The organism is Vibrio sp. 10N.261.54.E10 (assembly GCF_002877735.2).
GTDB lineage: Bacteria > Pseudomonadota > Gammaproteobacteria > Enterobacterales > Vibrionaceae > Vibrio > Vibrio crassostreae_C.
In genome coordinates, this window is record NZ_MCXE02000001.1 from 633,819 (window position 1) to 864,504 (window position 230,686).

Consider the following 230,686-nt stretch of genomic DNA (forward strand, 5'->3'; position numbering starts at 1 on the left):
ATCACCGTGTTTTTGTTGAGATCGAGAATATCGGCAATCTCATCACCACTAAAACCACCAATCACTTGCAAGAAGAGAGGTTCACGGTAATCAATTTCAAGTTTCATGATCTGGGCTTGCAACCACTGGTGCTGATGGTGCGGGTCATCGCTGACACTAGCATCGTTACCGTGATCGTCGATATCAACCAGATCAAACTGTTTGCGTTCAAAACGTCGAGCGTTCTCGCGTCTCAAGATGGTAATCAGCCAAGATTTAGCGGCTTTTTCATCTTGAAGGCTATCGAGTGACTTCCATGCACGAAGGCAAGTTTCTTGAACTAAGTCTTCGGCAATGCTTTTGTCTTTGCATAACCAATAGGCGTAGCGAAAGAGGTCACGATGATAGGCGCGCACAAGTGCTTCGTATTTTCTTTGTTTGTCCATATCAGAGTTGACCGGACGCTTGGCTGTTTTCTTTCCAAACATTTTTATTATTGACACACGAGCCTCCATAATTGCTCTGCGTATAGCTGTCCTCTATACGTTGTGCTTCGTTTTTATATTTTTAGAGCTAACGATCGGCAGGAAATCGTAAAATCACATTAAAATTGATCTACTTCAAAATCTAAGGCCTCGAACCCGTTATAGTACACCTTGTCGTCTAGTTAGTCATTCGTGGCTAGCATGTTGAGCAAGACGACACTTCCTTTTGAAGGCTGACTTTACTTTCTCCTAATCAGGAAACTGATTATTTCAATTGGCGCTAAGTTAATTGCTTTATATACATTCCAACCACACAGCTTTGTGTGGTTTTTTTTTGCCTTCAGAAAATACTCTGATACAAAACCATCGACTCTTTACCCACACATAACAGTCTCAACTAGCAATAGTTTAGTCTCTTAGGACAACCTTTCCCCCAAAAAGGTTCGCCTGAATGTGCAGTTATATTTTCAAACAGTGAGATACTCGTATCACGTTTATTTAAACGCTCGTTTGATTTAATTAACAACTTCTTTACAATGCTTCAGGTCAGACCTCTTAACTTTAAGGAGAAACCATGGGCAAACAGGAAGTCAAAACGCGTTCTGGAGAACGTGTTGCCGTTGTCGCTGGATTACGAACCCCATTTGCTCGTCAGAGCACAGAATTTAGCCAAGTGCCTGCGGTTGACCTAGGCAAAATGGTTGTGAGCGAAATGCTTGCAAGAACGGATGTCGATCCTGCGCTTATCGAACAAGTTGTGTTCGGCCAAGTAGTGCAAATGCCAGAAGCGCCGAACATTGCGCGTGAAATCGTGTTGGGCACAGGCATGAACATCAATACCGATGCCTACAGTGTCACACGAGCATGTGCGACCAGCTTCCAAGCGGCAGTTAACGTGACCGAAAGCATTATGGCTGGCACGATTGATATCGGTATTGCGGGCGGTGCGGACTCTTCTTCTGTATTGCCTATCGGTGTTTCGAAAAAGTTAGCGGCAAATCTATTAGCGCTGAGTAAAACGAAAACTATGGGTCAAAAGCTGAAAATTCTTAAAACACTTTCCGTAAAAGATTTGATGCCAGTACCACCTGCAGTTGCTGAATACTCGACCGGTTTATCCATGGGACAAACGGCTGAGCAAATGGCTAAGACGCATGGTATTACTCGCGAAGCTCAAGATGCACTTGCTCACCGTTCTCACTCTTTGGCTTCTCAGGCATGGAAAGAAGGCAAGATTAAAGACGAAGTGATGACGGCATTCCCGGCACCTTACAAAAAGTATCTAGCGGAAGACAACAACATTCGCCACGACTCAACGGTTGAAGGATACGCCAAGCTACGTCCTGCTTTTGATAGAAAGTACGGCAGTGTAACGGCAGCCAATGCTACGCCTCTTACCGATGGCGGTGCAGCAGTGATGTTGATGCGCGAAGGTAAAGCGAAAGAACTAGGCTTAGAAGTGCTTGGTTATATTCGTGGTTATGCGTTCTCAGCGATTGGTGTTGAAACAGATATGCTGATGGGCCCGACTTACGCGACCTCACAAGTATTAAAGAACACCGGTTTAGAGTTGTCAGACCTAACACTGATCGAAATGCACGAAGCATTCGCTGCCCAAGTTTTGGCTAACGTGAAAATGTTCGCAAGCGATGAGTTTGCACAGAAGAATCTTGGCCGCGATAAAGCGATCGGTGAGATTGATATGGAGAAGTTCAACGTGCTGGGTAGCTCGATTGCTTACGGACATCCGTTTGCAGCGACTGGCGCACGCATGATGACTCAAACATTACGTGAACTGAAACGTCGCGGTGGCGGCTTGGCACTGAACACAGCGTGTGCGGCTGGTGGTTTAGGTGCAGCAATGATCTTGGAGGTAGAATAATGTCTACGACTCTTGATGCAACAACAGAAAAAGAAACAGTCGCTCAACCAGATTCAACCTCTGCGACTGAATCAACCAAAAAGAAAGCGACAGCATTTACTCTCAATATCGATGAGCAAGATATTGCTTGGTTAGCGATTGATGTACCAAACGAGAAAATGAACACGCTGCAAGCGGCTTTTGCTGAAGAAATGAAAGCCATCTTCGAGCAACTCAAAGAAAAGCAAAGCCGAGTTAAGGGCCTAATCGTTCATTCTCTTAAGCCAGATAACTTTATCGCTGGTGCTGATGTAAGAATGCTTGATGCGTGTAAAACGGCTGACGAAGCACAGTCTCTGGCTCGCCAAGGGCAGGAGATGTTCCAAACGCTTTCTGAACTACCGTACCCAGTAGTCGCAGCGATTCACGGCCCATGTTTAGGTGGTGGTTTAGAGCTTGCACTGGCGTGTGATTACCGTGTATCTACCGATTCAGATAAGACTCGCGTTGGTCTGCCAGAAGTACAGTTAGGTCTGTTACCAGGCTCTGGCGGTACACAGCGTCTACCTCGCCTTATTGGTTTGCTGCCATCTCTTGACCTAATCCTTACGGGTAAGCAACTGCGCGCTAAGAAAGCGAAATCGCTCGGTGTTGTCGATGCTTGTGTGCCTGAAACTATCCTGCTTGAAGTCGCTAAAAGCTTTGTTGAAAAGAATACGGGCAGTAAAAAAGGTAAGCGCCTTGCGTCGAAAAGCCAAGCGTCGACCAAAGAAAAGCTGATTTCACGTAACGGCCTTGGTCGTAAAGTGATTTTTGAACAAGCTTCTAAGAAGACCAATCAGAAAACACGCGGCAATTACCCAGCAGCGGATGCGATTTTAGACGTGATTCGTTATGGCCTTGAGAACGGCTTTGATAAAGGTCTTCAGTATGAAGCGAAGCGTTTCTCAGAACTGGTTATGACTTCAGAGTCTAAAGCCCTTCGTTCGATTTTCTTTGCAACCACGGAAATGAAAAAAGAACACGGCGCAGACGCAGAACCCAAAGCGGTTAAGCGTGTTGGTGTGCTAGGCGGTGGTCTTATGGGCGCAGGCATCAGCCATGTCAGTGTTGCTAAGGCGAAAGTGCCTGTACGCATTAAAGACGTATCAAATGAAGGTGTACTGAACGCGCTTAACTACAACTTCAAGTTGTTCGATAAGCAGCGTAAGCGTCGCATTCTGAGCCGAGCGGGCCTTGAAAGTAAGATGCTTCAACTGTCTGGTGGTATCGACTTTACGAGCTTTAATCACACCGATGTGGTGATTGAAGCGGTATTTGAAGACCTCGACCTTAAGCAGTCAATGGTTGCGGACATCGAAGCCAATGCCAAGCCAGAGACTATTTTCGCGACGAATACGTCTTCATTGCCGATCCATAAGATTGCGGAGAAGGCGCAGCGACCAGAAAACGTGGTCGGTCTTCACTACTTCAGCCCAGCCGAAAAAATGCCGCTAGTAGAAGTTATCCCTCATGAAACTACGTCAGAAGAGACGATTTCTACGGTTGTTGCATTAGCGAAGAAGCAAGGTAAAACGCCGATTGTTGTGAAAGACACGGCTGGTTTTTATGTGAACCGTATTCTTGCTCCGTACATGAACGAAGCAGCGCATTTACTGCTAGCGAACGAGCCGATTGAAAAGCTCGACAGCACGTTATTGGACTTCGGTTTCCCGGTTGGTCCTATCACTTTATTAGATGAGGTGGGTGTTGATATCGGTGCGAAGATCATTCCGATTTTAGTGAATGAGCTTGGCGATCGTTTCCAAGGTCCTGATGTGTTCGATATTCTTTTGAATGACAATCGTAAAGGCCGTAAGAGTGGTAAAGGTTTCTACACTTACAAAGGCAAGAAGAAGGAAGTGGATAAGTCAGTTTACAAGCTGCTTAAGCTGCAACCAGATCCTAAGTTGAGCGATAACGATATCGCGATGCGCTGTGTGTTACCTATGCTAAACGAAGCGGTTCGTTGTCTAGACGACGGCATTATCCGCAGCCCTCGTGATGGTGACATCGGTGCGATTTTCGGTATCGGTTTCCCGCCATTCCTAGGTGGTCCGTTCCGTTATATGGATCAAATCGGCATTAAGTCACTGGTTGAGATGATGAACGATTTCGCTAAGAAGTACGGTGATCGTTTCGCGCCATGTGATGGCCTACTGACACGTGCTGGATTGGGTGAGTCTTTCTACAAGTAACTCTCTAACTCATTGATTAAGAAGCCCGTATCAAGCAATTGATGCGGGCTTTTCTGTTTTATGAACGAGTGTGAAAGGAATGAGATTCCCGACTCAGTCGTTCCTCCTTCTCGGGAATGACGAGGCAGTGATACGTTCGATTGGGAAATCTTGTGTGGCGCGAAAGATTCGTGACTCAGTCATTCTTCCTTCTCGGGAATGACGGGGCAGTGATATGTTCGACTGGGTAATATCGAGTTGTGTGTTTTGGCGGACATGATCGGTGTGTAGGGAGATTCCCAACTCGTCGTTCCTCCCTCTTAGGAATGACGAAAGAGAGGCTGAAAGTAAGCTATTCGTGCTAATAGGGGGATTGTGGCTAATGCATTGCCATCGAAACTACCGTCATCTCCTAAAGCGACGAAGGAGCGTAATAGGAGATCTGATTTTGTGCTTCATCCAAGAAAAAAGGTTGATGCTTTCACATCAACCTTATGATTTTCATCTCAGCTTTATCACCCAAGTTCGCAGTCTTTAGGGCGTAACTGAAACTCATCAATTGATCCAATCTCCACACCTGCTGACAGCTTCTCTTCCTCATTATGAGCATTACCGTGAGCATGCATAATCAGGCGATTTGCCGTGCGTGGTTTTAGCTGGCTAACCACAAAACGCATCATGTCAGAGCGAGTTAACCCTTTAAGGTCTTCTAATACGCGCTCTCTTTGGTTGAACTCAACATCCTTATTGCCTATCGCAACCCATAAGCGCTGAGCACGCCCTCGCAAAGTCGTATCTGGTGTCGAAATCTGATTCCATAGGCCGCGCTTACTGCTGTGCCATTGATAGTCGTTAAGCTCTAACAGCACCATGTAAAAGGCATTGAGGAACTCATCTATCGAGCCTAACAAGTCAGCAGGGGCTGCATTCGGTGATTGCACATACAACACAATTCCAGGGTGTCGGTTGAGCGGCATATTGCCAGTACCGACCATGTAACCTAGCTGCTGCTTGGTTCGTATCTCATGGAAGAAAGTGGCCGACATCAAATGGTTTGCCAATGAATACAGCGCGATATTTTTAGGTGAAATATCAGGGCATTGGTAATAAACCACAATTGCTGAATCATCTTGGTTACACACCACTTCACGTTGGAAGCTGCCGTTTTCACCGAGCATGATGAGCGGACGCAGTGATTCTTCGTAAGCCTGATCTTGAACACGCAGTGCATCTTTTAGCGTTTCAGCCATCTTGTGTGCATCGGCTTTTTTCCAGTCGCCATACACAAACATCTCAACATGAAGTTCCGCCAAGATTGCTTGAACAAAAGAGGAGAGCTCATCGACCTCTATCGTTTCTAGGGCTTCAATTAACACGGAATAGGGCGGGTTATTTGGTTGAAGTATCCCAGTCATTGCATTAAACAACTGCGAAATAGGGCGATCTTGCGACGCGTTGTTCCAGTTTCTGAGTAATTGATGCTTGATGGTTTCGAAGCGTGTTGGACTAAAGTCGCGTGCTTGGAAACGTTCAAGAATCATATTGAGCAGTTGTGGCTGTTTCTCGCTAAACCCGGACAGAGTGAGCGTTACACCGCCCTGATGGGTGTACATGTTGTAGCCCATTCCGGCGATTTCAGCCTGATACGTATCTTTTTCGAGTGAGTCTAAGAACATTTCTACACACAAGCGTGTTTTAACGATATTTCTTGGGCTAGCGACTGAGTGCGGGCTATCGATAGCAACATACACCACACCTTTTGGCACCCGGAATTGATGGTCTTGCAGATGCCATAGCTTAAAGCCATCGAGCTCTTCTAACAGTTGTGGGAACTTAGCGTCACCTTCGAGTTCAGTCGGGTCTAGATCGTAGCAAATAAACGGGTTTTTGCTTGGGAGTTCAAACTGCCAACCGGGGTTAATGCACGTAAAGCATTGAACTTGTTCAGCGCTAAAAGGTGTGACCGAGTAGGGCGTAAAGTACCACTTCGCTTCCCTGTCATACTCGAATCCCTGAGCAACAATGGTTGCCCGCATGTTGTCGACGGTTAAGTAAGGCAGCAAAGCACGCTGTAATTCGTCATCGAAATGCGACATTTTGTAATCGCCATACACCACATCTTGCTCTTGGTAGTGCTGCATGTTGATAACAAGGTGGCTGACCACATCAAGCGGTCTTGCTGGCTCTTGAAAGCGGAAAGCAGACTCTAAAACGGCGCGTTTTTCTAGGTAGCGCCACTCTTCTATGCCTTGTTGTTCGACTAACTTGATGTACTGAAATATCGCTTGGATGATGTTATCGGTTTTGGTTAAACCTTCTATGGTCAATGAGCAACTGACTGTGAAATCACGGTAGTTACTGCCACTCGCGCCACCACCTGCAGAGAGAGATGTTATCCAGCCTTTCTCTTTGAGTTGCATCATCAAACTGCCTTCACCTTCGTAACCTAAAAGGTGGGCAAAGAACGACAAAGGCTTAACGCCGTAGTGTTCGTCCATGCTTGGCATCGGGAAGGTTAAGATCAGTTTGCGCACTTCTTTAATCGGCTCAACGCGGACTTGTACACCCGTACTTAACTCGCCGACAATCGGAACTTCAACCTTTTTGCCTTGTAGGTTGTGATTGGTGATTGAGCTAAAGCGATCCTCAACCCAGCTTTGCATCTCATCTAACGACTGATTGCCAGACAGTGTCAGTGTCATCAAGTCAGCAGAGTATTGTTGCTGGTGGAAAGCCAAGATCTCTTGTCGAATCGTCTCGCCGTTTCTGTCGCCCAACGTATCGATATTACCGACAGAAAACTTCGAGAATGGGTGATTGTGATTCACCAGTTCTTTGGTAACTTGGTACAAGCGTCGTGAGTCGTCGTTGAGTTTCATCTTGTATTCGGAGTCAACGGCTTGGCGTTCTTTGTCTAACGCTTCTTCGTTGAAAAGGGGAGCGGTAAAAAATTGGCTGAAGCGATCGAGTGCGGTTTCAAAGGCATTCAATTCAACATCAAAAAAGAAGCAGGTGTGCTCTGTTCCTGTCCAAGCGTTGTTGCTACCGCCATGCTGGCTGATAAAACTTTGGAACTCTCCGACCTTTGGATACTTTTCAGTTCCCAAAAATAGCATATGCTCTAAGTAGTGAGCTAAACCCTCTCGGTCTGTAGGGTCATCAAAATGCCCCACATTGACGGCTAATGCGGCTGCTGCTTTTTGAGCATTTTGATCCTGAACTAACAGTACACGTAACCCGTTATTTAAGGTTATGTAGCGGTATTGATGTTCATCATTTGGGCTTAAGTGCACAGGAGCATCTCCAGAGAAGGTGGTTTTTAAATTATGTACCCGATGATTCGGCGTGCAAACCTTGTGATCATATTTTGGGATATGAAGTGCTTTTTGGCGATTTCTAAATCACTTTTATCGATTTTTATCAGTAATTTATTTTCTTTTAACAAGATTGTTAAGAAAGTCGAACTCTTTGGCAAGTGACTTGATATAATTATTTATATTGACTGCGGTTTCTCTGGATTGAGAGCCAAACCTAAGTAGCGTTTCGCTGATATATGGGATATATCGACTTTCGACATGTTACGAAGACAGGATTGAACATGAAAATATTCATTATGCGCCACGGTGAAGCAGAGCATTTTGCGGATTCGGATGCAGAACGAGCGTTGACCAAGCGCGGGAAAATGGCTTCTCTTGCAGTGGCACAAGCTGCAAATGAGCAGGGGATTAGTCAATTCGATAAAGTGCTGGTGAGCCCATATTTAAGGGCACAAGAAACGTGGTTAGAGATCTCTCAGGCGTTTTCTGGAAAGAAAGTAGAAACCTGTGATGATATTACGCCTTATGGAATGTCCGACGATGTGTTTGATTTGACCTTAGCAATGGCTGAAGTAGAAAAACTAGAGACCATTTTATTTGTTTCTCATTTACCTCTAGTTGGCTACCTAACTGCAGAGTTTGCAACAGGCATGGCGCCGCCTATGTTTCCCACTTCGGGCCTAGCGTGTATCGACTTCAACCTTGAGACACAAAAAGGTGAGTTGCTTTGGAACATCAATCCATAAGCTCGTTGAGCTCTGTTTGATGACAAAGTTGCAGACAATTAGAAAGGGCATCTCAATATGATTGGGATGCCCTTTGTTGTTTTTTGGTGAGAGAGAGTTTGTTAACCAGAATTACTTCTCAGGAACCGAAAGCAAGACTAACAGCGCGCCATTGCCGCCAAACTCTAACGGCGCTTGGTGGAAAGCCATCACGTCTGGGTGCTGTGCTAACCACAAAGGCACCTTCTGTTTAAGGATGTGTTTACCGATACCGTGTTGAACACAGGCACACGCCACGCTCTCTTTCACGCAGTGCGCAATCATCGCGCCAAGCTCACGTTTGGCTTCTTGTTGAGTCATACCATGCATATCGAGATACACGTCAGGCACGTAGACACCACGACGGAGGCGCTTGACCTCATATTTAGAGACATCATCACGCGCATAACGCGTCGGACCGTCTTCGCTAAGATGCGGAATGAACTCATCCGAGAAATAAAACTCGCTATCACTGGCTTGTCTTGCCGTTCGAGTAATTTCTTTTTGCTTGGCATTTCTTTTTGGCTGCTGGACTATGGTATCCTGTTGCAACTTTTTAACGCCCTTTACTGCATCGTTGAACAGGGCGAAATCGTCATCGAAGTCGGTGTCTTTTTTGCTCATCAGGTTATGAATTCTAATTAGAAACGTAATTAGCAGTATTGTAGCGCTTTTCGGAGACAATTTTGGATAAGATTTTTGTAGAAGAAGCGGTATCAGAACTACACACGCTTCAAGATGTGATTCGTTGGACTGTTAGCCGCTTTAACGCAGCGGGCCTATTTTATGGTCACGGCACTGATAACGCGTGGGATGAGGCAGTACAACTTATCTTACCTACTCTTTATCTGCCGATTGATGTTCCTTCGCATGTGATGAACTCTCGTCTAACGAGCAGCGAACGTCTACGTATTGTTGAGCGCGTAATCAAGCGTATTAATGATCGTACACCAACGGCTTACCTAACCAACAAAGCTTGGTTCTGTGGTCTTGAGTTCTTCGTTGATGAGCGCGTTCTTGTGCCTCGTTCTCCAATTGGTGAGCTGATCGAAGCTCAATTCCAACCTTGGTTAACTGAAGAGCCAACTCGCATCATGGATATGTGTACGGGTAGTGGTTGTATCGCTATTGCTTGTGCTCACGCATTCCCAGACGCTGAAGTAGATGCGATTGATATCTCTACTGACGCATTGCAAGTTGCAGAGCAGAACGTTCAAGATCACGGCATGGAGCAGCAAGTGTTCCCAATCCGTTCAGATCTTTTCCGTGATTTGCCAAAAGAGAAATACAACCTGATCGTATCTAACCCACCTTACGTGGACGAAGAAGATATGAACAGCCTGCCAGATGAGTTTACTCACGAGCCAGAACTTGGCCTAGCAGCGGGTACAGACGGTCTGAAATTGGTTCGTCGCATCTTAGCTAATGCACCAGACTACCTAACTGACGACGGTATTCTTATCTGTGAAGTTGGTAACTCAATGGTTCATATGATGGATCAGTACCCAGAGATTCCATTCACTTGGATTGAATTCTCTAACGGTGGTCATGGCGTATTCATGATCACTCGTGAGCAGCTTGTTGCTTGCGCTGATGAGTTCTCTATCTACAAAGACTAGGTTTCAATTATTAGGTTAGTGCCCCTATCTTAGGGCTGTAAGCTTAGAACCTGACATCTAGTAAGACGTTCGATTTGAAACGTTTTTATTTAAACGCCATGCAGCAATGCATGGCGTTTTTTATTGCCTAGATTAAAGATGTTTGCATTTTTATCGAAGACGTTAAGCGCAATATTTAGTTGATTAATATGAGGGCTTATTACATATTGGTGTTTAATATTTAGTCGTTTTAGTGAGTTAAGGAGGATTCACGATGAGCTTTGATACATGGATTTATTATTTATTAGCGGTGCTAATTTTAACGGCATCACCAGGCCCAAGTTCTTTATTGTGCATGACCAAAGGTGTGCAATCTGGCTTTAAATTATCGATATTTACTGCCTTGGGGAGCTTAACTGCGATTACTGGTATTTTAACTTTATCGTTTACCGGGCTAGGGGTAATTATTGCTTCGTCTGAAGTGGTATTTAATGTCATAAAATGGACTGGTGCAGCTTATCTGATCTTCCTCGGTTGGAAGTCTCTGCGCTCTAGCCAACAAGATTATGACAAGTTATCGGATCAACAAGGCGGTGCTCAATCTGTCAAAGAAAGCGCTGCGCAGCATTACTTAAGTGGCTTTATTGTTGGCGCGAGTAACCCCAAAGCTATCTTGTTTTTTACTGCACTTTTCCCACAGTTTATTGATCCCTCAATTGCGCTATTACCACAGTTTACCGTGTTTGCTTTTACCTTCGCAGTGATGGAATTGTCTTGGTTATTGGTGTATGCCTACTTGGGGGCGAAGTCGTCAAATTGGTTGTTTGCGAAAGGTCGAGCCAAGGTCTTTAATCGTGTCACTGGAGGTGTCTTTATTGGGGCTGGCGCACTGCTTTCGACGACCAGTCGAGCATAACTTTCTGTTTTATCAGAGAGGTGAATGGTTACAGAATATTCTTGATGCTGTCATAAAAGGTTAATATTAATGTGCTTGCTGCTTTTGGCGAAAAGCCGATATATTGTAGTTACACCATCACGTTCTCAAGGAGAGACATATGCAGCATCAAGAAATGATTCAACACAGTAACTTTGGCGTAATCAGTCGTACTTGGATTTTCTCTACCCTTTCTCTAGTGGGTATTCTTGCTCTAATGTAGTCAGCTTCATGGCTCTATAGTTTTAGTTTTTATTATGAAATCACTTGTTAAAAAGTCTTCAAAGTCAGAACTCTTTCTCTTATAAATGTGGCTTTTCTCATCAGGCTAGCCACTTAACTTTTTCTTAGTCATCTTCTTCTAGCAAGCATCCCCCAGTAATTTACTCCTAGTCACCACTTTCTTCCTGTGGAATGGTTTATCACCTTACCTCTATAAACAAGCGCCATCGCACTTCTGAAGTTGTTACGAAACTGTGATAATCTTAAGTTATCTTTTATCTACAGTGTATCTCTCATGTCTGTCTGGGATTCTATTTCATTTAACAATCGATTTACTGCATTACCTCGACTGTTCTATACCCCAATCCAACCAACTCCGTTAAGCAATGTCCAATGGCTCGCCTGGAATCAAACCCTTGCAACTGACCTTGGCTTTCCGTCATTTGAGAGCGCTTCAGAAGAATTGCTAGATACCTTGTCTGGCAATGTGGAACCAGAGCAATTTTCTCCGTTATCGATGAAATACGCAGGCCATCAGTTTGGTGCTTATAACCCTGATTTAGGTGATGGAAGAGGGCTGTTATTAGCTCAAATTGTCGCGAAAAGTGGCGAAACGTTCGATTTACACCTTAAAGGTGCCGGTAAAACTCCCTATTCACGTATGGGCGATGGACGCGCTGTTATTCGATCAACCGTTCGTGAGTACTTATGTAGCGAAGCGATGGCAGGGCTCAATATCCCAACCACTCGCGCGTTGGCTATGATGACCAGCGACACACCGGTATATCGAGAGAAGCAAGAGTGGGGCGCATTGTTGGTGCGTGCTGCCGAATCACACATCCGTTTCGGTCACTTTGAACATCTGTTTTATACCAATCAGTTGGCTGAGCATAAGTTGCTGGCCGATAAAGTCATTGAATGGCACTTCCCTGAGTGTCTCGATGAAGAGAAACCCTACGCTGCTATGTTTAATCAGATTGTTGACCGTACCGCGGAGATGATTGCGTTGTGGCAAGCGAATGGTTTTGCTCATGGCGTGATGAACACCGATAACATGTCGATCATCGGGCAAACTTTCGATTATGGTCCGTTCGCGTTTCTTGATGAATATGACCCAAGATTGATCTGTAATCACTCGGATTACCAAGGTCGTTATGCGTTCAATCAGCAACCAAGAATCGGTATGTGGAATTTATCGGCATTGGCACACTCGTTGTCACCGCTGGTGGAGAGAGCTGATTTAGAGGCGGCATTGGAACAATACGAGCCACAAATGAACGGTTATTTCAGCCAACTGATGCGCCGAAAGCTTGGTCTGCTTTCCAAGCAAGAAGGCGACAGCCGCTTGTTTGAGTCTATGTTCGAGCTGATGTCGCAAAACAAAGTCGACTACCCAAGGTTCTTTAGAACGCTATCGAACCTAGACACCTTGTCGCCACAAGAAGTGATTGATCTGATAATTGATCGAGAGGCAGCAAAACTGTGGGTAGATAACTACTTACAACGCTGCGAATTGGAAGATAGCTCAGTGGTCGAGCGCTGCGAAAATATGAGACAGGTAAACCCGAAATACATCCTCAGAAACTACCTAGCTCAGCTAGCGATAGACAAAGCAGAGCGCGGTGATAGCAGCGATATTGACGCTTTGATGGTGGTACTGGCAGACCCTTATGCGGAACACCCGGATTATGAATACCTTGCGGCTCTACCTCCTGAGTGGGGCAAAGGTATGGAGATTAGCTGCTCGTCTTAAATCGGCTTATCAGTATAAAACCAACAGATAGCGGTCGCTTAGTTGTGATCTCTATCTGTTTGTTCTTCTAATTTTACAAACATATCAATAATCAAATACTCGACCTGCCTATACACTATGTGAATAAGTTGTAAATTTTATAGGTTTGGGCGATGCCAACAAATACTCGAATTCTCGTGGTGGATGATGATCAAGAAATCCGCGAGTTGCTGGAAGAGTACCTTACAAAATCGGGTTTCGATGTCTCTTCGGTTGGAGATGGTGTTGAACTAGAAACTCATCTCCAAAGCCAAGGTTATCCTGACCTGATACTTCTAGACGTGATGCTTCCTGGTGACGATGGTTTTACCTTGTGTCAACGCGTCCGTAAGCAATCGAATGTGCCTATCATCATGCTGACTGCCGTATCGGATGAAACCGACCAAATTATCGGCTTAGAAATTGGTGCTGATGATTACATTGCCAAGCCGTTTAGCCCTCGTCAGTTAATGGCGCGTATCAAAGCGTTGTTGCGCCGCGTTCAAGTGGTGGATGACAAGACAAGTGATGCATTGCCAAAACAGATTGTTTTTGGTGATTGGACGCTTGATACGTTAGCGCATCGAATTTCCCACAATGAAAACTCGGAAGAGATGGATTTGTCGGGCAGTGATTTTTCTCTGTTGATGTTGTTCTTAACTCGCCCTAACGAAGTTCTCGACCGTGACACTATCTCATTCGCGACCAGAGGCCGTGAAGCGTTGCCTTTTGAGCGAGGCATTGATGTGCAGCTTAGTCGTCTGAGAAGCCGATTGGGCGACAGTGGCAAGTATCCTCACTACATCAAAACCATGCGCGGTAATGGCTATATCCTCGCTGTGCCTGTTCAGTATGAACACTGATAATCAAGTGATGTTAATGAGCACCTCGGCAATGAAGTATTTCCTATGAACGGGTTGAGTCGGTTAAAGCCAAACTCTTTGGTTGCCAGAACATTGTTACTGACCTTGTTAGCTGTGGTGATAGCTCAAGGTATCGCAACGTCTATTTGGTATAGCGAATCCAAACACAAAGAACTGGAGGGGATTCGTTCTGCCTCTTCAAGCATGGCCAATATGTTTGCCTCGACGGTGACTTTCTTCCAGTCTCTGCCCGTTAAATATCGCCATATCGTGTTGGATCAAATCCGCAATATGGGCGGTACGCGCTTCTTCGTTTCTTTCAATAAAGAGGCGTTGATTGTCGAACCGATCCCTGATACCCGTTTAAAAACCGCCTCGATTGAAGCGATAGAAAGTGTTTTGAGTAGCAAGCTCAATAAAGTCGAATCAGTGCGGGTTGATTTCTCTCGCCCTGAACATCTTCGTTTGCTTAAAAATGACATCTACTTGAGCGATCTCCCACGATCGTGGGCACATCATACTTTAACCTTAGAACCTCTTAACCCTCCTATTCTGGTTGTTCAGATAGAATTAGCCAGTCATGAATGGGTGTATATCGCCGCGTTGTTGCCTGCGCCTTACGTCAAACTCGACGATACGATTCTTGGCAGAGAGCAGGTGATCTTCTTAGTTTCCTCAACACTTATTCTTTTGGTTTTGACTTACTTGATGATTCGTCGCCAAGTACGCCCTCTTAAAAAGTTAGCAAGAGCCGCTAATGAGATGAGCATGGACATTCAGCAACCCCAACTGAAAGAAGAAGGGGCGACTGAACTGGTCACCGCAACCCGAGCCTTTAATCGCATGCAGCAACGGATTCGTCGCTATGTTGCCGACCGAGAGCACCTTTTTTCTGCGATCTCCCATGACTTAAAGACACCAATAACACGTCTAAGATTGCGTGCAGAGTTGTTGGAGAGTGAAGTAAAGAAAGACAAATTCAATAAAGATCTCGATGAGCTCGAGATGATGGTCAAAGGTGCTTTGCAAGCGGTAAGAGACACCGATCTACACGAGAATAATGCCATTATTGACCTCAATGAAATGGTGCTCTCTGTGATTGAATCTCATAACCAGTATCAGACAAAAGTTGAGTTCGAACCGGTTGTCATTGAGCCATTGGTCGCGAAACCACTGGCGATTAAGCGTGTACTGACCAACTTAATCGACAACGCAGTTAAGTATGGTTCATCTGCCGTAGTGGAAGTTAGTGGTGATGAGCTTTGGGTGGTCGTGACTATTCAAGACCGTGGCAATGGTATCCCAGAAGACAAGCTAGAGATGGTCTTTGAACCCTACTTTAGGCTTGCAACCGACGACCAAGGACACGGACTTGGCCTCGGGATCTGCCGAAATATCCTGCACGGACACGGCGGAGATCTCATTATTCGCAACTCCTCTCAAGGCGGCTTAGAAGCCAAAGTCTATATCCCCACAGGCCTAGAAGTGTAATGTAACAATTGTGTTACATGGGGCTTACCTTTTGTTTCAATCTTATCAATCAGAATAAGTAGACTCTTTATTGAACCGGACGTCGAGTCCGCTAAAACATGGAAGATAATAATGAAAATCAATAAAACCCTACTTACTCTATCTCTTCTTGCTGCCTCAACATTTTCTCAAGCTGGTGAAGTGGAAGTGCTTCACTGGTGGACTGCCGGTGGCGAAGCGAAATCCGCAGCGGTACTGAAAGAGATGATTGAAGAACAAGGCCATACTTGGAAAGATTTTGCTGTTGCGGGTGGTGGCGGTGAAAGTGCGATGACTGTTTTGAAAACTCGAGCAGTATCGGGCAATCCTCCATCTGCCGCGCAGATCAAAGGTCATGATATTCAAGAGTGGGGTGGTTTAGGTTTTCTGACGTCTCTCGATGCGACTGCTAAACAAGAACAATGGGATGAGTTACTGCCAGAGGTGGTGACTAAAGTGATGAAGTGGGACGGCGAATATGTGGCGGTTCCTGTCAACGTTCACCGTGTTAACTGGCTTTGGGCGAACCCTGTTGTTTTAGAAAAATCAGGCGTTACGGTTCCAACTACGTTAGATGAGTTCTTTGTTGCTGCAGACAAGATTAAAGCAGCTGGCTTCATTCCATTGGCTCACGGTGGTCAACCTTGGCAAGACGCAACCGTATTCGAAGCGGTGGCTCTTGATGTTCTAGGCAGTGAAGATTACAACAAAGCGTTCGTTGATCTTGATATGGACGTATTATCTGGCGACAAGATGGTGGAAGTGTTCACCAAGTTCAAAAAGATGCGTGACTACATCGACAGCAACTCTCCAGGTCGTGATTGGAACGTCGCAACTTCAATGGTTATCAATGGCGAAGCCGCGATGCAAATCATGGGCGATTGGGCGAAAGGTGAGTTTACTGCGGCAGGCAAAGTGCCGGGTAAAGATTACATCTGTGCACCAGCTCCAGGTACTGACGGCCAATTTACCTTCAACATCGATAGCTTTGCGTTCTTTGAGTTAAGTGACAAAGAGAACCAAAAAGCGCAGCAAGACCTAGCGAAAACCATTCTTACTAAAGACTTCCAAGAAGTCTTCAACCTTAACAAAGGTTCTATCCCTGTACGTCTAGATATGGACATGTCTAAGTTTGATCAATGTGCGTTGGACTCAATGGCAACCTTCAAAGCGAGTGCTGAATCTGGCGATCTTGTTCCGAGTATGGCTCACGGCCTAGCGACAACAAGCTACGCTCAAGGCGCTATCTATGACGTAGTGACCAACTTCTTCAATGAGAAAGATGCCGATCCGAAACAAGCGGCAGCTAAGTTAGCAAAAGCAGTGAAAGCGGCTATCTAATCTAACTTGATAAGTGACACACAACGCACGTGAGTGACGGGTTGTGTTGCTTTATCGAACCCCCAGGGTGGGTAGGCTCGTAGGGAGCCTATCTGCTCTTCACTCCCAATTCTAATATGCGTGATGCTGATGTGGTGCCGAAAGGTAAGCCATTGGCTCGATTGTGCAACAAGGATAAGTTATGGAGCATGTTTTGACTGAGTCGACTCCAAAACCCACAAGGAGCCAGCCTGCACCGAAACCGAGTTTTGCTGACAGGTTGCAACATTGGTTACCTAAAATTGTGCTGGCGCCAACTGCGTTAGTGACCGTGGTGTGTATCTACGGTTATATATTTTGGACGGCCGCATTGTCGTTCACCAACTCTCGATTTCTTCCGAGCTTCAACTTCGTTGGTTTAACCCAATATGAAAAGCTGATGGATAACGATCGTTGGATCACCTCTATCACCAACCTCGGTGTGTTTGGTTTTCTATTCATGGCGATTGCTATCTTGCTAGGTGTTGGTTTAGCGGTATTGCTTGACCAGAACATCCGTCAAGAAGGCGCGATTCGCACTATCTATCTCTACCCAATGGCGTTGTCATTCATCGTGACGGGTACGGCGTGGAAATGGATTCTTAACCCGGGTCTTGGCATTGAAAAGTTGATGCAAGACTGGGGATTTACTGACTTCAAATTTGACTGGCTCGTCAATTCTGAAATGTCGGTTTACACCTTAGTGATTGCAGCACTTTGGCAGTCTTCTGGATTCGTGATGGCGATGTTCTTAGCCGGTCTGCGTGGCATCGATTCTTCAATCATCAAAGCGGCTCAAATCGATGGGGCAAGCTTACCCACTATCTATCTCAAAATCATTCTACCTTGCTTGCGCCCTGTGGTTTTCAGTGCGGTGATCATTACTTCTCATATTGCAATTAAGAGCTTTGACCTTGTGACGGCAATGACGGCAGGTGGCCCCGGTTATTCATCGGATCTTCCTGCGCTATTTATGTACGCACACTCCTTTACTCGCGGACAAATTGGCCTTGGTGCTGCCAGTGCCATGATGATGCTTGCTGGTATCTTAGCGATTCTCGTGCCTTATCTTTACTCTGAACTTAGGGAGAAAAAGTCATGATGAATAACATCAATTTTGCTCGAATCTTTATTTATTCAGCACTGCTTTTCTTCTGTTTAGTGTACCTAATGCCATTGTTCGTAATGGCGCTGACGTCATTCAAAACTCTGCCTGATATCAAGGCGGGCAACCTGATGAGCTTGCCAAAAGAGTGGGTGTTCGACGCTTGGTATAAAGCGTGGGACACCGCTTGTACAGGCGTGAAATGTGAAGGCATCAAAGGCTACTTCTGGAACTCGTTCCAAATGGTGATTCCTGCGGTTGCGATTTCAACATTGCTCGGTGCATTCAATGGCTATGTCGTGACGAAATGGCAATTCAGAGGTTCAAACCTGTTCTTTAGTTTGTTGTTATTTGGCTGCTTCATTCCATTCCAAGTGGTGCTACTACCAATGGCAACCATGCTCGGCAAGATGGGGCTAGCGAACACAACCATCGGCTTGGTGATTGTGCACGTTATCTACGGTATGGCATTTACCACACTGTTTTTCCGTAACTTCTATATCTCTATTCCTGATGAATTGATCAAGGCGGCAAAGCTCGATGGTGCTGGCTTCTTTACGATTTTCTTCAAGATCTTATTACCGATCTCGACACCAATCATCATGGTGACGGTGATCTGGCAGTTCACCGCGATTTGGAATGACTTCTTGTTCGGAGTGGTCTATTCCGGCTCAGATACTCAGCCGATCACTGTGGCATTAAACAACCTAGTCAACACCAGCACTGGCGTTAAAGAATATAACGTCGACATGGCTGCCGCGATCATCGCCGCACTGCCAACGCTGTTGGTGTATGTCTTCGCAGGAAAATATTTTGTTCGTGGCCTAACGGCAGGATCAGTAAAAGGATAATTACCCATGGCAACATTAGATTTAAAACAGATCCGTAAAACCTATCGCAACGCGGACAACGAAACGTTAAAGGGCATCGACATCAGTATCGATTCGGGGGAATTTTTGATACTTGTCGGCCCTTCGGGGTGTGGGAAATCCACCTTGATGAACACCATAGCTGGGCTAGAGAATATTAGCTCGGGTGAGATTGTAATTGATGGCATAGACGTGGCGCAGGTTGAACCTAAAGATCGCGATATCGCGATGGTATTCCAGTCGTACGCGCTTTATCCAAACATGACGGTACGCGGCAATATCGCTTTCGGTTTGAAGATCCGCAAGATGCCGCAGCAAGATATTGATGCAGAGGTAAATCGAGTGGCTGAAATGCTGCAAATCGAACAGTTGCTTGATCGTAAACCATCGCAACTTTCTGGTGGTCAGCGTCAACGTGTCGCGATGGGACGCGCTCTAGCTCGTCGTCCTAAGCTGTATCTATTTGATGAGCCGCTTTCAAACTTGGATGCCAAGTTGCGTGTTGAGATGCGTCATCAGATAAAGCGTCTGCACCAGAAGCTGAATACCACGATTGTTTATGTAACCCATGATCAGATTGAAGCTATGACACTCGCTGATCGCATCGCAGTAATGAAAGATGGTGAACTGCAGCAGTTAGGCACACCACAAGAGATCTACACCAAGCCAAATAACATGTTCGTGGCGGGCTTTATGGGCTCACCATCCATGAACTTCATTAAGACCATGGTGGATTTGGATGAGGAACAGAATCCGATCATCAAAGTAACTGGCACGGCGGAGCAAGAACACCACATTCGTTTGCCAAAGAGTATGCGCGACCAAGATGGCAAAGAGTTGGTGATAGGGCTACGTCCTGAGCACATTACTGAGCAGCAGGGTGATGATGTTTCTGCCTCTACAAAGCTAGACTTACAACTAGAGGTATTGGAACCGACAGGGCCAGATACTATTGCGATGGTTAAAGTGAACGACCAAGAAGTCGCGTGTCGTTTATCGCCAGAATTTGAAGTGTCCGTTGGGCAAATGGCACCGCTGCATTTTGACCTATCCAAAGCGGTATTCTTCGATGCTCAAACCGAAGCGAGAATCGATTTCTAACTTCTAACTTCTAGTTGCTGAGTTAGTTTAACAATCAAAGTTCATGTCTAAATCAAAGGCAGTATCACCAACTAGTAATAAGTAATGTGATGCTGTCTTTTTCGTTGTCTATACTTGCTTTTTATCCCTTATAAAAACAGAGGGATAAACGATATATATGCTTCTACTGCAATAATATCTTGATTTAGTATCCCTTAGCTCTATAAAGCTGACGTAGAAACGCGTAGGATCACACTACTTTAGACCAAAAACTAGGTTGCACCTTGGTGCATAAACAGAAGAATACATGAAACTAACAGCAAAACCAGCGGCGAATAACGCTTTACTTATTTCTATTACGACACCGGATTTTAAAGGTGACGAAGCAAAAGAGTCTCTTGCCGAACTTGCTCGCTTAGTGACAACCCTAGGGTTTAAAGTCGTAGGTACGCAATCGCAACATCACAGCTCATCACAACGACAAAACGTGTTGGGTGCCGGTAAGCTTGCTGAAATTGCACATCTAACTGGTTATCAAGGCTCTATTGAAGAAGCAGAAGATGAAGACTTTATTGATGAGTCGTTTGATTTTAATACTGAAATCGATGAGCTAGATTTTGATGATCTTCCAACGGGCAACTTCCAATACGGTGCCGCTGATGTTGTGGTATTTGACTGTGATTTAAGCCCATCTCAAATGCGTACTGTTGAGGCGAGTTTGGGTGTGGAAGTATTTGACCGTACTGGCATCATCATCGAAATCTTCAGCCGTCACGCTCGTACTCGTACCGCTCGTTTGCAAGTTGATATCGCTCGTCTAAACTACTTAGTGCCACGACTTCGTGAAACGGCTGAGGGTGATAAAGAGCGTCAAATGGGTCAGGGCGCAGGTGAAACATCACTAGAGCTAGACCGTCGTAACGTACGTGACCAAATTGCTGCGCTTAAGCGTGAGCTAGTAAGCGTACAAGATGAAATGAAGACCCGACGCACAAGGCGCGCGGAGCTTTTCACTGTTGCTTTAGTTGGCTACACCAATGCCGGTAAGTCTTCGATGATGCGTGCAATGACCGCAACCGAAGTGGTGGGTGAAGATAAACTGTTCGCAACGCTAGATACTACGGTTCGTGCACTTCAGCCGATTACTCAGCCACGTATCTTGGTTTCAGACACCGTTGGTTTCATCAAGAAACTGCCACACGATCTGGTTGCTTCATTCCACTCAACGCTAGCAGAAGCGCATGATGCTTCATTGCTTTTGTATGTGGTTGATGCTTCTGACGTTTCGTTCCGAGCTCAGCTTGATGTCGTACACGACGTATTAGCACAAGTGGGCGTTGAAGGTAGCGAAAAACTATTAGTGCTGAATAAGTGCGATAGATTGACTGAAGAACAGCAATTAGAGCTGATCGAAGAATTCCCAGATGCGATGCTAACGTCGACTCGTGATCCGCTAGATATTACGAAGCTGCACAAGTACATCGTTGGTGTTGCTGAAGAAGGCATGATCGAAGAAGAGATCACTATCCCTTATTCTGGACAAGGCATCATCGGCGAGATTCGCTCAAACATGAGTGTGGTTAAAGAAGAGTACGACTACGAACACATCAAATTAACGGTTCGTTCAAGCGCCATTGATTTAGCGCGACTGAAAAAGCGTATGCAGAAGTCTTAATCTTTTAGCTAGCTTAAGAAAAATGACCAAAAGAAAAGCGACCCGTTAAGGTCGCTTTTTTTATTCGTTGAGCTTAATTAACTCTGTATTGAAATGCCTACGCCATTCTTTGAGTCGGCTTCCAACGTGCTAGCTCTGGATCAAGCTTGATGCCTTGTGAGGTCAGCAGGTTAACACGAGCTAAGTAAGCCGCACCGTGCATCAGATGCTTAGCAAGATCAACGGCATTACGCTGTTGGTAATCATCTAAATAGCTGTCTTTTGCCCATGCGTTGAATGCGCCAAGTGCCGGACCAGCCCATACTTGGTAATCCATTTCACGACCTTGTTCACCGGTGTTTGACCAACGGCTAGAAAGCCCTAAGTACCAACGGAAGATCAACGCCATCTTACGCTTTGGGTTGCCTTCAGCACGTTCGATCTGTTTAGGGTCACGCTCGTTAAAGTGCGCCACAGTCCCAGCCCAAATATCATCCAGTGTTGAACGGAATACTTGCTTCTCTAGTTTCAGACGCTCTTCTACTGGAATTGCCTCAATCGAGTCGTAACGTGTGTATAGCTCATACAGTTTGTTGGCACGCATTGGGAATAAAGTGCCGCGCTTAACCACTTGCAGTTTGACGCCCATTTCGAACATGTCTGCCGCCGGAGCCATAGTCACGTCAGCCATTTCGGTTGTCGAAAGTAGCTTACGTGTGTGCTCGCTCGCGCCAGCCTCAACACACGCTTGGTTGATTGAACCAGTAACAATGTAAGCAGCACCCATGTTAAACGTCGCTAGAGCAGCGTCAGGCGTACCTAAGCCACCACCACAACCGACACGTAGCGGAGTTTTGAATTGGTACTGTGCTTGGATTTGCTCTTTCAGTGCAAGAATCGTTGGCAGTAGAGTAACCAGTGGGCGGTTATCGGTGTGACCACCAGAATCGGCTTCTGCGGTAATGTCATCAGCCATAGGAACCAGCTGTGCCAGTTCCATCTGTTCTGCTGTGATTCGACCTTCATCAACCAAAGCTTGCAGCATTTTCACAGGAGCTGGCTGCATGAACTTACTTGCGACTTCAGTACGGCTTACCTTAGCAATAACCTTGTTGCCAATCTGAATCTCACCTTGTGCATCGCGGCTAAGGCCAGCTGCACGGTAGTGAACGATTTGCGGTGTTAGACCTAAGAAAGCAGAAGCCTCAACCGTTTTTACCTTATGTTTCAAAAACAGCTCTACACTGCCGCGTTCTAGTGCGGGTTCGCTTGGGCTGTGAATCAGATTAAACGCATAAGGGCCGTTAGGCAGTGCTGATTGAATACGATTAATCGCTTGCTCAACACGAGACGGGATTAAGCCCGCCGCGCCAAATGAACAAAGAATGCCAGCTTGGCCAAGGGCAATTACTAACTCTTCAGATGAAATGCCGTTTGCCATTGCGCCTGCATAGTAAGCGTATTTCACGCCATGACAGCGACGAAAATCTTCGTCGCCTAGGCTTTGTGTACCAAGAGCTGGAGCAAATGCGCTAACAGGTTGGTTGTTCGCTGAGCTTGCTGAATCGCCTGATGCAATCTCTGCTTGTTGGCTTACGCCTAAGCCTTTTTCTGGGTGGTTCACGACGTAACAAGCAAGGCTTAAATCTTTCAAGATTGTCGACATTGCTGCGTTATCGAAACGCGTTGTGTTCTCTTCGATCTGCCAAGGCCACGGAGATAGCTTTTCGTTATTGATAGTAGTTTGAGTTGTCATAATTATTTCTTTCCTAGTTCTCTGTCTCTGTCACTAATGGCGGCTTATGCTTCTTCGATACAAATTGCGATGTCTTTCACTTCGTAAATACGCAGACCATCTTTGCTCAGGTTTGCGTCGCCAACGATGATGCGTTTGCCGTCTTCGTCTTTAATCGCAGTGATGTGTACATCCAGAGACATCTGTTTGTTCAGAGGGTTAATCTGACCACGGTATTTCCATTTCACTTCCGATTGGATTTGACCAAACTTCGGATTGCGGAAGCCAGCGCCAAGGTCTTTGTTTAGCGCATAGGTTTGCATTAATTCGATGATCGCTTCGACACCTAGAGAGCCTGGCATTACCGGATCTTGATGGAAGTGGAACTGGAAGAACCAATCACTTGGGTCAATCGTACGCTCAGCGTATAGGTAACCAAGGCCATCTTTACCACCATCGCTGGTGATCTGCACAGTATCGATAAAGTTCAAACGACCGCCAGCCAGTTGGTAGTGCTCTTGCACTTCACCAGTAGCAGAAACGGGTGCATTGAAGTAACGCGTCGTTTTGTCTAGCAGGTTGATGTTTACATCCGGTGTGCGGTTGTTATCAACGTGCCAAGGGTGAGTCACTTTACCGTTGTCCAAACCAAGTTGGTCTTTCAGTGCTGCGCCTTTGAAGTAACCAAATACCGCTGTACCTTGATAGAAAGGCACGCCGTCAGTGCTCAGTTCAAAGCTGAAGCTCTGTACGATGTTGGTGCCCATCATAACGGTTGAAAGCAGACGAGAATCGTTGGTGATCGTTTTGCCACGCAAGTCGACGTTACGCAGCATTTTGCCGCTACCATCTAGGTTACGGAAAAACAGTTCTTCACCTGGGAAGCCCAGTGTGGTGCCCATGTAGCCTGAGATGAAGCCGTTTGGCTGCAGTGAAATCTCCATCAATACCGAGTAAGGCATTAGGGTCTGGTGGCTGTTTTCATCAAAGTACCATGCATTTTCTGGCACTTCGTATTCTGCGATACATGATGAAGGCTTCTTGAAGTCGCCACGCTTACCGTCGATCTCAACAACACGAGTAGTTAGCTGTAGGTCGCCACACGGAGTACGTGGTGGAATCATGCCACGGTAGATAGAGAAATCAGGCCCGAAACATTTCTCGATATCGCCAGTCGCGAATTCGAACATATGGTAAGGCGTGAATGGAACCGTATCGGGTGTGCGATTTGGGTAATCTGGAGTTACCGGCGCTTCAACGTGTTGAAGAGGAACGACACCTTTATTTGGCGCCGTTTCTAGGTCTTCAATTTGAGCCATCAATGGCGCATTCGCTGAAGCTTGTTGGTTCATTGCTGGTGTTTGAGCAATGTGCTGAACTTCATTCTGTAATACAGGCGTTGTGACAACCGTTTGTTCGATGGTTTCAGTCGTCTCTAAAGAAGGTAGGTAACGAGTACATTCGTCGTCTTCTTTGATCATCACACCCAAGTTTTGGAAATCAACAATCACTTTGCCGTTCAGCAAGATATCGATGTTGGCTTTCGCGTATGGACGAGGGCTTAGACCAATCTCGGTCACTTCCATGCGGTAAGTCAGTTCTGCAGATTGCGGTAGAACTTGGCCACGACAACGTACTTGTTGAGGGGCATTTTCAAGCGGTTGGAAACGACCATTTTGAACAAGCGTATGCATGCCAAGGTGCATCATGAAGAATTGAAGCAGTTGACCACAACCTTCTGCCATCAAAGAACCAGCCATTACTGAGTCATCTTTGAAGTGACAAGGGAAGTACCAGTGCTCAGGCTCTAGCTGCTTATGACCTTCAATCAGACCAAGTCCCCATGTGCCGCCTTGCGGTTCAACACGGCTAACCTTTTCGATCATCATGAACTTCTCTGAGCTGAAGCACAAAGAAGGCTGGTGGCTATTGGATTGGTGAGTTGGGCCAAAACACTCTGCAATGTTTGCAGTCAGCAGGTGGCGCAGTTCTTGGTGGTTAAACTGCGTTTTAGGACAGTGCAGCATAGGGTCGAAGCGTTGCTTAGTTGCAAGTTTACGAGCCTTGATTTCGTCTTCAGTGTGAATCACACCCTTGCCGTCTGCTAGCTCTTCATCAGTGAAGAAGCCCGCACAACCGTTATCCATTTTCAGGATCATCTTGTCGCCAACGAAACACTCGTACGAGAAGAAGAACAGTAATGTGTCGCCATTGCGAGCAAAGTTGTTGATTGAGATATCGTAACGCAGTGTATCGCCACCACGAGGCAAGTCGCCAAGGAAGGTCAGCGTACAATCAAGCAGGCGATAAACACGCTCGCCTTTGTTTTCAAAATCAATGCCTAAGTAGCTGATCAGCATTAGGTCACACTGACCAGATTCAACTGCAACAGCCCAAGGGATCTGACCATCAACAAGATACGGCGCATCAACTGGGATGTCGTATTCGGTGGTCATTGTGCTTGGCTTGTACTCGTTCATTGTCGCGTTGAGCTTAGTGACACGAGATACCAGTAGGTAGTCGGTGGTTGGCAAACGAACGCGGCGCGAGTAGCTATCGATGATCGCGTAATCAGGACCAAATACGTTAGCGATGTCGCCTTCAGCGTATTCAACCAGATCATCGTAATCCCAGATACATGGCTTACGGATAGGTTTTACTGATGCTGGCGTCGCAAGTACGTTTACTGGCACTGACTGAACCTGAGTCGGTTGAGCTTGAACAGGCTGAGCTGATGTTTGCTGACCAGTCGTTTGTTGAGAAAGGGCATTGCTATCTAAACCAGATGTCACTGCGTTTAGCTGTGCTTTTAATAACGCATCAGCCATTTGCATGCCTTGGGCACGTGTGTGCAGGAATGCTTTGTGTACTTGCTGCGCCGCTTGCTGGTTTTGAGCAAAAGCTTGGTTTTGGCTTACCTGAGCTTGGTTTAGATTTTGTGGCTGCTGTGAAGCTGCGTCGATTTGAGACGCGCCATTTTTAGCGGATAAGACATGAGTCATATTGCTGTGGTTACCTGTTAGCTGACTGTGGCGAGTTGGCGCCAGAGTAGGGGATACTGAAGTCGGAGTTTCGATGACTGGCTCTACCGCGTTCTGCGCTAATGCTTTCTTCTCTAACTCTTTTTGCGCAAGGGCTGCTTGAATGCTTGCTGTCGTTGGAATCGACGCCACTCTTACTGCTTGTTTACCAGAAGCTTTCTGTTGAATCGTTGCCAAGTTGGTCACTGGGGTTTGGGCAATATGTTGATAGATATCACGACCACCAAGAGTCACTTGCTTAACCAATTGACGTTTAGCATCGCTCGCCAGTTCATTGCTTAAACGAACGGAAAGTGACTGAGATTCAACACTCGACTGGCTTAGTAGCAGCTGTGAACATTGTCCTTCGCTGATGTTGGCAACAATAGCGTTTTTAGAGCTGACATTTGGATTCAGTGGCTCATGGTTCAGGTTGAGCAGACCGTGTAGCAGGCTTGCCATACCAGAAGCTGCAGAGCAGTGACCTACACGCTGACTCGCTTGAGTTGTCTTGGTGTTCCCTAAACTTAGAGATGAAGACTGATGTGATGAAGATTCTGGTGCATGGTTAAGCTCAAGCAGAGATACATCGTTCGAGTTGATGCCGACTTGAGTCATTAACTCATCAGCAACGGCGTTGTTATTCTCGCTTGAACCAAAGGCCAATGCGTTGATGCTGCCGTAAGCCGTATCTTGGTTGCTCGCTACTCGACTCTCTTCAACAAGAACAATCGCACCTGCGCCTTCGCCCACATTCCAACTGCCGTCTTGCGGTTGTCCGAATTTTGGAGCAAGTGACACTGGGCTGACGCTGTTCTTCAGAATCACATGTTCTGCACTGCCGCTAAGGTCAACGGCTGCAATCACGACTGCGTCCATGGATTCTTGCGACATCAAGTTTTGTGCAACATCGATACAACGAGCAACTGATTGTTCAGCGGCTGAAATCGTAAAGGCAGGGCCGTTAAAGTCCCACAATGAAGAGATACGCGAAGCCATGATGTTGCCGATGAAACTGGTGTATTGGTTCAGCTTGGCTGCGTCCATCACACTGTCCATCGCAATGGTTTCTAGCGCTTGGTATTCGTCTTGTGTTAGCTCAATACCCATGTTGGCAAAGCTGTCAGCCAGTTGGCTATGCAGGTTTACGCGTCCACGGAATTGGTGCATCTCAAGCTCTGTTTCCATCGCAACGAGTACTGCAACCTTTTGGCCTGCTACAAGCTTGGCATCTTTGATGGCTTCGTCTGCAACTTTCATCAGTAACAACTGCTGAGAGATCAAACGGTCATCTTCATTAGGCGGCACTTTAAAGCGCAGGAAATCGAGATCGAATTGATCGATGTATGCTCCGTTTGGAATGCCGTGTAAACCAAACTGATTCAGTAGTTCTGGATGTTGGTCTAAGCCTTTCCAGCGTTTCTTAGGCAAAGCAATGAAAGCATCGTTGTTGGTTTCAATTGCAGTGCTCAGCGCGTTGATACTTTGCAGAGAACCGAAGTGAGACGCGAGGCCAGTAATGCTTAAATTAGACGGTTGTAGGCTTGGAGATGCCGACTCTAAAGTCTGGGTTACATGACTCGTGTCTGAATACGCTTCAAGCAGTAAGTGAGCGTTACAACCACCGAAACCAAATACAGAAACACCCGCGCAGCGCTCTGAGTTACCCGCTTTACTTGGCCAAGGTTGAACCTGCGTTGGCAGAGTCTGTGGGCCAAATAAACCTTCAGGCGACGATAGTGGCTTGTCCAAATTAATACTTGGAGGAAGCACGCCTTCTTTCATCGCAAAGATCATTTTCATAATCCCCGGCATACCCGCAGCAGTCAGTAAGTGGCCGAGGTTTGACTTCGCAGAGCCAATCGATGGCGGGTTAGAACCATTCAATTTGTCAGCAAAGAAACGCTCCATTGAGGTTAACTCAACCTTGTCACCTAATGGTGTGCCAGTTGCGTGACACTCAATCACTTCAATGCTGTCTGGTGTTAGGTTTGAAGCCTCGTAAGCGCGTTCAAAGGCTTGTACTTGTCCTTTGCTGTTTGGGCTTAATACGAACTGGCCACGGCCATCGTTCGACAAGCCAATACCGCTGACAACTGCATAGATATTGTCGCCATCACGTTCTGCATCAGCTAAGCGTTTTAGGACTAAAACACCGGCACCTTCGCCAGCAAACAGACCTTTACTGTTGCTATCAAACGGAACCGAAACACCGTGGTCAGGGTAAGCGTGGAAGATGGAAAAACCCATGTTGATAAAGAATGGGTCAGCACCTGATACCGCGCCTGCCAACATCATGTCGGCCTTGCCCGTGTTCAAGTAATCACATGCTAACTTCAATGAATACACTGAGCTTGCACATGCCGCATCTAGGCTAAGTTGCACGTTGCCTAAACCTAGCGCATCAGCCACTAACTTAGAGGCGTTGTGTGCTGCAGCGCCATTGATAGGGTTGAGATCTTGCGCGGTTTCATTGGTTGGTAGCAGTGAAAATTGGTCATTAGCCAATTTATCTTTAAGTGCTTTCTCGACCACTGAGTGATACATCGGCAGAAACAAGTCGTTTGAGCGTGTCGTTGGGAACGAAAGGGCACCCATGATCACGCCTGTGCGCTCTAAAACATCGGCATTCAGATCAATACCTGCGTCGGTTAAAGCCTTACGACTGGTATCCAAAGCCCATAGGAAGCTTTGATCTACGCCGTTGAACGATTCTGCTGTTAAGCGGTAGCCATTGCTATCGAAATTGAAGTTTTCGATGTAGCCGCCTTTGTCACAGTAAAAGCGGTCTGATTCGCCTTGCACGCCCTGATAGCTTTCAGGTTTAGCTCCTAACTTTTCCGCGCTTAATGTGGTTCGAGAATCTTTTTTATTCAGCAAGTTTTGCCAAAAATCTTTTGGCGTATCCGCTTCTGGGTATTGGTTAGCAATACCGACAATCGCGATTTTATTGCACTTCACTTGCTGCTTATTCTTAGTTTGAGCTTGATATTGAGATGTCTTCGATTGAGAACTCATACTAGCTCTCCTTGATGATTCACTGCGCTGCCTTGAGACACACCACGTAATTGCTTAGCGGCGGTGATCTGTTGTTCTAGCCCTTGAATAAGTGGCTCGACAGACAGTGGGATTTGATGAGTAATGAGCTGACCAATGCATTTGATGAGTGTGACAACATCGTCACCGCCTTTGGCATTGGAAGCGATTGTGCAGTACTGGTCGGCTACGTCGTCGCTACGATTGATCTTGTCGATCAATGTGCTGGTTTGACGATCGGCACCTACTTCGACAAACAGACGAGCACCTTGTTGACGCGCACTCTGGATCAACGCGGTGAAATCTAACGTTGAACAGAAAGTGTCGGCAATCGAAAGGGCGATACTGTCGCTGTCGATATTGATTGGTGCACCAGTCGGTAGGCCTGCTGCGCTGATAAAGCGGATATGCTTTGGCAATTCGTCGAACAGTGGTTGCGTGTAAAACTCACGCACTTGGCTATGTTGGCTCAATGCTGGTGTGGTGTGCATGGCAGTCACACGGTTCGCGGCAATGCCACGTTTACCCAGTTTTTTGAGTAGTGCACGACATGTGCTTTCACAACCGGCCAGTACGCAGGTGTCACCTTGGGTAATGGCAAGATAAGCGCGTGGGAATTCTGGTAACAGAGCTTCAATCGCTTGCGCATCACTGCGAACCACAAAGCTGTTCCATTGGATGATTTCGTCGCTGTTCAGCTGCCAATCTTGACGCACTGCTGTCAGTTCGCCAGAAATAGCCGTGGTGAAGATAGGACTGGATTGAGTCATCTCAATCAGCGCATGCGGATTTTTCCAAACATTCAAGCTAGCCCACATGGAAGCTTCACCCTTGGAGTAGCCCAAGGCGAAGTCTGGCTGCACTTTGAATTCATCACATAGCAGTTGTGTTAACAGATAACTACTGCCTACACCGGCAATTGCCAATTCACTAAGCGACATTTCTTGCGAGTCTTCAGCGTAGGTTTTTTCAGCCTGCAGCATCTCTTTCAAGTTACCTTCGCGTTCTAAGCGAGCAAATAACTGTGGGAAATGGTGGTGAAATTCGAGCAACATGCCGGGATAAACCGTGCCAACACCAGGGTAAACAAATGCAACGCCACCTTTGCTTTGAGGCATCGGTGAGAAACAACTGCCCGCTGGCGTTTTGTAGTGGCTATTGTCAGCCATTACTTTTGGCAACGCATTTTCTAGCGCGGTGATCTCTTGTAGTGCAGCCTCAATTGAAGCGGCTTGAATTACGATGTTTGCACCTCGGCCAGCATTGTGTTGAACGCTTTCGAAGTGACTTAGGTTCGAATGCATTAGGGCGGCGATAGCAAGCTCGCTGTCCGATGAATCACTAACGCATTTTAGCTCTTCTCTTAACGAGGTTAACTGAGAAACCAATTCGGCTTGTTCGCAGCCAGAAACCACAAACATCAAACGCTCGCTCGATAGCAATGGTTTTGGTTGTTGCAAACCGGTCGCTTGAGTCAATATCAGGCTGGTGGCTTTTTGGCTATCGTCACTGAAAGTTAACGCAGCAACACGTGCTTTGTTCGGCTCAGTGAACCAATAGTGGCTCGGTAATGAATAACTCGGCAATGAACGGCTCGATATCGCATTAACCATATTCAACAATTCATCAAACTGCTGCGAAGCAGAGAGTGTAGAATATTGTTGTTGATGGCTTAAATCTGTCGCGGGGCGGCGTGACATATCCAGAGCAAGCTGAACGCTATCTCCATTATCTAGATCGAGAGCTTCAACAAAGCCCGCCAAATTCGCGTGTGGGTGAATCTTATTCTGAGCAGCATTCAGCGCACTTAACATCAACAATGATGGTGAGTGAGAATCCAAACAGAGTTTAACAGCAGTACCTTGATTTACAGTCTCAATCGCACGGTTAAGTGCTTGATTAAAATTGCCATCAACCACAACAGAAACCATTTCAGGGAATGAAGATAATAAGTCGGCAGAAAGCTCAGCCGCATTTGCTGGCTGAGCTAAAAGAGCGATGCGCAATGGCATCGCTTTATTAGTAGGAACAGTCACTATGACAATTGCTCCTTTTCTGCGTTCTTAGTCGCCTCTTTCTTCGATACTGTTGAGCTAGACTTCGGCAAAAATGCGTCGTTTAAGCTCTTGCTGATGGTGACTTTGGCACCTTTCATTACTGCGCTTAAACGACCATCTTGGTGGTAAAGCGAGATATCAGCTTGCAGCGAACGAGCCGTGCTTTTTATCACGTTCAGCTCTAGCCAACCTTGGTCACCATTGCGCATCGGTGCGTAGCAAACAAACTCACCGATTGCAGACGGTAGGCTTGCCGCGCCGTATTTCAATCGAGCCCATACCAGCATTGCTTGCAACAGATAATCTTCAGCAAATGGCTGGCTATCGCCAAAACCTTGCTTCGGAATAAATGATCCGCAGTCGCTGTTTTCAATCTGAGGCAATTGGCACTGAGCCAGCAAGCCTAAGTCGTCAAAGCGTTCGACTGAGGTAATACCTTGCAGTCTTGGTCCGTGAAACAGAGTGCCGTCACTGTATAGAGCTTGTGCCGTTGTTACAGGTGCTGAAGTGTTGGCTTCAAAGCGCTTTTCTGACGCTTGTTGAGCATCTTCAGACACTTGCACAGAGGCAACTTGCAACTGAGCTTGATACTGTGGTCGCCCTTGGCAACTGATCACCGCTTTTAGCTGCTCTTTTGATTTAGCATCAGAAGAAAGAACCAGTTTCAGTTCTTGCACTTCATCAGTATCAAAAATCACACCTTTAAGCAGTTTGTAGTTGTGGACGCTAACGTTCACACCTAACAGTTGCTCTGTCACTTCACGCATCCATTGGATGGCACACACTGTCGGTAACACTGGGTTACCGGCAATGCAGTGATCTTGAATGAAAGGCAATGCCTTCGGGTCAAGACGACGTGTCACAGTGATGCTTGTATTCAGCGGACTCTTTGCAAGATGCACAGACTCCGCATTAAGCTTTTTTACAGCAGCTTCCTTGTTGTCAGAACCTTGCATGCTCGTGCCAACCAGCAGTTGAATACCAGTTTCGTTCAGTAGCTGAGAACTAAATAGCTCTGCACCCGCTTGAAGAGGAATCACGTACACACCGCGCTCTGTAAACATACGTTTCAGTGCTGCGTTGACCATGCCACCGTCCCACGGTCCCCAGTTGAAGCTCATCACTTTCGCTTGAGGGTTACGAGCTGACAGTTGTAGAGCCGCTTTGTTTAGGATCTCGTTAGACATCGAGTAGTCACTTTGGCCTGTGTTTCCGTAGAAACCCGCCGCCGAAGAGAACATCGCAATCAGTTTTAGCTTGCTGCTATCAAGACCACCAAGAACCGCTTCTAGTCCGCCCACTTTCGTGCCGTAAACCATATTCAGTTCATCAAGCGTTTTATCTTGAATGTGTTTGTCAGCCAGTACACCTGCACCGTGGATAAGACCTGTAATGTCGTCGAAATTTGCCAGTGTTTTCGCTACTGACTCATGGTTCGACACATCTAGGCTTAGGTATTCAGCGCTCGCGCCAATCTCGTTGAAAGCGGCAAGTGCTGCGTTGATTTCAAGGCTGCTCAATACAGGTTTCAGCAAAGCATCAACTTTCTTCGGCGTTGGTTTGTCTCCTGTTGCTTGTAGGTGAGCGATAGCCGCTGGTTTTAGCTCTTTCTCTTGCTTGTCTTGAGCCCATTGAGGTAGCTCTTGTGATGCAATGTGTTTGCTACGACCTGCAAGAATGAAGTGAGACTTACATTGTTTAGCAAGTGTTAGTGCACATTCAAACGTCACACCTTTAGCGCCACCCGTCACCAGAACTTTGTCGCTCTTGGTGAGTTGAGCGCCTGCGTTTTTGGTTTGTGCAGCGCCTGGTGTTGCAGCAATCAATGTTGCACGACCAGATTCACCGTTTTCCGCATGGCTAAGGCCGATTTCAACCGTGTTGGTATCGATATCGAACAGTTCACCTGTGATAGCTTCAGCTAGGTGACGAGCATCAATAGAAGCGTCAGCATCCAATGCACGGCAGAATACGTTTGACCATTCATGGCTCAGTGTCTTAGTTAGACCAGATAGAGCCGCTTGGTTAAGTTCTGCATTTGCTAGTTGCTTAGTATCTAGGTAACCAAAGCCACCATCGATACGGCTTAGCGTGAAGAATACGCTGCGACCAGAAACGGCATTCAGTTGGCCATTTAGGTGCTTGGCGAATAAGAACGCTGTCGTCAGTGAAGCTCTTGAGTCTGCATTCAAGTTAACCGCTTGCTCGTTGCTTTGTTTAGCATCAACGATAGCTTGTAGGTGAATGAAGCCAGCAATCACTTTGTTCGACGTTTTAAGGTCTGCTTCGATGTCGTTAATAACCGCAGTCACACCCGCATCATCGACGCTGTTGAGTGTGTAGCTTGCTATTTCACTGTTTAAAGGTGACGCGGCAGAAAGAGCACTACGCACTACAGCAACTTGAATGCCGTTAGCGGTCAACTTTTCTGCAAGAACACCAGCGTTGTGACCATCATCAGTGATCACGACACAAGCGTCTTTTGAGAAACAATCGACGAGTTTATCTGCCGCTGGTAGCTTTTTTAGCGCTACCTCATTGTGTGGAGGAAGTTCCGCTGTCGCTGTTTCTGCGATAGGCGTTACTGATTCAGCTTTTGGAGTCGCTACGGGTGCAGCAGCGGATAGCTTGCTTTGCATGTAAGTAACGATTTCACCAAGAGTACGACACTCAGCTAAGTCTTCAGGGTTTAGCTCTGGCAGCGTTGGTAGTTGGTCTTGAACTGTACCTAGAATTTCAACGCGTTTGATAGAGTCGATGCCAAGGTCTGCTTCCATGTCCATCGCTAGGTCGAGCATTTCTGCTGGGTAGCCTGTTTTGTCGGCAACCACTTCCATCATTGTTGATTGAACGTGAGCAGGATTTAGGTCATTGCTCGCGCTTTCTACAGTTGCTGCAGCTACTTCTGTACTCGTAGTAGCGCCTAGCTTGCTGTTCATGTAATCAACGATTTCGCCCAGTGTACGACACTCAGCTAGATCTTCAGGATTTAGCTCTGGCAATGTTGGTAGCTGGTCTTGAACTGTACCAAGGATCTCAACACGTTTGATTGAGTCGATGCCAAGGTCAGCTTCCATATCCATTGCTAGGTCTAGCATTTCTGTTGGGTAGCCCGTTTTATCCGCTACTACGCTCAACATTGTGCTTTGAACTTGTTCTGCGTTTAAACCGTTTGATACTGCTGGCGCAGATGCTTGAGCTGCTACTGGAGCAGAAGCTGGAAGCTTGCTGTTCATGTAGGCTACGATTTCGCCTAGAGTGCGACATTCAGCTAAGTCTTCAGGGTTTAGTTCTGGAAGAGTCGGTAGTTCATCTTGAACCGTACCAAGAATCTCAACACGCTTGATTGAATCGATACCAAGGTCGGCTTCCATATCCATTGCTAGATCTAGCATTTCAGTCGGGTAGCCCGTCTTCTCTGCTACCACTTCTAACATGGTCTTCTGAACAACAGCTGCATCTAGTCCGCTAGTTGCTTGCACTGAAGTTGTTGCAGTTTGAGCGACTACAGGAGCCGAAGCTGGAAGCTTGCTGTTCATGTAGTTAACGATTTCGCCAAGAGTGCGACACTCAGCTAAGTCTTCAGGGTTTAGCTCTGGAAGAGTAGGCAGTTCATCTTGAACCGTACCAAGAATCTCAACACGCTTGATTGAATCGATACCAAGGTCAGCTTCCATATCCATTTCTAGATCAAGCATTTCCGTTGGGTAACCTGTCTTCTCAGCAACCACTTCTAGCATGGTTTGTTGAACGACTTTCGCATCAAGGCCATTTACTGCTTGAACAGGAGCGGCTGCGCTTGGCTGTGCTGCAACAGGCGCTGATGCTGGCATCTTGCTGTTCATGCTTTTACTGTTCATGTACTCGACGATTTCACCAAGAGTACGACACTCAGCCAAATCTTCAGGATTCAGCTCAGGTAGGTTTGGCATTTCGTCTTGAACGGTACCAAGGATCTCTACGCGCTTGATTGAGTCGATACCAAGGTCTGCTTCCATGTCCATTTCTAGATCAAGCATTTCCGTTGGGTAACCCGTTTTCTCAGCGACCACTTCTAGCATCACTTTTTCAGCATCGGCTGATTGTACTGCTACTGGTGCAGCCACAGGAGCTGGTTGTGCTTTAACTGGCACAGGCTGAGCTGCAACAGGCGCTGCCGCTTGAGCCGCTACTTGTGGTGCAGGAGCTGCTTTCTGTACTGGCGTAACTTGAACAGACTGGGCTTGAACTGGCGCGGCTTGTACAGTAGTCGCTTGTACTTGAGCTACAGGCTGTTGAACGATAGCTGTTGGTGTAGCTTGAATTACTGGCTGAGCATTTACTGGCGCAACGAAGGTTGGTTGTGTCGTTTGTACTGAACCTTGCGTCAGCATATTAAGTGCTGAGTTGTTGCTGTGTGCTTGCATCTCTAGGTAATGAGCGTGAGCTTTTAGCGTTTCAGCTTGGTGCTGGTGGAACATTTCCATAGAACGTTGCAGGTTCTCTGGAATTGTTACGCCTGCTGTTGCCATTTTCGCTTGCTCAGACATTAGGGTATTGAACGTGTCACCGTATTGTTGAGGAATCGCAAGGAACTGCTGATGTACTTCTGCTGCTTGTTGTTGAGCATTGAAGAACGATTGCAGTGAAGACTCATCAACCGTTACTTGAGCTGCTGGCTTAATAGTCGCTGGTGCAGGTTGCGCCATTTGAGGCTGCTGAGCTGCTGTTGCTACTTGCACACTTGGTGCTGGAGCAACTGACGGTTGTACATTTGAAGCTTGAGGAGCAGCCACAGGTACTTCAACGATTTCTGTTTTAATCACTTCTTTTTCCACGATTTTCTCGACTTCAACTTTCACTTCAACAATCTCAGTCTTTTCGGTGACGTTGCCCGAAGCCAATGATTGATCCATTTTCTTACGAGTAGCAGGGCTGATGTAGTTGGTTGCATTCAGCTTGATGTTCATTGGTGATGCCTTTGCAGGTTCAGCAATGTCAGCTTGGTAAGGGTCAATGTTGTCTAATGAAACACCAGCCACGCACAGTTGAACCGCAGCTAAGCGAAGCTGTTGGTCACTGTCGCCTTTAGGGCTTGGGTTGATGCTGATTGCGTAAAGCTCTTCGTTCTTATCAGCCAATGTTTTCTCAACCAGCTTTTGAAGAATGTTTTTAGGACCGAACTCAACGAATACGCGCGCGCCGGCTTCATACATCGCTTCAATTTGCTCGCTGAAACGAACCGATTGCAGCATGTGCTGTTTGAATGCTTTCTTGATCGCTTTAGCGTCTTTGCTGTGCAGTTTGCCCGTTGCGTTTGAGTAAAGCGGCAGCGTTGGAGCGCTGAATGAAGCTTTATCAATTGCAGCAGCAAACGGTTTTTGAGCGTGAGCAACAAGTGGAGTGTGGAAAGCGCCGGAAACAGGCAGAGCAATCGCTTTGAAGCCTTGTTCTGTTAGCGCTTGAGCTGCTTGTTGAACCGTCGCTGTTGGACCTGCAATAACCAATTGAGTCGGAGCGTTGTAGTTGGCAATGCTCACGCCTTCGAATTGGCTGATGCAGCTTTCAACGGCTGGAAGCTTGTCTGCGTCTAGGATGACCGCAAACATAGTACCGCTGTCGCCTTGTTCTGGTGAAGCCGCCATCGCATCGCCACGAGCGAAAGCTAGCTGGTAGTAATCGTCTTGCGAGATAACACCTGATGCACATAGTGCGCTTAGCTCACCAAAGCTGTGGCCTGCGACCATGTCTGCTTTGAAGCCAGCTTGAGTCATGATGTCGAACTGACCCATAGACACAGTACCAATCGCACTTTGCGCATTGGCCGTGTTGGTTAGCACCGCCTCTTGAGCTTTGGTTGCTTCTGGTGTGAAGGTTGGAATTGGGAACAGAATTTGCGACAGAGCCGTTTTCTTGTGCTGACCAAATACCTGATCCGCTTGAGCAAGCTGTTGACGCATTTCAGGGTAATGACAAGCAAGCTCGCGACCCATGTTTAGGTATTGCGAACCTTGACCTGCAAATAGTGCTGCCACTTTACCAGCGCCGTTTTCAGCAATCAGTGCCGACTCACGGTAGCTAGTACCGTTTGGCATCTGCCAATGTGTTTTGGTTTGGCTCTCAAGCATAGAAACCGCTTGAGTCAGTTGCGCTTGAAGGTCTGCTTGGTCAGTCACGACTAAACCAATACGAGCATGCTTAGCGTCAACTTCGCGTAGAGCGTGGTGCTCAGCAAGCGCTTCTAGTTTGAACGCAGCGTCTGTAGTTTGAGTTGAAACCTGTTTAAGTTCATTGATCAGTGCTTGACGAGATTCTGCGCTGAATAACAGAGTTTGCGGCACTTGGCGCTGACGGTATTTGTCACCGCGAGCGTGCTCTGGCGTGTACTCTTCTAATACAACGTGGAAGTTAGTGCCACCAAAACCAAATGAGCTGATACCTGCACGGCGTGGTGTGCCGTCGACACGTTTCATCCAAGGACGCGTTTGTGTGTTTAGGTAGAACGGTGAGTTCTCGATATCCAACTTAGGATTCGGAGCCGATACGTTGATCGTTGGCGGCAGTACTTTGTGGTGCAGTGCTAATGCAGCTTTAATTAGGCCGGCAGTACCCGCAGTTGATTTAGTGTGACCAATTTGAGATTTCACAGAGCCTAACGCAATGTGTTGCTTCTCTTCATTGTTCTCACTGAATACCGAGTTTAGGCCACCAAATTCAGCAACATCACCTGCTGCTGTACCTGTGCCGTGCGCTTCTAAAAGGCCAAGCGTGTGCGGTGCGAAACCAGCATCATCGTAAGCGCGTTTTAGTGCTTTTGCTTGTCCTTCAGGGCGGGGCGCGTAGATACTCTTGAACTTACCGTCCGAAGAAGAACCAACACCTTTAATCACTGAGTAGATTCTGTCGCCATCGCGCTCAGCATCTTCAAGACGCTTAAGAGCAACCATGCCGATGCCTTCACCAATCATCATCCCTTTTGAGTCGATGTCGAAAGGTTGAATGGTTTCATTGGTGGTAAATGCAGGTGTTTTAGAGAAACTCATGTACATGGTTGGCGAGTTATCAGTACACACACCACCTGTGATCATCATTTCGCTGCGGCCTTCAACCAGCTCGCTCAGTGCCATGCGCATTGCGGCTAGAGAACCTGCACACGCAGCATCTACTACACAGTTGATGCCACCAAGGTCAAAGCGGTTAGCAATACGACCAGAAATTACGTTACCTAATGAACCAGGGAATGAGTTCTCTTCCCAGTGGATGTATTGGTCTTGGAATTTTTTGATCAGCATTTCGCTGTCTTCGTCGTTGATGCCACTGCTCTTGAAGACTTTTTTCAAAACAGGGTATTGAAGACGAGCATTCAAGCTTTGAGCGATCTTCTGACCACCGCCTACACCGAGTGTAATACCGATCTTATCGCGATCGTAACCTTCAGGAAGTTTCGCATCTTCAAGTACTTCTTTTGCCACGATCAGAGATAGCAGCTGTGACGTATCAGTCAGTTCTAGGATATTTGGCGGAAGGCCGAATTCCATAGGGTTGAAGTCAACTTCTGGGATGAAGCCACCGCGCTTACAGTAAGATTTGTCTGGCGTAGTACGATCTGAATCGTAGTAATCTTCTGGGCGCCAGTGTGTATCAGGCACTTCGGTAATTGCATCGATCTTTTCGCTGATCAAATCCCAGAATTTGTTTAGGTAGCGAGAGTTCGCAAACATGCTTGCCATACCAACGATAGCAATAGGCATGTCTTTAAGACGTTTATTAAGTCGAGTGTCGTCGACTGATTCCGGTGTATTTTTTTCGGGTTGGCTCATTATGAGTCTCCACTTGAAATCACTGAGGGCGATGTCGTGTTTTGAGGCTGCGCTTTTAATTGAATCGAAAATAAATCTGAAACAGATTTGGGCAAACGCAGCTGAAGAGTAAGGCTGCCGAAAGTTGGCCACCTGACTGAAATAGGGGGTGCGAAGTTCATTGACTTGCAGACGTTGAGAACGTGTTTCATGCGTGAAGGGGGTATTCGAATGTGAGGTTAATGTCCATTTAAATCCTGTCCAAAGTACTGCTTTATGCAAAGCAGGTATCCGCAATAAAAACGTGTGAATTTGTTTAATGGTTGAGCAGGCTACCCGAGGTGAGTGGCCGATACAATGCTCCCAGAGGCCACTATGATCTGTTCAGACCAGATGATTTTACTGAACTTTTGTTTTTTGTATTTTTAATGAAATTAACTTATTGATAATTAATGGATATGAGTAGTTTTTTAGTGTTTATACTCTATTTTTTTACTTGGTGAGATCTATGTCAGATTTTTGTAAGTAACATTTAATAGATGCCTGTTCCGTAAGGCTAAGTGTGATCTGTGTTTTAATTTGTTATTATTTGAAAAATTAGTTTTAAGTCCGCATATGAAGGGTGTTTCCTGCCCAAATTCTCTATGTTTCTCTCAAAACATAGGTGAGTTAAATTTGTTCGTTTTGATGTTTTATTGATGGCTTTATGAATAGTGATTTTTAAGAAGTGAGTGCTCAAAAGATGGAAACACCAGTCGTTGATTTGTGGCTTTGTTCTCTAAGCAATTTGGATGAAGGTACTGATCATGTGTCGTGCCTTAAACAGAAACTGACCGACGATGAAGTCGCTAAGGTTGAGCGTTATCGAATGCCTTCATCTCAGATCCAAGCGCTCTATGTTCGTAACTACTTACGAGAGGTTCTGTCGATCTACTCTGATTTGACGGCTGAAGAGTGGCGATTTGAGTATGGTGAAAAAGGCAAACCAAGCTTGATTGCAGAGCAGCAACACAAAACCGGACTGAATTTCAATATTAGCCACAGTCAAGATCATTTACTGATTGCTGTCTGCCGAACGAAAGGGCAACCACTACAGCTTGGGGTGGATATAGAACATGCAAGAAGCTCGACCAACATCGCGGCGATCATGAAGCATTACTTTTCGGAATTTGAGATTAACGATTTACTCGAGCTGGATGAGGTATCTCAAAGAGAACGTTTTTTTGATTTGTGGGCACTGAAAGAGTCGTACATCAAAGCGACAGGTAAGGGGTTGGTCACATCATTGAAAAGTTTTTCGTTCGATTTTTCCAATCTAACTCAACAAACGCTGCCAGTTCATTCGTCGGGTTTACGACCAGAGTTACATGGAGGAATCATTGTCCATAACGGTGTAGGGTTGGATGCTGCGGAAAATGACAATACTTCAACAGATTGGCAATGCAGTTTAGGAAGGCTGGATAACCAGTTTCGATTTGCCGTGACGCTTGGTGGTGCAACGCTTCCTATGCAATTAGAGATTAAGTGCTTCCCCAAATCGAAGCTACTTGGCTGAGTTTACGTTCGTTACACTAGAACCTTTAGCTTCTAATCTTGAACACGGCTCGCTCTCAGCCATTCGTAATATTGGCTAACTCGTTTCGCGAAGCATCGCTTTTAATACTTCTGCGGGTACAGGCTGAAGTTGTTTGTCTTTATCTAGGCAAACCATCTCGATATCACCAATCACGGCAGGTTTGGTTGCATCTTTACGCCATACCTCTTGTCGCCATAAGGTTTTGTATTTGCCATCGAGCTCAAAAGAGGTTCGGATATCGCAGATCTCTGCGAACTCAACGCCGTCTTGAAAGGTCATATTAGCTTTATACACCGCAAACCCCAGTCCATGTTCATTCCACAACTCTGCCAGTTTATCGCTGCCCAACACATGCTCGCGCGCACGCTCAAAGTATTTAAGAAAGTTAGGGTGATAAACCACACCTGAGTGATCGGTATCTTCGTAGTAAATCTGTACTGGGTGATGGTAGATCTGACTCATGGGTAGCAACTCTTGGTAAGTAGTGGATCAGTAAATCTGACTAAGTTGTGCAGCACTCTACAGGATAGGTCGAAATTACTTCAAGGTATCATCGGCAATGTGGCTCTTGGTCAGACCTCATTCGGCCGTATCCATTAGTGATGCGTTGGTCAACTCCCACCCATTTACAAATATTCTATGTGTCATTTCCCACCCATTGATTTTTGCAGCGAGTTGGTGATTGCAGCAGGCAGATATCATGAAGCCTTATGGTTAAAGGGTTGTTAATGATTTGTGTCAATGTGGCGCGCTAATTGCCTTAGTGAATGCACGCAGTTCCCATTGAAGGGCTGTTTTGTTTACTAAGGAGAATAATAATGTTTAAGCCTCTTACCCTGCTGTCTGTATCTGCTCTGGCGCTCACAAGTTTTAATGCAGCTGCAAACTGTGACCCTGGTGAAATCGTGATTAAATTCAGTCATGTAACCAATACCGATAAGCACCCGAAAGGCATCGCCGCTTCTTTACTGGAAGAGCGAGTAAACACAGAAATGAATGGAAAAGCTTGTATGCAAGTTTTCCCTAACTCAACACTTTACGATGATAATAAGGTACTGGAAGCCCTGTTAAATGGTGATGTTCAAATGGCGGCGCCATCGCTGTCAAAATTTGAGAAGTTCACTAAGAAATACCGCATTTTTGACCTTCCTTTCCTATTTGAAGACGTAGAAGCCGTTGACCGTTTCCAAAACTCAGAATCTGGTGAAAAGCTGAAGAACGCGATGAAGCGTCGTGGCCTGCAAGGTCTTGCGTTTTGGCACAATGGCATGAAACAGATGTCGGCGAACAAACCTCTTATCAGCCCTGAAGATGCAAAAGGTTTGAAATTCCGTGTTCAAGCATCGGATGTATTGGTGGCTCAGTTTGAACAACTAGGCGCTAACCCACAGAAGATGTCTTTCAAAGAAGTGTACGGTGGCTTGCAAACTAAAGTTATCGATGGTCAAGAGAACACATGGTCAAACATCTACGGTAAGAAGTTCTTTGAAGTACAAGACGGCGTGACCGAAACTAATCACGGTATCTTGGATTACCTAGTTGTAACGTCAAACGACTTCTGGAAAGACCTACCTGAAGATGTACGCACACAGCTTGGCACTATCGTTCAAGAAGTGTCTGAGACGCGTAACGCAGAATCTTCAAAAGTTAACCTAGCGAACAAAAACAACATCATCGAAGCGGGTGGTGAGGTTCGTACACTTACGCCTGAACAGCGTGAAGCATGGGTAGCTGCACTTCAACCAGTATGGAAGAAGTTTGAAAAAGACATCGGTTCAGACCTTATCGATGCAGCGTTAGCTTCAAACCAATAACACCGCTAAGGGAGTGGCGAGTATTCGTCACTCCTTATTAAAACAATTATAAGCGGAGTCAATTATGGAAAAGCCTCAAATGGAACAACCAAATTCTAGCGAATCAGCACTGGAAACCTCTCTTTTTTCCAAAGTCGGAAGAGTTACGGATGTGATTGAAGAGTCACTAATCGCATTTTTCCTTGGCGCAATGACGCTACTTACTTTTGCCAACGTGGTATTTCGATACGCATTCAATGACAACATCTTATGGGCACTGGAACTGACCGTGTTCATGTTTGCTTGGATGGTGTTAGTGGGCGCATCTTATGGCGTTAAAAAACACTTCCACATTGGTGTTGATGTGATCATCAACCTTGCCCCAGAAAAGCTACGCAAAGTGTATGCGCTCATCGCCGTGACAAGCTGCCTAGCATTTTCAATCTTACTTCTTATCGGTTCTTGGAATTATTGGTACCCATTCGCGACCGATCGCGCATGGTACGAGACCGACGATATTCCAATGCCAGAGATGCTTCAGTTTCTTGCTGACTGGCTGAATGAAGGCGAGCGATACGAGAAACTGCCACGTTTTATTCCTTATATGGCGCTGCCGATTGGTATGGCAATGCTAACGTTCCGTTTTGCTCAAGTTGCTTACCAAGTCGTCACAGGCAAGCTTGACCGCATGATTGCAGGACACGAAGCCGAAGAAGAGCTGGATGCGCTGAAAGCAGACGTGCTAGCGGGCCCTGACGAAGATGCAACAGCGGTATTGAATTCGACTCCGCAGAACAAAGCGAATGAGTCGAGTACAAAATCTAACGGTAAGGAAGACTAATCATGGCAATGTTATTTCTATTTTTAATGGTAATTGCTTTCATGTTGGTCGGTGTACCAATTGCAATTTCCCTCGGTTTATCGAGCGTAATATTCTTATTGATGCACTCAGATGCGTCATTAGCTTCAGTCGCACAAACGCTGTTTAATGCATTTGCAGGCCACTACACACTCTTAGCGATTCCTTTCTTTATCTTGGCCTCTAGCTTTATGTCTACTGGTGGCGTGGCGAAACGTATTATCCGTTTTGCTATCGCGATGGTGGGTTGGTTCCGCGGCGGCTTGGCGATGGCGTCGGTTGTGGCATGTATGATGTTCGCAGCCCTTTCTGGTTCATCTCCTGCAACGGTAGTGGCGATCGGTAGTATCGTTATCGCAGGTATGATCAAAAACGGCTACTCAAAAGAGTTCGCGGCAGGGGTTATCTGTAACGCAGGTACGTTGGGGATCTTGATTCCACCGTCCATCGTGATGGTGGTTTACGCGGCTGCGACCGATGTATCGGTAGGTCGTATGTTCTTAGGTGGCGTTATTCCTGGTTTGCTGGCGGGTGTGATGTTGATGATTGCTATCTACATCGCAGCACGTATTAAGAAGATTCCGGCACAGCCATTTGTGGGCTGGGGCGAGATGTTCGCAGCTGCGAAAGATGCGAGCTGGGGCTTGCTGCTGATTGTCATCATTCTAGGTGGTATCTACGGCGGCATCTTTACTCCGACAGAAGCGGCGGCAGTGGCTGCGGTGTATGCCTTCTTCATTGCCAACTTTATCTATAAAGATATGGGGCCTTTCGCTGACAAGAACAATACAAAGCCTGCTTTGGTTAAGGTGTTCCAAACGTTTTTCCATAAAGACACCAAAGACACACTTTACGATGCAGGCAAGCTGACGATCATGCTGCTGTTTATCATTGCCAATGCTCTGATTCTTAAGCATGTACTGACCGAAGAACGCATTCCTCAAATGATCACTGAGTCTATGCTATCTGCGGGCTTGGGTCCGATCACCTTTTTGATTGTAGTAAACGTTTTACTCTTGATTGGTGGGCAGTTCATGGAGCCATCAGGCTTGCTGATCATCGTTGCTCCTTTGGTATTCCCAATTGCAATTGCGCTCGGTATCGACCCAATTCACCTAGGTATCATGATGGTGGTGAACATGGAGATAGGGATGATAACGCCGCCTGTCGGGCTCAATTTGTTTGTGACCGCAGGTGTCGCGAAGATGTCGATGATGAACGTGGTAAAAGCCGCATTGCCGTGGGTTGGGGTGATGTTCTTATTCCTGATTATCGTCACTTACGTACCTTGGGTATCAACATGGTTACCAACCACCTTGATGGGACCAGAGATCATAACCAAGTAGCTATTTGAGTCATTCACTGACATGGAATTTAATCCATAAAAAATGAGGAGGTCGCTAGACCTCCTCATCTATATTTCTGCCACGATTTGAATGAGGCTTTATCTGCTCATACAAAGCGCGTTTTGCCTCTAATTCTGGCGTGTGTAGATCGACATGATTGTCAGCATAAAAAATACCATCTATCTCGAAAGTATCGGTAATCGATGGCACTTTTGTTTTCTCACCCATAACCACTTCCTTATTATATTTATTGCATAACATCCTGTTGTCGAAATAAGTATATGTGATCTTGCTCCCAAATCTAATTTAGTTTGGTTCTACCTTATAAGATTCTTTCGTTAGCTGGTGCTTTTGCATCTTATCGTAGAGGGTTTTCCTCGGTAATTGCAGCCTCTCCATGGTCTCTTTTATACTGCCATTGCATTCAATAAGTGCCTGCTTCAACGTATTTTTTTCAAAGTCAGATACCAATTCTGCCAAAGACAGTTCTTGAGTAGTTTCAGTGGCGCTGTCTGATAAGTGAGAAAGCTTACCTAAAAGTACAAAACGCTCTGCAGTATTACGTAATTCTCGAACATTTCCCGGCCAATCATGAGCCAAAAGTGCGTGCAGCTCCTTTTGTGGAAGGGCAGGGGCAGTCTTGCCATAACGCGCCGCAGCGACCAGTAGGAAGTGGTGGAAGAGTGCTGGGATATCTTCTTGTCGGCTTCTTAACGGCGGTAAATCTAAGGTCACAACATTGAGTCGATAATAGAGGTCTTGGCGGAAAGTGCCTTCTTCAGCGGCTTTCTTTAGGTCGACTTTAGTTGCCGCAATCACTCGAATGTCTAGAGGGACTAAACCATTAGACCCAACCCTTTCGATGACGCGTTCTTGCAAGACGCGCAACAGGCGAATTTGTGCCTGCATTGGCATGGACTCAATTTCATCTAAGAATAGAGTTCCGCCCTGAGCAAATTCAAATTTACCGACACGTTTGCTTTCTGCGCCAGTGAATGCCCCTTTCTCATGGCCATACAGTTCACTCTCAATCAGATTTTCAGGTACTGCGCCGCAGTTGACTGCGACGAAGTTTTGTTCTCGCCTGCTGCTTTGTTCATGCAGAGAGCGTGCAACTAATTCTTTGCCAGTGCCTGTTTCGCCAAATAGCAATATGTCGGCATTGGTATCGGCAACGTGAGTGATGATAGACCGCAGCTCCGTCATTGATTGCGTGTCACCAATGATCCTTGGACCAAGTGCTTGGCTGGCTTTAAGTGAACGTTTTAACTCAAGGTTCTCGAGGGTGAGCTGACGTTTTTCTATCGCTCGCTTAGTGGTTTCGACTAGGCGTTCATTAGCGAAAGGTTTTTCAATGAAGTCATAGGCGCCGTATTGGATGGCTTGAACGGCCATTGAAATATCGCCGTGACCAGTAATCATGATCACAGGGATCTCTTTGTCTTTGTGCATTACGGTGTTGAGCAGATCATGCCCGGATAGACCCGGTAAACAGATATCAGTGATGATCACGTGAGGTAAGCCGTTTTCTTGAATCGCGAGCAGAGCAGACTCCGCGTCGGGAAAGAATTCGGCATCAATGTTAGCGAGCTCGAAGCTCTGTTCTATCGCCATTCTTAGGTCGGATTCATCATCAATGAAATAGACGTGACACATAGTGATTCCTTTACTTCTTTGTATTCTGGTTATTGCTGAGTTTTTGCTTGCTGTTCTTGTTCAACAAGGGGCAGCTCTATGCTGAATCGAGCACCGCCTTGAGGGCTACTACCGGTAACGAGCTTGCCATTTATTCCGCTGATTATTTGTTGAGAAATCGATAGTCCAAGTCCAAGTCCGTTTTTCTTGGTGGTATGAAAGGGTTCAAAAAAGTTTCCGTTCGAAGGGGAGGTGAAGCCGGGGCCGTTATCATCGACATGAATCAACAAGGTATTGGCCTGTTGATGGTCGGACTCTCTAATCTCTAACAGAATAGCTAATTGTTTGTCATCTTGTTGTTCCACCGCCTGAATCGCGTTGGTCAGCAGGTTAATGATCACCTGTTCCAGTTGAATGGCGTTGGCGAGCACGCAAGCATCAAAGGTCTCAGGGAGTTCGTTGACCTTAACTCGCTCGCTCTTGAGTTGTGGCTTCATCAGCTCTTTCGATGAATGTAAAACTGGGAGTATTTGTAAGGTGTGTAGCTCTTCCGCAGTAGATTTTTTGGCGAACGAGCGAAGCTGGTGGCTGATTTTCGCCATACGATCAGTGAGTGCCGAGATTCGCGATAGATTGTCATCGACACGATCGGTTTTTTCTTTGGCAAGAAACAATCGGCCGTTGTCGGCATAACTGCGAATCGCGGCAAGCGGGTTATTCAGTTCGTGACTGATGCTCGCTGACATCTGCCCTAGCACTGCTAGTTTGGCGGCTTGGATGAGCTCGTCTTGGGTTTGCCTCAGAACATGCTCGGTTTCGATACGGTGTTTGATCTCAACATGTAACTCCGATGTACGTTCAAGCACTTGAAATTCGAGTTTTTGCTTGGCTTCGGATTGCAGCCTGTCTATCTGTGCTCGTCTTTGTTGTCTATGGTGGTTGAGCTGCATTGTTAGATAAATAATCGCAAAGATTAGGCTCAAAACAACAAGGTAAGCAACCAAGTCCCACCAAACTAAGTGGGTTGGAGAAAATACCCGTATGGTGAGTCTTGGTTCGGCTAGGAAACGCGAAGAACTAAAGAACTGCTCTTGGACGAGTTTGTGTGGCGACTCAATACGACTGGTGGCACTGTCTAAATCGCCGGAGAAGTGCAGGCTTTCTATTTTTGTATCGAGATACTGCCTGCTTTCTTGAATTCGAGTGTGTTGTACTTCGCTTAGCGGCTGAAGGCTTTTGAACAGCCACTCAGGGTTACTCGACATAAATACAATTTGATCTTTATCGTCAGCAACAAAAAAACTCTGTTTGCCTTTCCAACTTGCTTCAATCAGCGATAAATCCATCTTTACGACAATGACGCCAATAATCTCGGCGGCATAGGAGACGGGGTAAGAATAATAATAGCCTCGCTTTCCAGAGGTTGAACCTAGCGCAAAATATTGATTTTCATTGCCAATAATCGCTTCTTGAAAGTAGGGGCGGAAAGCAAAGTTACGACGAATAAAAGAACGCGGTTGATTCCAGTTACTGGCTGCAATGGTGGTGCCGATACTGTCTAGTAGGTAGGTGTCGGATGCTTGAATCACCGAGTTTACGTGCTCTAGATAACGATTAGTGAGTTCGATTTGCGCAGAGTTACTTGGAGAGTGCAGGGCATCGACCAGCTCTTTGTCTTTTGAAAGCAGCTCGGGAATGTGCGCGAACTTATCCAATTGGCTTGAAATATGAACAGAAAAGCGGTCCAGCTTAGATTGATGATCATTTAACAAACTTTCATGGCTCGTGCTCCACACCCAATGACCGCCAAACACCATCAGTAAACTGTATGTGACCATTAACAGTATTGGGATTTTAAAAGCTTGAAACATGAAGGCTCTCCGCTGATTTCTTTGGTAAACAATCAAGCCTGTCTTCTCTCGTTTATGGTAGCAAATAGCGGTAGTTTTTGCTGAAAGCAGAGAGTGAACAGATGGATGTAGGTTAAGGGTTTGTAACGGGGATTGTTGAAAAAGTTATCGACTCTGAGGGGTAAAACAAGAGCAAGATCTCTTTTTAAGGTTTTTAGCAAAAAAAGCCCTCGATTCCCTTGAAAAAGTCGCTATTGTCCCCATTTCTGTTGTGCTAAGTGATGATTTGATCGTTTTTGTATCACTTAGTTGGACGAATTTAGAGCATTCATCATCATGCAGAGGTGAACGGCTCGACAGAGATTAAACAGATCGCTAGAATGTCGCGTCTAAAATTTCTGTCCTGAGGCTAATCGGAGATACCTTTCTTGTTTCTGAAAACAAGCTTTATTGCGTTTTAATCGACGTGTGAAGAACGAAGATATCGCTGATTAGTCTGGTGTTTGGTTGAATAATCAATTCAGACATCAATGCTCGATTTTAAATTAGGTGTTCGGATAGAGCACTACACAAGGATGCAGCCAACAACGTCTGCTTTTGAATTAAAGCTAAGTTACGGCTCATATGCTCAGATTACTGAGCCAGTTTTGAGGTTTATATAATGCAAGTTACTGTTGAAACGCTAGAAGGCCTAGAGCGCCGTCTTAATATTACTGTTCCTGCTGCTAACATCGAAGATGCAGTTACAGCTGAACTACGCAACATCGCGAAAAACCGTCGTTTCGATGGTTTCCGTAAAGGCAAAGTGCCAATGAAGATGGTTGCTAAAATGTACGGCAAAGCAGTACGTCAAGACGTGATGGGCGAAGTAATGCAACGTCACTTCATCGAAGCGATCGTTAAAGAGAAAATCAACCCAGCTGGCGCACCTACTTTCGCACCAGTTGAAAACAACGAAGGCGCTGACCTAGTATTCAACGCAACTTTTGAAGTTTACCCAGAAGTTGAGCTGAAAGGTCTAGAAAACATCACTGTTGAGAAACCAGCAGTAGAAGTTAAAGAAGCTGACGTTGAAGAGATGATCGAAACTCTACGTAAGCAACAAGCAACTTGGACTGAAGTTGAAGCTGCTGCTGACGCTGGTTCTCGTGCAACTATCGACTTCGTTGGTTCTATCGACGGTGAAGAGTTTGAAGGCGGCAAAGCTGAGAACTTCCCACTAGAGATGGGCGCTGGTCGCATGATCCCTGGCTTCGAAGACGGTATCGTTGGTAAAACAGCAGGTATGGAATTCGAAATCGACGTAAACTTCCCAGAAGATTACCACGCTGAAAACCTAAAAGGTAAAGCAGCTAAGTTCTCTATCAAGCTGAACAAAGTTGAAGCTCGTGAACTTCCAGAACTAAACGAAGAATTCGTTGCTAAGTTCGGCGCAACTGACGGCGTTGAAGGTCTTAAAGCTGAAGTTCGTAAGAACATGGAGCGTGAGCTTAAGCAAGCTGTTAAGAACCGCATCAAAGAGCAAGCTATCGACGGTCTAGTTAACGAAAACAACATCGACGTACCTTCTGCTCTAATCGATCAAGAGATCGGTGTTCTACGTCAACAAGCTGCTCAACGTTTCGGTGGCAACACTGAAGCTGCTGACCAACTTCCACGTGAGCTGTTCGAAGAGCAAGCTAAACGTCGCGTAGTTGTAGGTCTTCTACTTGGTGAAGTAATCAAGACTGAAGAGCTAAAAGCTGACGACGAGAAAGTTAAAGCTATCATCGAAGAGATGGCTACAGCATACGAAGATCCAACAGAAGTTATTGCTTACTACGAGCAAAACGAGCAAATGATGAACAACATGCGCAACGTTGCTCTAGAAGAGCAAGCTATTGATGCAATCATCGCTAAAGCTCAAGTTTCTGATAAAGAAGTTAGCTTCAACGAGCTAATGAATCAGCAACCTGCTTAATATAGTAATATCTGACGTAGAAGGTTGACGTACGGTCAACAATTCTGCTAACAATGGTCCGTATGATTTAATCATTCGGGCCATTTATTTTAGGGACATAAGAATATGAGCTACCAAGAAAAAAATACAATGCCATCGATTATGGACGCACTAGTTCCTATGGTGGTTGAACAGACTTCCCGTGGTGAACGTTCTTACGATATTTATTCTCGTCTATTAAAAGAACGTATCATTTTCTTAACAGGTCAAGTGGAAGACCACATGGCAAATCTTGTCGTGGCTCAACTGCTTTTCTTGGAATCAGAAAACCCAGACAAAGATATCTATCTTTACATCAACTCACCTGGCGGTAGCGTAACAGCAGGCATGTCTATCTACGACACAATGCAGTTCATCAAGCCAAACGTGAGCACAGTATGTATGGGGCAAGCTTGCTCTATGGGTGCATTCTTACTAGCGGGTGGTACTCCTGGTAAGCGTCACGTGCTTCCAAACTCACGTGTAATGATTCACCAGCCACTTGGCGGCTTCCAAGGCCAAGCGTCTGATATTCAAATTCACGCGCAAGAGATCCTAACGATCAAACAAAAGCTAAACAAACTATTGGCAGAGCACACTGGTCAGCCTCTAGAAGTTGTTGAGCGCGATACAGATCGTGATAACTTCATGTCTGCTGATCAAGCAGTAGAATACGGCTTGGTGGATTCAGTTCTTAATCACCGCGGTCAATAATTGCAGGGCAATTGTTTAACGCAAAGTGATTCAAATTGATATACACTCAAGCATAGAGAGTTAAGGCTAAGAGGTTAGCGAATGACAGATAAAAGCAAAGAGGGTGGTAGCGGTAAACTGCTTTACTGCTCTTTCTGTGGCAAAAGCCAACACGAAGTTCGCAAGTTAATCGCAGGTCCTTCTGTTTACATTTGTGATGAATGTGTCGATCTTTGTAACGACATTATTCGTGAAGAAATTAAAGATGTTCTTCCTAAGAAAGAATCGGAATCGCTGCCAACGCCGCGTGAGATTCGTGAGCATCTTGACGACTATGTAATCGGTCAAGAATACGCGAAGAAAGTGCTAGCAGTTGCAGTTTATAACCACTACAAGCGTTTACGTAATGGTGATACGACAGCTGAAGGCGTAGAGCTAGGTAAGAGTAACATTCTTCTTATCGGTCCTACTGGTAGTGGTAAAACACTACTGGCTGAAACATTGGCTCGTTTCCTAGACGTTCCTTTCACAATGGCAGACGCAACAACACTAACCGAAGCGGGTTACGTGGGCGAAGATGTTGAAAACATCATCCAGAAGTTGCTTCAGAAATGTGATTACGACGTAGCGAAAGCGGAACGCGGCATTGTTTACATCGATGAAATCGACAAGATTTCTCGTAAAGCTGAAAACCCATCAATCACGCGTGACGTGTCTGGTGAAGGTGTACAGCAAGCTCTACTAAAACTTGTTGAAGGTACAGTAGCTTCAGTTCCACCTCAAGGTGGTCGTAAGCATCCACAGCAAGAGTTCTTGCAAGTGGACACGTCTAAGATCTTATTTATCTGTGGTGGTGCGTTTGCAGGCCTAGATAAAGTGATTGAACAGCGTGTAGAAACAGGTTCAGGTATCGGCTTTGGCGCAGAAGTGCGTTCAAAAGATGAAACCAAAACTATCGGTGAATTGTTCACTCAAGTAGAACCTGAAGATCTAGTGAAATATGGTCTGATTCCAGAATTCATTGGTCGTCTACCTGTGACAACAACACTGACAGAGCTTGATGAAGAAGCGCTAATCCAAATCCTATGTGAGCCAAAGAATGCACTTACAAAACAGTACGCAGCATTATTTGAGCTTGAGGATACAGAGCTAGAATTCCGTGAAGACGCTTTACGTGCCATTGCTAAGAAAGCAATGAACCGTAAAACGGGTGCTCGTGGTCTACGCTCTATCTTGGAGGGTGTTCTACTAGAAACTATGTACGAACTGCCATCTTCAACTGATGTAAGCAAGGTTGTGATTGATGAGTCGGTAATTAATGGTGAGTCAGAACCACTATTAATTTACAGCAACTCAGATAACCAAGCAGCTGTTGCAGAGTAGGTCTTTTTTAGACAAGTCACTCAAATTGAAAAAGGAGGTAAGCAATTACCTCCTTTTTTTTATTCTTCCATTGAATCCAGTCGTTTAAGCCCCATATACTGCTTTATAAGTTAAAGCGGAAGAGAGAAATATATGAACTTGGAACGTTCCGAGCGTATCGAAATCCCCGTGCTACCTCTACGTGATGTAGTGGTTTACCCACACATGGTTATTCCATTGTTTGTTGGTCGTGAAAAATCGATTACTTGCCTTGAATCGGCAATGGAAGCTAACAAACAAGTACTACTTGTAGCGCAGAAAGAAGCGGACACTGATGAGCCTTCAATTGACGACCTATTTAAAGTAGGTACTGTCGCTACCATTCTTCAGTTACTAAAGCTCCCTGATGGTACTGTTAAAGTGCTTGTCGAAGGTCAGCAGCGTGCAAAAATTCACCAATTCAAAGAAAGTGAGTTTTTCTTAGCGGACGCAGAATACGTTGTAACCTCAGAACTTGACGAAAAAGAACAAGAAGTGGTTGTTCGCAGCGCGATCAATCAATTCGAAGGCTTTATTAAGCTGAACAAAAAGATTCCACCAGAAGTTCTAACATCTCTGAACGGTATTGATGAGGCAGCTCGCCTTGCTGATACGATTGCTGCACACATGCCACTTAAACTGGTAGACAAGCAGCACGTTCTAGAAATCTTAGATGTGACTGAACGTCTGGAATTCTTGATGGGCCAAATGGAGTCAGAAATTGACATCTTGCAAGTTGAAAAACGCATTCGTGGCCGCGTTAAGAAGCAAATGGAAAAATCTCAGCGTGAGTACTACCTGAATGAGCAAATGAAAGCGATTCAGAAAGAACTTGGCGAGATGGACGACGCTCCTGATGAATTCGAGACTCTGAAGAAGAAGATCGAAGACTCTAAGATGCCTCAAGAAGCTCGTGAAAAAACCGAGCAAGAACTGCAAAAACTGAAAATGATGTCGCCAATGTCTGCTGAAGCAACAGTAGTACGTAGCTACATTGATTGGATGGTGGGCGTTCCTTGGGCTAAGCGTTCAAAAGTGAAAAAGAATCTAGCGAAAGCGGAAGAGATCTTAAACGAAGACCACTACGGCTTAGAGCGTGTTAAAGAACGTATTCTTGAATACTTGGCAGTACAAAACCGTATCAACAAGCTAAAAGGCCCAATCCTTTGTCTTGTTGGTCCTCCTGGTGTAGGTAAAACCTCGCTAGGTCGTTCGATTGCTGCGGCAACGGGTCGTAAGTACACGCGTATGGCACTTGGTGGCGTTCGTGATGAAGCTGAGATTCGTGGTCACCGTCGTACGTACATCGGTTCACTTCCGGGTAAACTGATCCAGAAGATGTCTAAAGTTGGTGTTAAGAACCCACTGTTCCTATTAGATGAGATCGATAAGATGTCTTCTGATATGCGTGGCGACCCATCTTCAGCACTTCTAGAAGTTCTAGATCCAGAACAAAACAACGCATTTAACGATCACTACCTAGAAGTAGATTACGATCTGTCAGATGTTATGTTCGTGGCAACATCGAACTCGATGGACATTCCTGGGCCTCTACTGGACCGTATGGAAGTGATTCGTCTATCTGGTTACACAGAAGATGAGAAGCTGAACATTGCTAAGAGCCATTTACTGGACAAGCAAGTTCAACGCAACGGTCTTAAGCCTCATGAAATTGAGATTGAAGACTCTGCAATCATCGGCATCATTCGTTACTACACGCGTGAAGCGGGTGTACGTAGCCTAGAGCGTGAAATCTCAAAAATCTGTCGTAAAGCAGTGAAGAACATCTTGCTAGACAGCGATCTTAAGTCTGTAACGGTTAACATTGATAACCTGAAAGAGTACTTAGGTGTTCAACGCCACGACTTCGGTAAAGCGGATGAAAGCAACCGTATCGGTCAAGTAACAGGCCTAGCGTGGACTCAAGTGGGTGGTGATCTACTGACTATCGAGACCGAAGCAATGCCGGGCAAAGGTAAGCTAACGCAAACTGGCTCACTTGGCGACGTGATGAAAGAGTCGATTCAAGCGGCAATGACAGTGGTTCGTTCTCGTGCTGAAAAACTGGGTATCAACTCAGATTTCTACGAAAAACGTGACATTCACGTTCACGTACCAGAAGGTGCTACACCGAAAGATGGCCCGAGTGCGGGTATCGCAATGTGTACTGCACTTGTCTCTAGCTTGACGGGTAACCCGGTTAAAGCAGAGGTCGGTATGACAGGTGAAATTACCCTTCGTGGTGAAGTTTTACCTATCGGTGGCTTGAAAGAAAAACTGCTTGCTGCACACCGTGGCGGCATCAAAACTGTACTGATCCCTAAAGACAATGAGCGTGATTTGGAAGAGATTCCAGACAACGTAATCGCTGACTTGAAGGTGATCCCGGTTCAGTGGATTGATGAAGTACTCAAAGTCGCGCTAGAACGAGATCCGTCAGGGGTCGAGTTTGACGTGAAAAAATAGTGATGCATAGCAAAAATAAGTAAAGAATTACGCTGATAGGCCCGAAAAGGCTTGTCAGCGTTTTTTTTGGACGCTAAGTTATTGATCAAAGCGGCAGCCCTTTTGCAATAAGGCTTGCGGCTAAATTAAAACCAAAATGGAACGTACAGTCATCAGAAGTAGTCACAGATGACACATAGGGGAAAAACAGTGAATAAAACACAACTAGTAGAATCAATCGCAGAAAACGCAGACATCTCTAAAGCTTCAGCTGGCCGCGCTCTAGACGCATTCATCGAAGCAGTTGGCACAACGCTACAATCTGGTGACCAAGTTGCACTTGTTGGCTTTGGTACTTTCAGTGTTCGTACTCGTGCTGCTCGTACAGGTCGTAACCCAAAAACTGGTGAAGAGATCCAAATCGCAGAAGCTAAAGTACCTGGCTTCAAAGCGGGTAAAGCACTTAAAGACGCATGTAACTAATTTTCACTGCTGAAACCTCCATTTAAGAGGGGAAGGCAGTAAAATGCGTTTACTGTTTGAAAAATGATGTTTCATTCTTAAACAGTATGTGTACAAAGCACATTGAACTTATTTAAATTATGCGCATCCTACTGATGCGCATTTCTTTTTCTGATAATATCGCGTGAATAGATTTTTATTTTGAAGCCAATGCTTCATATCCGGAGAGCACTTAAATTATGATGGATCGATTACGCGAAGGCGTGAATAGCATCGCGGTAAAAATTATCCTTGGGTTGATTATCCTGTCATTCGTATTCGCAGGTGTAGGCAGCTACATCACCGGTGGCGGTAACAACGCAGCAGCTAAAGTTGGCAACACAGAAATTGCTCGTGGTGAGTTCGAACAGGCTTACCAAAACGAACGTAATCGTATGCAGTCTCAACTTGGCGATTACTTCGCGCAAATGCTTGCAGACCCTGCTTACGTAGAGTCTTTCCGTAAATCAGTACTTGATCGCATGATCAATGACGTACTGCTTGAGCAGCAAGCTGAGTCTCTAGGCCTACGAATCAGTGATTCTCAAATCCGCACCATGATTCTAGAAATGCCTCAGTTCCAAACGGCGGGTCAATTCGACCAAGAAGTTTACCAATCGGCACTACGTCGTGCAGGTTTCAGCGCAGAGAGCTTCGCTGAATACATGCGTCGTGACCTTATGCGCAACCAGCTTGTGACTGCACTTCAAGGCAGTGAATTCGTTCTTCAGGGCGAAATCGATACTCAGAGCAAGCTTATCGCACAAACTCGTGACATTCGCACAGTGACACTGTCTGTTGCTGACCTTGCAAAAGACATCGAGTTAACTGACGAGCAAATCGAACAGTACTACCAAGAGAACCCAGCAGCTTACACTCGTCCAGAGCAAGCTAAGGTATCTTACATTGAGCTTTCTGCTGAAGCGCTTAAGTCTCAGCTTGAAGTAAGCGATGAAGAAGCACAGAAATACTACCAAGAGCACCTAGACAAGTACTCAACGGAAGAGCAACGTAAAGTTAGCCACATCCTAGTTCAAGGCGATGACGAAGCGAAAGCTCAGGCAATCCTAGACGAGCTAAATGCAGGCGCTGATTTTGCTACGCTAGCGGAAGAGAAATCTGACGACTTCGGTAGTGCAGACGTTGGCGGTGACCTAGGTTGGATTGAGCGCGATGTTATGGACCCTGCATTCGAAGACGCGGCTTTCGCTCTTGAGAATATTGGCGATACTACTGGCCTAGTTAAATCTGATTTCGGCTACCACATCATCAAGCTAGACGAACTAAAAGCGTCTCAAGCTCAGCCTTACACTGAAGTAGCGGCAGAGATTAAGACAGAGCTTCTAGACCAACACGCAGTTGATCAGTTCTACGAGCAACAAACTGAGCTAGAAAAAGTAGCGTTTGAATTCCCAGATTCTCTAGTTGATTCTGCAGAAGCTATCAACGCGAAGATCACAACGACAGATTTCATCTCTCAAGTTGACGCTCCAGAAGTTCTGATGACGCCTGCAGTTATGCAAGCTATCTTGAGCCCTGAAGTGAAAGAAGACGGTCTAAACTCGGAAGTTATCGAAGTTGCACCTGAGCACGTAATTGTTGTTCGTGTAGAAGAGACTCGTGATGAGACAGTTCTTCCTCTAGCTGAAGTGAAAGATCAAGTTGTCGCTGCACTGTCTGCTGTACAAGCAGAGCAGCAAGCGGTTGAGCTAGGTGTTTCTCTAGTGAACGAACTTGAGCAAGGCAATGAAGCAGTACTAGCGGACAACAACCTTGAGTTCACTGAACTTGAAACGATTGACCGTAACTCGCCATTAGCGGCATCTGTATTCGCTCTAGCGAAACCAGAAGCAGGTCAAGCTGTGTTCGGTCAATCTAAAGACCAAGACGGTAATATCGTTGTTGTTGAGCTTTCTAAAGTAACGGCTGAGATCAACCCAGCCTACAGCACTCAAATTGGTGCACAGTTGGAGCGAGTTGGTAACCAGCAAGACCTGACTAACGTATTAAACGTACTTCGTAAAAACGCAGACGTTGAATACTACGTAGTGGGTCAAGGTCAGTAAGCGTTTGATTACCTCAGTAGCAAGCTCAAGTTAGAGCTTACTACTGAAATCAACACGTGATTGTTAGGCTTTAATTCAGATTTGTGAGCCAACAAACAAGCTGATGAAAATAAGATGTATAACGAAGCGGGTCACTTAGGTGATCCGCTTTATTTTTATCTGGTGATTGTGTTATCTAGCGCGGCAAATGCATAAGTTACGTTTTTTGAACAAAGGAACTATTTATGCGCACGATATATTCAACACTAATTCTTTCATTTCTGATGCTCTTAAGCCCTGCCGTGTTTGCAGACAGCCCAACCAAGGCTGAGCTTTACGAAGGCATTGAGATTACGGTCAACATCAATACCGCGACGGCAGAAGAACTTTCAGCACTATTGGTTGGCGTGGGTGACAAGAAAGCCAAAGAAATCGTCGATTACAGAGATCAGAACGGGGCATTTACTACTGCTAATGATTTGGTGAGTGTCAAAGGGATAGGTGAAGCGACGGTTGAAAAGAACCGCGAAAGAATTCAACTTTGATTCGTTTTTCTATCCGTTATAAATAACACGACAGCCATGAAGCCTCCAGCCAGTGCACCTGCTAGGTGGGCTTCAATGGCGACACGAGCATTAATCAGTTCGCCAGTGGTGCTAGAAGGGCCAATAAGCTGCTCCCAAGCGATTTTAGCGATTAATCCCAATACTAACAGCCAACTTGATCTCCTACCGTTTAAAGCCTCACTGAGCGCGAATAAGCCAAACAACCCATGCAAAGTGCCAGATAGGCCAACGTAGATCTGAATACTTGAAAACAACAGAGCGACGCCAGTCACTAAACTGATCACAAGCAAAGCAACAACAAGCTGTTTTTTACTCGGTTGAAACAGGTAGCTGATGATCCACAAGCCTGCTAGATTCATCAGAAGATGCGAGTAGTTGGTATGTGAAAAGTTTCCTGTTAGGATTCGCCACCATTGCCCATCGGCAATCGCATTGCTATCCCAAACGACCCAAGCTTGTATTGGCTCAAATTGGAATAAGACGCATAAAAGTGAAATGAAAATTAAAACAGGGTACACATTAAATCCATGTCTCGTTATTGCCCCCAATGCAGCAAGGCTTTGAAAGCTTGTATTTGTCAGTGGGTTACACCACTCGAATCGAATGTTGAGCTTATCATTCTTCAGCACCCATCAGAAGAGCATCGTCCGATGGGAACAGCGCGTATTCTCTCGTTATCTCTTAATAACAGCGTGACGTTTGTTGGCGAAGACTTTTCAGACAACGAACAACTCAACGCATTGTTGTGCGATGAACAGTATCAACATGTGATTTTATACCCAAGCGAAAACTCTGTTTCAGTTGAGTCGGCGACATCTCCCAATAAGAAGCTGCGTGTGATTTTATTGGATGGCACGTGGAAGAAAGCATTCAAGATGTGGCAAGTATCGAGTAACTTGCATGCGTTGAACACGGTTCATTTACCGAAAGATCTCAAGGGTAATTACCGAATTCGCAAAGCACCCAGTGAAAATAGCCTTTCAACCGTTGAAGCTGGCTATCATTTACTTAGCTTGTTAGAGCGTGATGGCGACTTTAGCCCTTTGCTAACGGCATTTGACCAAATGATTCAGTTTCAAATCAATCAAATGCCGCCGGGCGTGTTTGAGAAAAACTACTTAGATTAAGCCGTTTTAGTAAAGTGAGTCAGGAATTAAAACTCGGTATGAGCTGAGAACAATTGCTGATGCATTTTCTGCGCAAGATCATCAGTCATCGATGAAATGTAATCGGCTATCACGCGCATTTTTCGAGACTCATCTTGATGTTGTAGCCATTGCTTCTTGATGGGCAGTGGCAGCAAGCGTTCAGGATCTGCGCTGAATGCTTCAAACATATCCATGATGATCTGTTGACCTTTGTATTCGATGACCTGAACCTGTGGCACTTGAATAACGAACTCGCTGACAAAGTGTTTCAGCTTATCGAGTGTGCCGTCCATGCTCGGCTCGAGCACCGCATTGTAAGCCAACAGTACATTCTCAAAGTTAGCCTCCACTCGCTTAATCGAGATACTGGTCAACAGTGCGTTGACTATCCCACCAATCGCATCCTTTCGACGATACTGTTCACCAGAGAAAAGCATCTCTGTAATTGAATCTAGGTGTTCACAAATCCATGGGTCGGCCATCTCTTTCAGTTGAGGGTAAGCCGATTCGACCCACTGAGCTTTGGTCACAGAGCCAAGCACAATCGCATCTTCTAAATCGTGCACGCCATACGCGATGTCGTCAGCAAGTTCCATGATCGAACAATCCAGTGACTTATATTTGGTCTTGTTGTGCTCAAGTGGCTCGGTATGCGTTTTTCTTTTCTGTTTTAGGAGCTGTTGGTCGCTGCTTGAAAGCGGTTCAAGCACCCAGTTAAACAACTCTTCATCATGATCGTAGATGCCTTTTGCTGGCATCCAATCTTTAGCTCGGAGTTGTCGTTGATGCTTAACGGGTTCAGACTGCAATTTAGCTTGAACCTCACTCAGCAGAGAAGGGTACTTAATTAGACCTAACAAAGTGCGTCGAGATAGGTTCATCCCGTGATGTTCAGTGTAAGGTTCTAGCTGTGTGACTATGCGAAACGTTTGAGCGTTGCCCTCAAAGCCGCCGTGGTCGCGCATCATGTAGTTGAGTGCGACTTCGCCGCCATGTCCATAGGGTGGATGACCGATGTCGTGAGCCAAACACAGTGAATCAATCAAACTGTCTGAGGGTAATAGGTCTCGAAATTCGGGCTGCTTTTTCTTCAGTTGAGCGACGATACCGGTGCCAAGCTGAGCGGCCTCAAGAGAGTGGGTAAGGCGCGTTCGGTGAAAGTCGTTGACCGTGGTGCCATGGATCTGGGTTTTCGCTTGTAAGCGACGGAAAGCAGCAGAGTGAAGCACGCGCGCACGGTCACGCTGATACGGGCTGCGGTGGTCATCCCGTCTTATTTTATGTTCATCGTCATTTCGATGCTGCCATTCTTGTTCGAGTACAAAGGGTGGTTCGAGTTGAGAATTCAAAATAGCACCTATCAAATTGATTTTATTTAGCTAATTAAAAACAACTTATACCCAGCTAGCTTATCTCGTCTAGTGATAATTCAAAGCTCGGTGCGAATGTGGTGAGAAAGTAGTCCATTTCTGGGCTTTTGCGTTGTTCGAGTGTCTCTTCCAATCGGCGCTTGGCTTGCTCGTATTCATGATTGCCCGCACTGAGCTCTTCCAAGCATTTCAGGTACGCACAGATAGTATCTGCCTGCTTGACGATGCTTTGCTCTTCTTTACTCGCAGTACCAGATATTAAGAAGGGGGCGAAGTCGTCTCTGAACTCTTCTGGCAACATCGAAAGCAGTCTTTGTTCTGCCGCGGCTTCTATCTTCTTATACTCTTGTGCGATATCCGGGTTGTAGTATTTAACTGGCGTTGGCAAATCACCCGTCAGTACCTCACTGGTGTCGTGGTACATGCCAAGCAGAGCAATGTGCTCGGGGTTAAGCTGACCATCAAACTTCTTGTTTTTGATCAGTGCCAAGGCGTGTGCCACGAAAGCAACCTGTAGGCTATGTTCTGAAATGTTCTCGCTTGATACCGAACGCATCAGGGGCCAGCGTTGAATTAGCTTCATGCGTGCGAGATGGGCAAAGAAATGGCTCTGTTTCATAAATGTCCTTATAGTACCAATCGTAGTAAATAACTGGTCATCCTAGCTTGTTAAAAAACTCGATAACTATGTTAGAATTTTTGATTGTAGAATAACTACTTATCGAAGCTGCTTGTCGAAAATAGCTGCCTTGTTCTCAAGCTTTTTCCCTACGCTATTTCTGAACACTTACTTACTGTGATTGGTATAAACAATACTCCACTCGTATCTTGTGTTTGCACAGGGATACGAGACAGCGGATACAAAAAAGGCTCCTAAACAGGAGCCTTTTAAGCATAGAAGTGAATGAATACAAGTTAAAGTCTTTTAAAACAGCAAATTGTAGCCATCTTTCTTTGTGCTCATTAACCTTCGATGAGGTCGTCTTGGCTGTAAGTCTGTAAGAAGCGCTCTAAACGACCAATTGCGATTTCTAGATCTTCGATGTGCGGCAGAGTCACGATACGGAAGTGATCCGGTTTCGGCCAATTGAAGCCCGTACCTTGAACCAATAGCACCTTCTCTTGCTTAAGGAAGTCGAGTACAAACTTCTGATCGTCTTTGATGTTGTACATGTTGGTGTCGATTTTAGGGAACAGGTACATTGCACCTTTCGGTTTCACACAAGAAACGCCAGGGATCTTGTTGATCAGTTCCCATGCACGGTCACGCTGTTCAAGCAGTCGACCGCCTGGAAGAATCAGCTCATTGATACTCTGATAGCCACCGAGTGCGGTTTGGATAGCGTGTTGCATCGGAACGTTGGCACACAAACGCATTGAGGCCAGCATTTCTAGCCCTTCTACATAGCCTTTCGCTAGGTGTTTAGGGCCTGTTAAGAACATCCAACCACCACGGAAACCACATACACGGTAAGCTTTAGATAGGCCGTTGAACGTGACCATTAATACGTCTTCAGCAAGCGTTGCCACTGAAGTGTGTACCGCACCGTCGTAAAGTACTTTGTCGTAGATTTCATCGGCGAAGATGATCAAACCGTGCTCACGAGCAATCTCAACCACTTGTAATAGGAAATCACGGCTGTATACCGCGCCTGTTGGGTTGTTCGGGTTGATAAGAACGATGCCGCGCGTCTTTGGTGAGATCTTCGCGCGCATGTCGTCTAAATCTGGATACCAATCAGCATCTTCATCACACATGTAGTGAACCGGTGTACCACCAGAAAGCGCAACAGACGCTGTCCATAGTGGGTAATCCGGAGCGGGAACTAAGATTTCATCACCATTATCCAGTAGCGCTTGCATAGACATAACGATAAGCTCTGATGCGCCGTTACCAATGTAAACGTCTTCTACATCAAGGTTACGTAGGCCTTTTTTCTGGTAGTGCTGAACAACCGCTTTGCGGGCTGAATAGATGCCTTTTGAGTCGCAGTAACCTTGAGATGTCGGTAGGTTACGGATTACGTCAACAAGGATTTCATCAGGGGCGTCAAAACCAAATGGGGCGGGGTTACCAATATTAAGCTTCAGTATTTTATGCCCTTCTTCTTCCATGCGCTTAGCATGTTTGAGTACAGGCCCCCTGATTTCATAGCATACGCTGTTGAGTTTTGACGACATCCCGATATTTTGCATTGCCGATTTCCTGAAATTAATTTAAATACTTTATTAAAGTACCGCAAAATGGCGTTTGATAGAATAAAAATCTGATGAATGTCGCATTTCAGTATCACGTTTAGCCTTTTTGTTGTCACTCTTTTCTAAATTTTAATTAATCGCTTTCTTGGTTATTGGCTAAGATGAATAAAGGGGCGGGATCGCTTAAAATCACAGGAATGTTGAAAAGATATAGTACATTCTTGATCTAAGTGGGTACTGCCCATAAAGTATCAAACTAATATAATAATAATTTAGATGTGAACGAGGTCGATTTGTCACATTTCCAGCAAACTATCTCCGCTTTGATTGAGCGAGTACAAAATGCCCAAGCAAGCGAAGTTCGTTGTGTTGAAGTTCTAACGCAAAAACCATCGTTTGCATTTATAGAATGGCTTCATGCTCAACCGCTCTTTCCTAAGTTCTACTGGCAGTCACGCGACACTCGTGAAGAGGTTGTTGCGCTCGGACAGTTACATACGTTTTCAGATCCTGCACCCGCGTACGCTATTCTTGGTGAAGACCAACGAATCTGGGGTGGACGCTCGTTTGATGGGCACACCGCAAAGAACCGTCGCTGCATGGAGTCGTTTTTCTTCCTTCCTCAGGTTGAATTGATCCGCTTTGACAATACTTGGTCGCTGGCGGTTAATTTGTCCCCTGATCGCGTTTCTTCTATTAATGCTTTGAATAAGCTTTCTGTAGAAGCCGCGATATTGGCGCCTTTGTCTGCCCATATTGAACAGATCAATCACGTTCCAGAAAGAGAGCAGTGGGGCAACCTTGTCGATAAAGTGCTGCAAGGCATTAGCGATGAAGAGTACAAAAAAGTCGTTTTAGCACGTAAAACCACACTGCAACTCGATGCTCCTATCTGCGCAGCTCAATTACTTAAAGCCAGCTATCTGCAAAATCACCACAGTTTCCACTTTATGTTGGTGCTGGATTCTAAACACAGTTTCATTGGCTCGACACCAGAGCGCTTATATAGCCGACATGGTACGGAGCTTGATACCGAGGCGCTTGCTGGAACCATTGGTCGCGGAGAGAACGCTACTGAGGATATGGAACTGGCCAACTGGCTTTCTCAAGACAGCAAAAACCTCAATGAGAACCAGTATGTGGTCGACGACATCATTGAGCGTCTCACTCCTCATTCTCAAACGGTCCATGTTGAAAAGGATGCTCGTCTAGTGCGCTTGCGTAAGGTGCAGCATTTGAAGCGCAATATCCATGCTCAGCTCAACAATGGCGTTAATGGTGTGCAGTTGCTTGCTGCCTTACAGCCAACTGCTGCGGTGGCGGGTTTACCTCGTAAAGAGGCGATGGATTTCATTCTTGAACACGAACCGTTTGCACGAGGTTGGTATGCAGGCTCTGTAGGCTATATCAGTCATCAGCGAGCGGAATTCTGCGTGGCGATTCGAAGCGCCTTGATTGTAAACGATCAAGTACAACTGTTTGCTGGCGCGGGGATCGTGCCGGGATCGGTTGCCGAACATGAGTGGCAAGAGCTGAATAAGAAGATGTCGACTCTGCTCAGTCTCATTTCTGATCACCCACCATTAGGTGTGGCGTCATGAATCACGACCAAGCTGTATTAAACAGAGTTTGGTGTAACACATTACTTGAAGAGCTTGCCCGCAGCGGTGTTGAACATGTTTGCATCGCGCCAGGCTCTCGTTCAACACCATTAACACTCGAAGCCGAAGCTAACTCTAAGCTAACCTTACATACGCACTTTGATGAGCGCGGGCTTGGCTTCTTGGCTTTAGGTTTAGCTAAAGCGAGCAACAAACCCGTTGCGGTGGTTGTTACTTCTGGAACTGCCGTAGCTAACCTTCTACCAGCGACCGCTGAATCTGGATTAACGCGAGAAAAGCTAATCTTGTTGACCTCCGATCGACCGATTGATTTAGTCGACTGTGGTGCCAATCAAGCGATTCAGCAGCAGGGTATCTTTTCGTCTCACGTTGAAACGGCACTAAACCTTCCAAGTCCAACGACACAAGTTTCTTTGAATTGGCTTTTGACGTCGGTTGATAACGCACTGGCGAAACAGCGCAGCGTCGGTGGGGCTATTCATATCAACTGTCCGTTCCCAGAACCGCTTTATTCCGCTAATAGCGCCGAGATGTATGCGGATTATACAAAGAGCGTGGCAGCTTGGAGAGCTTCAACCTGCCTTTACTCGAACACTTATTTGCCCAGTCATTTAATCGCTCAGCCTGTCTCAGCAAGTGATTATGTCGCTCGTAAAGGCGCAGTGATTATTGGTTCTATCGAGAATGAAGCCGCAATTAAAGCCAAGCAGTTTGCGACAGCTTTGGGCTGGCCAGTATTCTGTGACCCTCAATCGGGTGTCAGTAGTGACTGGAAACACTATGATTTATGGATGCAAAGTGACGCAGCCAAAGCACAGCTTAGTCAGTGTGATTTTATTATCCAGTTTGGTGAGCGCATCGTATCTAAGCGTCTTAACCAATGGGTAAAAGAACAAGCTGCCACATTTTGTTCATCGCAGTACATCGTTGTTTCACCAGATGCACATCGTATTAATCAAGATCATCTGCCTCAAACTCATATTGTCGCTGATATCGAACATTGGTTATCAGAGCAACATCTACCAACGCTGTTGGGAGAACATGCTGGCTGGGCGGCATCTTTGGCGGAAGTCGCGAATACGGTTCAGCAGTTAGCGTTGGCGCAAATCTCTAATAACGACCAACTGACAGAGTTGAGCGTTGCCGTTGACTTGTCGTCTAGACTTAAGGGCAGAGAGCTTTTTGTGGGAAATAGCTTGATGGTAAGGCTGGTGGATATGCTGTCATCAATCTCTGCGACTCAAGTCTACAGCAACCGCGGTGCATCGGGCATTGATGGCTTGGTGGCGACGGCTGCGGGAGTGATAAAAGCCAACCAGAATCCTTTGATGATGCTGATTGGTGACACCTCTTTGTTGTACGACCTAAATTCGCTGGCGCTACTTACTCACAGCACAACACCAATGGTTATTGTGGTTACCAATAACGATGGTGGGGCAATCTTTGATTTTTTGCCGGTTCCTGAGCAACAAAAACAGTCTCTATATCAAATGCCTCATGGTTTCAATTTTGAACATGCTGCTGCGCAATTCCATCTTGGTTATGCGGCGCCAGAAACCTTGAATTGCTATCAAACGCTCATCGAACAACATTTTGAACAAGGTCAGGGTACCTTGCTCGTAGAAGTTAAGACGCCTCCCGAACAAGCGTCTACTTTGCTGAAGCAATTCAGCTCAATGCTCACCGAGGCATTAGCCTAAGGACTTTACATGCTTTACTCCAATTATTACCCAGCAGTACAAGAATCTTCTGACAAACCTTTGCTTGTTTTTTTACATGGTTTACTCGGAAGCGGGGATGATTGGAGTGCATGCCACCCCTTCCTCGAAGACTTTCCTCGTCTTTGCATAGATTTGCCCGGACACGGACAAAGCCGGTTTATCGACCCTGTAGGCTTTGATCATTGCTGTACCAAGATAGTTCAGTGCATCACATCTCAGCTGGCTCTCAACGATCTTCCTGTCGATTATCCTATCGTGGTGATTGGGTATTCTATGGGGGGAAGGCTTGCCATGTATGGGGTAACAAGCCCTTGCTTCGAAACTCTTAACTTAGAGAAAGTCATCATTGAAGGTGGCAACTTTGGCTTGGAATGTGATGAAGAAAGAGCACAAAGGTTAGTACACGATACGCAATGGGCTGTTCGCTTTGCACAGCAGTCGATTGAAGATGTTTTAGACGATTGGTATCAACAAAGCGTCTTTTCTTCACTAAATCATGAGCAAAGACAAACTTTGGTCATAAAGCGTAGTGGTAACCTTGGAGTATCCGTAGCAAATATGTTGTTATCTACTTCGTTAGCTAAGCAACCGGATTTACGTGCCACATTGAAATCTCATGAGCATTTATTGCATTATGTATGTGGAGAAAAAGATCGTAAATTCATGGAGCTAGCTGAGAATAGTGGCTTTGAATATAGTCAGGTGGATTACGCGGGTCATAATGTTCATTTTGAGCAACCAGAGATGTTTTCAAATCTGATCATCCAATGTATCGCCAGTCGTTGATGAACTGACTGAGCGAACCTCTCGTATCAAGCGCTATAGAAAGCAGAGCAACACCGTCGCGACTCTACGCTAGTCGCGCTCTCTAATAGAACAATGGGAATCATCATGGCTAAAACAGTAGGCATCACAGAAGAAGAACTTTACGCAGCCGTTAACTGGCGCGATGAAAGCAGTCAATATGAAGATATTCAATACCACAAGTCTGATGACGGTATTGCGAAAATCACGATTGCTCGCCCTCAAGTGCACAATGCGTTCCGTCCACAAACCGTAAAAGAGATGATCAATGCACTGGCTGATGCTCGTTATGACGAGAAAGTTGGCGTAATCATTTTGACTGGTCTTGGTGAGAAGGCGTTCTGTTCTGGTGGTGACCAAAGTATCCGTGGTGACTACGGCGGTTACCAAGATGACTCAGGTACGCACCACTTGAATGTACTTGATTTCCAACGTCAAATTCGTACTTGTCCAAAACCAGTTATCGCAGCGGTATCGGGTTGGGCAGTCGGTGGCGGTCATGTACTTCACATGATGGCAGACCTTACTATTGCAGCTGAAAACGCGCAGTTCGGTCAGACGGGTCCTAAAGTGGGTTCTTTCGATGGCGGTTGGGGTGCTTCTTACATGGCTCGTATCGTTGGTCAAAAGAAAGCACGTGAAATCTGGTTCTTGTGCCGCTTCTACGATGCACAAGAAGCACTGGACATGGGCCTTGTAAACACCGTTGTTCCTGTTGCTGACCTAGAAAAAGAGACAGTTCGTTGGTGTCGTGAAGTGCTTCAACACAGCCCAATGGCACTGCGTTGCTTGAAAGCGGCACTGAACGCTGACTGTGATGGCCAAGCAGGCTTACAAGAGTTAGCTGGTAACGCAACCATGATGTTCTACATGACAGAGGAAGGCCAAGAAGGCCGCAACGCATTCAACGAGAAACGTCGACCGGACTTCGACAAGTTCCCGCGTAATCCATAGTCTTTCTCCTCTTCAAAATGAGTCGCTAATAGCGGCTCGTTTTGTTTTGATGTTCCCCGTTTTTTAGGAAACTTTATGAACTCAGTGAATTCTCAGCGTCACGCTAAACTTTACCGTTATCAATTACCTATGGATAGTGGTGTGGTTCTTCGTGACAATAAGTTGAACGAACGTGTTGGCTATATCATCCAACTTGAGTGTGATGGTAAAACTGGTTTTGGCGAAGTTGCGCCTTTGCCCGGTTTTAGCCAAGAAGATGCCGAACAAGCTGGCATTCAGCTTCAACACGAATTAGAGCTTTGGAGCCACAATAAGCCTCAAACGCCTTTCGACGAGCTGTATCCTTCTGTCGCGTTTGGCTTTTCAATGGCGATGATGGAATTGCGAGGCGATCTTAACGCTCAAGGTAACTACCAAGCGGCGCCTTTGTGTACAGGCGATCCAGATGAACTGATTCCTGTATTGAATGAGATGGTAGGCGAGAAGGTCGCGAAAGTGAAAGTCGGCCTCTACGAAGCGATTCGCGATGGCATGTTGGTTAGCTTATTCCTTGAGTCGATCCCTGATTTGACTCTAAGACTTGATGCCAACCGTGCGTGGAAGCCAGAGAAAGCGAAGCAATTCATTAAATACATTTCGCCGTCAATGCGCCAGCGTATAAGCTTTATCGAAGAGCCTTGCCAAAAGCCAGAAGACAGTTTGGCCTTTGCCATTGACCATGGTGTGGCGATTGCGTGGGACGAGACACTGCAAGAAGCGGTGCGCAGCCCGGAATTTGATCTTAGCGACCTTACTGGTGTTAAAGCAGTCGTGATCAAGCCAACTCTTATTGGTTCTGTCGAGCGTTGCGTGGCAATCATTGAGCGAGCACAGAAGCTTGGAATGAAACCTGTATTGAGCTCAAGCATTGAGTCGAGCCTAGGTCTGACTCAGATTGCTCGTCTGGCGCAGCAATATTTGCCAAATGAAGTGCCGGGGTTGGATACGATTGGCTTGTTCAAGCAGCAGCTAGAGGTTTCTTGGCCGGGCTGTCAGTTGTCTGTCTCTACGCTTGAAAAGCAACAATTGATTTGGTCTTCTTAGACCGAGCTATTTGAATGGCTATTTAGTTAGCTTAACAAGTTCTTAATCTATTTTTGGTTATCATATGATGCGCCCACAATCTAATCATCCCCCGCTCTGGGTAAAGTGGGCGCAGCAAAACCCACTTCAACCAGCGTTAGTGACCACTCACCGCACTTATACTTGGCAGCAAGTGTTTGTGTTGGTTAGTGAGTACCAACAACAGCTATCTCATCAAGGCCTATCTGAAGGTGATGTACTGACGATTGTTGGTAAGAATCAAGCTGAAGTGATCCCTGTTTATCTTGCCGCACTCAATTTGGGTGTGGTTTGTGCGTTTACGATGCCTCAGCCTAGTTTACGCCTGAAGCAAAAGCTCGATTCCTTATATCAAGCAGATCAACAGAGCTACCTTTGGCTCTTGGGCAATAGCGGAATAGAGCAATCAGAGACTGCCGATTTGAATACTCAGTTGGTGACCTTGCCTTGCCTAAGTGAACTGAAGTTTGATGGTGATGATGAGCAGATAACGACACCTCAAGAATCCAATTTCAATCCGCAAAATCTAGCGAGCATCGTATTCACTTCAGGTTCTACCGGAAACCCAAAAGCGGTCGCTCATACACTTGAGCAGCACCTATGCTCTGCGTCAGGGCTGCTTGAGGTGTTTCGTTATCAACAAGGTGACACGTGGTTACTGAGTTTACCTATGTACCATGTGTCGGGGCTGGCGATAGTTCATCGTTGGTTGGCGGCTGGTGGTTGCATCAAAATAGGCACAGGTCAGCTTGAAACCGATATAGAAGAATGCAGTCATGCTTCATTGGTCGCTACTCAACTACATCGATTGTTAAAGAGTAAGCAAGCACTTACTTTAACGCATGTACTTTTGGGTGGTAGTCATATACCAGAAGCACTTGGGCTCGAAGCTCAACAAATGGGCATCGAAACATGGCTTGGATACGGCATGACTGAAGCGGCTTCAACCGTGACCGCGAAGCCCGTTGATGCCGGCAGCACCGCCGGTTTTGTCCTTAACCATCGCCAGCTAAAAATTGAAGAACAACGTATCTTTATTGGTGGCGAGACGCTCGCGTCCGGGTATTACTATCAAGGTAACTTAACGCCATTAGTTGATAAGAGCGGTTGGTTTGATAGCAAAGATCTTGGTGAGTGGCTTGGCGAACAAGTGTCGATTATTGGCCGTGCCGACAACCAGTTTATTTCTGGTGGTGAGAACATTCATTGCGAAGAAATTGAGCGAGTACTCAATCAATTGTCTGAGGTTAATCAGGCTTTTATTGTTCCCATTGAAGATGATGAGTTCGGATTTCGACCTGCAGCGATTGTCGATTGTGCTGAGTTGCCAACCAAAGAGTGGTTTATCGAGCAGTTAACTGGTCGTCTTGAACGGTTCAAATTTCCTATTGAGTATTATCGAATGCCTCAGCAGGAACAACATGGTATTAAGGTTTCGCGCGCTGGATTGGCCTCTTGGTTGTCTCAGCATAGGAGTTAAAGGTAAGCGCTTACCTCGACGTTATTTGCGAAGTTGTTAGGTGACTAAGTTGTCAGGCGGTTAGTTAATTTAGCAATTAGATAGTTCAAAACAGAATTTATTATCTTTATAACCATCCATCATAATAAGCCATATAAATAACGGATTATAGAATAAGGTCTTATTATGAAAATTGCCCTCATCATTGCGGTTTTACTGCAGATAGGCCAAGCGATCATCTCATCGGGGTTGACTCGTTCGTTGGCTGAGCTCACCGCATTTGTGTTGGTTGTGGTACTTGTTTTAATGAAAAGAGAGAGCAAGAAGAGTGATAAGCCCCTGTTTGATTCGTGATTGTTACAACAAAGAATACCCTTACCACAAACGATAAAGGCAAAGCCCATTGGAGCTTTGCCTTTTTGTTTTGTTGCTCGCTAACTTGAGTGTCTAGTTCACCGAACAAACATCTAAAGCGTTTCTATGCGGGCTAAGCGAGAGTTAACCACGCCAATGAACCCGTTGAGATCATGACCCACATTGTAATACCAAACATCAGTGGTTTCGGCCCTGCCGCTTTTAACTTCTCAACTGAAATACCACAGCCAATTAAGAACAAACACACGACCAGTGCTCGCTTAGACACATCAAAGATTCCTTGATAGACCATCTCAAATTGTGGCAGTAAGTCACTCACCGCGATAGCGGCGCAATAGAAGAAAATGAAGTAGGGAACCGTAATCTTCTTTTGATCGTTCTTGAAGATCATCGCACTAATTAAAGCGATTGGGATGATCCAAAGTGCGCGAGCGAGCTTCAATGTTGTCGCTGTCGTCAGTGCTTCTTCGCCATACGCTGAAGCTGCACCTACTACAGAAGACGTATCGTGAATCGCTATCGCTGCCCAAGTACCAAATGTTTGTTGGCTGAGCTCAAGCGCGTGACCAATCATCGGGAATAAGAATAGAGCAACCGAGTTCAACACGAATACGGTAGCTAATGCCAAGCCAATCTGTTCATCGTCTGCTTTGATCGCGGGTGCCACTGCTGCTATCGCGCTACCACCACAAATCGCGGTACCAGAAGATATAAGATAGCCCGTAGTGCGGTCTAGCCCCATTTGTTTCGCCAAGAACCAACCAATGACTAATGTACCGATAATCGTCGTTACAATGAGCCCAATACCATCGCCTGTTACTGCTAATGCTTTTTCAAACTGAATACCAAAACCCAAGCCAACAATAGAGTAGGCCAGTAGCTTTTTGGTAAGCTTGCCGACTTCCAAGTGTTCAGGGACTAATCCTAAACTAGCAAGCAGGAAACCGATAACCAGGGCTGTCGGTGAGCTAACCCAAGGCGTTAAGCAAAACAGTGCAGCAAGATAAAATGGAACGGACTTTTTTAGGTTCATTGTATTTAGAGTCTTGTTTTGTTGTGGCGTTATTGTGATGAGACCACTATACGTTCAATAAAATGATAAGTAAGTCTAAATGAATTGAACAAACGTTAAGGAAAACTTAACGCTTGTTCAACTGATATGAATAAAGGGCTGGTTAACTAGCGTAATGATCCGCGAAGGTCAGAGACTGACTGTCGAAGCGTTTCACAAGAGGCTTGTTTAGGTGAAATCGGCTCACCAGCTTCTATCTCTAGCTTAGTCCAGAAGCGAGTGGGTAACCCTTTGCAGGCACGGCCTTTGTAACGACTAAAGTAGCTACCCCATAATCCTTTAAGAGCCATAGGAATCACTGGGACAGGGGAACGTTTGATGATCAGCTCCATACCACGCATGAACTCAGCCATTTCGCCATCAGAGGTGAGCTTTCCTTCTGGGAAAATACACACGATGTGACCTTCATGCAGGGCACGCTCTACTTCTTTGAAAGCGTTTCGAATCGAGTTGCGGTTGGTCGCGGAGATTGGAATCACCCCAGCTCTTTTCAAGAAGCGTCGAATTGGCGGCAACTTGGTGTAATCCTCTTCCATCACAAAACGGATCAAGCGAGGGCAAACCGCACTCAGCAGCAGTGCATCCATATAACTCACATGGTTGCAGACAATCAACGCACCGCCCTTTTCTGGCAGGTGATGTAAGTTCTTATGTTTAACTCTGTACATGGTGTGAGTGACCACCCACGTAAAGAAGCGGAAAGCGTAGATAGGCACCTGATAAAACAGGTACAGCATCACCAAAGTGTTGCCCACTGCGAGCAAGATAAACAGCTGCGGAATTGAAAGCTCTAGAACACTAAGGCAAACAATACCTAAAACCGCACTTCCCACCATGAACAGTGAGTTGTAGATATTGAGCCCGGCAATCACTTGGGCACGCTCGTCGGGCTTGGCACGTAACTGCATCAGTGAATACAGAGGAACAATAAAGACACCGCCAGAGATACCCAGAAGCAGAAGGTAAGCAAACAGTGGCCACAGCTCTGAGTAGGTTACGAATTGATGGAAAGAACTAAAGTCAGGCAAAGACTCCGGGATGGATATCGCCATCAGAAGACCGAAGATCGAGATACCTAAGCTGCCCATTGGCACGATGCCGATTTCAATTCGGTGATTAGATAACTTATCACAAGCTAAAGAGCCGATTGCAATGCCTACCGAGAATAGTGCCAGTAAAAAGGCGACGGAGCTTTCAGTGCCGTTTAGATGCAGTTTAGTGAAGTTGGGAAACTGAGTTAGGTAAGCCGCACCAAGGAACCAGAACCAGCTGATAGACATCAGAGCTTGAAAGGTCGGGCGATCTTTTTTTGCAATCGCCAGTGTCGCGCGGGTCAGTTTTACAGGTTGCCACTTTACTTTAAGGTCTGGTGCATTACTTGGCGCTTGTGGGATAAACCAGCTTGATACATAGCCAAGCACGGCGAACGAAACAATACACACCGCAGCAATGAGCTTCGCGCCTTCTTCAGATGCAATGATGCCTGCGCCGAGAGTACCAATCAGGATCGCTAAGAATGTACCTGTCTCGACGAGAGCGTTACCAGATACCAGTTCTTTTGTTTCTAATTGTTGTGGAAGCAGGGCGTATTTCACCGGGCCAAAGAAAGCACTCTGCGTTCCCATAAGGAACAGGAGCAGAAGTAATATTCCGTAGCTTTCGTAGATGAATCCGATCGCACCCAGTGACATGATCACTACTTCGAGGAGCTTAACTTTACGGATAAACCACGATTTTTCGTATTTGTCGGCCAGTACACCAGCTAAAGCTGAAAATAGGAAGAAGGGCAGAATAAAAAGGCCTGCGGCCAAATTAATGAATAGATTGCTGGAAATAGGCAGCGTGTCTACGCTTGCGAAAGCAACAAACAGTAACAGGACATTTTTGAATATGTTGTCGTTAAAGGCTCCTAGAAATTGGGTAATAAAGTAGGGTAGGAACCTTTTTTGCGTTAACAGCGAAGATTGGCTGCTGTTGTTCATTGTCTTTCCTTGGATGATTACCAGTTGGTTAAGTAGTTTGAGACTAGGTTATTGATCAGCTCTTTACCATCAATAGGCTCAGAGGCGAAAAATTTATCATCAACGCTAAGTAGAGTAATTCCGTGTACTCCAGACCATAATACACGGCTGGCTTTAACGACTTCGCTTTTCGTATGTTCAGGAGCAATCGCTACTAGCAACTGCTCTAGCATGCCTGTCATTCTATCGATGCGGTTCGATTGCCATTCAGGAAGGTTTTCACCGTTCATGTTGTGCTCAAAGATAAGTTGCCAACGGTGAGGGTGTCTCTGTGCAAAATCGTGGTAGCAGTAGGCTAGGTTGAATAGAGCTTGTTGAGGGTTGCTCGATTGTTCAACAGCTGCAGCGGATTCTGACGCCAGTTCATCTAATGTTTGAGCGACCACATGCAAAAGCAGTAGGTTGTAGTTACCAAATACATTTACTAAGGTACTTGGAACGTAACCAATCATATTGGCGATTTTACGTAGACTTAGCTCGTGATAAGAGTGCTCTTCTAAGAAGTCGGTTACCGTTTTTAAGGTTAATTGCACTAATTGTTCGCGAGTATGATCGTTTCGTCTTGCCATGGGTACTTTCTATTAAATGAACATCGTTCAATATTTTAATGCTGCCCCTGAGTGCCGTCAATCCCTTCGCTAGTTTAGTAATCAATTAATAGCCGCAATATTATGATACATGTGTAAACACGGTGAATATTTCATTGTTCTTTGTTAACGAGTATGATTAAGGTGTCGAAAGATAAAAAACCTATAAAGGATAATAATGAAACGATTTTTCTCACTAGTCGCGATCCTGTTGGTAACAGTCGCGGTGACGCCAATCGCGGAAGCGAAAAAGTTTGGTGGTGGTAAGTCATTTGGCAAAAGCTTTAAAACGGCTCCAGCACCAAAACAACAAAACACGAATTCGATCCGTCAAGATCAAACAGGTAAGAACACAGCAGCTAACTCTAGCAAGAAAGGCCTTATGGGCGGTCTGCTAGGTGGTTTACTTGCTGGTGGTCTTTTAGCTGCATTCTTTGGTGGCGCATTTGAAGGTATCCAGTTCATGGATATTCTGATCATGGGTCTGATTGCTTTCCTAGCGTTTAAATTCCTACGTGGAATGTTGGGCGCGAAGCAGGGCTCAATGAATCAGCAGAATGCACGTGGCCAACAGCCAGCATTCGGCGGCATGGGTCAGAACAAGTTTGAACAACCTAAGCAACAACCAAATGTTCATAACTTCGAGCAAGCACAACCTCAATCACAAGGCACTGCTGGTGGTTTCGGTTTTGGTGCACAAAGCGATGTTCCACATAACTACCCACCGGGCTTTGATCAAGCGGCATTCATCAACGGTTCTCGTGAGCACTACCGTACACTGCAAGGTGCATGGAACCACAATGAGCTAAACACGATTGAAGAATACGTATCTCCAAGCCTATTTGAAGACCTAAAAGCTGAGCGTAATAAGCTAGACGGTGATCAGCACACAGACGTAATGTACGTTGATGCTGAAATCGTTCGCGCAGACCACGATGGTAGCAAAGCACAGCTAAGCCTTCAGTTTAGCGGTCGTTACCGTGACACAGCGGATGGCGTTGAAGAAGATATCACTGATATCTGGCACCTAGAGCGTGACCTAACAACTAACAATGCACCTTGGTTAATTGTTGGTATTCAAGGTTAATTCCAGGATTTAACTCAACATCAATAGGATGTAGTTATTCGGAATGACACCAAATAATAGAAAGCCTCTGCTGAGAAATCAGCAGGGGCTTTTTTGCGTCTAATGATATGTATCTTAGTTAAAGATTGGATTAACCTGAGACTAACTAACTGATTTTATTTGGATATAATGAGTAATGACAAAGTTCTTTGAACCCGTATTGGAGCCTGAGGTTACTTTGCAGCAGAAACAGATAATTGCGAACGAATGCGAAGAACATGTATCGAGCAATTGTTTAGGCTGCGCTGCTTATCTGGTTTGTGAGCGTCATGCTGAAGTATGGGATCACTGATGTTTGAATGATTTAGCTCGATTAGTTATTTGTAGTAGCGGGTTAGTGTTTAGGAAGTTGAGGGTTGTTTTAGAAGACACGTTTAGTAAGAGATAAAGCTCAGAAACGAAAAAAGCCAACTCAATGAGTTGGCTTTTCGATTTTCCAATTAAGGAGAATATGGTGGAGGGAGACGGATTCGAACCATCGAAGGCAGTGCCGGCAGATTTACAGTCTGCTCCCTTTGGCCACTCGGGAACCCCTCCAGGGTGTGTCTTACTCTTCACAAAGTAAGCCTAAATTGATGTTTTCCCATAAGCCCATCAATCAGGTTGTTCTCTTAACTCTCGAAAGAGGTAAGAAGAATATGGTGGAGGGAGACGGATTCGAACCATCGAAGGCAGTGCCGGCAGATTTACAGTCTGCTCCCTTTGGCCACTCGGGAACCCCTCCAGGGTGTGTCTTACTTTTCACAAAGTAAGCCTAAATTGATGTTTTCCCATAAGCCCATCAACTAGGTTGTTCTCTTAACTCTCGAAAGAGGTAAGAAGAATATGGTGGAGGGAGACGGATTCGAACCATCGAAGGCAGTGCCGGCAGATTTACAGTCTGCTCCCTTTGGCCACTCGGGAACCCCTCCAGGGTGTGTCTTACTTTTCACAAAGTAAGCCTAAATTGATGTTTTCCCATAAGCCCATCAACTAGGTTGTTCTCTTAACTCTTAAAAGAGGTAAGAAGAATATGGTGGAGGGAGACGGATTCGAACCATCGAAGGCAGTGCCGGCAGATTTACAGTCTGCTCCCTTTGGCCACTCGGGAACCCCTCCAGGGTGTGTCTTACTCTTCACAAAGTAAGCCTAAATTGATGTTTTCCCATAAGCCCATCAACTAGGTTGTTCTCTTAACTCTTAAAAGAGGTAAGAAGAATATGGTGGAGGGAGACGGATTCGAACCATCGAAGGCAGTGCCGGCAGATTTACAGTCTGCTCCCTTTGGCCACTCGGGAACCCCTCCAGGGTGTGTCTTACTCTTCACAAAGTAAGCCTAAATTGATGTTTTCCCATAAGCCCATCAACTAGGTTGTTCTCTTAACTCTCAAAAGAGGTAAGAAGAATATGGTGGAGGGAGACGGATTCGAACCATCGAAGGCAGTGCCGGCAGATTTACAGTCTGCTCCCTTTGGCCACTCGGGAACCCCTCCAGGGTGTGTCTTACTTTTCACAAAGTAAGCCTAAATTGATGTTTTCCCATAAGCCCATCAATCAGGTTGTTCTCTTAACTCTTAAAAGAGGTAAGAAGAATATGGTGGAGGGAGACGGATTCGAACCATCGAAGGCGGAGCCGGCAGATTTACAGTCTGCTCCCTTTGGCCACTCGGGAACCCCTCCAGGGTGTTTTTCCTAACTCATAATGGATAGGCTAAAGAGATGTTTTTCCCAACGCATCTCTCAAGTGCGGAGCGCATCATAGCAAACACGTTAAACCTGTAAAGAGTTTTTCTTATGGTTTTGTGTTGAATGCTGCCTTTTTGGGCAAAGATGGCGAAAAGTACGCATATTGCTCGGGAAGTGAACATCTATACTAAGGTTTACGTAGTGATAGGTAACACCTTGAGGTAACTCGCTTTCTACATTGTGTTTGGTTTATGCAATTCGCCAAGAAACGTAAATGGAATTTAATCTAGATTTACACTTCTTGACGTTACAGCATTCATCAGTTGATAGAATACGGTTAATTTCATTTATAGATATTAAATCTCACTTGCAGACCATTATTATGAAGCATAAATCTGTTTTAACCCTGCTTAGCTTGTCTATTCTTATGGCGTCTCCAGCCGCACTAGCTAAACGCATGGGCCCTAGTACTGTCACTGTTGTTACTGAGCAAGTTGATATTCACCAAGTTAGCCAATCTCTTTCTTTGGTAGGTAAGTTAGAAGCAGAACAATCTGTGATCATTACCTCTGAAGTAGCGGGCAGAGTTGACTCTATCAACATCAAAGCCAATCAAGATGTCACCAAAGGGCAGATGTTGGTTCAATTAGATGACGACAAAGCAAAAGCGGCAGTTGCAGAAGCGCAAGCTTATCTAAAAGACGAGCAACGTAAGCTGGCGGAATTTCAACGCCTAGTGAAACGTAACGCGATCACGCAAACTGAAATTGACGCTCAGAAAACCAATGTAGAGATCGCCAATGCTCGTTTAGCTGCTGCAAATGCCAACCTGAAAGATCTTCACATCAGCGCGCCATTCTCGGGCACGGTCGGTTTTATCGACTTTAGCCGCGGTAAAATGGTGACAGCCGGTACTGAACTCGTAACTCTAGATGACCTATCGGTAATGCAATTAGATCTGCAGATCCCGGAGCGCTACCTTTCTAAACTGTCTAAAGGTATGAAAGTAACGGCTCGTACTAGCGCATGGGGCGACACTCAGTTCACTGGTACTGTAGTAGGCATTGATTCTCGTATTAACGCTGAAACCTTGAACCTTCGAGTTCGAATCCACTTCGACAACAATAATGATTATCTAAAGCCAGGTATGTTAGTGGCGGCGGATATGGACTTCCCACCAGTGGAAGCGCCAATCATTCCAGTTCAAGCGCTTGAGTATTCAGGTACGAAGCGTTTCGTTTATGTTATCGACGAAGATAATAAAGCAACTCGTACAGAAGTTTTCCTTGGGGCACGTATCGATAACGAAGTCGTGATCGACAAAGGCATCGAAATTGGCCAGAAGATCGTGGTGCAAGGTATCGTGAACATGCGTGACGGCGTCTTGGTTCAAGAGCTTGCCGTTAATCGCCCAGCTGATGCAGCAAGTGATAAAAAAGCACAAGAAGGCGCTAACTAATGTTGTTATCTGATGTTTCTGTAAAGAGACCAGTAGCGGCCGTCGTATTGAGCCTACTATTGGTTGTGTTTGGTATTGTCTCTTTCAATAAGCTCGCGGTTCGTGAGATGCCAGATATTGAAAGCCCGGTAGTATCGATCAGTACTCGTTATGAGGGTGCGTCTGCCACCATCATTGAAAGCCAAATAACCTCCAACCTTGAAGACCAGTTATCCGGCATCAGTGGTATCGATGAGATCGAATCCACAACGCGTAACGGTATGTCGCGTATCACGATTACTTTTGAGCTTGGTTACGACCTCAATACCGGTGTGAGTGATGTTCGTGATGCTGTAGCTCGTGCGCAGCGTTCATTGCCAGATGAAGCCGACGACCCAATTGTTTATAAGAACAATGGTAGTGGTGAAGCTTCGGTCTACATCAACTTAAGTTCGACGGAGATGGACCGAACGCAGTTAACCGACTACACCGAACGTGTGTTGATTGACCGCTTTAGTTTGATTTCTGGCGTGAGCTCGGTGGATATCTCAGGTGGCTTGTACAAAGTAATGTACGTGAAGCTGAAACCTGCGCAGATGGCTGGTCGTGGCGTTACTACTTCGGACATCACTTCTGCGTTAAACAGTGAGAACATTGAAAGCCCGGGTGGTGAAGTACGTAACGATGCGATTGTGATGTCGGTTCGTACCGCTCGTTCATATACCCAAGCTGAAGATTTTGAGTACCTTGTTGTTAAGCGTGCCTCTGATAACACACCTATCTACTTAAAAGACGTTGCTGATGTTTACATTGGGGCAGAAAACGAGAACTCGACCTTTAAGAGTGACGGCGTTGTTAACGTTAGTATGGGGATTGTGCCTCAGTCAGATGCGAACCCACTTGAGGTTGCTGACTTGGTCCATAAAGAAGTCGAAGCAATTCAAAAGTTCTTGCCAGATGGTACTCGTTTAGCTGTCGATTATGATTCAACTGTCTTTATCGATCGTTCGATCTCAGAGGTTTACAGCACACTCTTTATTACGGGTGGTTTAGTTATCCTCGTGCTTTACGTCTTCATTGGTCAAGCGCGTGCAACGCTGATTCCAGCAGTGACCGTTCCTGTATCGCTAATCTCGTCGTTTATTGCGGCGTACTACTTCGGCTTCTCTATCAACTTGATTACCTTGATGGCACTTATCCTGTCTATAGGTCTGGTGGTTGATGACGCTATCGTAGTGGTTGAGAACATCTTCCACCACATTGAACGTGGTGAATCGCCACTGCTTGCGGCTTATAAAGGGACGCGTGAAGTAGGATTCGCGGTAATCGCAACAACGCTTGTATTGGTGATGGTATTCCTGCCAATCTCGTTCATGGATGGCATGGTCGGTCTCCTGTTTACGGAGTTCTCGGTACTGTTGGCGATGTCGGTGATCTTCTCGTCGCTAGTCGCATTGACGTTAACACCGGTTCTGGGTAGTAAAATTCTGAAAGCGAACGTGAAACCAAATCGCTTCAATCGATTTGTAGAACGTGTGTTTGGCAAGCTAGAAGCCGGGTACAAAGCGGTATTGCGCCGTGCTTTAAACTGGCGTTGGGCAGCTCCAATCATCATTATCGCGTGTATGGGCGGTAGCTATGGCTTGATGCAACAAGTGCCGTCGCAACTGACGCCTCAAGAAGACCGTGGTGTTATCTTTGCGTTTGTTCGTGGTGCTGATGCAACCAGTTACAACCGTATGTCTGCCAATATGGACATCGTTGAAGAGCGCCTAATGCCGCTGCTTGGTCAAGGTTTCTTGAAGTCATTTAGTATTCAATCACCAGCGTTTGGTGGTAATGCGGGCGACCAAACGGGCTTCGTTATCATGATCCTGGAAGATTGGGATGAACGTGATGAAACCGCTCAGGAAGCGTTGAACGAAGTACGTAAATCTTTAAATGGTATTCCTGATGTACGTGTATTCCCATTTATGCCGGGCTTCAAAGGTGGTTCAAGTGAGCCTGTTCAATTCGTACTGGGTGGCTCTGATTACTCTGAGCTTCAGAAATGGGGCGAACTGTTAAAGCAAGCGGCTGAAGACTCTCCAATGATGGAAGGTGCGGACATCGATTACTCTGAGAAAACACCAGAGTTATTGGTAACCGTAGATAAACAACGTGCAGCCGAGCTAGGCGTTAGCGTTTCGGATATTTCAGATACGTTAGAGATCATGCTTGGCGGCCGTAGTGAAACCACTTTCGTTGACCGTGGTGAAGAGTATGACGTATACCTTCGTGGTGATGAGAACAGCTTTAATAATGCTAATGACTTGAGCCAAATCTACATGCGAACTCAGTCTGGTGAGCTGGTTACACTCGATACGTTGACGCACATTGAAGAAGTGGCATCCTCGATTCGTTTGTCGCACTACAACAAGCAGAAATCGGTGACCATCAAAGCGAACCTAATGGAAGGCTACACGCTGGGTGACGCACTTGATTTCCTTGATGAACAAGCGATTGAACAGCTACCGGGCGATATTTCAGTGAGTTACTCTGGCGAGTCAAAAGACTTTAAAGAGAACCAATCAAGTATCTTAGTGGTATTTGCGCTAGCGATGCTGGTCGCGTACTTGGTACTGGCCGCGCAGTTTGAAAGCTTCATTAACCCGCTGGTGGTGATGTTCACTGTACCTATGGGTATCTTTGGTGGCTTCTTAGGTTTGGTGTTGATGAATCAAGGGCTCAATGTCTACAGCCAGATTGGTATGATCATGTTGATCGGTATGGTGACCAAAAACGGTATCTTGATCGTAGAGTTTGCTAACCAACTTCGTGACCGTGGCATTGAGTTTGAAAAGGCGATCATTGATGCTTCGGCTCGACGTTTACGTCCAATCTTGATGACGGCGTTCACCACACTAGCCGGTGCAATCCCATTAATTACTTCAACGGGCGCAGGCTATGAAAGCCGAGTGGCAGTGGGTACGGTTATCTTCTTCGGTATGGGTTTCGCGACACTGGTAACTCTGTTCGTAATCCCTGCGATGTATCGACTGATTTCTGGCTCAACACGCTCTCCGGGTCATGTGGAAGCGGTTCTAAATAAAGAGCTGAGCCATGACAACGTGGGAAGAAGCAGTCACGGTTAATGAACACGCACGGCTAATGAACATGGAATAGTGTAACAATATTGAAAAGCCTGCGTTTGCTCCTAGCGAATGGCAGGCTTTTTTTGTATAACAAACAGAGCTCAACGAATTAATACAATAAATCGAATAAAGGAAAGTAAAGTGGCTGAATTTAAATACAAAGATCTTTCTCAAGAAGAACAAGATAAGCTAGATGCAGCAACCTTTCGTCGCCTGTTAGCACACCTAGACAACAATAAGGATGTTCAGAACATCGACCTTATGATCTTGGCTGGCTTCTGCCGTAACTGTTTCAGCAAGTGGTATAAAGCGGAAGCTGAGCAACAAGGCCTAGACTTGGATATCGATGACGCTCGTGAGCGCGTATACGGCATGACTTACGATGAGTGGAAACAAAACCATCAGCCAAAAGCGACACCTGAGCAACTAGCGGCGTTTGAAGCGAAGCAGAAGCCAGAATAATTTGTTCTCGCTAGAAATTGATGAATAGAATAAACCAAAAAAGAGCCCATCAAGGGCTCTTTTTATTTTTGCGTCGGTGTTTGTTCTGTGGTTAAGCCAACTCACCCGTTTGCGAGAAAGCTTCTAGCTTCGCTGCATAAGGTTGTAGGTCACCGATATTCAGATTTACCCACTCGTCATTGAAGTAAGTGTCTAGGTAACGTTCACCGCTATCACATAGCAAAGTCACGATAGACCCTGTTTCGCCACGCGCTTTCATCTCACTGGCTAGCTGAAGCACACCGTACATGTTAGTACCGGTTGATGCGCCAACCTTGCGACCAAGAATTTCAGATAACCAATGTGTCGTTGCGATACTTGCTGCGTCTGGGATTTTTCGCATTTCGTCAACCACACCAGGAATGAAGCTTGGCTCTGCTCGTGGGCGACCAATACCTTCAATCTTGCTGAATGTATTGCCTTTCACGTTCGCATTGCCTGTTTGGAAGTATTCGTGGAATACAGAGTTTTCAGGGTCGACAACACAAAGCTTAGTTTCATGCTGTTGGTAGCGAATGAAGCGGCCGATAGTTGCAGAAGTACCGCCAGTACCTGGGCTCATTACTACCCAAGCTGGAACTGGGTGATCTTCCATCTGCATTTGATTGAAAATCGAGTTCGCTATGTTGTTGTTACCACGCCAGTCGGTTGCGCGCTCAGCGTAAGTAAATTGGTCCATGTAATGGCCATTCAGCTCTTCTGCTAAACGACGTGACTCATCATAAATTTCATCTGATCGGTCAACAAGATGCGCTTGGCCTCCGTAGAATTCAATCTGCTCAATTTTCTTCTTCGCTGTGCACTTTGGCATCACTGCGATAAACGGAAGACCTAGTAGGCGAGCAAAGTACGCTTCAGATACCGCAGTGCTACCCGATGAAGATTCAATGATCGTTGTTTCTGGGCCAACCCAACCGTTACAGATAGCGTATAAGAACAGAGAACGCGCTAAGCGGTGCTTCAAAGAGCCCGTTGGGTGTGTGCTTTCATCTTTAAGGTAAACATCAATGCCTTCGATACTTGGTAGTTCGAGCTTGATAAGGTGCGTATCCGCTGAGCGTTGGTAATCGGCTTCAATTTTACGAATCGCGTTATTAATCCATTGATGGTCAGTGCACATAAGCGTTCTCCTGATCGAGTGTAGGAATTCTTTGTAATTGGTATGGTTCTAATTTAGCTACAATTGGAGAGAAAAACTTTGCCATATTTGCTTTGTTTTGCTTAAATTGTAGAAAATTATTCTCTTTAAATGCGATTTGGTGAAAGTGTGATAGATGCCGTAGATAAAAAAATATTAGGGTTACTGCAAGAAGACAGCACCCTGTCATTGAACGATATTTCTGAAGCGGTCAATCTCACTACAACGCCTTGTTGGAAAAGGCTTAAGCGCCTCGAAGAGAACGGCATTATTGAGAAAAGAGTTGCACTGCTGAACCCGGAAAAGCTGGATCTTTCCTTTACTGCGTTCGTATTGGTGAAAACCAGTGATCATTCTCATGAGTGGTATGGTCGTTTTGTGAATACTGTGTCGGAATTTCCAGAAGTGATGGAGTTCTATCGCATGGCTGGCGAATATGATTATATGATGAAGGTTCAGGTTAAAGACATGAAGTGCTTTGATGATTTCTATAAGCGCTTGGTGAATAGCATTGATGGTATCTCTAATGTGACCTCGACGTTTGCGATGGAACCATTGAAGTACACGACAGCATTGCCGCTTTAAGCTACGCCTAGTTACGCATTAACAATCGTCTGAGCTTAACTATCGTCTCAGTTTAGATATCGCCTCTGCGATAAAGAAAAGGATTATTCATGTTTGCAAAAGTATCTACCGCTATCCAGCTGGTACTGGCGGTCGCCATTTTTTACTTGGGTTACACCATCTACTCATTGACTAATAAAGTCGGTGAAATCGTTGATACTTACCCGCAAGTTATCGAAGACATATCGGGCCTCACCAAAGGGCTCAAAGTAGAAGAGCTATTAGCGCTTGCAGAACATGTCAGCGATCTTGCTCCTCAAGTTTTGAACACAGTCGAAGAGGTCAGAAAGACGATCGATGATGTGAATCAAACCGTAGCCTCGGTCGACAACAAAATCCCTGCGATATTAGATGAAGTGAAAAATGTTCGAACGGAAGTCGAGCAGGTAAGAATCGATGTTATTCCACCAACATTAACTGAATTAAAGAGATACCGCGTAGACGTAATGCCACCAATGCTCGCTGAAAGTAAGTCTTACCGCGAACAGACTATTCCTGTCATCGTCACGGAATCTGAAATGCTACGAGCGGAAGTCCCAGGTATTTTGGCACAAGCTAATTTGTTAGCTGATAAGAGTAAGGAACTCGCTCAGGGAGCCGCTGAGGGCGCGGTGAAAGGCGTAGTGTTATCGCCATTTAACCTTCTACGAGACGCAGGTGATGGCATTAAAACGCGAGTTCAAGGCGAGTTTGAGCCAACGTTAGAAGTTGAGTAGGTTTTATTGATTTTTGCGTGACGAGTTTTCTTAAGCGTCATTAAAGAAAGAGGCTAGGTATTAAACCTAGCCTCTTTTTGTTTGTGCGTATTTGGGGTTTGTAAGAAGCGTTTATCCGCTATTTATTTGAGTGCTATTTAGTAAAACGCATCACACCTTCTTGTACTGCTGTCGCTACCAGCTCACCTTTCTGGTTGAAGATCTCGCCGCGCACTAGGCCGCGAGTGTTCGCTGCCGTTGGGCTTTCAATCGCATAAAGCAGCCATTCGTCCATTTTGAATGGGCGGTGGAACCAGATTGAGTGGTCAATCGTCGCCACTTGAAAATTTGGCGTCATGATAGAGACTTCATGTGGGTGAAGCGCCGTCACTAAGAATCCCCAATCCGATGCGTAGGCAAGCAGGTATTGGTGGATCAAGTGGTTGTCTGGCATCGCGCCATTCGCTCTTACCCAAAGGTATTGTTTCGCTTCCGTCTTCTTAGGTTTCAGTGGGTTTACCACCGTCACCGGACGCATCTCAATCGGCTTTTCGCCACAGAAGGTTTTGCGCAGTTTCTCTGGTAAGAATTCCGCAATGTGGCTCGCTAATTCAGTTTCTGAGGCAAAGTTCTCTGGTCCCGGAATATCAGGCATTGAAATCTGGTGCTCAAACCCTGGCGCATCGCCATGATAAGAAGCAGTGAGATAGAAAATAGGGCGGCCATTTTGAATCGCTTTTACACGGCGTGTGCTAAAGCTGCGTCCATCTCGTAGGTTCTCAACATCGTAAATGATTGGCTTTTCAGGATCGCCGGGAAACAGAAAATAACTGTGGAACGAGTGAACACTACGGTCGTCTTGAACGGTATAACGAGCAGCAGAAAGCGCTTGTCCCAATACCTGACCGCCGTATACCTGTGGTAGGCCTAGGTTCTCACTTTGCCCACGGAATAAACCTTCTTCCAGTTTTTCTAGCTGAAGTAAACTTAGTAATTCTTGTAAAGGTTGACTCATCGCCAGCATTCCTCTTCGTAAAATGGGTGTCAGATTATGGTGTTAATCATTTAGCTTAGTCAGATATCTGTCAATAAATCATAGGGTTTCGAGACAGAATATGAAAGCTCTCTTATAATTGCTGAGTAGATTTGCCGAGTCCGGCAAACATGTTGAGAGAAATTGAATATGAAAAAGGCTCTAATTCTTATTACGTCTTTAGTATCGTTTGGCCTACTTGTTGGTTGCCAAGCAACATCAGAAACGAGCGCTTCTCAGGAAGTGGTTGCAGAGAACACTCAAGTGATTTCAGGAACAGTAAGCTACCGTGAAAGAATTGCATTGCCAGAGAATGCAGTGGTTACCGTTACGCTAGAAGATATCTCACTGGCTGATGCACCATCGACGGTTATCGCAACTCAAGAGTTCACCACAGACGGTAAGCAAGTACCGTTCGCATTCGAGCTGAGCTACGACAACGACAAAATTAAAGCTAACCACCGTTACAACATGCGCGCATCGATTCATGTTGACGGTAAACTGCGTTTCATAACGGACACGATTAAGTCAGTAATTACTGATGTAGAAAATACACAGCAAGCAGACCTACGTTTGGTTGGTGTTCGTTAATCAGAAATCGATGCCACTGTTAAGGCATCTTGATTGGCTTAACTTAGCCAGTTGAATTGACGATTAGTGGCAGCTCTAGGGCTGCCATTTGTATATTCTGAGTTTGATCTTTCCTGCATCACTCACCTCAATCCCTTCTTTAACCAAATGCTGCTTTTGTCGGTCGAACGAATCACCCTTTAAAGAGATTTCACCCTTGCTGTTTATCACTCGATACCAAGGCAGTTTGCTACCTTCTGGCAGGTTACCCAGCGCTTTACCAACATGGCGCGCATAGCCCGGAAATCCTGAAAAACGTGCTATGTCTCCATAAGTTGTTACTTTTCCATATGGAATTTGGTGAATCACAGCAAAGATTTGGCTCAAAAATTGGTCCATACTAAATGTTCCTAGTTCATAAATACCAATCACAGTAAGTAAGTGTTCAAAAATAGCGCAGGGAAAAAGCTTGAGAGCAAGGCAGATTTTGTTGATAAGTAGTCATTCTCCAATCAAAAAATCTAACGAGGTTATCGAGTTTTTTAACAAGTTAGGGTGACCAGTTAATTACTACGATTGGTATGGTACCACGGATCGGTAGAAGGAGAGGGCTATGGTATTTACAACGTTTCAGTTCTTGATCACCACATTATTAGCGGTTGTTTGCGCGAGAGCAATCAGTTTAAGTGAGGGAGATATCCCGGTGCTTGCAATGGTAATTCCTGCTTTATGGATTTTACCGCAGGGGGGCATAGCAGGATTAGCTTTGCTTGTTTCCATGACCACTTATGGTCTAACCCTTCCTTTGCAGCCTATCACGCTGTCTGTCAGTGCGTGGGTACTATTCCCGTTATTGATGGTGGTCTTCTCAAGACGCAGTAGTTTGTCGGTCGTGATTATTTCCGGCTTGATTGTGACTACTTTGCAGGTCGGGATCATGGTGACACAATCAGCAGGCAAGCTTGAAGGTGTCCCGTGGGTTACCACACTTCAAACCTTATCAATCATCGTGATTTGGTGGGCGGCAAATCATCTTAAGCCTGCCAGCCGACACAGCTGGTGGTCATTAGGCTTAATACTTCCATTATGGATAGCCGATTTACCTTATGCCGCTTTGGTTGCCTTGTGTGTAACGGGCATCATGGCATCGATGGAAACGCTGACGCGCTTGAAAACCTTCCGCTGGAATAAACTACTGTGTTGGACACTGCCAACGGTCGGTTTTGCGGCTCTGGTGATTACTCCAAGCATCGAAGTACCGAGCCCAGTCTTTGTGGTGTGGTTGTGTCTATTAGGTACCGCGTGGATGACAGACTACATCATTCGCACAGAAGATAACGAAGACATCGATATCTAGTACTCCAGCAATCCAAACCTTCCAAATGCAGGTAAATGGTGAATTTACCTGCGATTTTCTAATGGTTTGAATAAAGGATAAGCACTTAGACCGCAATTGTTCAAAAATAGGGTGGAAGGGCTTGCAATGGTTGCTGTGATGCTTAATAATCCAATCACTCTTTGAGGCAAGCCTCTTAGAAAACGAATCTATGGGGGCCTGGTCCTCCCGCAACAATAGCTCGTGAACTCGGTCAGGCCTGGAAGGGAGCAGCCGCAGCGAGTGACTTGTGTGCCGGGATGTGGCTGGGTTCCCACCCCTTAAAAAAGCCGCTCTTTATGAGCGGCTTTTTGCTATCTGCAGTTTGCCTTTTTCTTGTTCAGGAATGTTTCATCTTTCTCAATTCGCAGGCAGCACAACAGCAGATGCTTCTTCCTCTGAATCTTCTTTGTTTTCTACTTGCTCAGCAACCCAGTCAATTGTCTTTGTTAGATAAAGCTTGTTGGTTTCGGTGTCACACCAACTCTTGGATAATCCTCTTCGATTGAATTCACTGCCAATTGCTGCGAGTGTCTGGTTGCTTGAGCGCCCGTAATACAAGGTGTCGCACAGTTGCAGGTCCGACATCGATTGAGGATATGTATTGACTGACGAGGAGTTCATGCTCAGTGCTTTGGATTGGTTATGAGTGCACCCTGCTAGGCTCAGGAAAAAGAAAAGGATCAGTGTATTTTTCATGGTGTATCAGATCTGTTGCCGATGATTTGAAGAGAGTATTGCCATGATTGCCCCACTAATTTGTCAATTTCTCGCCAACTAGTCATAGACCAAGACTTTCCTCCCAGTTAGAAAGCGTTATTAAGCCAACGATAAAAACAGTATTAACAAACAAAAGCGCAATTTTGTACAAAAGCTGAAAGAGCCTATAGAGTAGACTGATAAGTCGCTCGATAATTAACAGGCTTGGGAATTGTTATGGAGAACAAGAAACGCTCTAAAGAAAAGGCCGAATATAAGATCACAGAAGAGCTCGGTGGCCTTGAAACCCTTAATGCTGAATACGAAAAGCAGAACTTCTCGCGCCACAGCCATGAGGGCTATACGCTTGGGGTTATTGAGCAGGGCGCTCAGCGTTTCTATCGAACGGGCGGGCATCATATAGCACCACAAGATGCGATCATTCTGGTCAATGCCGACGAAGTTCATAGCGGTCACTCTGCCACTGAAGGTGGTTGGGCATATCGAGCCATGTATCCACTCCCAGAGCAACTTGCCAAGATCACTCAAGAGCTTAACCTACCGAACTACGGCGCGCCTTACTTCCCAAGAGCGGTTGTTGAAGACCCTGAACTCGCCAATCAATTGAGATTAGTCTTTAACACGATTGATGAATCTGACAATCGCTTGTTAAGAGAAACCTTGATGTACGGAATGTTGGTTAAACTGATTAGCCGACACGGAAAATCGCCGCTTAACCCTCAACTCGATGGGAAAACTCAGCGCCAGCTTGTCTTAGTGAAAGAGTTCTTAGATGACTTTCCACAAGCCGATGTGTCTCTAGAAGAACTCTCTAAACTGGCGGCATTGAGCCCGTTTCACTTAGTGCGTTCTTTTCAAAAAGAGTTTGGTCTTCCGCCACATGCGTATCAAATCCAATCTCGGTTAAGGCTTTCGCGTAAGTTATTGAAACAAGGACATACCATTTCTGATACCGCGCAAGAGTGTGGCTTTCATGATCAAAGCCATTTTCATCGACACTTCAAAAAGGCCAATGGCTACACGCCGGGGCAATACATCAAAATGCTCTAAACTTGCTTGGCTAAGGCATGGCTAACTTGTGTTAAGTGCGGTTAAGTGTGGCAAACAGAGGGGCATGAAATCGAGCAAGTTTGTACAATCGAACCGACTCAACTCCTCTTACATTGAATAGCGAATGTGAAGAGAGAAAAGAACTATATGGATAGTGAAACAATGGATAGACGAACACAGTTATGGAAAGGCGTTTTAGCGGGAATGCCTTTGAGTATTGCGGTAATCCCTTGGGGAATTCTAGCCGGTTCATATGCGATAGATGCTGGATTGAGTCAGCTTCAAGCGCAAGCGATGTCGGCTATTCTATTTGCTGGCTCTGCACAACTTGTCGCTGCGGGTATGTTTAAAGCGGGTATTGGTCTAGGCACCATGTTGTTGACCACCTTATTCATCACGTCTAGACACTTTCTGTATAGCGTATCGATGCGTGACAAAATCAGCCATCTTCCTGCGCGTTGGCGTCTATTACTCGGATTTTGGCTCACCGATGAGCTGTTCGCGATTTGTAGTGGGCAGTCTCAGAAAGAATTTAATCGCTGGTATGCTGCGGGTGTAGGCGGCGGTTTTTATCTCGTTTGGAATATTGCGAGCTTTGTCGGCATTGTCGCGGGAAGCCAAATTCCTTCACTCAATGAAATTGGGCTCGATTTCGCGGTCGCAGCAACCTTTATCGCCTTGGTGTTCCCATTAATCCGAACTCTACCCGTCGTGGTGTGTGTGGTTGTTTCACTGGTCACTTCGGTTGCCATGTCGGTTAACAATATTGAGGGCGGGCTAATGATTGCAGCGATTGCCGGTATGTTAGCGGGCTTTATCAGCGAATCGTTCCAAGAGCGAAACAACGGCAACAAGACAATTGTGGAGGGGAAATAGAGATGATTTGGTTTACGATATTCCTTATGACAGCGATTGTTTTCTTTAGTCGGTATCTGTTTCTAGAGCCAGCAATCCCGCTTCGATTAAATCAAACCACGCGTCGCCTGTTACGCTATTCAAGCCCAGCTGTGCTTACCGCAATTTGGGGGCCGATTGTATTTGCACCAGAGCAGACATTTTGGCCAAGCCTTGAAAACCCATACTTGATAGGCGCGCTGGTCACAGGTCTGTTGATTTGGAAAACAGGCAATGTGCTGCTAACGATTGGCGTCAGCATGGCGGTGTTTTTATTCTATAACCTTGTCGCGGTTGATTACCTTTTTCATTGATACGTAGCTCAATTGATACGTCGTGTCACGCCATTAGTTATCCTCGTTTCAAGTGTATGACTCATTACTTGAAACGAGTGCTTTTAGGCTCTAGTTCTCTTGTGGTTCTTTATTCAAAAGCGCTCTGTTCCTCTCTTCGCCTTCCTCATATCTGTCCAATAAACTCCTGACATTCAAATGCAATTGATTTTATATTATTTTGTACTGTTTAATTCGTTTTACTTATGGATAAAAAGTGAGTAAATTTGCAAATAATTCAATGTATTGAGATGTTTGGAAAGATATTTCAGCTGTTTTACAAAGCTAAAGGGACCTCAAAATGTATAGATTTTTCGCAATTTTATTTCTACTCGTACCGCTGCAATTATCAGCGGCACAAGATGATAGGCAAGCTCTGATAAAAGAGCTTCTTCAGATTATGGATGTCGATTCCACGTTGGACGCGGTATACGTTCAAATGGATAGCATGATGGCTAATATGTCTAAAGACCTAGGGGTTTCAGAGTCAGAACAAGCTATTTTTGATGATTACTATCAGGGCATGAACGACTTAATGAAAGAGGAGGTTAGCTGGCAAAAGCTAGAGCCAGGAATTGTAACGATTTACAGCAATCAATTCACTGAAGAAGAGCTCAGTGCAATGATCGATTTCTACAAAACAGAACATGGAAAAAGCATTCTGAAAAAAATGCCAACCGTGACAACAGAGTCAATGATCATGACTCAGTCGTTAATGCAACAAGTTCTCCCAAAAGTTAAAAAGTTAACGACCAAACTAAAACAAGACCTTGAAGCACATAGAGGTTCTTGATCAGAAGCCGTTAGGTTTGTGATTAGAAATAACGCTCTATACTTGGTCGATAACGTAGATATTCTTGAAACACACGCTGCATTTCATGCAATGATTTATGTGTTTCAAGCGTAATCAGGCATAATTACTACCCCATAGCTGAATCATTTTAGGTGTGGGTATTGTGTATTTAGGTTTTGGTAAGGAGTTAGTTTGGCTAAGAAATATTATGTGGTTTGGAAAGGTCGCACACCGGGTATTTTTACCACTTGGAACGAATGTAAATCGCAAGTCGATGGCTTTGCTGGTGCGAGATATAAATCGTTCCCAACACTAGGCGAGGCTGAGTCTGCTTTCGGTGGTAAAACGTCGTCTGCGTCAGGTTCTACAGCGACAAAGCCAAACTCTGCGGGTAAGGCGACGAAAGCTAAGGTGCCGCCTCTTTCGGAGCAGCAAATCACTGATATGCCTTTTGATATCAAGATCTTTACCGATGGTGCTTGTGAGCCAAACCCCGGTGAAGCGGGGACGGGTTTAGCGGTATACCGAAACAACCAATTAACAGAATTGTGGTATGGCTTGTATCAACCTGTTGGTACCAATAATACCGCTGAGTTGCATGGCCTTAAACAGGCGTTTTTGCTCGCAAAAGAGAAGCTAAACGCGGGTCTGTCTGTAGCGATCTATTGTGACTCTAAGTACTCGATAGATTGTATTACTAAGTGGGCAACGGGTTGGGAGAAAAAGGGCTGGACCAAGTCGGGCGGCGAGATCAAAAACCTCGATATTATTAAGCCGGCGTATGCGCTCTACCAAGAGCTGGCTTCAAAAATTACCATCTACCATGTGAACGGACACGTTGGTATTGAAGGTAACGAATTGGCCGATAGAATGTCGATTGTGGCTATTTCATCGAAAGAGCAACAACTCGCTCAATATCGTGACATCGACGATATTGAGTCTATTTTGGCACTGCGAGCAGGCTAGTTAGGCTTCTTAATGAAAAGCTACTGAAAGCATAAGTCGCGATCATTGGGCAGTGCTAAGTTGAGCGTTACATTTCAAATTGATGTAGCGCTCTTTTGTTTTTGTGGTGCTCCGTTTTCTTATGGTGCTTAGTCGTTCTTGTGAGGCGTAGCAGTCCTTGTGATGCTTACTGCCTGAGTTAATCCTTATTGAGCTGGGTTCTCTATCCAACGAGATAATTGCTGAGCTTGTTTGATCGAATTAAAACTGTCTTTCACTCTCTCACGTGCCTTTAACCCCATCGATGCTTTATCGTTGCTGCTTAGTTGCGCGAAACGCTCAATCGCTTCTCTTAATTCTTCCACATTCTTTTCGCCAACCACAAAACCTGTCTCTTGTGAGACGATCTCTTTGCATCCCATGATGTTGGTGGTAATAACTGGCGTTCCTACGGCCATCGCTTCTTTTAAAACCAGTGGTCCTGTATCCACACACCCGGTTTCGGAAAAACAGAAGGGCGCGATTAGGCTGTCATAATTCGATAGTTTCTCTTTCACCCATTCATGAGGCTTAGCGCCAAGAAAGGTCACGTTTCGAGTGAGCCCTTGCTCTTTGACCTGTAACTTTAATTGTTGCTCTAAATCGCCAGTACCGATGATATCGAGATGAATGTCGAGAGGTTCGGCAATCGGCGCCAATGCATCAATAAGATGGTGGATACCTTTTTGCTCCACTAATCGGCCAAGGAAAATAAAGCGAAGTTGCTTCGTTTCGGTTTTTGGGTTGAGTTGGAACTGTTTGGTATTAACTCCGCAATGCAGGAGCTTAATGTTTCCTTTCGCCATGGTATTGAAGTCAGCAAGCATGTCTTTACACACTGCAACCACAAAATCACTCGATGAGATTTTATGTTCAATGTCATAAGCGAACTCGTAAACATCATGACCATGAGCAACGAACGAACAGGTGATATTCAGCAGCTTTGCCGCGACGATGGCGTGAGCTGTGGTGTGCTGACAGAAATGCGCATGTACGTGTTTGACGTCGTTTTCCGCGAGTTGCAGCGCTAATTTAAACCCATAAGCGAACAGTGACTTTTTCGGCATGCTGGTTTGCTTAGAAATAAATGAGACAGCCTTGATGAAACCTATCCAGTTAATGCTGGCGACTTTACCCTTCCGAACATTTTTACCTATTTCGACAATGTCGTAGTCGAACTGTTTTTCACTGTTTTCAATTTTGAACGTCATTACACAAACATCGTGCCCACACGCTTTCACAGAGTCGACTTCTGTTTGAATGAAGGTCTCACTGAGTACTGGGTAGGTTGGCGCCACAAATGCTACTTTCTTCATTCCTTACTCCTCAAATCCATATGACTAAAGCTATCAAGCCAAGGTAATAACCAATAAAGCAAGATACGAACCAAGATCGAATCGTAGCTTTGGAGAGCTTTCTGATTGCTTTTCGAAGGTTACCCCTTAAGAGGTAGCTCGTTTTCTCAAATTGATAATCAAATTGGAGTTGCAGTTTTTTTGAACATCTGTGTTTGGTCGTCATTTTGAGAATGGACGCGTAGGTGGCTGATCTAGATGTGATTTCATAGCAAGACACTCTCGGCATAGAACATGCAACGTCAGCCATATAACGTATAAATCTGAGGGCGTCATTATGGCTAAAGTAAGTGTTGTTATTCCTACCTACAATTGTTTGGATTACCTGCCGAAAGCGATTGGCAGTGTACTAAAGCAGACTCATCAAGATGTTGAGCTGATTGTCATTGACGATAACAGTAACGATGGAACGTCGACGTATCTTGCTTCTATAGACGATGAACGCATTATTACGTTGTCCACATTGGGTGTTGGTGCGCCTCAAGCGAGAAACCTAGGGATTGAAAAGGCGACCGGTGAATACATCGCTTTTTTAGACGCAGACGATTTCTGGTTTCCTGAAAAAATTGAGCGCCAACTCGAATTTCATCAACGTTACCCTGATCTCGCGATGAGCTTTACTAACTACGAGCATCTTACTGAAGATTACCAAGTAATAGTCGACTGCTTTAGTTACTGGTCGCAGTTTCAAGATCAAGATGAGCTGTTCATCAATATCGAGAACCCGTTGGAGTTCATCATAGAAAATAACGTGATTGGAACATCAACGGTCATGGTGAAAGCGGATGTGTTTTCTCAAACAGACAGTTTCAATGCTGACATCAAGTATGGGGAAGATTGGGAACTGTGGCTTCGAATGAGTGAAAACCATCAGATCGGTGTGTTGAACTCGGTGCAGGTTGGCTACTTGATGAGAGCGAGCTCTGTTACCCAAACTGAAAGTCTTAAATTGAGAAATTTGCAGTCTATAGAGACTATTCTTCAACATTACCAAAATGACAGTCAACGATGGAATCTACCCACTTCTAGCTTCAAAATCGCAAAGGCGAGAATACTGGAAGGTTATGCTGACTATTATCGAGGTTTACAACAGAATAGACAGGCTATTGCCTACAGTTTCCGTTCTTTGGTCATGTCACCTCAAAAACGCACATTGCGACACCTAATTGGAGACTGTAAAAGTTTCCTAAAGCCAGCTTGGTAAGGAAAAGGTGACGACTATGGGTTCTTTAAAGCAGTCGGCTTACTACGCCATCGGTATATTAATGATGAAAGGGATTTCATTGGTGATGATCCCGTACATTACGCACAATATGACGTTGGCAGAGTATGGTTCCTTAGAAGCCATTGTCTTGCTGGCAGACATTGGGACGATATTGTTCAGCTTCGGTATTGTCGATGCCATGTATCGTTATGTGGGTGTCGCCGAAGGTGATGAAAAGCAAAAGCTCGTCTCGAACTGCTTCACATTGAGCGTGCTGGTGTGCGTGCTTGGGGGCGCCTTGATTGCCCTCAGTATGCCGTTGTTAATCTTAATGTTGCCAGTTGAATTCCAGCCTTACCAGATACTGCTTCTGCTTATTCCTACCATGCTCGATGGGGCGATTTCTATCCCGCTAACGCTGATGCGTATGAACGCGATGGCGAAACGTTTTTGCATGCTCAATGTGTTGAAAGCCGGTGTTCAAGCCATCATGACTTTTGTTTTGCTTGAGGCTGGATACGGTATAGATGGCGTGTTGATTTCAGCTGCGGTATCCAGTGTGTTGCTAATGGTTTGTTTAGTGCGTTATCAATGGCAAGAGATGGGATCTTTTGGTTGCTTCAAATACTCGGCGAAGATCTTAAAATTCGGACTGCCCGTTCTGGTTGGCGGTGCATCAATGTATATGATCATGGGGCTCGACCGCTGGGTAATGGCAAGCTTCGTCGGTGTCGAAGAACTCGCGATTTATGCGGTTAGCGGAAAGTTCGCGTTGATTCTTGGTCTGTTGTTGCAGCCTTACGCGCTTTGGTGGTTTCCAAACCGTGTGGCGATGCTTCAACAGCCGGGTGGCAGTAAGATGTGTGCCGATAGGGCGTTAGTCGGTGTTAATCTGGCCATTGTATTCGGTTGTTTGATGATCCTTACTGTACCTGGTTTTATTACTTTGATTTTGCCAAGCAGTTATCAATATGCAGGCACGATTGTCGTGGCACTCTTGGCGATTGGTGTGATTAAGAACGCTGGGGATTACCTTAACCTTGGCTGTTTCAGCGGTCACTCAAGCCAATCGCAAATGTGGATACAAGGCGGGTGTGCGATTCTAGCTGCGATTGGTTATTTTGTTGTGACACCGATTTATGGAGTGTGGGGCGTTGTGGTGATGCTTTGTGGCACTTATGCCGTGAGACTGTCACTGCTCTATATCGTGAGCCAAAAAATGGAGTACTTGCCTTACGAGCATCGTAAATGGATGACAGCGCTGAGTATCGCCATACTTGCCATCATTAGTGATCGAGTTCTTGGCTTGGTGCTGGTTGATGTTCATGATTTTGTTTTAGGCAGTTTTGTGGCGATAGTGACGTTAGTGGCCTTCATTCGATACTCTGTTATCCCAGTTCCACAGGCGCTGCTTGATAAGTTTACGTTAGGCAAGCATTCACATGTGAGTTGAATTCATGTCATCCAAGCTCTGGGCTTTCTAATCGGCATTCTTAGATATCATAATTCCTGACAATAAAACACTGTTCATAATACTTCTGATTAGATAGTATTTATAAATTCAGTGAATATTAACGATGGAAAGATATATGAATAAGTGGATGCTGCTCCTTTCTCTGTTTTCAGCTGCCTCATACAGCGCCTCTGAGTTTTCAAGTGAGGGTATTACTGCTCCCGACTTCAATTCACCGGATTTCAAGCCGCCTGAAGTTTCCCAACAGGAGCAACACAATATCGTTTGTGAAAGTGTCGTTTGTAATTCAATCTCGCGATCGCAGCCAGTTCCTGAATTGGGCGAAGTACCGGATAGAGAGCCGAATAAAACATTAGAAACGATAGCGAGTGCGATTTTCATCGCGGGCGAAATTGGTATTGCAGAGAATTTGATTGAACCAGACGAAGAGCATTATATTGTCGAGTAATGGTTAATTAAAATGGCGGCATGTGAAGCGGTAAATACAGAGCTTTCTGCATTCGTTCATTGATTAAATATTTACGAAGTTTTTAACAAGGACGAAAAATGGAAATCTGGAAGTTAATGCTATTCATCCCCGCTTGTTTTGCGCTCAACATGACTCCGGGCCCAAACAATTTGTTATCAATGAACAACGCCCGTTGTTACGGATTTCAGGCCGCCTTTGTCGCAGGCCTAGGAAGAATCCTCGCTTTTTCTGGCATGATTGCTTTGGCTGCATCTGGCTTAGCGGTTGTGCTTTATACTTCTGAAACGCTGTTTTTCCTGATCAAACTATTTGGCGCGATGTATCTGTTGTGGATCGCGTTCAACCTATGGCGCTCACACGCCAGTCCGGTCGTGGATATCGAACGAAATAAGAATTGGTTTGGTCTGTTTAAACAAGAATTTGCACTCGCTGCTGGCAATCCAAAAGCGATACTCATTTTCACTGCATTCCTTCCTCAATTTGTCGATGTTTCAGCGAACGTAAATACTCAATTCTTTGTTTTAGGTAGCACCTTTCTAGTGTTAGAAATGCTCGCGATATCGATCTACGCGGCATTTGGCTTATACCTCAGAAACTGGTTCTCTAAGCCACAAATGGCAAAACGTTTCAACAAAGCGTGCTCGGTTTTTCTTGCGTTATCTGGCGCAAATTTGTTGGTTATTCGACAGTAAAACATAAGTAACCTAATCTACTCCTCAGGCGTTAGTTAAGTGGCATCTTCGTTAAGGTAGTTCGTAAGCCTTTAGGCTGTTGATATATTGTTAATAGCACCTTTGAGTTTGCATGTTTAAACTTGAGGTTCGGTTTAAATGAGGTCTATCTATGAATGTTGTTTGTGCGGAAAAACAAGAACTGGCTGATATCTACCAGCTTGAACATGCTTTGTTTGGCGCTCACGCCTATCCGCTGTTTTTCTTTCGTCAGGCCTTTGATTGCTGGGGAAAAGGTTTATTGGTTGCTAAGCAAGACTCAAAGATTGCTGGCTATGCCTTAACGACAACCACAGACAAGCAGAATGAGTTTTGGGTCCTATCATTGGCTGTAGACCAGAATTATCGTGGCATGGGAGTTGGCCGGAAACTGATGCAACAGGCGGTTGAGCAGTTGCCTCGAGATGCTAGGCTTTTGCTCACTGTAGACCCAAATAACACATCGGCTCGTGCGCTTTATGCATCGATGGGGTTCGTTACCATCAAGCAAGAAGACAACTACTTTGGTGATGATGAGCCGAGGTTAGTGATGAAGCTCATCATCTAGATTGTTGCTAACGGTTTTTAACAAAGGCGCTTAACTAAATCAAAGGCTCACACTTCAAAGACAATCTCGTAGCTCTAGGTTAGCATCACGATACCGTGCATTAACACGACACTAGAGGTCAGCCGAGTCCTCATATCAAAGTAGCCATCAGGACCTTGGCTCTGGTTCTCTTCTCTCATCGTCCTTTCAGCTCGCCAAACCGCAATATAACCAAAGATGAGAATCAGAGTTGTCACTAGCTCTTTTTGTTCGCCAAGCAATACTGCCAGCCAAGCGATGAGCACAATCGCGTTGCTTATTAGCAGTGCTTTGTTACTTGATTGGCTTTCAAAGTTTTCGATGCCATTTGCCCACAAGATCCCTGAAAGAAAACTCAAAATTGCCACGCTGTAGGTGATGAACAGCGTTTCACCGCTTATCCCCATAAATTGGCTGTCGGTGAGCGAAAGGAGAAGACCGAATAAAAACGGAATTAACCCCATGTACCCCAGTTTGGCCATGGTGTTACGGGTTTGAGTTGTTGCCATGTAATCCGCCTTCATAACTGCTGCTCAATCGCGTTTTTGAGCGTGGCACTCACTGGAGATGTGGAGCTAGGGAAGGTGGCGACGACTTTACCTTCTTTACTGATCAAGAATTTGTAAAAGTTCCATTTAGGCGTTACGCCCGCTTGCTGTTGTATCTCTGTAAACACGGGGTTGGCGTTGCTACCAGACAGTGAAGCTCGCGCCATCATTGGGAAGGTCACGCCATAGTCTAGGTAACAAACCTTTGCCGTCTTCTCTTCGCTTCCCTTGTCTTGGCGAAAATCATTACTTGGGAAACCGATAACCGTGAAGCCTTGGTCTTTGTAGGTTTGATGAAGTTGCTCGAGTTGCTCAAACTGCGGAGTGAAGCCACATTGGCTCGCTGTATTTACCACCAATAGAGTTTTGCCTTGAAACTCATCGCACAAGGCGATTTCTTCGGTTGAGTTTAACAAGCGCTGTTTGCCATTAAGTATTTCGGGACAGCTCGCTGCAAAGGCGATGGAACTCGTGAGGCTTGTAATCAGTGCGGTTGAGCAAAGTAGTGAACATTTCATAGGGTTGGCTCATTTTAGTTGGCGTAATGGTTATTACTCTTGAGCACGATGAAATGATCACTTTGCGTATTATTTACTGTCTCATTAACTCGCGCTTTTAGTTGTGCTTTTGCTCTCTGAGATAAGATATGGAGCGACCAAGCGACTGATATTCACTTTTGCACCAAGGCGAGCCGCTAATAGATACATGCCACCAATTTTTCGGTGCAGGAACAGCGCATCGGCGGGCGGCGTATGCCAATACTCTTGTTCCATGCTCAAAATGGTGCCTGCTTCACGAAGCCTTTGTGCCAATCCACTGGCTTTGAAGTCGTACTCTTCGTCAACTAACATCGGCTCACAGGCCATCTTCACTAGATTTAGAATCGCTTGGCGTTGTTCGGGAAGAATTGTCTCGCTAAAGAATCCTATTTGCTCTAAAGCTCGGTTGAGCACTTGCTCATCGTTGTTAATGACAGAGGAAAAGGCCAAGCGATAACCCTCGCTGAAGCGGTCACTGTACTCACGGGTTGCTCCGAAATCTAATAAGCCAATTTGTCGGGTGTTTTCAACATAAAGGTAGTTGGCGAAATTGGGATCGGTTTGCACCATCTTAAAATCGAACAACTCTCTGAACAGAAGCTCCAGTAAGCTGTGCATTACAAAGTCACGTGTGCTTTGGTCGTAACTTTCGATTTGCTCTATCGAGACGCCTTCGATGAAGTCCATGGCGAGCACGGATTCTGAAGAGACTAGCGGATGGATCTTAGGTACGACGAAGTGAGAGTATTCTTTCAATGCATCATGGTAACGAGTTGCGTAATCAGCTTCGCGAGCATAGTCTGCTTCATCGTGGAGCTGTTTCTTTGCCTCTTCTAACAAGCCTTTGTAGTCGACCGACTTTGGTATCAAGCCAACAATATTGAGCAGCGTGCCCACGTTATCTACATCACTGTCGATACTTTTTCTAATGCCGGGGTATTGGACTTTGACTGCGAGTTTGTCCCCAGCATCACTATAGGCTTGGTGAACTTGTCCGATAGATGCACTGGCGATCGGTTTAAAATTGAAGGACAGGAATTCGGTTTTCCAATGGTTCCCGAGCGAGCTTTCTAACACTTGATTGAGCTGTTTTGTTGGCAGTGGATCGGCATCGGAGCGCAGGCGAGAGAGAATGTCGGCTAACTCTGGTTCTAAGACATCACCCGCATCCATTGATAGCATCTGTCCTAACTTCATAGCCGCACCGCGCAGGTGTGCGAGTTGATCGGTCAGGCGAGCAATGTTTTGTGGCGTTAACAGTAAGTCTTTTGCTTTGGGCCTGTTGCCTTGTGCAATTTGTTTGGTGCCTTCCGTTAGCACGTTACCCGCGACTCTTGTCGCCAACGAAGCGAACTTACTGAATCTAGAAATTCGATGTGTGGGAAGGTTTCTCTCTTTTGCCGACATAAAGGTTCTCTCTGGGAATCAGGGTTGATACCAATCGTAGTAAATAACTGTTCACCCTAGCTTGTTAAAAATCTCGATAAAGTCGTTAGATTTTTTGATTGTAGAATAACTACTTATCGAAACTTCTTGTCGAAAAGAGCCGCCTTGTTCTCCAGCTTTTTTCCTGCGCTATTTCTTGACACTTACCTACTGTGATTGGTATGACTACAAAGTTCTATCAATCATTACACAACCGTATGTTTTGTTGTGCTAACTTGTCGCGTGGAACAGTAAACAGAATTAAAAGGACAAAGCATGAAATTTATTTGGTTGAAAGTGGCCGTTACGGTATTGGTGTTCGCAGCCCTATTTGGCATCGTTTACTACAAAGTCGCCAGCGGCATGTCTTAACTCAAAACTATTTTGTGCAGCTGTTACCGTTGCAACGTGATTTTCCGGTTAGCCAAAACGAAATCTTATATCGATTTTTGGCAAACCGTAGATAACACCAATCTGCCATTGGCTTAAAAATCGCCCAACGTAACGGGGCATACAGCCAACCCTTTCCTACTAGCTTCCACGCTTGGTAAGTCACGTCTAAACCGAGCAGCAGCTTTCCGTTTTCGTCCAGTGCATGCAAGATTGTATTGGCTGCCTCGGCATCTATTTGCGGGTAGTTTGAAAACGCTTCACTGTAGATATCGACGGTCTGGATCTGATCTTTGGAATCAGACTTAGTCAGTGCTGCCATCTCTTTTGCACAAAGTGGACAGGTTCCATCGTAAAATATCGTTAATGCAGTCATTGTTTTCCTTACTATTTTCGTCAATTCTCATTGATACGACATCACCATTTAGGTGGATCATTCTGCCCAGTTATCCGACACTGTTATTGTGACAACCAATTTACAGTATCATCTCGAGGTAACATCCGTTCCATGCATTTAAAAAATAAGAGCCTATCTCCAATGACAACAAAGTTAATGAACCGTTTGATTATAGCTGTGACAGCCCTGATGCTCAGTGGTTGTGTTAGCTACAGCATTACCGAGCAAGAAATGACGAAGTACCTTGAAGACTCAGTGATGCTAGAACAAGAGGTTGGTGTACAAAGTGTGATGTACGCACAAGTGGCTGTGGATGATCTAGAAGTGCAAATTGGTCGAGCCGATGCACAACGCGTGTCCGTGTTGGCGAATACCAATGCAAAAGTTCAAGTGTTCAATATGCCTAATATGGGGTTGGATTTAGACTTAGAGTTCAGCGCGATTCCCGAATACGACAAGGAGAGTGGCGAGGTGTATCTAAAGTCGCTGCGACTAGAGCGCTTTGAAGAAAAAGGCAAACAGCTTTCGCCTGAAATAGAGACACTACTCAAACCAGCTGTATCGATGATAGGTTTTGCTTTGTCCCAGTCTCCGGTTTACAAACTCGACAGCAACAAGGTTCAAGAGTCGTTGATTAAGTCATCGGAACCCAATCTAGTGATTAAAGACAATAAATTGGTTATCGAATTGTTTGATTAACCCTCAGTGCATTAGTTTTGACTAAGCTCTCACCCATAATGGCTGCCTACTAGGTAGCCATTTTTGTTTGAGCTCAGTCGGTCATGACTGTTTTTAGTCGGTTTACTCACCTTGTATATCAGTCTCATTTATTGAATTCGTCACGTATCTCACCTTTACTTTACTCTTGTGAGCAAGCCATCGCTTCAGTCATCAAATGATAAAAAAGATAAAGGTGAACGAACTATGAAGAATCCAGTGATAGCGGATACCAAGCCAATCAAAGTGGAGCTAACTGAAGGGGAAGAGTATTACTTCTGTACCTGTGGTAAATCGAAAAACCAACCGTTTTGTGACGGTTCTCATGCCGGTACGGGGTTCAAACCGAAAAGCTTTGTCGCCGAAGAGAGCGGAGACGCCTACCTTTGTCGCTGTAAGTATTCCAACAACCTTCCTTTCTGCGATGGCACTCATAAACAGTTCACAGCGGAACAAGTTGGGCAAGAAGGCCCGGAGGTTCACATTCAAGCGGCTGCGCCAGATTTGTCGCCAGCTGCGAGCGCAACCAAAGAAGAACCTACCGTCGAGTTTATTCATCAACTGGCGCGTGATGGTTTATCCAAGGTTGGACATCATGGGCCAATGACCTCCATGGGCGTTCCAAGACATCTATTGCCTCACTGGGACGATATTCAAGTGATGGTCGCGCAAATGGCCACCAAGCCTTTGCTGGAGAATGTGCCCGTTGGAACTGAACTGATTATTGGCCCCAAAGCGAAGAAGCCACTCAAATTGGACATCTCTTTGTTTGTGTCTGATATGAGTTTTGGCTCGCTATCTGAAGAAGCAAAAGTCTCATTGGCGAAAGGTGCCGAACTCGCAGGGACGGGTATCTGCTCCGGTGAGGGCGGTATGTTACCCGAAGAGCAAGCGGCGAACTCTCGCTACTTTTATGAATTAGCCAGTGCTCAGTTTGGTTACGATGAAGCTAAGCTCAAAAACGTTCAAGCCTTCCACTTTAAAGGCGGGCAGGGTGCCAAAACCGGAACGGGCGGGCACTTACCGGGCGCGAAGAACATAGGCAAGATCGCGGAGGTGCGTGGCATTGAAGCGGGCACGGCAGCGATTTCTCCACCCACCTTTGTCGACCTTAACACGGTCGAGGATTTTAAAAAGTTCGCCGACCGTGTTCGAGAGGTGACAGGCGGTATCCCGATTGGCTTTAAGTTAAGTGCCAATCACATCGAAGAAGACATTCAGTTCGCGCTTGATGCCAGTGCCGATTACATCATCTTAGATGGGCGTGGTGGCGGTACAGGGGCGGCGCCAGAAATGTTCCGTGACCATATCAGTGTTCCCACTATTCCAGCACTCGCTCGCGCTAGAGCGTATCTCGATAAACAAGGGGTCAGTGACAGAGTCACATTGATCATCACGGGCGGCTTGCGCGTGCCGATGGATTTCGTAAAAGCGATGGCGCTTGGTGCTGATGGTGTCGCTATCTCAAACAGTGCCATGCAGTCGATAGGTTGTGTGGCGGCGAGAATGTGTAACACCAATAATTGCCCTGCTGGTATTGCAACTCAAAAAGCCGATTTACGTCAGCGTTTGAATGTCGAGAAAGCATCGAACCAGCTTAAGAACTTCTTTGAAGCCTCGACAGAATTAATGCAAGTGATGGCGAGGGCATGTGGGCATGATCATTTGAATCAATTTAACCCTCATGATTTGGCAACATGGAATCGCGAAATGGCCGAGCTATCCGGTGTCGCTTACTCTGGTGTCTGTCCATTAAATCACTTTAAGTAAATAATACTTCGATAAAGCACACTCAATGTATTTTGGGTGTGCTGACTTTTTCCTGTGTAATGCCAACCTATGTTAAACCTTTCATAATCAAATGCTTTATAAGTGTTTTTAAACTATTTCCTATATTTTGAAAATATCGCTTTACCTCAAGTTAACTTGAGGTTTTATCATCATCCCCAATCTAAAAACACAATCTATCACCTTGTCGCCTAGTGCAGGTTTTGATGTTATCAAACAGACGTTACGAATCTTCAGTTATGAATTTTGAGCTCCGTAATTGAAGTCATGAGTGCAAAAAGGTGAGAAAAATGAACAAGGATCAACAATGAAAGTATTAGCGATTGGCGCGACCAACAGTACAACATCAATTAATCAACAACTTGCAGCGTACACCGCAGGTTTAGTCGAAGGCGCGCAAGTCGAGGTGCTCGACCTTAATGATTTCGAGATGCCAATTTACAGCGAGAAAAGAGAGCAAGATTCAGGTGTTCATCAACACGCTCAACGCTTTTTTAGCAAGATTGGCGAAGCAGATGCTGTGGTCATCTCTTTTGCAGAGTATAACGGCTCATACACCGCAGCCTTTAAGAATGTGTTTGATTGGACATCACGAATCGACATGAAAGTGTACCAAGGCAAACCTGTTGTGATGCTCTCCACATCACCAGGCCCAGGCGGCGCAAACTCTGTGTTGTCGTCTGCGGTAAATTCGGCACCTTACTTTGATGCAGATGTGAAGGGGTCGATGTCGGTGCCAAGTTTCTACGACAACTTTAATGTAGAAACGGGTGAGATCATCAATGCCGAAATGGCCGAGAGCCTGAAATCGATCATGAGTCAGATTTAGAGAGCGAGAACACCACAATAAAACAAAGCAGCCATGTTCACGATTGCTTTTCATTGCGCCCGTTGTCAAAGTTTAAGGACATTAATTGGTTAAGGTAACAATAGGTCGCTACTCTAAAGTTAAAGTAAGCTTTAAATATTTATGATCTCAAGGATAGTGTCGTAATGAGAAACATCGTATACCTCACCATAGGCCAGTTGGCTGAGCGCAGTGGCGTGGCTCCTTCGGCGTTACGTTTTTACGAAACCAAGGGGTTGATTGCTTCGATTCGTACTAACGGAAATCAGCGCCGTTATCAGTCGGCGATGTTGAGACGAATTGCGTTGATCCAAGTCGCGCAGTCGATAGGCTTCACGCTGGAAGAGATCACCGAAGAATTATCGACACTGCCGATGAACCATACCGCGACTAAGCGAGATTGGGAGCGCGTTGCTAAGAAGTGGCAGGGGCAACTCGACAGTAAAATGGCGCAGATTAAATCGCTACAAGAGAACTTAACCGGCTGTATCGGTTGCGGATGCTTGAGTATGCAAAAGTGCAACTTGCTAAATCCTGATGATATCTTGCATGACCAAGGGCAGGGCGCACAACGAATTGTTGAACAGACTAACTGAGTTCCCGAAAGGCATGGAACAGCGAACTAAGTTTCAGGTGTTTGCTCAATGGGTTAAGCAACAGTTGTGACCGAATAGCGTGCCTAGACAAACACGAATTATAGGTCTAGTTTAGGTTGTTCTTTCAATAGAAGAAGAGGTTAGTTATGTTCAGCCATGTTTTTCTCGGTACCGAAGATATTGAACGCGCGAAGGCTTTTTATGACCCAATCATGAAAGTGCTTGGTTATAGCGAAGGCTCTGTTGATCCTAAAGGGCGCTGTGTTTACGTTAGTCAAACAGGTGTGTTGGGCTTAACGAAGCCGATTGATGGTCAGCCTGCGACTCACGGCAACGGCATGACGGTGGGTTTTCTTGCGCCTTCTCCTGAAGTTGTAGATGAGTGGCATCGAGTTGGCGTCGAAAATGGCGGTACCAGCATTGAAAATGGCCCCGGAGCGAGAGGTTCTGACGAGCGTCGCTTGTACATGGCTTATTTGCGAGATCCTGATGGAAACAAGATTTGTGCAACGCACTTTATGCCGTAGTTTACGTTATGCCATCGTTCATTTTATGCCACAGTGGCGTATACTTAGATCATATTGATAGTTCGGAGTTGGCTAAGTTGCGGCTCTGGACTTGTTAGCTTCCCGATAACTCAAAATTTTGCAAAGGACTGGCTAGATGAAACCGAACGAACTGTTTTATGAAAGTTTTGAGCGCTGCCGGATTGACCAAGAATTTCTCGAAACGTTTTTGGCTGATTTTTGCGAGCATAACCCAAGGTTTTCAGAACGTTTTGAAAATATAGGGTTAGAGCAACAAACCAAGATGCTTAAAGCCTCGATCATTCTTATCTATAACTCTGCGGGTCTGTCGAGCATACGGAACTCGGTAAAAAAGCTTGGGAAGCGACATAAAGATTTAGGAATGGATATCTCTGAGCAAGAACTCAACGAGTGGTTCAATTCGTTACTCAATACAGTTAAAAAATATGACCCTCACTACGATGAAAGCGTCGAACAAGCTTGGACAGAAACTCTCGAGGCCGGCTTAACTATCATGAAGAAAGAGTGCGTAGTTCCAAACACTGTGAATAACTAGGTCGTTGATGGGTAGTTTTGCTTGTTCGTTAGTTAAAACCGGTATTAACTCTTGAAAGATTGACATTGTCAGGTAAGCCTAACGATATCAGGCTTACCTCTTATTGTTTGACTAGAAATGAGCAGCCCAACCAATCAGGAACCCTTGCGATGCGGTATCGTATTCAAAGGTCCCCTTGTTTTCGTAATCAACCCAGGTCGATTTGTAGGCAACATTTAAGTCAGACCAACTGTTTATCTGGTATCGCACGCCAGTTAACAGAGATGAGGTAAAGTTGGTGTCACTACCAAGCCCTGCATCAATGGTTGCGTGAAACTTCCAATCCTTATTGATCTGCGTTATCCATCTCACACCTATTTGGTACTGTCCATCACGCGGTCACGTTTGGACGCACCTGTCACCTGAATACGAAGCCATGCTTGGCCAAAACGGTTGGGGACTTCAAGAAGTGGTCATGAAAGATCTTGATGACCATGTTGGTGAAATGATGGCCAAAATGGAAGAACTCGGTATTGCCGATAACACCATCATCATTTTCACTGCGGATAATGGTCCTGAGATCATGACGTGGCCAGATGGTGGTATGACACCATTCCATGGCGAAAAAGGCACAACTTGGGAAGGTGGCGTAAGAGCCCCTGCATTGGTTAGCTGGCCGGGTAAAATCCCAGCGGGTACTGTAGGCAATGGCATCTTTGATGGTATGGATTGGTTACCCACTCTTGTCGCTGCGGCTGGTGGTCCAACGGATCTAAAAGAAAAACTGCTGAAAGGTCACGATGGCTTTAAAGCGCACCTTGATGGTTACAACCAAGTGGATATGCTGACCGAGAAAGGCGAGTCAAACCGTAAAGAGATCTACTACTACGAACGAGACAAGCTGCAAGCGGTTCGTGTTGGTGATTGGAAGGCGCATTTCATCGTGCAAAACCACGGTTGGAGTGGCCCTAAAGAAGAGCTAAACGCACCATTGCTGTTTAACTTACGTCGTGACCCATACGAGCGAGCGGCGGAAGAGTCGGGCATGTACCTAAAATGGATGGGACAAAAAATGTGGGCATTTGGCCCGGCACAAGCGGCTGTCCAACAACATCTAGCAACCTTCCAAGAGTGGCCTCCAGTGACGCCTGACTCTCCGGCAGAGAAGACCGGTGGTGTAGGTAACTAGTTAAATATCATAAAAAATCCCGCTCACACTGAGCGGGATTTTTGTTTGAAAGCGTCTTAACGTTGGTTCTGTTTTAGCGTCGTGTTTCGTTCAATGAACTTCACTGGCACCATCAGCTTAACCAAGCTTGTGTCTTGCTCTTGAATCTGGCTAACGACAATTTTCACTGATTCACGTGCAAGGCGTCTGAAATCTTGCTTGAAGGTAGTGAGTTGGTAATTCAACCATTGAGTCTGTGGGATATCGTCAAAACCAATCACTTGAAGATCTTCTGGAATACGCAGGTTAAATTCTAAGCGCGCCACATCCATTACTGCCATCGCGAGGTTATCTGTCGCACAGAAAATCGCTTGAGGATGTGTGGGTTCTGAAAACAGAGTCCGAATGGTATCTAGAGCATCAAGGTAGTCATAGTCAGCTTCAATAACACGAGCTTGTTCACCGGTAAGTTCTTCAAATTCTGAGCAGAACCCTGCTTCACGTTCGCCGTTAGTGTAGGTTGGAACATTACCTGTCAGGTAAACCGCCGACTTTGTCCCTACGCTATGCAAATGCTGAGCGGCAACTTGGCCAGCGGCGTAGTTGTCGCTCACCACATGGCTACTCTTAGTCCCTTCAACAACACGTGCGAACTGAACGATAGGAATGTCGAATTCTTCACACTCTTCATAAAGCGACTTGTTAAAGGTCGCAGAAGCAGCAATCACGCCATCAACTCGGTATTGGAAGATATTGGGAATTGAGTGGTTATCGTTGCCATCAACTTGCCAAGGGATCAATACCGCAGAATATCCCTGTTTTTGTAGTTCAGTGGAGATAAGCTGCAGCGTTTTCATGTGAATAGGGTAGTCGGCATCAGGGAAAACTAAGCCAATCAATTTTGATTCATTTGTCGTAAGGCTACGGGCAAAAGCATTGGGACGATAATTCAACGATTTCGCGGCATCAAACACTTTCTGCTTGGTCTTTTCAGACACTGAACTTCCCGGTACAAATACGCGAGATACAGTTGATTGAGAAACGCCAGCAAGTCTAGCGACATCTTTAGATGTTACGGTTGTTTTGGACAGCGAAGAGTGTTTTGGAGAGTTCATAGACCATACTTTTGAACCAAATTGATTGTGCATAGAGTAACATAATTAGGTACGTACTCAAAAATACAATATGCCATGATAGGATGAAAATAAGGGGTAATAGAGAATGTTGGATATTATTCTGGGTACGACCCAAAAAGCTCTGCATTAATAGCAGAGCTTTGTTTAGCGAATTTATGACTCGATTAACTGGGCGTTAGAAGTAGTAACGGATACCCGCAGCAAATTGGTCATCGCTATTTTCATAATGGTTACCAACAGATTTGTCGTTGCCATTATCAAATTGGTATTCAGTCCATACTAAGAACTTGTTCTTCTTAAAGTGGTATTCAAGGCCAGGGATAATCAACTGACGATCGTAGCCATTAGCGTTGTCGTCTGTGTCCATTAAGTAGTTAACGTTAAAGGTTGGACGCAAACCATTTTCAAAGTGGTAGTAAGTGAAGAATTCAGCACCACGGTGGTCGTAAAATTCTGCTTTGCTGGTGGTTTCCCAATTTGAGCCTTGGCTGTAAGTGAAACCAACGAATAGGCTATTATTGGTGTAGTTCACACCCAATAAACCAATACGTTGTGTATCACCATCTTTGATGTTTTTAACGCCCGCATCGACATCATCAAACTCATTCTGGTGGTAAGCTAAACCAATTGTTAGGCCATCCATAACCGTGTACAGCGTTGATGCGCCCATACCGTTTTTCAGCGTTGCTGTTAAACCGTCAGCAAGGCCAACATCTTCACGGGTAGTTTGGTAAGTGAAGCCGTATTTCCAGCTGTCGTTAATGCTGTTGCGGTAAGTAATCGAATTCTCAGCTCGGCCTGTACCAGACGCAATACCCCAGTCAGATAAATTGTAGTAGCCTGAACCACGCGAACCAAATACACGACCCATATCGGTAAACCAAGCCACATCGTAGAAGGTAGACCACTGCTTAGTACCTGCTGCGATCTTGCCGTATTTGTCGTGCTCTACGCCTGCGTATAGAAGTCGGTCGTAAATATTGTCGCCGTTAGCACCTGAGTTGTAACCCCATTCAGCATGGCCAAAGCCAGTCCAGCCGTTATCGAGTCCCATTTGACCTTTAAGGCCGAAACGAGAGCTACCGCTGTTCCATTCTCCGTTATCTTTTTCCCAAGCATTGGTATCTGAGTTAAAGACTTCACCTTTGTCTTGGTAACGAACGTCGAAACGACCGTCTAAAGTAAGGCTATCGCCCGCGTCATTGGTAAAAGTGTGTGCAGCAAAAGCAGAACCTGAGGTAAGTGCTGTCAGGATCACTGCTGAAAGAATCGACTTTTTCATTGTAATTCTCTTTATTCAGGCCGTAGAAAGCCACCGTGCTTTCAAGCCCGTTATATTGGTAATGGTTTGGCAGGGTGTACCCCATCCATGAGGTACTAGTAGATTCAGTTATTAGTGGAGCAATAATGAATTGGTTGGAGCACTTACTGGGAGCGAGAAGGGGCCCCAGTAAGCGTGGCAATCTAAATCAGATGTCTATTTAGGTTTCCACTATTTCGTTTCAATCTTTTGGATTAAAGCGTATCGATTACAGCGTTGGGTTCATGATGCTTGAAGTGCGTTCGAACACATCTAGACCTTGCTGTTGTAGCCAGTAAGGAAGGTCGATAAGAACCCAGTTCTCAGACAGTTTGTCACCGTCACGGTAGTAAACGTCAACTACTTGCATGTTTGCACGTACTTCACCGCCAGTCATACCTAGGAAGCCACCTGTTGGTGTGTTTGATAGGTTTGGCCAACCGAAGAAACAAGAGAAGTTACCTTCAGCGAAACGACAAACGTGGCCGTTGAACTTCTTGTCTTTCAGGTTGTTACGGAAAGGAAGTTGGTGCTGTTGTTGGTAGCGAGGAATTGTGTAAGACGCGCCGATACCACATGGGCCGTACCAAATCATGTCTTTTGACCAGCTCTTCGCTAGTACTTCTGGTGGGCAACCCATCGCGCCGCTGTCGTTAAGAGCAGACAGGTCATCAACCATTTTGTTTACTAGAGCAAGTGTCGCAACACCTTCTTCTGGAGCCGCGTCTTCGAATAGCAGACCATCGTGGTTACGTGGGCCAGGGTATACGAAGTGCTTACCAGTTGATGGTGGAAGTGGGTAGCAACCCGCTTGATCCATCATGCCTAGTAGGTCTAGGAACAGGCCTGTCTTAGTGATTTTGCCATCAACAACACAGTTAAATTCTGCGTAGCGAACGTTCATGATCTTGCCAGTTGGGCGCATGCCTAGGTATTCAGCGTCGAATAGACCCATGAAGTGACCCATGCTCATTACCCAAATCTCATCTGGGTTAACTTCGTTGTTACCACCGATGAAGATGTCTTGACGGCGCTGCATGCGAGTCATTGACTTCATCATTGGCGCCCAGAATACGTCAGCAGCTGCTTGTGCGCCTTCTTGCTCACGGAATGGGTAAACACCGCGCCACAAGTAATCTTCAGAAGTGTGTGCTTTTAAAACTTCAGCAACGTTCTCGTGAGTTGCGTTTTCCATTGCATCGAAGTATTCACGAACAATGCGTTTAGCTTCTTGATATTTAGACATAATAATTTCTCTTTGTGTTGTCGAGTCAACATTCGGAACAGGACTCGATTTGGATTTTGTTACCGGCTGACTTATCAGCCGGCTTTAAATTTTTCGTATTTAAACTTCAGCGTATGAGTGTCGAATTAAGCTTTTGCTGCTTCAGCTTTTTTGCTCTTATCAAAGACGCCACCTTTAAGAGTTTCAGGCAGTGTTAGCCATAGTAGGCCGGCGATAATCCATACGATTGGTGAGCCCCACATTGCTGTTTGTAGGTCGGTACGCTCTTGGATGAAGATAAGAACCATTGGTGCCCACATGCCGATAATACGACCGCCATGGAATAATGCTGCACCATAGCTACGCAAGCGTGCTGGGAACAATTCAGAGAAGTAACCGCCCCATACTGCAGAAGCAGACAGGCCGAAGTTGTAGATAAGACCTAGAAGAGCCAGCATGTTTAGGCCGCCAATCATCATGTCGCCAGGTGCGACAAAGAAGATAGAAACCATGATACCTGCGAGGATGAAACCGAACGCATTGATCTTACGACCGTACTTATCTGCTGCCCATCCCCAGAACCAAGCACCGAAGAGTGAACCAAATGCTGAGATAGAGAAGATCAAACCGATGGTTGCACCATCAAACATACGAACATCTTTCAGGTAGGTAGTTACAAAGCCACCGAAGAATTGGAATCCGTAGAAGTTAAGACCAGAAAGAAGTAAACAAGTAATCGTAATTTTGCGGTAAGGCTTGCTTAACATCTCACCCCAAGAACCTTTTTTAGCTTCGGTTACTTCTCCAGCTGCATTGGTTGTGGTTTGTTGATCTTCTTCACCGTAGGCGATCACTGTTTTGTCGCTTGGTAATACAAAGATCATTAACGCTGCTGCTACAAGCGGTGGAATACCACCTACCCACATTAGGCTCTGCCAAGGTGCATCAACACTTGTAATGAAGGCTGCGTAAGCGCCCATTGCCACTAAAGCAACAGAGAACATTGAAGAAGCAAAAGCAGTCAACTTACCGCGAACCGTTGGTGTAAATAGGCCAATCATCAAAGATACAGCTACAGTGAAGTAACCGCCTAAAGACAGTCCAATGATGAAACGCATTGCGGCCCAGGTGGCGTAGTCGGTAAACATCATGTTGATGATGGTTGCACCACCGTTTAATGCCGTAATTGCTACTAGCGTGGACTTTTTGCCGAACTTGGTTGCGAACCATGCACAGCTCAGTGCACCAATCAGAGCACCAACAGACTGCCAAGTGTAGAACTGAGCGGTATCAGAAAGGCTAATACCAGCATATTCTTCCACAATGTATGGGCGTACGTAGTCAATAATTACAAAGTTATAACAATAAAAAAAGTAACCTACTAGAATTGCTAGATATGCGGCTACCCTTTGAATCATAGGAACTTCGCTCATGTGTTTTTTAATGGTCATGACCGATAAACCTTTATTTTATATAGGGTGGTTTTGGTTTTAATTATTGTGTGTTGATTATTTAGCTTCATCACACCGTCTTCATTTCGGGAGAGATAATAGAATTTTTGTGGTTATTAGATCCGTGATCAAAGTCAATTTTAAAATGAGTGCGTACCCATTTTGTGCATTTTAGTGATCTTGATCTCATTTAACTGGGTTTTTGTGCTTTGTGGGGCGATTTGAGTGTTTAATCGTCTATCTTAGTGATAATAGTCACACTTATTGTGGGTTTTTGAGGGGAAACATCCATTTTTGAGTACTATTGGCAGCGAATTAATTGCGACATACAATAAACGGAATCTAAAAATGGTTACGTACTCAAGTTTTGTGGTTATTGCTCTTTATGTGCTAACTACTTTGTTTATCAGCTACTTAGTTAATAGGCGCTATAGCGTCGGTGGCGACTTTTCGACTGGTGGAAAACAGTTTGGTTGGTTTACGGCAGGTGTGTCGATTCTTGCAACCTACATCAGCGCAATGACGTTCGTTGGCATGCCGGGCTGGGTTTATAGCTCAGGCATGGAAGCGATGAGCGTACATTTGAACTATCCAATAGTGATCTTTTTCACTGTGCTTTTCTTTGTTCCGGTGTTTTACAAGCTCGGCCTAACCTCGATTTACGAATACCTAGAGCACCGCTTTGGCGTTGTTGCTCGCACGATCAATTCCATCGTGTTCATTGTGGTTCAGTGTATTTCGGCAGGGGTTATTCTGTATGCGGTAGCCCTGATCTTAGTGCAAGTGCTGCCAGTGAGTATCTCTGAGGCGATCATCTACATCAGCGTATTTACTGCGTTGTATACCTATGCGGGTGGTATCTCGACTGTAATCTGGACTGACATGCTTCAGTCAGCAGTGTTGATTATCGGCAGCATTGCGATCTTTGTTTTATTGCTGATGAAAATCGATGCGGGCGAGATGTTGTCTCCTGAACATTTGAATATCATCAATCTCGATTTTGACTTAGGCGTCGATACCACATTGTGGGCCGGCGTAGTGGCTGTGAGCTTCTTGCACCTGAGTGTGTATGGCACTAACCAACTGATTATTCAAAGAACATTGGCGACTAAGTGTGTTAAAACAGCGCAAAAATCGATGTTGCTTTGTGGCTACGGCGCATTTTTTGTTTATCTGTTCTTTGCTGTGATGGGGGTGCTGTTAAGTGTCTTTTATCAAGACAGCAGTTTTGAAAACAGCAACGAAGTGATTCTCGATTTTGTGTTTAACCATACCAACCCAATCATTGTTGGTTTGGTGATCTCAGCACTTTCGGCTGCGGCAATGTCGACATTGGATTCCACCTATAACTCAATGGCGACGGTCGCAACGTTCGATTTCTATAAGCGCTTCTTCCGTAAGCAAGCCTCTGACGCGCACTATGAATCAGTGGCTAGAAAAATGAGCCTGGTTGCTGCAGCGTCGGTTGTTGTGCCTGCGTTACTGGCTGTTTCTAATGAATCAGTGCTTAAAACGATTGCGAGCTTAACCTCTATTTTTGTTGGTATTCGCCTTGGCTCTTTCATCTTGGGTTTGTTCTTCAAACAAGCAAACGAGAAAGGCGTAATTGCGGGCAGTATTGGCAGTGTGGCCGTCGTATTCATCGCCAAATACAGCGGAATAGCTTGGCCTTGGTTTGCCTTGATTGGCACTGTGGTTTTCTTAGTGTTAGGTGTTGTTGTGAGCCGCTTCTGGGGAGAGGTAACCGAGCAACAAAATGAATTTATAGAAAAGCAAAAGCATTTGTTTGCAAAGCCTACCGCGAGTCATTATGGCTTGTTGGTGTTCGCTGTTGTGACGATTGCTGCTTGTACTGTTATCCCTGATTGGCTTTATGCCGCTCTTTCTTAATTGACCGATTTTTTACTGGTATATCTATGTTATCGATCTTTGATATCTACAAAATTGGTGTTGGGCCATCGAGCTCTCACACCAACGGCCCAATGATTGCGGGTTTCCATTTCACACAATTAATCGCTGATAAAATCGCAGAAGTGACGCGTATTCAGGTGGATTTATACGGTTCTTTGTCATTGACTGGCATAGGTCACCACACCGACAGAGCTACAATATTGGGGCTACTCGGCAATAAACCAGACACCATCAAAATCACCAGCGCAAACCAAGCAATGCGTCATGCCGTAGACAGTGGTGAGATGGATTTAGCGGGCACCAAGCACATTGCCTTCAACTACGAAACCGACATGTTGTTCCACAAAGACAATCTGCCTCTGCATGAAAATGGCATGATGATTACTGCGTTTGACCAGAGTGGCAACGTGATTGTCGATGAAACTTATTATTCGATTGGCGGCGGTTTTATCGCAACTGCTGATGAACTGCAAAATGGTACTCAAACCCAAGCGGTAGAAGTTCCTTTCCCGTTCAAAAACGCCGATGAAATGCTTCAACAAGCTGACAATAGTGGGATGAGCCTCGGTGGTATGATTCTAAAAAATGAAGCGGAGTTCGAAGGCGCTGACATTATTTCAGAGAAAGCGGATCAAATCTGGCGAGTGATGAGTCGTTGTATGGAGCGTGGCTTTGAAACCGAAGGCATTCTTGATGGTGGTTTGAACGTAACTCGTCGTGCGCCTAACCTACTGAAAAAGTTAGAAGCGAATGCGGCGGTTGAAAACGACCCAATGGAAATCATGGATTGGATTAACTTGTTTGCGTTTGCGGTTAGCGAAGAAAATGCGGCTGGTGGCCAAGTGGTAACATCACCAACCAATGGTGCGGCGGGCGTTATTCCTGCTGTGTTGATGTACTACCATCGCTTCATTAAAGAGTTGGATACTAAGCAGTTAAAAGATTTCTTAGCGGTATCGGGCGCGATTGGTATTCTGTACAAAACTAACGCTTCGATCTCTGGTGCGGAAGTAGGATGCCAAGGTGAGGTAGGCGTATCATCCTCTATGGCGGCTGCGGGATTAACGGCACTACGCGGTGGCAGCAATGAGCAGATCTGTATTGCGGCGGAAATCGCGATGGAACACTCATTGGGTATGACTTGTGACCCAATTGGCGGCTTGGTTCAAGTGCCGTGTATCGAGCGAAATGCGATGGGTGCGATGAAGGCAATTAATGCATCTCGCATGGCATTGAAGCGAAACAGCAAGTCTTTGATCTCACTCGATAAGGTCATCGCAACCATGTACCAAACCGGTAAAGACATGAACAAGAAATATCGTGAAACATCACTCGGTGGTTTAGCCTTGATCCATCTAGCTCATCCTTGTGAATAGCTAAGCCAGTTAACCCAGTAAATAATAACGTTAAGCCCAGAGCCTTAGACTTTAGAAATCTATCGCGGCTGGGCTTTTTGTTTTATGTGTTTTAGGGAGCTAATCTGAAAGCGGTAATCGATAGCTGTTTTTCAACTCTTTTACTGAGATGTTCGACTGAATCGCACTCACGCCTTTGACTCGTCTGATCGAGCTAATACGCTCAAAGTACTCTTCTAAATCTTTCGCCAACACTTGCACCATGTAATCGGCGCCGCCTGCAATGCAGTGACACATTGGAATCCAATCGGTTACCGCGACAAACTCTTCGAACGGTTCTGTGTTTTCAACTTCATGATTGCCTAGTGTTACAAGGGTAAAACCAGCCACATGAAAGCCTAATTTCTTACGATTCAGCTTAGCGGCGTAACCATCGATATAGCCAGTTTCCTCCATGCGTTTCCAACGACGCCAGCATGGGGTTTCGCTGAGGTTGACCTTCTCTGCGAGCTTGCTGTTGCTCATGCGTCCGTCTTGCTGGATATGCTCTAAGATGGCGATATCTGTGTCATCTAACACTTCTTTGGTGGATTCTTTCTGTTTCATGGCTATTTTAGAAAAGTCTTGCTCAAATTTGGATTAATATTAGCCTATATAGCAATTTAATTCCTAGTCGAATCTGTAAACTCTCCCCCTATAAATACTTTACTTATTAGGAGTGAGAGGAAATGAGCTCTCAATTAATGCTGGCGTTCTTGCTATTTTCAACATCAATTGCAATTACCCCTGGGGCTGGCAATATCGCATTACTTGGGATTTCAAGTCGTTATGGATTTGCTGCGACTTTACCTTTTATCTCTGGGAACGCTGTTGGCATCATCATCGTATTGGCGGGTTCTAGTGTCGGTTTGGTGAGCCTATTTACCCTTTACCCAGAGCTATACAGCATTTTGAAATACGCGGGTGCGGCTTATTTGCTGTTCATGGCGTGGTCGATTGCGAACATGCAGATCGAAGAAAGCACCACCGACAATCGTTCAGGTTTCATGTCTGGTGTGCTGGTGCAGGTGTTAAACCCTAAAGGTTGGATAGCGTCATTAACCGTGTTTTCACAGTTCATTACTCCGAATGCCGATTACTTGATTCAAGTCGTGACCATTATCGCGGGCATGGTGATTACTGGTGTGCCGTGCATGTTGGTGTGGGCGTATTGCGGCACCATGCTTAAAAAGTTGCTGCAATCACCAAAACAGATGATGTTTGTGAACCGTTGCTTGGGTGGAAGCTTAGCGATGGTGGTTGCCTTCATGCTTTATCAACCTGCATAAATCACAAAGAAAAAAACCACTCCTAAATCCATAGGAGTGGCGTCTAAATGTCGACTAAGTCGTTAACAGTAAAGAATTAAGTTAACAAATATTTAAGGAGCTTGAGTTAAAAGCTTTAAGCTTTTCAGTGTAAAGGTTAAGCGGTTTCAGCCTCTTTGACTGGAGCTGAGTTACGGATTAGGTGGTCAAATGCACCTAAGCTTGCTTTCGCACCTTCACCCATCGCAATGATGATCTGTTTGTAAGGTACGGTTGTTACGTCACCCGCTGCGAACACACCTTTCATTGATGTTGCGCCATGAGCGTTAATTTCAATTTCACCGCGTGGTGAGAGCTCAACTTTCGAACCCTTCAACCATTCGCTGTTTGGCATCAGGCCGATTTGAACAAAGATACCTGCGAGTTCAATCTGTTTAAGTTCATCGGTGTTGCGGTCTTTGTATTCCAGACCGGTTACACGGTTGCCATCACCAATCACTTGCGTTGTTTGTGCCATCTTGATGATTTCGATGTTTGGTGTTGCGTTCGCTTTGTCGATAAGCACTTGGTCGGCACGCAATGTGTCTGCAAATTCAAGTACGGTTACGTGTTCAACGATACCCGCTAAATCAATTGCCGCTTCGATGCCTGAGTTACCACCACCAATAACCGCTGTTTTCTTACCTTTGAATAAAGGACCGTCACAGTGTGGGCAGTAAGCGACGCCTTTATTGCGGTACTCTTGCTCACCCGGAACGTTCATTTCACGCCAGCGAGCACCTGTACTTGTGATAACCGTGCGAGCTCGTAGTGTTGCGCCGCTCTCTAGCTCAACGTGGATGTAACCGTCTTCAGTGTCTTCTGCCGCAATGATGTTTGCAGCGCGCTGCTCAGTCATTACTTCAACACCGTACTCTTTTACGTGCTCTTCAAGGCTTGCCACTAATTTAGGGCCGGTGGTTGCTTTCACTGAGATAAAGTTCTCAATCGCCATGGTGTCCATCACTTGGCCGCCGAATCGGTCAGCAACCACACCAGTACGAATGCCTTTACGTGCAGCATAAATTGCCGCTGAAGAACCTGCAGGGCCGCCGCCGACAACCAATACATCAAACGGTGCTTGTTGGTTTAGGTTTGCTGCTTTCTTTTCCGCTGCGCCTGAATCAACCTTGTTAAGGATTTCAGCCAGTGACATACGGCCTTGACCAAATAGCTCACCATTAACGAATACACTTGGTACTGCCATGATGTCGCGAGACTTCACTTCATCTTGGAATGCTGCGCCGTCGATCATCGTTGTCTTAACCAGAGGATTAATCGCCGACATCATATTGAAGGCTTGAACCACTTCTGGACAGTTTTGGCATGAGAGCGAGATAAAAATCTCTACATTAAGCTCTTGATCGAGTTCTTTAATTTGCTCGATTACGTCCGCTTCAAGCTTGATAGGGTGACCACCACTATGAAGCAGTGCTAGAACCAGTGACGTAAATTCGTGACCCATTGGCAAACCGGCAAAACCGATCGCGGTGCCTTTCTCTTGGTTCACGACTTGCATGATAGGGCTGCGAGTGCTTGCGCTGTCATCGCGAGTCACTTCAATTTTATCGGTTAAAGACGAGATGTCATTCGCCAGATCTTGAAGTTTGTTCGCGGTGTCGCTGCCATCCAGGCTAAGCACTAACTGAACATTGGTTTTTAGGTTTTCTAGGTATGCTTTTAGCTGCTGCTTCATTGCTTGATCTAACATAATCGTGCCTGCTCTTAAATTCTGTGTCTTGGTATTGACCAATACCTTCTTGCTGAAAAAGGAAAATAAAAAGGGGGCGCAAGTCGGCAAATATTGTGGTGTTGATGTTTTGAAAGGGTGGCGCGCGACTGCCCTTTAGGAGGGGGGCCGAAGCGCGCCTGTAGAACCGTTTAGCTATTCTTGTTAGCTAGGCTTAGATTAAATCTTGCCTACTAGGTCTAGAGATGGAGCTAGAGTCTCTTCGCCTTCTTTCCATTTAGCTGGGCAAACTTCACCTGGGTTAGCGGCTACGTATTGTGCTGCTTTAACCTTGCGTAGTAGGTCTTCTGCGTCACGGCCGATGCCTTCAGCTGTGATTTCCATTGCTTGGATAACGCCTTCAGGGTCGATTAGGAACGTTGCACGGTCTGCAAGGCCTTGACCTTCACGCATAACGTTGAAGTTATTTGTGATGTTGCCAGTTTGGTCGCCTACCATGAAGTATTCGATAGTGCCGATTTTGTCAGAAGTATCGTGCCATGCTTTGTGAGAGAAGTGAGTGTCAGTTGATACTGAGTAAACTTCTACGCCGCGAGATTGAAGCTCTGCGTATTTGTCTTGTAGGTCAACTAGCTCAGTTGGACATACAAACGTGAAGTCTGCTGGGTAGAAGAAGAATACAGCCCACTTGCCTTTAACGTCTTGCTCAGTGATTTCTACGAATTCGCCGTTTTTGAATGCTGTTGCGTTGAATGGTTTGATTTCTGTGTTGATCATGATTTGACTCTCTTTCTAATTTATAGTGTTTAACGCTATCCCGCGTCGATGTAGATATATTGCATTGCCACCGAAAATTAGTGAAATCGGACATTTCTATAGATTCAATAGGCGAATCCTATCTTCGAAAGGAAAAGGCTATCGGTAAAAGCTATCAACAAAAACAATTAACAAAAGCCATCAAACATCAACAACTCCCAATTTAAGTAGCTATGCTCTTTAGGTTGTTCTCTACATTGGGCTTATCTCTATTGGTGTGTGTATCTATGTGTCTATGTGTCTATGTAGGTAGGGTTCGGTATGGTTTCTTTGCGTGATTTGAGTTGTTATATCAAACTGTAAATAACAAAAAATTATCATTAATATAAATTATGATAATTTCAGTTAATTAACGCATGTACCTATACTCTCTCCATCGAAACGAAACACCGAAGCTAGACTTCGAAAAGCACAGAATTTAAAACGAATTTGGAGCAAGTTATGAAAATGAATCACGTAGGCATCATGGTGGGTGACATGGACCAAGCAGTCGAGTTTTACACGAAAGCTCTAGGTCTAAGAATCGTAATGAACAACACCAAAGTGATGGAAGAGCGCGAATCAGCAATCGGCCGCATGTGTATCGCTGTGTTCGGTGAAGGCTTTAAAGGCTTCAACATTGCACACCTAGTAACATCTGATGGTATCGGTGTTGAGCTGTTCGAAATGAAAGAGCGCCAAGAGCGTCACGAAGTTGATTTCTCACGTCTAGGTATCTTCCACTTCTGTCTACAGCTTCCAAAAGAGCAGTTTCATTCAGCTATTAAGCGCGTTGAAGAGTTTGGCGGTAAGGTTCGTATGGACATCATGCGTTACCACCCAGAAGACGAACTAAAACAAGCGCAAATGGTTTATCTAGAAGACCCGTTTGGCAACCTATTCGAATTTTACTCGCACACATACGAAGACACCTACGCGACTGATTACGAGTAATAGCGTTACTGCCTTCCATAGGTAGAAAAACCGAAACACCCCCTAAAGAGGATTGGTAGCGATACCAATCCTTTTTTGTGTCTGTAGGGCTAAATTTGGGAACATCGGATAAACTATCGGTTGCACTAAAACAAGCCGACATTGTTGCTCTATAGTGCAACATTGGACTGATTGAAAACTTAACTGATTGATAAATATGATGTTAAACCATTGGCATATATGTTGCTCTATTGCCTTTATGTAAATTGTATACAATAAAAAATACATAAAGGAAGTCACATGGAACAGAACAGTGAATTGATCTACGGGTTGGACGATCGACCATCAGTCAAAGCAGCCAGTTACGCGGCGCTGCAGCATGTATTAGCCAGCTTTGTTGGAATTATCACACCCACGCTCATTATTGGCGGTGTTTTAGGGTTAGGTGAACACACTCCTTATCTGATCAGCATGGCATTAATGGTGTCTGGGGTAGGTACCTTTATCCAAGCCAGAAAAATAGGGCCAGTTGGTGCAGGGATGATTTGTGTCCAAGGAACCAGCTTTGCATTCTTAGGATCTGTATTAGGTGCGGGCTTCCTTGTTAAAGCGAATGGCGGTGGCCCGGATGAAATGCTGGCGACCATTTTTGGCGTTTGTTTCTTCGGTGCGTTTGTCGAAATTGTCCTATCGCGTTTTATCGAAAAGTTGAAAGTGGTGATCACCCCAGTTGTAACCGGAATCGTTATCACCACGATTGGTATCTCTTTGATTAAAGTTGGCGTCACTGATATCGCTGGTGGTGTTGGCGCAGAAGATTTTGGTTCTGGAAGCAATTTGATGTTGGGTGCGATTGTGCTCGGAACCATAGTGGCACTTAACCTAAGCAACAACACCATGGTAAGGCTGTCGTCGATTTTAGTTGGGTTGGTAGTTGGCTGGGGCGTTGCCATTTTGATGGGCAAAGCGTCTATGGTTTCTTTTGCTTCTCAACCGCTATTGAGTATTCCTGTCCCTTTTAAATATGGCTTCGCTTTTGATTGGCAAGCCTTCCTGCCTATCGCTTTTATTTACTTGATTACCGTTATTGAAACCACGGGTGACCTTACCGCCAACAGTATGTTCTCAGGGCAGCCAGTTAAGGGGCTAAAATACATCAATCGACTCAAGGCTGGCGTGCTAGGTGACGGTGTGAACTCGCTCATCGCAGCGGTATTCAATACTTTTCCGAACACGACTTTCAGCCAGAAACAACGGTGTGATCCATTTTACGGGGATCGCGAGTCGCTACATCGGCTACTTCATTGCCGCGATTCTTTTTCTGTTAGGGTTATTTCCCATCTTAGGTGCGGTTTTAATGACGATTCCAAAGCCAGTATTGGGCGGGGCGACATTAGTGATGTTCGGTACGGTTGCTGCGGCGGGCATCAAAATCATCGCCAATGAAAAACTGGATCGCCGCAGAATTATGACGATTGCCATCTCACTAGGCTTAGGGCTTGGGGTGATGCTAGTGCCGGATTTATTGAAAGAAGCGCCCAAGCTAGTGCAAAGCATATTTGGCTCACCTGTAACCATGTCTGGTATTGCCGCGCTTGTGATTACCGGGTTGATGTCTTTGGTGCCTGAAACTAAAGCCAAATCGATGACGAATTCGGTACAAACCAGTAAAGCGTAACTTATACAGCCGAGAAGAAGCGCAGGTGACTGATTACGGACAATTGCGCTTAAGGCAGAAAAACGAATTACCCCTAAAGAGGATTGGTAGAGATACCAATCCGCTTTTGTATTTGGATGTTTGGCTGAGTGACTTATCTACATGAAGCGATTAAGAAATATACAGATTTAAGACGTTGTTAAAGTTGACGTTTTGACGATAAAACCTTTCATGAATATGACGGAAGAAAGTGTCGTTCATGAAAACATTCCGTCATCATACCGAATGGTAGCCTTGGCTGAGCAGTGACTATACTCAGCATTATATTGCTAACCAACAACAACGAAAATAGAGAAACATGCAGAGATTAGCGCACACAAACCACATGAAAAAATTACATATTATCTTTACCGCTCTTATCCTTATGATATTAGCCGGATGCACCTCAACGTCGGCTGTCGGCAGTTCTAAAACAAAGGAATATGCCAAGTCACATGCGCTTGTGGGAGTGGCTTCTTGGTATGGCGATAAATTCCATGGAAAACTGACGGCAAGTGGTGAAACGTATAATAAAAACGCCTATACAGCCGCTCACAAAACCTTGCCATTTGGGACTATCGTGAGAGTGACCAATACAGCCAATAACAAGTCAGTCGATGTCAAAATTAACGATAGAGGCCCTTACGTAAAAGGCCGAGTGATTGACCTTTCCCACAAAGCATTTTCTCAAATTGGTGACGTTAAGAAAGGCGTAGTAAAAGTCAAAATTGAGATTATTGATGACAGCAACACCTTTCGATACAAACACTAGAATCCCCTCCTAACCTCCCCTTGGTGTACATCTCCGCTCCCTTACCAGCAACGGGAAGGGGAGGAAAAAAACCTCGATCTCGATGATTGAATAGCATATTTATGCTTACTCGATAAGGCTGCTTTTGCAGCCTTTTTTGTGCCTTTCGATAATCCATTTTTAATAAGATTATCTTATTTTCAGTATGTGGGTTGATGATGTTATGTGGTCAATAAATCAGTGTCTTAGCTTTCTTATCATTAGGGTTCATTGAAATTCATTGTGAAATAATGAAAAGCTAACCTAATCCAAGTTGAGCTTTGGTGTGATTAACAGTGAAAGCCTAAGGGCAATTACATTTAGTTACTTACTGAAGTAAAACTGAAATATTAGTTACACGGTTCTGAAATTTTTGGTGTTTAGCTTATGGGCTTCTATATCGCATTTAAATAAGGAAATACCCGTGAAGCTAACCCCTGTCGTTGCAGCCGTAATTATGTCTTTCAGTTCAGCAAGTTTTGCTTTTAGCTTGCAACAATCTGCCAATGAAAACAGTGAAGATCTCGTATGGACAGGGCACCTAAGCCCAGACAGCGACACGGTAATGTCTGCGATGCTCGCGGCTCATATTTATGGTGGTACGGCGACAGTGCCTGAGCCGATTAATCCTGAATCGACGTTTATCTTGAACTACTGTAATGCAGAATCTCCACGTGTAGAGACAGATTACTCTTCATACCGAGTGGGGCTGGTTGACTTCAACCAAGTGACTCAATTAGCACCAACTATTGATCAAGCATCCATTGTGGCAGTGGTCGATCATCATGCGATTGGTGGCTCTCCAATTAACACCCCGCAGATTGTCGAGATGGATATCCGAGGTTGGGGTTCAGCTGCAACTATACTGGCTGACAATGCTGAAAAGCTCGATGTGACATTACCTAAACACCTCGCTTGTGTTGGCTTAGGCGCAATTCTCTCTGATACCGTGGTATTCCAATCATCAACCACCACTGAGCATGATCGTGAATACGCAGAGAAGCTGGCGAAGGTTGCAGGCATTTCAGATATCGAAGACTTCGGTCAACAGATGCTGATTGCTAAGTCGGATCTCAGTCACCTTTCTTCTGAGACCATTTTGACGCTGGATTACAAAAACTTTAAATACGGTGGCAAACAGGTGGGTATTGGTGTGGCTGAAACGCTAACGGCTCAACAACTGATTGACCGTAAAGACGAACTTTTGGCGGCAATGAAAGCCTACAAAGAAGAGAACGGCTTAGAGCATCTGTTCTTCTCCATCACAGACACTAAGAACAAAGAAGCTAACTTATTGTGGGTGGATGAAAGCGACTATCAAGTGATTAAATCGGCTTTCAACGCTGAACCAACAAGCGATATGCTGACCCTAGAAGGCGTCACTTCGCGTAAGCGTCAGATTGGCCCTGCGGTACAAAAGGCAATTGAGAGTTTGTAGAGAGTAAGAGCCGTTACTTTATAAATAAGTAGTGAAGGGATTGGTAGAGATACTAATCCCTTTTTGTTTTGGGTGTGTTGAATTGGGTTTGGATAAAGTTGAGTTACGTTTTTTCTAATTTGACAAAGTTTATGGATAACCCGGATCTAACATAGCCCTTTATGATACGAATCCCAAAGGACATTCACGACCTACCACGTGAAGAGTTAGACTTAGAGCAGCCTTAAACAAGTAACCAATCCTAGTCGCGGCCTTCCATTCTCGGTAAGTTAGTATTCATAGCTTGAACTAATAATACAGTGTTTTATTGTTTATAGTAAATCCCAGACAGAATGACTAACAGGACAATGAAATGACCTCAATCAAAACCATTGGTTTAACAGCTATCGCACTTGCACTTATGACAATTACTGGCTGTACCAGCTTAAAGGTAAAGGCTGCGAACGCCTTCGTGTCTGACCCAATTATCACACACGCAGACCACGACCAACTTACCGAAGCCAGTTCGAAAATCGATGGTATCCGTTATACATCAATGACGACGACGATCATCACGACCAAAGCAGCAAAGCGCACAAATGGAGTTGCTCGCGTAGACATCGAGGCTGATGGAATCGAAGAGGTGCAATCAAAATGGCATGGTGAAGAACACGTTTGTCAGATGTACCACGATCGTATGAATAATCCAGAAACTGAGGGCCTGTCAGACATCGTTGGCAATGGATTGGCGCTGAACTACCAGATCGCAATTCGTGGTGTTGATGGTCAGTCCTATACTTGTTCTGGGCATGTAGATCCACAATAACAAAAAATAACACTGCGCTTTACTGGGTCTATTTCAAAAGTTGGAAACGAATTTTTTTATCGCTGTTTGGTGAGTAATGTGCCTGTTTTTCACATTAGCTAGTTGTATTACTCGTGCCATACCTAATGAAACGTTTAAGGCACTTTCGAGATAGGAAGTGCCAAAGGTAAAAATTCATCCTACGAAGCTTCTGGACATAAATGAGTTTCGAAGAACCAAGTATTAGCAAATCACGAATTAGCATAAGTATGAAAAGTCACTAAGCTCACTGTCCAGTATTGTTTTTACACAAATCTGACATTGATGAATGCCATAAGCTATCGATATAAACATCAATATATTGTATTATTATATCCGTATTTATACTTATTAGGATTTTCTATGTTGATTCACGAATTTTCGAATAAGGACGTTACCGCTGAGCATGTAATTTTAGCTCAAGCAATACTAGCAGGGACTGCTCAAGGTGATAAAAGTAAAGCACAGCGCTTTATGATTTTTGTAAATGAGATTCCAGATGCGCCGACTGTGCAAAACCTGATTCCACGCTTTAGTCAATTTATGAAGCTCTTTAAAGCCAGCTGACATTCAAAATACGTTACACAGGGATGTGTAATTAAGATCACCAACTTCCCCCTAACCACTACCTACTTTTAAACTCTATCTGACCCTATGCTCGCTCTATATCTAGCCATTGTTGTCGGAGGACAATAGAGTTTGATCAATTTTAAAAACGTTTCTGGACAGAAACGTTTTAGGTGTGCTGCTCTAAACCGTTTCGTCCTGATTAGAAAAAGTACCTTGAAACTTTAGTCGTTTGTTATGCTCGTGCTCATGAAAATTGAAGAACTAAACAAGCTATAAACGCTGGCAGACCAGCGATGAAGAAAACCAAGCCTGTCTGGTAGTTCATTCGATAGTGCTCGCGTTCGTCTTTTTCGAAATCGTGTCCCTCTACCATTTTGTAGACTTTATCTGTTCTAGTGTCATCGAACCGAGTCGTCTTACTATGGATGCCACCTTCCCACATTAGCTTCGCTAAAACCCATATGACGATGACAACAAAGAAAAGAAAGTCGACCAATTGTGTCGTAGCAAAGAATGGAACAAACTGGGCTAGAGCGACAACAACAAGAGCCGCTAATAGGTTAATTAGAACAACTTTTTTGAGTAAATCGAGCAAAATCACCTCCTAGATCATCGCTTTATAGACGGACTTTTTCCGTCTTTGCATTCCGTCTATGTTGCTGCCATTTATTATAAAACTCAACGGGTATCAACCTGTTATGTGAATCGGTATATAGTTGCGGGGTCGAATTACGGAAAAATTCCGTATAAGAGAACAAAGTACGGATTAGATTAACTTGGTCTATTGGTGTACTGCTCAGATGTTCCGTGTGCAGGTTCTGTGAAGGTTTGGGGCAAATCCGTGTTAGCCCAACCTCCCTCGGTAATCACACCAACCTCAAATTCCCTCCTAATCTCCCCTTAATCCGTATTTTCGACCCATTATGATTTCGTGGAAAGGGGAGGAACTGAATGCCGATGGCGACATGCGCATTTTCACATTCAGCGCCAAAGAAGATTCTCCCCCTCGGTCGTCAATCTAGAGAGGGGGATAAACTCAACTTGAGGGGGAGTTAGAGGGGGAGGGTGTTTCAAAATCGACGAATACACGGCAGCCTATCAGCTATTGAAAGCACTGCGATTGAGCCTGATATGAATGGAACGCACATACGTTCCAATTGAAAGGTTTAGCGTTCTAAAACTCACAACGTATAAGCGTTATTCGATTCCAGCCACTCTTTTACCGCTCGGTTAAAAGTGACTAACTTCTGCGGTGTTACTCTTCTTTGAGCATAGATAAGGCTTAGCTTTTGGGCTTTAATCGACCATTCTGGGAACACGTGAATAAGCTCACTTTTTTTGAGCTGCTCTTCAACTTGATAGAACGGCAAGCTGGCGACACCTATCCCTTGCATCGCTAACTCCAAAATTGAACTGTAGGTATTCGAGCTAACGCTTCCGGTTACTTCAACATGGTAGGTTTGTTCGCCATTGATCAACTCCAGCTGATTCCAACGTTCATTTTGACTGTTAAGAATGAAGCTGCATTTATGGATGTCTTTGGTGGTAATGAGTGGGTTAGTCGATGCGTAACCTGCACTGCAAACGAGAACATTGCGGATGTGCCCGAGATCGTTGGCAATCACATCATTAGGGAGTTCATCGTAGGCTCGGAAAGCAATGTCAAAGTCTCCAGACTCTATCTTCTTTTTCATCGGCCCAAAGTCGAGAATCAAATCCACTTTTGGGTACTCTTGCTTGAAAGTAGGGATGATATGACGACAAAGCGCACGCCCAAACTCTATCGGTGCGGTAATTTTTAAATCGCCTGCCACTTCCTGCGTCATGTCTAAGACACGCATTTCCGCTTCGATTGCTAATAGTTGAATTTGCTTCGCTTTCGAATACAACTCTTCACCCACTTCTGTGAGGCTGATAGAACGAGTCGTTCTGTGAAACAGCTTAGAATTCAATGTTTCTTCGAGTCGTTGTACATGCCGAGACACCAAACCTTTCGACACATCCAATACTTCAGCGGCCTTGGTGAAGCTTTGCTCTTCGGCGACAGTCAAGAAGGTCTGCATATAAATCAAATTCATCATTAACACCATTTAGTAAACAGTGAAGTCATTTTTTACTGTTTTTCTCACTCTTTCAAGAAACTAAGATTCAAAACGTAAACAGAAAGGAGAAGAACAATGAACAAATTACTACTTATTAGCGCTGCAATGGCTGCCTCTATGAATGTTTCAGCTGCCTCTGTTGTAGAAAGCAACCCAACACTAGTTGGAGGCTCATTCGGCTTTGTTGAAGGCCCAACATGGGATGTGAAACATCAACGTTTCTTGTTTAGCGATATTCCAAATAACACAACCTATTCTTACGATCTTAACGGCAAGTTGAGCGTTTTTGATGACAATTCAGGCTATGCCAATGGTCTCGATATTGATGCGAAAGGCAACCTTTGGGCAGCCCGCCATGATAGAAAGCTGTCGTACCGTCAGGGCAACGGAGAGAAAGTGATTGTCGCTGCAACGTATAACGGCAAGCTGCTCAATAGCCCGAACGATTTAACCGTTAACAGCGATGGCAGCGTGTGGTTTACCGATCCTCCGTTTGGTATCCAAGGTTACGGCCCAGCAAAGGCAGAATCAGAGCAACCGGTTAATGGCGTTTATCGTTATTTAGATGGTGATCTAAAGTTGATCACTGGAGAGTTCAAGCTACCAAACGGCATCGCATTTTCTTCTGATGAATCTTCGTTATACGTTGCCGACACATCTGATGGCTGGGTATACCGATTTGATGTTGATGGACAGTCACTCAGCAATAAGACGCAGTTTGCCCAGGTGAAGGCGGAGTCTGGCTCTGAACCTATGGTTGATGGCGTTGCTGTTGATGCCGATGACAACCTCTTTGTTGCAGCGCACGGTGGCGTGGGGGTGTTCGATAAAGACGGTAAGCAGATAGACTTCATTGCTATCGATGCGGGCCATATCAGCAACCTAGAAATTGGCGGGAAACAGCAAGATTTACTGATGGTGACGGCATACAACAAAGTGTTGGTGTTCAAGCTTAAGTAACGCCTGACATAAACGAAACCAAAAAGGGACGGGTAGAAATACCGGTCCCTTTTCTAATTTGAATATGTCGAAAGTGGATTAGCTCGATGCGCAGTAATGATGCTGCCGACGATTAAGGCTTAGGCTGATTGGCTTCTATATCTAGGGCCGTTTGATTGGGCCTGCCGAAGTACTTCTTCCATTTTATTGGCATCATAGGAATGACGATAAGACTGATGCCGACAAGGGTCAACATGTCTGGGATTTCGTCAAACCACATCACGCCAAATAGAGTCACAAACACCAACCCCGAGTATTCCGCGAGAGCAATTTGGTTTGCTGGCGCTTTTTTATAAGCCACCACCACAAGGGCATGATACCCAAGAACGAATAGGTTGATTGCCATAATCCACCCAACATGACGCCATTCAATCGCCGCCCATGCAGGCAGAGCAAGAGCCAACGCCAGCGGCAGAGTCATTACACTGGTCCAAAATAGTGTCGAGATAATGTGTTGTTCTGCGTGAAGACGTTTGATCAAGATATTGCCGACACCCATAGCGAGCGCGCTGCCTAAGCCTGCAATAGCGGCCCAGTGAAATTGCTCTGGACGCAACACGATTAACACACCCACGAAACCAATCAATGTCGCGACCACTTTTGATGATGTCGGCTTCTCTTTCAATAAAACAATAGAAAGCGGGAGCATCAGAATAGGTCCAACATAGAACATCGCATTTGCGGTCGCCAAGGTGAGGTGTGTGATGGCAATCATTGCGCAGCCACTCCCCACTAGGATGAATTGAGCCCGCAAGAAGTTGATGCGACAACCACCTTGCATGCGCGTCTCTTTGGGTAGCTTTAGCCAAAAAGGAAGCAGCAACATCACGCTCAATAGCTGGCGGATAAACACATATTGGAACGTGGGCACTTCACCGTTCAGCACTTTGAGTGAGACGTCTGAAAAGGAGGCGAGCAGGTTGGCGAATACTAAGAGCAAAATCGCGTGGTTGGTGGCTTTGGTCATACAGAAACAGCACTACATATTTGTCATACAATTATGGGCGCACATAATACATGAGAATCGAAAATATGTAAGAACAAAAACCAAGTAAGAACAATGTCGTTCGATGCTTAGTGATATGGGGGCGAGATCTGCTATTACGACCTGAGTTCAGTAGGAGAGTGCCCAGTCCAATTCGGTATTTATCGAATAATCGAATGAATATGCAACAATATCAGCGCATTGGAGATCATCGCTGTTTGAGCCTACTTGGCAGAGAGACACTGTCGGGTAGGATCTCGCAGCTCAATAATGGTATTGCCTGTGTCTTTTCGTTTGAAAGCAGAGTCATTAACTTGAGCATTGCTGAAGTCAGTGCGAAACAAGTCGGCACGCAGTAAATCGACGTGAGCATTTGGGCGTAACTCATGTTGGCGTTACGTAGGTCAGCATCGCGGAAGCTCGTATTGTTGAGGTTCGCGTGGCTGAAATTGGCATAGGTGATGTCAGCCTCATTCATGTCCGCACCCGATAAATCGGCGCCACTAAAATCAGTACGTATCAGGTTGGCGCAACGAAGGTCAACATCTTGAAGCGCTAGATTACTTAGATCGGTATTACCTAATTGTGCTCGTTCGCCGCCTTGGTTTTCCAACCACAATTTATGCTGATCTAAAATAGAATCGAGTTGTTGTCAGAGTTTGTTGGTCGAAAGCGAGATCAGTTTTAGGCGATTTAAAGAAAAGCAAACAACCAAGTTAGTCATCTCGGTTATTTGCTTTAGATTTGTTGCTTTTATGGTGAATGGACGAGCGCTTTTCGAGGTTAAAGCGTGTTTTTGTACACCTTGCCGTCTTTCATGATCAGTTTTTGTGTCTCTGTGTTCGCCACACATGCAACACTTTCCAGTGGGTTGCCATCGATGATCAATAGGTCGGCATACGCGCCTTCAACGATCTGACCTAACTTGCCTTCTTGGTATGGGTGTTGGTAGGTCGACATTTCGAACAAGCGACCACAGTTTGATGTCGCCATGCGAAGCGCGGTGATGGTATCGAATACTTGCTCAATCGCACCAAGTTCATTCAATTGTGTCGCGTGAACGTTGGTTTCACCTACACAGTCAGTGCCAAAAGCGATGTTCTGGATGTCGTATTTCTTAATCAGTTCTGCTGACTTGAACATCGCTTTGCCTACGCGTTCTGTCTTGCGGTATGTCTCTTCATTTGGCAGCGGGATCTTACGCTCTGCAATCAATGAAGAGGTAAAGTAAGAAGGAATCACCCAAATGCCTTTCTCTTTAATGATTTCGGCAATGTCGTCGTCCATGATGGTCGCGTGTTCGAAAGACATCACGCCCGCTTCAGCTGCTCGGCGCATCGCATCAGAGGTGTGGATGTGCGCAGCGACATAAGTGCCGTAATCTGAAGCGGCCTCAACTGCGGCTTTCATCTCGTCTGATGTAAATTGCAATGTGTCTAGCGGGTCGAAGGTTGAAGATGCGCCACCGCCAGCCATGATCTTGATTTGTGATGCGCCCATGAATAGCTGTTCACGCACCGCTTTCAATACTTCTGAACGCCCATCGGCCACTTTCATTGAGCCTTGCTTCATCATTGGTGAGTCTTCATGGCCGTTTGCTAAACGCTCTTGTGCTTGGTTTTGACGGTAATCGGAGTGACCACAGGTTTGTGAGATAGCCGCCATTGAAGGAAGAATGCGTGGGCCAGTCGCATAGCCCTTGTCGATACTGTTTTTAAGGCCAAGCGTATTGCCCGCCACGTCGCGAATGGTAGTAAAGCCGCGCATTAACATCTCTTCTGAAATCTTTGCTGAGCGAATCGCCACTTCTTCACGAGTCATCGTATCAATGACATTAAAAGAGGCAGAGAGCGTGATATGAACGTGCGCATCAATCAGGCCTGGCATGACTGTGCCACCTTGAGCATCAATGATTTCATCCGCTAACGTTGCATCAACCTCGCCAATTTGAGTAATCAAGTTGTCTTCAATAAGAAGTGATACGTTCTCGATTAGGTTGTTATCAACACCGTTAAATACGTTCGCGTTAGTGATTAGCTTTTTCATAGTCTGCACCTTTTGGAAATGAGTGTGTGTCGCTGATGGGGTCATCATATGGGGCGCAGCATTTGAAGAATGGCCATTTGGTGACAAGCAATGACGAGACTTATCTTTTGGTGCTTTTCAATATTTCTAAGTTTTTCCTACTCGAACGTTAAGGTGTATTTCAAATCGTCGTCACCTTGTGTTGAGAGTCAATTTACCGAACTGTAACTGGATCTAAAACGGAAGGCTTAATGAAAATACTGAATGAGTTCATCCACTTATAGGTCGAACGTTAAATTGACAATATCTTATAAAATGTTAAATCGGTGTCAGTATTTAGGGGCTCTGACATTGGTCTGAAATTTAAGTTCGTTCTATGAGGCAACATCCTTACATCAAGAAAAATATATGCTTAAGGATTAACTCATGAAAAAACAAAATATCTCGGCAGTCGCCCTTCTAGCACTGATTATTACGGGTTGTGGTGGAGAGAGTTCATCAGGAGGTGACAGCACAACGTCTAATAACGCTAATGTTCCAAGTAATCCAAGTAATCCAAGTAATACCGGCTCATCATCTACCTCTCAGCAGCCTGACATTAAAGCTCTTAGCAACAATATGATTTTTGCGATCGAAGGTTTTATCGAAGAAACGGATCCAATCAGAAATTTCTCATCTATTACCGTCAAAAATGAGCTGCCTGCGTTCAAGAGTGGAGATACTCAGGAGGTTGATGTGACTATCGCTGTACCAACAATCGTTATCGATAATGGCAGCAACTTTGTTAACGATTGGCACTGTTACGAAACCACAGGATTAAGCGCGCAAAGGAAGGATCATCAGTTACTTGTGGACGGTACAATTTCTGAATATCGATACGATATGCAAAGTAACTCTTGTTCTAGTGAGCTCTTGGGATCGTATGTGTTTAACGATGCGGTGTTCGACAGTTCGTTGGAATTTAAAACCGTTGGCAGCGTAGTTTCCAAAGATGGGAGCGGGATAGAGTCTAATTTACCTACTTACGATTTTATCGCTCAAGCTTATGGAGAGCAGTCAAAAGAGCGGTTTGGTGATTCTTGGGAATTATTACAGCGCGACAAAATTAATGCTGCAGCTAAGGAGGTTGGGGCCTCGATCTTTGAGTTGAACACTTCATCTGGAAAGATCGATTTGGATCTAGGTCAGCTTAATAGCGACACTCTCATCGATTTCGCTTCACTAGATACAAATCAATTATTGAATGGTGCGATTTGGGGGATGCCCGGTCAAGGCGTTGCCGATGAAAAATGGTGCCGAATTGTGAATATTCCAGAAGATCTAAGTCAGAACAGTATCAAGTACCAATCTGTTATCTCGACAAATTGTGCGAGGTCGACACAACGTTATTGTGATGCCTTTGGTTCATCGTTTTCGAGTGGTAACTACCCACCAGCAGCTCCTATCGCTTGGGACAATAATACGGCGAGTAATGCCCAGTTGAACTCAGATGAGCAGTACCGAAGAGATGCTCAAGGTCACTTTGTTGTGAACAGTTCTGGTCAGAATGCGTTTGTCCTCTCATCCAATTCGGTTGTGATTCCTATTTTTGGTTACACCAGCCCGCGAAGTGATGGGCAAGTTAACAATGCCGGTCTTAATAGTTGGGTTGGTCACGAAGGTCACTGCCAAAACGTGATGAATAGCCGACACACAAAGATGGGGATTGGATACAAAGCCAGTAAGTCAGATGCATCGAAGATGTCTTATTGGACGCAAGATTTCAACTAACACACTCATTGCTTAAATACGGGTCATTCATTTAGCGTCTCTATTCTTTCTTTAGTTGGTAGTGGCAGGTTACTTGGTAGCAGCAGAGCACTCGATAGTGCCATTTTACTTTACAGTGATACGTGGGCGATCAGGATTATTAAAGGTGGAGGCGCGAGGACACTATGACGATTCATTAATGTCGTGAATGATTTTGAGTGGTGTCATGAAATGGTAAGTTTTGCTCCGATTCGAACGCTAAGATGTATTTCAAATCAAGGCGACTTATCAAATTAGAGAGAGACAGAATGACTAAATCAGACAAAGTTTACGGGTTCAACACACCACAACGTCTATTCGTAGGTTACACGTTAGCCGTGCTGGTGGACTTAGTGGTACTTAACTTCTTCGATGAGTACTGGGACTTCGTTAACATTGAGTCTTTCACTATCTCTTTGATTGCGGCATTGTTGCTGCAGCTATTATTGAAGCTCTCTATTGGTTTAGAGCACAAGATTGCTGAACACTTCAAAAGCAAGCCGGGCACTGCACCTAAGGTGTACCGAGCAATCACCACTTACATTATCTTGGTGGGCTCAAAATTCGTGATGCTAGAAGCGATTAACCTTCTGTTCGGAGATAAGGTGAGTTTTACAGGACCTTGGGGCGGCGTGGTTGCTTTCTTCGCTGTGGTATTTACGATTCTGGTTGCTGAAGTGATTGTATCGAAGATCTACTTTGCTCTGGATGACAAACAAGATTCACATGTGAAAGCGCTTAAAGAGACCAACGCGTAACAGAACTAAAATACAGATGTGAATAACAGACGAGCCAGTTGAATAAGCTGGCTCGTTTTCGTTTGAGTTGCGATAACCAATTCGATACGCGAATTGGCTCTATTTTTCGTAAACCACGTTCCCGCGTAACACCGTCATCAACACCTGAGTTTTGGCGATTTGTCTTGCTGACACTGTGGTGATGTCGCGGTCGAGAATGGCGAAGTCAGCGGATTTTCCTACCTCAATAGAACCTGTTACGTCTTCAATCCCAAGACTTTTGGCGGCATTGAGCGTGTAAGCGTCGATGGCGGTATAGATATCGGTTAGGCCGGTTTTGCCCATGATTAAGCTGTTCGCGATGCCGACCAATGGGTTGATGTCGTGTACGTTCCAATCACTGCTTAAGGTGATATTGGCGTCGGTCTTGAGTATTGCATCGAGGTTCATCATGGCTTTGGCACGGCGAGCACCAAGGAAAGCTTCGGCCCATTGGTGTTGATGCCTTGCAACGTAATCAGAGCCAACTTGGAAATCTGCAGTTACATCTAACTGGCGAAAGCGTGGCACATCTTCATCATTGATTAATTCGACATGGGTTAGGGTGTAGGGTTTGGTTGAACCTTGTTTGCGAATACTTTCTATCGCATCAAGAGATTCACGAACCGCTCCATCACCAATCGCATGAATGTGGGCGCTAAAGCCGATTTTCTCGAGCGCAGTTAACCATTCTTTCATTTGTTCTGGCGGAATATAGTTCAAGCCATTAGGAGACTGGGGTAGATAAGTATCTAAGTAGGGCGCGAGTGTTTTGGCGGTGCCATTGATAAAGATGCCATCACTGTACATTTTCACCTGATCGACAAGTAACAGATGGCTTTTATCGTCGGAATGCATTTTCTCAAAGACTTCTAATTGAGAAGACATCACCATCGATGGGTACACCCAAGGGCGTAGCGATACTCGCGCCGTTAAGTCTTGATTTTGCTCGGCCTCTAGCCAAACGTCATACCAACCTCGTTTCCAATACATGCGACCGTCGCCAATGGTGGTGATGCCGTGGGTTGCCGCTTCCTCAAGCCCGAACATTAAGCCTTGGTAGCTTTGCTCAAACAGTTCACTTTGGCTATTCCAAGCCATCTCCATCACTTGATCGCCAGCATTGTCTAGCAAGATGCCATTGAGCTTGCTGCTGTCTTGGTCTTTTAAATAAACACCGCCTTGTGGGTCTGGAGATTGTTGGCTGATTCGAGCGATTTTTAGTGCTTTTGAGTTGACCCACATCGAGTGTGAAGTCTGCTCCATAAGCACCACGGGGCGATTAGGGAAGACACTGTCGATGATCTCTAGTGGCGTGTAGTCAGAGTCGCTATCGAGCGTCGCTTCCAAAGAAAAACCATAGCCCATAAGCCAACCTCTGCCATCGGTATCAGCATTGATCTTACACGCTTCTAAGTAGGGGATTTGCTCTTCTAACGTTGCTTCAGAGTCGAGTTCACAATTGCCACCCAGCTCTGAGGCGGCTTCAAACACATGGTTATGGTTATCAATAAATCCCGGAAGGACAAAGGCATTGTCTAAATCAATGACATCAGTGCTTTGCCCTTGAAAAGTTTGCGCCTGTGATTGGTTACCAATGAAGATGATCTTGCCTTTGTGGGTAACGATCGAGTCCGACTCACGATGCCCGTATATATCAGCATTGATAAAGATCTGGTCAGCACTTTGGTTATGAACAGATGTTTGCGCTTGAACAATAGTGTTGGCTTGTGCAAGCACCGGCGCTACGGCCGATAAGCTTGTGAGTAATGCTATCCATGCAGTACGTGGCAGAGTGAGCTTGTTATTCATTATTATGTCTTCCATGTTCCACGGTTTAGTAAGTATAGAAAGCGAGTGGCGAGAATCATATCGTGAATTTTTAATAATAAAGTGTCCTTGGTTGCTCTCTTGTTTGAATGTAATTCCAGTGCCTTTTGAGGTGGTTGTGGGAATACAGCTCGTCAATAAAGGATTGCGAATCCATTCGCAGACTAAACAATTCACATAAGGTTCTGAATAAATTACAGTTAAGTGAGCTATAAAAATGGATTTAACGTATTACCAAGGATGTAAGTTTATGTTTTCAAGAGACTTACTCGCATTACTAATAAAAACAAGTCGAGGTTAGGATGAAAAAAATATTATTGCTGCTTAGCGTGATCTTATTGGGTGGTTGTGTTGGCATGCCCGAAACGGTAAAGCCTGTTCAACAGTTTGAGTTGGAACGATACCTAGGGAAATGGTACGAAGTGGCTCGTTTGGATCACTCGTTTGAGCGCGGCTTAAGTAATGTGAGCGCTGAATACAGCCTGCGTGATGATGGCGGCGTGAAGGTGATTAACCGTGGATACTCTGCCGAAGAGGGTGAGTGGAACGAAGCGGAAGGAAAAGCGTACTTCGTTGAAGGCTCTGAACAAGGCTATTTGAAAGTGTCTTTCTTTGGCCCTTTCTACGGCGCTTATGTCGTGTTTGAATTAGACAAAGAGGGCTACCAATACGCGTTTGTTTCTGGGCCCGACACTGATTACTTATGGCTGCTTTCAAGAACACCAGAAGTTGCGCCAGAGGTGATGGAGAAGTTCAAAAGCATGTCTAAAGAGCGTGGCTTCAACACTGACAAGTTGATTTTTGTAGAGCACACAAAATAACGATTTCTGGCTTCTATTTGTCTTTACCTAACTTTACGTATTTACCCTATAAAACGTAATGATATTAGGCGAAAATAGCATCAAGTTTAGAGACATAAAGTGGTCATTATGAGTAATTCGTTATCGAAAAAGACTGTTGTTTTCCATTGGCTTACCGGTATTTTGTTCCTTGTCGTGTTTGTGATTGGACTTCAATTTGAAGGTATGCCGCGAGGCCCCGAAAAAGGTGAGTTGATGGGGCTACACAAATCGTTGGGTTTGATTGTTTTAGTTGTCGCACTTTCACGCTTGGTATTGCGTTTTAAAGAGGGCGCAATTGAGAGTGTTGCCGTATTGACGAGAGCACAAGAAATCGCAGCGAAAAGTGTTCACCACTTCTTATTGTTGGTGACGTTGGCGATGCCAATTTCTGGTGCTGTGATGAGTGTTGCTGGTGGGCGTGCATTAGACGTGTTCGGTTTCGAGCTTATCGCTGCTGGTGAAAAAACCGAATGGTTACAGTCTGCGGCTTCTTTTGTTCATGTCAATTCAGTGAACCTGATTATGGTGGCACTTGCTCTGCATGTATTAGGCGCATTGAAGCATCAGTTTGTCGATAAAGATGGCACGCTAAGTCGTATGCTTGGTCGCTCATAGCCTGACGTTAAAGTTAACGATTTAATACGAAAACACTCGGCATATACCGAGTGTTTTTTTGTTTGTGCTATCTGAACTCATTGGTTAAGCTTGCTTGCGAACCTGCAAAACACTGAGTACCGATAGTGAAATGAAGAACACAGGGTCGCTCCAGCCAAAGCCAACAAAGATTCCTGTAAACGCCGCATACAATGTGATGATAGCGCCGAGCATATTCGTAACCACCAAACCTTGGATGAGCTTTTTAGCTGACACGCCAGGTTCAATGTCTCTAAGCAACCAGCTTATCGCTGCGATACCACCCAAAAAGATACTGGTGTGTTGAGAGAGAAAGTAAGCGTACTTATCATTAATTTCCACGCCGTACATGGGCCACATTACCGTTGGCATAAAAAACAGTGCGATGGCAAACCCTGCGTAAATAATGCCGTGTAGGCTAAGAAAAGTTTTGTTGTTCATTACGTATCTCTCTATTTATGACTTAGCGACTTAGCTATTCAGTATCTTTGTTGTCATTCAGCGAATTAACTAGTCGTTGATTGGGCCTTTGTTAATGGTAGTTAAAGGCTGGTTCACGTCGAAAATTACACCACGTACTTCGTCGACACCCATCTGTTTAAGGCGAGCGCTATGCATCGCTAGGTACGTCTCTGCACTGAGTTGGTCTTCAAAAAGATAGACACCACCGCCCAGTTTTTCAGCTTCGTTTTCTGTCCAGATTTTCCAGATCATACCCGGTTCGTTGTTAATAGATTTTGCTAGGTCAACGAGCGCGCTCGACATCTCTTCACCAAATGGGCCTGAAAATTCAAAATCGACTTGTAATAATTTCATGGTTATTTCTCCAAACAGTTACTTGGTATTGCGCTAAGACTCATGGTCATTTCGCAAAACATAGGAGGCTTGATTGCCTGTTGAAATAGATAATACCTGTAAAAAAAAGACAGGAAAGTTCATAATATAGCCATTAACTGTCAGGATTTTAGACCTATGAGATTGAAAACCACCCTCGACCAATGGCAAACGCTTTACGAGATTGACCGCGCAGGCAGCATTCAGGCGGCGGCAGTGCAATTGAATAAGAGCCATACCACGCTGATTTATGCTTTGAGAAAATTGGAGGACCAATTAGGCGTGACTTTAGTGCAGGTTGAAGGTCGTAGGGCGGTATTGTCGGAGGATGGGAAATCACTGTTGCGCCGTGCAAGCAGTATGTTGGAACAAGCTCGCGAGCTAGAGTTGATCAGTGAACAGCTTGCGAAAGGCATCGAATCTGAAATTGTGGTTGCGGTTGATCACTTGTGCTGCCTTGAACGTCTATACAAACCGATGGCGCAATTTATGGTGGAGAACAGCACCACATCGATTCAAGTGATGGAAACGTCATTGTCTAAGACGACGGAAATGGTGACTCAAGAACTGGCTGATGTGGCTATCATCAACTTGCCTATTACTAATTACTCAGCCGAAGCCTTTGGTTTTACGATGATGGAGCCAGTAGTTGCTAGCTCACATCCGTTAGCAAGTGCCGTTTCAGTGTCGTTGAATCAACTGTCGTCTTTGCCACAAATTGTGGTGCGAGATTTAGGTACACGATCTAATCAAGGCACTAAAAGCCAAGGGAACAAACAGGATGTGGGCTGGTTGAAGTCGAGTCAGCGTATTACGGTGGATAATTTCGACCATGCGTTTGGCGCGGTAGAGCAGGGGGTTGGGTATTGTCGACTACCAAAGCACATTGTTGAAAGTCGAGGTAGCGACAAGCTCACTGTGTTGAATGTCGAAAATGGCAGTGGGTATCACGTTCCGCTGCACCTGACTTTACCAAAAGGAGCCAAGACAGGCCCTGCTGCTCAACGTTTCTATGAGTTACTTCTTGAGTCAGCTGCTCCTGCTAACTAACCCTCATTCAGTAGGGCTCAAACTAGCGAGGCTGATTGCCGTTTAAGAACAGCGCGACACATTCGCGAGTGTAGTGAAGTCTTTCTTCTTCAGATTCTCCGCTATCGTGTCCGAAGAATCCCCAATACGCTGATTTGCCGTGAAACATCAACAACAGTTGGCGTGCTGCAATGACTGGTGAGCTTGATGTCGACAGTGTGAGATCACCAGAGTCTATTTTCGATTGCAAATAATCAGCAAGTAACTTGGTGGTTTTCTGAGGCCCAGTTTCTAAATAGATAGAGGCGATCTCTGGATGCGTATTCGCTTGGCTAATGGCATTTTGAAAGGTTTGTCTAGATTGTTCATCAAGTAATAAATCCTGAAACTTCACACCAAATTTCACCAACTCATCACCCACCGCAGCATCCATATCAAAGGCAGCAGGACTGAGTTCTCGCTCCGCACACTTGGTTTGCATGCAGGTTTCGAAAAGTTCGTCTTTGTTTTTAAAGTGAGAATAGACCGTTTGCTTAGAAACGTTCGCTGCTTTGGCTATCTGATCCATATTGATCTTGAAGCCATGTTCAGAGAAAAGTTGGCTGGCTGCGGTTAAGATCTGCGATCTCTTCTGTTCACTCTTGATGATTTTAGTCACGTGCTTGCTTCTCGTTACTTAGTGTTGTCTCGTTACCTAGTTTGTCTCGTTGCGTAGCGCCTGTTGGTGCTCAGTTCTATGTGTCTCGTTTTACGCTAAGCATTATGCTTTTTGTGATGGTTTTATCAATCATTAACGATGAAACTTATTTTTAACACAATCAAACTAGACAGTCTAGTTTGATTTGGTTGGTCTAAAAAAAGAACATAATTGAGTACCGCATAGGAACAGTACGTATGTATAAATTGATGAAGGGAAGCGCAGTGACAGTGGCGTTGTCGGCTTTTCTTGTTGGATGTGGCGAAAAGGAACAAGCCCAAGAGTCGGTTGATTCAACCGCTGAAACGGCATCGAGCGTCCAAACTATTTTAACCGTGGAAACGATGGCCTTGTCGCTGTCTCCTTCTTATGCAGTACAACGTGAATATGTCGGTGTGGTTAAGGCGGGTCAACAGGCTAATTTAGGTTTCGAACTGGCGGGCAAAGTAAACGAGATTCTGGTGGATGTCGGTGACACAGTCACAACGGGTCAGCCGTTGATCAGACTGGATACCCAACTTTTGGAAACCGAGTCTAGCCAACTGAAAGCGCAGGCTGAAGAAGTCAAAGCTCAATTGAGTTTGGTGGCTGCGAACCTTAAACGTCAACGTTCATTGAAAGCGAAAGGTTTCAGTGCCGAAGCTGAGATTGATTCGTTAACCAGTGAGCAACGCGTATTGCAGGCGAACTTGCTGCGTATTGATGCCTCGGTAAAAGGCAATCAATTGAAGCTGGTGAAATCGACAGTTCGTGCGCCATATTCAGGCACCATCGCAACCCGTTTTGTCTCGCTTGGAGATGTGGTGAATGTAGGGAATCCAACTCTTACACTGCTTGCCTCTGAAGGGAAAGAGGCCTTCATCGGTATTCCTGCCCATCAAATGAAAAAGGTTACTTCACTTTCCGCACCAAGTATTCGCGTCGGGCGAGATGAATTCGCTGTGAGCCTGTTGAATCCGGGCGCAATGGTTGACACACAGTCTCGCAGTGTCGGTTTACGTTACTTGTTTCCTGAACAATCGTCGGTGTTAGAAGGGCAACTTGCCTATCTGAAATTTGATGAGCAGATTGATGACCAAGGCTACTGGGTGCCATTAACGGGTTTGATTGACGGCCTACGCGGTGTGTGGAACATCTTTGTGATTGGTGAAGACAACAAAGTTGAGCGCCGAAGTGTTCAAGTGTTGTTTGCCAACAATCAACAAGCGTACGTGAGTGGGGCGATTGAAGACGGTGAACAAGTGATTGCCAGTGGCTTACATCGTTTAGTTCCCGGACAAACCGTGAAGCCAGCAAGCGTTACTGCTGAATAGGAAATAGCATGAAAATCATAGAGACTATTTCCAACACTCGACTGCTTATCTTAATGACCGCACTGCTGATGGTGAGTGGTATTTCTGCGTTCATGACGTTGCCGCGTGCAGAAGATCCGGTGATCATCAACCGTTACGCGAACATTACTACCAGTTTCCCCGGCGCCAGTGCCGAGCGTGTTGAAACCTTGGTAACAGAAGTTATCGAGAACAAGCTGCGTGAGCTGAGTGAAGTTAAACTCGTGAGCTCAACCTCAAGGCCGGGCGTGTCTATTGTCACCTTAGAATTGAATGACACCATCACCGAGCCTGAGCCAGTTTGGTCTCAAGCTCGCGACAAGTTATCTGACATCGAATCCATTTTGCCTGCGGGCTCTCATTCTCCCGATCTCGATAGCGACCATACCTATGCTTTCACAACCATCGCATCTCTAACCTGGTCTGGTGCAGGCGAGCCTGACAGGTTAACGCTGGGTCGTTATGCCAAAGAACTCGCTAAGCGACTAAGAACTTTGTCGGGTACTGAATTCGTTGATGAATACGGGATGCCACAAGAAGAGATTCAAATCAGTTTACGTACCGCAGATGCAGCCGCGCTTGGTCGTTCAAGTGCCAATATCGCAGAATCTTTGGAAGGAGCAGATGCGAAAAACTCTGCCGGTGAATTGGTCAGTGCTTATTCTCGCTTTGGCTTAGAGATTAAGTCTGAGCTTGATTCCATTGAACGTATTAAACAGGTGCCAATAGCCACCGACAGCAACGGTCACATCATCCGCATGGAAGACATTGCTTCTGTGAAACGTGGTGAGAAAACCCCGCAAGACCAGATTGCCATTATTGATGGTGAGCCGGGTGTGATTGTCGCGGCAAGAATGCATCCTGATCTGCGAGTCGACAACTGGACGTCGCGAGCTAATGCTCTGATTGGTAAATTTGAGCAAGAGTTACCAAGTAACGTTAAGGTGACGGTGCTCTTTAATCAGCAAGGTTATACCGAAACTCGCTTAGACGATTTAGGCAAAAGCTTGATGATCGGTTTTGGTCTGATCTTGATTGTTCTGTTTGTCACTTTAGGAGTGCGTGCCGCGATCTTAGTGGCAATTTCTCTGCCGTTAACCTCATTATTGACCTTGTCGATCATGAAAATGACCGGTGTACCGATTAACCAAATGTCGGTGACAGGCCTAATTGTGGCGCTCGGGATCATGGTTGATAACGCGGTGGTGATGGTCGATACCATTCAAACTTATCGCTTGAAAGGGCAACAGCGCGCTGAAGCGACCATGAATGCATTGAAGCATTTATGGGTGCCGTTATTAGGCTCAACCTTAACTACCGTGTTGGCGTTTGCTCCGATTATCTTGATGCCGGGTGCATCGGGTGAATTTGTCGGTGGTATTGCGATTACCGTTTCTTTCTCATTGATCGGCTCTTACATCATCTCGCACACCTTAATCGCAGGCTTAGCGACCAAGCTATTGCCGAAACAACTCAGTGATGTCGATAAGAAAGGGCAGCACCATTGGTACATGACGGGTTTGAGAATCCCGGCTTTGACGCGCTGGTTCTCATCTTCTGTCCGCTTTGGTGTCACGCATCCAATCATCACGATTGCTTTGGTGTTGTTGGTTCCGTTTACCGGTTACTGGAGTATGTCTCAGCTGACTGAGCAATTCTTCCCGCCATCAGACCGAGACATGTTTGAGATCCAGGTGTACATGCCGCCGCAAGCGAGCATTTATGCCACTAAAAACACCTCTGAAAAAATCGACGATATCATTCATCGTTACCCTGAAGTGGAGCGTATCGATTGGCTCGTGGGTGCAAACTTCCCATCCTTCTATTACAACCTGCAAGCAAGGCAAAATAATGCGCCATACTTCTCGCAAGCCATGGTGAAAACAGAGAACTTTGACCAAGCCAATACGCTAATTCCACAGTTGCAAAAGGTGTTGGATGAAGAGGTGCCGGAAGCACAAATCTTGGTACGTAAGCTTAACCAAGGGCCTCCATTTACCGCGCCCGTTGAACTGCGAGTGTATGGTGAAAACCTCGATACGTTGAAAGCGATTGGTGAGGATGTGCGATTGATTTTGGCGGGTGTTCCTCATGTGACGCACACAAGGGAAACCCTGCAACCAGGTACTCCGAAGGTGTGGTTGAAGGTTGATGAAGACACCGCAAAGCTGAATGGTATTTCATTGAACCAGTTCGCAGGTATGCTGCAAACTACGCTGACAGGTCGTGAAAGTGGCTCTGTGATTGAAGGCAGTGAGTCGGTACCAATCCGTGTTCGTGTGGCAGATGAGGCGCGTGAAAACTTGGTTCACTTAAGCAATATTCGTCTGCCAATCAGTTCTGATGTCTACTCAACAGGGATCAATGTTTCGACGCTGGCAGAACTGGAATTGACGACCAGTCGCGGTGCGATTACTCGTCGTAACGGGCAGCGTGTGAATACCATCGAGGGTTACATTGAAGCGGGTGTCTTACCTCAAACCGTACTTAATGAATTCCAAAAACGCTTAGCAAGCTATGAGATGCCATCGGGTTACACCATTGGTTTTGGTGGCGAATCAGCGGAGCGAGACAATTCAGTCAACAGCCTCATCTCGAATGTCGCAGTCGTGGTGGTATTGATGGTGCTGGTGGTGGTGATGTCATTCAACTCGTTCCGAATGAGCAGCATCATCTTCATGGTAGCAGGGTTGGCTGGTGGACTAGGGCTGTTGTCGGTATGGATCTTCGGTTATCCGTTCGGCTTTACGGTGATTATCGCGATGCTTGGGATTGCGGGCTTAGCGATTAACGCGGCCATTGTGATTTTGACCGAATTGAAACTCGATAAAGAGGCTTCCTCCGGGAATGTAGATGCAGTCGTTGAAGCTGTGATGTCGTGTACTCGCCATATCAGCTCAACCACGATAACGACTGTTGGCGGCTTTATGCCATTGATCATCGCTGGCGGTGGTTTCTGGCCTCCGTTCGCGGTCGCGATTGTTGGCGGAACGGTATTAACCACGCTTATCTCGTTCTACTTTGTACCTGTGGTTTATCATTTGATGACTCGAAATCAGCGAAAATCCATGACTACTCAAGCGGCATAACTGTTTTTCAATTTAACGTCTCTTCAATTTGGCTACTCTTTAATTGCCCATAATCGAGCCGTATCTGGCTCGATTATGGTGTGGTTATTCTCGATAAATTCATCCCAATTCCTACCTTTTTGTTGTGCTTTTCACCGCTATTACGCCCTCAATTAGTCAAATTATCCTTTCTGTTAGTCATTATATTCTTTCAATTCGTCACATTAGTGCATAGATGAATGCTTGATTATCTTGTTGGTGAATGAGTGGGTGTTTTGAATAATCTAACCAGTGAATACCTTGTAAATGGTATGTGAATTCACAATTTTGACGGGCGTCACACTTCTATTTATTCGCTCTTTCTAATGTACCTTGAACTTGCCCCGAGCTTTGGTGGTGAGCGAGTGTTTATCTACTTTTTCTAAATCCCTTGTCAGTACTGGCTCCATCTGTGTAGCACGCTATTGATGTGTGTCTTAATCGCTTACTGCTTCTTAGTTTTCGTCTTCATAAATGGAAGGTTAGTTTCCAAGTTTGTTTGGTGAGCTTTCAATTTCAACTCTTCATAATGCGCCGAATGTAACAATGTATTTCAAAGTGTAACAATTAAGTCATGTTTTCTGTGTGGTTTTAACCCAGCAGTAACGAACCTTATTGCATTGCTTTTTGAGATGCGGCGTTTCACATGCTCAACACATAAATATTCTAATGATCATGACAACCAGTACTCAGACGTTCGTTCTGAGGCTGGATAACCATCGAGAAAGTTAATGGAAGCTTCAAGATATAAACGCATTTTATCGAGGACAAATTTGTCGAAGATTGGTTTGCTGGGAACCATTCTGATGCTCGAAGGATGTAACTCCGCATTGCTCGACCCAAAAGGTAGCGTTGGCGTTCAGGAAAAAGAGCTGATTATCACGGCTCTGTTGCTGATGTTGATTGTCGTCATCCCAGTGATTCTGATGACCATCTACTTTGCTTACCGATACCGCGAGAGCAATACCACGGAAGAGTATGCACCTGACTGGGCACACTCAACCAAGATTGAAGTGGTGGTATGGACGATTCCAATCATCATCATCGCGATTCTAGCCACCATCACTTGGCGAACAACACACGAATTAGAGCCATCAAAGCCTTTGGTGAGTGACGTTAAGCCTATGGTGATCGAAGTGGTCTCTCTGGACTGGAAATGGCTGTTCATCTATCCGGAGCAAAACATTGCGACGGTTAACTATGTTGCGTTCCCGAAAGATGTACCGGTGACGTTTAAGCTGACTTCAGACAACATCATGAACGCGTTCTTTATCCCGCGTCTTGGTTCGCAGATCTACGCGATGCCGGGAATGGTGACCAAGCTGAACTTGATTGCTAACCATGAAGGTGACTTCAAAGGTTTTGCATCGAACTACAGTGGCAAAGGTTTCTCACAGATGAAATTCACTGCATCAGCCATGCCTGATCAAGTGGCATTTCTAAACTGGGTGGAAAAAGTGAAAGCAAGCCCTGATCGCATTGAAGATTGGGAGCAGTTCCGTTCATTGGCTGCGCCAAGTGTGGCTGAACCCGTCACTCTGTTCTCCAGTATCCCACCATTTTTATTCACCGATGTCGTGACCCAGCACCCTGGTTCAATGAACTGTTTGCCGGAAACCCAAGGATAATCGTCATGTTTGGAAGATTAACTCTAGACTCAATTCCCTACCACGAACCCATTATTTTGGTCACGTTAACCATGATCGCTTTAGTGGGCAGCTTAGTGGTGTACGCGGTAACCAAGGCCGGTAAGTGGCAATATCTTTGGAATGAATGGTTTACGTCTGTAGACCACAAAAAATTGGGCTTCATGTACATTGCTGTAGCGATGGTGATGTTAGTTCGTGGCTTTGCTGATGCGGTCATGATGCGTAGCCAGCAATTGCTTTCTGCAGCCGGTGAAACGGGCTATTTGCCGCCACATCACTACGACCAGATCTTCACGGCTCACGGCGTGATCATGATTTTCTTCGTAGCGATGCCTTTGGTTATCGGTTTGATGAACATCATCGTGCCGTTGCAAATCGGTGCTCGTGATGTTGCATTTCCTTATCTGAATAACCTGAGCTTCTGGCTGTTTGTGGTGGGTATTATCCTAACCAACATGTCACTGGGCTTAGGTGAGTTTGGCCGCACGGGTTGGTTGGCGTATCCGCCGCTTTCCGGTATTGAGGCAAGCCCGGGGGTGGGTGTCGATTATTGGATATGGGCGCTGCAAATATCCGGTGTGGGTACTACGCTAACGGGTGTGAACTTCTTTGCGACCATTTTGCGCATGCGTACTCCGTCTATGCCAATGATGAAGATGCCAGTATTCACTTGGGCATCTCTGTGTGCCAACATCCTGATCATCATCTCTTTCCCAATCCTAACGGTAACCATCGCGCTTCTGACGTTGGATAGATACATCGGCACGCACTTCTTCACCAACGACCTTGGTGGCAACGTGATGATGTATGTGAATCTGATTTGGGCATGGGGACACCCTGAGGTGTACATCCTAATCTTGCCTATCTTCGGTGTGTTCTCTGAAGTGACTGCAACCTTCTCTCGCAAAAAACTGTTTGGTTATACCTCACTGGTATGGGCGACGGTGGCTATCACTATTTTAGCGTTTGTGGTTTGGCTGCATCACTTCTTTACCATGGGTTCAGGCGCCAATGTGAATGCCTTCTTTGGCATCGCAACCATGATTATCTCTATCCCGACCGGGGTTAAGATCTTCAACTGGCTGTTCACCATGTACAAAGGTCGTATCCGTTTCACAACACCTATGTTGTGGACAGTTGGCTTCCTTATCACCTTCACTGTTGGTGGTATGACGGGCGTATTAATGGCAGTACCGGGCGCAGATTTCATTCTGCATAACTCAGTATTCCTGATTGCTCACTTCCACAACGTGATCATCGGTGGTGTTGTGTTCGGTTGTTTTGCTGCGATTGGTTACTGGTTCCCGAAAGCGACCGGTTTCACTTTGAACGAGCTTTGGGGCAAACGCGCGTTCTACTGCTGGATCATCGGCTTCTTGATGGCGTTCTTGCCGCTTTACGCTCTAGGTTTTATGGGCATGACGCGTCGTTTGAGCCAAGACATCAACTCTGAATTCTTCCCTTTATTGGCGGTTGCGGCTGCAGGTACGGGCGTGATTGCGATGGGTGTGGTTTGTCAGTTCGTGCAGATTTACGTGAGTGTTCGTGACCGCGACCAAAACCGAGATCTAACCGGTGACCCGTGGGGCGGACGCACATTTGAATGGGCGACATCGTCACCACCACCGTTCTACAACTTTGCAAAACTACCTAAGGGCGATGAGATCGATTCGTTCTGGTATCAAAAGCAAAATGGTGAGTTTGATCCAACTCAGGAAGAAGAATACGAACGTATTCACATGCCGAAGAACACACCGACAGGCATTTATGTGTCTGCATGGGCGTTGGCATTTGGTTTCGCAATGATCTGGTACATCTGGTGGCTAGCGGCGGCAAGCCTAGTAGGCATCGTGGTGACGTGTATTCAACACAGTTACAACGACGATGTGGACTACTACGTGGAAGTTGAAGAGATCAAAGCGATTGAAGCGGCTCGACGTGCACAACTTGAAGAAGCAAAGAAACAGTCAGTGAAAGGCGACAACTCTGGTCGTGGTAACAGCGCTGACGACGGTGACAACAACGAAAATAAAGATGATTTGGAGACGACGTATGCAAGCTAATACTCCGTCACACACTTATGATCTTGCACACTCGCATGATCATCACCACGAAGCGGCGGGCAACAAGTTGTTTGGCTTCTGGGTTTACTTGATGAGTGACTGTGTCCTGTTTGCCACGCTTTTCGCGACTTATGCCGTGCTTGAGAGTGGATCAATCGCAGGGCCGACAGGTAAAGACATCTTTGAATTGCCGTTCGTGTTTGTCGAAACCATGATGCTGCTGTTCAGTAGTATCACATTCGGTTTTGGCATGATTGCGATGAAGCGCAAAGACGTGACCGGACTGAAGCGCTGGATCAAAGTGACTTTCGTATTGGGTTTAGCCTTCATCTGTATGGAAGTGTATGAATTTCATCACTTGATTGCAGAAGGCTATGGTCCTCAAGAGAGTGCATTCCTTTCTGCGTTCTTTACCTTGGTTGGCACACACGGTTTGCACGTAACGTTTGGTCTGATTTGGATGGCGGTGGCTTATCACCAGCTTTCAACCAAAGGTTTGAACGACAACATGTCGATGCGTTTCCAGTGCTTAAGCCTGTTCTGGCATTTCCTTGATATCGTTTGGATTTGTGTATTTACCATCGTGTACTTAATGGGGGTGATGTAATGGAACAGCATCTAGACAGTGGTGCAACGGATTATGTGAAAGGCTTTATTGCGTCACTGATTCTCACCATTATTCCGTTCTACATCGTGTGGGCTCATGTGTTACCAAGCACAGAAACGTACGTGATCTTGTTCGGCTGCGCGTTGGTGCAAATTTTTGTGCACTTTAAGTACTTCTTACATATGGAAGCGAAATCTTCCGATGGACGTTGGAACTTGGTGTCACTGATGTTTACCGCCATTGTTGTATTGATTCTTATCGCTGGCTCGGTATGGATTATCTACAACATGAACGTCAACATGAAGTTGTAGGCAAGGGTATGCTGAAAAGATATCTGTCTATCACCAAACCGGGCATCATTTTCGGCAACCTGATTTCTGTCGCGGCGGGGTTCTTCCTCGCCGCAAAAACAGAACCAGCCAGTGCGATGTTGTTACTGACAACATTAGCGGGTGTGGGACTTGTGATTGCATCAGGTTGTGTTGTGAACAACATCTTTGATCGAGACATCGACCAGAAGATGAAGCGCACACAAAATCGAGAATTGGTTCAGGGCAACATCAATACAGACGTCGCGTTCGTCTATGCCTTGGTTTTACTGCTAGCAGGCACAGCTCTACTGTTTCAGTTCGCTAATCCGATCTCTGCGGTCATGGTGTTGCTTGGCTATGTGTTTTACGTCTTTTTCTACACCATGTGGTACAAGCGTACATCGGTTTACGGCACTTTAGTCGGCAGTATTTCGGGAGCCGTTCCGCCGTTAGTAGGTTACTTGGCGGTGACTAATTACATTAGTTTGGAAGCGGTTTTGTTGTTCGCGATGTTCTGTTTATGGCAAATGCCACACTCGTACGCGATCGCGATGTTCCGCCTTCAAGATTATCGAGATGCAGGTATTCCTGTGTTACCGGTGAAAGAGGGCGTCGACAAAGCACATCAACACATGAAAGCGTATGTTGTGGCGTTTGGCGCAGTATCATTAGCGCTGTTCCTACTCGGGGAAGCAGGTTATGAATACCTAGCGGTGTCGGCAGCAGTCTGTTTTATGTGGACCAAAGTGACATTCCGCAAAGTCGATTGCCTTAACTACATCCAGTGGTCAAAGACCGTCTTCAAGGTCTCTCTGCTGGTGGTAATGAGCATCAGTGGTGTGCTGGGGCTGGAGTTGATTCCGTTGCCTACGCTTTTTTGACTTAAGTTTGTCGTTGAACCCTCAATGTTCTGAAGTCCGAGGGTTTGACGACCTTTTATCTGTTCCGCTTTATTTTATCTGTTATGCTTTAAGCTATTACCCTTCAAAAATATCACCAAGCCAATCTTCAAGCTGTTCTCGTTTATCTTGTGGGCCGTTGATGATCACTAAGCCGTTTAGTGTCGCGTGATCCCAAGATATAGTGCCAGTTGCTAGCGCATCGAACACATCTAATTCAGTAATTAACAGTAGATCTTCTTCAGTAGGCAAAGTGTCTCTACCTGACACATCGACACCCTTCTCAAGTTTCACTTGGCTGTAATGACCTTTGATTGCTTCGAACAAGTTGAACTCAATTTTGCTTGGGTGGGGTTTCGCAAGCGCAGCCTTGATGGCAAAGAGTCGAAAGTGATCTGGCTTATTGAGGTTGTTGAATTCATCGTCTTGTCTGGCTGTAATGACGTTACCAAATACCTCGAGTGAACCGGGCTCTGTCACCAAACTAAATCCGGTATCTTGGTGAAGACCACAGGCAAACGTGAGTGAAGAGGTAAGCGAAAGAATCAGAGCAAATCGTTTTAACATAATGGTTATCGAGACCTGTAAAAGGATTAAGAATCTGACGGCAGCAGCCGAACCTGACGATAAAAAAGGGACCACAAAGGGTCCCTGTATTTGTTTGTCGTCCATGTAACGGTCAGCGAATCGATTGATAGCTATTTAGCGAGATTGTTTGCTAAGTAGCTTTCGTCAAAGAGCCATCGTCGAAGATCTATCGCCAAAGAGCGACCGTTCGAGCTCGCTATTAGCGAACGATGAGCATGATCTCTTCTGGAGTCATTGCCTTATCGAAGTAGCTCATGAATTGACCGAAGCCTTTGATGTCGCCATTCGAGAACGTGAATGCACCAGACTGTAGGTTGGTACCAATCACTTGTTGAGCGTTTGGACCTGCAATCAAGATTTGGTTCAATACTGCACGAGTGGTGTCGATTTGAACGTGTGCGCCTTTCACTGCTTCTTCGTGTAACTGAGCAATACCGTTACGGATTTCGATAGTGAATGCTTCGTTCGTATCAGAGAAGTTGTACGTTAGCATCATGTTCACGTCTAACGAGTTTTCTGCGATAAGCGTTGAAGTCATCATGTCGAAGATCTGCTTGCTTGGTAGTGCAGTAAGAACGTCAACAGAAGCGAAGCTGATCATGTTAGAGAAGTCACGTTTGTTCTCTAGTTCAGCCGCCGCGTTGAGCGCCCAGTTACGCCAGTTGATGTTCACTTGGTCTGCAGCCCATGCTTTGTAAGCTTGTGCTTTCATCTCACGAGCTTCCATATCTTGCTTGTTTACCGTGATTGGGTAAGAAAGAATTTCTGCTGCAAATGTGTAGTTCTCAGCCTTAATTGCTGCTTGTGCAGTCGTAAGGATGTTGTCACGACCGCCCATGATCTCTACGAATGCTTTAGCGCGTTGCTCGTAAGCCATTGGCTCTAGCTGCCATGGATCCGCTTCGAAGAAACCGTTGTAACCTACGTAAATCTGACGCACGGCGTGTGCAACAGTACCGTAGTGTTCACCTAACCAAGGGTGTTCTGCAAGGTGCTTAGGAAGTTTAACTACTTCAACTAGCTCGTCTGGCGTCATACCTTTGTTCATGTAACGGATAGTTTGATCATGAGTGTATTGAATCGCATCACGGTAAGCCGTTAGTACGTCAGCTACTGCTTCTTTACCTTCAACAGGACGACCGTGAGAGTTAATCATGATCTCAGTGTCGAACTTACGCATTACGTCGATGCCCTTGAACCACATTGATGGGTCACGGAATTTAGTACCACGGATGGTGTGAAGGTTAGGGAAGTTCTCACCTTGAAGTACTTCAGCCGCGTGCAGGATTTTCTGGTCTGGGAAGTAAACCACTAACTCATCTTTAGTTTCAGATGGCACGTTCTCGATGTGCATTTTCACGCCAGAAATTTCGATTTCGATGTGGCTTTGGCTTGGTACAAGCAGGTTTGGTTCGATGAACGAGATAGCACCTTGCATGAAGCGTGGACCAAGGCCGTCGTTTACTGTGCCGTGCTCGCCTTCTTCTACGTGCTTAGCACCTGTGTAAGAAGTACGGTGACCAAATAGAGTACCTAGGTTTGAAGACCAGTTAGCCACTGCAGCGGTTAGGCCTTCTTCAGCGATGATTTTTACTTCACCTGATGCCACTTCTTCGTCAGTCACCCACGCACGCACACCAGAGATGTGGTCGATGTGGTTGTGAGAATAAATGATTGCTTTAACCGGCTTGTCGGTGATTTGACGGAATTGCTCTTTAACCGATTGAGCCATTTCTACCGACTCGCCTGGATCAACAATGATGATGCCGTCCGTACCTTCAATCATGACGGGTGTATCTAGACCGAAACCGTAACCAAGATATACGTTGTCATCTACTTTGATGATTGCTTCGTCCATTTTACGACCATGCTTGGTGAGGATTGGGTGAACATGGTCAGACTCAGCAGTGTAAGCTAGAGAATCGCCTGTTTTAGAAACAACTTGAATACGTTCGCCTTTTCCCCAGAACATGTTTGATTTGTGTTCGAATAGAACCTCGCTCTTGTAGCGAGCATCAAGATCAATGTTTTGGTATTGCGCAGCATTTGCCGTCTGAAGTTCTTGGCCGACTTTCGATGTCGCTTCTACAGTTGGCGTTGCAGATGCAAAACCAGAAGCAAATAGTGCACTTGCGATTGCAACTGGAAGTGCCATTTTTTTGAATGTGTTAGTCATGATAGTGACCTTATATTTGGATACAGGAATTGGATTTCTTGAGCCAAATAATAGACAGGAGAGGGGGCGCTATCTACGCGCTAATAGGATTTCAACCTATCGTTATTACGATGTTTTATTTTATTAATGATTGTATTAACGATTTTTATTTGATCTAAATCAATTAGCCAGATGAGCTTGTGACAGATACAAAAATGCCCTGACATTCAGGGCATTTAATTTGGAATTAATGGCTGTTATATAAGTGTTTACCGAGAACCTCAGTACTTACCAAGCACCTAAGTAAGACTTGTAAGATTGTAGGCGAACCGTTGCCGCACCGATTACATCAATAAAGCCCCAGAATGGATGTGGCTTCTCAGCAGAAATCCAAGCTGCGCCAGCTGAACCAATTGGGATATTGAAACCTTCTGGTTCGATGATCTCAAGTACGATGGTACGACCTAAACCGTTACCGTTTCTTACCACGTGTTGACCGACACTTTGTGGCCCCTGAAGTGGAGAAATACTTGACTCCCCCGTACCTGCATTAAAGCTGTGTACTTTTGCTCGGAACACATGCCCTGGGTAGGCATCAACGAAGAACTCTGCGAAGTCTCCTACTTGAACATAGCCGTAAGTTTGGTCTGAAATACGCATCTCAAGAAACTTTTTGCTGGTGTTGTAGAGGTGCATGTTACCCATGACAGAACCTTCAGCAATATTCACTATCGATACCTGACCATCAAATTCAGCTCTAATGGTTTTCTTCTCTTGCGCCCAATTTACTTTTTGTAGATCGGCTTTTAACGACACAAGTTGAGCGTGCAGCACTCGAAGGTCTGAGTCGTACTTTTCTACGTCACGCATATTGAAGATCTCAGGTGACGTTTCAGCGCGCTCTAAGTCGCGAGTCATTTGCTTGATTTCTTCTTCTTTCTGAACAATTGAAGATTCGATCTTTGCTTTGTCTGCGGCAGAATCGATGTCGACGAGTGTGTAAATTACGTCGCCTTCTTTAACCATTTGGTTGTGCTCAACAAGCACTTTGTCGATCTGCTGACCAAAGATAGGTGACATTACCGCGTGTGGTGCTTTCACTGTGGTTGAGTTGGTTAAATCAACCGGTGCCCATAAGCGAGAGATAACCGCTAATACGGCAAGGATTGTTACGCCGCCAATGGCAGCCCACGTGTAGTTTTTGAAGTTCTTCTTCAGTGCACCTGTCGCAAACAGTGACCATACAATTAGGATGTATGGAATCATCATCTCTTTCATTATGCGACCTCTTTTTCTGTAGGGGATGGTTTTGTTGGAACCTGATTTGTTTGAGACGGCTCTGTTACCGATTGTTCAGGTGATACGTGGACAGCGGCTGTCGCTGCATTAGTCGCATCTTGTTTAGGCTGAACACCACGGCGAATCACATCACTCAGTGATTGACCAATATGTTTCCAGTTCGCCAATGCGATAACCAAGGCGATAACCCAGAATGTTTTACTGATGAAGAGTCCGCAAAGTGACAGTGCAAACACGATCTGAACGTGAGCGCTTTTGTGCTCTTTTGCTTTATGCACACCCAGTTCATGCAACTGCCACATGCCGTAAACACCGGCTAATACCACAGCAATGGTCACTGAGAACAAGTAACCAGAGAAGGACTCCATCTGGAAGAAGTTCATCATCATTTCATTGGGATGATTGTTGAATTGAGACATGTCGATGTCTTTAGAATGGATTGTGCCTAATGGTGCTAGAGCCCAAGCTCCCGCAAACATCACTGCCATAAACAGGCAGAATTTAATCAAGACCATCACAACGGCCCAGATTTTCTGGAAAACGATTTTTATAAAGTTCATATCTCAACCTAAATAAGGAGAGAGAAAGTGCAGCCTTGGTACAAGACTTTTAGAAGACATCTGAAAGAGGTGTTGAACTCACGTAACCGTATAGACCTACTGAGTCAAAAGTACTAGATGACAATTAAAAATCGCTTTGACCACGTAGACAACGCATTCTCGCGAATAGAGTGTTAAAAACACCTGGCGAAATCATTCTTAAGTAACGTCTACCATTGATAGGTTCGTTTGCTGCATTGGGTTTTAAGGCCGTCTTCCGTGATGTGTGCAACACCATCATCTACACATTTTTAGGTTTTCTGTTTAGGTTAAGAATTGATTTGTTGGCGAAATAATAGGAAGTGTAACTGGTGCTATCTACGCATTATTGCGATATTGAATTATCGTAATTACGATGAATTGAGTGGTTGCTTAAACGTGAGGTGGGTTTATTTGAACAGGCTCAAACTCGGCTTATAAAATATGTCTATTTAATTAGCCTGGATCATAGAAGTGGCTATAAAAGTATCAATAAGGCAGGACGGAAATATTGAATACTCCGACCAGTCTAGGGTGAGTTTGGGTGGATTAAGCGTTACTGGCACAGCGAAGAGATTTAGATTCCAATCTGGCGAATGTGGCAGCTATTCGAAAGAGTGAGTTGTTCTGACATTTTTGCTCTTTACCATATGATGCTTCCTTCTCAGTTTTGTTTTCTCAATGAGCATCCGTTGTTTCATTCTATCGCTTTTACGATAAGATAATTAAATCTATCGCCAAATGAGCACTGAATCATGAGTAATGACATTCCGAATTTTAACTTATTGGCTGTGTTTTCAGCGGTGATGGAGCAGGGCAGTTTGAGTAAGGCTGCCGATCATTTGAATACCAATCAATCGACGATCAGCACTGCGCTCGGCCGACTGAAAAATGAAATTGGCCAAGAGTTGTTTGTGCGCAGTGGGCGAGGGGTTGTGCCTACTGCTTACTCGCAAAGCTTGTATGAGCAAATCAAAGCGCCAATACACGAGCTCAACGGCGTGTTTCAAGGTATGGCTGGGTTTGATGAAGCGAGTACAGAGCGCAGGTTTGTGGCTTCGGTTCCCGAACATTTAAAGTGGATGTTGCTCGATCGATTTTCTCAGTTATCTAACCAAGGCTTATCTCTTGAGGTGTATGACCAACCAGATAGTGATGATCAAGTCCATGAGGATCTATTAACTCAGAAGTTTGATTTGATGATCGACATTGTGTTGCCTGAGCATTCAAGCATGATGAGCGAAAAGCTCTACGACAGTGAGTTTGTGATTGTTTGCCGAAATGGGCACCCTAGGATCAAAGGTGAGATCACCGAGGCGCAATATCTCAGTGAGCAACATGCGGTTTTAGCCAGAACACGTCGCCAAGTAAGAAGTTTGACTCACTACACTTCGTTAGACTTATCCTCGCGTAAAATTGTAATTCACGGCAGCTCTATGGCCAGTAACCTTATGCTGTGTAGCCAGACTGATTACATCACTGTTGTGCCGCTTTCTATGGCGATCCAGTATCAGGAACGTCTTGGGTTACAGTTGTTCAAACCGCCTTTCGATTATCAGCCTATCTCTCATTACCTCATTTGGTTGAAAAAACAGAACACCGATCCGGCACATAAGTGGTTGAGAGAGCAGATCATCAATACGACTAATGACATGTCTAAATCACTAAACAGTTGGCGCTCCGCTTTCTGATCGTCGCCCTATCTTTTGTTTGCCAAATATCTTCTTAACAAATCACTTGTATTAAGTGAGTTATAATAAAAAATTATCACAATGAGAATTTATGATAATTTCATTTATTTGCTGTCAGCTCGTATATTAACCCTAACAAAGAAGTGGGTAACCTCCACTCACGATTATATCGGCTCAGGTTGCTGGGCTAAAAAGGGCGAAATATGAAATTCCTACACACAATGATCCGAGTTACTGATTTAGACAAGTCTATCGAGTTCTACACCAAGGTATTGGGAATGAAGGAACTTGAACGCCATGAAAACAAAGACTACCGCTACACATTAGTTTTTGTTGGCTACGAACAAGGCGGCACGACTATCGAGCTAACGTACAACTGGGATACTAATGAGTATGAGATGGGCAGCGCGTTTGGTCATCTGGCATTGGGTGTAGAAGATATTTACGCAGCATGCGACAAGATCAAATCGCTAGGTGGCAATGTGACTCGTGAAGCGGGGCCAGTAAAAGGTGGCTCAACGCACATCGCATTTATCACTGACCCAGACGGCTACCAAATCGAACTGATTCAACTAGGTTAATCGAGGAAATCATTATGACAAACGCACTATTTCAACCAATTCAACTTGGTAACATTGAGCTTAAAAACCGTATTGTTATGCCTCCGATGACGCGCTCACGTGCGACGCAACCTGGTAATTCAGCAAACGACATGATGGCGGCTTACTACGCTCAACGCGCTTCAGCAGGTTTGATTATTGCTGAAGGCACACAAATTTCACCTATGGGTCAAGGCTACGCTTGGACTCCGGGTATCTATTCTGATGAGCAGATCGCGGGTTGGAAAAAAGTAACGGATGCAGTGCATGAGAAAGAGGGCGTTATCTTCGCTCAACTTTGGCATGTAGGCCGTGTAACACACCCAGACAACATTGGTGGCGAACAACCAATTTCGTCTTCTGCACTTAAAGCAGAGAATGTAAAAGTATTCATTGATAACGGCACTGATGAACCGGGCTTTGTTGATGTGGTTGAACCTCGTGAGATGACCAAAGAAGACATCAAAGAAGTGGTTGAACAGTATCGCCAAGCGGCTTTAAACGCGATTGAAGCGGGCTTTGATGGCATCGAACTTCACGCCGCGAATGGTTACTTAATTAACCAATTCATCGATTCTGAAGCAAACAACCGCACTGACGAATACGGTGGTTCAATTGAAAACCGTTTACGTTTCCTAGGCGAAGTGGTTGAAGCTATGGTTGAAGCGATTGGTGCTGACCGTGTTGGTGTCCGCCTTGCTCCGTTCACATCGTTGAATGGTACGGTTGACGCTACACCAGTAGAGACTTACACAGCGGCGGCAGCACTACTTAACCTATACAAAATTGTTTACCTACACATTGCAGAAGTTGATTGGGACGATGCACCTGAAACGCCAAAAGCATTTAAAGCAGCAGTTCGTGAAGCCTACGAGGGTGTCCTTATTTATGCGGGTAAATACGATAGCGAGCGTGGCGAAAAAGCCGTTGCTGAAGGCGTAACTGACATGGTTGGTTTTGGTCGTCCATTCGTTGCGAACCCAGATTTACCAGCTCGTATTCAAAATGGTTACCCACTTGCAGCGCACGATCCAAACACATTGTTCGGTGGTGCTGAAAAAGGTTTAACGGATTACCCAGAATACGCAGGCTAAAAACAGCTGCCTGAAGCAGAGTATTGAGATAGTATCTCGATCCTGTTGAATGTTTATAAAAAGCAACCTTGCAGAGTCGGGTTGCTTTTTTTGTTATTGGACTAAGTAAAATGATGAACGTGAAAGCGATGCGCGGAGAGCTTTACCTTCTATTTGCCACCCTGCTAGCTGGGGTGGGATGGATTGCATCTAAGCTGGTGGTATTAGAAATGCCTGGGCCAGTGTTCATTGGTGTGCGATTCCTCGTCGCGAGTCTTATTCTTCTGCCATTTTGTATTCACCATATTCGTAAGCTTTCGTTTAAGCAGATTCTGTCTCTTTGCGGCGTGGGTTTGTTGTTGTCTGCCTCATTGCAGGTATGGGTGTTTGCAGTTTCGGTGACTGAAAGCTTGTCGGAAGGGGCATTCATCATGAGCTTAGCCATGATCATTGCACCGTTTGTGTCTTGGATTTTGTTTCGAGTTAAGCCTAATCGCGCGTTTTGGATGTCTTTCCCGATCGCGATTATTGGCATGCTGTTGCTGACTTTGGGTAACGGCTGGCATGTTGAGCAGAGTCAGATTTATTTCTTACTAGCATCGATGTTGTTGTCTGTTCACTTTGTGATGAACAAGCGTGTGATTACCAATATCAAGCCTATCGCATCAATCTGTGTGCAACTGTTTGTGGTGGGTGTGAGTGGTTTAGCCTTTGCTTCTATGACAGCTCAGCCGGAGTTCGAAATCACCAAAACCTTAGTCTTCTGGTTTATTGTCTCTGCGGTGATCGCAACGTCTATTCGTTACTTGCTACAAACGGTCGGTCAGCACTCCGTGAACATGGAAGTGGCGGCATTGATCATGATTCTTGAGCCTGTGTGGACGCTGCTGTTAAGTGTGAGTGTGCTTGGCGAAAGTGTAGAGATGCAGAAGCTGCTCGGTGGGGCGGTGATCATTGCTTCACTATTTTGCTATATCAAATGGTCGAGACGAAAATAAAACACTCGGCGCAAGGCCGAGTGTGGGTTGTTCTTCAAGTGCTTTTCTGAGCCTTATCAGGCGAGTGTTGAACAAGACTTGTCGAGTGCAGAGCAAGGGTTAAATTCTGCGAATAAGACGTGCAAAGGGTGTCACCGTACTTATCGTTCTCGCTGGTAACTATTCTAACAACGAGCTTTGAATACAGGTGGTAAAGTCGAACCCTTACCACCATAGTCCTATCGCACAGCCTTCTTTTCTTTATGCCATCAATTCGAATGCACTAGGGGCGGGAAAGGACGTGAATGAATTAGTCGCGAATAGTGACTTTTGTAATCACAATATCTTCGCAAGGCACATCTTCGTGTCCCCAGCGAATGGTTGTTGGTGCTTTCGCAATTTTGTTTACCACATCCATACCTGCTGAAACCTTACCGAATACCGCGTAACCCCAGCCAGCATTGGTTGTTGAGGTGTGATCTAGGAAATCGTTGTCATCAAGGTTGATGAAGAACTGCGCCGTTGCAGAATGTGGTGCATCAGTCCGAGCCATTGCCACAGAACCAATCACATTCTTCAAACCACGGTTTGCTTCGTTGACGATTGGGGCGCGAGTTGGTTTTTCTGTCATGTCGATAGTGTGACCACCACCTTGAATCATGAAACCTTCAATAACACGGTGAAATGTCGTGCCTTCGTAGAAACCGTCTTGGCAGTATTTAAGGAAGTTTTTCGACGTTACTGGCGCTTTTTCAAGGTTCAGTTCAATCTCGATATCGCCAAAGTTGGTGGTGAAAGTAATCATAGGGCTACCTAAAGTTGAAGTTTTACTGAGTCGTAATGACGAAAGTGGGTTGCAGTATAGGGAAAATAACAGCGGATACCAGTGATGGTTTTATTGTGGTTGAATTCTCGTCAACCACCAAAATCACGCCTGATATTGTTTAAGGAACATCTCGACACTTGAAGTAATGAGCACTTGCTTGTGTGCAGCATCCGGTGACGGCACATGACCAATGATTTGCGGCCAAAACGCAAAAGACTTAAGCAGACCAATGAACTGCGTGGAGGCGAATTGTGGGTCTAGTTCTACTAAACGACCGTCTGCCAACGCGGCTTTAATCCAGGTTGTAAGTCCACTTTCTGCTTGGGAATATTTTTCCATCGCTTGATGCGCCAGTTCTGCGTTATGGAAATACTCTGAGAACAACACGCGTGACAGGTCGATGAAGCCTTCAGACTCAAGTAACTCAAGTTCTTGATTGGCTATCGAGGAAAGCTGTTCTTCAAGTGGCAGTTCTGCTTGATATGGGAAATGCGTTGCGGCCAGAGTTTTGCTCCAAATGCTGTCTAGAATCTCATCTAAAAGCAGTTCTTTGCTGGCAAAGTGATTGTATACGGTGCGCTTTGATACTTCTGCGCGACTCGATATTTTATCCATGCTGGTGGCCTTGTAGCCATGCTCAGTAAACTCTGCGATAGCAGCGGCAACGATCGATTCACGTTTTCTTTGGCTCAGCGTTTTTTTTACAGTCATCGGGATACTACTCAATATGTCGCGGTTAGCATTACATACGCTAATTTTACACCAGTAAGTTTACTTTTAGAACACCAATCCGCGTATTGGTAATTCGGTCGAGAGCAACTGAATCGCTTTGCAATGCACGGTGGGTATCATAGAATCGAAAGTGTATTCGAATTTTATTGATATCAACGGAAGAGAATAAACAATCAATGAGTAGTATTTTAGAGTGTATTCGTACAGTTGGACGAGGAGAAAGAGGGCGTAAGCCTTTATCGTTCGAACAAGCCTACCGCATCATGGATGAGTATTTAAGCGGAGAAGTCGGTGACGACCAAATGGCTATGCTACTGATGTTGATTCGTGTGCAGAATGAAACCAATGAAGAGATCGCTGGCTTTGTAAAAGCGTTTCAATCTCGAGTGCCAGATTTAGGCGCTGATATTGATTGGCCGTGTTATGCAGGTAAGCGTAACGATAACGCCAGTGGCAAGCCTTGGAACTTGTTGGCGGCAAAAATCTTAGCTGACAATGGCTATAAAGTGTTAATGCATGGCTATATGGATAAGCCGAGCGGTAGGACGCACGTTGAAAGCCATTTGCAAGATGTCGGTGTGCAAAGTGCTGAGAGCCCTGAACATGCTAAGTCGATTCTTGAACAAGACGGCATTGCTTATTTACCGCTAGCTAACTTTGCGCCCGAAGCACAAACCATGATTGGTTGGAAACACCGCTACGGTTTGAGAACACCAATTAACACGGTAGTTCGAGCATTGAATCCTGGTGGTGGCCGTTTAGGTCTGCGTGGCAGTTTCCATCCTGGCTTTCCACAACTTCATGCGGAAGTTGAGCATGTTATCGGAAATAAATCCCACTCGGTGATTTCATTCAAAGGGATGAACGGTGAGTCGGAATATAATCCTAAAGTTAGCCAAACGGTATGGATGAGCTCTCCTGACAAAGTCGAATCGTTCTACTGGGAAGAGATGATGAACCTAGAGCTGCCACTTCCTAGTCAATGTGTACTTGGCACATCGGCTGAAGATATGGCGCTAATGGCGAATACCGTTGTCGACAGCATGACAGCCATTCTCTTTGCAGAAACGCACGATAAAACTGAGGCATACCAGAAAGCGGTGCGCCTGTGGCATGAGTATTGTGCGCGTTAGATGGTGGTTTGTAATCAATGAGAGAAGGTCAGCGAGCGCTGGCCTTTTTATACTTGATTTCTAGCAAGGGCTTTTCGTGAACGCCCAAACAATAAAGCTACTTCACTCGCATCAAGCGATGCATTTTGTCTTCGAACTGAATCTCAATCACCTGTGAGATTTTCATCTTATCAACACGATCAAGCATTCTCGCTTGGTAATCACGTTTTTTCATCCACTCTAGCGGTTCTTTAAAGCCATCTTCATTAATCACAAACGACTGATCGGTAATAGAGTCTTCAAAGATATGAACCACCCAAATGCGTGATTGGAAATCCAATAACTCACTAAAGTAGCTTTTTAACTTAGATAAGGAATTCGTTAGATACGTTTTAGGTGGGGTTTGGGAAGACATAGTAAACCGTATTTGGACAATGAAAATCGGCAAGGGCGCCGTCTGATCATTATAGCCTTTACCCGTTAGGCTTGTCAGGTCGAATTCGGCAGCCATTCACGGCTATTGCGCTTGCTAATGCTACTATGGCTGCCAGTTAGAGATTAACCAAATCAGTGTCGGATTCACTATTTAACGAATAGGCCGAAGTCGATCTCTTGTTCTCTTTGATATTTCACCAGCTTCACTTTTAGGTCGTGTTTTGCTGCTAAATCAATGGCTAAGCATGACATGCGTTTTATCTCATCAACGCAGCTTGATATCAGCGGTTTTTCTTGATTATCGATAGTGGCGATGAGTGTGTTTTCCGTGCCGTCGTTACCTGCGTAAATATACGCGTACATGTTGTTGTCGTGTTGCATAAACTTCCTAAAACGGGATTTCTAATTATTAGTGAGGTGAAGATTACAGGGTTTATTTACGCAGGCTAGCTCGGCTAAGTAAGGTTAAGCAAGGGAAAGTAAGGCTTTGTAAGGGCTCTTTTTTTTCTTTTTTCTGGCGTTCGAAAACGTGCTCAACCCTTTGTTTGTCTCACTTTTTTGTCTTGTTAGGTTTTGCCTATCAATAAAATTGTTGAAATCCATTTAGTAAAATCAAGATTTTAGACAACAATTAACTTAACAAGATAGAAAATATATGACGCAAAGTATTTAGGGAGAACGCAATGCATTCTATTAAAGTGAAAGATTACATGACGCAGCAGGTTGTGACATTTACTCCTGATATGCCGTTAAGTCTAGCGTTAGACAAAGTGATGCGTAGCCACCATATGGGTGGGCCCGTAATCGATGATAACGAACAAGTGATTGGCTTCCTTTCAGAGCAGGATTTACTCGAGAAACTTGTGAAGGTCAGTTACTTCTGCCAAGACACACACCTTGTGGGTGACTGTATGTACCAAGAAGTGCTGTCGGTGTCACCTGACTTATCCATTATTGAATTGGCGGACATGATGCAGGTTGGAAAACCTAAAGCATACCCTGTGATCGATAATCGAAAATTGGTGGGTATTATCACCAGAACTGATGTTTTGAGAGCAATTGGCAAGAACTTGGAAGAATGCTTCAAACATCAGGTATAGTAGCGTGTTAAGAACGATTATTTTTCTCAATACTCTCAATTGAAAAAAGGCGCACTAGCGCCTTTTTTCTGTATAGCGCTTTTCTTGGTCGATCCTTTCTTTTTGGATCCCTAGCCAGTTGAACAGTTGAACAGTTGATTAGGCTTTAGCTCTTGGGTATTCCAACTTTTGGAGGTTTCATGTCAAATCAAACGGCAAAGTTTGTTGAAGGTTCAACGATGCGCCACATATTGGTGATGTCGGGGGCTGGCTCTGTCGGTTTGATGGCGTTATTTGTGGTCGATCTGCTCGACATGCTGTTTATCAGTATGCTCGGACAGGTTGAATTGGCTGCTGCGGTAGGCTTTGCAGGTACGCTGACTTTCTTTTCTACCTCCGTTTCTATCGGTACTTCCATTGCCATGGGCGCATTAGTGTCCAAAGCCATCGGCTCCAAGAATCAAGAGCACGCTCGAAACCTAAGCACCAGTATCATGCTGACTGCGTTTGTTATCAGTTCAACCATAACTGCAATCATGTTCGCTTATATTCCAGAGCTGCTAGCCGCGATAGGCGCCAAAGGCATTGCAGCCGAACGCGCTCAAGCTTACCTACAGATTTTGCTACCTAGTGGTCCATTTTTGGCGTTAGCGATGGCAGCGGGTGCGGGCTTAAGAGCGGCAGGTGATGCTAAGCGTTCGATGTGGGCAACTTTGTCTGGCGGCATTGTTAACGCGATTCTCGATCCTCTGTTTATTTTTGGTTTTGGTTGGAACATCGAAGGGGCGGCTATCGCTTCGGTTGTCGCTCGTTTCTCGGTGCTATTCTTTTCGCTTTATCCTCTTATTCGCAGCCATCAGCTGGTAGCTCCGCCTTCTTTTGTGCAATGGCGCATTAATATTCGACCAATATTGGCGATTGCGCTGCCTGCGATTATCACCAATACCGCAACGCCTATCGGTAATGCGATTGTAACAACGGGTATCGCACAATATGGTGAGGATTTTGTCGCGGGCTTTGCCGTGATAGGTCGTCTGACGCCAGTTTGTTTTGCGGTTATCTTTGCCTTGTCTGGCGCTGTGGGGCCAATCATTGGTCAGAACTTTGGTGCTGAACGCATGGACCGAGTAAAAGAAACACTCAATAACTCATTGCTGGTTACTACGGCATACACCATCGCTGTTTGTATTCTGTTGTACTTCGTTCAAGGTTATGTCATTCAAGGCTTTAGCTTACAAGGTGATGCAGCAATCATTGTGGCGGCTTTCTGTACCTATGTGGCGTTAACCTTCACCTTTAACGGTGCACTATTTGTTGCCAACACGTCTTTCAACAACCTAGGTAAACCGCTTTACTCGACAGCATTGAATTTGGGTAAAGCGACGTTAGGTACTCTGCCGTTCGTATATCTAGGTTCGCAATGGTATGGCGCTTTGGGTGTTCTCTATGGTCAAGCTTTGGGTAATGTTTTGTTCGGAATTTTAGGTATCTTGGTGCTTCGACATCATATCGCTGAACTGATGCAAGGATCTCAAGTTGATCCAGTGGAAGATGATGTGTCGATTGTCAGCTTGAACACTCAGCCATTCTGTTCACACGATGCGGTTCTTATTGATGATGTATCCGCTAACCGTGAAGAGTGTGCGGAGCTTAAATCTCAGTAAGCCATCGGCGCTGGCATAATATTTTTGTTTTCTTGAAAACTTCTTCTTGACCTTGGAGTAGCCTCCAAGGTTTATACTTTTGATGAACTTAAGGTTCTGTTGCTCGTAAGTTAGCAACAACCTCAAGGCTTTTGAGTATTAAGGAGATACATTATGTGCGCAAAACATGCAGCGTGCCGCTCAGCAAAAGTGGACGTTCAACCTCAAGCGGCAGGAGCAAGTTGCTCTAGCCCTAAAATTTCAAGCATCACAGCAGCAGGCACTTCATCTGGTTGTTGTAGCTCTTCTGCTGCTCCGTCATCGTCTGGAGATGATTGTTGTAGCTCGTCGGACAGTGGAGAAGAAGACAGTCAGTCCTCAACTTTATCTCTCGATGCCAAATTTTCGAAAAGTTGGCTGGTTGCCGGAATGGACTGCCCAGCTTGTGCAAGAAAAATAGAAAACGCGATCAGCAATATTGACGGTGTTATTCAAGCGAAGGTTCTCTTTGCTACCGAAAAGCTGGTTGTGAAATTCGATAATGAAAGCATTGCTGACACCATTGAACAGGTCTCTATCAAAACGGGTTTCCCTCTTACGGAAGTCGGTTCAAAGAAAGAAAAACAACAACCTGAGACTTTTTGGCAAGCTCATATCCAACCTAATTTACAGATTATCGCGATTGCAGCGGCAATGCTGTTTGCAGTGCTTGTGAAAAGCACCTCACCTCAATTAAGTGAAGGCTTGTTTACGGTAACTTGTCTGCTTGGTTTATATCCGGTGGCGAAAAAAGCGGTTCAGTTGGCACGCTCAGGAACACCATTTGCTATTGAAACCTTAATGAGTGTTGCCGCGCTGGGTGCTTTGTACCTTGGCGAAACTGTGGAAGCTGCGATGGTTCTATTGTTGTTCTTGATTGGTGAGCGCTTAGAAGCGTTTGCTTCATCTCGAGCAAGAAGTGGCGTTCAAGCGCTAATGGCATTGGTACCAGAAAACGCGACTAAGATCATCAACGGCGAACGTGTAGAAGTTGCCGTCAGTGAACTGGTTCCAGGTGATGTGATTGAAGTGGCTGCGGGCTCTCGTTTACCTGCTGACGGACAATTGATTACAGACGCGGCAAGCTTTGATGAAAGTGCGTTAACCGGTGAATCTGTTCCTGTTGAACATATCGAAGGTAACAGCATCATGGCTGGCGCTGTGGTGGTCGATAAAGTGGTTCGTATCACCATCACTTCAAAACAGGGTGAGAACGCGATCGATCGCATTCTTCATCTGATTGAAGAAGCAGAGTCTCGTAAAGCACCACTAGAGCGATTCCTCGATAAGTTCAGCCGTTGGTACACACCGTTAATGATGGTAGTGGCTCTGTTGGTCATCATCACACCACCATTGTTGTTTGCGCAGCCATGGGAAACATGGGTTTACCGTGGCCTAGCGCTATTGTTGATTGCTTGTCCGTGTGCCTTGGTTATCTCGACTCCTGCAGCGATTACCTCTGGCTTAGCAGCAGCAGCGAAACGTGGCGCGCTCATTAAAGGCGGCGCAGCGCTAGAGCAGCTTGGTAAAATCCAAACCATCGCCTTCGATAAGACAGGCACACTGACCGAAGGTAAGCCTCAGGTTACGGATATTCAACCTCTATCGGGGTGGCAACAAGACGCGATGCTGCGTGTGGTTGGGGCGATTGAAGTTGGCTCTACTCACCCGTTGGCGCAGTCACTTGTCGCTAAAGTAAAAGACCTGAATATTGAGATTCCTGAATCACACAACAAGAAAGCGTTGATTGGTAGTGGTGTTGAAGGGGATGTTGATGGTGTTAAGTATCAGGTTCTGTCACCGTCTAAAGTCACGTTCGAACTTGGTGCCGATGTGGTTTCTCAGGTAGAAGCATTAGAAGGTGAGGGCAAGACGGTTGTGGTTGCTCTTGAGGTTAAAGATCAAGAAGAATCAACAGAGCAAGCTACGACGGTGATTGGTCTGATTGCTTGGCAAGATACGTTACGTAGTGACGCTAAGCTTGCGATTGAACGACTTAATGAATTAGGTATTCAATCTATCATGTTGACCGGCGATAATCCGCGCAGTGCAGCAGCGATCAGTAGCAAGATTGGTATGCAGTACAAGGCAAGCCTATTGCCAAGCGACAAGGTATCTTACGTTGAGGAGTTATCTCAACAGTCGCACGTGGCGATGGTCGGTGATGGCATTAATGATGCACCAGCAATGAAAACGGCGAATGTCGGCATCGCAATGGGTGGTGGTACGGATGTCGCTTTGGAAACGGCGGATTCAGCACTGACTCATAACCGTTTAACTGAGCTGCCAGCGATGATTGAACTGTCGCAAGCGACCATGAACAACATCCGTCAAAACGTAGCCCTTGCGCTTGGTTTGAAGGTCGTATTCTTGGTGACAAGCTTGTTAGGTATTACCGGTTTGTGGGTGGCAGTTTTAGCGGATAGTGGTGCAACTGCATTGGTGACATTGAACGCATTGCGTCTGCTTCGATTTAAATCTAAAGCGGACTAAATCGAGCTCACCGACATAGAGCATTCTTAATATAAAAGCGCCTTTAGCGGTAATACGTTAAAGGCGCTTTTTGTCTCATTAGTATGCAACATAGGCGTGCGGATTGCTTATTTTTGTGATGCCAATCGGTTTTTTGTGAAACTTGAATTATTGTTGCGATCATTCATGTGACATGTGTCACTTCATTTTGTAATGAGCTTGGTTAGAGTGTGTTCGTACCCCACGAATTTACTATGAGCTTAAATAAGGGTAAAAAGCCCAATAAGCCAAAAGGAGCGAACTATGTCTCAAGCTGTTTTCCACTTAGGTGTTACTGAAGCAGATCTTAACGGTGCTACTCTTGCGATCATCCCTGGTGATCCTGCTCGTGTGCAAAAAATTGCAGAAGAGATGGAGAACCCAGTATTCCTTGCTAGTCACCGTGAATACACGCTTTACCGCGCAGAGCTAGACGGCAAACCAGTTGTTGTATGTTCAACAGGTATTGGTGGTCCATCGACTTCTATCGCAGTTGAAGAGCTTGCTCAACTTGGTGTTCGCACTTTCCTACGTGTTGGTACGACTGGTGCTATCCAACCTCACGTAAACGTGGGTGACATGATTGTTTCTACAGGTTCTGTTCGTCTAGACGGCGCTAGCCTACACTTTGCTCCTATGGAGTTCCCAGCAGTGGCTGACTTTGAAGTTGCAACAGCAATGAAAGCGGCAGTTGATGAATCAGGTGCAACAGTTCACATGGGCGTAACGGCATCAAGCGATACGTTCTACCCAGGTCAAGAGCGTTACGACACGTTCTCTGGTCGCGTTGTTAAGCGCTTCCAAGGCTCTATGCAAGAATGGCAAGACATGGGCGTTCTAAACTTCGAGATGGAATCTGCAACACTGCTAACTATGTGTGCAAGTTCTGGTCTGAAAGCAGGTTGTGTTGCTGGTGTAATCATCAACCGTACTCAAAAAGAGACGCCTGATCACGACACTCTAAAAGTAACAGAAGCACGTTCAATCAAAGTGGTTGTAGAAGCCGCTCGTAAAATGCTTTAAGTCTTAAAGTGCTCTGAGTTTTAGAGAGCATTAAGTCTTCAAGTGACATTAAATTTTGAAAATGGCCGCATCGAATGATGCGGCCATTTTTTTGTGCCGTCTCAAAGTAATCAATAGAGAAAACAGACAACAAAAAAGGCGAGTGACTTAATCGTCATTCGCCTTTTTAACAATCTGCTTAAGAGCATTGAGCTCTCATGAGTTTATTGGTTTTTAGTACTCTAGATCTTCACTGCCACCCGCAGCCGTAAACCATGCCGTTAGGTGTGTTTTAAGATCTTTCAATTCGTCAGGGCCAATCAATGCAAGGCCAAGATCTTCAGCTCGTGTGATGTCGTTATGGCGAAGAGGGCGGAAGCTCACTAACATTGCACGTGCTTGTAGGCCACCTAATAGGTCTCTAAGCGATTCCAGTTTATACAAGGTGTCATCACCATCATCACGCATGCCTTTGGTCTTACATTCGATGATGTGTAGCTTATTGTTCACTACTGATGCTACGTCAAGCTCGTTTCGAACCTCACGCTCACCCAGTTGACGGTATACCTGAACATTCAAAGAACGGTCTTGAATGGTCGGCATGTCATCTTGGATTTGTTTAACTGTGCTGTGAACCAAGGTTTCAAGCCATTCACCGTTTGAGAAGCGTCGTGCGTCTTCATTGGCAAAGGTCAAAATACCGTTGTCATAAGTGGCGATCTTAGCTTCAACCAAATCGCTCAACAGCATGTTTAGCTCGCGATAACCTTGTTGTTTCTCTGACAACCCTACATCAAGTCTCTGTTCTTTGCGGCAGGTCGTTGCAAGATAGTTCAATGTAGCGAGGCCAGGGCCGAGTTCTAGTGCATTACTTGCCCAGCGTTCACCCAGCTCATAAAGCTTTTGATCAAGTTGCGGAGACAGCTGTACATCGCTGAATTCACCACGAGCGCCGAACACAGTCAGGTAGTCGTCGATAGTGATGCGATCTTGAACTTGTGCGTCTTCTTTACCATTCGGGTAAAGCCAGCACAGCTTGTCACTGTTTGGTTCAACAACAAAGATTGGCCAGTGGTAAGTACGAAATACTTCGTATACAGAAAGTAGGCGGTGACGAAGGCCACAACTTGCGTTGAGTTTCACTTCTTCACCACGAGCTTTGAGGTCTTCGGCAAGGTTTTGGATAGACTCTTTAATCGCGGATGTATTTACGAGGGTTGGAATCTCGAAAAATTCACTCGTAATGTCGCGCTTCTGCAAAACGCTGTCTAAGCGTTGGTAAATACTGACTTGATTCTTGTCACCGATGAACACGATGTGAGTGCTGATCGTTCGGTTATCGAGTAGTGGGGTGATCAAGCGAATGGGATCTTGATCGATAATGCCAACATGAACAGCCATATAAATTCCTTAATAGCGGCTCGCTCATAAAGGTGAAAGAAAAAACGGGAAGCAGCAAGCCTTAATAATCATATAATGACAAAGATCATAAAAAACAAGGGCAACCCTTGATAAAAGTTGCCCTTGTTCAAATAGTTATCACTATTGGGTAAGAAGTCCCAATATTCTCACTAAATATCTATCAATTTCTCAGCTACCTATAGCTTGAACTGATGAACCAAATCACCTTGCTGGTTTGCGAGAATTGTTAGGTTTTGGCTTGCCTCAGCAATTGAAGACATCGCTTGGTAACTCTTATCTGCGATATGGTTGATGTCTTCTATATTCCGCGCAATATCACCAGAAGTTTCACTCTGCTCAGCGGCTGCTTGAGAGATGTGTGTACTCATGTGGCTGATCTCTAGAATCAAGGCTTGGATCTCTTCCATCGCACTGTTGGCACTTGAAGCTTGTTGAACCGACATGTCCATATCGCTCATACAACTTTCAATCACGTTGCTTGCTGTTTTCGAGCTTGATTGCAGGTTGCTGATCATGGTCTCGATTTCAGACGTTGATTGAGTGGTCTTCTGTGCTAGCACGCGTACTTCATCGGCAACCACTGCAAAACCACGACCTTGCTCACCGGCACGCGCTGCTTCGATTGCCGCGTTGAGTGCAAGTAGGTTGGTCTGTTCAGCAATACCACGGATAACGTCGAGGATTGAGCCAATCTGGCTACTCATCTGTTGCAACTCACCTACAGCACCAACAGATTCAGTAAGGCGAACCTCGAGCTGGTTAATGGTACTGATGTTGGTGTTCATTATCTGACGACCAGACTCAGAAGCCGATTCTACTTGTTGAACCATGGTGAGTGAGCTTTGCGCGCTGTTCGCCACTTCTTGTACAGAATGAGACATCTCTGTCATTGCGGTCGCAACAGTCGCGGTTTGCTCACGTTGGCTGTTCAATTGAGCCTGCGTTTCAGATGACGTCTTCTGGTTGACGCTTGCAGTCTTAGTTAAGTCATCTGAAGCATCATTCAACTTCACAAGGATATTGTGCAGGTTGTCAGCCAAGGTGTTGATGTGACGGCTCACGCGGCTGAATTCGTTGTCGTAGCGAATATCGATACGCTGAGTCATATCACCTTCAGTTAGACCTTCTAATGTACCGAGGATGCGAGTTAATGGCTCTCGTACGCTGTGTGCAATGTGGTAACCAATCGCAGCAGCGAACACAGTCACAACAATGCCAATGGCAATCGCGTTGAATAGGCCTTTGTCGTAGATGCTGCTTGCGTCAGCGAGTGATGAGTTAAGTTGCTCTTCAGCGGTCACGTTGAATGAGTCCAAAACAGCCATCGCTTGGTCAACTTCTAGAGCTAGGTTAGCGATGTTCACGTACAACGCTTGTTTGGCTTGTAGGTAGTTGTTGTGTTTGTCTAGTACGCCACCTTTCTGACCAACGTCTTTGGTGAACTTCTGAACCGACTCATCGAAGACATTTTTAAGTGCTGGTAGTTGTGTTGATAGACCTCGATAAGCGTAGTTAAGATGAGTAACGGCCTTTTTGTTTTGGTTAAGGGCTTTTTGAACGAAGGCAACATCAGAGCTAGCAAGTGCATCAGAGGTAATAACTTCTGCGTCTTGCAGTTTGATAAAGTAGCTCTTTGCCATCACTTTTACAGAGATGCTTTTTTGGTCGGCAACGTACTCTTTCATACCAACGGTTAATTCTGAATGTAAGCGTTGGAAGTCACGAGACGCTTTTTGTACTTGTTCTTGTGCTTCGAACATCGCGACGTAGTTGTTCATCGCTTCGTCAGCTTCGGCGAAGTAGCGTTCTTCCATTGCTCTTAATTGCGCGATACGTTCAACAAGTGAAGCATTGTTTTGGCTTGCCGCTTCTAAACTACCGAGAACTTCTGAAAACGAGTTTTGTGATGCAGCAAATTCTGTACGCATTGCAGACATGCGTTCAGCGTTTTGTGTGGTTAAGAAATCTTTGAATGACTTATCAGCAGAAAGCAATTGAACACTTGTTTGATTTGAAAGCGCGACAAGTGGTAGTGAGGTTTCTGAGACACTCTCAAAATTGCTGTGTATCTGATTCATGCTGTTCATCATGATGGTTATCGTGACTGCGAACATGATGATGATCAGTGCGAAACCAGCGTACATACGCTTGATCACAGATCCCTTCATGGCTTTCTCCCTAAATAAAAATGCAGACCTAATGTCAGGTCAAAGTAAAACTAACAAAATTATCAGCATTCTATTGAGCTCCGTTTACGCATTTTATGACGCACACGTCAAAAATAGCCCTCAGTTATAACCAACATGCCATTCTTGAGAGCTAAGGCTCGTTTACTTTGATTTGAACGGTGTTTTTTATTATGCTTTAAAGCAGATTTATTGTGGTTTGATGCGGCATAGCGCATACTCAAAGCATTAAAAAATAAATGTTTTATCGGAGAGAAACATGGCTGAAGAAACCATTTTTAGTAAGATCATCAATAAAGAAATCCCAGCAGATCTACTATACCAAGACGATTTAGTAACGGCATTCCGCGATATCAACCCTCGCGCGCCAAGCCATATCTTAATCATCCCAAACAAGCTGATTCCAACAACGAATGATGTTGAAGTCCAAGATGAAGCCATGATGGGGCGCATGTTTACCGTGGCTCGCAAGTTAGCAAAAGAAGAGGGCATCGCAGAAGATGGCTACCGTCTTATTGTGAACTGCAATTCTCATGGCGGCCAAGAGGTTTACCATATTCACATGCATTTGGTTGGTGGCCGTCCACTTGGTCCCCTATTAATGAGCTAATAAAAAGTGAATGAGCTAATGCAAAGCTAACAAGTTAATGAAAGCTAATGAGCTAGTTTAAACGAACTCATTAGTGGGTTAACACAAGTAGTTAGTTGGAAAATTTGTAGTTTGTATGCCAACTTTAAGTTCTATCTGTTGTCTGAATGTCGGCATCGCATAGGCAGAAGCTAAATCAGTAGGGTTTCAACTGGCTTGAGATCCTTTTTACAACACGTTTCGTTTTGATAATGAGACTAGGGTCTGTTGATCTTTCGAGCTGATTTTTGCAGCACTTTGTGGGAAATTTATACAAGGCAGAGGCTTTGAAGTGTAGCTAGCCTACATGAGAAGCTGATAACGCAGTAGAAATGAACCACAAAGACTGCCCGAAGGGTTCGGCTAGAATCGTTTTATGCTTTGTTAAGAAGTATTAACTTAGAATGACTAGGCTACATACTCCTTGCCGCGCCTAAAACGATTCCATCTCGAACAAAATTTAACCACGAAAGGTCAACAGACCCTAACAAAGTTGGCATTTTAAACATGCACGGAGACGATAAGTGAAGCAACAGTTTAGATTCGCTTCCATTGCCCTGTTATCGGCGTTGACTGTGGGCTGTGCAAGTATGTCTGCAGGAAACCTGTTCAGCCATTACAGCGCACAGAACAAAGCGATCTACCAAGCCGTTAAATCTGGAGATTATTCAGAGGCTCAGCAAGAGCTACCAGATTACGCGGCAGGCGACATCCTTGATAACTTTGAAAGAGGCAGAATTAATCTGCTGGATCAAAAATACCCTGAGAGTAAGGCTTCGTTTGAAGTGGCTGATCAGGCGGTTACTGAGCAGCAACGCAAAGCCGTGATCTCAATCTCAGACAGTGCAACCAGTGTGGGTGCGTTGGCTGTGAATGACAATATTACCGAGTATGTGCCAGCCGATTATGAGTTGGGCTTTCTTCATCTGTATCTCGGTTTAAATTACCTCAAGAAAAACGATTTAGAAGGTGCGGTGATTGAAATGCGTCGCGCCAACCAAGTTCAAGAACAAGCGAAGAAGCAACGCGAGGCTGAGTTAGACAAAGCAGCCAGCGATGCGAAGAAGCAAGGCTTGTCTGCCAATGTGGGTAGCATCCTTGCCAATTACCCTGATGCGGGTAAGAAACTGCAGTCAGTACAGAATGCGTATCTGATGTTCTTGTCTGGTCTGCTTTATGAAGCGTCAAATGATTTAAACAGCGCCTACGTTGACTATCGTCGTGCTTTGGCTGTGATGCCAGATAACCAAGAAATCATCGATAGAACCATGGCAACAGCCGCTCGTTTAGGGATGCGACAAGATTTAGCAACATTAGAAAAACGCTATAAGCAATCTTCTAAACTTAGTGCAGGTGAAGGGCGAGTGATTGTTCTTCAAGAGCAGAGCGCTGTGCAAGCTATGGACAGTTGGCGACTGGATTTGCCTGTTTATGACAGTCGCGATCAGGGGGCAATATACTCTCTTGCGCTGCCATATTACCCAAGTCAAAACGTAGAGCGTTTTTCTGCCTTGCGAATCAGCGGACAGCCGCTACAAGAACATTTGATCACTGATGTAAACGCGATGGCGCAGAACGATCTATCGGAACGTATGACAAGCATTGTTATTCGCCAAGCGCTACGTGTAGTCGCGAAAGATCGCATTCGAAAAGAAGCAACCAAAGGCGATGATGTCGGTAATATTCTGTTCAACGTGTGGAACACACTGACAGAGCAACCAGACACTCGCAGTTGGCAATCATTACCTGCAGAGATTAAGAGCAGTACGTTTGTAGCAAATAGCGGTCAATATACGTTGGAAGCGGGCGCTAAAACGTACGACTTTGATATTCGAGAAGGGCAGACCACCTTGGTGTGGATTTCTCGACAAGGAAACAATGCAACAATGTGGCATAAACAGCTAGGGAGGCTGTAATGAAAAAGTGGTTAGTGAGCTTAGCAGCGGTTATGGCTCTGGCTGGTTGTGCTGATAATACAGCTGGCGTAAGGGTCGATAGTCTGACTCAGAACGTTTTCTTTGGTGACAAGGTATTGGGCAGCCGTTTACAGGTTGAAGATATTCGCACCGATCTGGTCGACGGTCATACGCGAGGAATCGTTCGTTTAAACAGTAACTATAAAGGCGATCAACATATTCTTTATCGTTTTTACTGGTACGACGATGCCGGGCTTGAGGTCAACCTTAAACAAGGTCCTTGGAAGCAAGCGATTGTTCGTGGTTTTGAAAGTATTTCGTTGTCGGAAGTGTCGGTAAACCCGAAAGCGACTCAGTTCAGAGTCCAGTTCCGAGAGCAGTAAGTTAGATTAAACGGGTCTAATGATTCGTAAATACAAGAATTTAAGAGTGTGGGTAACCCCGCTCAGTGATAAGTTGAGGAAACAAAATGAAAAAGAGTGTCGTTGCGCTACTAGGTTTAGCGGTTATTTTAGGCGGTTGTTCAAACAAGGTAAGCTACGGTGATGCACAAGCAGTAGAAACCACGACAATCGATTTCGGTTCAACTGACCTTCAAACGATTGCGGGTGAAATGGTCGATAGCATGATGGCGTCTGGTTCAGTGTCTTACATTACTCGAGAGCAACGTCCAATCGTGTTCGTAGAGCGAATCAAGAACAAGACAAGTGAGCACATCGATACTGAGTCAATCACTGACACTATCAGTACTAAAATGCTGAATTCTGGTAAGTTCCGTTTCGTTGATATGGACCGTGTAGAGTCTGTTCGTGACCAATTGAACTTCCAAAACAATGATGAGCTTGTAAATCAAAGCTCAGCAATTCAATTCGGTAAAATGGTCGGTGCTCAATACATGCTGTACGGCAACCTATCAAGCATCGTTAAGAAAGACGGTAGCGACGAAGACGTTTACTACAAAATGACGATGCGTCTAATGGATCTTGAGTCTGGCTTGATTGAATGGGCTGACGAGACTGAAATCCGTAAGCAACAATCTAAGAGCCTACTAGGCCTTTAATTTCGCTTACTTGCCAACTAAACGCAGCCAGTTTTGACAGCGTCTAGTCTTGGCAGCGTATAGCTTGGCCACACATAGCTTGGTCACACGCCAATGCAGTGCATGATGTGCTGTTTATGAAGAGACACTGGCTTTTGGTCAGTGTCTTTTTTGTAGGGAAATGAAGACGTTTATAGGGAGTAAATATGGCAATTTTTTCTTGGTCTGAGGCTAAGCTTCTTGATACCAGTTTGAGTTCGCTTGATGGTTACTTTTCTGAGCCACCTGTTAGAGCTCAAACGCTGACCGGCGGGTTGACCAATCGATGTTGGAAGTTGGTGTTAGCCGATGGCACCGCGTATGTTTGGCGGCCCACCACTCCTATCACCAAAGCTTTCTTTATCTCTCGTCATGAAGAGTATCAAGTGCTTTCCGCAATTGAGCGTCTAGGTATTGGACCAAGTCCAATAGTGGTCAATGAGCAAGGCTTATTGGTTGAATGGATTGCGGGTGAGACGCTTTACGAAGGCTTAGAGCTTGATGATTTGTTGAAGACTCTGATCTCAGTGCATCTGGTGAATACCGCGCGATTACCACTCCAACCGTTCAGTTTCACAGCGCGAGTCGATCATTACTGGCTGCAGCTTGATGCGATTCATAAGACCGAAGCCTGCACTAAGATTTATCAAGAGTGGCGCGTGGCTCCGAGTATTACCAATGTTGACCTGTCTTTGTGCCATTTTGACCTAGGTGGTTATAACCTAGTGAGAAACAGTGACTGCATTAAGATTATTGATTGGGAATACGCTGCGCTCGCAGACCCTAGGCTCGATTTGACATTAACCATTGCGGTTGCTGGCGCGCAAGTCACAGAAGCGGTTGAGAAGTACTGTCAGCTGCGAGGAATCCATGATGTTCAGCCTTGGCTTGATGGTGTAGAAGCATGGTTACCAAGAAGCCAGATGATGGCGATGCTATGGTATTTACTTGCTCATCAGCTTTGGGGCGATGAAAGTTATCTGCGTGAAGCAGAGGCGCTGAGTCACACTTTATGTAGCTAGGATCACGTTTAGGAAGTGAAAAATATAATTTCGTTCGTGTTCCCTTTAAAACCTTATTTTTCATGTTAGATTAATTAAAACGTACCAATATTCAACAAGGAGGTGCTAATGATTATTTATCTACATGGCTTCGACTCAACTAGCCCGGGCAATCACGAAAAAATACTGCAGTTGCAATTCATTGATGATGACGTTCGTTTCATCAACTACAGTACTTTGCATCCAAAACACGATATGCAACATTTGCTAAAAGAAGTGCATAAAGTGATAGAGCAATCCGATGACCCGCATCCGATCATTTGTGGTGTAGGCTTAGGTGGTTTTTGGTCTGAACGTATTGGTTTTTTATGTGGTATTAAGCAGGTGGTGTTCAACCCGAATCTGCACCCTGAGAACAACATGGTAGGTCGAATTGACCGTCCAGAAGAGTACGAAGACATCGCGACTAAGTGTGTTGCTCAATATCGTATGAAGAACAAAGGTCGCTGTTTAGTGGTGCTTTCTCGTGAAGATGAGATTCACGACAATACCAAAACAGCTGCCGCGTTAGAAGATTATTATGATGTCATCTGGGACGAAAAAGAGAGTCATAAGTTCAAAAAAATCTCTCAGCACTTGCAGACAATGAAAGCGTTTAAAAACGCTTAATTATTCCAGTTATTTTATAAAAGCAGCACTCAATTGAGTGCTGCTTTTTTTACATCTGAACCCAAGAGCCGAACATTAATCAAATGGTTGTAGTTATTTTTTTGAAGAGTTTGAGCATTTAAAGAGAAGTTTGCGCAAACGTTAACTAATTCGCCGCGAATCCTCATTGTGGGTAAGGATTTTTGTTGCGGTCATCTTTTTGCTATATATAATGTTCCCAAGCAAAATATTTTGATAAATATCAAGAAAAATTGAGAGCGAGTGATAAAACTTGCCCATTATTTGTGCTCTACCTCTCAGGTAGTCACCTTTTTTATCCAAGTGAGCAAAGCGGCAAGCCAATGTTTGTTGCTTGTAACCCCTCTAACTACTCGGTGAGCTGTCGTTATTCTTTTTCGCGGTAATCCAATTTGTAACAGCCTTCGCATTCAAGGCCGAGTAGATACATAGAATTTATCGGTTGGAGTAATCGAGCCGAACCCCATTTATTCATTTTGTAGAGGATTGTCATTGTGACAAAAATTATCGTAGTAGGCGGTGGTGCTGGTGGTTTAGAACTAGCAACTAAGCTAGGCCGCACTTTAGGTCGTAAAAAGCGTGCCCAGATTACTCTGGTAGACCGTAAAGCAAGCCACCTATGGAAACCATTACTTCATGAAGTAGCAACGGGTTCATTGGACGAGGGTGTTGATGCGTTAAGCTACCGCGCACACGCAAAAAACCATTACTTCGATTTCCAAATGGGCAGCCTGAACGACATCGATCGTGAACGTAAAGTGATCGCTCTGAGCGAACTGAAAGATGATCACGGTGAACTGCTTATGCCAAGCCGTGAACTTGAATACGATATTCTTGTGATGGCGCTAGGCTCAACGTCAAACGACTTCAACACACCAGGCGTTCGCGACAACTGTATTTTCCTTGATAGTCCAGAACAAGCGCACCGTTTCCGTACAGAAATGAACAACCAGTTCTTAAAGCTTCATGCTAAGAACGGCCAAGGCACAGTAGATATTGCTATTGTTGGCGCTGGCGCGACAGGTGTTGAGCTTTCTGCGGAACTGCACAACGCGGTTAAAGAGCTTCGTACTTATGGCTTTGGCGATCTAGATTCAAGCAAGCTGAACGTTAACCTTGTTGAAGCGGGTGAGCGTATTCTTCCAGCCCTACCTCCTCGTATTTCGAGCGCAGCACACTCTGAGCTTACGAAGCTTGGTGTAACTGTGCGTACGACTACAATGGTTACACAAGCTGATGCTGACGGCCTAACGACTAAAGATGGTGAGAAAATCCCAGCACAAATCATGGTTTGGGCTGCAGGCATTAAAGCGCCAGATTTCATGAAAGATATCGGTGGTCTTGAGACGAACCGTATCAACCAGTTGGTTGTGAAAAACACGCTACAAACTACGCTTGATGACAACATCTTTGCTATTGGTGACTTAGCGCAATGTACGCAAGCAGACGGTTCATTCGTTCCACCACGTGCACAAGCGGCTCACCAGATGGCAAGTTGTGCGTTTAGCAATATCATTGCTAAGTTAAACGGCCGCGACCTGAAAGACTACATCTACAAAGACAAAGGCTCGCTAGTTTCACTCAGCCGTTTCTCTACGGTAGGTAGCTTGATGGGTAACCTGACGAAAGGCTCGATGATGGTCGAAGGTCGTATTGCTCGTGTGGTTTACATCTCTTTGTACCGCATGCACCAGATGGCGCTTCACGGCTTAATCAAAACATCACTGATGATGCTGGTTGGTCGTATTAACCGTGTACTTCGTCCAAACCTAAAGCTTCACTAATCAGGTAAGCCTTCTCAGAGCATTACGCTGATAATAAAAAAGAGCTCTTCGGAGCTCTTTTTTGATCGTGTCGATTATGGATTATCGCAGGTGTTGAACTCATTTCTGCTGTTAAGACGTTGGAGGTAGCACAGAATAAACCACGCCATCTTTCGGCTTACCGTTAAACAGAAATCGATTCTGGGCAATGGTTTCTCGCTCAGCGCCACACTTCTCGATCAACTTTTGGCTGGGTAGGTTCTCGGTATCGCAGACAATCTCCAAACGCGTTAACTTGAGTTGCGCGAAACAAAATTCAAATAGGGCGAACATCGCTTCTTTGGCGATCCCTCTCCTTTGAAAGTCATCACCGACCCAATAACCTAAACTCGCCATATTAAAGGTGTGGTAAAGCTCATTAATGGCAACCATACCGACTAACTTATCGCTTTTTCGTTCAAAGATGCCAAAACCAAACGCATCGGCTTTCACCCAGTTCAGGCGAGTTGCCAGAATAAATTTCTCGGCCTCGACGATAGAAAACTCTTTATGACACCAGTCGACCCATGGCAGCAAGCTAGGGGAGGACTTAACCAGCTGAGAAAATTCTTGAGCATCTGAGGCCTCAATGATTTTAAGGCTAAGATTTTGTGTGTTGATCTGAAATTCAGGGCTCATAGAGCGTACCAAGTAACGTGTAAGTACTGAGCAAAGAAAGTCAGTACAGAATAAAGATAGATAGCACTTAATAAAACGCCCTCACTAGGAGGGCGGATTGAATTATTTATATAATTATAGCCGAATCGGCAAGTAATTTACTGCGCTACACGTCTAACTTGAATCACCATTCCAAGAAGTGGGTGGTCAAGGTAGTGAGTTTCTGTACTGCGCATACGACGTTTTTGGTCCATGCGGTAGCTCTTAAGGAACTCTTGGACTTCAACCGTCGGAGAAATCTCAGTTAGGTTGCCCACTTGGACGTTGCTTTCTGCGCCACTTACTGGTGAATCTAGCTCGATTTGTTGCTCTTGTAGAGTCACTTCACGAACGCTTGGCGCTTTTAAATCTAATGTCGTTTCAGCGTATAGGTAGTGCTGAACGTAGATTTGCAGCTTGCCGTCTAATTCGTAGAGTGGCTTATCAATGGTCTCTTCTTGGAACCCATCAGCGCTGCCTGCAGTGATTGCGCCTTTTTCAGAGCCATCAGCATTAAATTGTTTAGAGAAATCTTTACCTGCTTGAATGTGGAAAACAGGTGCAGAGCTCTTACCTTGGTCGCCTTGACGCCAAGCGGTATGCATCAGAACTTCAAAGCCAGCGTGTTTACGTAGCTTGTCTTTTTGAGGCGTTAACTTATATTCCGAGTAAGGAAGCATTTGAACGCCTTTCTTTGCTCGGTATTGGGTATCTTGAAATGAACCAACACGCTCAAGTGAAATCTTAGGCTGTGTATTTGGCCAAGATTCGTTCACCTTCTCTGCATCAACAGCGCGCTTAAAAATGATCACTTCTATATCAAATTGTCTCTGCGCCAAACTTGGCAGTGAGACGAACAATAGTAGCAGTGGGATCAGTCTTTTCATTTTTACTCCGTCTTCCAGCCGAACTACCGGCTGGATAATTTATATGTGCAAGTGGATTGGGTCTTATGCTGAAGGCAGCAAGTTTTGTCTGAATTCGCCCAATAAATCACTAACAAATTGAATTCGTTTCCGTCTGTCGACCAATGGTATCGTAAACTTGAACTTTGTTGGTCCTTCCATTGAAAACTTTTGCGGTTGAGATTGCAACAGTTTAACAAGGTAGGTCGGGTTTATGTCAGCATCCGGGTAGAATTCTAAGAATCCACCCTTATCGTGGGCTTCAATTTTCTTCGCTTTGATAGACGCTGCGGCTAATTTTAGCTCAGAAACTGATAACAAGTTCTTGGTAGCATCAGGCAGAAGGCCGAAGCGATCAATCAGCTCGACTTTCAACTCTGCCAATTCGTCGGTGTCACTCACACTCGCAATACGCTTATAGGTAGACAAACGTGTATTGATGTCTGGGATGTAGTCATCTGGTAATAGTGCTGGCAAACGCATCTCAATTTCAGTTTGTTCACGCAGTAGGTCATCAAGCGATGGCTCTCGACCTTCCTTCAATGCTTCAACCGCTTGTTCAAGCATCTCCATGTACAAGGTGAAACCAACTGACTGGATTTGACCACTCTGTTCATCACCTAACAGCTCACCCGCACCACGAATCTCTAAATCGTGAGTTGCTAAGGTAAAGCCTGCGCCCAAGTCTTCGAGCGAAGCAATCGCATCCAATCGCTTGATCGCATCTTTGGTCATTGCTTTAGGGTGTGGCGTTAACAAGTAAGCATAAGCTTGGTGGTGCGAACGACCTACACGACCACGTAATTGGTGCAGCTGTGCTAAACCAAGGTTATCGGCTCTGTCCATCAAGATGGTATTTGCCGTTGGTACGTCGATACCGGTTTCAATGATGGTTGTACACACCAGTAAGTTGAAGCGCTGGTGGTAGAAGTCATTCATGATGCGTTCCAGTTCGCGCTCTCGCATCTGGCCATGAGCTACAGTCACGCGCGCCTCTGGAATCAGCTTTTGCAATGACTCTGCTGTTTTCTCAATCGTGTCGACTTGGTTGTGTAGGAAGTAAACCTGGCCACCACGCATGATTTCACGCAGCACCGCTTCTCTGACGATGGCATCATCACTCTCGCGAACGAAGGTTTTAATTGCCAAGCGTCGTGCGGGTGGTGTAGCGATGATCGAAAGGTCACGCATGCCACTCATTGCCATGTTCAGCGTTCGCGGGATCGGTGTCGCAGTAAGCGTTAGAATATCGACATCCGCACGCATCGCTTTCACTTTCTCTTTCTGACGTACACCAAATCTGTGTTCTTCATCGACAACCAGCAGGCCTAGGTCTTTAAACTTAATATCGCTCGAAAGCAGCTTGTGAGTCCCGACTAGGATATCCACTTTACCGTCGGCGACATCTTGCATGATTAGTTTTTGCTCTTTAGCTGATTTGAATCGGGATAGAACCTCAACACGAATCGGCAAGTTGGCGAAACGGTCACGGAAGTTTTCGAAGTGTTGCTGAGCAAGTAGAGTAGTAGGAACTAAAACCGCTACTTGTTTGCTGTTGTCGGTACAAACGAATGCTGCACGCATCGCGACTTCGGTTTTACCAAAGCCAACATCACCACACACCAAACGGTCCATGGCTTTGGCTTGGCACATATCAGACATAACAGCATTGATGGCCATCGCTTGGTCATCGGTTTCTTCAAACGGGAAGCCAGATTTGAAAGTCGCGTATTGGCTGCGGTCGAGTACAAACTTGTAGCCAGGTTTTAGCTCACGCTTAGCGTAAACATCAAGTAGTTCTGCTGCAACATCACGGACTTTCTCCGCGGCGCGTTTACGCGCTTTTTGCCACGCTTCGCCACCGAGTTTATGTAGCGGTGCAGAATCTTCAGCGCCACCCGAGTAACGCCCGATTAAGTTCAAAGAAGCAACTGGCACGTAGAGCTTGGCATCGTTTTGGTACTCAAGTGTCACGTATTCGGTTTTCATGCCACCGGCTTCGAGTGTCTGCAAGCCGATGTAGCGACCAATACCGTGGTCAATGTGCACTACAGGTTGACCTGGTTTAAGTTCGGCTAAGTGACGAATGACAGTGTCGCTGTTAACACTTTTTTTGTCTTTCTTACGGCGCTGAACAACGCGATCACCCAACAGGTCGCTTTCACAGATAAGGGCGATGTTTTGCTCTTCATGGATAAAACCGTGTTCAGCAGAGCCAAGGATGAGGCTGAACTTGTCTTTGCCTTTAATTGAGGCATCGAGGTTTTCAACTTCGCTTGGTCGTACTTTAATACCACGAAGCAGTTCACTCAGCGCTTCACGACGACCTTCTGATTCAACCGAAAATACTACTTTGCCGTCGAAGGCTTCTGTGAACTTTCTTAGGTTAGCTAAAGGTTCTTTATTTTGATGCTGAACGCTGAGGTCAGGTAATGACACGACAGGCAAGTTGGTGCGGCCTGCTTTCTCTTCAATCGAATCTAGACTCAGGTTAACTTGTGGCTTCTGTTTGAAGTGAGCGAACAGCTCGTCTTTCTTCAACCACAGTTGTTCAGGCGTGAGAAGTGGCCGTAATGGGTCAACACCGCGCTGTTCGTATCGGTGAGCGACATCAGTAAGGAACGAATCAACCGCGGTTTCTACGTCACCCAGAACCAAGAGTTGCGCTTCATCGGCAACATAGTCAAACAGTGTTTCTGTGTGATCGAAGAATAGAGGCTGCCAGTACTCAATACCCGCAGGCCATGTGCCTTTAGATACCTGCATGTAAACTGACTCTGGTTCACGGCGGGCATCAAACTGTTGGCGCCAGCGAATACGGAAGTCTTCAATCGCCGTTTCCGAGGTTGGGAATTCGTGCGCTGGTAACAGGCGGATCTCAGAGATGTCTTCAATAGAACGCTGGTTTTCAGGATCGAAAGTACGAATAGTGTCGATTTCGTCATCGAAAAAATCGATTCGATACGGGTCTTTACTGCCCATTGGGAACAGATCGAGAATAGAGCCACGGCTTGCGTATTCACCGGGGCCAAACACTTGGTCAACGTAACGATAGCCTGACTTTTCAAGCTGTAGACGCAGTTTCTCTAAAGAGTAGAGATCGCCCGTTTTCACCATTAAGGTGTGCTGCAACAAGAAGTCACGTGGCGACTGACGTTGTAGTAGCGTGCTGATCGGTACGATCGTGATGCCATCTTTTAGTGTTGGCAGTGCGTAAAGGCGTGCGATACGATCTGAGATGATCTCTTGGTGCGGCGAGAAGCTATCGTATGGCAGCGTTTCCCAGTCAGGGAATAATGCGACTTCATGTGCCGTAAACTGTTCAATTTCAGATTGCAGCTTAAGAGCGACTTGTGGGTCTGGCACTGCTAGTACTGTATGGCTGTTGTGCTGCTCTGCGAGTTTAGCGATGGCCAGAGCGAGAGACGAACCGACTAGGTTACCGATGTGCTTTTTGTCACCGGCTCCTTTGAGTGTAGGTAGTGTAAAAATAGATTGTTTGGTCATGTTAATTTACTTGTTATCTCGGTCTAGAGAGCGTTGACGCAAAAGTTTCTGTTGTTGATGAAGTGCCGCTTTGATCAGCAGGTCTTGGTCAGTATCGCGAAGATGAGCGTATTTGAAGTTAATTTCGAAACCGGAATCTTTAGGCTGGCTTGCAAACACTTCCGCGTAGCAGTATATGGCTGCAGCTGGGTGCTCTAGAAAAAGTTTGGCTTTTACTAAGCGACCCGGTTCGATGTCTGCTTTTGAAAAGCAGGAAAACTGACTCGCACCAAATGAATAGGTGTGAGTGCGAAATTTCTCATGATCTTGCTGCGATAACATAAAGCTCAACAAGAGGTTTAATTTTGAGTTTTGTGCATCCAATAAACTGGTGACATTCTTCAAGTCGCTGTTTTTCAGTTCCGCTCGAGCGCTGTCAGCTAACAGATCCAATTGGCTAAATTCACTTGCCACCACAAATGGTGCTGGGATCTCAGATTCGAATTGAATTTGAGAAGGTAAAGTGAAGCCGCTGTCCATTGGTTCAATATTAGCGGTAAGGCTATGGTGAACGGTGAAAAACTCTTGTTCTGTCATGCGTTAGTTCCTTGAAGTGATCTATTGATTATCGCTATGTGGCCGCAGTAATCAAGGTCAGTTAATTGAAAGTCTCAAATAGTTGTTTGAAATTTGGCTATTTGACAAGGTTCTGTTTTTCAAGCCTAACTAATTGAGTTAATTCACTCTATATTTTCAATTAACCCCTACACAGTAACAGCAATACCCGTTACATTAACCCGCATCCCCTTTAGATGGTTCAAAGTATGTTTCATCCTATTTCGTTGTTTGTTGGCCTACGCTATTTGAAAGGCCGTTCAGGTGATCGCTTTAGCCGTTTTGTTTCTTATATGTCGACGGCAGGTATCACCATTGGTGTGCTGTCTTTGGTTACTGTTTTATCGGTAATGAATGGATTCGAAGCGCAGTTAAAAGACCGAATTCTTGGTGTTCTTCCTCAAGCGGTGGTTTATGAGCAAGGTGGCACTACCTCTCTTTCTGCCCAAGCGCCTAATTTTGCAGAGCAAATCTCGCTTAATGGTCACGTTGAACCGATTGTCCGCAGTGAGGCAGTGATTCAGAGTCCGGCTCAATTATCTGCGGGTTTGTTAATTGGCATTGAACCCAATTCAGATGACCCTCTTCAGAACCACTTGATTGCGGGCAGATTGTCTTCACTTAAAGCGGGTCAATATCAGTTGTTCCTCGGTCATACTTTGGCGAGAAATTTGAAGGTATCTATGGGTGACAAAGTTCGCTTGATGGTGACCAGCGCTAGCCAATACACCCCATTAGGTCGTATTCCAAGCCAACGAAATTTCACCGTTGCCGGTATTTTCAATACAGGTTCTGATATCGACGCTCAACTGATGGTGACAGACATCCAAGACGCTGGGCGTTTGATGCGTTATAAATCAGACACTATTTCAGGCTGGCGACTATTTTTTGAAGACCCGTTTGAAGTCGCAGAGTTATCAACTCAGCCATTACCGGAAGGTTGGTTGTGGAGCGACTGGCGAGACCAACGAGGTGAGCTATTCCAAGCCGTTCGTATGGAAAAAAACATGATGGGTTTAATGCTTGGGCTTATCATCGGTGTTGCTGCTTTCAATATTATCTCAGCACTTATCATGGTGGTGATGGAGAAGCAGTCTGAAGTCGCGATTCTTAAGACCCAAGGCATGACTGATGGTCAAGTCATGGGGATCTTCATGGTTCAAGGCGCAAGTAGTGGCGTGATTGGTGCGCTCTCTGGTGGTGTGTTAGGCGTTGCTCTAGCGATGAACCTTAATACTATTTTAGAGGCGATGGGCGTTGCTCTATTCTCCTTTGGTGGACAGTTACCAATTTTGATTAACCCAATTCAAATCGCTGTTGTTGTGGTTCTGGCTATTGCACTTAGCCTGATTGCCACTGTATTCCCTTCTTATCGTGCATCGTCTGTGAAACCTGCTGAGGCCCTTCGTTATGAGTAATTTTCTTCAATGTAATGATATCCGTAAAACGTACCGTGAAGGCTCGTTAGATACTGAGGTGCTCAAGGGAGTCAGCTTTGACATCGAAAAGGGTGAGCTAGTAGCAATCATCGGTACCTCTGGCTCGGGCAAAAGTACCTTACTGCATATCTTAGGCGCATTAGACGATGCTTCTGCGGGCAGTGTGAGTTTTCTTGGTCAAGATTTAGCATCTTTGAGTTCGAATAAGCAGGCGAAGCTTCGCAACCAGCATCTTGGCTTTGTGTATCAGTTCCATCATCTTCTATCTGACTTTTCAGCTTTAGAAAACGTGGCGATGCCGTTATTGATTGGCGGCGAAAAGCCCGCTAAAGCAAAGCAAGAAGCACAACGTTTGTTGGACAAAGTTGGATTGAGTCACCGCGTGGACCACCGACCTTCAGAGCTTTCTGGTGGCGAGAGGCAACGTGTGGCGATTGCTCGTGCATTGGTGAATAAGCCTGCGCTAGTGTTGGCGGATGAACCAACCGGTAACCTTGACCATAACACCGCACTGTCTATTTACGACTTAATGCGTGAACTGAACCGTGAATACGATACTGCCTTTTTGGTCGTGACTCACGATGGTGAACTTGCCGGTAAGATGGATCGCCAACTTCACATGCAAGATGGTTTACTGGTCAACGTAGAAAAAGAGGAGAGCTAAGTGTTTTCCTCTTTATCTCTATTGATAGGCGGCCGATTTAGCCGTGCGAAACAACGAGACAAGATGGTGTCGTTCATCTCATTGTCTTCGACCATTGGTATTGCGGTTGGTGTCGCGGTGATCATTATCGGCTTATCTGCGATGAATGGCTTTGAGCGAGAGCTTCAATCACGAGTACTTTCTGTCATTCCTCATGGTGAATTTGAAGGCGTGAATGAGCCTGTGACTCGTTGGGAGCACGTGATTGAGGAGTCGGTTAAGCACGATAAAGTCGTTGCTGCTGCGCCTTATGTAAAAATTACAGCGCTTGCTGAAAAGGGCAAAGAACTCAAAGCAATTGAAGTTCGCGGCGTTGACCCACAACTTGAGCAACAAGTATCGAGCCTGTCGAGTTTTATCGATAAGCAAGCTTGGAGTGAGTTTAAAGCAGGGCAACAACAAATCATCTTAGGTTCTGGTGTAGCGAATGTGCTGGGTGCGAAAGTCGGTGATTATCTGACTTTGATGATTCCAGCGGTAAACGGTTCTGTGAAGGTTCAGGCGCCAAAGCGTGTTCGAGTGAAAGTGGTTGGCTTGCTGACGCTTAATGGCCAGATTGACCACAGCTTGGCTCTGATTCCGATTGGTGATGCTCAGGTCTACGCCAACTTAGGTGAGGCGGTAACTGGAGTCTCTTTAAAAGTGACCGATGTGCTGAACGCGAACTCTATTGTGCGTGAAGTGGGCAATCAGCTTGATGTGTATGTGTATCTACGAAGCTGGCAGCAGAAGTTTGGTTTCTTGTATCGAGATATCCAACTCGTTCGTACCATCATGTATCTGGTGATGGTACTGGTTATTGGTGTGGCTTGTTTCAATATTGTCTCGACGCTAATGATGGCAGTAAAAGACAGAGCATCAGAGATCGCGATTTTAAGAACCATGGGTGCATCAGACGGCCTTGTGAGGCGCATCTTTGTTTGGCAGGGCGTATTCTCAGGCGTGTTAGGCAGTTTAGTGGGCAGTGCAATAGGTGTGCTAGTCGCTCTTAATCTCACGACACTAATCAAAGGACTTGAAAAGTTGGTCGATCACCAGTTCTTGTCCGGTGATATCTATTTTGTCGACTTCTTGCCATCACAACTTGATATGACGGATGTTGTTGTGGTTTCCGGCACTGCGATTGTGCTGAGTTTACTGGCGACATGGTACCCAGCATCACGCGCGGCGAAGTTGAATCCAGCCTCAGTGCTGAGTTCTAAATAGCATTCGCCTAAATAACAGGCCGTCAGTTTTCAGTCGATACAAAAAAGGATCCCAGTGGGATCCTTTTTTATTGAATTCAATTCGTGTTCTTTACGACTTTCGTTACATGCCAATCTTGCAGAGGTAAGTAGCTCATCCGATTTTAACTTGTGTACGTTTTAAGTGAAGCGCATACAAGGTTAGATTGAATAACAAGAAATGGCGTTCAGTGCCTTGCTTGTCGCTTCTTCCAACTTCTTACTACTGAGTAGCGCCATAAACCGCGAATACCAAAGTAGCCAATCATTGCTGAAACCACGCCACAAATCAGACAACCCAATAAGAACGGAGGCCCTATAGTGCTCATTTGCGCCAAGATGAAGTCCCAAGACAATTCGATATGGAAGGCTTGCGGTGGCACATGCATAACAAACGCCCCGACTTTATAAGCAAAGTAGAAGAGAACAGGCATGGTAACCGGGTTACTGATCCAAACAAGTGCGACAGCTAAAGGCAGGTTAACGCCACATGCGACAGCAAGGCCTGCAGACATAATCATTTGACTTGGTAGAGGGACAAACGCCATGAATAACCCAACAGCAAACGCGCCAGCCGCAGAGCGACGATTAAGGCACCATAAGTTGGGGTTGTACAAAACATTGCCAAAAACTTTCAATGCTTTCTGACGCTTGATTAGATCATGGTCAGGCATAAATCGTTTGATAAACTTTCTTGGCATAGGAGGAAGCTACTCTCTTGTTTAACACTTGGTTCTTGATTTCATTTGCTGCGACAGTTGTGTCTGCCAGCTTCTGGCCTGTGATGCCACATTGGGTTTGGGCACCATTGATGCTGTTGTTACTGCTAGCATCAACAAAGTATAGCGTTTTCCGGAGTGCAAGAGGTCCAGTAACAGCATTGATACTAGTTATCTGCCTAGGGAATGCGATTGAAATACAAACGAGTCGCTTATTCCAATCAGGGCAGAATACTACCATAAATGCGTCGGTTGTTAGCCTTTTTAGTGAAAATAGCCACGGTTTTGAAAGCGTAATAGTAGCCAGATCAATTGGCGGCGAAAAATTAATCTTTCCCCAATTGATAAAATTGCGTTTGTTTACCCCTTTTAAGTTAACACTTGGAGATGATGTCTATTTATCGACCTCAATAAAGCCGGTATGGGGCAAACTTAATGAAGCCGGTTTTGACCTCGAAAAGTACTTGTTTAGTGCTGGCGTGGTTGCCAATGCAACTTACAGAGCAGAAACCAAATACCGAATTCACTCTAACACCAACTTACGCTCCCGATGGTTTGAAACCAGCCTTGAAAGGTTAAGTCTGCTGTCAAATCAAGATCTCATTATCGCTTTGAGTTTTGGATATCGAGACCTTATTCCGCCTCAGCGGTGGGATTTGCTTAAAAGCAGTGGCTTGATCCACTTGATGGCTATTTCGGGGCTGCATATTGGGATTGCCTTTGGTATCGGCTATCAGATTGGCAAGATATTCAGGTTACTTTCTCCTTCATTTCTTTGGTTACCTACAATATTCGGGCTCGGCTTGGCGTATTTCTATAGTTGGTTTGCTGGGTTCACGCTGCCAACTTTGAGAGCTTTAGTGATGTGCTTCATCGCGAGTTATTTCTTGTGGCGAGGGCAGAATATCAGTTTGCTTCGGTATGTTGCTTTAAGTCTGTGCGTGGTTCTGCTGATTTGGCCGTTTTCAGCCTTGTCGAGCAGCTTTTGGTTGTCCTTTGGTGCATTGGGCGCTGTTCTCTATATCGCCTGTAATACTCAGCGCTCAGCTTCAAGCTTTACATTTATCGACCACGTACTCCAACTTATTAAGCTTCAACTGATGCTGACATTCCTGATTGCGCCTTTCTCGATGTTGTTTTTCAAAGGAGTCAGTTTAGTCTCTGTTTTCTACAACTTGTTCCTTTTGCCTTGGGTATCGATGGTGACGATCCCGCTGTTGTTTCTGGCAATGTTTCTAAGCTTAATATCGGAGTCAGTGTCTGGCGTGGTTGGTATAACAGCGCTAGACAATGATTTGGTCAGTCAGCTGTGGAAGTTAGTCGACTTATCGCTTGAGCCTCTCGTATTTAGTCTTCCTTTCTCTGAGCGATTTTGGATCCAAGTCGATAATCAGACGATTGCATTATCAGTATTCCTTATCTTGTTTTTGAGCTTTGTTAGTCGGTATTTCAAGCGAACATTATCGATATTGGTAACTGCAGTGTTTGTGCTGTGGTGGGAGTTCAGCAAACCCCAGCAAGACAAACTAACTATTGATATCTTGGATGTTGGGCATGGGTTGTCTTTGGTCTTGGAAAAGAACAATCAGATTGTTGTTTATGATCTTGGCAATGCGTGGCCAGGAGGCTCGGTTGTTGAGTCTTTGTTGATTCCTACTTTGAATCAGCGGGGGATTTATGAATTAGAAGGCGTGATTGTGAGTCATTTCGATTCTGACCATGCTGGTGGTTATCCGGCATTACTTGAGAAGTATACGCCAAAGTGGATAAGAACCAGTCAGAACATTATTCAAGAACGCCAATCTATCACTCAAGCCCCGTCTAATATTCAAACATGTACTATTGGAGAGGTTTGGAACTGGCAAGATGTTGTTTTTGAGGTGTTGTGGCCGCCTAAGCAAGTAAAGAGGGCGTATAACCCACATTCGTGTGTGGTCAAGATCTCAGATCATAGTGCTGATTTCTCAATGTTGCTCACTGGTGATATTGAACTGGTAAGTGAGTGGTTACTTGCTCGTGAAGGAGAACAGCTAAGGAGTGATGTTATGTTGGTTCCGCATCATGGCAGCGATTCGTCATCGATTAAGCCGTTTATTGGGGCGGTGTCCCCTCAGCTAGCGATAGCTTCTCTTGCCAAAGGCAATCAGTGGGGAATGCCTAGTGAGTCTGTTATTGAACGCTATCAGGAAGCGGGGAGTACTTGGCTTGATACTGGAGAAAGCGGACAAATAACCATCACTCTTAGCAAAGAAGGTTGGCAATATCATGCGATTAGAGAACAACAAGGCGGGCAGTGGTATAGGCAGATGCTCCGTAAGGGAGTAGAATAGATAGATTATTGTGAGAAAATTAAGCGATTCTATGTCAACACAAACAGATGAAACTACCTGGGTCACATTTAAAAGACTTTGGACTTATATTCGACTATATAAGGCCGGCCTAGGTGTTGCGGTAATTGCGCTTATCATAAATGCCGTTTCTGATACCTATATGATTTCCTTACTAAAGCCGTTACTTGATGAAGGCTTTGGTAATGCTGAATCTGACTTTTTACGCACGCTCCCTATTATTATCTTTGCCATGATGTTTATTCGTGGTGTCAGTGGCTTTGTTTCAACCTATTGTTTGAGCTGGGTCTCTGGCAATGTGGTGATGGAAATTCGTCGTAAAATTTTCAGCCATTTCATGCACATGCCTGTTTCTTTCTTCGATAAAGAACAGACAGGCGCATTGCTATCTCGAATTACTTACGATTCAGAGCAAGTGTCTGCAGCAACCAGTAAGGCGTTAGTCAGTATTGTCCGTGAAGGTGCAAGTATTATTGGCTTGTTGACGCTGATGTTCTGGAATAGCTGGCAGTTGTCTTTAGTTCTATTTGCTGTCGCACCCGTTGTCGCTTGGGCTATTACCATAGTTTCTAAGCGATTCAGAAAGATCTCTAAAAATATGCAGACAAGTATGGGCCATGTGGCGTCGTCTGCAGAGCAAATGTTGAAAGGACATAAAGTAGTTCTAACTTATGGTGGTCAAGACATAGAGAAGCAACGTTTTGATCAAGTTAGTAACCAAATGCGCCAACAGAGTATGAAGTTAGTAACAGCACAAGCAGCCGCTAACCCAATAATTCAGATGATTGCGTCTGTTGCCGTTGTGACTGTGTTGATCTTAGCTAGCTTTGACTCTATTCGAGCTGAGTTAACCCCCGGCACATTTACTGTTATTTTCTCTGCGATGTTCGGCTTAATGCGCCCATTAAAAGCACTAACTAGTGTAACGTCTCAGTTCCAACGCGGTATGGCAGCGAGTACAACTCTATTTGGTTTGATGGATCTAGATACTGAGCAAAACAAAGGGACGTTGAAGCCTGAATCTGTAACGGGTGAAGTTGCAGTAAAAGATGTCACGTTTACTTATGAAGGAGCAGAGAAACCAGCACTTGATAAGGTCAGCTTCAATATACCGAAAGGTAAAACGGTTGCGCTTGTTGGGCGTTCTGGCTCGGGCAAGAGTACCATTGCCAACCTATTTACTCGTTTTTATGATGTAGACTCAGGTTCAATTGAGCTTGACGGCCACGACATTCGTGATTACGAATTGAGAAACCTGCGGGAGCACTTTGCTCTTGTATCTCAAAATGTGCACCTATTTAATGATACGGTCGCGAACAACATCGCTTACGCCGCACACGATGAATATTCCCGCGAACAGATTGAACATGCAGCTAAACTTGCCCATGCGAGTGAGTTTATCGAAAACATGGAAAACGGTATTGATACGGTTGTTGGCGAGAATGGTGGTAATCTATCAGGTGGTCAAAGACAGCGAATTGCGATTGCACGAGCGCTATTGAGAGATGCACCAGTTTTGATTCTTGATGAGGCAACGTCTGCACTGGATACCGAGTCAGAGAGAGCGATTCAATCTGCACTAGAAGAACTGCAGAAAGACAAAACAGTATTAGTTATCGCACACCGACTCTCTACGATCGAGCAAGCTGATGAGATTCTAGTGGTTGATGATGGTCATATTGTAGAAAGGGGCGCACATGCTGAGCTAATCGCGCATGATGGTGCTTATGCACAATTACACCGAATTCAGTTCAGCGGATAAATTAGGTTTTGTTGTGATCGAAAAGATTTGGTTTAACAATCACCCGTTGAAATATCTTCTCTGGCCGCTTTTGTGGCCACTGAGTCTGCTGTTCAAAATGATCAGTAGTCGGCGTCATGACGCTTATCTCTCAGGGAATAAAGAGACCTACCGCCCGCCTTTACCTGTTATTGTTGTGGGCAATATTACTGCTGGTGGAAATGGTAAAACACCGGTTGTGATTTGGTTAGTTGAGATGCTTCAGGCTCACGGCTTTAAACCCGGAGTCGTATCTCGTGGCTACGGTGCAAAAGCACCAAGCTATCCGTTGGTGTTGGATGAAAATACCCCAGCTGAGCATTCGGGTGATGAACCTCGCTTGATTCGTAAGCGAACTGGTGCGCCAGTCGCAGTCGACCCTGTGCGAGCTAACGCAGTGAAAGCATTGCTGAGCAAAGGCGTTGATGTGATTATCACTGACGATGGCCTTCAGCATTACGCGCTTGAACGCGACATTGAATTTGCAGTTATCGACGGCGCAAGACGCTTTGGTAGCGAATGCCTAATTCCTTTAGGCCCGTTAAGAGAGCCTGTATCTCGTTTAGATGAAGTCGACTTTTTGGTTAACAATGGCGGTAAAGCGCATGGGCGAGAGTTCTCGATGTCTTTGCTTCCAAGCCAAGCAGTTAACCTAAAGACTGGTCAGAAAAGGTCTGTGGCAAAATTACACAAGCTGGTGGCTTTTGCCGGTATTGGCCACCCACCGCGCTTTTTTAAAACATTGGAAGATCTTGATGGTGATGTGGTTTTCACACAGGGCTTCGCCGACCATCAAGATTTTGATAAAGATGAACTTCATGCCTTAGCTAATAAAGGTATGAATCTGATTATGACAGAAAAAGACGCTGTAAAATGCGAAGAATATGCTCAAGATAACTGGTGGTATCTTCCAGTTTCTGCGCAGTTCGATGAAGATTCGCAACAGCAAATTTTAAAAAGAATAAAAGAGGTTATGGAATACTATGGATCACCGTCTACTTGAGATCGTTGCTTGCCCTGTATGTAAAGGTAAACTAACTTTTGACAAGGATAAGCAAGAGCTTGTTTGTAAAATTGATCGCCTTGCTTACCCAATTAAAGAGGGTATTCCTGTTCTTTTAGAACCTGAAGCTCGCACCGTTTCTATGGATGAGGGTAAGTAATGTCTTATACGGTTGTTATACCTGCAAGATACCAATCGAGCCGTTTACCAGGGAAGCCACTTGCTAACATTGGTGGAAAGCCGATGATTCAATGGGTATACGAACAGTCAATGAAAGCGGGTGCCGATAACGTTATTATCGCTACCGACGACGCTCGAGTTGAAAAAGCGGCTAAAGCATTTGGCGCGACCGTTTGTATGACATCACCGAATCACGAATCGGGCACTGAACGCCTAGCTGAGGTGATTGAAGTTATGAATATTCCTGATGATCATATTATCGTGAATGTTCAAGGTGATGAGCCACTTATTCCACCCGCGATCATTAATCAGGTCGCGAACAATCTTGCGAACAGTACAGCTCCGATGGCAACGTTAGGTGTGGAAATCACTCATGCTGATGAAGTGTTTAACCCTAACGCTGTTAAAGTTGTAACCGATAAAGATGGTTACGCCTTATATTTTAGCCGAGCAACCATCCCTTGGGATCGCGATGCTTACGCGAACAACGGTACTGCAGCGGAATCTCCTTTGCTTCGTCATATTGGTATCTATGCTTACCGAGCGGGTTTTATCAATACCTACATTAATTGGGAACCAAGCACTCTTGAGCGTATTGAGTGCCTAGAGCAATTACGAGTACTTTGGTACGGTGAAAAGATTCACGTAGACGTTGCGGCGGAAGCGCCGGCTGCTGGTGTTGATACGCCTGAAGACCTAGAAGCGGTTCGAGCTATTATTGGTTAAGCTTCTTTGAGCGAATTCTTGTTTGCTCTACAAAATGAAAAATCATGAGCCTTGCCTATTGCGAGGCTTTTTTCTATCTACCGAAAAGTGCGCTATCGAAAAGCGCGTGTGTGTCTTATTGACCTAAGCAAACGGATATTGGGATAGTTGCATTGGTTTATGCATCATCAACACGGAATTATCTGAGATTTACCTCGCTCGAGTTCCAATTTTTCTCTATAATATGCCGCCTATAAAGTAGTGGCGAATCGCTAGTACAGAATAAAACTTACGACAAAACGTGGAGTAAAAGATGCCTTCTCAAAGCCCAGTGATTACGGTTGATGGACCAAGTGGTGCAGGTAAAGGTACCCTGTGTATGTTGCTAGCAGATAAGCTAGGCTTTCATCTTCTAGACTCAGGCGCGATCTATCGCGTATTGGCTTTAGCGGCAATTCACCATGGTGTGGATACTGAATCAGAGGATGCTTTAGTACCGCTTGCTACACACTTAGACGTGCAGTTTATTGCTGAAGGCGACTTAGTTAAGGTTATCCTAGAAGGTGAAGATGTGTCTGGTGAACTTCGTAAAGAAGAGACAGGCATGGCGGCTTCAAAAGTTGCTGCTTTACCTCGCGTTCGCGAAGCACTGCTTCGTCGTCAACGTGCATTCAGCGCTGCGCCTGGTTTGGTTGCAGATGGTCGTGACATGGGAACGGTTGTGTTTCCTGAAGCTGAAGCGAAAATATTTTTAGATGCAAGTGCTGAAGAGCGTGCGAGTCGCCGCCTTAAACAGTTGCAACAGAAGGGGTTAGATGTTAAATTTGACGACCTTTTGAGCGAGATCCAAGAGCGAGACGACCGAGATCGTAATCGCCCAGTGGCGCCACTTCGCCCTGCAGAGGATGCTCTAGTGCTTGATTCCACCTCAATGAATATTGAGCAGGTAGTAGAAAAAGCACTACACTATATTGAATCGAAACTGGCTGGGTAATTTCGCCGAGCTAGTACGAACGTTGGTCGCAAGGATGATGACCGGCGAATTTATCAACCCCATGCGGTAGGATACCCATGGACGTTTAATTATTGAAGATTAAATAATGACTGAATCTTTTGCTCAACTCTTTGAAGAGTTTCTATCTGAAACTGAATTCCAACAAGGCAGCATCGTTAAAGGTACTGTAGTAGCTATCGAGAACGGTTTCGTTCTTGTAGACGCTGGTCTTAAGTCTGAATCTGCTATCCCTGCTGAACAATTCAAGAACGCTGCTGGCGAACTTGAAGTTGAAGTTGGTGCTGAAGTAGACGTAGCTCTAGACGCTGTTGAAGATGGTTTCGGTGAAACTCAACTTTCTCGTGAGAAAGCTAAGCGTCACGAAGCTTGGATCGTACTTGAGAAAGCTTGCGAAGAAGCTGAAACTGTTGTTGGTATCATCAACGGTAAAGTTAAAGGCGGTTTCACTGTTGAACTTAACGGTATCCGTGCTTTCCTTCCTGGTTCTCTAGTAGACGTACGTCCTATCCGTGACACTGCTCACCTAGAAAACAAAGAGCTAGAGTTCAAAGTAATCAAGCTAGACCAGAAGCGTAACAACGTTGTTGTTTCTCGTCGTGCTGTTATCGAATCTGAAAACAGTGTTGAGCGTGACGAACTTCTTGAAACTCTACAAGAAGGTACTGAAGTTAAAGGTATCGTTAAGAACCTTACTGACTACGGTGCATTCGTTGACCTTGGCGGTGTTGACGGTCTTCTACATATCACAGATATGGCTTGGAAGCGCGTTAAGCACCCATCAGAGATCGTTAACGTTGGTGACGAAATCCTAGTTAAAGTTCTTAAGTTCGATCGTGAGCGCACTCGTGTTTCACTAGGTCTTAAGCAACTAGGCGAAGATCCATGGGTAGCAATCGCTAAGCGTTACCCAGAAGGTCACAAGCTTTCTGGTCGTGTTACAAACCTAACTGACTACGGCTGCTTCGTTGAAATCGAAGAAGGCGTTGAAGGTCTAGTACACGTTTCTGAAATGGATTGGACTAACAAGAACATCCACCCTTCTAAAGTTGTTAATGTTGGCGACGAAGTTGAGGTTATGGTTCTTGATATCGACGAAGAACGTCGTCGTATCTCTCTAGGTCTGAAACAGTGTAAAGCTAACCCATGGCAGTCATTTGCAGAAATGCAAGCTAAGGGCGACAAAGTTACTGGTAAGATCAAGTCTATCACTGACTTTGGTATCTTCATCGGTCTAGAAGGCGGTATCGACGGTCTTGTACACCTATCTGACATTTCTTGGAACGCTGCCGGCGAAGAAGCTGTACGTGAATACAAGAAAGGCGACGAAATCTCTGCTGTTGTTCTAGCAGTAGATGCAGAGCGTGAGCGTATTTCTCTTGGCGTTAAGCAAATGGAAAACGACCCGTTCAACGCATACGTTGCTGACAACAAGAAAGGTGTTCTTGTAAACGGTACTGTTACTGCAGTTGACGCGAAAGGCGCTACTATCGAGCTAATCGAAGGCGTTGAAGGTTACATCCGCGCTTCTGAAGTTTCTCGCGACCGTATCGAAGATGCATCTCTAATCCTAAGCGTTGGCGACAGCGTTGAAGCGAAGTTCACTGGTGTAGACCGTAAGAACCGCGTAATCAACCTATCTATCAAAGCTAAAGATGAAGCTGATGAGCAAGAAGCAATGGCTTCACTGAACAAGTCTGAAGAAGGCGCGTTCGGTAACGCAATGGCAGACGCATTCAAAGCTGCTAAAGGCGAATAATAGCTTCTCATTAAGAGAATTATAGCTATCTAGCCAAGAAAGGAGCCGTAAGGCTCCTTTTTTTTTGCTTATTTTTCCGATAGGTCTATAATTTCTAAAAAGAAAACCAACGAGGGTAACTATGACTAAGTCTGAATTGATTGAAAGACTGTGCGCTGAGCAAACGCATCTTTCTGCAAAAGAAATTGAAGACGCTGTAAAAGACATTTTAGAGCATATGGCTTCAACACTAGAAAGTGGTGATCGAATCGAAATTCGCGGTTTTGGCAGTTTTTCTCTGCATTATCGTGAGCCTCGTGTTGGACGTAATCCAAAGACTGGTGACAAGGTTGAGTTAGAAGGTAAATACGTTCCTCACTTCAAACCAGGTAAAGAGCTGCGTGAACGAGTAAACTCAGGAATGTAGCCTACTTATCGGAATTCAGAAAAGCGGCATACTATAATGTATGCCGCTTTTTTATGACCATAATATGGTGGTCTGATTAGTAATTTTCCTGCATAATCGTACAGCTAACCAACCAATGAGTGATGAACTATGAAAATTATAAAAATAGTCGCCGTTATCGCACTTTTCCTAATTGCACTGGCTTTAGGCTCTCAAAACCAAACAACTGTGAATTTCAACTATCTGCTAGCGCAAGGTGACTTCCACCTATCAAGTTTATTAGGTGTTGTATTCGTTTCAGGCTTCGCCCTTGCTTGGTTAGTCTTTGGTAATATGCACATGCGGTCTCAGCTAAAAATTCATCGCTTGAAGAAGCAACTCAATAAGCAATCAAAGCAGGTCGCTGCTGATACTAAAGCTTAAAGGCTATATTTGATGTTAGAGTTACTGTTCTTACTTTTGCCCATCGCAGCCGCTTATGGCTGGTATATGGGTAATCGTAATGCTCAGCAAGAAAAACAAAAGCAATCACACCAGATCTCCCGTCAATACGTGACGGGTTTGAACCTATTACTGTCAGATCAATCTGACAAAGCGGTTGATCATTTCATTGAGCTGCTTCAAGTAGACGATGAAACCATCGATACTCACTTGGCTTTGGGCAACTTGTTCCGCTCAAGAGGCGAAGTCGACCGTGCTATTCGTATTCACCAAAATCTCATCTCTCGTTCGGGGCTTACCCTCGATCAGAAAAACCTCGCACTGCAACAATTAGCGAAAGACTATATGGTCTCTGGCTTCCTTGATCGCGCTGAAAAAATCTTTGAACAACTTGTAGAAGAACCTGACCATAAAGAGGGCGCTTTACAGCAGTTGGTGGCTATTTATCAGCAGACCCGTGAGTGGAACAAGGCTATCCATTACGGAAATATCTTAGTTAAGCTCGGCAAGAAAAAAATGAAGATGCGTGCCACAGTCGCGCATTTCTGGTGTGAGCTTGCAATGCAAGAACAAGCCGATGGTAATCGTTCTAAAGCGCTTCAGCATTTTAAGAAGGCGCTTTCTGAAGACCCTAAATGTGTTCGCGCAAGTATCGCACTAGGGAAGTTCCACTTAGCGAACGAAGATTACCAAAAGACAATTGATTGTCTTGAATCGGTACTTGAACAAGATATCGATTTTATCAGTGAGGTGTTGCCAACCCTTGCTGAGTGTTACCACAAGCTTGGACAAGAAGCTCAATTGGTCGAGTTCCTCAAAGCGTGTATTCAGAAGAAAGCCGGTGTATCTGCCGAACTGATGCTGGCGCAATTGGTTGCTCACCATGAAGATGTAGGCTCTGCTCAAGAGTTACTGACAAAGCAGCTTGTTAAAAATCCAACCATGAAAGGTTTTTATCGATTAATCGATTACCACCTAGCGGAAGCAGAAGAAGGCCGAGCAAAAGACAGCTTAACCACACTTCAATCTATGGTTGGTGAACAGCTTAAGGTTAAGCCTCATTACCGTTGTCGTCAGTGTGGTTTCTCGACACACTCTTTGTATTGGCACTGCCCTTCATGTAAAGGGTGGGGGACGATCAAGCCTATTCGTGGGCTTGATGGTGAATAGATTTGTGGTCACTTTAAGACCAAATTATTAATTGCAGCTTTCGGGCTGCATTTTTATGACTGTTATTTATCACCTGCTTAGGTGATTAGAAATTTTTAGAAAGTTAACTGCGTTAGGAGATGAAATGAACGACCAAAAAATCATTGTAGCCTTGGATTATGATAATCAAGCGGATGCGTTAGCCTTTGTCGATCGAATTGACCCAGCATCTTGCCGCCTAAAAGTGGGCAAAGAGATGTTTACCCTGTTTGGCCCTGAATTTGTTCGTGAATTACATAAGCGTGGTTTCTCAGTATTTTTAGACCTTAAATTCCACGACATCCCGAACACATGTTCAAAAGCAGTCCGTGCTGCCGCTGAACTGGGTGTTTGGATGGTGAACGTACACGCAAGTGGCGGTGAGCGTATGATGACGGCTTCTCGCGAAATCTTAGAACCTTATGGCAAAGATCGTCCACTGTTAATCGGTGTAACGGTACTCACCAGTATGGAGCAATCTGACTTAGCGGGTATCGGTCTGGATCTTGAACCACAACAACACGTGATGCGCTTGGCTTCTCTAACGAAAAACTCTGGCTTAGACGGTGTTGTATGTTCTGCACAAGAGGCTTCTTTGCTTAAAGGTGCACTTGGTCAAGAGTTCAAGCTAGTTACTCCAGGTATTCGTCCTGTCGGCGCAGATGTTGGTGACCAGAAGCGCATCATGACGCCTTCTAAAGCGATTGAATCAGGTTCAGACTACCTTGTTATTGGTCGTCCGATTACGCAAGCGATAGACCCTGCTGCTGTACTTGCAGAGATCAACGGTACGCTTGCTTAAGTCTATATTTGGATTGAGATATAAATAAAGAAGGCCAGCAAATTGCTGGCCTTAATTTTTTAGTCTGGATTAGTCTAAACTGGACTGAATGTTCTGTGTGGAGCCTAAACCGGAGCACCACTATGGAATTTGAAGTCGCTGTCTTCTGAAGTGATAAGATCAGCTTCTACTTGAGCAAAATGCGAAATACGCTCTGAAATATCTTTCCCTGCGATCTGTTCTGCTAGCTCAAGGTAATCTTGGTAGTGGCGAGCTTCTGAACGAAGTAGAGACACGTAAAACTTCTCCATGTCTTCTTCCAAGAAAGGAGCCAATTTAGCGAAGCGCTCACAAGAGCGAGCTTCAATAAACGCACCGATGATAAGCTTATCAACCAGAGCATCAGGCTCGTAAGTCTTAACTTGTTTGATCAAGCCCTTAGCGTAACGACCCGCCTCGATTGGCTGGTAAGTCACGCCTTTCTTCTCCATCAACTCCATGACTTGGTAGAAGTGATGCAGCTCTTCTTTGATCAGTAAAACCATCTTATCGATTAGGTCAGCACCGTAATTACAGCCTTCTTTCGCTGTGATTTGCTTGGATACGTTGCTTTTACCACGCAGAGACTCTAAGTCTCCGATACGACGGTAAGCAAATTGCTCGTATGGCAAAATCCATTCATTCAGTTGCTTCGCGCTTTCTTTATCGACGGCGTACTTGCGAATAAGGAATAAAGCACTCTGTGCCGCCTTAAGTTCACACAGCATGTGATCGCGTAGAATGATGTGAAGATTTTCTGGCTTTTTGGCTTCATCTATCCATGAATCTGGCGTTTCGGCTTTAAGAAAAGAGTGGATTGGAGCGAGTAATTCTTGATACATGGTCAGGGAAAGTTTGTTGATAATGCGGGGATTTTATCACAGCTCAAGAGATCTCCCTATACAGAGAAAGGAAATTCAACAGCTACAAAAAAGGCCGCCTATTTAATGTAAATAAGGCGGCCTTTAAGTGTTGAGTTAGACTGTTACCATTTCTTCTTCTGACCGAAGAGGGCATCCATATCGTCTTCTCGTTCTTTAGATTCCATCTGCTGCAAATCTTGAGCGTTTTTGTCTTGGCGTTTCTGGTCAAGCTCGTTAAGCATCTGTTGAAGCTTTTCTTTGGCTTGATTAGAGTACGAGTCGTTCTTAGTCGCCAAAGCATCAATACCTTTGCGTAATAGCTGAATCGCTGTTCCCGGTTGTCCGCGAGAAATCGAATCGTTTGCACGTTTGATAACATTTTCAATGTTAATACGGATTTGAATTGTTTCTAGGCGAGCATTTTCAACCACATAAGCTTGAGTCTCGAAACGGCCTTTATTGTGCTCGTTGCGCACCGTATCACGCAGGCGTTTAACTAACTTAAGCATCATGATCGCTTGCTTGTCACTACTTGGTACGCGGAAAGCGGTACTCTCGCCACCTTTGTAGTTCTCTTTTAGCTGAGTGATTTGTTGTTTTACGCTTTCAATGCGTTGGGCAAGCTGCTTATTTTTTGGATCGAGTTGATACATGTTTTCTAATGCATCAAGAATTCGATTGTTTAAGCATACAAGAAGATCTTGGCTAAACGGCATGTGATGAGCGTTGCCAATCAGTTCTTCTGTACCGTCAATAATGGTTAGATAACGAGAAGCTTCCTGTTTCTTCGCTGTTTCTACCTTAACTTTATATTGAAGCATGATGTTGTAGCCTAAAACTAACACCAAAAGAACGGCTACTAAGACGATTATTAAACCAATATTCATATATTTGAGTCTGCTTATTATTTTCTATAGCTAACTGGAGAGGATACACGATTCCATTGTGTATCGGCACTCGTAAATTGCAATTTCTGATTATCTCTTGTTGAGCGAAATCGGCAATCAAAACTTACCAACTAATGTATGAGAATGAGGGTTGGGTTGCAAAGCGTTAGTGATGTTTTTGTTTGTTAAGCTAGAAAAACTCAATTTTCCTGTCATTTTTGTGTTCGAAGCGTTATAACTATTAATTATATTACACGCGACTATAACGCTCTCTTTGCAAATAAGTTAGCACAGAAATGAGTAAAGGATTACGAGGTTAGATATGAAGTTACAGCAACTGAAGTACATTGTTGAGGTTGTAAACCATAACCTAAATGTTTCAGCTACAGCAGAGAGTTTGTACACATCTCAGCCTGGCATTAGTAAGCAAGTTAGATTACTTGAAGACGAACTAGGCATTCAGATTTTTGAGCGTAGCGGCAAGCATCTAACGCAGGTTACCCAAGCGGGTGAGGATATCATCCGTATCTCTCAAGAGATTTTGGCGCGCGTTGAAAGCATTAAAGCGGTAGCGGGTGAACACACACATCCAGAGATGGGTACATTGAATATTTCAACGACTCATACTCAAGCTCGTTATGCACTGCCTGATGTGATTAAAGGTTTCACGGCGCGCTATCCAAAAGTATCGCTTCACATGCACCAAGGTACGCCAAGCCAAATGTCAGAAGCCGTCGCTAAAGGTACAGCGAATTTTGCGATTGCAACGGAAGCGCTACACCTTTACCAAGATGCGATTATGCTGCCTTGTTACCACTGGAACCGTTCGATCGTCGTGACCAAAGATCATCCCCTGGCACAGAAGCGTAATATCACGATCGAAGATCTTGCGGCTTACTCTCTCGTGACTTATGTATTTGGTTTCACTGGCCGTTCTGAGCTTGATACCGCGTTTAACAAAGTAGGTTTAACACCGCGTGTTGTGTTTACTGCGACCGATGCAGACGTAATCAAAACCTACGTTCGTATGGGCATTGGTGTTGGTGTAATTGCAAGTATGGCTATTGACCACGAGCAAGATACTGATTTGGTTGCGATTGATGCGAGCCATCTATTTGGTGCGAGCACAACCAGCATTGGTTTTAGAAAAGGCACCTTCTTGCGTTCTTACATGTTTGATTTCATGGAGCGTTTTGCACCGCACTTAACTCGCCCTGTGGTTGAGCAAGCTATTTCTTTGAAATCGAACGAAGAGATCGAAGAGATGTTTAAAGATATCGAACTGCCAGTTCGTTAATCTCATCGTGTAAATTTTGATTCTTATTCGGCCTGTATTTGCAGGCCGTTTTTCTTTTGGGCTTTTAGTTTTCGTTTTCTTTATCGGGTCTTTCCATTTCGACCTCTTACCCCTACAATCCACGCATCATAGGGGGAAGCATGCATTCACGATTTAAAATACTCGATTCATTTTTGCTAGAGCACCAGATTTACTGGCGTTCAGAGCCTTTTCACCTATGCCAAACTCAACAGCAGCCGTGGAAAGAGGTCAATCGTCCACTCGTTGATTGGTTAGAAAGCTTAGATAATGAAAGCATTCAAACCTTAAAAGAGCAGCCTCAGCTTTTGATTGAGGAACTGACTCGTTTCCTACCTGAATTAGAAACTGCTACCCAAAACATCCAGTTCGATAACACTGCTTTGGTTGGTTTAGACCTCCCACGTGGTACTGCTGATGGTATTCCTGGCCGAAAGCTACATCAAATTGTCGCAATGGGCGAGGCTGCATTATGCCATCACCATGGCAAAGAGTGGCTCGAGTGGTGTTCTGGTAAAGGCTTTCTTGGTCGAATCCTATCTCAGCAATCGGATCAAAAAGTCACTAGCTTTGAATGGCAGCAATCGTTATGCGAAAGCGGACAAAAGATTGCGGATGACCAGAAGTTAGCGATGGATTTTGTTCAAGGAGATGCGTTTTCAGACAAGGCCGATGACGTGTTTAATTCGTACCAACATGCCGTGGCCCTTCATGCTTGTGGTGATCTTCATGTTGAGCTAGTTAAAAAGTCAGTGTCACATGGGCTACCAGCGGTCACTATTTCTCCTTGTTGTTATCATCTTATTCGAGACGAAAACTATCAAGCGATGTCTTCTATCGCGAAAAGCTCAGCATTAACGTTAAGTAAGAGCGACTTGAGAATCCCGCTTCAAGAAACCGTTACTGGTGGTGAAAGAGTAAAAAGACATCGTCAACTAGAGATGAGCTATCGTCTAGGCTTCAGCCAGTTGCTTAAGGCTGAACTTAACATTGACGAATACATTCCTGTACCGAGCATCAAAAAATCAGAGTTAGCTGAGGGTTTTGAATCTTTCTGCCGTTGGGCATCTGAAGTGAAAGAGCTATCGCTGGGCTCAGATATTGATTTTGACTCTTATTTGATTCAAGGCGAAGCGCTTTTCTGGGAAATGGAAAAGCTGAGTTTGGTTCAACAAGTCTTTAGACGACCATTAGAGATATGGCTGGCTTTAGATCGCGCTATCTATCTGCAAGAGCAAGGTTATGAAGCTACGATTGAAGAGTTCTGTGAACGCAGTATTACGCCAAGAAATCTATTGATTCATGGGGTTAAAATCGAGCGCTAGTGGTAAACCGTACTGTTACGTGTTTTTACGAACTAAATCCATTAATGCAAAAAAGCCAGCGCGACATAATGTCGTACTGGCTTTTTGTTTAATGTGTATGAGTTAACTGAACGCTTCAACGAGAAGATTATTGCGTTCAGTTAGTCATTACATCATTAGTTAAACATTGCGATTGCTTCTGCTGGGTCTACGTATTCAAGGTCAAAGCTTTCTGCAACTTCTTTACAAGTTACTTTACCGTGAATAACGTTTAGACCTTCTAGGAAGCCTTCATCAGATAGAAGTGCTTCGCGGTAGCCTTTGTTCGCTAGCTTAACAATGTAAGGAAGTGTTGCATTGTTTAGTGCGTAAGTTGAAGTACGAGCAACAGCGCCAGGCATGTTTGCAACACAGTAGTGAACTACGTCATCAACAATGTAAGTTGGGTCTGCGTGAGTGGTTGCGTGAGAAGTCTCGAAACAACCGCCTTGGTCGATTGCAACATCAACAACTGCTGAACCTGGCTTCATCTTAGCGATGTGCTCTTTTGTAACCAATTTTGGAGCTGCTGCGCCAGGAATTAGTACTGCACCAATTACTAGGTCTGCTTCTAGAACATGCTTCTCAATGGCGTCTTCAGTAGAATAAACCACTTTTGCGCGACCTTGGAATTCTTCATCAAGTCGACGCAGTGTATCTACGTTACGGTCAAGAATTGTAACATCAGCGCGAAGGCCTACAGCCATACGTGCTGCGTTAGCACCTACAACACCGCCACCAACAACAACAACTTTTGCTGGTTCAACACCTGGAACGCCACCAAGAAGAAGACCACAACCACCGTTAGATTTCTCTAATGTTTGTGCACCTGCTTGAATAGACATACGACCAGCTACTTCAGACATTGGTGCTAATAGTGGCAAGCGACCCATATTATCTGTTACAGTCTCATAGGCTACGCAGACAGCTTTGCTCTTGATAAGCTCTTCAGTTTGTGGAAAATCTGGTGCAAGGTGTAAATAGGTAAATAATATTTGCCCTTCGCGAAGCATAGCTCGCTCGACAGCTTGAGGTTCTTTAACCTTTACAATCATCTCTGCTTTCGCGAAAACGTCAGCAGCAGTAGGAAGAATGGATGCGCCTACAGCGATGTAATCATCGTCTGAAAAACCGATACCAGTACCGGCATTGGTTTCTACAAAAACTTGGTGGCCGTGTGAGATTAGTTCTCTCACGCTAGCTGGGGTCATACCAACGCGGTATTCGTGGTTCTTGATTTCCTTAGGTACGCCAATGATCATCCTGACTCCTCATTTTATTTTGGTTGTTTTATCTATGTGTAGGGTAATTCTGTCGAATTAATATCTAGTATAGATAGGTTTAGATAAAATTTGATACTGAATATTAAAAAGTTGTAGTATATTTTTTTGCAAGGAAGTAATAAGGTGGAATAAAAAATGGCAGACAATTATAAGAAGCCGTCCAAGGAACTAGATCGTATTGACCGCAACATTCTTAATGAGTTGCAAAAAGATGGTCGTATCTCAAACGTTGAACTCTCAAAACGAGTAGGACTTTCTCCAACTCCATGTCTTGAACGTGTTCGTCGTTTAGAACGTCAAGGTTACATTACTGGGTACACAGCGTTGCTGAACCCACAGTACCTTGATGCTTCACTTTTAGTGTTTGTTGAAATTACGTTGAACCGTGGTGCGCCAGATGTGTTCGAACAATTCAACACCGCTGTGCAGAAACTGGATGACATCCAAGAGTGTCATTTAGTGTCGGGTGATTTTGACTATCTTCTAAAAACACGTGTATCTGATATGGGTGCTTACCGTAAGCTACTGGGTGATACGTTACTTCGTCTACCGGGCGTAAACGACACTCGAACTTACGTAGTAATGGAAGAAGTGAAACAAACCAATCAACTTGTGATTAAAACTCGTTAGTCACAATTGGTGAAATGAAAGAAAGCGGACATTTGTTCCGCTTTCTTGCTTTCTGGAATTGGGTTTTTCTGTTTGATATGGTTAAATCAACAGTAGTTTCATTGAAACGAGCGGCTTTGGCCGCTCGAGATGTTTTTATCCCGTTTAATTATTAAGTTGGTTTATGTTCAAGCAGAGCAGTAATAAAGTAGAAACAATCATTAAAACGAGTGAAGAGCCTCAGTCTCCTCGTTTGAGTGGTTCTCAACGTCTCAAAGAGTGCAGTCTGATTCTCGGTGTTCTCTTCTCTATTCTACTTGCCGTTGCGTTATTAACTTTTAGTCCTGCAGACCCATCATGGTCGCAAACGGCGTGGGGTGGTGACATTCAAAATGCGGGTGGCTACCTAGGTGCTTGGTTGGCGGATACGCTTTTCTTCGTATTTGGCTCTTTGGCTTACCCTCTGCCTATCTTAGTGACGGTTGCTGCGTGGGTTTTATTCCGCAAACGTAATGAAGACGAGCAGATCGACTTCATGCTGTGGGGCACTCGCTTACTTGGCCTGACTATCCTAATTCTTACGAGTTGTGGTTTAGCGGATATCAACTTTGACGACATCTGGTACTTTTCATCCGGTGGCGTGGTAGGTGACGTTTTAACAAGCCTTGCACTTCCAACGTTGAATGTTCTTGGTAGTACGCTGGTTCTTCTTTTCTTATGGGGTGCTGGTTTCACTCTATTAACCGGTATCTCTTGGCTAAGCATTGTGGAATGGTTGGGTGAATGTGCCATCAAATTTTTCACGTCTACTGTTAATAAGGCTCGTGGCCAAGACCAAGAGCTGCTTGAGCCTCAATTAAGAGAATCAGCAGACCGCGATTTAATCGAAGAACGTCATCAGCAGCATCAAGCGCCAACTTACCGCGATGTTCCTGCTATAGAAGGCAACAAAGAATCAACAGAGCATGATCCGCTAGATCCTGCGATGAGTTTTTCTGCGACCAATGAGTCGGCAGACGTGGCGACAAATGCGCGAGACAATGCTGCATCGCCGAAGCGTCATTACAATATTCATATGCCTGTCGATGCTCCTGCGAAACAAGAAGCTCCTGTTCATGAAGAACCTCAGGTTCAGCCTCAAGCGGTAATTGAGTCAGAGCAAACGATCCCTGCAGCAGCTGTTTACCAAGCGCCAGAAGAACCGCTAGAAGAAGGTATTGAGCGCTCTAAACAGTTGAATGCAACGATAGAGCAGCTAGAAAATGCGGCCATGTATGAAGATGACCTAGCAGAACAAGATCAGGTTGACGCGCATGATTCTCAGGTTGCTTACCAACAATACATGCAGAACGAACAACCAGAAGTTGGCCCTGCTCATGCTGACCTTAGAAGTGCTGAACCAGAATTAGATAGCTCACCACAAGTAAATGGCGAATTTGGTTCTGAAGATGTTCAACCTGAATCTTTATACGCTTCACCTATGGGCGAGCCAGAAGCAACCGTGGAAGACGATTTCTCTGCACAACCTTCACCGTTTGATGTTACGGAAGAGCAAAGCTACCAACAGGGCTCAGAGCTTGAATCAGAACAGGCTGAAGCTGAATTAGCTGACGCAGCATTAATCGAAGAACAGTTTGAACCTTTCCCTTATCAAGAAGAACATTCAGAACTTGAACAGCCAACAGCACAAAACCTAGAGCCAACTGTTGATCTTCCTTGGGAAGAAGTAACGGAAGAAGAACCTGCGCATCAAGATCAAGATGTCGCCGCATTCCAAAGCATTGTCTCTGAAGCACAAGCGAATATGGCAGCGGCGCAGAACCCGTTCTTGGTTCAACAAGATGTTAATTTACCTAAGCCTGCTGAGCCATTACCCACGCTTGAATTGTTATTCCACCCTGAAAAGCGTGAAACCTTGATTGATCGTGATGCGCTAGAGGCAATTGCTCGTCTTGTTGAATCTAAGCTAGCGGACTACAAGATCAAAGCAGACGTTGTCGACATTTTCCCAGGTCCAGTAATCACTCGATTCGAACTTGATCTGGCTCCAGGTGTGAAAGTAAGCCGTATTTCTGGCCTTTCTATGGACTTAGCGCGTTCGCTCTCTGCATTGGCAGTACGTGTCGTAGAAGTGATTCCGGGTAAACCTTATGTTGGCTTAGAACTGCCGAATATGAGTCGCCAAACGGTATTCTTCTCAGACGTGGTTGCTAGCCCTCAGTTCCAAGAAGCGAAATCGCCAACGACAGTGGTTCTAGGACAAGACATCGCTGGTGAAGCCGTTATTGCTGATCTATCGAAAATGCCTCACGTTCTGGTTGCAGGTACAACCGGTTCTGGTAAGTCGGTAGGTGTGAACGTAATGATTCTGAGTATGCTTTACAAAGCATCACCGGAAGATGTTCGCTTCATCATGATCGACCCGAAAATGCTTGAGCTATCGGTTTATGAGGGTATTCCTCATCTATTGTCTGAAGTGGTAACCGACATGAAAGATGCGTCGAACGCCCTTCGTTGGTGTGTTGGCGAGATGGAACGACGTTATAAGCTGATGTCAGCATTAGGCGTTCGTAACATTAAAGGTTACAACGATAAGCTTAAGATGGCAGCGGAAGCGGGTCACCCAATTCACGATCCACTGTGGAAGCCGGGCGACAGCATGGACCCAGAAGCGCCATTGCTTGAGAAACTGCCTTACATTGTGGTTATCGTTGATGAATTTGCCGACCTAATCATGGTGGTTGGTAAGAAGGTTGAAGAACTGATTGCACGTTTGGCACAAAAAGCACGTGCGGCGGGTGTTCACTTGATCCTAGCGACGCAACGTCCATCAGTGGATGTTATTACTGGTCTTATTAAAGCGAACATTCCAACCCGTGTGGCCTTTACGGTATCAACTAAAACGGATTCACGAACTATCCTTGACCAAGGTGGTGCGGAATCACTATTGGGCATGGGTGATATGCTTTACTTGCCTCCTGGTTCTAGCCATACAACTCGTGTTCACGGTGCCTTTGCATCTGATGACGATGTACACGCAGTCGTGAATAATTGGAAAGCGCGTGGTAAGCCAAACTATATTGATGAAATCACCAACGGCGAACAAACTCCAGAAACCTTGCTTCCGGGTGAGAAGATGGAAGGTGATGAAGAGGTCGATCCTCTGTTTGATCAGGTGGTAGAACACGTTGTTCATTCACGTCGTGGCTCAGTTTCAGGTGTACAGCGTCGATTCAAGATTGGCTACAACCGTGCTGCACGTATTGTCGAGCAACTTGAAGCTCAAGGTATCGTAAGTGCTCCAGGTCATAACGGTAACCGAGAAGTCTTAGCACCAGCGCCACCAAAAGATTAGTTCCGGTAGGAACTCATAACTATTCAGTCGGTCAAATCGAAAATATGACCGACTTATGTTCTAACAGGATTATTGATGAAAAAAGTATTCGCACTTTTATTTATGAGCTTCTCAGTGTTTGCTTCTCCGAAAGAAGAGTTGAGTAGCCGCTTGGCATTAAACGCAGGCTTCAGCGCTGACTTTAAACAAGTCGTGACCAGCCCTGATGGTGATGTTGTTATGGAAGGTGAGGGCACGGTAGAGATTGCACGCCCAAGCCTGTTCCGCTGGGAGACCACGTTCCCTGATGAAAACTTGTTGGTATCTGATGGCCAAAGCTTGTGGTACTACAGCCCGTTCATTGAGCAAGTGAGCATTTATTGGCAAGAGCAAGCGACATCACAGACACCTTTTGTCCTGCTTACACGTAACCAAGAAAGTGATTGGGATAATTATAATGTGGCGCAAACGGGTAACCAATTCACGCTAACGCCAACTGCTGTCGATTCTAATCAGGGTGACTTCCAGATTAATATCACCGAAAAGGGCATTGTTCAGGGCTTTAATGTGATTGAACAAGACGGTCAAAAAGGTGAGTTTACCTTTAGCAATGTTGATTTGGGTAAACCTGCAGCAGACCGCTTTACTTTTGTGGCACCGGAAGGTGTCGAGGTCGACGACCAAAGAAACTGATCTAAACAAGCAGATCGTTTGGTAGTACGTCGATAGGCATTAATGCCATCAACGAATCAAGAGATTGCAATTGAGTAATTACAGCTTAGATTTTGCGGGGGACGAAGATTTTCGTCCCCTTGCTGCTCGTATGAGACCGGAAACTGTCGAACAGTACATCGGTCAGCAGCATATATTAGGCCCAGGTAAACCACTTCGCAGAGCGTTGGAAGCGGGCCATATCCACTCGATGATTTTGTGGGGGCCTCCGGGCACCGGTAAAACGACGTTAGCCGAAGTTGCAGCAAACTATGCGAATGCTGAAGTGGAACGCGTATCGGCGGTAACCTCGGGCGTAAAAGACATTCGTATTGCAATTGAAAAAGCGCGCGAGAACAAGCAAGCAGGGCGCAGAACCATCCTGTTTGTGGACGAAGTCCATCGCTTTAACAAAAGTCAGCAAGATGCTTTTCTGCCTCATATCGAAGATGGCACCGTGACCTTTATTGGTGCGACGACAGAAAACCCATCTTTTGAACTGAACAACGCTTTGTTGTCACGTGCGCGTGTCTACAAACTGACGTCCCTGAACACAGATGATATTTCTCTTGTCATTCGCCAAGCGATTGAAGATAAGCAACGTGGGTTAGGTGATGTGCCTGTTGATTTTGCTGATAATGTTTTAGATCGCCTTGCAGAACTGGTTAACGGCGACGCGCGTATGTCGCTTAACTACCTTGAACTGCTGTATGACATGGCAGAAGACAACGATAAAGGCGAGAAAGCGATAACCTTGCAGTTGTTGGCTGAAGTGGCTGGTGAGAAAGTCGCTCGTTTCGATAACAAGGGTGATATTTGGTACGACCTAATCTCCGCGGTTCATAAGTCAATTCGTGGCTCAAACCCTGATGCGGCCTTGTACTGGTCAGCACGAATGATTGCTGCGGGTTGTGATCCTTTGTATATCGTTAGACGCTTGCTGGCGATTGCTTCTGAAGATATCGGTAACGCTGATCCTCGCGCCATGCAGGTAGCGATGTCGGCTTGGGATTGCTTCACGCGCATTGGCCCTGCTGAAGGGGAGCGTGCGATTGCGCAGGCGGTTGTTTATCTCGCATGTGCACCAAAGAGTAACGCCGTTTACACCGCGTGGAAGCAAGCGTTAACAGATGCTCACAATCTTCCTGAATATGAAGTGCCGCATCATTTGCGAAATGCACCGACAACTTTGATGAAGGACATGGGCTACGGGCAAGAATACCGTTATGCTCATGACGAACCAGGAGCCTACGCCGCTGGTGAAAAGTATCTGCCTCCTGAAATGGGAGAGAAGCAATACTATTTCCCAACAAAACGAGGCTTAGAGACCAAAATTGGCGAGAAGCTAGATTATCTGGCGGATTTGGACGCAAAAAGCCCACAAAAACGCTATGAAAAGTAGTCTTTTTTGGATATCGTTACCTAGTCATAAAATTTCAATTAAATCGTTATAAATTGGTCGAAATAACACCAGTTTTAGGGGTTTAGCAGTGATTCAGTAGCAAGCTACTGAATATTCAAATAACTAAAGCATAGGATTAGCAATGCTGGATTCTAAATTACTTCGAGCTGAGCTGGATGAAACAGCGGCAAAATTAGCACGTCGAGGCTTCACCCTTGATGTAGAGACAATTCGTGAACTTGAAGAAAAACGTAAGTCCCTTCAGATGAAAACTGAAGAGCTACAAGCGTTACGTAACTCTCGATCGAAGTCCATTGGTCAAGCGAAAGCAAAAGGCGACCATGAAGAAGCTGAGCGTATCCTTGCAGAAGTAGGCAACTTAGGCGCAGAACTAGACCAAGCTAAAGTAGCATTGGCTGATCTTCAATCTGAGCTAGAAACGATCACAATGTCTATTCCTAACCTACCTGATGCAGAAGTGCCAGATGGTAAAGATGAAGACGATAACGTAGAAGTTTCTCGTTGGGGTCAACCTAAGACTTACGACTTTGAAGTGAAAGATCACGTCGATCTTGGCGAAATGTCTGGCGGTCTTGATTTTGCTAGCGCAGTTAAAATCTCGGGTTCTCGTTTCATCGTGATGAAAGGCAAATTTGCACGTCTACACCGTGCTATTGCTCAGTTCATGCTGGACCTTCACACTGATGAGCACGGCTACACAGAAATGTACGTACCGTATCTAGTGAACCACGATAGCCTTTACGGTACTGGTCAACTTCCTAAGTTCGGCGAAGACTTGTTCCACACAAGCCCGCTAACTGAGCAAGTAAGTGACGTACCTCTTAAGACTTTATCGCTTATCCCTACTGCGGAAGTACCGGTAACGAACATGGTTCGTGACACGATCACTGATGAAGCTGAACTGCCACTTAAGATGACAGCTCACACGCCGTGTTTCCGTTCTGAAGCGGGTTCTTACGGTCGTGACACTCGTGGTCTTATCCGTATGCACCAATTCGATAAAGTTGAATTAGTACAAATCACTAAGCCAGAAGACTCAATGGCAGCGCTTGAAGAGCTAACTGGCCACGCTGAGAAAGTACTTCAACTTCTAGAGCTTCCTTACCGTAAAGTGATTCTATGTACAGGTGACATGGGCTTCGGTTCTGCGAAAACTTACGACTTAGAAGTATGGGTTCCAGCACAAGAGACTTACCGTGAGATTTCTTCTTGTTCAAACATGTGGGATTTCCAAGCGCGTCGTATGCAAGCTCGTTTCCGTCGTAAAGGCGAGAAAAAACCTGAACTTGTACACACACTAAACGGTTCTGGTCTTGCTGTTGGTCGTACTATGGTTGCTATCCTTGAGAACAACCAAGAAGCAGATGGCCGTATTGCTATCCCAACAGTACTTCAACCATACATGGGCGGCGTAACGCACATCGGTTAATGTCAATTTAGGTTAATCGAATTTAGATTAATCTAACTCATTAGAATAGTTAAAAGGCTTTGCTGTAATGGCAAAGCCTTTTTTTTACCTGAAGTCTTAGAACCTAAAGTGTAGAAAGAAAACTTAGGAAGTCTACGATACATCTATAATCGATTAGTTTCTACATTGCGACACATCGATATGGCTTTACTGTAGAAACGTAGATAATCCATGTCATATAATTCTTGTGCGGTGTAAAGCTGTAAGATGACTTCGTCACACTCTTTAATAATCGTGTTCACTTGTTTTGACCCTATTGAACTTGGCCAAGCAAGAGTAAGTAGCTTGATAATATTCATGCACACCTTTTTTATGACTGGCGCGCGCTCCTGTATATTCAAGTATATTGTCAATAAAGCTTTATAGTTGGATTGTGCCTTTTCTATTGTAATATTCTGCTCTTTCAGCCATCGTATTTTTCGATGATTTTGACTGTTTAGTTCATTTAACATTGTCATTTGACTTGATATGATCGCCGAACTTTCTGTTTTAATGATTAAAATCTTACTTCGCTGGACCGCTATTTTGAATTCGCACTCACAACTCATTTTGTCGAGTAACCACGCATGATGATAAATGGTCGAAAATTCTCTGAATTGGTTACCGTTGTGTAGATCAGTTAAGAGATTAATCGATTTTTTGTACTCTTTTTTTTCAAACGAAATATGTGCAGCGATAAGTGCAAGGTCGCAGTGGATCTCAGGGATTTGCTCTTCCCAGACTTTACTCAGAATGAAGTTAACTTGTTCGAGTTTCTGTTGCTTATTAATATCATCGGAAGCTGAATATAAAAGAAACCTAACGTGATTGAGCTTCATTAGCACATTGTCGCGAAACGTATCCTTATTGAAATGAATGTAATTTTGGTAGTGCTTAAGTGCGGTTTCAGAATCGTTAACGGATAAACATAGGTTGGCAATTGCTAGTTCACGATCTGAGTTTCCAGGCGTTAACTTACTAGCTAGTTTGAAGTGTGCTATCGCAGCTGGTATTCGATTACTGAGCAAACTCACATGAGCTGCTTCATCACGATACAACGTATTGCTTGGTGCGTTTTTGATCAATGTTGATATGATTTGATTGGCTTCGGTCTGTTGTCCTAAGTTAGCTAGGCTGTTCGCTAAGCCTGCTTGTGCCCAGTCGAAATTCCCTTCTGCCATAGCACTCTCATACACTATTTTTGCTTCATCAAACAGCTCAAGTTTAGAAAGGAAATGGCCTCTGAATTGTTCGATTGTAGAGAAGTACTCTGGGTGAAAATGCGATAGAGCTTCACAATGCTCAAGGCCTTCTCGATAGAGATGCGCTCGATCAGCATTATAGATTTCTTCTAGTGTTTTCTTCTTACGAATCGATGCTGTAATACGTAATTTTAAGGTCTCACGATTAAAAGGTTTTAGTAAGTAGTTATCTGGGCGCAATTCAATAATTGGTCTAATAAAAAAAGCTGAGTTTTCCCCAGTAACTAGTATAAAAACACCATCATCTTTTAACATTCGTGTTTGTTTTAATTCTTCAAATAATTGCTTACCATTCATGCCCTCGCCAAAATTGTAATCACAAATGATGACATCAAATGATGTTTCATTGACTAGCGATATCGCGACTTTTGGTGAGGTGGAAAGAAAGATGTTTTTTTCATGAAATCCAATATAAATCAACATATTGCGTATGGTGGAGAGGACTATTGGTGCATCGTCAACAATAAGGACTTGCAGTTGATTTAACCTCATTATTTCAAATCATTCTGAGAGATTAATTCGGAAAAACTTGCTGGCTTCGATGTGAAGTAGCCTTGGTATCTTGTCATACCAATTGAAGATAGATAATCAAAATCCTGTTGTTTCTCAACACCTTCGATAATACAAGACAGCCCTAAATTTTCGGCCAGATTAATGCAGGCTTTGGTTAGCACTTGATGCTTTTTGTTGGAACTAACATTATGTACGAAGCTTCGATCCACCTTTAACTCGGTAAAAGGTAAGTTCGAGAGTTGTGATAATGAGGCGTAACCTGTCCCGAAATCATCAACAGAAAGACCAATACCGGACATGCTCAATTTTGCGATATTCTTATAACAATTGGTATCAAGCAAAAAAGTTTCGTGTTCAGTTATCTCTAATGTGAGCAATGAAGGGGATACATTGTATTCATTGCATAAGTTTATTATCTTGTCTGCGACATCGATCCTAAGCGTTGATTGCTCGATGTTGATGGAAAAAGCTAATGGCTCGCGCAGCTTTGAGATATCTTTTAGCCCTTGTTCCAGAACGTTGTAAAACAGCTTATCCAATAAATTAAGGCGTCGAACAGATTCCATGAAGTGGAGTGGAGTGAGTAAACCCAATTCAGGGTGCATGAGGCGCGCAAGTAGCTCTACACCAACGGCTTGAGTTTTGTTTACGTCGTGCTGACTTTGATATGCGTTAACGAACCAATTCTTTTCGAATGCTAACTGAACTTGTTTATCGTTTAACACAACAGGTAAGCTCTGAATCGCATTCACTGTATTGGATAAAGAGTGAGAAGATAATAAGCGTTGGATATGTGAGTCTTTAACTGGCTTACGAATAACCTCAACGTGTTGATAGCCAATTAATACACACATGTTTTGGGTCGACTCTAATGCTGAGCTAGCCATGGCACTTAATATAACGACTCGTTTAATCGATCTCATCGCTTGTGGTGATGCTAGCAAAGATACGCCATCAATTTGTGGCATTTGCAAGTCACAGAAAGCGAGGTCAAAGTTATGATTCTGACATATTTTGATCGCTTCTTCGCCATTCGAAGCGGTATAAACGTTGCTAATTTCGTATCTCTTAAGCAAAATTTTTATCGATGTTGCTTGGAGCAATGAGTCTTCGACGATCAATACTTTCACTGGAGGTTTAGCCTTTTTAATATGATAGACGCCGATTCAATCGACTTATTTAGCTCATCGGTGAGCTGTTTTAATTTTTGAGCGTTGTTCGGGTCCTTTTCACAGTCTTTTGCTGCTCGGTAAAGTGTCGTTAAACCAAGTAACCCCGCGGATCCTTTGATTCGATGGGAGACTTCTTTTATATTCTCTTTTTCGTCTTGTAACATTGATTTATCAGCAGTGAACGATTCGAAGATCACGCTTGCCATCTGTAATTGTTCGTCTTCAGAGTAATTGCTTGCCCATGGCTGGTCAGGGTGTTGTTTGATGCAAGTTGCTGGGAGCAACTGCTCTAGGGCGACTGCCAACTCATTAAACGAATAAGGTTTATAAATCACTTGGTTCATCCCAACACGTTCAGCTTTTTCTACTACCAGTTTGGAATCTTCCGCGGTACAACCAATCACAGGGTAATGAGATAATTCGGGCGATGATTTGATTATTTCAGTTAATTCGTACCCATCCATATTTGGCATGTGACAATCGGTGATGACTAAGTCAATTACTTGATCACTCTGCTTCAAAATATCCAATGCCTCTTGCCCATCTTTGACTATGATGGCGTTAAGTCCGAACTGCTTTAATTGTTTAGTAAACAATAACCGATTGATTGGGTCGTCATCGGCTATTAATACGTTGCCTTCGAATTGATATCTATTTCCAGTATCGTAAGTCAACGGATCTCTGGATGTGGTTAAGGCTGACAATAAATGATCTGGGTATAGATTTTGCCATTGGTTAGATCGAACGAGATTAAAGGTATTTTGGTCTTTTGAGCTCTGATGAGGTACTCCCCAAGCTTTGAGCCACCTTAGTATTTCTCGATCTTCGGTGCTGATTTCCTGAGGTGTATTTAGTATTGAAGATTTTGCTTCCACGGGGATAGTGACGGAGATCTTTGTTCCTAACCCTTGTTTACTCTCAATCTTTAACTCACCATTCATCATGTTGACCAAACGCTGAACAACGGTAATACCTAGCCCAGTACCTCCATAACGACGGCTAATACTATGGTCACCTTGAGCAAACGGTTGGAATGCACGAGTAATTTGCTGCTCAGACATACCACAACCAGTATCTGTTATAGACAGGCTTAACTGGTGCTCAGTTACATCGACGTTAATGAGAACAAAGCCGCTTTCTGTAAACTTAATCGCGTTGTTAAGTAGGTTGTTGAGTATCTGTGTTACTCTCAGCCAATCTAAGCTAGCTGTATTGATTGAGCCTGTTTTCCAATCCACTTTAAAGTTGAGGTTGTTTAATCTTGCGTGTGTTTCAAATGTCCTAAAAATAGGGCACAGTTCTTGATAAATATTGCTGTTTCTAGATTCTAAATGAAGCTGATTTGCCTCCATCTTTGAAATGTCGAGAATATCACTGACGAGCAATTTCAATCGTTCTGCAGATATCTGGGCATTCGATAACAGTTCCATATTGTCTTTGCATTCAATTTTGGTACTTAGTAACTCCATTAATCCGATCATTGCGGCAATTGGTGTGCGTAGTTCATGACTGACAATCGCTAGGAATAAATCACGAGCTTTGATAGCTTCTTGGGCTTTTGTGTTCGAAATTTCTAGTTCGCGTTGTTGAGCTTCCCATCTCGTTAAATCATCTAACACAGTGACTGTGTAATAGCTCTCGTCTGAGCTATTCATTACACGTTGTCGAATTACTCTGAAGTGTTTTTCGTGTCCACTACAGTGACACTTTATTGTTTTCCAGATACCAAGAGCTAATGTGTTTTGAGCTTGGCTTTCGGCCTGTTTAAGCCAGCAAGATTTTTGATCGTTACCTGCCGTTAAACATAAATCTCTTTGTTTGTTAAATGCGCTATTGGATAAGACTAGCTTATTTGTTTGATCATGAATCGATATCAAGGTTGGTAAGCTATCCAGTAATGTCGTTAGCCATTGGATTTGTTTGTAACTTCGTTGTTCTGATTGTTTTGCTTTGTTTAGTGAAATGGAAAGACGCCTAGTTTTGACTAATCCATAAGTCACTAGAACGAAAATAAAGCTAGAAACGGCTAACGTATAAAGAACAATACGTTCTTCGCTATAGCCGTATTGTGCTGTTATATTGTGGTGCTTGAGAGTTAGAAGATCGATTTCGTTTTGTGTTGTTAAAGAAATCGCTGAGTTGATGACGCTTTGAAGAAACGTTGAGTCCTGATGTAATATCACACCTATATTTTTGAACAATGAAGCTGCATTATCTCGAGCTTCAATGTGAAATATGTCGGAATACCCGTTGTAAACGTATAGATTCGCTATACTTTGTGGAATGTAAGCGTGGGTGATCTTTCCATTACTCATGTCTTTAGCAAGAGTTTTTATATCTTGGTACATGACGGCGTCACTGAAATCTAATTTTAATGACTCTTTCTGTATAAAGTACCCGGTTCTATCAAGAATCGCTGTTCGTTTAGTGTCTACATTTTTGTTCGTTGCAATATAGGCCCAATGAAGCTTCATAAAAGGTTCACTAAAAATAAATTCGTTATTATTTGGGTTTTCTACATCGAAACCGGGTAAAAAGTCGATTTCTTTAGTACGCAGCATTTCAATGACATCTTTTCCTTTAGGCTGCACGTATTCGAAGCTTACTCCAAGCTTTCTCGAAATGAGAGTGATCGCGTCGTGAATGAAACCGACCGTTTGTTGTGTTGTAGGATCGAAATATGAATAGGGGTAGATGTTTTCACTGACCGTATACCTAATCGAACGATGTCCATATTGGCTTTCTATAACTTGATTTATGATGTCATCATAAAAGTGGTAGAAATAGTTCGATGATATTTGAGTGATATCTTTGATTTGGTGTTTCAGCAATGCATCAATGATTGTTTTTAGTTGAGTTGATTCCTTGCTCATTAATACTTGAATGGGGAATGGAGCTAGATTTTTTGAAAATGAAATTGTGCCTTGCCATTCTCCTGGTGTCACAACGGAATAGTAACTCTGGACTGACGTTAAATCGATGACTGTTGCATCAGCAGTGCCTACAGCGAGGGTTGTAAAGAGCTCTGATGCGCTATTTACCATCAATATTTTCGTGATTCCCAAATCTTTAATTATCTGACAAAACAGTGAATTTCGAATACAAGCCCACATGAGTTCATGCTTGGATTTGGTTTGAGCTGCTTCGTCTTTAAACCAAAAAACGTTAGGCACGTTATAGAGCGTATTGGAAAAAATAAATTGCTCTGATCGCTGACGTGTTTCAGCATAACCTAGAGTTAAGTCGACTTCTCCTTTCGCTACAGCATCAAGCAGAGCACGTGACGAGAAATATTCTTTTATTTCAATATTGACATTAAGCTTCTCTTCAAGCGTCCGAACGACTTCGGCCGAATTGCCTTTATTTCTATTGACGAACACATCCTCCCACGCCCGGTTAAATAGGTGAGTAGGCTTAGCAATGACAATCGTTTTTTTTGCCTGCAAGTAATCTGTCTGATTAGAATTAAGCACCATTTCCGAAGCAACACACGGAAAAGACAGTGAGAATAAAACAAAAAAACAAGAGAGATAGGTTTTCATAAGATTAGAGAATTAAAAAAGTCTCGTTATTTTATGACGGCTATTTATCCAACAGCTAATACTCTTTTGCTAATTATTTTTGTGGTGAAGATTAATTTTATTTTTGGGTGTTATCGAGATGAAACAACGGTTAGAGACGTTTTTATGGCTATCTGATTTTTCGCGTGAAGGATAAGCCGCCGTTGGTATTTATGGGCGGCTTATAGGCTTTTGGTATTTCTAAATGACGTTTGTTAAATCAACTTGGCTTGAAGCAAGCAGGTTGTCGGAGTGCTTTATCGATCGATGAAACAAGCTGTTCGATATGTTCCGGTTGGCTAATGAAGGGAGGCATCATATAAATTAACTTACCAAAAGGACGGATCCAAACACCTTGCTCTACAAAGTGCGCTTGAATGGTTTCCATATCGACAGGTGTATGTGTTTCAACAACGCCAATAGCGCCTAACCAACGCACGTCTTTAACCAGTTCATGTTCTCGCAACGGTGGTAACAACTCAGAAAAGAGCTGTTCAATCTGTTGAGTCTGATTTTTCCAATGGCCTTGCTCGATGATGGATAAACTTGCTGCACCCACAGCACAAGCTAAAGGGTTGCCCATAAAGGTTGGCCCGTGCATAAAACACCCCGCTTCACCGCCACATACGGTGTCTGCGACTTCTTTGCTCGCAAGCGTCGCTGACAGCGTCATATAGCCGCCAGTTAACGCCTTTCCAACGCATAAGATATCTGGTTGAACATCGGCATGCTCACAGGCGAACAGTTTGCCTGTTCGGCCAAATCCGGTCGCAATCTCATCCAAGATAAGTAATACGTTGAATTCATCACACAGCAAGCGAACTTGTTTTAGGAACTCAAGGTGGTAGATGCGCATGCCGCCAGCGCCTTGAACGATAGGCTCTAAGATTACGGCGGCAACCTCTTCATGATGGGCTGTGAGTTTCTCTCGAAAGCTATTGATGTCACTTGAATTCCACTCATCCCAAAAGCCGGTTTTTGGCGAATCAGCGAAAATGTGCTCAGGCAAAAAGCCTTTGTAGAGGCTGTGCATCGAGTTATCTGGATCGGTCACCGACATTGCCGCGAAGGTATCGCCGTGGTAACCATCTCTTAGCGTTAGGAACTTTGAACGAGGTTGCCCTTTAGCATGCCAGTACTGCAGTGCCATCTTAAGGCTAACTTCCACGGCCACTGAACCTGAATCGGCCAAGAATACGTGCTCTAGATTACTTGGCGCAAGTTTTAACAACTTCTTACATAAATCGATAGCGGGCTGGTGGGTGATACCGCCAAACATAACGTGTGAAACCTTATCGATTTGGCTGTGAGCCGCAGCATTGAGCTCTGGATGATTGTAGCCGTGGATGGTTGACCACCAAGATGACATACCATCAATAATTCGTTTTCCGCCTTCTAATTCTAGGTAAACACCGTCTGCATTGGTGACTGGATAGCAGGTCAGAGGTGTTAACGTTGATGTGTAGGGATGCCAGATATGCTGGCGATCAAAGGCGAGATCCATAGTAACTTCCATTCTTGGTGTGATTAAAAAATAACCAGATGTAAACTTTTGATATTATCAATGTGTTGACAGTCTAAAGCTTGTCGGTAGACTAGCCAAGCATAAATGCAATCTCTATTGATAGAGATGAAACATCAAATAATAAAAAAGGATCGACACGTGGAAGTTCGTCATGACTGGACAGTCGCTGAAGTAACAGCACTGCTTGAAAAACCGTTTATGGATTTAATGTTTGAAGCTCAAGTCGTTCATAGACGGTACCAAGAGCATAACCACGTGCAAGTGAGTACGCTTCTATCGATAAAGACGGGTGCTTGTCCTGAAGATTGTAAGTACTGCCCTCAAAGTGCTCACTACCGAACGGATGTCGACAAAGAACGCTTAATGGAAGTCGAGCGTGTTTTGGATGCTGCGCTAAAAGCTAAGAATGCGGGCTCAACTCGCTTTTGTATGGGCGCTGCATGGAAAAACCCGAAAGAGCGCGATATGCCTCACCTTACCGACATGATCAAAGGTGTGAAAGGCATGGGTTTGGAAACCTGTATGACACTGGGCATGTTAACGCCCGATCAAGCGGGTGAGTTAGCGGATGCGGGTTTGGATTACTACAACCATAACCTTGATACGTCTCCTGAGTTTTACGGCAGCATCATTACTACTCGTACTTACCAAGATCGTTTAGATACCTTATCTCACGTGCGTGATGCCGGTATGAAGATCTGCTCTGGTGGTATTATTGGTATGGGTGAAAGCACCAATGACCGTGCCGGCTTACTTGTTGAACTTGCTAACCTTCCTGTACACCCTGAAAGTGTGCCAATCAACATGCTCGTAAAAGTGAAAGGCACACCGATGGAAAACGTCGACGATGTTGAGTCTTTCGATTTTATCAAACTGATTGCCATTGCTCGTATCATGATGCCAATGTCTGCGGTTCGTCTATCAGCGGGTCGTGAGAATATGAATGAACAGATGCAAGCGATGTGTTTCATGGCTGGCGCGAACTCTATCTTCTACGGTTGTAAGTTACTGACTACACCAAACCCAGATGAAGACACGGATATGCAGCTGTTTAAGAAGTTAGGTATCAACAGCCAACAAGTGGCTCAGAAGCCTGATGAAATTCAAGAAAACGAACTGTTAGATCAAGTGGTGGAGCGCGTTGCTGCTCGTCCAACGAAAGATGACATGTTCTACGATGCCACTGTTTAAACTTCGTATCAAAAGTGCTCTTGCTCATCGCCGTGAGCAAGGGTTAACTCGTCAACTTAAGGTGTTAGAAAACAGTAATGGTCCTTTGCTTACTAGCAAAGGTTCTAGCTTCATTAATTTTTCGAGTAATGATTACTTAGGCTTGGCAAACGATCCTGAGTTGGTGAATGCGTGGCAAACTGGACTTTCTCAGTATGGTGCCGGCAGTGCGGCATCGCCATTGGTCACAGGTTTTAGTCCTGCTCATCGAAATTTAGAGGCTCAGTTGTGTGAATGGCTCGGCTTTGAACGTGCCATTCTCTTTAGTTCTGGTTTCAGTGCTAATCAAGCCTTGTTGTTTTCTCTGCTCGAAAAAGACGACTCTCTGTTGCAAGACAAACTTAACCACGCCTCCCTGATGGAAGCGGGGATACTTTCACCTGCAACCATGAAACGCTTTAAGCACAACGACACGCAACATTTAGAGTCGCTCTTGAGTCGCACTCCACAATCCTTGGTCGTGACTGAGGGTGTGTTCAGCATGGACGGCGATCAAGCGCCTCTGAGCCAGATATTTAACCTGACTAATCGATACGACAGTTGGTTGGCGGTTGATGATGCCCACGGTATTGGCGTATTAGGTGATAAAGGGGCTGGGAGCTGCAGTGCGGCACAAATCTCACCTGATATCTTGGTGGTGACCTTTGGTAAAGCATTTGGCCTTTCTGGTGCTGCGATTCTTTGTTCGTCAGAGGTGGGTGACTACTTAACTCAGTTTGCTCGTCATCATGTGTATTCGACAGCGATGCCCCCTTCACAAGCGGTGGCTTTGTCTCATGCTTGTCAGATGATTCAGACGCAAGAGTGGCGTCGTGAGAAGTTGACAGAACTTGGCGCCCTTTATGCTGAGCAGATGAGTGGCGTGAAAGGCTTTGTTGATACTCAGACCCCAATCAAGCCGTTCGTTATTGGCGAAGCTCAAGCTGCATTATCTATTGCCGAAGAATTAAAGCGTAACCAAGTTTGGGTAACAGCGATAAGGTCACCAACCGTTCCGACAGGGACTGCTCGTTTACGAATTACCTTAACGGCCAACCACAGTCAGGAACAGATTCTTCAGCTAACTGACTCGTTGCTTCAAGCAATAGAGCGAAGCAACGACTCTGGAAGCCAACCAAGCATAGAACCAAGCTTTGAATTAAAGAAAGAGGCTCAGTAAATGTCACAAGAAGCAGTAGTGCATAATTACGTAGGCCAAGATAAGAGTGCGATTGCCGAAGCCTTCGGTAAAGCAGCGACAACCTATGACAAGCACGCTGAGTTCCAGCGCGATGTCGGCTACCGATTACTGGATAAATTACCCAGCGATCTGTCAGGCTTTAAGGTGCTGGATCTAGGTTGTGGTACTGGCTATTTCTCCGAGCAACTTGTAAAACGAGGCGCCGAAGTGGTTTGCGCTGATCTTTCTGTTGGAATGCTAGCAACAGCAGAGAAGCGGTGTGGTGCATCTGTATCTTTATATCAACAAGCCGATGCCGAACAATTGCCGTTTGAAGATGGGTGCTTTGACATCGTTTTCTCTAGCCTTGCGTTGCAATGGTGTGACGATTTGTCGTCGCCTTTGAGAGAGATGAAGCGTGTTACAGCGGCTGGTGGGCGTGTTATTTTCTCAACTTTGCTTGATGGGTCGCTGTTTGAACTGAAAAAGTCGTGGTCCAAAATTGACGCACATCAACACGTTAACCATTTTATTACAATCAATAAGGTAAAAATTGCGTTAGCGCAATCTAGCTGTACTGCTCATCAACTAGACTTGCCCACCATCACCGTTTGGTACGACACTGCGTTTGAACTGATGCGCGACCTTAAAGGTATCGGCGCTAATCACGTAAGTGGTCGCTCACAAGGTTTAACAAGTCGCCGCATGTTGCAGCTTGTTGAACGGGAATATCGAGAGTTTAAAAACCATCAAGGTTTCTTACCAGCAACATATCAAGTTTGTTTAGGGGTTATTCAATTATGATTGATGCATTATTCATTGCAGGTACGGATACCGAAGTGGGAAAAACTGTGGTTTCAAAAGCGATTCTTCAAGCTTTGGCCGCACAGGATTTATCAACAATTGGTTATAAACCAGTTGCTGCAGGGTGTGAACAATACCCTGAAGGGTTACGTAACAGTGATGCATTGCACCTTCAAGAAGCTGCGACGCAAGATGTTGCTTACGAAGACGTTAACCCGTATGCATTGTTGCTACCATCATCGCCTCACATCGCGGCAAAGCATGACGGTGTCGTGGTTGATGAAGCGGTATTATCAGCGAAGCTAGAAGAGCATAAGCAAAACTCTGACATCGTTTTAGTTGAAGGTGCTGGTGGTTGGCGTGTACCCGTTTCAGATGACGAATACTTATCTAGTTGGGTTAAGAAAGAGCAGCTTCCAGTTGTCCTAACTGTTGGTATTAAGCTTGGTTGTTTGAGCCACGCACTGCTAACTGCTGAAGCGATTCGTGCTGACGGACTAAACTTAGTTGGTTGGGTAGCAAACCGTATTAATCCAGGCACTGAACATTACGCTGATATTATTGCGATGCTTGAAGATAAGCTAGGTGCACCAAAGTTAGGTGAGATCCCTTACGTACCAAAAGCGAAGTCTAAGAATATTGGCAAGTACATTAATGTACAGCCATTGCTTGAGCTTTAATTACCACGTTATGTACTAAATAAGAAAAGGGCTGCGATTGCAGCCCTTTTGCTATTTTAAGCCTTTAGACCTTGAGTTGATAAACAACCGGTCTTTTAATAAACAAGCTTAGAACTAATGTTCTTTAGTCAGTCCCATTAAAGCTTGCTGAGTTTCTGTGATTTTTGTCTGTGCCGTTTGCGGTGTTAGGATTCCAACCTGCTTTTTCGCTTCTTCTTCAGTAATCCCTAGGTGACAGCACAGTAAATCGATAGCCATTTGAGTGTTAGTACCTTCAACCATGATCCTTTCCTTTTTGTACATGGACTAGCCAATAAATCATCTGAAGTCACTGTAAACGGATTGTTATATCGACACCATACGACTTAGGTCTAATAGAGTGGATTTAATTCGGATATGGTCTCGTAATCAAATGTTGCAATTTAATGCTTAACCTTGTTTTCTTAATCTAAGACTATATGTATAAGTAAGTATAAGTCTTCAAGGTTGGAATCTATTGCTGTCTGCCTTGTCTATAACAATAAGTTTTATAAAAACAGCTTTCATGCGGAGATAAGTAATGAAGCGAGTAATGTTGTTCCTTGCAACTAACCTAGCGGTTGTATTGGTACTAAGTGTTGTTCTTAATGTTGTATACGCAGTTACAGGTATGCAACCCGGTAGCCTCTCAGGTTTATTGGTGATGGCTGCGGTATTTGGTTTTGGCGGCTCATTCATTTCATTAATGATGTCGAAGAAAATGGCGCTACGCTCGGTAGGCGGCATGGTCATTGAAAGCCCACGTAACGAAACAGAACATTGGTTGATGGAGACGGTAAGCCGTCAATCTCAACAAGTTGGTATTGGTATGCCAACAGTGGCGATCTACGACTCGCCAGACATCAACGCATTCGCGACAGGTGCTAAGCGTGACGATTCATTGGTAGCAGTATCAACAGGCCTGCTGCACAACATGACGCGTGATGAAGCTGAAGCAGTATTAGCGCATGAAGTGAGCCACATCGCGAACGGTGATATGGTGACCATGACGTTAATGCAAGGTGTAGTGAACACGTTCGTTATCTTCCTATCTCGTTTCATCGCCAACATTGTTGCGTCGAATGACAACGAAGAAGAGGGTGGCAGCAACATGATGGTGTACTTCGGTGTGTCTATGGTGTTGGAATTGGTATTTGGTTTCTTAGCAAGCTTCATTACGATGTGGTACAGCCGTCATCGTGAATTCCATGCCGATGCAGGTGCAGCGAACCTAGTAGGTAAAGAGAAGATGATTGCAGCGCTAGAGCGCCTAAAGGTGAGCCATGAGCCACAACTAGAAGGTTCTATGATGGCATTTGGTATCAACGGTAAGAAGTCTCTAACAGAGCTTCTAATGAGCCACCCGCCGCTAGACAAGCGTATTGCTTCTCTACGTAACATGTAATCGCTACGTATTCTTCAGTCGCTAATCGACAAGATACATTTGAAAGGCTTCCTTCGGGAGGTCTTTTTTGATCTTGGCATCTAAGACAGTAAGTATTCGAGGAATAGGTGTCTGGCGATAGAGGGTTACTGGTGATGAAGCATTACGATATTGATTGGTTGATATCGCACGGATTGAGATGAGTAGGGTAATGATACTGGGTTGCTTTGTATTATTTTGCTGACGTCTCTTGTGCTCAATACACTTTGTTCCGCTCAACAAAAAGGCTTCCACATGGGAAGCCTTAGTCTATTCTGTGATTCGAAATTCGAACCTTACAGTTTGTCAGTTAGCTCGATTGCTTGGCCGATGTAGTTCGCTGGAGTCATCTCTTTCAGGCGAACTTTCTCGTCTTCAGGGATCTCAAGACCATCGATGAATGCACGCATGCCTTCGCCATCTACACGTTTACCACGAGTTAGCTCTTTTAGCTTCTCGTATGGTTTTTCGATGCCGTAACGACGCATTACTGTTTGTACTGGTTCAGCCAATACTTCCCAGTTCTTGTCTAGTTCAGCAAGTAGCGCAGCGCGGTTAACTTCAAGCTTGCTAATACCTTTCAGAGTCGAAGTGTATGCAATGATTGCGTAGCCAACACCCACACCTAGGTTACGAAGAACCGTAGAGTCAGTAAGGTCACGCTGCCAGCGAGAAACTGGAAGTTTTTGTGCAAGGTGGCTGAATACTGCGTTCGCTAGACCAAGGTTGCCTTCAGAGTTTTCGAAGTCAATTGGGTTAACTTTATGCGGCATTGTCGAAGAACCGATTTCGCCAGCAATAGTCTTCTGCTTGAAGTGACCAAGAGCGATGTAGCCCCAAACGTCACGGTCGAAGTCTAGAAGGATAGTGTTGAAACGAGCAATTGCATCGAATAGCTCAGCGATGTAATCGTGAGGTTCGATTTGAGTTGTGTACGGGTTCCAAGTTACGCCAAGAGATTCAGTGATGAACTCTTCGCTAAACTGGTGCCATTCAACTTCTGGGTATGCAGAAAGGTGTGCGTTGTAGTTACCTACAGCACCGTTGATTTTCGCTAGGATCTCAACGTTTTCGATTTGCTTGTATTGACGTTCCATACGGTACGCAACGTTAGCCATCTCTTTACCCATAGTAGAAGGAGAAGCTGGCTGACCGTGTGTACGAGACAGTAATGGAATATCACGGTACTCGTTCGCAAGTGCTTTGATAGCATCAATTACGTTACGGATTTCTGGAAGAATCACTGTGTCACGAGCTTCTTTAAGCATAAGCGCGTGAGAGGTGTTGTTGATGTCTTCAGAAGTACATGCAAAGTGAATAAATTCGTTTACAGCGTGAAGTTCAGGAACGCCAGCAACTTTCTCTTTCAAGAAGTACTCAACCGCTTTAACGTCGTGGTTAGTCGTGCGCTCGATCTCTTTGATACGTAGAGCATCTTCTTCGCTGAAGTTAGCGGCTAGTTCATCAAGAAACTGGTTAGCTTCTGCACTGAACGCTGGTACTTCTTTGATTGCATCAGTTGCTGCAAGCTTTTGTAACCAACGAATTTCAACGATAGAGCGGTACTTTAGTAGTCCAAACTCACTAAAGATGCTGCGTAATGCAATAGTCTTACTTCCGTAACGGCCGTCTACTGGTGAAACAGCAGTCAATGCTGACAGTTCCATGGTGTTCTCCTGAATTGAGTTTTCTAAATTTTGAGAGGTTTATACCAGTAACAATCTCAATTGTCACGCACATTGCGCAATCGTTTGCGTGAGAGTTGTGTTGATACAAAAAACAAGCTCGCGACGAGGCGCGAGCTAATAAACTACATTCGAGCTAGTAGGATTTGAGCCTGCTCGATCATCTTCTTACGACCGAAGATAAGGTGGCGACGTTTACCGCCAACTTGACGCCATAACACAGCGCTTCGAATCCCTGATAGAAGCAGTGCGCGAACCTTATGTTGGCTCGATGTCTGCTGAAGTACAGACGGAGTACCAGAAACCTGAATGCGAGGGCCGATAGGGCTGACGACATCAAGGTAGATACTTGCAAGGTTGCTGATCATTTGCTCGTCAAACAGATCAAAGTGTTCAGTTTGGCGCTCTGCAGTTTGAATGCGGTCACCAAGCTGAGACATAGAGTCGTTGCGAGAAGACAGCTTACGCTCAAGCGCCATCAAGCTGATGATGTAACGCGTGATATCGCTACCTGCTGGAGTACTATCGATACCTTTTACTAAGCACTCAAGGCCAAGCTTTAGGTTCGCTTCACGTCCAAATACGCCCACGGTATTCGATGGGTTGGTATTTAAAATGGCACTGAGTGAAGCTTCAAAGGCATCTTTATCACAATGGCCGTCTTTCGCTACTTGTTGAACCAAAGCCACAGCTTGGCAAATTCCGGCGAAAGCAATAGTACGGTCATAAAGTGTATTAGCCACGTAGTAACTCCTAGTTGTCTTCTATCGTTTGTCGTTTGATTGATTAGATGCGCTTTTCGATGATACCACCACCAAGACATACTTCGCCTTGGTAGAACACTGCAGATTGACCTGGGGTCACTGCGATTTGTGGCTCATCAAAAATAACCTTAATGTTCTCATCATCAATTGGGATGATTGTACAAGGAATATCTGTTTGACGGTAACGTGTTTTTACCGTGCATGTCATAACTTCAGTAATTGGTGTGCGATTTACCCAATGAAGTTGAGATGCGATCAAGCCTTCTGATTTCAGAAGAGGGTGGTCTTTACCTTGTACTGCGATAAGTACATTACGCTTAAGGTCTTTTTCACCAACAAACCATGGTTCTTCGTTACCGCCACCACCTTTAGTGCCGCCAATATGAAGGCCTTTACGCTGACCTAGCGTGTGGTACATCAAACCTTGGTGTTGACCAATCACTTGGCCTTCAGGTGTTTCGATGTTACCCGGTTGTGCTGGTAGGTATTTGCCTAGGAACTCAGTGAACTTGCGCTCACCGATAAAGCAGATGCCTGTTGAATCTTTCTTCTTAGCTGTGATCAAGTCTTGCTCTTCAGCAATACGTCGCACTTCTGGCTTCT

Annotated in this window: 187 protein-coding genes, 7 tRNA genes, 1 other RNA gene and 6 pseudogenes (2 of these 201 only partly in view); 124 read left to right on the plus strand and 77 right to left on the minus strand. The window is 45.1% G+C overall.

The window, feature by feature from the left end; translation table 11 throughout:
* Positions 1-467: the 5' portion of a sigma-70 family RNA polymerase sigma factor gene (locus BCU07_RS02825; protein WP_017060646.1), read on the minus strand. Its footprint begins 82 nt before the window's first position; 467 of the gene's 549 nt are visible here — the first part of the coding sequence; it begins with the start codon at positions 465-467; its stop codon lies beyond the left edge, outside the window.
* A 571-nt stretch (positions 468-1,038) separates the two neighbouring features.
* Here BCU07_RS02825 and fadI point away from each other — a divergent pair.
* Positions 1,039-2,346 (plus strand): acetyl-CoA C-acyltransferase FadI, encoded by a 1,308-nt coding sequence (gene fadI, locus BCU07_RS02830; protein WP_017060645.1) that lies wholly within the window; start codon positions 1,039-1,041, stop codon positions 2,344-2,346.
* On the plus strand, positions 2,346-4,562 hold the full coding sequence (gene fadJ, locus BCU07_RS02835) for a fatty acid oxidation complex subunit alpha FadJ (protein WP_102429094.1): 2,217 nt from the start codon (positions 2,346-2,348) through the stop codon (positions 4,560-4,562). Before fadI ends, fadJ begins: the two co-directional genes overlap by 1 nt.
* Positions 4,563-5,056: 494 nt before the next feature.
* Here fadJ and BCU07_RS02840 read toward each other — a convergent pair whose 3' ends face one another.
* On the minus strand, positions 5,057-7,834 hold the full coding sequence (locus BCU07_RS02840) for an insulinase family protein (protein ID WP_102429095.1): 2,778 nt from the start codon (positions 7,832-7,834) through the stop codon (positions 5,057-5,059).
* Between the two features lie 305 nt (positions 7,835-8,139).
* Here BCU07_RS02840 and sixA point away from each other — a divergent pair, with 305 nt between their 5' ends.
* The gene (sixA, locus tag BCU07_RS02845; RefSeq protein WP_019824826.1) at positions 8,140-8,604 is read left to right on the plus strand and encodes a phosphohistidine phosphatase SixA; all 465 of its coding nucleotides are present in this window, start codon (positions 8,140-8,142) and stop codon (positions 8,602-8,604) included.
* Between the two features lie 111 nt (positions 8,605-8,715).
* Here the strand turns inward: sixA and smrB are convergent, their stop codons facing one another.
* Complete coding sequence (smrB, locus tag BCU07_RS02850; RefSeq protein WP_017064096.1) at positions 8,716-9,246, minus strand: endonuclease SmrB; 531 nt, start codon at positions 9,244-9,246, stop codon at positions 8,716-8,718.
* Between the two features lie 62 nt (positions 9,247-9,308).
* Between smrB and prmB the strand changes: the two genes are divergently transcribed.
* From prmB to hflX, 10 genes are all read left to right on the plus strand, one after another.
* Positions 9,309-10,241, plus strand: a complete 933-nt coding sequence (gene prmB / locus BCU07_RS02855) for a 50S ribosomal protein L3 N(5)-glutamine methyltransferase (RefSeq protein ID WP_017060640.1) — start codon at positions 9,309-9,311, stop codon at positions 10,239-10,241.
* A 253-nt stretch (positions 10,242-10,494) separates the two neighbouring features.
* Positions 10,495-11,136: a LysE family translocator gene (locus BCU07_RS02860; RefSeq protein WP_017060639.1), complete on the plus strand. Its 642-nt coding sequence runs from the start codon at positions 10,495-10,497 to the stop codon at positions 11,134-11,136.
* A 535-nt stretch (positions 11,137-11,671) separates the two neighbouring features.
* Entirely contained in the window at positions 11,672-13,129 is a 1,458-nt protein-coding gene (locus BCU07_RS02865; RefSeq protein ID WP_102429096.1) for a protein adenylyltransferase SelO, read from the plus strand.
* Between the two features lie 152 nt (positions 13,130-13,281).
* The gene (locus BCU07_RS02870; RefSeq protein ID WP_017066145.1) at positions 13,282-14,010 is read left to right on the plus strand and encodes a response regulator; all 729 of its coding nucleotides are present in this window, start codon (positions 13,282-13,284) and stop codon (positions 14,008-14,010) included.
* Positions 14,011-14,055: 45 nt separating this feature from the next.
* Entirely contained in the window at positions 14,056-15,501 is a 1,446-nt protein-coding gene (locus BCU07_RS02875; RefSeq protein WP_102429097.1) for an ATP-binding protein, read from the plus strand.
* Between the two features lie 111 nt (positions 15,502-15,612).
* On the plus strand, positions 15,613-16,860 hold the full coding sequence (locus tag BCU07_RS02880) for an ABC transporter substrate-binding protein (RefSeq protein ID WP_004736057.1): 1,248 nt from the start codon (positions 15,613-15,615) through the stop codon (positions 16,858-16,860).
* 181 nt (positions 16,861-17,041) lie between these two features.
* Positions 17,042-17,980, plus strand: a complete 939-nt coding sequence (locus BCU07_RS02885; protein ID WP_010439457.1) for a carbohydrate ABC transporter permease — start codon at positions 17,042-17,044, stop codon at positions 17,978-17,980.
* On the plus strand, positions 17,977-18,834 hold the full coding sequence (locus tag BCU07_RS02890; protein ID WP_004736059.1) for a carbohydrate ABC transporter permease: 858 nt from the start codon (positions 17,977-17,979) through the stop codon (positions 18,832-18,834). The genes BCU07_RS02885 and BCU07_RS02890 overlap by 4 nt, the downstream gene beginning before the upstream one ends.
* 6 nt (positions 18,835-18,840) lie before the next feature.
* Complete coding sequence (locus BCU07_RS02895; RefSeq protein ID WP_102384921.1) at positions 18,841-19,953, plus strand: ABC transporter ATP-binding protein; 1,113 nt, start codon at positions 18,841-18,843, stop codon at positions 19,951-19,953.
* Between the two features lie 286 nt (positions 19,954-20,239).
* A complete protein-coding gene (hflX, locus tag BCU07_RS02900; protein WP_017080345.1) occupies positions 20,240-21,607 on the plus strand; it encodes a GTPase HflX in 1,368 nt (455 codons plus the stop codon).
* A 97-nt stretch (positions 21,608-21,704) separates the two neighbouring features.
* Here hflX and pfaD read toward each other — a convergent pair whose 3' ends face one another.
* The 4 genes from pfaD to BCU07_RS02920 are packed head-to-tail and all read right to left on the minus strand — an operon-like array spanning position 21,705 to position 39,233.
* The gene (pfaD, locus tag BCU07_RS02905) at positions 21,705-23,342 is read right to left on the minus strand and encodes an eicosapentaenoate synthase subunit PfaD (RefSeq protein WP_102429098.1); all 1,638 of its coding nucleotides are present in this window, start codon (positions 23,340-23,342) and stop codon (positions 21,705-21,707) included.
* Between the two features lie 44 nt (positions 23,343-23,386).
* Positions 23,387-29,359, minus strand: a complete 5,973-nt coding sequence (locus BCU07_RS02910; protein ID WP_102429099.1) for a beta-ketoacyl synthase N-terminal-like domain-containing protein — start codon at positions 29,357-29,359, stop codon at positions 23,387-23,389.
* Positions 29,356-31,413, minus strand: coding sequence for a PfaB family protein (locus BCU07_RS02915; RefSeq protein ID WP_102429100.1), 2,058 nt, complete (start codon positions 31,411-31,413; stop codon positions 29,356-29,358). The genes BCU07_RS02910 and BCU07_RS02915 overlap by 4 nt, the downstream gene beginning before the upstream one ends.
* Entirely contained in the window at positions 31,413-39,233 is a 7,821-nt protein-coding gene (locus BCU07_RS02920; protein ID WP_102429101.1) for a type I polyketide synthase, read from the minus strand. The genes BCU07_RS02915 and BCU07_RS02920 overlap by 1 nt, the downstream gene beginning before the upstream one ends.
* 721 nt (positions 39,234-39,954) lie before the next feature.
* Here BCU07_RS02920 and BCU07_RS02925 point away from each other — a divergent pair.
* On the plus strand, positions 39,955-40,767 hold the full coding sequence (locus tag BCU07_RS02925; RefSeq protein ID WP_102429102.1) for a 4'-phosphopantetheinyl transferase family protein: 813 nt from the start codon (positions 39,955-39,957) through the stop codon (positions 40,765-40,767).
* 75 nt (positions 40,768-40,842) lie between these two features.
* Here BCU07_RS02925 and BCU07_RS02930 read toward each other — a convergent pair whose 3' ends face one another.
* The gene (locus BCU07_RS02930; RefSeq protein WP_102429103.1) at positions 40,843-41,250 is read right to left on the minus strand and encodes a thioesterase family protein; all 408 of its coding nucleotides are present in this window, start codon (positions 41,248-41,250) and stop codon (positions 40,843-40,845) included.
* A gap of 356 nt (positions 41,251-41,606) precedes the next feature.
* On the opposite strand from BCU07_RS02930, the gene BCU07_RS02935 reads away from it, so the two are divergent.
* The 3 genes from BCU07_RS02935 to BCU07_RS02945 all read left to right on the plus strand — a co-directional run bounded on the left by BCU07_RS02935 (position 41,607) and on the right by BCU07_RS02945 (position 44,786).
* A complete protein-coding gene (locus BCU07_RS02935; protein ID WP_016788636.1) occupies positions 41,607-42,602 on the plus strand; it encodes a TRAP transporter substrate-binding protein in 996 nt (331 codons plus the stop codon).
* Between the two features lie 64 nt (positions 42,603-42,666).
* The gene (locus tag BCU07_RS02940; protein ID WP_029235189.1) at positions 42,667-43,422 is read left to right on the plus strand and encodes a TRAP transporter small permease; all 756 of its coding nucleotides are present in this window, start codon (positions 42,667-42,669) and stop codon (positions 43,420-43,422) included.
* 2 nt (positions 43,423-43,424) lie between these two features.
* Positions 43,425-44,786 carry a TRAP transporter large permease gene (locus BCU07_RS02945; protein WP_017060625.1) on the plus strand — a complete coding sequence of 454 codons (1,362 nt, stop codon included), beginning with the start codon at positions 43,425-43,427 and terminating at the stop codon, positions 44,784-44,786.
* A 54-nt stretch (positions 44,787-44,840) separates the two neighbouring features.
* On the opposite strand, the gene BCU07_RS02950 is transcribed toward BCU07_RS02945, so the two are convergent.
* The 3 genes from BCU07_RS02950 to BCU07_RS02960 all read right to left on the minus strand — a co-directional run bounded on the left by BCU07_RS02950 (position 44,841) and on the right by BCU07_RS02960 (position 48,292).
* Positions 44,841-45,014: a hypothetical protein gene (locus BCU07_RS02950; RefSeq protein WP_017060624.1), complete on the minus strand. Its 174-nt coding sequence runs from the start codon at positions 45,012-45,014 to the stop codon at positions 44,841-44,843.
* 78 nt (positions 45,015-45,092) lie between these two features.
* Positions 45,093-46,442 carry a sigma-54-dependent transcriptional regulator gene (locus tag BCU07_RS02955; protein ID WP_102429104.1) on the minus strand — a complete coding sequence of 450 codons (1,350 nt, stop codon included), beginning with the start codon at positions 46,440-46,442 and terminating at the stop codon, positions 45,093-45,095.
* 29 nt (positions 46,443-46,471) lie between these two features.
* Positions 46,472-48,292: a sensor histidine kinase gene (locus BCU07_RS02960; protein WP_102429105.1), complete on the minus strand. Its 1,821-nt coding sequence runs from the start codon at positions 48,290-48,292 to the stop codon at positions 46,472-46,474.
* A gap of 163 nt (positions 48,293-48,455) precedes the next feature.
* Here BCU07_RS02960 and BCU07_RS02965 point away from each other — a divergent pair.
* The 8 genes and pseudogenes from BCU07_RS02965 to BCU07_RS03000 all read left to right on the plus strand — a co-directional run.
* A pseudogene (locus tag BCU07_RS02965) lies at positions 48,456-48,638 on the plus strand (hypothetical protein); the annotation flags it as partial.
* Positions 48,639-48,932: 294 nt separating this feature from the next.
* A complete protein-coding gene (gene tig / locus BCU07_RS02970; RefSeq protein WP_017065881.1) occupies positions 48,933-50,231 on the plus strand; it encodes a trigger factor in 1,299 nt (432 codons plus the stop codon).
* A 105-nt stretch (positions 50,232-50,336) separates the two neighbouring features.
* Positions 50,337-50,963 carry an ATP-dependent Clp endopeptidase proteolytic subunit ClpP gene (gene clpP, locus BCU07_RS02975; RefSeq protein WP_004736080.1) on the plus strand — a complete coding sequence of 209 codons (627 nt, stop codon included), beginning with the start codon at positions 50,337-50,339 and terminating at the stop codon, positions 50,961-50,963.
* A gap of 81 nt (positions 50,964-51,044) precedes the next feature.
* The gene (gene clpX / locus BCU07_RS02980; protein WP_009847283.1) at positions 51,045-52,325 is read left to right on the plus strand and encodes an ATP-dependent protease ATP-binding subunit ClpX; all 1,281 of its coding nucleotides are present in this window, start codon (positions 51,045-51,047) and stop codon (positions 52,323-52,325) included.
* Between the two features lie 132 nt (positions 52,326-52,457).
* Entirely contained in the window at positions 52,458-54,809 is a 2,352-nt protein-coding gene (gene lon, locus BCU07_RS02985) for an endopeptidase La (protein WP_017060619.1), read from the plus strand.
* Positions 54,810-54,977: 168 nt separating this feature from the next.
* Positions 54,978-55,271 (plus strand): HU family DNA-binding protein, encoded by a 294-nt coding sequence (locus BCU07_RS02990; protein WP_012604504.1) that lies wholly within the window; start codon positions 54,978-54,980, stop codon positions 55,269-55,271.
* A 218-nt stretch (positions 55,272-55,489) separates the two neighbouring features.
* Positions 55,490-57,355: a peptidylprolyl isomerase gene (gene ppiD, locus BCU07_RS02995; RefSeq protein ID WP_102429106.1), complete on the plus strand. Its 1,866-nt coding sequence runs from the start codon at positions 55,490-55,492 to the stop codon at positions 57,353-57,355.
* Between the two features lie 224 nt (positions 57,356-57,579).
* Positions 57,580-57,879 (plus strand): ComEA family DNA-binding protein, encoded by a 300-nt coding sequence (locus BCU07_RS03000; RefSeq protein ID WP_102429107.1) that lies wholly within the window; start codon positions 57,580-57,582, stop codon positions 57,877-57,879.
* On the opposite strand, the gene rrtA is transcribed toward BCU07_RS03000, so the two are convergent.
* The gene (gene rrtA / locus BCU07_RS03005) at positions 57,870-58,418 is read right to left on the minus strand and encodes a rhombosortase (RefSeq protein WP_102429108.1); all 549 of its coding nucleotides are present in this window, start codon (positions 58,416-58,418) and stop codon (positions 57,870-57,872) included. The genes BCU07_RS03000 and rrtA overlap by 10 nt on opposite strands.
* 9 nt (positions 58,419-58,427) lie before the next feature.
* On the opposite strand from rrtA, the gene BCU07_RS03010 reads away from it, so the two are divergent.
* Complete coding sequence (locus BCU07_RS03010; protein ID WP_017060615.1) at positions 58,428-59,027, plus strand: tRNA-uridine aminocarboxypropyltransferase; 600 nt, start codon at positions 58,428-58,430, stop codon at positions 59,025-59,027.
* Between the two features lie 26 nt (positions 59,028-59,053).
* Here the strand turns inward: BCU07_RS03010 and BCU07_RS03015 are convergent, their stop codons facing one another.
* From BCU07_RS03015 to BCU07_RS03025, 3 genes are all read right to left on the minus strand, one after another.
* The gene (locus BCU07_RS03015) at positions 59,054-60,397 is read right to left on the minus strand and encodes an anti-phage deoxyguanosine triphosphatase (protein WP_017060614.1); all 1,344 of its coding nucleotides are present in this window, start codon (positions 60,395-60,397) and stop codon (positions 59,054-59,056) included.
* Between the two features lie 55 nt (positions 60,398-60,452).
* Complete coding sequence (yfbR, locus tag BCU07_RS03020; RefSeq protein WP_017060613.1) at positions 60,453-61,037, minus strand: 5'-deoxynucleotidase; 585 nt, start codon at positions 61,035-61,037, stop codon at positions 60,453-60,455.
* 344 nt (positions 61,038-61,381) lie between these two features.
* Positions 61,382-62,614: a pyridoxal phosphate-dependent aminotransferase gene (locus tag BCU07_RS03025; RefSeq protein ID WP_017060166.1), complete on the minus strand. Its 1,233-nt coding sequence runs from the start codon at positions 62,612-62,614 to the stop codon at positions 61,382-61,384.
* A 296-nt stretch (positions 62,615-62,910) separates the two neighbouring features.
* Between BCU07_RS03025 and BCU07_RS03030 the strand changes: the two genes are divergently transcribed.
* The 7 genes from BCU07_RS03030 (at position 62,911) to BCU07_RS03060 (ending at position 70,632) form a co-directional block, all read left to right on the plus strand.
* Positions 62,911-64,218: an isochorismate synthase MenF gene (locus BCU07_RS03030; RefSeq protein WP_065583685.1), complete on the plus strand. Its 1,308-nt coding sequence runs from the start codon at positions 62,911-62,913 to the stop codon at positions 64,216-64,218.
* Positions 64,215-65,939 carry a 2-succinyl-5-enolpyruvyl-6-hydroxy-3-cyclohexene-1-carboxylic-acid synthase gene (gene menD, locus BCU07_RS03035; protein WP_102429109.1) on the plus strand — a complete coding sequence of 575 codons (1,725 nt, stop codon included), beginning with the start codon at positions 64,215-64,217 and terminating at the stop codon, positions 65,937-65,939. The genes BCU07_RS03030 and menD overlap by 4 nt, the downstream gene beginning before the upstream one ends.
* 9 nt (positions 65,940-65,948) lie before the next feature.
* A complete protein-coding gene (menH, locus tag BCU07_RS03040) occupies positions 65,949-66,746 on the plus strand; it encodes a 2-succinyl-6-hydroxy-2,4-cyclohexadiene-1-carboxylate synthase (RefSeq protein WP_017065885.1) in 798 nt (265 codons plus the stop codon).
* Between the two features lie 105 nt (positions 66,747-66,851).
* The gene (gene menB / locus BCU07_RS03045; RefSeq protein WP_017064079.1) at positions 66,852-67,718 is read left to right on the plus strand and encodes a 1,4-dihydroxy-2-naphthoyl-CoA synthase; all 867 of its coding nucleotides are present in this window, start codon (positions 66,852-66,854) and stop codon (positions 67,716-67,718) included.
* A gap of 75 nt (positions 67,719-67,793) precedes the next feature.
* Positions 67,794-68,801 (plus strand): o-succinylbenzoate synthase, encoded by a 1,008-nt coding sequence (gene menC / locus BCU07_RS03050; RefSeq protein WP_102429110.1) that lies wholly within the window; start codon positions 67,794-67,796, stop codon positions 68,799-68,801.
* Positions 68,802-68,865: 64 nt separating this feature from the next.
* On the plus strand, positions 68,866-70,299 hold the full coding sequence (menE, locus tag BCU07_RS03055; protein ID WP_102429111.1) for an o-succinylbenzoate--CoA ligase: 1,434 nt from the start codon (positions 68,866-68,868) through the stop codon (positions 70,297-70,299).
* Between the two features lie 165 nt (positions 70,300-70,464).
* Entirely contained in the window at positions 70,465-70,632 is a 168-nt protein-coding gene (locus tag BCU07_RS03060; RefSeq protein ID WP_017068947.1) for a hypothetical protein, read from the plus strand.
* Positions 70,633-70,765: 133 nt separating this feature from the next.
* Here BCU07_RS03060 and BCU07_RS03065 read toward each other — a convergent pair whose 3' ends face one another.
* From BCU07_RS03065 to BCU07_RS03075, 3 genes are all read right to left on the minus strand, one after another.
* The gene (locus BCU07_RS03065) at positions 70,766-71,686 is read right to left on the minus strand and encodes a YeiH family protein (RefSeq protein WP_017060176.1); all 921 of its coding nucleotides are present in this window, start codon (positions 71,684-71,686) and stop codon (positions 70,766-70,768) included.
* Between the two features lie 146 nt (positions 71,687-71,832).
* A complete protein-coding gene (locus BCU07_RS03070; RefSeq protein WP_102332809.1) occupies positions 71,833-73,707 on the minus strand; it encodes an MFS transporter in 1,875 nt (624 codons plus the stop codon).
* Between the two features lie 17 nt (positions 73,708-73,724).
* A complete protein-coding gene (locus BCU07_RS03075; protein ID WP_017064073.1) occupies positions 73,725-74,315 on the minus strand; it encodes a TetR/AcrR family transcriptional regulator in 591 nt (196 codons plus the stop codon).
* Positions 74,316-74,511: 196 nt separating this feature from the next.
* Here BCU07_RS03075 and BCU07_RS03080 point away from each other — a divergent pair, with 196 nt between their 5' ends.
* Entirely contained in the window at positions 74,512-75,420 is a 909-nt protein-coding gene (locus tag BCU07_RS03080) for a Tim44 domain-containing protein (RefSeq protein WP_017060179.1), read from the plus strand.
* A gap of 491 nt (positions 75,421-75,911) precedes the next feature.
* On the opposite strand, the gene BCU07_RS03085 is transcribed toward BCU07_RS03080, so the two are convergent.
* The 7 genes from BCU07_RS03085 to BCU07_RS03115 all read right to left on the minus strand — a co-directional run bounded on the left by BCU07_RS03085 (position 75,912) and on the right by BCU07_RS03115 (position 77,118).
* Positions 75,912-75,996 (minus strand) — tRNA-Tyr (locus tag BCU07_RS03085).
* A gap of 102 nt (positions 75,997-76,098) precedes the next feature.
* Positions 76,099-76,183 (minus strand) — tRNA-Tyr (locus tag BCU07_RS03090).
* A 102-nt stretch (positions 76,184-76,285) separates the two neighbouring features.
* Positions 76,286-76,370 (minus strand) — tRNA-Tyr (locus BCU07_RS03095).
* Between the two features lie 102 nt (positions 76,371-76,472).
* Positions 76,473-76,557 (minus strand) — tRNA-Tyr (locus tag BCU07_RS03100).
* Between the two features lie 102 nt (positions 76,558-76,659).
* Positions 76,660-76,744: transfer RNA gene (locus BCU07_RS03105), tRNA-Tyr, on the minus strand.
* A gap of 102 nt (positions 76,745-76,846) precedes the next feature.
* Positions 76,847-76,931 (minus strand) — tRNA-Tyr (locus tag BCU07_RS03110).
* Positions 76,932-77,033: 102 nt separating this feature from the next.
* Positions 77,034-77,118 (minus strand) — tRNA-Tyr (locus BCU07_RS03115).
* A gap of 388 nt (positions 77,119-77,506) precedes the next feature.
* Here BCU07_RS03115 and BCU07_RS03120 point away from each other — a divergent pair.
* From BCU07_RS03120 to BCU07_RS03130, 3 genes are all read left to right on the plus strand, one after another.
* A complete protein-coding gene (locus tag BCU07_RS03120) occupies positions 77,507-78,583 on the plus strand; it encodes an efflux RND transporter periplasmic adaptor subunit (protein WP_017064071.1) in 1,077 nt (358 codons plus the stop codon).
* Positions 78,583-81,696, plus strand: coding sequence for a vibriobactin export RND transporter permease subunit VexH (gene vexH / locus BCU07_RS03125; RefSeq protein WP_065584122.1), 3,114 nt, complete (start codon positions 78,583-78,585; stop codon positions 81,694-81,696). Before BCU07_RS03120 ends, vexH begins: the two co-directional genes overlap by 1 nt.
* A gap of 141 nt (positions 81,697-81,837) precedes the next feature.
* A complete protein-coding gene (locus BCU07_RS03130; RefSeq protein ID WP_004736423.1) occupies positions 81,838-82,158 on the plus strand; it encodes a DUF1244 domain-containing protein in 321 nt (106 codons plus the stop codon).
* Positions 82,159-82,249: 91 nt separating this feature from the next.
* On the opposite strand, the gene BCU07_RS03135 is transcribed toward BCU07_RS03130, so the two are convergent.
* A complete protein-coding gene (locus tag BCU07_RS03135) occupies positions 82,250-83,317 on the minus strand; it encodes a PLP-dependent cysteine synthase family protein (protein ID WP_061022810.1) in 1,068 nt (355 codons plus the stop codon).
* Positions 83,318-83,446: 129 nt separating this feature from the next.
* Between BCU07_RS03135 and BCU07_RS03140 the strand changes: the two genes are divergently transcribed.
* Positions 83,447-83,920 (plus strand): Lrp/AsnC family transcriptional regulator, encoded by a 474-nt coding sequence (locus tag BCU07_RS03140; RefSeq protein WP_017062025.1) that lies wholly within the window; start codon positions 83,447-83,449, stop codon positions 83,918-83,920.
* Between the two features lie 89 nt (positions 83,921-84,009).
* Positions 84,010-84,675, plus strand: coding sequence for a hypothetical protein (locus BCU07_RS03145; RefSeq protein ID WP_102429113.1), 666 nt, complete (start codon positions 84,010-84,012; stop codon positions 84,673-84,675).
* Positions 84,676-84,808: 133 nt separating this feature from the next.
* Here the strand turns inward: BCU07_RS03145 and tesB are convergent, their stop codons facing one another.
* Entirely contained in the window at positions 84,809-85,669 is an 861-nt protein-coding gene (gene tesB / locus BCU07_RS03150; RefSeq protein WP_029235187.1) for an acyl-CoA thioesterase II, read from the minus strand.
* Between the two features lie 168 nt (positions 85,670-85,837).
* On the opposite strand from tesB, the gene BCU07_RS03155 reads away from it, so the two are divergent.
* Positions 85,838-86,278, plus strand: a complete 441-nt coding sequence (locus BCU07_RS03155) for a YbaY family lipoprotein (RefSeq protein WP_017058951.1) — start codon at positions 85,838-85,840, stop codon at positions 86,276-86,278.
* A 75-nt stretch (positions 86,279-86,353) separates the two neighbouring features.
* Here BCU07_RS03155 and BCU07_RS03160 read toward each other — a convergent pair whose 3' ends face one another.
* Complete coding sequence (locus tag BCU07_RS03160; RefSeq protein ID WP_048609271.1) at positions 86,354-86,656, minus strand: MGMT family protein; 303 nt, start codon at positions 86,654-86,656, stop codon at positions 86,354-86,356.
* 214 nt (positions 86,657-86,870) lie between these two features.
* On the opposite strand from BCU07_RS03160, the gene BCU07_RS03165 reads away from it, so the two are divergent.
* Both BCU07_RS03165 and ffs read left to right on the plus strand, forming a co-directional pair.
* Positions 86,871-87,614 (plus strand): hypothetical protein, encoded by a 744-nt coding sequence (locus BCU07_RS03165; protein ID WP_017064066.1) that lies wholly within the window; start codon positions 86,871-86,873, stop codon positions 87,612-87,614.
* A 196-nt stretch (positions 87,615-87,810) separates the two neighbouring features.
* An RNA gene (gene ffs, locus BCU07_RS03170) (signal recognition particle sRNA small type) lies at positions 87,811-87,907 on the plus strand.
* Positions 87,908-87,992: 85 nt separating this feature from the next.
* Here the strand turns inward: ffs and BCU07_RS03175 are convergent.
* A complete protein-coding gene (locus BCU07_RS03175) occupies positions 87,993-88,331 on the minus strand; it encodes a hypothetical protein (protein WP_102429114.1) in 339 nt (112 codons plus the stop codon).
* Between the two features lie 237 nt (positions 88,332-88,568).
* Here BCU07_RS03175 and BCU07_RS03180 point away from each other — a divergent pair, with 237 nt between their 5' ends.
* The 5 genes from BCU07_RS03180 (at position 88,569) to BCU07_RS03200 (ending at position 92,387) form a co-directional block, all read left to right on the plus strand.
* Positions 88,569-89,402, plus strand: coding sequence for an AraC family transcriptional regulator (locus BCU07_RS03180; protein ID WP_004736410.1), 834 nt, complete (start codon positions 88,569-88,571; stop codon positions 89,400-89,402).
* 147 nt (positions 89,403-89,549) lie between these two features.
* Entirely contained in the window at positions 89,550-90,278 is a 729-nt protein-coding gene (locus BCU07_RS03185) for an AzlC family ABC transporter permease (RefSeq protein WP_004736409.1), read from the plus strand.
* Positions 90,279-90,280: 2 nt separating this feature from the next.
* Positions 90,281-90,610 carry an AzlD domain-containing protein gene (locus BCU07_RS03190; RefSeq protein ID WP_102429115.1) on the plus strand — a complete coding sequence of 110 codons (330 nt, stop codon included), beginning with the start codon at positions 90,281-90,283 and terminating at the stop codon, positions 90,608-90,610.
* A 319-nt stretch (positions 90,611-90,929) separates the two neighbouring features.
* Positions 90,930-91,421, plus strand: a complete 492-nt coding sequence (locus BCU07_RS03195) for a DUF2059 domain-containing protein (RefSeq protein WP_017087186.1) — start codon at positions 90,930-90,932, stop codon at positions 91,419-91,421.
* 192 nt (positions 91,422-91,613) lie between these two features.
* A complete protein-coding gene (locus BCU07_RS03200; RefSeq protein ID WP_102429116.1) occupies positions 91,614-92,387 on the plus strand; it encodes a viroplasmin family protein in 774 nt (257 codons plus the stop codon).
* 185 nt (positions 92,388-92,572) lie between these two features.
* Here the strand turns inward: BCU07_RS03200 and BCU07_RS03205 are convergent, their stop codons facing one another.
* On the minus strand, positions 92,573-93,721 hold the full coding sequence (locus BCU07_RS03205) for a glycosyltransferase family 4 protein (protein ID WP_102429117.1): 1,149 nt from the start codon (positions 93,719-93,721) through the stop codon (positions 92,573-92,575).
* A 316-nt stretch (positions 93,722-94,037) separates the two neighbouring features.
* Between BCU07_RS03205 and BCU07_RS03210 the strand changes: the two genes are divergently transcribed.
* The 5 genes from BCU07_RS03210 to BCU07_RS03230 all read left to right on the plus strand — a co-directional run bounded on the left by BCU07_RS03210 (position 94,038) and on the right by BCU07_RS03230 (position 98,185).
* On the plus strand, positions 94,038-94,964 hold the full coding sequence (locus tag BCU07_RS03210) for a glycosyltransferase family 2 protein (RefSeq protein WP_017062218.1): 927 nt from the start codon (positions 94,038-94,040) through the stop codon (positions 94,962-94,964).
* A gap of 16 nt (positions 94,965-94,980) precedes the next feature.
* Positions 94,981-96,417 (plus strand): lipopolysaccharide biosynthesis protein, encoded by a 1,437-nt coding sequence (locus BCU07_RS03215; RefSeq protein WP_102429118.1) that lies wholly within the window; start codon positions 94,981-94,983, stop codon positions 96,415-96,417.
* 136 nt (positions 96,418-96,553) lie between these two features.
* Complete coding sequence (locus BCU07_RS03220; protein WP_017062216.1) at positions 96,554-96,886, plus strand: hypothetical protein; 333 nt, start codon at positions 96,554-96,556, stop codon at positions 96,884-96,886.
* A gap of 98 nt (positions 96,887-96,984) precedes the next feature.
* Positions 96,985-97,599 carry a LysE family translocator gene (locus BCU07_RS03225; RefSeq protein WP_017070275.1) on the plus strand — a complete coding sequence of 205 codons (615 nt, stop codon included), beginning with the start codon at positions 96,985-96,987 and terminating at the stop codon, positions 97,597-97,599.
* 151 nt (positions 97,600-97,750) lie between these two features.
* Positions 97,751-98,185, plus strand: coding sequence for a GNAT family N-acetyltransferase (locus tag BCU07_RS03230; protein WP_017062214.1), 435 nt, complete (start codon positions 97,751-97,753; stop codon positions 98,183-98,185).
* A gap of 74 nt (positions 98,186-98,259) precedes the next feature.
* On the opposite strand, the gene BCU07_RS03235 is transcribed toward BCU07_RS03230, so the two are convergent.
* The 4 genes from BCU07_RS03235 to BCU07_RS03250 all read right to left on the minus strand — a co-directional run bounded on the left by BCU07_RS03235 (position 98,260) and on the right by BCU07_RS03250 (position 101,481).
* Positions 98,260-98,727, minus strand: a complete 468-nt coding sequence (locus BCU07_RS03235; protein WP_017062213.1) for a DUF3429 domain-containing protein — start codon at positions 98,725-98,727, stop codon at positions 98,260-98,262.
* Positions 98,724-99,269: a glutathione peroxidase gene (locus BCU07_RS03240; protein ID WP_017062212.1), complete on the minus strand. Its 546-nt coding sequence runs from the start codon at positions 99,267-99,269 to the stop codon at positions 98,724-98,726. Before BCU07_RS03240 ends, BCU07_RS03235 begins: the two co-directional genes overlap by 4 nt.
* Before the next feature lie 84 nt (positions 99,270-99,353).
* On the minus strand, positions 99,354-100,697 hold the full coding sequence (locus BCU07_RS03245) for an ABC1 kinase family protein (RefSeq protein WP_102429119.1): 1,344 nt from the start codon (positions 100,695-100,697) through the stop codon (positions 99,354-99,356).
* Positions 100,698-101,094: 397 nt separating this feature from the next.
* On the minus strand, positions 101,095-101,481 hold the full coding sequence (locus BCU07_RS03250; RefSeq protein WP_017062190.1) for a thiol-disulfide oxidoreductase DCC family protein: 387 nt from the start codon (positions 101,479-101,481) through the stop codon (positions 101,095-101,097).
* A 162-nt stretch (positions 101,482-101,643) separates the two neighbouring features.
* Here BCU07_RS03250 and BCU07_RS03255 point away from each other — a divergent pair, with 162 nt between their 5' ends.
* The 6 genes from BCU07_RS03255 (at position 101,644) to BCU07_RS03280 (ending at position 106,533) form a co-directional block, all read left to right on the plus strand.
* Positions 101,644-102,201, plus strand: coding sequence for a DUF1439 domain-containing protein (locus tag BCU07_RS03255; protein WP_017065247.1), 558 nt, complete (start codon positions 101,644-101,646; stop codon positions 102,199-102,201).
* 225 nt (positions 102,202-102,426) lie between these two features.
* A complete protein-coding gene (locus tag BCU07_RS03260; RefSeq protein ID WP_102429120.1) occupies positions 102,427-103,989 on the plus strand; it encodes a glutamate synthase-related protein in 1,563 nt (520 codons plus the stop codon).
* Between the two features lie 325 nt (positions 103,990-104,314).
* The gene (locus BCU07_RS03265; protein ID WP_017062187.1) at positions 104,315-104,836 is read left to right on the plus strand and encodes an NADPH-dependent FMN reductase; all 522 of its coding nucleotides are present in this window, start codon (positions 104,315-104,317) and stop codon (positions 104,834-104,836) included.
* Positions 104,837-105,000: 164 nt separating this feature from the next.
* Positions 105,001-105,450 carry a redox-sensitive transcriptional activator SoxR gene (soxR, locus tag BCU07_RS03270; RefSeq protein WP_017062186.1) on the plus strand — a complete coding sequence of 150 codons (450 nt, stop codon included), beginning with the start codon at positions 105,001-105,003 and terminating at the stop codon, positions 105,448-105,450.
* A 146-nt stretch (positions 105,451-105,596) separates the two neighbouring features.
* Positions 105,597-105,977 (plus strand): VOC family protein, encoded by a 381-nt coding sequence (locus BCU07_RS03275; RefSeq protein ID WP_017071825.1) that lies wholly within the window; start codon positions 105,597-105,599, stop codon positions 105,975-105,977.
* A gap of 136 nt (positions 105,978-106,113) precedes the next feature.
* Complete coding sequence (locus tag BCU07_RS03280) at positions 106,114-106,533, plus strand: globin (protein WP_102429121.1); 420 nt, start codon at positions 106,114-106,116, stop codon at positions 106,531-106,533.
* A 111-nt stretch (positions 106,534-106,644) separates the two neighbouring features.
* Here BCU07_RS03280 and BCU07_RS03285 read toward each other — a convergent pair.
* Positions 106,645-106,896: pseudogene (locus tag BCU07_RS03285) on the minus strand (DUF481 domain-containing protein); the annotation flags it as partial.
* Between BCU07_RS03285 and BCU07_RS03290 the strand changes: the two are divergent.
* Positions 106,892-107,701 (plus strand): annotated as a pseudogene (locus tag BCU07_RS03290) (sulfatase-like hydrolase/transferase); the annotation flags it as partial. The pseudogenes BCU07_RS03285 and BCU07_RS03290 sit on opposite strands and share 5 nt — an antisense overlap.
* Before the next feature lie 56 nt (positions 107,702-107,757).
* Here BCU07_RS03290 and BCU07_RS03295 read toward each other — a convergent pair.
* From BCU07_RS03295 to BCU07_RS03310, 4 genes are all read right to left on the minus strand, one after another.
* Positions 107,758-108,795 carry a LacI family DNA-binding transcriptional regulator gene (locus BCU07_RS03295; RefSeq protein ID WP_102429122.1) on the minus strand — a complete coding sequence of 346 codons (1,038 nt, stop codon included), beginning with the start codon at positions 108,793-108,795 and terminating at the stop codon, positions 107,758-107,760.
* Between the two features lie 196 nt (positions 108,796-108,991).
* Positions 108,992-110,098 (minus strand): porin, encoded by a 1,107-nt coding sequence (locus tag BCU07_RS03300; RefSeq protein WP_102429123.1) that lies wholly within the window; start codon positions 110,096-110,098, stop codon positions 108,992-108,994.
* Positions 110,099-110,345: 247 nt separating this feature from the next.
* Positions 110,346-111,362: a nuclear transport factor 2 family protein gene (locus BCU07_RS03305; protein WP_017065254.1), complete on the minus strand. Its 1,017-nt coding sequence runs from the start codon at positions 111,360-111,362 to the stop codon at positions 110,346-110,348.
* A 125-nt stretch (positions 111,363-111,487) separates the two neighbouring features.
* The gene (locus BCU07_RS03310) at positions 111,488-112,792 is read right to left on the minus strand and encodes an MFS transporter (RefSeq protein WP_017104144.1); all 1,305 of its coding nucleotides are present in this window, start codon (positions 112,790-112,792) and stop codon (positions 111,488-111,490) included.
* Between the two features lie 348 nt (positions 112,793-113,140).
* Here BCU07_RS03310 and BCU07_RS03315 point away from each other — a divergent pair, with 348 nt between their 5' ends.
* Together BCU07_RS03315 and BCU07_RS03320 are read left to right on the plus strand one after the other, a co-directional pair.
* Positions 113,141-114,682: a sodium:solute symporter family transporter gene (locus tag BCU07_RS03315; protein WP_017065256.1), complete on the plus strand. Its 1,542-nt coding sequence runs from the start codon at positions 113,141-113,143 to the stop codon at positions 114,680-114,682.
* Between the two features lie 26 nt (positions 114,683-114,708).
* A complete protein-coding gene (locus tag BCU07_RS03320; RefSeq protein WP_017065257.1) occupies positions 114,709-116,079 on the plus strand; it encodes an L-serine ammonia-lyase in 1,371 nt (456 codons plus the stop codon).
* 99 nt (positions 116,080-116,178) lie between these two features.
* Here BCU07_RS03320 and BCU07_RS03325 read toward each other — a convergent pair whose 3' ends face one another.
* On the minus strand, positions 116,179-116,664 hold the full coding sequence (locus BCU07_RS03325; protein ID WP_017065258.1) for an Lrp/AsnC family transcriptional regulator: 486 nt from the start codon (positions 116,662-116,664) through the stop codon (positions 116,179-116,181).
* 122 nt (positions 116,665-116,786) lie between these two features.
* Between BCU07_RS03325 and BCU07_RS03330 the strand changes: the two genes are divergently transcribed.
* Complete coding sequence (locus tag BCU07_RS03330; RefSeq protein WP_017065259.1) at positions 116,787-117,386, plus strand: LysE family translocator; 600 nt, start codon at positions 116,787-116,789, stop codon at positions 117,384-117,386.
* Between the two features lie 136 nt (positions 117,387-117,522).
* Here the strand turns inward: BCU07_RS03330 and ahpF are convergent, their stop codons facing one another.
* Complete coding sequence (gene ahpF / locus BCU07_RS03335; RefSeq protein ID WP_017065983.1) at positions 117,523-119,115, minus strand: alkyl hydroperoxide reductase subunit F; 1,593 nt, start codon at positions 119,113-119,115, stop codon at positions 117,523-117,525.
* Positions 119,116-119,313: 198 nt separating this feature from the next.
* Positions 119,314-119,871 carry an alkyl hydroperoxide reductase subunit C gene (gene ahpC, locus BCU07_RS03340; protein WP_016798107.1) on the minus strand — a complete coding sequence of 186 codons (558 nt, stop codon included), beginning with the start codon at positions 119,869-119,871 and terminating at the stop codon, positions 119,314-119,316.
* Positions 119,872-120,351: 480 nt separating this feature from the next.
* Here ahpC and BCU07_RS03345 point away from each other — a divergent pair, with 480 nt between their 5' ends.
* The 6 genes and pseudogenes from BCU07_RS03345 to BCU07_RS03370 all read left to right on the plus strand — a co-directional run bounded on the left by BCU07_RS03345 (position 120,352) and on the right by BCU07_RS03370 (position 126,136).
* Positions 120,352-120,843, plus strand: coding sequence for a VOC family protein (locus tag BCU07_RS03345; protein ID WP_017065261.1), 492 nt, complete (start codon positions 120,352-120,354; stop codon positions 120,841-120,843).
* Positions 120,844-121,122: 279 nt separating this feature from the next.
* A pseudogene (locus BCU07_RS03350) lies at positions 121,123-122,500 on the plus strand (uracil-xanthine permease family protein).
* Between the two features lie 337 nt (positions 122,501-122,837).
* Complete coding sequence (locus tag BCU07_RS03355) at positions 122,838-123,290, plus strand: septal ring lytic transglycosylase RlpA family protein (RefSeq protein ID WP_102429125.1); 453 nt, start codon at positions 122,838-122,840, stop codon at positions 123,288-123,290.
* Positions 123,291-123,732: 442 nt separating this feature from the next.
* Positions 123,733-124,746, plus strand: coding sequence for a manganese-dependent inorganic pyrophosphatase (locus BCU07_RS03360; protein WP_102429126.1), 1,014 nt, complete (start codon positions 123,733-123,735; stop codon positions 124,744-124,746).
* Positions 124,747-125,098: 352 nt separating this feature from the next.
* The gene (locus BCU07_RS03365; protein ID WP_017089087.1) at positions 125,099-125,551 is read left to right on the plus strand and encodes a hypothetical protein; all 453 of its coding nucleotides are present in this window, start codon (positions 125,099-125,101) and stop codon (positions 125,549-125,551) included.
* 381 nt (positions 125,552-125,932) lie between these two features.
* Complete coding sequence (locus BCU07_RS03370) at positions 125,933-126,136, plus strand: pyrophosphatase (protein ID WP_102420170.1); 204 nt, start codon at positions 125,933-125,935, stop codon at positions 126,134-126,136.
* Positions 126,137-126,383: 247 nt separating this feature from the next.
* Here the strand turns inward: BCU07_RS03370 and BCU07_RS03375 are convergent, their stop codons facing one another.
* Positions 126,384-126,734 carry a hypothetical protein gene (locus BCU07_RS03375; protein WP_102429127.1) on the minus strand — a complete coding sequence of 117 codons (351 nt, stop codon included), beginning with the start codon at positions 126,732-126,734 and terminating at the stop codon, positions 126,384-126,386.
* A 586-nt stretch (positions 126,735-127,320) separates the two neighbouring features.
* The gene (locus BCU07_RS03380; protein WP_102429128.1) at positions 127,321-128,217 is read right to left on the minus strand and encodes a LysR family transcriptional regulator; all 897 of its coding nucleotides are present in this window, start codon (positions 128,215-128,217) and stop codon (positions 127,321-127,323) included.
* Positions 128,218-128,316: 99 nt separating this feature from the next.
* Here BCU07_RS03380 and BCU07_RS03385 point away from each other — a divergent pair, with 99 nt between their 5' ends.
* On the plus strand, positions 128,317-129,201 hold the full coding sequence (locus BCU07_RS03385; RefSeq protein WP_102429129.1) for an SMP-30/gluconolactonase/LRE family protein: 885 nt from the start codon (positions 128,317-128,319) through the stop codon (positions 129,199-129,201).
* Between the two features lie 112 nt (positions 129,202-129,313).
* On the opposite strand, the gene BCU07_RS03390 is transcribed toward BCU07_RS03385, so the two are convergent.
* The 3 genes and pseudogenes from BCU07_RS03390 to BCU07_RS03400 form a co-directional block, all read right to left on the minus strand.
* Positions 129,314-130,207, minus strand: a complete 894-nt coding sequence (locus tag BCU07_RS03390; protein ID WP_050652322.1) for a DMT family transporter — start codon at positions 130,205-130,207, stop codon at positions 129,314-129,316.
* A 242-nt stretch (positions 130,208-130,449) separates the two neighbouring features.
* A pseudogene (locus tag BCU07_RS03395) lies at positions 130,450-130,844 on the minus strand (pentapeptide repeat-containing protein).
* Between the two features lie 164 nt (positions 130,845-131,008).
* Positions 131,009-132,271: a metal-dependent hydrolase family protein gene (locus BCU07_RS03400; protein ID WP_102429130.1), complete on the minus strand. Its 1,263-nt coding sequence runs from the start codon at positions 132,269-132,271 to the stop codon at positions 131,009-131,011.
* 405 nt (positions 132,272-132,676) lie between these two features.
* On the opposite strand from BCU07_RS03400, the gene BCU07_RS03405 reads away from it, so the two are divergent.
* Both BCU07_RS03405 and BCU07_RS03410 read left to right on the plus strand, forming a co-directional pair.
* Positions 132,677-134,020, plus strand: a complete 1,344-nt coding sequence (locus BCU07_RS03405) for a CAP domain-containing protein (RefSeq protein ID WP_102429131.1) — start codon at positions 132,677-132,679, stop codon at positions 134,018-134,020.
* 287 nt (positions 134,021-134,307) lie between these two features.
* Positions 134,308-134,796 (plus strand): hypothetical protein, encoded by a 489-nt coding sequence (locus BCU07_RS03410; RefSeq protein ID WP_017068109.1) that lies wholly within the window; start codon positions 134,308-134,310, stop codon positions 134,794-134,796.
* 99 nt (positions 134,797-134,895) lie between these two features.
* On the opposite strand, the gene BCU07_RS03415 is transcribed toward BCU07_RS03410, so the two are convergent.
* On the minus strand, positions 134,896-136,626 hold the full coding sequence (locus BCU07_RS03415; RefSeq protein WP_102429132.1) for an amidohydrolase: 1,731 nt from the start codon (positions 136,624-136,626) through the stop codon (positions 134,896-134,898).
* 320 nt (positions 136,627-136,946) lie between these two features.
* Here BCU07_RS03415 and BCU07_RS03420 point away from each other — a divergent pair, with 320 nt between their 5' ends.
* Positions 136,947-137,465 (plus strand): lipocalin family protein, encoded by a 519-nt coding sequence (locus BCU07_RS03420; RefSeq protein WP_102429133.1) that lies wholly within the window; start codon positions 136,947-136,949, stop codon positions 137,463-137,465.
* A 108-nt stretch (positions 137,466-137,573) separates the two neighbouring features.
* Positions 137,574-138,101, plus strand: coding sequence for a cytochrome b (locus BCU07_RS03425; RefSeq protein ID WP_102429134.1), 528 nt, complete (start codon positions 137,574-137,576; stop codon positions 138,099-138,101).
* Between the two features lie 84 nt (positions 138,102-138,185).
* Here the strand turns inward: BCU07_RS03425 and BCU07_RS03430 are convergent, their stop codons facing one another.
* Both BCU07_RS03430 and BCU07_RS03435 read right to left on the minus strand, forming a co-directional pair.
* A complete protein-coding gene (locus BCU07_RS03430; protein ID WP_102429135.1) occupies positions 138,186-138,560 on the minus strand; it encodes a hypothetical protein in 375 nt (124 codons plus the stop codon).
* 69 nt (positions 138,561-138,629) lie between these two features.
* On the minus strand, positions 138,630-138,935 hold the full coding sequence (locus tag BCU07_RS03435) for a monooxygenase (protein WP_102429136.1): 306 nt from the start codon (positions 138,933-138,935) through the stop codon (positions 138,630-138,632).
* Positions 138,936-139,091: 156 nt separating this feature from the next.
* Here BCU07_RS03435 and BCU07_RS03440 point away from each other — a divergent pair, with 156 nt between their 5' ends.
* Entirely contained in the window at positions 139,092-140,003 is a 912-nt protein-coding gene (locus tag BCU07_RS03440; RefSeq protein WP_102429137.1) for a LysR family transcriptional regulator, read from the plus strand.
* 22 nt (positions 140,004-140,025) lie between these two features.
* Here the strand turns inward: BCU07_RS03440 and BCU07_RS03445 are convergent, their stop codons facing one another.
* Complete coding sequence (locus tag BCU07_RS03445; RefSeq protein WP_004736309.1) at positions 140,026-140,640, minus strand: TetR/AcrR family transcriptional regulator; 615 nt, start codon at positions 140,638-140,640, stop codon at positions 140,026-140,028.
* Positions 140,641-140,876: 236 nt separating this feature from the next.
* Between BCU07_RS03445 and BCU07_RS03450 the strand changes: the two genes are divergently transcribed.
* The 7 genes from BCU07_RS03450 to cyoE all read left to right on the plus strand — a co-directional run bounded on the left by BCU07_RS03450 (position 140,877) and on the right by cyoE (position 150,628).
* Positions 140,877-141,992: an efflux RND transporter periplasmic adaptor subunit gene (locus BCU07_RS03450; RefSeq protein WP_102429138.1), complete on the plus strand. Its 1,116-nt coding sequence runs from the start codon at positions 140,877-140,879 to the stop codon at positions 141,990-141,992.
* 8 nt (positions 141,993-142,000) lie between these two features.
* Positions 142,001-145,099, plus strand: a complete 3,099-nt coding sequence (locus tag BCU07_RS03455) for an efflux RND transporter permease subunit (RefSeq protein WP_102429139.1) — start codon at positions 142,001-142,003, stop codon at positions 145,097-145,099.
* A gap of 749 nt (positions 145,100-145,848) precedes the next feature.
* Positions 145,849-146,745 (plus strand): ubiquinol oxidase subunit II, encoded by an 897-nt coding sequence (gene cyoA / locus BCU07_RS03460; protein ID WP_080582219.1) that lies wholly within the window; start codon positions 145,849-145,851, stop codon positions 146,743-146,745.
* A 5-nt stretch (positions 146,746-146,750) separates the two neighbouring features.
* Positions 146,751-148,829, plus strand: a complete 2,079-nt coding sequence (gene cyoB, locus BCU07_RS03465) for a cytochrome o ubiquinol oxidase subunit I (RefSeq protein ID WP_102429140.1) — start codon at positions 146,751-146,753, stop codon at positions 148,827-148,829.
* Positions 148,819-149,436: a cytochrome o ubiquinol oxidase subunit III gene (gene cyoC, locus BCU07_RS03470; RefSeq protein ID WP_010439790.1), complete on the plus strand. Its 618-nt coding sequence runs from the start codon at positions 148,819-148,821 to the stop codon at positions 149,434-149,436. Before cyoB ends, cyoC begins: the two co-directional genes overlap by 11 nt.
* Positions 149,436-149,747 (plus strand): cytochrome o ubiquinol oxidase subunit IV, encoded by a 312-nt coding sequence (cyoD, locus tag BCU07_RS03475; RefSeq protein WP_004736302.1) that lies wholly within the window; start codon positions 149,436-149,438, stop codon positions 149,745-149,747. Before cyoC ends, cyoD begins: the two co-directional genes overlap by 1 nt.
* Positions 149,708-150,628 (plus strand): heme o synthase, encoded by a 921-nt coding sequence (gene cyoE / locus BCU07_RS03480; RefSeq protein ID WP_102429141.1) that lies wholly within the window; start codon positions 149,708-149,710, stop codon positions 150,626-150,628. The genes cyoD and cyoE overlap by 40 nt, the downstream gene beginning before the upstream one ends.
* Before the next feature lie 96 nt (positions 150,629-150,724).
* On the opposite strand, the gene BCU07_RS03485 is transcribed toward cyoE, so the two are convergent.
* The 4 genes from BCU07_RS03485 to BCU07_RS03500 all read right to left on the minus strand — a co-directional run bounded on the left by BCU07_RS03485 (position 150,725) and on the right by BCU07_RS03500 (position 155,248).
* On the minus strand, positions 150,725-151,213 hold the full coding sequence (locus BCU07_RS03485) for a hypothetical protein (RefSeq protein ID WP_102429142.1): 489 nt from the start codon (positions 151,211-151,213) through the stop codon (positions 150,725-150,727).
* A 220-nt stretch (positions 151,214-151,433) separates the two neighbouring features.
* Positions 151,434-153,410 carry an alkyl sulfatase dimerization domain-containing protein gene (locus BCU07_RS03490; RefSeq protein WP_102429143.1) on the minus strand — a complete coding sequence of 659 codons (1,977 nt, stop codon included), beginning with the start codon at positions 153,408-153,410 and terminating at the stop codon, positions 151,434-151,436.
* Positions 153,411-153,677: 267 nt separating this feature from the next.
* Positions 153,678-154,667: an efflux RND transporter periplasmic adaptor subunit gene (locus BCU07_RS03495; protein WP_017107610.1), complete on the minus strand. Its 990-nt coding sequence runs from the start codon at positions 154,665-154,667 to the stop codon at positions 153,678-153,680.
* Positions 154,667-155,248 carry a magnesium transporter gene (locus tag BCU07_RS03500; protein WP_102429144.1) on the minus strand — a complete coding sequence of 194 codons (582 nt, stop codon included), beginning with the start codon at positions 155,246-155,248 and terminating at the stop codon, positions 154,667-154,669. Before BCU07_RS03500 ends, BCU07_RS03495 begins: the two co-directional genes overlap by 1 nt.
* Before the next feature lie 773 nt (positions 155,249-156,021).
* Between BCU07_RS03500 and BCU07_RS03505 the strand changes: the two genes are divergently transcribed.
* The 5 genes and pseudogenes from BCU07_RS03505 to BCU07_RS03525 form a co-directional block, all read left to right on the plus strand.
* Entirely contained in the window at positions 156,022-156,957 is a 936-nt protein-coding gene (locus BCU07_RS03505) for a LysR family transcriptional regulator (RefSeq protein ID WP_102394217.1), read from the plus strand.
* A 203-nt stretch (positions 156,958-157,160) separates the two neighbouring features.
* A complete protein-coding gene (gloA, locus tag BCU07_RS03510) occupies positions 157,161-157,538 on the plus strand; it encodes a lactoylglutathione lyase (RefSeq protein WP_017084654.1) in 378 nt (125 codons plus the stop codon).
* Between the two features lie 14 nt (positions 157,539-157,552).
* Positions 157,553-158,650 (plus strand): alkene reductase, encoded by a 1,098-nt coding sequence (locus tag BCU07_RS03515; RefSeq protein WP_102429145.1) that lies wholly within the window; start codon positions 157,553-157,555, stop codon positions 158,648-158,650.
* Between the two features lie 110 nt (positions 158,651-158,760).
* The gene (locus BCU07_RS03520) at positions 158,761-159,627 is read left to right on the plus strand and encodes a DMT family transporter (RefSeq protein WP_017060207.1); all 867 of its coding nucleotides are present in this window, start codon (positions 158,761-158,763) and stop codon (positions 159,625-159,627) included.
* Between the two features lie 42 nt (positions 159,628-159,669).
* Positions 159,670-159,786 (plus strand): annotated as a pseudogene (locus BCU07_RS03525) (cytochrome c); the annotation flags it as partial.
* A gap of 130 nt (positions 159,787-159,916) precedes the next feature.
* Here the strand turns inward: BCU07_RS03525 and BCU07_RS03530 are convergent.
* Together BCU07_RS03530 and BCU07_RS03535 are read right to left on the minus strand one after the other, a co-directional pair.
* Positions 159,917-160,411 (minus strand): peptidylprolyl isomerase, encoded by a 495-nt coding sequence (locus tag BCU07_RS03530; protein WP_017060208.1) that lies wholly within the window; start codon positions 160,409-160,411, stop codon positions 159,917-159,919.
* Between the two features lie 123 nt (positions 160,412-160,534).
* On the minus strand, positions 160,535-161,143 hold the full coding sequence (locus tag BCU07_RS03535; RefSeq protein ID WP_017066785.1) for a TetR/AcrR family transcriptional regulator: 609 nt from the start codon (positions 161,141-161,143) through the stop codon (positions 160,535-160,537).
* A gap of 167 nt (positions 161,144-161,310) precedes the next feature.
* On the opposite strand from BCU07_RS03535, the gene BCU07_RS03540 reads away from it, so the two are divergent.
* A complete protein-coding gene (locus BCU07_RS03540; RefSeq protein WP_081324522.1) occupies positions 161,311-162,297 on the plus strand; it encodes a glycosyl transferase family protein in 987 nt (328 codons plus the stop codon).
* 97 nt (positions 162,298-162,394) lie between these two features.
* Here the strand turns inward: BCU07_RS03540 and BCU07_RS03545 are convergent, their stop codons facing one another.
* Positions 162,395-162,691 carry a hypothetical protein gene (locus tag BCU07_RS03545; protein ID WP_029235295.1) on the minus strand — a complete coding sequence of 99 codons (297 nt, stop codon included), beginning with the start codon at positions 162,689-162,691 and terminating at the stop codon, positions 162,395-162,397.
* 167 nt (positions 162,692-162,858) lie between these two features.
* Positions 162,859-163,092, minus strand: a complete 234-nt coding sequence (locus BCU07_RS03550; RefSeq protein ID WP_017060212.1) for a hypothetical protein — start codon at positions 163,090-163,092, stop codon at positions 162,859-162,861.
* Positions 163,093-163,394: 302 nt separating this feature from the next.
* Between BCU07_RS03550 and BCU07_RS03555 the strand changes: the two genes are divergently transcribed.
* From BCU07_RS03555 to udp, 4 genes are all read left to right on the plus strand, one after another.
* Positions 163,395-163,811, plus strand: coding sequence for a CBS domain-containing protein (locus tag BCU07_RS03555; protein ID WP_017060213.1), 417 nt, complete (start codon positions 163,395-163,397; stop codon positions 163,809-163,811).
* Between the two features lie 179 nt (positions 163,812-163,990).
* Positions 163,991-165,454, plus strand: a complete 1,464-nt coding sequence (locus BCU07_RS03560) for an MATE family efflux transporter (protein WP_017065289.1) — start codon at positions 163,991-163,993, stop codon at positions 165,452-165,454.
* Positions 165,455-165,607: 153 nt separating this feature from the next.
* Entirely contained in the window at positions 165,608-167,965 is a 2,358-nt protein-coding gene (locus BCU07_RS03565; protein WP_102429146.1) for a zinc/cadmium/mercury/lead-transporting ATPase, read from the plus strand.
* A 282-nt stretch (positions 167,966-168,247) separates the two neighbouring features.
* Entirely contained in the window at positions 168,248-169,006 is a 759-nt protein-coding gene (gene udp / locus BCU07_RS03570) for a uridine phosphorylase (RefSeq protein WP_017065292.1), read from the plus strand.
* A gap of 213 nt (positions 169,007-169,219) precedes the next feature.
* Here the strand turns inward: udp and BCU07_RS03575 are convergent, their stop codons facing one another.
* Both BCU07_RS03575 and BCU07_RS03580 read right to left on the minus strand, forming a co-directional pair.
* On the minus strand, positions 169,220-170,386 hold the full coding sequence (locus tag BCU07_RS03575; RefSeq protein ID WP_102429147.1) for a DUF1887 family protein: 1,167 nt from the start codon (positions 170,384-170,386) through the stop codon (positions 169,220-169,222).
* 197 nt (positions 170,387-170,583) lie between these two features.
* A complete protein-coding gene (locus BCU07_RS03580) occupies positions 170,584-172,575 on the minus strand; it encodes a methyl-accepting chemotaxis protein (RefSeq protein WP_017068093.1) in 1,992 nt (663 codons plus the stop codon).
* Positions 172,576-172,852: 277 nt separating this feature from the next.
* Between BCU07_RS03580 and hinT the strand changes: the two genes are divergently transcribed.
* From hinT to BCU07_RS03615, 7 genes are all read left to right on the plus strand, one after another.
* Positions 172,853-173,203 carry a purine nucleoside phosphoramidase gene (hinT, locus tag BCU07_RS03585; RefSeq protein ID WP_102429148.1) on the plus strand — a complete coding sequence of 117 codons (351 nt, stop codon included), beginning with the start codon at positions 172,853-172,855 and terminating at the stop codon, positions 173,201-173,203.
* Positions 173,204-173,745: 542 nt separating this feature from the next.
* Positions 173,746-175,137, plus strand: coding sequence for a COG3014 family protein (locus BCU07_RS03590; RefSeq protein WP_102429149.1), 1,392 nt, complete (start codon positions 173,746-173,748; stop codon positions 175,135-175,137).
* Positions 175,137-175,520, plus strand: coding sequence for a YcfL family protein (locus BCU07_RS03595; protein WP_017060222.1), 384 nt, complete (start codon positions 175,137-175,139; stop codon positions 175,518-175,520). The genes BCU07_RS03590 and BCU07_RS03595 overlap by 1 nt, the downstream gene beginning before the upstream one ends.
* Before the next feature lie 86 nt (positions 175,521-175,606).
* The gene (gene lpoB / locus BCU07_RS03600; protein ID WP_004736264.1) at positions 175,607-176,197 is read left to right on the plus strand and encodes a penicillin-binding protein activator LpoB; all 591 of its coding nucleotides are present in this window, start codon (positions 175,607-175,609) and stop codon (positions 176,195-176,197) included.
* 185 nt (positions 176,198-176,382) lie between these two features.
* The gene (locus BCU07_RS03605; RefSeq protein ID WP_102429150.1) at positions 176,383-177,237 is read left to right on the plus strand and encodes a phosphotransferase; all 855 of its coding nucleotides are present in this window, start codon (positions 176,383-176,385) and stop codon (positions 177,235-177,237) included.
* A 108-nt stretch (positions 177,238-177,345) separates the two neighbouring features.
* Positions 177,346-177,885, plus strand: a complete 540-nt coding sequence (gene ycfP, locus BCU07_RS03610) for an alpha/beta hydrolase YcfP (protein WP_017093527.1) — start codon at positions 177,346-177,348, stop codon at positions 177,883-177,885.
* 512 nt (positions 177,886-178,397) lie between these two features.
* Complete coding sequence (locus tag BCU07_RS03615; protein ID WP_102429151.1) at positions 178,398-179,687, plus strand: NAD(P)/FAD-dependent oxidoreductase; 1,290 nt, start codon at positions 178,398-178,400, stop codon at positions 179,685-179,687.
* A 111-nt stretch (positions 179,688-179,798) separates the two neighbouring features.
* Here the strand turns inward: BCU07_RS03615 and BCU07_RS03620 are convergent, their stop codons facing one another.
* The 4 genes from BCU07_RS03620 to BCU07_RS03635 form a co-directional block, all read right to left on the minus strand.
* Entirely contained in the window at positions 179,799-180,344 is a 546-nt protein-coding gene (locus tag BCU07_RS03620; RefSeq protein ID WP_017060225.1) for a GNAT family N-acetyltransferase, read from the minus strand.
* 137 nt (positions 180,345-180,481) lie between these two features.
* Positions 180,482-181,249, minus strand: a complete 768-nt coding sequence (locus BCU07_RS03625; RefSeq protein WP_017065298.1) for a peptidoglycan binding protein CsiV — start codon at positions 181,247-181,249, stop codon at positions 180,482-180,484.
* A 63-nt stretch (positions 181,250-181,312) separates the two neighbouring features.
* Positions 181,313-184,774, minus strand: coding sequence for a transcription-repair coupling factor (gene mfd / locus BCU07_RS03630; RefSeq protein WP_102429152.1), 3,462 nt, complete (start codon positions 184,772-184,774; stop codon positions 181,313-181,315).
* Positions 184,775-184,780: 6 nt separating this feature from the next.
* Positions 184,781-185,350: a PilZ domain-containing protein gene (locus BCU07_RS03635; protein ID WP_102429153.1), complete on the minus strand. Its 570-nt coding sequence runs from the start codon at positions 185,348-185,350 to the stop codon at positions 184,781-184,783.
* Positions 185,351-185,577: 227 nt separating this feature from the next.
* Between BCU07_RS03635 and lolC the strand changes: the two genes are divergently transcribed.
* Genes lolC through lolE form a run of 3 tightly spaced genes read left to right on the plus strand, consistent with a single transcriptional unit; the run spans position 185,578 to position 188,716 of the window.
* On the plus strand, positions 185,578-186,786 hold the full coding sequence (gene lolC / locus BCU07_RS03640; protein ID WP_102429154.1) for a lipoprotein-releasing ABC transporter permease subunit LolC: 1,209 nt from the start codon (positions 185,578-185,580) through the stop codon (positions 186,784-186,786).
* Positions 186,779-187,471, plus strand: a complete 693-nt coding sequence (gene lolD, locus BCU07_RS03645) for a lipoprotein-releasing ABC transporter ATP-binding protein LolD (RefSeq protein ID WP_017060230.1) — start codon at positions 186,779-186,781, stop codon at positions 187,469-187,471. Before lolC ends, lolD begins: the two co-directional genes overlap by 8 nt.
* Positions 187,472-188,716, plus strand: coding sequence for a lipoprotein-releasing ABC transporter permease subunit LolE (gene lolE / locus BCU07_RS03650; protein ID WP_102429155.1), 1,245 nt, complete (start codon positions 187,472-187,474; stop codon positions 188,714-188,716).
* 205 nt (positions 188,717-188,921) lie between these two features.
* Here the strand turns inward: lolE and BCU07_RS03655 are convergent, their stop codons facing one another.
* Positions 188,922-189,434, minus strand: coding sequence for a DUF2062 domain-containing protein (locus tag BCU07_RS03655; RefSeq protein ID WP_102429156.1), 513 nt, complete (start codon positions 189,432-189,434; stop codon positions 188,922-188,924).
* A 17-nt stretch (positions 189,435-189,451) separates the two neighbouring features.
* Between BCU07_RS03655 and BCU07_RS03660 the strand changes: the two genes are divergently transcribed.
* The 11 genes from BCU07_RS03660 (at position 189,452) to pyrF (ending at position 201,055) form a co-directional block, all read left to right on the plus strand.
* Positions 189,452-191,782, plus strand: coding sequence for a DNA internalization-related competence protein ComEC/Rec2 (locus BCU07_RS03660; protein WP_102429157.1), 2,331 nt, complete (start codon positions 189,452-189,454; stop codon positions 191,780-191,782).
* 31 nt (positions 191,783-191,813) lie between these two features.
* Complete coding sequence (msbA, locus tag BCU07_RS03665) at positions 191,814-193,562, plus strand: lipid A ABC transporter ATP-binding protein/permease MsbA (protein ID WP_065584348.1); 1,749 nt, start codon at positions 191,814-191,816, stop codon at positions 193,560-193,562.
* Between the two features lie 13 nt (positions 193,563-193,575).
* The gene (gene lpxK, locus BCU07_RS03670) at positions 193,576-194,583 is read left to right on the plus strand and encodes a tetraacyldisaccharide 4'-kinase (RefSeq protein WP_102429201.1); all 1,008 of its coding nucleotides are present in this window, start codon (positions 193,576-193,578) and stop codon (positions 194,581-194,583) included.
* The gene (locus BCU07_RS03675; protein WP_004736429.1) at positions 194,564-194,743 is read left to right on the plus strand and encodes a Trm112 family protein; all 180 of its coding nucleotides are present in this window, start codon (positions 194,564-194,566) and stop codon (positions 194,741-194,743) included. The genes lpxK and BCU07_RS03675 overlap by 20 nt, the downstream gene beginning before the upstream one ends.
* Positions 194,743-195,489, plus strand: a complete 747-nt coding sequence (gene kdsB / locus BCU07_RS03680) for a 3-deoxy-manno-octulosonate cytidylyltransferase (RefSeq protein ID WP_102429158.1) — start codon at positions 194,743-194,745, stop codon at positions 195,487-195,489. The genes BCU07_RS03675 and kdsB overlap by 1 nt, the downstream gene beginning before the upstream one ends.
* A gap of 292 nt (positions 195,490-195,781) precedes the next feature.
* The gene (gene cmk / locus BCU07_RS03685; protein WP_017060237.1) at positions 195,782-196,462 is read left to right on the plus strand and encodes a (d)CMP kinase; all 681 of its coding nucleotides are present in this window, start codon (positions 195,782-195,784) and stop codon (positions 196,460-196,462) included.
* A 106-nt stretch (positions 196,463-196,568) separates the two neighbouring features.
* On the plus strand, positions 196,569-198,239 hold the full coding sequence (gene rpsA, locus BCU07_RS03690) for a 30S ribosomal protein S1 (protein WP_010439921.1): 1,671 nt from the start codon (positions 196,569-196,571) through the stop codon (positions 198,237-198,239).
* A gap of 121 nt (positions 198,240-198,360) precedes the next feature.
* Complete coding sequence (ihfB, locus tag BCU07_RS03695; protein ID WP_017060238.1) at positions 198,361-198,645, plus strand: integration host factor subunit beta; 285 nt, start codon at positions 198,361-198,363, stop codon at positions 198,643-198,645.
* Between the two features lie 129 nt (positions 198,646-198,774).
* Positions 198,775-199,047 (plus strand): LapA family protein, encoded by a 273-nt coding sequence (locus BCU07_RS03700; protein ID WP_017066774.1) that lies wholly within the window; start codon positions 198,775-198,777, stop codon positions 199,045-199,047.
* A gap of 12 nt (positions 199,048-199,059) precedes the next feature.
* A complete protein-coding gene (lapB, locus tag BCU07_RS03705) occupies positions 199,060-200,235 on the plus strand; it encodes a lipopolysaccharide assembly protein LapB (protein WP_017066773.1) in 1,176 nt (391 codons plus the stop codon).
* Between the two features lie 124 nt (positions 200,236-200,359).
* Positions 200,360-201,055, plus strand: coding sequence for an orotidine-5'-phosphate decarboxylase (gene pyrF / locus BCU07_RS03710; protein WP_017060241.1), 696 nt, complete (start codon positions 200,360-200,362; stop codon positions 201,053-201,055).
* A gap of 104 nt (positions 201,056-201,159) precedes the next feature.
* Here pyrF and miaE read toward each other — a convergent pair whose 3' ends face one another.
* Positions 201,160-201,915 carry a tRNA isopentenyl-2-thiomethyl-A-37 hydroxylase MiaE gene (gene miaE / locus BCU07_RS03715; RefSeq protein WP_017060242.1) on the minus strand — a complete coding sequence of 252 codons (756 nt, stop codon included), beginning with the start codon at positions 201,913-201,915 and terminating at the stop codon, positions 201,160-201,162.
* 143 nt (positions 201,916-202,058) lie between these two features.
* Positions 202,059-202,823, minus strand: a complete 765-nt coding sequence (locus BCU07_RS03720; protein WP_017060243.1) for a hypothetical protein — start codon at positions 202,821-202,823, stop codon at positions 202,059-202,061.
* A 322-nt stretch (positions 202,824-203,145) separates the two neighbouring features.
* On the opposite strand from BCU07_RS03720, the gene cysB reads away from it, so the two are divergent.
* A complete protein-coding gene (gene cysB, locus BCU07_RS03725; protein WP_017060244.1) occupies positions 203,146-204,120 on the plus strand; it encodes an HTH-type transcriptional regulator CysB in 975 nt (324 codons plus the stop codon).
* A 140-nt stretch (positions 204,121-204,260) separates the two neighbouring features.
* A complete protein-coding gene (locus BCU07_RS03730; RefSeq protein WP_102393838.1) occupies positions 204,261-205,463 on the plus strand; it encodes a methyltransferase in 1,203 nt (400 codons plus the stop codon).
* Between the two features lie 155 nt (positions 205,464-205,618).
* Here the strand turns inward: BCU07_RS03730 and ald are convergent, their stop codons facing one another.
* On the minus strand, positions 205,619-206,743 hold the full coding sequence (gene ald / locus BCU07_RS03735) for an alanine dehydrogenase (RefSeq protein ID WP_017060246.1): 1,125 nt from the start codon (positions 206,741-206,743) through the stop codon (positions 205,619-205,621).
* 156 nt (positions 206,744-206,899) lie between these two features.
* Here ald and lrp point away from each other — a divergent pair, with 156 nt between their 5' ends.
* The 5 genes from lrp to serS all read left to right on the plus strand — a co-directional run bounded on the left by lrp (position 206,900) and on the right by serS (position 214,270).
* Positions 206,900-207,394, plus strand: a complete 495-nt coding sequence (gene lrp, locus BCU07_RS03740) for a leucine-responsive transcriptional regulator Lrp (protein ID WP_004734558.1) — start codon at positions 206,900-206,902, stop codon at positions 207,392-207,394.
* A gap of 163 nt (positions 207,395-207,557) precedes the next feature.
* A complete protein-coding gene (locus tag BCU07_RS03745) occupies positions 207,558-210,728 on the plus strand; it encodes a DNA translocase FtsK (RefSeq protein WP_102429159.1) in 3,171 nt (1,056 codons plus the stop codon).
* Positions 210,729-210,803: 75 nt separating this feature from the next.
* Complete coding sequence (gene lolA, locus BCU07_RS03750) at positions 210,804-211,400, plus strand: outer membrane lipoprotein chaperone LolA (RefSeq protein WP_017060248.1); 597 nt, start codon at positions 210,804-210,806, stop codon at positions 211,398-211,400.
* A gap of 64 nt (positions 211,401-211,464) precedes the next feature.
* Positions 211,465-212,820 carry a replication-associated recombination protein A gene (locus BCU07_RS03755; RefSeq protein WP_017060249.1) on the plus strand — a complete coding sequence of 452 codons (1,356 nt, stop codon included), beginning with the start codon at positions 211,465-211,467 and terminating at the stop codon, positions 212,818-212,820.
* Between the two features lie 142 nt (positions 212,821-212,962).
* Positions 212,963-214,270, plus strand: a complete 1,308-nt coding sequence (gene serS / locus BCU07_RS03760; RefSeq protein WP_017107656.1) for a serine--tRNA ligase — start codon at positions 212,963-212,965, stop codon at positions 214,268-214,270.
* A gap of 143 nt (positions 214,271-214,413) precedes the next feature.
* Here serS and BCU07_RS03765 read toward each other — a convergent pair whose 3' ends face one another.
* The 4 genes from BCU07_RS03765 to bioA all read right to left on the minus strand — a co-directional run bounded on the left by BCU07_RS03765 (position 214,414) and on the right by bioA (position 222,299).
* Positions 214,414-216,042 (minus strand): response regulator, encoded by a 1,629-nt coding sequence (locus BCU07_RS03765; RefSeq protein WP_102429160.1) that lies wholly within the window; start codon positions 216,040-216,042, stop codon positions 214,414-214,416.
* Positions 216,042-217,193 carry an EAL domain-containing protein gene (locus tag BCU07_RS03770; protein ID WP_102429161.1) on the minus strand — a complete coding sequence of 384 codons (1,152 nt, stop codon included), beginning with the start codon at positions 217,191-217,193 and terminating at the stop codon, positions 216,042-216,044. Before BCU07_RS03770 ends, BCU07_RS03765 begins: the two co-directional genes overlap by 1 nt.
* Positions 217,190-220,681, minus strand: a complete 3,492-nt coding sequence (locus tag BCU07_RS03775) for an ATP-binding protein (protein WP_241910074.1) — start codon at positions 220,679-220,681, stop codon at positions 217,190-217,192. The genes BCU07_RS03770 and BCU07_RS03775 overlap by 4 nt, the downstream gene beginning before the upstream one ends.
* 334 nt (positions 220,682-221,015) lie before the next feature.
* Positions 221,016-222,299, minus strand: a complete 1,284-nt coding sequence (gene bioA, locus BCU07_RS03780) for an adenosylmethionine--8-amino-7-oxononanoate transaminase (protein WP_102429162.1) — start codon at positions 222,297-222,299, stop codon at positions 221,016-221,018.
* Positions 222,300-222,458: 159 nt separating this feature from the next.
* Here bioA and bioB point away from each other — a divergent pair, with 159 nt between their 5' ends.
* Genes bioB through bioD form a run of 4 tightly spaced genes read left to right on the plus strand, consistent with a single transcriptional unit; the run spans position 222,459 to position 226,193 of the window.
* Complete coding sequence (bioB, locus tag BCU07_RS03785; RefSeq protein ID WP_004734551.1) at positions 222,459-223,511, plus strand: biotin synthase BioB; 1,053 nt, start codon at positions 222,459-222,461, stop codon at positions 223,509-223,511.
* The gene (bioF, locus tag BCU07_RS03790; RefSeq protein WP_102429163.1) at positions 223,498-224,709 is read left to right on the plus strand and encodes an 8-amino-7-oxononanoate synthase; all 1,212 of its coding nucleotides are present in this window, start codon (positions 223,498-223,500) and stop codon (positions 224,707-224,709) included. The genes bioB and bioF overlap by 14 nt, the downstream gene beginning before the upstream one ends.
* A complete protein-coding gene (gene bioC, locus BCU07_RS03795) occupies positions 224,710-225,513 on the plus strand; it encodes a malonyl-ACP O-methyltransferase BioC (RefSeq protein WP_102429164.1) in 804 nt (267 codons plus the stop codon). It begins immediately after the preceding gene.
* The gene (gene bioD, locus BCU07_RS03800) at positions 225,510-226,193 is read left to right on the plus strand and encodes a dethiobiotin synthase (protein WP_029223420.1); all 684 of its coding nucleotides are present in this window, start codon (positions 225,510-225,512) and stop codon (positions 226,191-226,193) included. The genes bioC and bioD overlap by 4 nt, the downstream gene beginning before the upstream one ends.
* Positions 226,194-226,307: 114 nt before the next feature.
* Here bioD and BCU07_RS03805 read toward each other — a convergent pair whose 3' ends face one another.
* Positions 226,308-226,475 carry a hypothetical protein gene (locus BCU07_RS03805; protein ID WP_017060256.1) on the minus strand — a complete coding sequence of 56 codons (168 nt, stop codon included), beginning with the start codon at positions 226,473-226,475 and terminating at the stop codon, positions 226,308-226,310.
* Positions 226,476-226,752: 277 nt separating this feature from the next.
* On the opposite strand from BCU07_RS03805, the gene htpX reads away from it, so the two are divergent.
* Complete coding sequence (gene htpX, locus BCU07_RS03810; protein WP_029235495.1) at positions 226,753-227,616, plus strand: protease HtpX; 864 nt, start codon at positions 226,753-226,755, stop codon at positions 227,614-227,616.
* Positions 227,617-227,930: 314 nt separating this feature from the next.
* Here the strand turns inward: htpX and purB are convergent, their stop codons facing one another.
* The 3 genes from purB to mnmA form a co-directional block, all read right to left on the minus strand.
* Positions 227,931-229,301: an adenylosuccinate lyase gene (gene purB / locus BCU07_RS03815; RefSeq protein ID WP_017068077.1), complete on the minus strand. Its 1,371-nt coding sequence runs from the start codon at positions 229,299-229,301 to the stop codon at positions 227,931-227,933.
* A gap of 143 nt (positions 229,302-229,444) precedes the next feature.
* Positions 229,445-230,062 (minus strand): high frequency lysogenization protein HflD, encoded by a 618-nt coding sequence (hflD, locus tag BCU07_RS03820; RefSeq protein ID WP_017060259.1) that lies wholly within the window; start codon positions 230,060-230,062, stop codon positions 229,445-229,447.
* Between the two features lie 43 nt (positions 230,063-230,105).
* A protein-coding gene (gene mnmA, locus BCU07_RS03825; RefSeq protein WP_017060260.1) for a tRNA 2-thiouridine(34) synthase MnmA crosses the window boundary here: on the minus strand, positions 230,106-230,686 show its 3' portion. The gene runs 556 nt beyond the window's last position; 581 of the gene's 1,137 nt are visible here — the last part of the coding sequence; its start codon lies off the right edge, out of view; it ends in the stop codon at positions 230,106-230,108.

Bases quoted from the DNA above. Each gene is read 5' to 3' on its own strand.
- fadI (WP_017060645.1), top strand. From the start codon at position 1,039: ATGGGCAAACAGGAAGTCAAAACGCGTTCTGGAGAACGTGTTGCCGTT.
- fadJ (WP_102429094.1), top strand. From the start codon at position 2,346: ATGTCTACGACTCTTGATGCAACAACAGAAAAAGAAACAGTCGCTCAA.
- sixA (WP_019824826.1), top strand. From the start codon at position 8,140: ATGAAAATATTCATTATGCGCCACGGTGAAGCAGAGCATTTTGCGGAT.
- smrB (WP_017064096.1), bottom strand. From the start codon at position 9,246: ATGAGCAAAAAAGACACCGACTTCGATGACGATTTCGCCCTGTTCAAC.
- BCU07_RS02860 (WP_017060639.1), top strand. From the start codon at position 10,495: ATGAGCTTTGATACATGGATTTATTATTTATTAGCGGTGCTAATTTTA.
- BCU07_RS02865 (WP_102429096.1), top strand. From the start codon at position 11,672: ATGTCTGTCTGGGATTCTATTTCATTTAACAATCGATTTACTGCATTA.
- BCU07_RS02870 (WP_017066145.1), top strand. From the start codon at position 13,282: ATGCCAACAAATACTCGAATTCTCGTGGTGGATGATGATCAAGAAATC.
- BCU07_RS02875 (WP_102429097.1), top strand. From the start codon at position 14,056: ATGAACGGGTTGAGTCGGTTAAAGCCAAACTCTTTGGTTGCCAGAACA.
- BCU07_RS02880 (WP_004736057.1), top strand. From the start codon at position 15,613: ATGAAAATCAATAAAACCCTACTTACTCTATCTCTTCTTGCTGCCTCA.
- BCU07_RS02885 (WP_010439457.1), top strand. From the start codon at position 17,042: ATGGAGCATGTTTTGACTGAGTCGACTCCAAAACCCACAAGGAGCCAG.
- BCU07_RS02890 (WP_004736059.1), top strand. From the start codon at position 17,977: ATGATGAATAACATCAATTTTGCTCGAATCTTTATTTATTCAGCACTG.
- BCU07_RS02895 (WP_102384921.1), top strand. From the start codon at position 18,841: ATGGCAACATTAGATTTAAAACAGATCCGTAAAACCTATCGCAACGCG.
- hflX (WP_017080345.1), top strand. From the start codon at position 20,240: ATGAAACTAACAGCAAAACCAGCGGCGAATAACGCTTTACTTATTTCT.
- pfaD (WP_102429098.1), bottom strand. From the start codon at position 23,342: ATGACAACTCAAACTACTATCAATAACGAAAAGCTATCTCCGTGGCCT.
- BCU07_RS02910 (WP_102429099.1), bottom strand. From the start codon at position 29,359: ATGAGTTCTCAATCGAAGACATCTCAATATCAAGCTCAAACTAAGAAT.
- BCU07_RS02920 (WP_102429101.1), bottom strand. From the start codon at position 39,233: ATGAGCCAACCCGAAAAAAATACACCGGAATCAGTCGACGACACTCGA.
- BCU07_RS02925 (WP_102429102.1), top strand. From the start codon at position 39,955: ATGGAAACACCAGTCGTTGATTTGTGGCTTTGTTCTCTAAGCAATTTG.
- BCU07_RS02930 (WP_102429103.1), bottom strand. From the start codon at position 41,250: ATGAGTCAGATCTACCATCACCCAGTACAGATTTACTACGAAGATACC.
- BCU07_RS02935 (WP_016788636.1), top strand. From the start codon at position 41,607: ATGTTTAAGCCTCTTACCCTGCTGTCTGTATCTGCTCTGGCGCTCACA.
- BCU07_RS02940 (WP_029235189.1), top strand. From the start codon at position 42,667: ATGGAAAAGCCTCAAATGGAACAACCAAATTCTAGCGAATCAGCACTG.
- BCU07_RS02945 (WP_017060625.1), top strand. From the start codon at position 43,425: ATGGCAATGTTATTTCTATTTTTAATGGTAATTGCTTTCATGTTGGTC.
- BCU07_RS02950 (WP_017060624.1), bottom strand. From the start codon at position 45,014: ATGGGTGAGAAAACAAAAGTGCCATCGATTACCGATACTTTCGAGATA.
- BCU07_RS02955 (WP_102429104.1), bottom strand. From the start codon at position 46,442: ATGTGTCACGTCTATTTCATTGATGATGAATCCGACCTAAGAATGGCG.
- BCU07_RS02960 (WP_102429105.1), bottom strand. From the start codon at position 48,292: ATGTTTCAAGCTTTTAAAATCCCAATACTGTTAATGGTCACATACAGT.
- tig (WP_017065881.1), top strand. From the start codon at position 48,933: ATGCAAGTTACTGTTGAAACGCTAGAAGGCCTAGAGCGCCGTCTTAAT.
- clpP (WP_004736080.1), top strand. From the start codon at position 50,337: ATGAGCTACCAAGAAAAAAATACAATGCCATCGATTATGGACGCACTA.
- clpX (WP_009847283.1), top strand. From the start codon at position 51,045: ATGACAGATAAAAGCAAAGAGGGTGGTAGCGGTAAACTGCTTTACTGC.
- lon (WP_017060619.1), top strand. From the start codon at position 52,458: ATGAACTTGGAACGTTCCGAGCGTATCGAAATCCCCGTGCTACCTCTA.
- BCU07_RS02990 (WP_012604504.1), top strand. From the start codon at position 54,978: ATGACACATAGGGGAAAAACAGTGAATAAAACACAACTAGTAGAATCA.
- ppiD (WP_102429106.1), top strand. From the start codon at position 55,490: ATGATGGATCGATTACGCGAAGGCGTGAATAGCATCGCGGTAAAAATT.
- BCU07_RS03000 (WP_102429107.1), top strand. From the start codon at position 57,580: ATGCGCACGATATATTCAACACTAATTCTTTCATTTCTGATGCTCTTA.
- BCU07_RS03010 (WP_017060615.1), top strand. From the start codon at position 58,428: ATGTCTCGTTATTGCCCCCAATGCAGCAAGGCTTTGAAAGCTTGTATT.
- yfbR (WP_017060613.1), bottom strand. From the start codon at position 61,037: ATGAAACAGAGCCATTTCTTTGCCCATCTCGCACGCATGAAGCTAATT.
- BCU07_RS03025 (WP_017060166.1), bottom strand. From the start codon at position 62,614: ATGCAAAATATCGGGATGTCGTCAAAACTCAACAGCGTATGCTATGAA.
- menD (WP_102429109.1), top strand. From the start codon at position 64,215: ATGAATCACGACCAAGCTGTATTAAACAGAGTTTGGTGTAACACATTA.
- menH (WP_017065885.1), top strand. From the start codon at position 65,949: ATGCTTTACTCCAATTATTACCCAGCAGTACAAGAATCTTCTGACAAA.
- menB (WP_017064079.1), top strand. From the start codon at position 66,852: ATGGCTAAAACAGTAGGCATCACAGAAGAAGAACTTTACGCAGCCGTT.
- menC (WP_102429110.1), top strand. From the start codon at position 67,794: ATGAACTCAGTGAATTCTCAGCGTCACGCTAAACTTTACCGTTATCAA.
- menE (WP_102429111.1), top strand. From the start codon at position 68,866: ATGATGCGCCCACAATCTAATCATCCCCCGCTCTGGGTAAAGTGGGCG.
- BCU07_RS03060 (WP_017068947.1), top strand. From the start codon at position 70,465: ATGAAAATTGCCCTCATCATTGCGGTTTTACTGCAGATAGGCCAAGCG.
- BCU07_RS03065 (WP_017060176.1), bottom strand. From the start codon at position 71,686: ATGAACCTAAAAAAGTCCGTTCCATTTTATCTTGCTGCACTGTTTTGC.
- BCU07_RS03070 (WP_102332809.1), bottom strand. From the start codon at position 73,707: ATGAACAACAGCAGCCAATCTTCGCTGTTAACGCAAAAAAGGTTCCTA.
- BCU07_RS03075 (WP_017064073.1), bottom strand. From the start codon at position 74,315: ATGGCAAGACGAAACGATCATACTCGCGAACAATTAGTGCAATTAACC.
- BCU07_RS03080 (WP_017060179.1), top strand. From the start codon at position 74,512: ATGAAACGATTTTTCTCACTAGTCGCGATCCTGTTGGTAACAGTCGCG.
- BCU07_RS03120 (WP_017064071.1), top strand. From the start codon at position 77,507: ATGAAGCATAAATCTGTTTTAACCCTGCTTAGCTTGTCTATTCTTATG.
- vexH (WP_065584122.1), top strand. From the start codon at position 78,583: ATGTTGTTATCTGATGTTTCTGTAAAGAGACCAGTAGCGGCCGTCGTA.
- BCU07_RS03135 (WP_061022810.1), bottom strand. From the start codon at position 83,317: ATGTGCACTGACCATCAATGGATTAATAACGCGATTCGTAAAATTGAA.
- BCU07_RS03140 (WP_017062025.1), top strand. From the start codon at position 83,447: ATGCGATTTGGTGAAAGTGTGATAGATGCCGTAGATAAAAAAATATTA.
- BCU07_RS03145 (WP_102429113.1), top strand. From the start codon at position 84,010: ATGTTTGCAAAAGTATCTACCGCTATCCAGCTGGTACTGGCGGTCGCC.
- tesB (WP_029235187.1), bottom strand. From the start codon at position 85,669: ATGAGTCAACCTTTACAAGAATTACTAAGTTTACTTCAGCTAGAAAAA.
- BCU07_RS03155 (WP_017058951.1), top strand. From the start codon at position 85,838: ATGAAAAAGGCTCTAATTCTTATTACGTCTTTAGTATCGTTTGGCCTA.
- BCU07_RS03160 (WP_048609271.1), bottom strand. From the start codon at position 86,656: ATGGACCAATTTTTGAGCCAAATCTTTGCTGTGATTCACCAAATTCCA.
- BCU07_RS03165 (WP_017064066.1), top strand. From the start codon at position 86,871: ATGGTATTTACAACGTTTCAGTTCTTGATCACCACATTATTAGCGGTT.
- BCU07_RS03175 (WP_102429114.1), bottom strand. From the start codon at position 88,331: ATGAAAAATACACTGATCCTTTTCTTTTTCCTGAGCCTAGCAGGGTGC.
- BCU07_RS03180 (WP_004736410.1), top strand. From the start codon at position 88,569: ATGGAGAACAAGAAACGCTCTAAAGAAAAGGCCGAATATAAGATCACA.
- BCU07_RS03185 (WP_004736409.1), top strand. From the start codon at position 89,550: ATGGATAGTGAAACAATGGATAGACGAACACAGTTATGGAAAGGCGTT.
- BCU07_RS03190 (WP_102429115.1), top strand. From the start codon at position 90,281: ATGATTTGGTTTACGATATTCCTTATGACAGCGATTGTTTTCTTTAGT.
- BCU07_RS03195 (WP_017087186.1), top strand. From the start codon at position 90,930: ATGTATAGATTTTTCGCAATTTTATTTCTACTCGTACCGCTGCAATTA.
- BCU07_RS03205 (WP_102429117.1), bottom strand. From the start codon at position 93,721: ATGAAGAAAGTAGCATTTGTGGCGCCAACCTACCCAGTACTCAGTGAG.
- BCU07_RS03210 (WP_017062218.1), top strand. From the start codon at position 94,038: ATGGCTAAAGTAAGTGTTGTTATTCCTACCTACAATTGTTTGGATTAC.
- BCU07_RS03215 (WP_102429118.1), top strand. From the start codon at position 94,981: ATGGGTTCTTTAAAGCAGTCGGCTTACTACGCCATCGGTATATTAATG.
- BCU07_RS03220 (WP_017062216.1), top strand. From the start codon at position 96,554: ATGAATAAGTGGATGCTGCTCCTTTCTCTGTTTTCAGCTGCCTCATAC.
- BCU07_RS03225 (WP_017070275.1), top strand. From the start codon at position 96,985: ATGGAAATCTGGAAGTTAATGCTATTCATCCCCGCTTGTTTTGCGCTC.
- BCU07_RS03230 (WP_017062214.1), top strand. From the start codon at position 97,751: ATGAATGTTGTTTGTGCGGAAAAACAAGAACTGGCTGATATCTACCAG.
- BCU07_RS03235 (WP_017062213.1), bottom strand. From the start codon at position 98,727: ATGAAGGCGGATTACATGGCAACAACTCAAACCCGTAACACCATGGCC.
- BCU07_RS03240 (WP_017062212.1), bottom strand. From the start codon at position 99,269: ATGAAATGTTCACTACTTTGCTCAACCGCACTGATTACAAGCCTCACG.
- BCU07_RS03245 (WP_102429119.1), bottom strand. From the start codon at position 100,697: ATGTCGGCAAAAGAGAGAAACCTTCCCACACATCGAATTTCTAGATTC.
- BCU07_RS03250 (WP_017062190.1), bottom strand. From the start codon at position 101,481: ATGACTGCATTAACGATATTTTACGATGGAACCTGTCCACTTTGTGCA.
- BCU07_RS03255 (WP_017065247.1), top strand. From the start codon at position 101,644: ATGACAACAAAGTTAATGAACCGTTTGATTATAGCTGTGACAGCCCTG.
- BCU07_RS03260 (WP_102429120.1), top strand. From the start codon at position 102,427: ATGAAGAATCCAGTGATAGCGGATACCAAGCCAATCAAAGTGGAGCTA.
- BCU07_RS03265 (WP_017062187.1), top strand. From the start codon at position 104,315: ATGAAAGTATTAGCGATTGGCGCGACCAACAGTACAACATCAATTAAT.
- soxR (WP_017062186.1), top strand. From the start codon at position 105,001: ATGAGAAACATCGTATACCTCACCATAGGCCAGTTGGCTGAGCGCAGT.
- BCU07_RS03275 (WP_017071825.1), top strand. From the start codon at position 105,597: ATGTTCAGCCATGTTTTTCTCGGTACCGAAGATATTGAACGCGCGAAG.
- BCU07_RS03280 (WP_102429121.1), top strand. From the start codon at position 106,114: ATGAAACCGAACGAACTGTTTTATGAAAGTTTTGAGCGCTGCCGGATT.
- BCU07_RS03295 (WP_102429122.1), bottom strand. From the start codon at position 108,795: ATGAACTCTCCAAAACACTCTTCGCTGTCCAAAACAACCGTAACATCT.
- BCU07_RS03300 (WP_102429123.1), bottom strand. From the start codon at position 110,098: ATGAAAAAGTCGATTCTTTCAGCAGTGATCCTGACAGCACTTACCTCA.
- BCU07_RS03305 (WP_017065254.1), bottom strand. From the start codon at position 111,362: ATGTCTAAATATCAAGAAGCTAAACGCATTGTTCGTGAATACTTCGAT.
- BCU07_RS03310 (WP_017104144.1), bottom strand. From the start codon at position 112,792: ATGACCATTAAAAAACACATGAGCGAAGTTCCTATGATTCAAAGGGTA.
- BCU07_RS03315 (WP_017065256.1), top strand. From the start codon at position 113,141: ATGGTTACGTACTCAAGTTTTGTGGTTATTGCTCTTTATGTGCTAACT.
- BCU07_RS03320 (WP_017065257.1), top strand. From the start codon at position 114,709: ATGTTATCGATCTTTGATATCTACAAAATTGGTGTTGGGCCATCGAGC.
- BCU07_RS03325 (WP_017065258.1), bottom strand. From the start codon at position 116,664: ATGAAACAGAAAGAATCCACCAAAGAAGTGTTAGATGACACAGATATC.
- BCU07_RS03330 (WP_017065259.1), top strand. From the start codon at position 116,787: ATGAGCTCTCAATTAATGCTGGCGTTCTTGCTATTTTCAACATCAATT.
- ahpF (WP_017065983.1), bottom strand. From the start codon at position 119,115: ATGTTAGATCAAGCAATGAAGCAGCAGCTAAAAGCATACCTAGAAAAC.
- ahpC (WP_016798107.1), bottom strand. From the start codon at position 119,871: ATGATCAACACAGAAATCAAACCATTCAACGCAACAGCATTCAAAAAC.
- BCU07_RS03345 (WP_017065261.1), top strand. From the start codon at position 120,352: ATGAAAATGAATCACGTAGGCATCATGGTGGGTGACATGGACCAAGCA.
- BCU07_RS03355 (WP_102429125.1), top strand. From the start codon at position 122,838: ATGCAGAGATTAGCGCACACAAACCACATGAAAAAATTACATATTATC.
- BCU07_RS03365 (WP_017089087.1), top strand. From the start codon at position 125,099: ATGACCTCAATCAAAACCATTGGTTTAACAGCTATCGCACTTGCACTT.
- BCU07_RS03370 (WP_102420170.1), top strand. From the start codon at position 125,933: ATGTTGATTCACGAATTTTCGAATAAGGACGTTACCGCTGAGCATGTA.
- BCU07_RS03380 (WP_102429128.1), bottom strand. From the start codon at position 128,217: ATGAATTTGATTTATATGCAGACCTTCTTGACTGTCGCCGAAGAGCAA.
- BCU07_RS03385 (WP_102429129.1), top strand. From the start codon at position 128,317: ATGAACAAATTACTACTTATTAGCGCTGCAATGGCTGCCTCTATGAAT.
- BCU07_RS03390 (WP_050652322.1), bottom strand. From the start codon at position 130,207: ATGACCAAAGCCACCAACCACGCGATTTTGCTCTTAGTATTCGCCAAC.
- BCU07_RS03400 (WP_102429130.1), bottom strand. From the start codon at position 132,271: ATGAAAAAGCTAATCACTAACGCGAACGTATTTAACGGTGTTGATAAC.
- BCU07_RS03405 (WP_102429131.1), top strand. From the start codon at position 132,677: ATGAAAAAACAAAATATCTCGGCAGTCGCCCTTCTAGCACTGATTATT.
- BCU07_RS03410 (WP_017068109.1), top strand. From the start codon at position 134,308: ATGACTAAATCAGACAAAGTTTACGGGTTCAACACACCACAACGTCTA.
- BCU07_RS03415 (WP_102429132.1), bottom strand. From the start codon at position 136,626: ATGAATAACAAGCTCACTCTGCCACGTACTGCATGGATAGCATTACTC.
- BCU07_RS03420 (WP_102429133.1), top strand. From the start codon at position 136,947: ATGAAAAAAATATTATTGCTGCTTAGCGTGATCTTATTGGGTGGTTGT.
- BCU07_RS03425 (WP_102429134.1), top strand. From the start codon at position 137,574: ATGAGTAATTCGTTATCGAAAAAGACTGTTGTTTTCCATTGGCTTACC.
- BCU07_RS03430 (WP_102429135.1), bottom strand. From the start codon at position 138,560: ATGAACAACAAAACTTTTCTTAGCCTACACGGCATTATTTACGCAGGG.
- BCU07_RS03435 (WP_102429136.1), bottom strand. From the start codon at position 138,935: ATGAAATTATTACAAGTCGATTTTGAATTTTCAGGCCCATTTGGTGAA.
- BCU07_RS03440 (WP_102429137.1), top strand. From the start codon at position 139,092: ATGAGATTGAAAACCACCCTCGACCAATGGCAAACGCTTTACGAGATT.
- BCU07_RS03450 (WP_102429138.1), top strand. From the start codon at position 140,877: ATGTATAAATTGATGAAGGGAAGCGCAGTGACAGTGGCGTTGTCGGCT.
- BCU07_RS03455 (WP_102429139.1), top strand. From the start codon at position 142,001: ATGAAAATCATAGAGACTATTTCCAACACTCGACTGCTTATCTTAATG.
- cyoA (WP_080582219.1), top strand. From the start codon at position 145,849: ATGGAAGCTTCAAGATATAAACGCATTTTATCGAGGACAAATTTGTCG.
- cyoB (WP_102429140.1), top strand. From the start codon at position 146,751: ATGTTTGGAAGATTAACTCTAGACTCAATTCCCTACCACGAACCCATT.
- cyoC (WP_010439790.1), top strand. From the start codon at position 148,819: ATGCAAGCTAATACTCCGTCACACACTTATGATCTTGCACACTCGCAT.
- cyoD (WP_004736302.1), top strand. From the start codon at position 149,436: ATGGAACAGCATCTAGACAGTGGTGCAACGGATTATGTGAAAGGCTTT.
- cyoE (WP_102429141.1), top strand. From the start codon at position 149,708: ATGGATTATCTACAACATGAACGTCAACATGAAGTTGTAGGCAAGGGT.
- BCU07_RS03485 (WP_102429142.1), bottom strand. From the start codon at position 151,213: ATGTTAAAACGATTTGCTCTGATTCTTTCGCTTACCTCTTCACTCACG.
- BCU07_RS03490 (WP_102429143.1), bottom strand. From the start codon at position 153,410: ATGACTAACACATTCAAAAAAATGGCACTTCCAGTTGCAATCGCAAGT.
- BCU07_RS03495 (WP_017107610.1), bottom strand. From the start codon at position 154,667: ATGAAAGAGATGATGATTCCATACATCCTAATTGTATGGTCACTGTTT.
- BCU07_RS03500 (WP_102429144.1), bottom strand. From the start codon at position 155,248: ATGAACTTTATAAAAATCGTTTTCCAGAAAATCTGGGCCGTTGTGATG.
- BCU07_RS03505 (WP_102394217.1), top strand. From the start codon at position 156,022: ATGAGTAATGACATTCCGAATTTTAACTTATTGGCTGTGTTTTCAGCG.
- gloA (WP_017084654.1), top strand. From the start codon at position 157,161: ATGAAATTCCTACACACAATGATCCGAGTTACTGATTTAGACAAGTCT.
- BCU07_RS03515 (WP_102429145.1), top strand. From the start codon at position 157,553: ATGACAAACGCACTATTTCAACCAATTCAACTTGGTAACATTGAGCTT.
- BCU07_RS03520 (WP_017060207.1), top strand. From the start codon at position 158,761: ATGATGAACGTGAAAGCGATGCGCGGAGAGCTTTACCTTCTATTTGCC.
- BCU07_RS03530 (WP_017060208.1), bottom strand. From the start codon at position 160,411: ATGATTACTTTCACCACCAACTTTGGCGATATCGAGATTGAACTGAAC.
- BCU07_RS03535 (WP_017066785.1), bottom strand. From the start codon at position 161,143: ATGACTGTAAAAAAAACGCTGAGCCAAAGAAAACGTGAATCGATCGTT.
- BCU07_RS03545 (WP_029235295.1), bottom strand. From the start codon at position 162,691: ATGTCTTCCCAAACCCCACCTAAAACGTATCTAACGAATTCCTTATCT.
- BCU07_RS03550 (WP_017060212.1), bottom strand. From the start codon at position 163,092: ATGCAACACGACAACAACATGTACGCGTATATTTACGCAGGTAACGAC.
- BCU07_RS03555 (WP_017060213.1), top strand. From the start codon at position 163,395: ATGCATTCTATTAAAGTGAAAGATTACATGACGCAGCAGGTTGTGACA.
- BCU07_RS03560 (WP_017065289.1), top strand. From the start codon at position 163,991: ATGTCAAATCAAACGGCAAAGTTTGTTGAAGGTTCAACGATGCGCCAC.
- BCU07_RS03565 (WP_102429146.1), top strand. From the start codon at position 165,608: ATGTGCGCAAAACATGCAGCGTGCCGCTCAGCAAAAGTGGACGTTCAA.
- udp (WP_017065292.1), top strand. From the start codon at position 168,248: ATGTCTCAAGCTGTTTTCCACTTAGGTGTTACTGAAGCAGATCTTAAC.
- BCU07_RS03575 (WP_102429147.1), bottom strand. From the start codon at position 170,386: ATGGCTGTTCATGTTGGCATTATCGATCAAGATCCCATTCGCTTGATC.
- BCU07_RS03580 (WP_017068093.1), bottom strand. From the start codon at position 172,575: ATGAAGGGATCTGTGATCAAGCGTATGTACGCTGGTTTCGCACTGATC.
- hinT (WP_102429148.1), top strand. From the start codon at position 172,853: ATGGCTGAAGAAACCATTTTTAGTAAGATCATCAATAAAGAAATCCCA.
- BCU07_RS03595 (WP_017060222.1), top strand. From the start codon at position 175,137: ATGAAAAAGTGGTTAGTGAGCTTAGCAGCGGTTATGGCTCTGGCTGGT.
- lpoB (WP_004736264.1), top strand. From the start codon at position 175,607: ATGAAAAAGAGTGTCGTTGCGCTACTAGGTTTAGCGGTTATTTTAGGC.
- BCU07_RS03605 (WP_102429150.1), top strand. From the start codon at position 176,383: ATGGCAATTTTTTCTTGGTCTGAGGCTAAGCTTCTTGATACCAGTTTG.
- ycfP (WP_017093527.1), top strand. From the start codon at position 177,346: ATGATTATTTATCTACATGGCTTCGACTCAACTAGCCCGGGCAATCAC.
- BCU07_RS03620 (WP_017060225.1), bottom strand. From the start codon at position 180,344: ATGAGCCCTGAATTTCAGATCAACACACAAAATCTTAGCCTTAAAATC.
- BCU07_RS03625 (WP_017065298.1), bottom strand. From the start codon at position 181,249: ATGAAAAGACTGATCCCACTGCTACTATTGTTCGTCTCACTGCCAAGT.
- mfd (WP_102429152.1), bottom strand. From the start codon at position 184,774: ATGACCAAACAATCTATTTTTACACTACCTACACTCAAAGGAGCCGGT.
- BCU07_RS03635 (WP_102429153.1), bottom strand. From the start codon at position 185,350: ATGACAGAACAAGAGTTTTTCACCGTTCACCATAGCCTTACCGCTAAT.
- lolC (WP_102429154.1), top strand. From the start codon at position 185,578: ATGTTTCATCCTATTTCGTTGTTTGTTGGCCTACGCTATTTGAAAGGC.
- lolD (WP_017060230.1), top strand. From the start codon at position 186,779: ATGAGTAATTTTCTTCAATGTAATGATATCCGTAAAACGTACCGTGAA.
- BCU07_RS03655 (WP_102429156.1), bottom strand. From the start codon at position 189,434: ATGCCAAGAAAGTTTATCAAACGATTTATGCCTGACCATGATCTAATC.
- msbA (WP_065584348.1), top strand. From the start codon at position 191,814: ATGTCAACACAAACAGATGAAACTACCTGGGTCACATTTAAAAGACTT.
- BCU07_RS03675 (WP_004736429.1), top strand. From the start codon at position 194,564: ATGGATCACCGTCTACTTGAGATCGTTGCTTGCCCTGTATGTAAAGGT.
- kdsB (WP_102429158.1), top strand. From the start codon at position 194,743: ATGTCTTATACGGTTGTTATACCTGCAAGATACCAATCGAGCCGTTTA.
- cmk (WP_017060237.1), top strand. From the start codon at position 195,782: ATGCCTTCTCAAAGCCCAGTGATTACGGTTGATGGACCAAGTGGTGCA.
- rpsA (WP_010439921.1), top strand. From the start codon at position 196,569: ATGACTGAATCTTTTGCTCAACTCTTTGAAGAGTTTCTATCTGAAACT.
- ihfB (WP_017060238.1), top strand. From the start codon at position 198,361: ATGACTAAGTCTGAATTGATTGAAAGACTGTGCGCTGAGCAAACGCAT.
- BCU07_RS03700 (WP_017066774.1), top strand. From the start codon at position 198,775: ATGAAAATTATAAAAATAGTCGCCGTTATCGCACTTTTCCTAATTGCA.
- lapB (WP_017066773.1), top strand. From the start codon at position 199,060: ATGTTAGAGTTACTGTTCTTACTTTTGCCCATCGCAGCCGCTTATGGC.
- pyrF (WP_017060241.1), top strand. From the start codon at position 200,360: ATGAACGACCAAAAAATCATTGTAGCCTTGGATTATGATAATCAAGCG.
- miaE (WP_017060242.1), bottom strand. From the start codon at position 201,915: ATGTATCAAGAATTACTCGCTCCAATCCACTCTTTTCTTAAAGCCGAA.
- BCU07_RS03720 (WP_017060243.1), bottom strand. From the start codon at position 202,823: ATGAATATTGGTTTAATAATCGTCTTAGTAGCCGTTCTTTTGGTGTTA.
- cysB (WP_017060244.1), top strand. From the start codon at position 203,146: ATGAAGTTACAGCAACTGAAGTACATTGTTGAGGTTGTAAACCATAAC.
- BCU07_RS03730 (WP_102393838.1), top strand. From the start codon at position 204,261: ATGCATTCACGATTTAAAATACTCGATTCATTTTTGCTAGAGCACCAG.
- ald (WP_017060246.1), bottom strand. From the start codon at position 206,743: ATGATCATTGGCGTACCTAAGGAAATCAAGAACCACGAATACCGCGTT.
- lrp (WP_004734558.1), top strand. From the start codon at position 206,900: ATGGCAGACAATTATAAGAAGCCGTCCAAGGAACTAGATCGTATTGAC.
- BCU07_RS03745 (WP_102429159.1), top strand. From the start codon at position 207,558: ATGTTCAAGCAGAGCAGTAATAAAGTAGAAACAATCATTAAAACGAGT.
- lolA (WP_017060248.1), top strand. From the start codon at position 210,804: ATGAAAAAAGTATTCGCACTTTTATTTATGAGCTTCTCAGTGTTTGCT.
- serS (WP_017107656.1), top strand. From the start codon at position 212,963: ATGCTGGATTCTAAATTACTTCGAGCTGAGCTGGATGAAACAGCGGCA.
- BCU07_RS03765 (WP_102429160.1), bottom strand. From the start codon at position 216,042: ATGAGGTTAAATCAACTGCAAGTCCTTATTGTTGACGATGCACCAATA.
- bioA (WP_102429162.1), bottom strand. From the start codon at position 222,299: ATGGATCTCGCCTTTGATCGCCAGCATATCTGGCATCCCTACACATCA.
- bioF (WP_102429163.1), top strand. From the start codon at position 223,498: ATGCCACTGTTTAAACTTCGTATCAAAAGTGCTCTTGCTCATCGCCGT.
- bioC (WP_102429164.1), top strand. From the start codon at position 224,710: ATGTCACAAGAAGCAGTAGTGCATAATTACGTAGGCCAAGATAAGAGT.
- bioD (WP_029223420.1), top strand. From the start codon at position 225,510: ATGATTGATGCATTATTCATTGCAGGTACGGATACCGAAGTGGGAAAA.
- BCU07_RS03805 (WP_017060256.1), bottom strand. From the start codon at position 226,475: ATGGTTGAAGGTACTAACACTCAAATGGCTATCGATTTACTGTGCTGT.
- htpX (WP_029235495.1), top strand. From the start codon at position 226,753: ATGAAGCGAGTAATGTTGTTCCTTGCAACTAACCTAGCGGTTGTATTG.
- purB (WP_017068077.1), bottom strand. From the start codon at position 229,301: ATGGAACTGTCAGCATTGACTGCTGTTTCACCAGTAGACGGCCGTTAC.